We start from the raw sequence: 183,803 nt of genomic DNA, 5'->3' as shown, positions 1-183,803 counted from the left end.
GTACCTTTCCCATCCCTCGTAAGAAACTTTAACGTCTCCTCCGGCGGGGCTGTACCAGCTCCACAGCTCCAGCTCCACTTTGCTGATATTTTCTTTCTTGAGGGCAGGAGCGCCGATTCTTTTAGCGCCGTTGTTTTGATCTTTCAAGATATTGTCAAAACTGACTTCGGAAATTTCCCCCACTTTATGGTTATTCCTGATATTAGTTATAAAACTAATACCGCCGGCGATCGTATTAATATTGGCCCAATGGTCAGTAGCGCCATTTAGAACATAGGTTAGGTTGGAAACAAAGTTACCATCCGGGTCGTAAAATTTGAAAATAACCGTGCTTTTGGCTTCCGGACCTTCAAATTTCTCGGGATAATACCTTACCCGGATGGGTTCGGTTAGGTAGGAAAGGCTTAGGGAATCGGAAAAATTTTCCACTCCGCTCAATTTTATGGATCCTTCCATTTTTCTGGCCTCGCTATTAATCTCTAAGCTACTGCCCGTGGTAGCATTCACGGCATCTATTTTTACATCACTTAAAACATTAAAAATACTACCAACACCTCCAACTTTCAAAAAATAAACGGATTTAGTGTAGCCGGGAATATAATCAACTTTTTTAAATAATTTTATTAATTGGCTATTTTTAGAATCTACATATAAATAATACGCTCCGGTCTTTTCATCAAATTCATAGGCAGAAGACAGGAGCGATTTTTCCTCATCATTTAAAAAGCCGGAATCAGACATTTGTTTAAAATCAGCAACGCTTAAAACGTAAGGGGCGATATTAATATAAGTATTATAATAAAATTTAGAAGGCAAAATCCCGCCCAGCCCTAAGTAAGCCGATCTGTCTTCAATTGATAAACTGGAAATCAGGGCATCGCTCTCCAAATCAAAAATTCCATCTTTGTTGCTGTCTTCATAAATAGATAAACTCTTCCCGGCGAATTTCTTGCCCAATGAGATACCCCGGAGCAGTGAAGAACTAAAATCATCTTCCAATTCCGGCTCGATTGCCATTTTTACCAAGAGCTCGCCATCGTCTCCCTTCCCCATGTCTAAAAAATTTACAGATAATACATTGTTTTTTGATAAAAGATCGGCAATTTGCTTATCGTGCTCCGCAATCAAAGTAAGTGTATCCTCCAAAGATTTTTCAATACTTTTATAGTTGTCTATTTCTTCCGCACCCCAACTGTATATTTCTGAAGCTTCAAGCGGCTTTTTAATTTGATCTAACACTTGTTTATAATAATCCCTGTCGTCTTTCACATTATCCTTGTCAGTAACATAATCCCATAATATTTTGTTCCTTTTGTCAAAAACATTAATATCTTTTAAAAGAAAGTCGGCAAAAGTATTATATATGATATTGCCTATCTGCTCCGGACCGTAATAAGCCCTCATATCCCAAGGTATCGGCTCAAACCCGCCATAAGTATTGTCAAAATAAAATCTGTTGTTATGGACTTGGTCTTGATGGGTGCTACCCACTAAAATAGCGTGGGCATTCCATATTAAAAATTTTTCCATATTAATCATTGCTTCGAATTTGTCCAGCATCCCCCAATCCAAAAAATTAATCAGCAAAAGAATGTTGGTATTATCATTTTTATTCTGAAAAGGGTCTTTGGTATACTTATCCCAAAAAACTGGCGTAACTTTTTTATAAGCATTAATATGCGCTTCAGTCCCCATGTCATCTCCCTCGCCGCTATACAGATCACCTAGCGGTTTTTGGTTTTTTTCAAGCAATTCCTCCGACCATTGTTCCATTTCATGCATTAAGCCATAGGGTCGACCATTGACTCTAAGAAACACAAATTGATTATCCAGGTTAATTAAACCCAATTTTGCGGCTACATAATAACTGTATTCCTCATTGATAAACCCTCGAACCAACGGCCTGATTAAATTTATGGAGCTTTTGCCATAAAAAGATTCCGACCCCGAAAAATCAATTCGCAACGACTTGACGGGTGCCACGGAATGAACTCCGTAATCGCCCCTCACCCTCATTTTAGTTTTATAGGAATTTCCGTTATAAACAAGAGTGGCGGCTATCTTGTCACTTTTAATATCCCCGGAATAAAATTTATTTTCGTCAAAATACAAATCGTAAATCGGCACGCCCAGCCCATCATAAGCGGCCGAGAGTTCATTCGCGAATTCTTCCCCGTAAAGCTTGGAATAATCCAAGGCGGTGGGAATAAAATTTTTATTGTCTTCTTTGATATTAAAAACTTTCGCTATATCGGATAAATATCTCTTTCTACTATAATCGGACGGCACTTTAATCAGCCAAATATTGTCAAAATCAACACGATCGGAATTAATTTTATTTAGCGCATTAAAAACTTTTAACTTTAACAAGGCCTCGGAGCCATTTGAAGAAAACACTCCTCCGAACCGGTACCAACCCGCCTGACCCAGACAAAAATCCAAACTTTCTGAAAAAAGAGTGTTGTTTTGAGAATCAACTATCTCTATAATGGGCGAGCTTTTACCGGCCCTTACGCGGGCATCGGCTAATAAAATATATTCCGTTCCCGGCTCCAAATTAATTTTTTGCGTAAATTCGGAAAAATGATGGAGGGGCGCGGATAATTCCAAATATTTTTGACCATCGCTCGGAAAATAACGGGCTTTATAAATTGGAGAACGCTCCTGCAAGTTTTCATCATGCAAAACATCTATAAATTTAAAATTAACATTGCTATCAACGTAGGCGTACCTTTCCCATCCCTCGTAAGAAACTTTAACGTCTCCTCCGGCGGGGCTGTACCAGCTCCACAGCTCCAGCTCCACTTTGCTGATATTTTCTTTCTTGAGGGCAGGAGCGCCGATTCTTTTAGCGCCGTTGTTTTGATCTTTCAAGATATTGTCAAAACTGACTTCGGAAATTTCCCCCACTTTATGGTTATTCCTGATATTAGTTATAAAACTAATACCGCCGGCGATCGTATTAATATTGGCCCAATGGTCAGTAGCGCCATTTAGAACATAGGTTAGGTTGGAAACAAAGTTACCATCCGGGTCGTAAAATTTGAAAATAACCGTGCTTTTGGCTTCCGGACCTTCAAATTTCTCGGGATAATACCTTACCCGGATGGGTTCGGTTAGGTAGGAAAGGCTTATCCTTCCTTGACATGACTGAACACCGCTCAATTTAATATTTTTGTAAAAACTGTCGTCAATACTAATTTTAAAACCCCACGAATTTTCATCTTCAAAAGAATGGTCGGAGAGCAAATTGTCGTAAGATAAACCGTTAAAATTATACTCCTCACTCTCGGCGAATCGCCAATTTGTCAAATAATGAAAAAACGAAGCGGCAATAATCACTGCCGCTAATGCCACGGCTAAAATAATTAATTTATGCTTTTTAAAAAATTTCATCTTTTTAAAAAATTAAAAACAAACAACACGTATATAAACAACGAAAGCACAACTGAGGATAGGGCCAAATAAAAATACGACTGTGGGCGAAAATAAACAATTAACTCAATATCAATAGAACCGTCCGAATTTTTTTTATAAAAATTTTTGGGATAATTATTCTTGATATAATTGGGATCTAAAACCCACCCATTTGCATAACTGCCCGCTAAAGTATGGCTATCATTCTTGCCTAATGGGCTCTGCCAAGAATAAAACAAATCCTTGAACGCGGGAAAAAATCCGTGGCGACTCTGGCATTGCACTACCCGCTGTTTATCCAAGCCGATAATCTCATTCTCAATTTTTTTCTTGGCAACAAAATATTCATCTTGCGCCTTCTGGCTTACCGGAATAATTATCTCTTTGCCTGACATTATCCGTTGGTACTTATTTATCCTTAGTAATTCATTATAACCCACTTCAAATTTTTTAGCAACGCTACTATAACTTTCTCCTTCCAAAACTTCGTAGGCGAACGGCTTCGGCTCGGATAAGTTATTAAACTTTTCCGTCAACTGCTCCTCTCTCTCCCTCTCCAACAAACCATTTAAACAATATTTTTTATCTTCCAGGCACCAATTATTATCGGGGGATTTTTCCAAATATAACTCCCATTGCTTATCATATGGCTCTAAAAATACCAGGTCTTCCGTTCCGGCCAGACCTTTTATGAAAATTCTGTATTTTTTATTGTCTAACTTACTAAAATATATCTGGCCGGCGCTGAAAAGAGGCAAAAAATTATCTTCATTATAATAAATATTCATTTCTCCAAAATCCCCTTTCTTTTTGTAGCCATTTTCTTCGAGCCACCGCGGCAAATCCGCCCCGCCCTCATACTCGGAGACCAAATCTTTTGTAACAACAATATAGTCCATATTATAATTTTTTACAAAACCGGAAAGCAACCCATAATCCACTTCTTTCCCTCTTAAGGTGCGTGGGCTGTTAATAAACAACTTGCTCATATCGGACTGCATAAAAGCATCTCCTATTAAAATTTCGCTTAATCTGTAAGATTTCCTATCCAAAAAAATATCGGCCAAACTACCCTGAATCTGAACCATCTTCCCGCCCCAATTATAAGCGTCATTAATATAGGTGGCGGGCAAAAACAGAACTCTGCTATTTTGGTCTGTATTATGATTCAAATAATCTACGGTCTCATACCAATATGCCGGGACCTCCCCCACAACTCTATCCCCAAAAAACCACTCTGCATACAGCCAATACGGCAAATTATACAACAAGCCGGCAACCAAAAGCAGAGATACTATCCATAAATTCCGTTTTTGCTTAAAAAAATTCAAAAATAATAAATAAACGACTAGAATCCATATAAAATTCAACAACGGAGAAAACTTCGTGATATTCCTAAATACCTGGAATCCTAAAATATTATCATAAAAAAATTTATAAACCGGATTGTTCAACCCGAGCATCATCTGGAAAACCGTGAGCCAAGATACTAAAAAAATAACGATAATTCCTAGGTTGTCCCTTAATTTATTTTTAATCAAAAGATAAACCAATAAAATATACGGGGCCAGGGCAAAAATTATTGCAAATTTTTCGGCGTAAAACTTAGCAAATTCAAAATATAATTTCCCCTGCCAGCTGCCGAAAAAACCCCAGTCGGCGGTTTGCCTAAAGATATTGAAATAAGTTGCATTTAAACTATAAAAATCTTCGGATACTTTTCCCGCCAAATCAAAAACACTGCCGAAATACAGGGAGCCGATAATTACGGAAATGGCCAGTAATATAAAAGTCGGCAAAAAAAGAAAATCAACGATAATTATTCTTTTAAAAAATTCTTTCCATGGCTTTTTGACGCTTAAATTAAAAACTAAAACAAAAAAATTAATAAAAATAATATCTATCAAAAAATAAGTGAAGTTAATACTGCTTAAAATCAGAGAAAAGGCCAATAGCGGTAAAAGCTCAATTTTTCTGCCCGTCTTTAAAAACTTCAAGGAATAATAAAGACCGAGGGGCAACAATAAATAAGGGATCTCATAGGTAATGGAATTTTTTAAATAGATAAAAAAAGAAACGGAGGTAAAAAAAAGCAGCCCCAAAATAATTATAACCGCAAATTCTTTAAAATCCGCAGTGGCAAAAGACGGTCGCTTATCATCAGTTTGCTTTAATTCTAAAAATAGTTTAACAAAAAAATAAAATCCCGCCCAATAGGCAAGAATACAAAAAATAAAATAAGCAACAATCTGGGTAAATAAAATTTTCAATAAAAACCAAAAAGCATAAAAGACAAAATAATTTATGGTAAAAATGGAGTACTGGCCGAAAAGAAAATGAGATTTATTATAAAACAAATCGGAAAAATATTTCCCCAAATTAAGAGAAAAAATGGAAGAATCCATCAATAGCGTACCCGAAGAGCCTCCATATAAAAAAATATTATAAATAAACGGTGCCGCGAGCACTAAAGAAAAAAATGAGAAAAATAAAATATTTTTATTTCTCTTAAAAAAATTTATCATGAATTTAATTTTCTATTTTTCAATCTCTTGGAGTCCCCGGGAAAAAACCTTCTCCCAACTTAATCCTTCAACGAGTTTAATGGCATTGCGCCTGAAAACGAAATAAAGTTCTCTATCGGACAGCAACTTATTTATTTTATCGGCTAAATCTTCTTTTTTATAATCAATTATAAAACCAGCTCTTTCTTTTTCTATATCCATGGCAATTTCCGGCACATTGGTAATAATAACCGGCAAGCCGCAAGCGAGATAAACTTTGACTTTCCCCACCTCAGAAAAAAAAGTAAAACTATTGGGGTCGGGTACATATGGAGCCAAGGCAATTCCGCATGAAGCTATAATTCTCTCGACATCGGCGTGATCTTCTATATAGCCAGTAAAAATGACCTTGTCCTTGAGGCCCAATTCAGCCGCCATCTTCTTTAAATTTTCCTCTTCCCCGCCGGTGCCTATAATAGTAAGCGTCGCTTCCGGATTTTCCTCTAAAACAAGCGGCAGGGCCTGAATTAAAAGCTCTAGGCCTTTTAATTTTATTAAATGGCCCATGAAAACCAATTTGTCAGGGACAACTTGCTCATCGGGCAAACGCTCTATTTTTTCAAAACGGCAACCGTCCTTAATAATAATTTCTCGACAACAGCGATTAATATTAACGCCATTTTTTCTCCTGGCTTCTTTCATCCTTACAGAACTATTCCATAAAAAATCGGCGTGATAGCAACAAAATCTGTCTATAAAGTGATAAATCTCATTCAAAATATAATTGTCAAATCTGCGAGGAGTGTAATCAATGGTCCAATAAACCAATTTATTTACTGCGCCTAATTTTTTTAAAAACCAGCCGGCAAAAGAATTTAAATTATCAGCCGCGATGCAAAAATCAAATTTCTTCTTGAACTTAATTACAAAAAATATAGTGGAAAAAAAATCTTTGATGTAATAAAAAAAATCCGGGCCCCATATTTTCCGCCCCTCCCAGTATTCCGTCTTCTCACCATCTTGAAAAATGGTTATTCTGGAATTTTTCATCTCCTTGCTATAAGGGAAGGGGTGTTCTAAAAATCCCACCAAATTTTTTTGTCGCACCAAAAGATCGCGCAATTCCTGTGCCGGGCCATAGCCAGAAGAAAAAGATCCGTGGGTGATTATTAAAAAAGATTTATTGTCGGTTGTACTGCCCATATTTTAAAAAATTAAAGGAAGCTCTCGGCACTTTGAAAAAAATAATATTCTAAGACACTTTATTTTTTTAATTATTCTGGGGTTAAATTTTTCCAAAGCTCGGCGGGATGCCGTATTGCTTTCATTTATTGTAAATTTATCCCTAGTTTTGCCTAAATTATGCAAAAAGATAAAAATTTCCGAATAAACAAAAAGATACAAACCCTTTCTCAAATATTTTTTCTTTGTTTTGGAAGCTCCCGAAGCCACTTCTTTGTTTAAAAAATCGACTTGGTAATTATTTGAATCTATATGCGACTTTGTCTCTTGATTAAGAGCTACCCATGTTAGATGGGCCAAATCCCTGCCAACAAACACACAAAAAGCTATGGCACCTTCTCCGATCCAACGCTCGGAAACTGCTATATCTAAACTATATCCCCCTTCTTTTGCTTTGTTATATTCGTCAATAGAAGAAATAATTTTTAGAACAGCGCCGTCCAAACGAGGGTAAAAATAAATGTTATCTAATTTGGTTAAATCTTTTTCGTAAACCAAAATGGTATTATAACTAAAAATACTCCCCGCCAAATGTGCTAATGCCTTTTGACAAAAAGAAAAAAAACCCTCTTCCTTTAGAGTATAAACAGATAAATCTAAAAAATCTTTCAACTTCAATAACATTAATTATGGTTAGTCGCAAAATAATCTTTTATGGCTTGGCAAACTCTCTTTACATCTTCTTCTCCAAGCTGGCTCGCTGATGGCAGCCATAGCCCCCTCTTGGCAAAACGTGATGCTTTGGGAAATTCTCCGGCGACATCGCTGTATATCTTTTGCGTATGGATGGCGGGATAGAACGCCCTGGAACCTATATTTTTTTCCTTTAAAAAATCACTTAGCTTTTGCGGATCTTCCACCAGTATTTCTATGAACCAAGGGGAAACTTCTTCTAAATCGGTGCCTATTAATTCCACCTCGGGCACTCCCTTAAGTTTTTCCGCGTAAAACTTGCAAATATTTTTCTTTCTTGTTATGCGGTCTCTAAGCTTTTTCATTTGCTCAATACCGAAAACCGCCTGCAAATCGGTAAACTTAAAATTCCACCCAAATTCATCATGAATATCACAGCCGCCGCTAACCCGGCCGAAATCTTTTACTTTGCAAATTTTTTTATATAAATCTTCGTCATTAGTAATAAGCGCCCCGCCCTGTCCGGTGGTGATAATTTTAGGAACACTGAAAGAAAAACTGCCGATCGCCCCAAAATTACCCAAATGCTTTCCTTTATAAAAGGATCCGAGGGATTGCGCCGCGTCTTCAAGCAAAATTAAACCCTTTCTGTCGCATAACTCCTTCAATTCTTCCAACCGGCCGGCTCGGCCGTTTATACTTACATGAAAAATCGCCCTAGTTTTTTCATTGATAACCCCTGAAACTTTATCAACATCTAAACACAAAGAGTCATCCACGTCTACAAAAATTGGCTTGGCGCCGGCAAGCACTACGGCATTGGGAGTGGCGATCATAGTATAATCAGGAACCACTACTTCATCGCCGGGTCCGACACCAATCGCCCTTAAAGCTATAAATAAGCTCACCGTCCCGTTAGCCACTACGCTACAATATTTCGCTCCGCAAAATTCCGCTATCATCTGCTCAAACTCTCTGGTTTTTTTAAATTCCATAATCCACCCGCCAGAATTTAAATAATCCGCTATTGCCTTCTTTTCTTCTTCCCCATACCAGGGCTCCATTTGATTAATAAATTTTTGCTCGGCCATAATTAAACGTAATAATTAAATCAAAATTTCGTTATTTTCCATCCGCGCTAAAAATTTCTTTAATCGATTTTCGTTAAAAATACCAGGGTCCTCTAATTTTAATAATTCTTTCTCGCATTTTATTTTATCTGTTTTGAATTTTTCTTCAATTTCAGCCCGTTTTACTCTTATCGCGCCTACTTCTTCGGAAACCCATTTTATTAAAATTTCCGGACGAATCTGATTTTTATATTTAGCAAAAGTTTTTAGAAATTCCTGTAAAAGATCCACTAAGTGGTATTCTTCTACCAATTTCCGCGCGGCTTTTGTCTCTAAAATACTTGCCCAATCAATACAATAATTTATGTCGTCAATCACGCATTGCACATCCATTACTGATTTGGGATCTGGCGATCGTAAAATAGGCCTTCCTTCTTTATATAAGGGTAATTTATTTTCTTCCCCTGCTTCCATTAAGTGGCATAAACCTATCGCGCCCATGCGACTTAGGCGATCGGCATCGCGAATAATCTTTTTTTCCAACATCGGTTCTCCGGGTAAATCACTGTGTGTTTCTATAATCTTTAAAATTCGCTGATACTCGCCGGAATTTAATTTGCCTTCCTCCAAAAGAGGGCCTAATAACATCCTCTGCGACTTGACTCGTGAAATTTTAGCATGGGGGACAGAAGTATTCTTTTCTCTTCGTTCTTTTTCACCAACTCTGCCCCAATCATGCAGCCAAGCGGCGATGGCTATTTCAAAAACATTAGCCCCTTCTTGAGTGGCTAAATAATGAGCAAACCCTTCAACCAACTTCGTATGTTCTATGCCATGGGATTCGGGGATATTCCGAAGTTGTAATTCGGTAATTTCTTTTATTTCATCGACTAACTCCTTTTGTTCTGGTGAAAAAGATTGTTTATCATGCTCTTTTATCTCAAAACGTTTTTCGCTCATAATAATTATGAGTTAAAAAATTGAAATTATCGTTCTATAATTTTTTTATCCAATTCTAACCCGGGATAAGGGCCATTCTTAATTTCTAAAACCTGGGTCTTATCTTCTAAAATATCGTAAGCATGCCCGCCGGCATAAATTATCACAATATCGCCGGCGCTTAATTCCTTTTCAGAAATTAATTTATCGTTTTCGCCATAAAATATACCTTTAATTTTCCCCTGTTTAATAAACAGGACCTCGTTTGTTCTATCGGAAGTTCTTTCGCATATTTTATGGGCATGTGCCTTTAGATGCTTACCGGCGCCATAATTCCAGGTGGCCACCTGCAAAAAATCAGAATCGTTCGAATAAAATTGCAAATTATCTGGCCACCCCTGGTCTCTGATTATTTTAGCTATCAATAAATCACCTTCTTTAATTTCTTCTTCGACCATATTTTTATTTTTTAACATTTTCTAAATACCATTGCACGGTTTGCTTTATGCCGTCTTCTAATTTTGTTTCCGGCACCCAGTTAAAAATCTTTTTCATTTTTTCTACATTCATAATTTTATAAGGAGCCCCGTCCGGCTTGGAAGCATCAAAAACCAATTTCCCTTCATAACCGGCGACTTGCTGTATAATTTCTGCCATTTCTTTTATAGAAACCCCCCGCCCTTGACCTATATTAATCGGCTCGGAAATAGCGTCAATATTCATAGACCTTAATAAAATCTCCACGCAATCATCAACGTAAAGCCATTCCCTCACGGGCTTGCCCGTTCCCCAAACAATTACTTCCGGTTTGCCTGCTTTTTTCGCTTCAACTATCTTCATAATCAACGCACCGAGGGCATGAGAGCGGACTTCTTCAAAGTGGTCTCCGGGGCCATACATATTGGGCACCAAAAGATTTATAAAATCCATGCCAAACTGATTATGGTAAGCGTAAGATTGAACCCAGGTCGCCTTTTTCGCAAAACCATAAACTAAAACTGAGGGGTGGAGCGGGCCATCCCACCACTCTTCTTCTTTAAAATCTTTTTCCGTAACATCCGGGTAAGAACAATTGGAAATCGGATTTATAAATCTTTTCACTGTGTGCTCGCGGGAAACATCTATAAGATTTGCGTTCATCAAAATGTTATTGTAATAAATTTCCCCTTCATGCTCCAAACCAAATTTAATTCCGCCGACATAAGCGGCGCAATTTATCACAATATCTGGTCTTTCTTTATCAAAAAAATCTTGCACCTGCTTCCTGTCTCTAAAATCGACGCCGTTACTTAAAGATGTCGTGCAATAAGAAAAACTGTCTTCTTTCAGCCGCTTGATTACTCTTTTACCCAAAAAACCAGTGCCTCCGGCCACAAAAATTTTCTTTGAAACCGCCATATTTAATAATTTATTTTGCTTTCCCGATCGTAATCAACCTTAACCATTATACCTATTAATTCCTTAAACTTAACCACGGGTTCCCAACCCAGCTTTTCTTTTGCTTTACTGGCATCGCCAAGCAAAGCATCCACTTCAGACGGACGATAATATACCGGGTCTATTTCTACAATTATCTTTCCGCTTTCGGTATCAACTCCCTTTTCTTCCAGGCCGGCTCCCTGCCAAACCAAGTCAAAATCCAAGCAACGAGCCACTTCTTCAATTAATTCCCTGACCGAATGCGATTCTCCGGTAGCAATCACATAATCATCGGGCACTTCTCTCTGCATCATTAACCACATTGCCTTGACATAGTCGGGCGCATAGCCCCAATCCCTCCGTGCCTCCAAATTTCCTATTTTTAATATATCTTGCTTACCTAATTTTATTCTAGATAATCCTCTGGTTACTTTGCGGGTCACGAAAGTTTCTCCGCGGCGCGGGGATTCGTGATTAAACAAAATGCCATTGCAGGCGAATAAACCATAACTTTCCCTGTAATTTTTAGTTATCCAATAAGCATAAACTTTGGCACAACCATAGGGGCTACGGGGGTAAAAGGCGGTTGTTTCTTTTTGGGGGATTTCCACCGCTTGGCCAAACATTTCAGATGAGGAAGCCTGATAAAATTTAGTCTTCAAACCCTCTCCCCTGATCGCTTCCAATATCCTGACAGTGGAAAGGGCTGTAACGTCTCCGGTATATTCGGGAATGTCAAAACTTACTCGCACATGCGACTGCGCGCCCAAATGATATATTTCATCAGGATGCACTTCCTGCAGAATCTTCCTTATATTTCCCCCATCGGACAAATCTCCATAAAAGGTTAAAAAATCCGGATAATTCGGATTGTCATAAAGGTGATTAATGCGCTCCGTATTAAAGCTACTGGACCGGCGCTGAATTCCATAAACCTTGTATCCTTTATCTAATAAAAATTCAGCTAAGTAGCTGCCATCTTGCCCCGTGATTCCCGTGATTAAAGCTTTTTTCTTTTCCATAGTTAATTTATTACTAATTCTCTTTCTTCATTTCCGTATGTTTTTATCTTCGGCTTGATGCCCAAAATTTTTAGGAAATACTGGCATAATATAATACAGGCGGTATAAAAAGTCAAAGGAAGGTGGACCATTAAAACCGGCTTTTTTCTTTTAATGGAAAAATAAGCGGCGGACGCGAATGGCAATATAATACTTAATGAATAGGGTATAAATAAATATTTTTTAAACCTAAACCAACGCGGTTGAAATTCTTCCCTGTTTGAAAATCCTGTCCCCGGCATTTCTCTGTAATGCAAATTCACAATGACCCGCCATTTTATTTTATTAATAAACTTTTTATAGCTGTCCGCGGAGTAATGGATGATAAAATCATTTTTTAGTAAGGCCACCTCTTTGCCGTCCCCAACTATCAAATAAAATATGCGCGGAACGATTTTTTCATCCTGCAAAATATCTTTGAACTTTTCCCGGAAATAATCCAAATCCATAGCATTACCGGCGCACATATCAACCACGGGTATAGCATCGTTCTTTTTAAATTTAAAAGACACAAAAGATTCCGATTCTCCGGTGTACAAATATTTTCTCTTCCAGCAATCCAAAAAAAATGGATACTGGGAAGAAATCCCGTACATAAAAAATACAAAGGGATCGGAAAAATTATTAATATAATCATTGACTGAAGAAAACCCTGCCGGTTTTTTGTACCCACCCGAATGGACGACTTTCAAAGAAGAATTTCCAGACAAAATATCCACCCTTCTCTTTATAGCCAAATCATTACTCAACACTTCGTCAGAATCTAAAAAAATTCCTACCGAGCCACTGGCTGACAATATTCCAATATGCTTGGCATATTCCTGCTGAGTTTTAGGGTTTGGCAAAATCTTACATCCATATTCAGCCGCTATTTTTTTGGTCTGATCATACGAACCGGCGTCAATTACCAGTATCTCAACCAAACTCTGGTCATATTTTTGTTTGCGAATGGACTCCAGCGCCTTTCTTATAGTGGAAGAGGAATTAAGCGTCGGCATGATGATGCTTACTTTGGCTGTTTCCGTCATATTAAAATTTTAAAGCGACTTCCAGGGCTTTATAACCATCTTCCCCGGAAACAATTGGCTCTCTATCTTCTACTATGCAATTGATAAATTCTTCCAATTCACATTGAAGCGATTCCTTGGCATTTACACCAATTTCTATTTTATCCGTTAAACTGAATTTAGAAACGAATTCCCCAAAATCTTTATAGGAACTATCCAATCCTTCATTCAGATAACAATTTTCATACAAAGTAATTTTCTGATGGATAAAATCCAACCGAGCAAAGGCTTTAGTTCCGGTAATGTCCATATTTCTTATTTTAACCGGAGTAACCCAATTAACTTCAATAAATGAACATCCCCTTTTGTACTGCAGTAGTATATTGGCGCTATCTTCTTGCTCTTGTAATAAATTTTTGGATTTATAGCCATAAATTTTCTCGGGCAGATCACCAAACAAATAATTAGAAATATCGATATCATGAATGGCCAAATCTATAACCACATTAGCTTGTTTAAGCTGCGGAGGCAGGCCCCCCACTCTTTTGATATTTAGAGATATAATTTTTCCAAATCGTCCGGTGTCAATCAATTCTTTAACTCTTTGCACTGCCGGATTAAATCTTTCAATGTGCCCGATCATTAATTTAACTCCCTGTTCTTTCGCCTTGGTAATTATGTCGCGTGCTTCTTCTAAATTCACCGCAATGGGTTTTTCCAACAACACATGTACTTTTTTCATTAAAACATCGCTAGCAACTTGATGATGCAAAAAAGTAGGTACTGCTATGGAAACGGCATCAATCTGTTGCTCATTAAACATTTTATGGTAGTCCTCATAAAAAAGGCAGCCATATTTAAGCGCCAGCTGTTCACCTGCTTTTCGGTTTACATCACAAATAGCCACTAAGTTAACTCGCGGCATTTCAAAATAATTTCTCATATGGTTGCGGCCCATATTGCCGGTCCCAATAACAGCAACCTTCAATTTATCCATATTTAACTTTATTCTTCTTTTTTTATATCCGCTAAGGACATCTCGCAAACAGGGCATTTATTTTCAAGCCGTTTGCCGCACTTGCAAACATAACCCACAAGTTTGGCGGGGTGCCCGATATAAAGCCCAAAAGGAAGGGTATCTTTTGTAATTAAAGCGCCAGCACCGATCAAAGAAAATTCTCCGACTGTCAGGCCTCCGGTCAAGGTGACATTTGCTCCTATGGAAGCCCCTTTTTTCACGATAGTTTTGGCCATCTCCCAGTCGCTGTTCGTCTTAAGAGATTCGTCGGGATTAATAGCCCGCGGCGATTTGTCATTAACAAAACACGCATAGGGTCCGATAAATACTCCGTCTTCAATGATAAGACCGCGGCACACAATAACATTGCTTTGTACTTTAACATTGTTGCCAATCACCACATCGCTGTCCACATAAACATTTCTCCCTAAAATACAATTTCTCCCTATTTTTGCCCCTTCTCGGATTTGCGAATTCTGCCAAATGCGCGTGCCCTCGCCGATTTCGGCCTCCGGAGAAACTTCTACTGTTAGATGGATAAGAATATTCTTTCCGTCTGCCATAAAAATATTTAATTAAATATTTATAGTTATATCAAGCCAATCGGGATATTTCATAATTTCATTATTCAAATCAAATTCGTATCTTTTTACCTCCCCTTCGTCAGAAATTTGGGTAAATCCCCTTTTTTCAAATAATGGCTGCATTCTCCAGTTAGATTCAGTGGTCTTAACGTAACCTTTGACCTTTCTGATTCCTTCCTTTTTGGCTAAATGTAAAGTGACTAAAATTAAAGTGCTTCCTATGCCGCGCCCCATGGTGCGACAAGAAACGGTAAGGTCGCGGATTGACCAAACGCCCGGTTCGGTAGTATCAATGATGGTTTCGGCGATCAAACCATAATCACCAAATTTGTCAGTTAGCTCTACTATAAACACTTTATCTTTATTAACTTCAAAAGATTTCTTTAGTTCGTCTAGTTGGTAACGATTGCCGGTGGCATTTAATTCGTTAGTCCTATTTAATAACTGGGTCACTCGCGGCCAATCTTTCTCTTCTACATTTCTGACAAACATTTTAATTCCGCACTGACGCAAAAAATCTTTATAGTTACCGCCATGACTCTTTTCCGCCTCTTCTCGGTCTCTCGCTTCTTTTAAAATCTTTACTCTTTCTTTGTCTTCGTCTGTCTCATTTTTTGGTTTAATGCCATCGATATTTAAAATATCTATGGGATCGGCTAACTCAGTAACATTAAGACCGGAGATAGTAGCTGTCACCTCTGCCCTCTGAAAAGGATCATCGTCAATAAATAATATCTGCTCAAAAGAAACTTTAAAAATATCGGCTAATTTTTTAATGGCTTCGGATTTTAACCCCCACCCCACTTGCGGCTCCTTAAAATATTCGTTAATTTCAAACTTTTTTAACATTTCGTCCACGTCTTCATAATTATTCTTACTGCACATCGTGCTAATAATTCCTCTCTTATCAAGCTCTTTCAGGGCGGCTTTAGTGCCCGGCTTTATTTTTATCGCTTCTTTGTCTCGATAATAAACTGTGCCGTCCCAAAGGGTGTTATCGGCATCCCAGATTACTAATTTAATTTTTGTTTCGTAATTTTTTTCTTCGGACATATTATTAAAATTAATTAATTTTTGCGTTTTTAAATATTTCTATATTTTTTACGAAAGAATTTGGTTTTAATTTTTTAAGAGCCTCTTCGACGGCTGATTCATCTAAATCCAAATCCCTTACTATGCCGCGCAGTTCAACCATATTATGTTCCTTTAACACGAGCTCTCTGTCCGGAAAATCAAAAGGTAGATTAAAGGTAATTTTAATTTCTCCGTTTCTTTGACCCTCATCAAACTCTTTTAAAAAAGTAAAATCTTCCACTCCTTTCTTCAGCAGCGCTTCCGCTGTGATTTGGGCCAAAAACCAAGCGCCTTGACCGCCGAGGCCTTTAATTATGTACTTCATTGGATTTTTGTAATCTTTTAAATTTAATCATACACATCGCCCGGCTGATTATAACGTTGATTCGGTCAGGATTTTCCAGAGCTTCGGCAACAGCCGATTGGACCTCCTCTTTTTTATAAGGATTCGCAATCTTTACATGGCAGCCAAGATTCTCGCACATTTTTTCTATGGACAAATCGGGCACCGGGTGTTGTCCAGTCATGCCCGTGCAAGAATTATCCATTATGATAAGTATAATGTTATGTTTATGGTAAGCGGCGTTAATCAAGCCATTAATTCCGGAATGCCAAAAAGTTCCATCTCCGCAAAAAGCTATTGATTTTTGTCCGCAAATCAACTGCCCCTGAGACACGCTTAATCCCGAACCCATTACAAATAAAGTATCAATAATTTCCCTGATGGGTTTATCATCTTTCCCGTTGTTGCCAAAACCGGCCATTTCATAACAGCCAATATCGCCATTTATTATATAGCCTTCCGGTACGGAAAAATTTCTATAAAATCCTTCGTGCGGACAGCCGGGGCAAAAATAAGGAATTATTTTTTCTTTCTCTTTGGAATAAGGATTAAATTTGAAAGGGGTGTCATCAAACTTGGGCGGTCGGGGCGCTTCCCTTTCTCCAACCTCAAGGGGCGCGTAAAGATGCCCCAACTTGTTGGTAATTCTGATAAATACCGGCTGGCCTTTTTCTTCCGACATAGCCAAAGATTCTTTCCCGGCGCTATAACATTCTTCAATGGTCTGCGGCTCCAAAATAGTGAAGCCAATAATTTTCATAAATTCCCTAGTGTCTTGATAAACATCGGAGTACCTCACTTCCGGATCATCAACAACCACAAAAACCATGCCGCCAGTAATTCCTTTTTTAGTTAAACTCATTAGAGTATCTAAACAGATATTAAAGCCATTTGCTTTCATGGAACAAAGCGACCTCTGGCCGAGAGTGCTGGCACCCAAACAAACTTCTAACGCCACCTTTTCATCGCTGCTCCATTCGGCATAAAAATCATCTGATTGCCTGGCCACAAGATAATTCATCACTTCGCTGGCAGGAGTGCCGGCGTAGCCCGCAGCCAAACGCAACCCGGCTTCATACGCGCCGCGGGCGATGGCCTCATTACCCGATAAAATTATTTTTTTTGAAGAAGGCATATTTTAAATTTCTCTGATTGATTTTATGATGTACTCCATTTCTTCTCTTCCCAAAAGAGGATGCACGGGCAATGATAAAATTTCTCGGCTGATTTTTTCAGCCACCGGAAAATCTCCCTCTTGATAGCCAAATTTCTTGAAATGCGGATGCAAATGAAGCGGCTTAGGGTAGAAAACAGCCGTGCCGATACCTTTATTTTTCAAAGCGTCCATTAATTCCTCGCGGCTCAGTTTAAACTCCGGTGTTATTCTTACGGAAAATTGATGAAAAACATGTTTATAATCATCTTTTACTTTTGGCACAATAAGGCCTTCAACATCTGCCAGCCCGCTCCCCAAAATTTCGGCATTCTCCGCGCGGCGGGCATTAAACCTTTCAATTTTTGAAAGTTGGACGAGGGCGATAGCAGCCGCCAAATCGGTCATCCGATAATTGTACCCCAAATCAAAATATTCATATTTGGTGCTTTCCGATTGCCCATGGTGCCTAAATCTTTTGGCCTGTTCGTAAACTTCCGCATCGTCGGTCACTATCATCCCCCCTTCTCCGGACATTAAATTTTTTGTGGCATAGAAAGAAAAAGTCCCAGCGGTTCCAAAGCTACCCGCTCGCTTGCCTTTATATTCCGCTCCCACTGCTTGGCAGGCGTCTTCTATAATTTTTATGCCCCGTTCGGCCGCTAAGCGATTTAATCCTTCTATATTATATATCTGACCAAATAAGTCTACGGGAGCAATAACCTTGGTTTTGGCAGAGATTTTTTCTTTGATACTATTAATATCTATATTAAAATCTTCTTCGGAAATATCGGCAAACACAACCTTGGCCTTCTGCATTAAAATAGAATTGGCCGTAGCCACAAAAGTAAAGGGGGTAGTTATCGCCTCGTCTCCTTCCCCAACGCCGACGGCATACATCGCCGCATGCAAAGCGGCCGTACCGCTATTGACTGCGACCGCATACCGAGTGCCGCTATACTCGGCAAATTTCTCTTCCAATTCCTTGACTTTTGGTCCCTGCGCCAACATGCCGGAATTCAAAACGGCATTAACGGCCTCTATCTCCTCCCTCTCAATTATTGGCTTGGAAATATTGATATTAATCATAGAAAATAATCTAATAAGACAACAAAGTGTCAACTATAATCTTACTGGGCTTTATATTAGGATAAATTATAGGCCTCTTATATTGATTATAGTTTAGTATAAAATCCTTAATTTTATCAAGACTTAACTCGCTTAACACCATATTCTCTCCAACTCCCTCGGAATCCACTTCGACAATCTCCCTTAAAATCAAACATGGCTTCCCTAAATAATACGCTTCTTGCTGATTGCTGCCACCATCGGTCATAATAAATTCGCTTTGTTTAAATAATTTAATAAACTGCATATAGGGCAGGCGATCTACGGTTATAATATTTTCTTTTTTGCTTATGTCTTCCAAGAGTTCGAGCTTTTCCAAAACAAACCTGGTGGGAGCATGCATTACAAAAAGACAATAAAGGTTATCCGGAAAAAAGTCAAAAACAAATTTAACCAAAGATTTTACTAATTTATCATTATATAAATTTTCCTGCCTATGCAAAATAAGAATAAAATATTTTTTGCCCTGTAATTTACTAAATACGCCACCAGACGAATCCGCGGCTATAGCCAAGTGCAAGCTGTCAATAACGGAATTATAAAAAGTATTTATTTTTTGCCCCTTCCTATTTTTTAAATTTTCCAAATTTTTTTCATAGGGACAAAAATGAATATCGGCAAAATATGAAGTCAGCACTCTGTCAATTTCTTCGGGGAAGGGCCGGAAAAAATTGAATGATCTGTATCCGGCCTCCAAATGCACTATCTTCAACCCATAAAATTTACCAACTATGGCCCCCATAACGGTAGTCACCGTATCTCCATGGACTATTAAAAAAGTATTGCTCTTGTCTAAGCCGGCGAATTCTTTTCTTAGGGCAAAGGGGGCTTTAATCAAGGTTTTCAAAAACCACCAAAATAAACTCAGGGCCGAGGCTTTGATTTTTTTATCATAAAGGCAGAGGTCAACTTTTTCTATATTTAAAAACTTAAGCATCTCACTGCCCTTGATAACATTTTGTCCGGAGGCGATGATTTTAAAATCAAGACCGCGGTCCTTAAATTCTTTCATAACCGGCATGATTTTTATAAGCTCCGCTTCCGTGCCCACAAAAAAATAAAATTTCTTGCCCATATAAAATACTTACCTAAAATTACGCTTATCTTTAATTATATATAGAGGTCGGTTTAATAACTCACCATGGATATTCCCTATGTATAAAGCGATAAAACCGAGGCACATTAAAACAACCCCGGATAACAAAACATTGAACATAATAACAAATGAGATTGAACTAAAGTATATTTCGTCAAAAAACCACCGCACTATAAACATCACTATTAGAAAACTTCCGCTGCTAAGGGTTATCAATGTCCCAAGATAAGCCGCCAGCTTAAGAGGCAATAAGCTCAAGGAAATAAAACTGGACAAGGCTAACTTAATCAATTTGCAATAGGTATATCTTGGTTTGCCAAATTTTCTGGAATTGGCGTCAAAATAGATATATCCCCTCTTAAATCCTAACCAATCAATCAAGGCCCGCGCCATTCTATTGCGTTCGCTGAAACGATTGAATTCGTTAATAACCTTTCTGTCAATCAAACGAAAATCTGTCGCCCGGCGGACAACCTTGGTTTCGCTGATTAAATTAATAATTGTGTAAAATAAAGAAGAGCCAATTCTCTTTATTAACCCTTCCTTTTTATCTTTACTGCGCACGCCGATAACCACCTCGGCACCGGCTTCCCATTTCTTTAAAAATTCCGGAATCAGCTCCGCTGGGTGTTGGAGGTCGGCGTCCATAGTAATCGCCGCTTCGCCCGTGGCGTGATGCAAACCGGCGGTGAGAGCAATCTCTTTGCCAAAATTACGGGAAAAATCTATAAACTTTACCTTTGGGTCTTGCTTTGCCAAATTATTTAAAACTTCCCCCGACTTATCGTTACTGCCATCATTTACAAAAATTATTTCGACTTGATAAAAATTCTCCAGCTCTTTTAAAACCCTAAAAAGTCCCCCATAAAGCAGGGGGATATTCTTTTCTTCATTACATACCGGAATAATGATAGAAATAAATTTCAACATCTCCGTAATTTTATTTATTTAAAATCTCCGTGTTTACCTCAAGGATCGGCCGTTGATGGCGGCGAAAATTTAGGATTAAAGCGAAAATATAACCAACCGCCAAACTCCCGATTATTGCCATGGCCACTTGCGTTATTGATTGATGATATAAACTGACACCGCTAGCCATTAACGCCGCTACAATACCTAAAATATAAGAAATTCTAAAATCATGCCGGGCATACGCCAAATTTGCTTCAAAAATTAAAAAAGACATCGCTAAGGCGAGGACTCCAAAAAGCCATAATTCTCGCATAAATATAACATAGCGAGACCCAAAAAGCAAGGAAATGATAAGCCCGGGGAAGAAAAAATAAATAACCGTGGAAATAATACTAAAACCGGCTAACAACCCATAAGCGCCCCAAAACATTCTGCGGCTTAACCCGCGCCCCTCGCAACCATTGGCACAGGCCGAGGGCAGGACTACGGCGATAATTGCCGAGTTCACCCAAAAGATAATTTTACCCAAAAGAGAAAGCGCGCTGTAATAACCGGTGAGTTCGGCGCTGGTAAAACATTTCACTAAAATTACGTCGATATTACCGATAAAAGTCACCAGCGCGGAAAAAATAAAAATCGGCACTAAACTCTTTCTAATATCAATCTGAGGGAAATATCGCTTCTGCCAATTCTCCCCCGCAACGGATATGCTGGAGAAAAAATTAAATCTACCGCAATATCTCTCAACCACTATCCAGCTGACAATCGCGGATAACAAAAATGCCATGGCCGCACTGGGGGCCGACGGTAAAAATATAACTAATATTATGCCGACAATAAATTTTATCAAAGAACCAACTACTCCTGAAACATTTATTTCAAAAAATTTCCCCCAACCGGAAAGAACTCCGCTGTAAACTACGGCAATTAGACCAATAAAAGAACTGAAAATAAAAATAAAAAGCCCCCACCAAGATTCTAAATGTAAAAAATGATAAAACAACGGGCTGGCCAATAAAAATCCTAATAAAAAAAATCCGGCCCATTTGGTTAAACTCTTCCGGACGGTTATTAAAAATTGTCCAGTGGCCGAATAATCAAGATTTTTGGCAAAAACCGAGGAATATTTAATAACAAAATACAGCACCGCTGCGCTAAAAATCCCGGCGATATTAAAAAGAGAAACTAAACTCTGTAATTCTCCGTATTCGCTCACGGGCATCAACCGTGAAACGGCAAAATGAAAAGCATAACCAAGTCCGCCGCTTAAAAAAGTTCCGGCAACATAAATCGCGCTATCTTTATAGAATTTATATGTTGACATTTTTCAATTATATCTATTCTTCAAAACTTATCGCTTGACCCGGGCAGGAATCCGCTACTTGTTTTAAAAGCTCTGCCGGAATTTTTTCCTCATTTATTACTTCAATCTCCCCGTCTTCTCCAAAACGAAAATACTTCGGAGCTAAAGCGACACAGGTCCCGCAATGGATACATTTAGTTTTATCAACTTTAACTTTCATAAAATATACAAATTAATAATTGCTACAAATATACAAATAAATTAAATAGCGCTTCTAAAATATTCCACGGTCTTCTTAAGCCCCTCTTCCAACTGAACTTTTGGTTCCCAGCCCAATTTTTCTTTAGCTAAACTTATATCCGGCTTTCTCTGTTGAGGATCATCAGCCGGCAAAGGTTGATAGACAATTTTACTTTTAGCGCCCACCGTTTTCAAAACTTTATCCGCCAATTCTTTAACAGTAAACTCGTTAGGGTTGCCTAAATTAACTGGCCCCAAAAATTCATCTTGGTTCATCATGCGATAAATGCCTTCTATTAAATCACTAACATAGCAGAAAGAACGCGTCTGGCTGCCATCGCCATAAATAGTTAAATTTTCCCCCCGCAACGCCTGCGTAATAAAATTACTGACTACCCGCCCATCTTGCGGGTCCATGTTCGGCCCGTAAGTATTAAAGATACGGATTATTCTGATATCAACACTCTTGCGGCGGTGATAATCAAAACAAAGTGTCTCGCCAATCCTTTTCCCCTCGTCATAACAACTGCGGATTCCGATGGGATTAACATGCCCTCGATAAGTTTCTGCCTGCGGATGTTCCAAGGGGTCGCCATAAACTTCTGAAGTTGAGGCCTGTAAAATTCTGGCCTTATTCTTAACCGCTAATTCCAGCATATTCTTTACCCCCAAATAACAAGTGTCTAGAGTAAACAAAGGGTCTTTTTGGTACTGCGGTGGCGAAGCGGGACAAGCCAAATTATAAATTTGGTCAACATCCATCTCAAGTGGATTGATAATATTATGTTCAATTAATTTAAAATTTTTATTGGCTAATAATTCTTCAATGTTCTCTTTTCTGCCGGTGTAAAAATTATCCAGGCAAATTACTTTTTCGCCTTTGTCTAATAAATATTTACAGAGGTGGGAGCCAAGAAAACCGGCGCCACCGGTAACTAAAATAGTCATAATTAAACTCTCCCGATGCTTAAATAATTAAAGCCAAGGTCGCGAACAACTTGCGGGTCATAAATATTTCTCCCGTCTACTATGTTTTTTCCCGCCATTAAATCTTTAACTTTATTTAAATCCAATTCCTTAAATTCATTCCAATCGGTAATAATGACCAAACAATCAGCCCCTCGCACCGACTCGTAACAATCATTAAAATAATGAACATCCTGTAAAATCTTTCTCGCCACTTTTTCTGCTACCGGGTCAAAGGCATTTATTTTAGCTCCTTCTTTTTGTAAAAATTCTATGACATCAACTGACGGCGCTTCGCGCATATCATCGGTATTGGGTTTAAAAGCCAGCCCCCAGACAGCTATTGTTTTGCCGGCTAAATCGGGAAGTAATTTTTTTACTTTCCCCACCATTAACTTACGCTGATTTTTATTTACCTCCTCCACCTCTTTTAACAAACTAAAATCATAATCATAATCCTTAGCTAAAGAAATAAGCGCTTTAACGTCTTTAGGAAAACAAGCGCCTCCATAACCGCAACCAGCATCCAAAAAAGCATATTTGCCGATGCGCTTATCTAATCTGATGCCTGCCGCTACTTTGGTCACATCCGCGCCTGAACGTTCGCAGATATTGGCAATACTATTGATAAAAGAAATTTCTGTGGCTAAAAGGGCATTGGAAGCATACTTAATCATTTCGGCTGTTTTTACGTCAGTAAGTACTCTTTCCCCGGGCAGGGGTTTGTGCAGTTCCAACATCACTGCCAAGGCCTTGGGGCTGTCACAACCGATGACGATGCGGTCTGGATTAAGCGAATCATTAACCGCCGAACCCTCACGCAAAAATTCCGGGCAAGAAACAACATCAAAGGTGGCTCCCTGCGGAGCATTTTTGCTGACAATGTCTTTGACTAAATCTCCCGTACCGATGGGCACGGTGCTTTTATCAATAATCACAGTATAGCCCTGTAAATATTTGGCAATCTCTTGAGCGGCGGTCTTTACTTGGGATAAATCAGCTTCTCCATTTTCCAAAGAAGGGGTCCCGACGCAAATAAAAACGGCATCAGAATTAGGAACGGCTTCTGCGTAATCCGTGGTAGGGAAGAGCCGGCCGACCTTCAGATTTTTTCTGATTATTTCTTCCAGCCCGGGCTCATAAATCGGACAAATTCCTTTTTTCAAATCTTCAATTTTTTCTTTATCCCTTCTTATCATCCAGACCGTATTGCCTAAATCGGCAAAAATTGCTCCGGACGTAAGTCCAATATAGCCAGCGCCAATGATGCTTATCTTCATATATTTCTATCTAAGTAACTATATTAATTAATTTCCCCGGCACAAATATAACTTTCTTCGGTTCACCGGGCACAAACTTTCTAATTTTTTCTGACTCCAGCGCCAGTTTCTTGGCTTCTTTCTCGGAAATGTCTGCGGGAACGGTGATGTTATCGCGAACCTTGCCGTTGACCTGAATGACTAAAATAATTTCTGTGTCTTTTATTAATTCTAAATTGGGTTCCGGCCACTTCTCCAAATGTATACTTTTTTTATTCTTGCCCGCCGTAGCTTCGGCAGAGGCGGGGCCTACCTTTTGCCAAAGCTCTTCAGTAATATGCGGAGCGAAAGGAGCCAAAAGAATCAACAATTTGGAATAATAAATTGAGGGAATCTTTTCCTGCTTTTCCATCTCATTTACTAAAATCATCATTTGCGAAATAGCTGTATTAAATTTCATCTCTTCAATATCCTCGGTAACCTTTTTAATCGTCTTGTGAAGCAACTTCTTAAGATTGTCATCCTTGAGGGAGTCTCGAGCACTCGGGACGACCGAAGGATCCGACCCAAATTCTTCATCCCGAGAACTCGGGATCGGAATGACATTTTTAGTTATTTTTTCTTGTAACCGCCACACTCTTTCCAAAAACCTACGACAGCCGATAACCCCCTGCGTATCCCAAGGAATCGCCTGGTCAAACGGACCCATGAACATTTCATAGACGCGGAAAGTATCCGCGCCATGCTCCTTAACAACATCGTCGGGATTAATAACATTGCCGCGCGACTTGGACATCTTCTCCCCACCTTCGCCTAAAATCATACCCTGCGAAGTTCTTTTTTTGTATGGCTCATCGCCGCACTCTTTAGGAATCGCGCCAATATCGTATAAAAATTTATACCAAAATCTGGAATATAAAAGATGCAAAGTGACATGTTCCATCCCCCCATTATACCAGTCCACCCCGCCCACTTCGCTACATTTATTTTGACTGGCGGGGCAAGCCGTCATCCAATATTTCAAATTCTCTCTGTTCGCGAATTCCTTATCGTTCGCTGGGTCGGTATAACGTAAAAAATACCAAGACGAACCCGCCCAATTGGGCATGGTGTCCGTTTCTCTTTTAGCCGCTCCGCCGCACTTCGGGCATTTTACATTTACCCATTTTTCTATGGTCGCCAGCGGCGATTCGCCCGTATCCGTCGGTTCGTATTTTTTTACTTTGGGAAGTTTAACCGGCAAATCTTTTTCCGGAACAGGAATCCAGCCCTGCCCTGAGCTTGTCGAATGGGCACACTTCTCGCAATGTACGAGCGGAATCGGCTCTCCCCAATAACGTTGGCGGGAAAAAACCCAATCGCGAAGTTTATAATTTATCGCCCTTTTGCCCACGCCTTTTTCTTCTAACCAGTTAATCATTTTTCCCTTAGCTTCAGGGGTGGACAAGCCGTTCAAAAAATCAGAATGTTCACTTATGCCTTCTTCGGTAAAACATTTTTTTTCTAATAAATACTTTATAACATTTTTCGTAAAGGGTGTAACATCGGTTCTGGCTAAAGCTTCCGACAAATCAAGTTTTTTAATAGCATCACCCTCACTAAGTTTGATATTTTTCTCGTCAATATTTTTGACATAAAAAATATCCAGATATTTCCCGGGGAAATTATGGCTTTCTAATTTATTCAATAATACAAAATTATCTTTTACTTCTAAATTAAGCTCTTCTTTAATTTCTCTCTTCAAAGCTTCTTCCGTATCTTCGTTGTTTTCTATACCGCCGCCAAAAAATGCCAGCATACCCGGATTTCTGTCAGTATTTTTATCTCTTCTTTGAAATAAAAATTTACCGCCCCTTATTTCAATCATTGCGCCAACGCCAACAATATTATCTTTACGGGTAGTAACAACTGTTTTGATGGGCAAACTATATTTCTTGGCGAATTCAAAGTCCCTCTCATCATGTGCCGGCACTGCCATAATCGTACCGGTGCCATAACTCGCGAGAACATAATCCGCCACCCAAATCGGCAATTCTTCGCCATTAACCGGATTAATTGCTTTAATGCCTTTAATTTCTACACCGGTTTTTTCTTTTTGTAATTCCGTGCGCTCTAAATCCGACTTTCTCTTGGCTTGCTCAATATATTTTCTCACTTCTGCGTAATTCGTAATGCTTGATTCTAAATTTTTAATAATCCCGTGCTCCGGTGAGAGAACCATATATGTCGCGCCAAACAAAGTATCTGGTCTGGTCGTAAAAACCTTAATTTTGTCTACGGCTTTCCGACTACTGACTACCGCATCTTCTCGCAAACGGTCAGCTGTAGTCCGTAGTCCAAAGTCAATAAGCGCTCCTTCACTTCTTCCAATCCAATTCTTCTGCTGTTCTTTAATCTGCGGCAAATAATCAACCTTGTCCAAATCATCCAGTAACCTTTGCGCGTATTTGGTAATTTTAATCATCCATTGTTCTTTCTCGCGCTTTTCCACTTCACCACCACAACGTTCGCATTTGCCATTAACCACTTCTTCATTAGCCAAACCGATTTTGCAGTTCTTACACCAATTGATGGCGATTTTTGTTTTGTAAGCCAAACCATGTTTGAAGAGTTGCAAAAACATCCACTGTGTCCATTTGTAATAGGCCGGGTCGGTGGTGTTAATCTCGCGCGACCAGTCAAAAGAAAGTCCGAGCGACTTAATTTGTTTTTTGAAAGTTTTAATGTTGGCGGCGGTGGCCTTGGCCGGATGAATGCCGGTTTTAATGGCATAATTTTCCGCCGGCAAACCAAAAGCGTCCCAGCCGATGGGATACAAAACATTAAAACCTTCCATCCTTTTTTTACGGGAAATCAAATCCATGGCCGTATAACTGCGCGGATGACCGACATGAAGCCCCTGACCGGACGGATAAGGGAACTCAATTAAAGAATAAAATTTCTTTTTATTAAAATCTTGTGTGGAATGATAAATACCGTCGCTTTCCCATTGCTTCTGCCATTTTTTTTCTATTTTCTTAAAATTATACCGAGGAAACATAAGGCTATTTTAACTAAAAAATTAAAAATAATTGTTTTAATTCTACCCCTTTTTAACAAAAAAATCAAATCTAAAAAATAACTAAAAAGAGGCTAATCGGCCTCTTTTTTAAGCTATTTTCTGACTTTTCTTAGTATCCTGTGAATATAGTGTGTATCTTATGTGCCTAACCCTCTGACCGCCTTCAACTTTCTATTTAATATTATTCAGCATGTCCTTTGTCATTTTTTCCAAATCGAAAGTATGATTCCATTTCCAGTCTGCTCTGGCTGAGCTATCATCTATCGACCGAGGCCAGGAATCAGCGATTTTTTGCCGGTCATCGGGATGATAAACACAAGTAAATCCGGGGACGTGATTGGCGACCATTTGAGCTAGTTCTTCGGCGGAGAAACTCAAAGCAGTTAGATTGTAGCTAGTTCTAATTTTGATATTTTCCGCTGGGGCCTCCATTAGTTCGATGGTGGCTCGAACAGCGTCGGGCATATACATCATGGGTAAAACCGTATCCGGTCCGACAAAACAGTCATATTTTTTGTTTTTTACCGCTTCAAAATAAATCGCTACCGCATAATCCGTGGTGCCGCCTCCCGGGGGTGTTTTATAACTAATTAAGCCCGGATAACGCAAACTTCTAACATCAAGTCCGTATTTTTTCCAATAATATTGACACAAGAGTTCGCCCGCGACCTTGGTAACTCCGTACATGGTGGTTGGTTCAAGAACGGTATGCTGCGGGGTATTATCACGGGGCGTGGTTGGTCCAAACGCGGCGATTGAACTCGGCCAGAAAACTTTTTTTATACCGCGATCACGAGCGATATCCAGAACATTTTTCAAACCGCCCATGTTAACATTCCAAGCCAACTCCGGATTTTTTTCTCCCGCGGCAGATAAAATCCCCACCAAATGAAAAACGGCATCTGGTTGGTACTTTTTCACCAATTCATCCAGCGCAATTTTATTAGTGACATCAACGATTTCAAAAGGACCGACCGCCAATTCTCCGGCTATCGGCCGAGAATGGCCAACGGCCACAACGTTTTGTTCTCCATACCTCTTTCTCAGCTCTATTACCAACTCTGAACCAATTTGTCCGGTGGCGCCAGTAACTATAATATTTTTCATATCTTTATAATTAATTTGCTAAAAGATTTTTAAGCTTAACCGTAAAATCAAAGTAACTTTATAATAAAAAATAAGCTTAAAATTATTTTTTATTTTCTCCGTCCTCTAAATACCACCCCGCTTCTTTAGCCGCCATACAACCACGGCCGGCGGCAATAATCGCCTGACGATAGCGCGAATCAGCCACATCGCCGGCGGCAAATACTCCCGGGATATTGGTTTGGGTGGAGTTAGATTCGGTTTTGATATATCCTCTCTCATCCAATTCTATCTTGCCATTCAAGAATCCGACATTGGGCTGATGGCCAATGGCCAAAAATACCGCTGCGCATTTAAATTCTTTTAACTCCCCTGTTTTAGTATTTTTAAGACGCAGGCCTTCCACTTTTTTATCGCCTAAAATTTCTATCACCTCATAATTTGGTAAAAATTCAATCTTGGGATTGCTCTTGGCGCGGTCCACCATGATTTTAGAAGCGCGTAATTCCTCGCGACGATGAATAACCGTCACCTTATCGGCAAAACGAGTCAAAAAATTCGCTTCTTCCATAGCCGTATCTCCTCCGCCGATAACCGCCACTTCTTTGCCCTTGGTAAAAAATCCGTCGCAGGTGGCGCAAGCGGAAACTCCGCCATTGCGCAATCTTTTCTCTTCAGGCAAACCCAGCCAGCGCGCCGAAGCGCCGGTGGCAATAATGATTGTTTTTCCTTCAAACTCGGAATCGCCGGTTTTTACCTTGAATGGTCGGGCTTTAAAATCAATTTCCTTAACTTCGCCGGATTTTATTTCCGTACCGAATCGTTCGGCTTGCTGGCGCATTTTATTCATCAATTCTATTCCCAAAACTCCTTCCGGCCACCCGGGAAAATTTTCTATGGTAGTGGTCATAATAAGCTGACCACCAATCTGCAACCCGTCAACTAACAAAGTTTTTAAACTGCCGCGGGAAGCATAAATTGCCGCCGTGTATCCCGCCGGACCGGAACCGATAATTATCGTATCGTAAACCATATTATTTTAAATAAGAAATGAGCTTCTTTTTTAATTCTTCCTTGGGAATGAAACCGACGAGCTGATCAATAATTTTTCCGCCCTTAAAAATAAACATGGTTGGCACATTCATCACCTGATACTGGCTGGCTAAATCCTCGTTTTCCTCAATGTTGGCCTTGGCGATTTTTATCCCCTGACCATCAAGCTCGTGGGCGAGGTCATCTAAAATCGGACCAAGCATCTGGCAAGGCCCGCACCACGACGCCCAAAAATCAACTAACACCACTTCTTTGGAATCCAGCACTTCTTTTTTAAAATTTTGTGAATTTAAATCTACTTTGGACATAAAAAAATAACCTAGATTACTTAGTTAATAATTTTTATAAAAAACTACACTACTTATTAAACTTTAAGGATTTGGATTTAATTTATTTTTTGTTCTTTCTTTTCTTCCGTATAACATTCCAAAATATCACCGACTGCAATGGCCGTATCGGTTTTTACATTTATACCGCACTCTTCCCCTTCCACCGCCTCATTAACCGCCATCTTGGCTGACTGCAATTCTTTTATAGCTCCTGCTCCGACTTTATTATTCCCTCGCCAGATACTAAATTTGGAACCATTAAAAATTTTACCTTCCGTGATTTTCCCTCCGACAATCATAGTATCCTTAGCGCTCTTAAATAACGCGATAATCCTTAATTTGCCCGTAACGTGGCGAATAATCTGCGCTTCTAACAAACCCTCCAATTCCGCCTTAAGTTCCTCCAACAACTTATAAATAATAGAATAATATTTTATCGCGACTTTCTTCTCCTGCGCCACAGTTTCCACGCCCTGATTGGCGCCAACGTGAAAACCGATGATTTCGGCATTGCTGGCCTCGGCTTCCATAGTATCGCTGTCGGTGATATTGCCCAGTCCCTTGCCCACGATATTAATGCTCAAATCCGGATGAGAAATTTTTTCTATGGAAGCGACTATGGCTTCCAACGAACCCAAGACATCAGCTTTTAAAATAATATTCAAGTCTTTGGCGCTGGCTTTCTTTTTTTGACCCACCATCACGCTCACTTCTTCATTAGCCCTTTTGCTTTTCCAATCTCTTTCCAGACCCTTGTCGTTCTCTCTGCCTTCCACTACATCGCCCACAAATGGCGCCATTTTAAATCCCAAAATCTTTACTGGCATGGACGGACCGGCCTTCATCACCTGCTCGCCTTTCCAATTTTTCATGGAACGGACTTTGCCATAAAGAAAATTATCAACGCCCAAAAAGTGGCCGGCTTTAAAAACGCCGTTTTTGACAAGTAAAGTGGCCACCGGTCCTTCGCCGGCATCAATATGCGATTCCACGATTACGCCCACCGGTTTGCCCGCGGGGTTAGCTTTGATATTTTCTTTTTCCATATCGGCTACTAAAAGCAAAACTTCCAAAAGTTCGTCAATGCCGATGTTCTGCTTGGCGGAAATGGGCGCGCAAATTGTTTTGCCGCCCCAATCCTCGGGCGTCAAACCGATTTCTGCCAAATCAGACTTAACTTTATCAATATTCACGCCCTCTTTATCTATTTTATTTATCGCCACAATCAATGGCAATTTAGCCGCTTTGATTATATCCACTGCTTCCCGGGTTTGCGGTTTGACGCCGTCATCAGCGGCCACCACCAGAATGGCAATGTCGGCGATTTTTGCTCCGCGCGAACGCATGGCTGAAAACGCCTCGTGGCCCGGGGTGTCAATAAAAGTCAAAGCCCGGCCGTTTTTTTGCACCTGATAAGCGCCAATGTGCTGGGTGATGCCTCCGGCTTCGGATTCCATAACATTGGTTTTTCTGATAGCGTCTAAAAGTTTGGTCTTACCATGGTCAACGTGTCCCATAACCACAATCACCGGTGCGCGATATTCTAAATCCTTTTCATCCTTTAATAATTCCGAAATTTTATCGCTGATTTTAATTTCCTCTTCCGAACTTCCTTCGGGCACGGTTTGGTAGCCCAAATCCTCGGCCACAATAGTCGCCGTGGAAAAATCTATTTTTTCATTCTGGGCGGAAAGGATTCCGCTTTTCATAAGCTCCATTAAAACCTGGGTGACTGGCAAGCCCAATCTCTGCGCGAAATCTTTGACTATAATCACCGGCGGGATTTTAACTTCTTTTATTTCTGCTTCTTTTTCCTCTGCACCTTCTTCTCCCACAGCTGACTCATCCAATCTTTTTTTCAATTCTCTCATCTTCATCGGCCATTCGCGGATAATGCGTTCGGCTGTGCGGTCGTCAACCTTAATGGCTTTTTGGCCAATATCAAAACCAATCTGCGGCAAGATATTGAGCAAATCTTCGGTGGTCACTTTTAATTTTCTGGCTAGTTCGGTGACATTCATAAAATTTATTGTCTTCGCGAAAACCCTGACATTTAGAGATTGCTTCCCCCGCCAAGGCGGGGTCGCAATGACATAAAAAAATAATTTTATAACAGCGTTCTTATCTTATAACAATTTGAAGGGATAGTCAATTTTATACATTACAACATTAAAATATAGGAAAATGATAATAAAAAAGCTCAATCCGGATTATGGATTGAGCTGGGGATTACTTGTTTGCCTTTGACGGAGAAAACCGAATTTCAGTCTGACTAATATCGGCTATACCGACGGCGTGTGGGGTTAGCACTACGCACCCGCTGAATTGGCTGGCCCGAGAAAAAGAAGACCGCTAGCCCAGGCGGGGTTGACGCTGGCCAGAAGGGGCGTGTGGGCGAAGTCAAGCTCGTCTTTATCGGCCTTAAAATAGAGCGAACAGCTAGTGGACTGCAAAGAAAGAGCGGCCATATACAGTCCGGGCGTATTAAAGTCGCGAGCTAGGATGTCAGGATACATCACCATGGCAATGGGAGTATCTATGCCGGAAAGAAAAAACCATTCCGGTAATACTGACATTTGTTCCCTGCTGGCATCAATGGAAAACCCCTGTAGTGGGTTTGGGAAGTGAAGCCCAACAACCGGCCCTTGCTCCATCCGCTCAATAAGCTGGTCATGCCGGCTTCTTGGGACAATATTGACCTCGCCCGCCAAAGTGCCCTTGCAAATGTTGCAAAACCTCCGATCGCTAAAGGTTTTAGTGTAGCTCTTGCCGACTGCTTCAAGATACTGCTTAAGAGTGACTCCGAGGTTGTTAACTGTGAGTCGAGGTAGAACCACTGGCAACCAAATACCCTTGGTAATATTGGCAACTTGGGGGTTGCTCCGAATCAGAACCAAGAGACGTTCAGTTTCCGCCTTGAATTGTTCGCCGGTAATCTTCGTATACGAATTGAGACCCTCATGTAATCGCTTAAGGCGATCAAGATAATCAATATCTGTTTCCAGCTTCGGCTGAACCAGCTGAAATTCCCTGTCCGCATCGCGGACTCTAGCTTGTAGACCGTTAGGAATCCGACGGCCGTGCTTGTCAAAGAACACCTCCATAACATCCTTAAACATTACCTTTACTTCTCCTCGTTGGATTTTTCTGGCGACTTTTTCTCCGCCTAAATTTTTGACCAAAGCATTTAAGTCGCCAGTAGTCCAATCCTGAGTCATCCACTTATTACCCATTTTGTACTCCTTTCAGGCTACATTGCCCGAAATTTGATTTTCACCTCTTCCCCGAGGTCCAGGATTCTTTCGTTATGAAAGAGTACCTTTATTATACTATTTTTGCCCATTCTGTCAAGGACTGGTAGAATTGAAGATGTAATAAAAACTCCTCTCTTAGATAAGGAGGGGGAAATATAAAATATGAACATCGAATTTCTCCTCATCAACAAACCCAAATCCTGGACTTCGCATGACGTGATAGCTAAATTGCGAGGTATGACCGGTATACAAAAAATCGGCCATGCCGGAACATTAGACCCTTTTGCCACGGGCCTGCTTATTGTCGGCGTGGGACGGGAAGCTACTAAAGAAATAAATAAATTTGTAAAATTGGATAAAGAATATATTGCCACCCTGCGACTCGGAAAAATATCTGATACTTATGACTCGGAAGGAAAAATTACTGATTTCAATACAAGAGACGGCGAGCAAAGTGACACTATCCCGCCTACGGTAGACGACATAAATAAAGTCCTCAAAAAATTCCTCCGCCCGCAACCCCAAATCCCGCCGATGTTTTCCGCCAAAAAAGTCCATGGCAAAAAACTATACGAACTGGCGCGCCAAGGCAAAAAAATAGAACGGCAACCCCAACAAATTACGATTTATAAAATAGAATTATTGGAATACGACTATCCTTGCCTAAAAATCAAAATCCAGTGTTCTTCGGGAACTTACATTCGCTCGCTGGCTTATGACATCGGACTCGCTCTTAATCGCGGCGCGTATCTAGAAGAATTGCAAAGAACTGAAATTGGAAAATATAAATTAAAAGATGCCGTTGACATCGGGGAGATAACGGCCGAGAATTGGCAAAAATATCTTAAAGAATTATAAAAAAATAAAAAAGAGCGGCTAAGTTTAGACGCTCTTTTTTGATTGGAATAATTTTTACTTTTGGGGACGCAAAGGATGCTCGCCGGAGAAACAGTGGTGGCACATATTATCCCGTTTGAGACCGACAACTTTAAGGGCTCCATCAAGGGAAAGATAGCCGAGCGAGGTCGGCGGGCCCCAATCATTTGAAGCGAGATAAAGACGAATTTTTTCAATATCGCCATCAGCGCGGGAAGCGATTAAAGTATCGGGGTCCCTTGTTTCTACTCCTAAATCGCAAGAATAGCGATAGGGCGGGGAGGGTATTCGTAAATGAACTTCTTTAGCGCCGTTTTTGAATAACTCCGCGACGATATGGGACGAAGCATTACCGCGAACCACCGAATCGTCTACCACTACTACCCTTTTCCCGCGAACCACATCTTTAATCACGTGGTATTTAATCTTGCTCAACCCTCGGGGGTCCATTTCAATGAAAGTTCTTTTCTTACCAAACCCCCGCTCGGTGAGGATACCAAAAGCGAACGGGATTTTTGACTCTTGCGCATAACCAATAGCTGCGGGTATGCCACTCTCGGGGACTGGCACAACGATATCAGCCTTAACCGGATGCTCGCGAGCCAATTCGCGACCAAAGTTTTCACGAATGGAATAAAAAGACTGGCCCCGCCAATCGCAAGAGTCCGGACGGCAAAAGTAAATAAATTCAAAAATACAAAATTGCCTACTCATTCTTTCGTGGTAGAGATAGCTTTTGGCCTTGTTTTTATCAACCTCAACTATTTCCCCGGGCTCCAACCACCGCTTTTCTATTACGCAAGAATCCTGGCCGTAATTGACAAAATTATCAATTACGCAATCCTCGGAAGTAAAAACAAAGTAAGGATTGCCGCGCTCATTAATCTGCGCCATAATCAGCGGCCGAATGCCGCGCGGGTCGCAGAAAGCGTAAAGCTTCTCGTCAAACTCTGTCATCATCACGGCAGAAAATGAACCCTTAATATGTTCCATTACCTGAAAAATAGCCTCCACCGTATCCTTCTTCTGCTTTCTAATAAACATCTGATAAATGATGGACGCGGCGATAATTTCGGCATCGTTTTCGCTGTAAATTTTAATATTGCGCGACCTCAAAAAATTCCTCTGTTCATCCATATTCACAATATCACCATTGCTTGCCAGCGCGATTTTTCCGGCATAGGTCTGGGAAAAGTGCGGCTGGATATTACGCTTGGAATTATCGCCTTGCGTCGGCCAACGAGTATGGCCGATAACCAGTTGATTAAGCAAACCCTCTTTAACGAATACTTCGGGACGCAAAGCCTCGGCCGCCGACCCGTGGTCCTTTAACACTTTAATGGTCAAAGGATCTAGTCGCGTAAGAGCGGCAATGCCTTTTGCCGCTTGGCCACGGTGTTCAAGCCCCAGAAGAGCTAAAAATAAAAGATTCAATCCTTCCGGATGGCCTTTAACGCCTACTATTCCACACATCTTTCTTCCTCCTTTATTTTTAAAGTTATTTTGTTTTCAAGGTTCCTCTCGGGAAAATCCACTATAACAAATCTGAAAAAGAATGTCAAAAACGCGCGGCCTTGCCAATTTACCGGCCCTGTGTTAAGATAGATTCATCAATAATAAATAAAAGTTCTCGACCCGAAAGGAAAAGCTCAAAAATGGCCGAAATGAAAGAAAAGAAGGGTTTATCTATAGATAAAACTTTGGTAATTAGCAAACTTCATGAGTAATTTATATAGCAAACTGCGAAAGTAAAAATTGCCCGCCAAACGCGGATATAGTTTGTTTGTAACTTCACTCATCTCGCTAAATATCTCTTCTCGGTCGAGAATAAAATAGGAGATAACTATGGAAAATTTATTTTGGTTTTTAATCTTGCTTGTCTTGGCGCTGGCAGGATTTTTTATTGGTTATTTTATCCGCAAGGTCATCGCCAAACAAAAAGTAAATTCCGCGGAAATCAAAGCGGAAAATTTAATCAACGAGGCTAAACAAAAACAAAAAGAAATTCTTTTAGAATCCAAAGATAAAGCCCTGAAAATTATTGACGATGCCAAACGGGAAGAAACTTTGCGCCGGCAGGAATTAAAACACCTCCAGGACCGCCTGGAAAAGAGAGAAGAACTTTTTGACAAAAAATTGCTGGATTTGGAAAATAAAAGTCAGCGTTTGCAGGATAAGGCCAATGAGGTGGAAAAAATCAAACAAAAAATTTCCGAAATCCGCGACGAACAAATCGCCAAATTAGAAAAAATCGCGGAACTTTCCAAGGAAGAAGCAAAAAATTTACTGTTGGAGCAAACGGAACAAAGAATGAAAGACGAGCTTTTGGCCAGAATCCGCAAACTGGAAGAATACGGCTCGGAAGAAGTGGAGAGAAGAACAAAATCTCTTATCACTTCCACTATGCAAAGAATCGCCGCCTCGCATGCCACGGAAACCACCACTACCGTGGTTAACCTGCCTTCCGATGAAATGAAGGGACGAATTATCGGCCGCGAAGGGCGTAATATTAAAGTTATTGAACAGCTCACCGGAGTGGAAATTATCGTGGATGACACTCCGGAAGCGATTCTGGTTTCCGGTTTTAATCCCATCCGCCGGCATTTAGCTAAAAGAACTTTGGATAAATTAATTACCGACGGGCGTATTCATCCGGGAAGAATTGAAGAAACCGTGGAAGAAGCCAAAAAAGAATTGGCGTTGGATATTAAAAAAGCCGGCGAAGCGGCTACTTACGAAGTCGGTGTCATCGGGCTTGACCCCAAATTAGTTCAGATTCTCGGCCGTTTAAAGTATCGCACTAGTTATGGGCAAAATGTTTTGCAACATTCCATTGAAGTCGCCTTGCTTTCCAAATTGCTGGCCGAAGAATTGGGCGCCAATGTCGCCGTGGCTTTGAAAGGCGGGCTGTTGCACGACATCGGTAAAGCCGTGGACCATGAAGTGCAGGGAACCCATACCCAAATCGGTTATGACATCATGAAAAAATTCGGTCTGCCGGAAGAAGTCGCCTATATTTCTATCGCCCACCATGAGGATAACCCCAAAACTCTGGAAGGAATTATCGCCAAGGTGGCAGATGCCATTTCCGGCGCCCGTCCGGGCGCGCGGCGCGATACTTACGAACAATATCTGCAACGTTTGGGAGAATTGGAAAATGTCGCTTCGTCTTTTGAAGGAATTGAAAAGGTTTACGCTATCCAAGCCGGCCGCGAGGTGCGCGTCTTTGTCAAGCCGGAAAAAATAGACGACCTGGCGGCAATGAAGCTGGCCAGAGATATTGCTTCCAAAATAGAAGATGAGCTTAAATACCCGGGAGAAATAAAAGTAAATGTTATTCGCGAATCCCGCGTAACAGAATACGCCAGATAAAAATTATATTGATAAAAATCCCCCCTAGTAAATTCGGGGGATTTTTATTTTAGGCGATTGGTCAGACTTTTTATTAGGTTGCTAACCTTAGCTAAATTTTGTATAATATAAACAGCTAGTGACTGGCATATAAAAACTAAATAATCTAACATCATGAAAATTCTCTTTTTGGGGGACGTTGACGGGAAAACAGGGAGAGAGGCCGTTAAAAAAACCTTGCCTGAACTAAAAAAAGAATATGCGCCGGATATTGTCATTGCCAATGGCGAAAATATGGCGCACGGCCTGGGTATTGCCCCCAAAAGCATGCAAGAACTTATTGAAGCCGGGGTCGATTTTTTTACTTCCGGCAATCATGTTTGGGATAAAAAAGAAATCTACGAAGTTCTAAAAAATCCGGAGCTTAAAGATAAAATTATTCGCCCCGCCAACTACCCGCCGGGAGTTGAAGGCGAGGGTTACAAAATTATTCCCGTGGATACAAAATCTCTGCTGGTAATCAATCTGGTGGGGCGGGTATTTTTCTCGGAAAACTTTGACTGCCCCTTCCGCGCCTTGGACGATATTTTAACTAAGACAAAAAATAAAAAAATAGATGGGATTATTGTTGATTTTCACGCCGAGGCTACCTCCGAAAAAGTGGCTTTGGGCTGGTATGCGGACGGGCGCGTGGCCGCCGTCATCGGAACGCACACGCATGTCCAGACAGCCGATGAAAAAATTCTCCCGCGGGGCACGGCCTATCTAAGCGACGCGGGCATGACTGGCAGTGTTAATTCAATAATCGGAGCCAGCAAGGAAAATGTGCTGAAAATTTTCTTGACGCAAGTCAAACAGCCGATTGAAGCGGCGGAAGACGAAACGGCCATTATCAATGGTGTTTTGGTGGAAATCAATCCAAAAAATAAACTGGCGGAAAAAATATTACGTATTAATAAAGAAATAAAAATATAAATAAGCCCGCCCAAGGGCGGAAGAAAGGGGAAAAAATAATATGAATAAAGCTGAATTAATAAATTTAATTTCCGAAAAGGTTAATGTTTCTAAAAAACAGGCTGAAGATATGCTTGAAACTTTGTTGGGGACGATCACCTCCGCGTTAAAATCCGGCGGAGAAGTGACGCTCACGGGGTTCGGGACTTTTTCTGCCAGAACTCGCTCTTCCAGAATGGGCGTTAATCCGCAAAAACCGAGCGAAAAAATCCAAATTCCCACCGTCATCGTCCCGAAGTTCAAAGCCGGCAAAGCCCTAAAAGACGCGCTTAAAAAACCGACTCCATCGGCGCAGGCATAAAAATACAAAATTAAAAACCCCGGATTCCATATCAGGGGTTTTTATATTAAATTTGAAAATTTATCTGACACTCTTAAAAATCGGTGCGCCGTGCAGGATTTGAACCTGCGACCGTTTGCTTAAGAGGCAACTGCTCTACCAGCTGAGCTAACGGCGCAAAGGAACTGACAACCTACAACCAATAACCAACAACGAGATAGAATGTTCTGGGTTGTCAGTTGTTCTGTTGTTGGTTGTCTTGTTATCTTGGTGGGTCGGGCTGGATTCGAACCAACGAAGGCACAAGGCCAGCAGATTTACAGTCTGCCCCAGTTGACCGCTTTGGTACCGACCCAAAATTTTTCTTTTCACTACACTAATAAAAAATAATTTACGAACGTTCGAAGATGTCCGCTCTGGTACGCCGTACAGGATTTGAACCTGTGACCTTCTGCTTAAAAGGCAGTTGCTCTACCAGCTGAGCTAACGGCGCAAAGGAACTGACAACCTACAACCAATAACTAACAACGAGATAGAATGTTCTGGGTTGTCAGTTGTTCTGTTGTTCTGTTGTTGGTTGTCTTGGTGCCGAGGGCGGGAATCGAACCCGCACGGATTATTCATCCACGAGATTTTAAGTCTCGCGTGTCTACCTATTTCACCACCTCGGCCTTTCGGTTCCCCCGCCAAGGCGGGGTCACCCAAAACCCGCACGACAAAAATAAAAAACGGGTGGTCCGTTCTGAAAAAATTTACATTTTCAAAACCCAAATACAATAATTTTTTCTTTGAGCGGTAGACCGGGCTCGAACCGGCGACCTTCTCCTTGGCAAGGAGACGTTCTACCAACTGAACTACTACCGCTTAATAATTAACTTCTTAAACTCATTGCCTCCCTTATATGATTTAATCTGCAACTCTCTTTTATGTGCTTCTTGTTTTGTACTAAAAATTTCACTATACACCGTCTCTAAGGGTCTCCTAAATTTTAATGATTTTCTTTTCCCGCTATTATGTTCCTCTAATCTCCTACTTAAATCATTAGTGCTACCTATATAATATCGGCTATCTTTTAAACTCTGTAAAATGTAAACGAAATGTTCCATATTTAGGTTTTGACGACCTCCCCGCCATGGCGGGGCGTTCTACCAAGCGCCTGTCCCGCTGCGGCGGGAAACTACTACCGCTTAATAAAAAATTTAAATTTCGCAAGGTAAAAAAATTATAGCAGGTCTGCTAAAAAAATCAAGACTTAAGGTTTGTCGGCGTTTCTTAATCCTTTTAAAACTTCCACATCATTGGCGCTGCCGCAATTTGACTCGACTATGAAATCAACGTCTTTTAATCGGCTATCGTGTAACAAAGACCAAAAGGCCCCTCTGCCTATTTTGCCTTTACCTAAACATTCATGTTTATCAATATCCGAACCAATATTCTCCTGACTATCGCTCGCGTGTATTAACTTTATTTTTTCTATGCCAACTTCCCGGTCAAATTCTTTCAAAGTCTGCTCCACCTCTTGTCTGGTTCTTAAATCAAAACCGTTGACAAAGACATGACAAGTATCAAAACAAACGCCCACTTTTTCTCTCTCTTCCCCTGACAATTTGGAAATTATAGAACCAATCTGCTTAAAATTCCTTCCGATAATAAGCCCTCTGCCGGAAATAATCTCCATAAGAATTCCCGTCTTCCCGTTATAACCTTCCAAAATATCTTTTAAACTTTCCGCCGCTCTTTTTATCGCGCTTTTTTCATCCTCTCCGCCCGAACTTCCTAAATGAATGACTAAAGATTTGGCGCCAATCATCTCGCTTGCCTTCAACTCTGTTTTTAAAAAATTAACGGACTCCTGACGAACTCGCAAAGAGTCAGAGGCTAAATTAATAAAATAAGGTGCGTGGACATAAAAATCGGTCAAACCACATTTTTTACATTCCGCTTCAAATTCCTCCAGATAACTTTCCGCTACGGTTAAAACGGGAATGGAAGCGGAATCAATATGGGGCGGCTGCAAAAAAAACTGAAAACATTCGCACCCCAGTTCTTTGGCTTTGGCCGGAATATTTTTAATCCCATTATTCGTTACAAAATGCCCGCCGATTTTCATAAGAAGTTACGCGGTTTTAATAATTTGTTTTTTTAATAAATCTATTGTTTTGCGATTTCTGATTAAATTGGCTAAATATTCTCTGCCGCTCTGGGATTTAATACTTTCCTGAATCTCCGGACTGTCTGCATATAAAGATAGCATTTTTTTAACCTCTTCGTCAATATCTTTTTCTTCCACGCTGATATTTTCCTGCCCTGCCACCCCCCTTATCACTAAAGCGGTTTTCACTCGCCGCTCGGCTTGAGGCAAAAAATCTTTCCTTAAATCTTCCGGTTTCTTTTTTAAGATATTGGCGACGTAATCTTCAAATTTCATGCCCTGTTTTGAAACATTGTCTTTTAATTCCAAAATCATTTTTTCCACTTCGCCCCCTAAAAGAATTTCCGGAATTTCCTCAACCTTACAATCCTTAACCAGTTTCTCCAGCATTTCACCCTCACTGCGCTGGTCTTCATAAAGATTTTCTTCGCGGTCAAGGTTATCTTTTAATATCTTTTTTAATTCTTCTAATGATTTTTGTCCCAAACCTTTGGCAAAATCATCGTTTAGCTCCGGCGGTTCCACTTTATAAACATCTTTTAACGTCACTTTAAATTCCACGTTTTTGCCCGCCAGATTCTTTTGATAATGTTCTTGAGGAAACTCCAAAATAAATTCTCTTACCTCACCTTTTTTCTGACCGAGAATTTTTTCTCTGAATCCCGGCACAAAATACGGTTCCCCGAGAAATATCGCGTGACCCTTGGCTTGCCCGCCATCAACCGGAACTTTATCCAAATACATTTCCATATCCACGATGATTTTATCAGTGCCTTCCGCCGGACGGTCAACTAAAATCTCTTTGTTTTGCATTTTTTTTAATTCTTCCAGGGCTTTGCTAAGTTTTTCTTCGGTGATATTTATTTTTTTACGTTCCACTTTCATTTTTCTCCAGTCAACCAAAGTTACCTTGGGCAAAAGAGCGACTGTTGCCTTATAAACAAGAGGATTGCCCGGAGCCAATTTTATTACCTCAATTTTCGGCTGACCAACTGTCTCCAGATTGTTTTCTTTAACCGCGTCAAAAAAAGTTTTACTGACAATTCTGTCTAAGGCCGCCTCATAAATTGCCATCTCACCAAATTCTTTCTTGATGATTTCATAAGGCACCTTGCCCGGCCGAAACCCTTTAATTTTATTATTTACTGATAATTGTTCAGCCGCTTTTTCCAAAAATGTTTTCATTTCGTCATTTCCAACCTCCAGATTAAGTTCCACTTGACCCTTGGCTAATTTACTTAAACTAACCTGCATACAAAAAATTATGATTAATAAAACATCTTGGATTATAGTAAATTTTTACGATTTAGTCAAGCGCGTGTCTGATTATAAAAACAAAAGCAGGATTTATTCCTGCTTTTTTGAAGACGAATTTTTTACTCGGCTGCGGGTTCTTCTGAACATACTTGAGCCCAAGTATCTTTCATATTCTGACGTGCTTCTGTGGGAGTTTTCTTGAGTATTTGACTGAAAGCGATTTTGGCTCCTTCGGGATCCCATTGCAAAAATATTTTTTTGATTTCCCGTAAATCATCTTAAGTAATCGTTTCTTTCTCAATTATTTTATCCACCTTATCCATTGCCCCTAAATATTCGGGGGATTGGTATAAATCATCTCTGGCGATCTTCTGCCGCAGTAATTCAGAATACGAAGCTATGCGTTTATTAAGATCATTCAAATACTCTTCAGGAGTAGAAAGCTTCTTTTCACCATTTTTATTCCCCATTTTAAATTCCTCCAATTCATTATTTTTTAAAATAGAACAACAAAACAACATACCACAAATATAATATTTTGTCAAGCCCTGCAAAAAAAAGTAGAGATGCGATTAATCGCGTCTCTACGATAAATATTATTTAATTTTTATTCTAAATTTATAACAACAATCCCACTATCAAAAGCGCCACGATATTAAGAATTTTAATCATGGGATTAATCGCCGGACCAGCGGTGTCTTTATACGGGTCGCCGACGGTGTCGCCGGTAACCGCCGCCTGATGAGCGAATGAACCTTTGCCGCCAAAATTTCCTTTCTCAATATATTTTTTAGCATTGTCCCAAGCGCCGCCGCCGGTAGTCATAGATATAGCGACAAAAACGCCAGTGATAATACTGCCAACCAAAAGACCGCCTAAGGCCTCAATCCCTAAAATAAAGCCAATTAAAATCGGAACGACAACCGGAATCAAAGCGGGAACAATCATTTGTTTAATGGCGGCCACAGTCACGATATCAACCGTTTTGCCATAATCGGGTTTTTCCGTTCCCTGCATTATCCCCGGTTTGGTCTTAAATTGATTGCGCACTTCTTCCACCACCTTCCCCGCCGCGCGGCCGACGGCTTGCATAGCTAACGCTCCGAAATAGTAAGGCAATAGTCCGCCGATAAACAAACCGACTAAAACTTTGGGATTATCAATGCCAAAAGTGAAGCCGCCGCCGATGGCGTGCGTGAAATCGGCAAAAAGTACCAAAGCCGCGAGGGCCGCGGAACCAATGGCATAACCCTTGGTCACCGCTTTGGTGGTATTACCCACCGCATCCAGGGGGTCGGTGATATTGCGGACATCCTCCGGCAGATTCGCCATCTCGGCAATCCCGCCGGCGTTATCAGTAACCGGACCGTAAGAATCAATGGTCACAATAATTCCAGCCAGAGAAAGCATGGCCACGGCGGCCACGGCGATTCCGTATACTCCGGCTAAAGCGTAAGCTCCTAAAATAGCTCCCGCAATGACAATAATCGGCCAGGCAGTGGATTTCATGGAAACCGCTAAACCGGCGATGATGTTGGTACCGTGTCCGGTTTCGGAGGAACGGGCAATTGATTTTACCGGATTATACTTTGTGGAGGTGTAATATTCAGTGATAAAAACTAAAAGTCCGGTGACAACCAAGCCAATCAAGGAAGCCAAATAAAGTTTCCACGGCTCGTAAAGACCATTACCCTTCATAAGCATATTAGTCACCGGATAAAAAATAATCGCGGCCAAAACTCCGGAAACGATAAGCCCTTTGTAAAGAGCGCCCATAATATTTTGTTTGGCTCCCAATTTAATAAATAAAATTCCGATTATAGAAGTGATGATAGAAACCCCGCCCAACACCAAGGGATAAAGCAGGGCCTTGTCAAATCCTTTAAATAATAAAAAGCCCAGCAGCATTGCCGCCACTGACGTCACGGCATAGGTTTCAAATAAATCAGCGGCCATACCGGCGCAGTCGCCGACATTATCTCCCACATTATCGGCAATCACCGCCGGATTGCGCGGGTCGTCTTCCGGAATGCCGGCTTCCACTTTGCCGACCAGGTCAGCGCCGACATCAGCGGCTTTAGTATAAATGCCTCCGCCCAAGCGGGCAAAAATAGAAATTAGACTTCCGCCAAAACCCAAGCCAATCAAAGCATGAACATCTTTCGTAATGGCGTAAAAGCCGGCTACTCCCAAAAGTCCCAAGCCAACCACTAAAAATCCCGTCACGGAACCGCCGCGCACGGCAACTTGAAAGGCCTTGGCCATTCCGCTTTTCGCGGCTTCGGCGGTGCGCACATTGGCCCGGACCGAAACATTCATGCCAATAATTCCCGCCAAGCCCGATAAAATCGCGCCGATTAAAAATCCGCAGGCGACGACCCAGCCGACAAAAAATCCTAAAAGTAAAAATAAAACCACGGCAATAACGCTGATGGTTTTATACTGGCGCGCTAAATACGCCTTAGCGCCGTCTTGAATGGCGCTGGCAATGGCTCGCATTTTTTCATCACCGGCCGGGCGCTTAATAACCCAACTCGCTAGAACTAAACCGTAGACGATGGCTAAAATTGCCGCGACCAAAGCAAAAATAAGAGAACTTGACATAAAACTCTTTTTACATTAATTTTTAGGGTTGAATATATCATATCAATAAGCAAAACAAACTGTCAATCTCTAAAAACAATCTTTAAAAACAGCCGCGGTTATGATATTATAGAGAATACGGGCGTAAATAACCTTAAATATATCTTAAATTACCTCAAAAAAATAGCTATTAAATCCGGCCTTCTTTTTTTAAGAGGGTTGATTTATTTTGGCAGATTTTTTAATTTTCTTAGAAAAAATCTAAAACCGCTCTTAGCTTGGCTGGCAGGACAAACCTGGAAATTTCTCGGACGGCCAGCGATAATTTCGTTTTATAAAACTTATCTAACCATAAAAAGGTTCCTGCAAAAAATTTTTGTTTATCAGCAAAATAAATTTCTTTCCGTCTTTACCAATCAATACGCTGTCTACGTAGTCATCATCGCCATCGTCGCTTTAATAACTTTTGACAATCTCAACGCCCAAGAAACCCGCCGGGAAGATTTCGGAGAAAAGAGCATTCTTTATTCTATGGTCAAAGACGACCTGAGTTATAATTACACCATTGAAGAAGGCCCGATAGTAGAAAAGGAAAGCGCCATACCGGAAAAAGAAGACAAACTCTTGAGCTACTTGGATAGTTCGCGCGGCATTCAGAGTACTCTCCGGCCGGTCCCTTATTTAATTGAAGATGTCACCGAGGAAGAAAGTGATTTGCCAACCGCCCAAGGAGACACTGCCCTTGTCCGAACCAATATCTCCAACACCAAACTCGGCTTAAAAACCCGCACCGAAACGGTTGAATATATCGTTGAGCAAAATGATACTATTTCCAGTATCGCGGAAAAGTTCAGCTTGGCGGTGAATACTATGCTTTGGGCGAATAACCTAAGCGCTTACAGCTACATCCGGCCGGGCGACAAATTAAAAATTCTGCCGGCTGACGGCGTGGAGCACAAAGTCAAAAAGGGCGATACGGTCGCGAAAATCGCCAAACAATACGGTTCTACCGAAGAAAAAATTATTGCTTTCAATAAACTGACTGATACCAGTGACATCGCCACCGGAGATATTTTAATGGTGCCTGACGGCAAGATTATTCCTGTTTATAGCGCCCCTGCCAGAACCTGGAGTCCGGTTGATAAAAGCGCCGTGAAACCGCCCGGGTCGACGCAAATTGCCAGCGGCAAAATGCTTTGGCCGACCAGCTGGCGTGTCATCACTCAATATTACAGCTGGCGTCACAGCGGTCTTGATATTGACGGCGACTACCGCTCGCCGCTCTATGCCGCCGAAAGTGGGACGGTGGAATCCGCGGGGTGGCTGGGCGGATATGGGTTGCAAATATTAATCAATCATGGGAATGGAGTCAAAACCCGCTACGGCCATGCCAGCAAACTTTTTGTAAAAAGAGGCCAACAAGTCAGCCGCGGGGAAACTATTGCTATGATGGGAACCACCGGACGCTCCACCGGCACGCATATTCACTTTGAAGTAATCATCAACGGGCGCAAAATGAACCCGCTGTTATATATAAAATAATCGCTTTATATTTATCCGGGAAAATAAAAAAACCTCTCCGATATTTGTCGGGAGAGGTTGGATTTGATAAAAAATGGCAGGGTCTCAATGGACCCTGCCCTGCACAGTAGTGTTGTGTTCAAGACTCGAGTCGACGTGACGCCAGAAGACTAAACGTCACTATACTGTTCGGTAATTTACAATAAAGGACTGTACATTTATTATAATGTTTCACTTTAATAATTTCATCGCCTCCTTCACTGCCCCCTCCATTGTCAGTTGCCCCGAGTAAGCTGGTTTTAACCACTCCGGCATAGAAGTATAAAGGAAATTGCGGAACTGCTGGGATATAAAGAAACACACCCCAATATCTTCAGCGCCGCGAATATTGCGGCCCCGAACCTGCAACGCCTCTAACATCACCCGCCAATTTCTTAATGCCCAGACCTGACCGTTGGTAAACCGTCTTTCTTCAAACTGGGTTTCCGGGTCATCAGGACGTTGATAACCGGGTCGTAAGAAAAAAATCACCGGCGCAAGTTTTTTGGGGAAATCAACACCCTCGGAATAGTTGGCAGCGGTTCCCACAAGAACTTGCCCCTCTCCGCGGGAAAATTTAGCGGCCGCTTCTCTGGGCTTTATCCCATTCCCATAGCTTATCGCCTCCAACCCTTTTTCGCCCGCAATCTGTAAAAACTTCTGCCGTTCTTCCTCTGAAACCACTACCACCAAAGAACGACAGCCCTTCTTGGCAAAAAGCAAAGATGTTTCCACTACCAGACGCAGACTCTTGCTCAGGTCGCCCCTTCTTCTTCTGCTTACCGCCAAATTTTTTGTATCTGTCGGCATAAAAATCTTGGCCTGCTCTATGGGGAACATAGAGGGAAAGCTAAAGAAGGGCAACTTGATCCCCGTCTCAAAACTGAATATTCTACTATCGCCGATAGTAGCGGAATAGGCAATTACCTTTTTGCCAAGCACCCGCCTGATAATCGGAATAACAAAATAGCTTTTGATGGTAAGAAAATATCTTGCCTTTCTTTTGGTGCCAGCAAATTCCGGGTCGTCCTTTGTGTAATAAAAGGCGACAACGTAATTAAGCGGATTTTCTTTTTCCAAATCAGTCGCATAACAAAGAGACCGGATAAGTCGAGGTATATTGGTAATAAAATTCTCCAATGTTTTAAGGTCGCCTTTCTGCTCCACGGGATTAATTTTGCCGGCATCTACCGCTTCCCTAATTTTTTTCTCAAGATATTGGTCATCTATATTTTCCATTATCTTGATCAAGCTCTCGACTTCTTCTATTTTCAAAAGGGACGGCTTGCAAGATATTCTTCGCCGGGCAATCTGCCTAAAACGCCCATTAAACTTTTTGATAATCTCAGCTTGTTTCTCGTCAAACTCCGCTACCAATTTAGCAACTCTCCCAAGATGATAATCGGTAAGAGTGTAAGAAAAAATATCCCTTGCAATTTTGGCCAACCGATGCACTTCATCAATAACGACCGCATCCGGTTTGTTATCACGCCAACCCTCTACCGTCAACCTGTTTTTAAGGAAAAAAGCGGTCGTGCAAAGAACAATTCCACCTTCCTCTGCCCGTTTTTTGGCTTCATGCTTGGCTTTGAAATAAGGACACGGTTCAACGCCGCTTTCGCAAACCTTACCCGTCTCTTGGTCAACGCGATGTGGACACTTCAGCATATAGCAAGGAGATTCTTCGGCATTTATCCCGAGAATTCCTTGCGAACTGTAATAAAGGCACTGATACTCCGCCCGACCAAGAATAACTGTCACATCATTTGGGAAAAGACGCCGTATTTGGTCAACTAAAGTTTTGGTGGGAGTAATATAAAAAAGACCTTTACTCCCTTTTTTAGCCATCGTCTTAAGAACAGTTATGCCGACCGCCGTTTTACCGGAACCGGTTGGCATTTCAAGAATTACGCCCTTTTCTGAGCTAGCAACTTTCTCTAACGCCTTTTCCTGTGTATCCCTCATCTTTTCATGGGGAAAATGCTTTAAAAAATCCTTTACTGCTACATTCATTTTAATTTCCTTTCTCAAAGAACGTTTAATCTTAAACAATCAAAAATCTTTATATTCTAATATAAACTCTGATTTTTGTCAATAGCAAAAATAAAAATGGCAGAATCTCACTGGACCCTGCCCTGTGCTACAATGCTCTGAAATTTAATGCGCTACGCAGTGCCTAACTAAATGAAACTAAGCGCTACTCTTATATAAAATATATATTAGCATGGAAATCATCTTTTGTCAATAAATACGGTGTTTTAAAAAAAGTGGCCCCGAAAATTCGAGGCCCTATGCTCTACATTAATTCGCTATGCTTTACTGAACCCAAGAAAGTCGGGGTGAACAACACAGCAGATCACAAAGCATTTTATAACTATATATTATTACTCAACAAAAAATCTTAACAAACAGCATAAAACTTGTCAAGCACTTTTGGAGTGCCCCGATGCCAAGCATTGGGGCGTGTCAGGGGCTTAGTTAAAGGAAATAAAAAAGGCAGGGTCTCAATGGACTCTGCCCTGTGGCGAACTGAACGGTGGGGGGCAAGACTTTACTCTACGAAACTTTAGGGCTGTAAAGTGTGCTGAGCTCTGGATTGCTACGCCAGACAACACGCTGCACAAGTGAAAAACGCGGCACAAAAGATAGCTATATTACAAAAAATCTGTTAACTTTAAATAAATTAAATGACAAGGGGGGTGCAAAAAAGAAAAAGGCAAGGTCTTAATGGACCTTGCCCCGAGCTGCGGTAGGTTACACCACCTTACGAGGCTTTGGTCTACTGAACAATAACGCACTGAGAATAAACGAAAACCATAACAATCGGTTGGATAGGGTTAAATTTTAACCCTATCCCAAATTCATTACGCAACTTTTTACGCGGCTTCTTCAGCTGCAGGGGCCTTAACCTCTTCCCAGCTTTTGACGTGGAAAGTGCCAAAAGGACCACCGCAGGCCGGACGGAAAGCACAAAGTCCGACCGATTTGCCAGCCGTGAAAAAAAGCTTGCCGACCATTTCGGGAGTCACTTCGGAGGTATAAAAGTCAATGTAAATTTTGACTTTAAACGACCATTCCCGAAACAAGGGCCTGACAATCCCTACGGCTGTGCCGTCTTTCAGCTTCCCCTTGCGCACATCCACAGCCCAGCCCTCCTTGTTAACTCCCTCTTCGGGAAGCTCAAGAATAAGGTTGGCATCGGGGATTTTCAGAAAGGAGTGAAGCATGGTGGTGCCGTCGGCTTTGGTGATTCTCTTTTTACTTGAAGTCGCTCCCCAAGGAATCTGTTTGCCGGCCTCACGGAGGCAAGACAGCAGATTTACCGCGGGGATAATAATTTTGTTTTCTCCGTCGCGGTAAATTGACTCGGATGCCAAATCTTCAAGGGAGACGTCCGTCTTAGCTTGCTGCCTTTTGCGACGAATCAATGTCTCGACAATCTCTTCTCCTGTCATCTGGTCCATCAGAAGACGTTCGGTACCCTCTATCTCAACGAGAAAACATTTCTCGTCGGACGAGCAGACCAAAAACGGATTTTTCTTTGCCTTTTCTGCCATTGTGTTTTTCTCCTTTAATTAAGGTGAATAATACAAAAACCGGTAAAACAAATTTTACCCTGTACTTATGGAAAGGACTTCCGTGGATTTAAAACCACGAATGGCCCACTATCCCGATTTTAAATGAACAACAAACCATCTTAACATACCACTTAAATTTTGTCAATACCACTATCCCCGCGCCTTTTGTTACCCTAGCCCCCGCTTTATGCTACAATATAAACATGAAGAATCTGGAAAAAATTTTAAAAAATACCGAGTTTTCTTGGATAAAAAAATTGCTTAGGTCTTTTCCTCAAGCGGAAATTTTTTTAGTGGGCGGGGCGGTACGCGATTTGCTTTTAGGACGAACCACTTATGACTACGATTTTGTGGTCAGAAATGTTGCGCCCGAACAACTGGAAAAATTTTTAGCCGAAGAGGGGCGGGTGGATTTAGTCGGGGGAGCATTCGGAGTTTTTAAATTTCTGCCAAAGAACAAAAAAATCAAAGAACCGTTTGATATCGCCTTACCCCGCACGGAAGAATCATGGGGCACCGGTAAATATAAAGATTTTGACGTGCAATCAAATTTCAAACTGTCTATTGAGGAAGATTTATCCCGTCGCGATTTTACAGTTAATGCCATGGCGCTTAAACTCACAACTCACAACTCACAACTCACAACGGAGAAATTAATTGACTCCTTTGAAGGAGAAAAAGATTTGGGAGAAAAAATCATCCGCACTGTCGGCAAGCCGGAAGAAAGATTCGCCGAGGATTACACCAGAATGTTGCGGGCCGTGCGCCTGGCCTGCCAGCTGGGGTTTCTGATTGAAAAAAATACTTGGGAAGCGATAAAGAAAAACGCCGCAGGACTTTCAAAAATCAGCGCCGAGAGAATTCGCGATGAATTCACTAAAATAATCATGTCGGCCAAAGCCGAAGAAGGCCTGAATCTTTTATACAAATTAAATCTGTTAAAAATTTTTATTCCGGAACTGACTGCGGGGGTGGGGTTAACTCAAAACCGCAGCCACATTTATACCGTCTTTGAGCATCTGACTAAATCACTTGGTTTTGCCGCGGAAAGAAATTACGATTTGGAAATCCGCCTGGCCGCCCTGCTCCATGACATCGCCAAACCGCAGACCAAAAGGGGCCTGGGAAAAACCAGCACTTTTTTCAATCACGATTTGGTGGGCGCGAAAATTGCCAAAAAAATATTATACCGCCTGCGCTATTCCAACGAACTGACCGAAAAAATTTCTCATCTCGTCCGCCATCATATGTTTTACTACAGTTTGGGCGAGGTGACCGATGCCGGAGTGCGCCGTCTGCTGGCGCGCGTCGGCAAAGACAATGTCAATGACCTTATCCGCCTGCGCATCTGCGACCGGCTGGGCATGGGTCGGCCCAAAGCCAAGCCCTGGAAACTTCAGGTGTTGGAACGAAAAATACAGGAAGTGCAAATGGACGCCATTACCACTTCCATGCTTAAAATTGACGGTAATGATTTAATGAAAATTTTTAAAATGCCGCCGGGGCCGCGTATTGGTTTTCTGCTGAAAGCCCTGCTGGGAGAAGTTCTGGAAGACAAGAAAAAAAATACTAAAAAATATCTGGAACAGAGAGCCGGGGAATTAAATAAACTGCCGGGCGAGGATTTAAAAAAGCTGGAGCCGAATCTAGGCGAATACGAAAAGAAAAACAAGGAAGCATTTTTTAAAAAATACGAAGAAGTGGAATAATTATGGCTATTCGGGAATTTAAAATTGACAGTACTACCTCCGGAGAACGACTGGACAAATGGCTCACCGCCAAACTTAATGATTTATCGCGCGCGCAAATCCAAAAAATAATTAAATCAGAGACGGTTTTGGTAAATAACCGGCCGGCCAAAGTCCATGCCTTTTTAAAAGATGGCGACGTTATTACTGTTAAAAAAATAAAAAATAAAGAGAAGAGGTCCTCTTCTGACATTGGAAAAAACCGTGACTTAAACATTCCCGTGGTGTTCGCCGATAAAAATTTCATCGTGGTTGATAAGCCAGCGGGGCTGGTTGTTCATCCTGATAATGTTCATAAAAATAACACACTCATTGATGAAGTTATAAAAAAATATCCGGAAGTAGCAAAAATCGGCGCTGACCCCGCTCGGCCGGGAATCGTCCATAGGATAGATAAAGACGTTTCTGGTTTGTTAATTATTGCTCGCTCGGAAGCGGGATTTGAATCGCTCAAAAAACAGTTTCGGGAAAGAACAATAAAAAAGGAGTACACGGCCTTGGTTTATGGCCACCCGCCCAAAAACGAAGGAGTAATTGATTTTCCCATTGCCAGAACCGGCCGGGGGCTCATGGCAGCCAGGCCCAAAAATGTCGAGGGCAAAGAGGCCTTAACTGAATATGAGATTATAAAAAAGTTTACCCATTTTAGCTTGTTAAAAATAAAATTGCTAACCGGACGCACTCACCAAATCAGAGTCCACTTGAAAGCCATCGGTCATCCGATTGTCGGCGACAAACTCTATAAAACAAAAAAATTAAAAGAAACGGTCGCCTGCCGAAGAGTTTTTTTGCACGCTTCCCTTTTGGGTTGGCGTGATTTGAATAATGACTGGAAAGAATTCTCGTCCCCATTGCCCCAAGAATTAAATTATATCCTTAAAATTTTAAAATAATTTTATGATTATAGTGTTGGGCGGCATGCCCGGCTCGGGGAAATCCACCGTGGCTAAACAATTGGCCAAAAAGCTCGGCTGGCCTCATTATTATATGGGCGGGCTTAGGCGCGAAGCGGCTAAAAAACGGGGGCTGACTCTGGAAGAATATAACAAACTGGGAGAAACCGACCCGACAACCGATAAAGAAGTGGATGAGTTGCAAAAAAAACTCGGCGAAACTCAGGATAACTTTGTCATTGAAGGGCGGACGAGTTTTTATTTCATACCACGGGCCCTAAAAATCTTTGTTGATGTTGAAGAAATGGAAGGGGCGAAAAGAATCTGGCAGGACCTCCGGCAAAACGCGGAACGCAATGAAGGCAAAACCGCCAAAAGCGTGGAGGATGTTTTACAGCTTAATCAAGAACGTATCGCCAGCGACAAAAAACGCTACCAACAATACTATGGTTTTGACGCCTACGACAAAAGCCATTACGATTACGTGATTGATTCCACAAATTTGTCAGCTGAAGAAAAATTTGCTAAAATATATAAAATAGTACGAAAAGAATTAAACAAACCATAGTTCATTTACAACTACAACCCAAGGAGGGTAAAAAGATGGAAAATAAAGAGCAAAAAATACAAAAAATAGTAGTCAGTATTTTGATTATTAAAAACAAAACTACTGACGGGAGTACCATTTTTTCCGCTCAGTGCCTTGAATACGATGTGGTGGCTCAAGGGAAAACTTTGCCGGAAGCCCAAAAAATGATTTATCATGTATTGCTCGCCGAAATTTTCTTGGATTTGGAAAATAACATCAAACCCTTCTCTTCTTATAAAAAACCGCCGAAAGAATTTCAAAAACTATTCAAGTCAGCAAAATCCCTAGAGAACTCCCTTACCCCGCCCGGCGCCATTTCTCCCGACAAAATTCATAATTTCCCAAGTCTTGAAATCAAAGAATGGAAAATTTGTGAGTTTGACCACCCCTTTATTCCCGAGGAGATGAGAAAGACATTGGCCCAATTAAGAAGGCCCTAAAGAAGAATCGCCAAAACCCCGTTAAATAACGGGGTTTTTATATCTTGACATATTTATATACTTATAATAAACTACCGAATACAAGTATTAAAAAATAATAATCAGCATATATGACCGAGCAACAGACCGAAATGAAATTGCCGGAATTAAAACCGGGAATGACCGTGCGCGTCCATCAAAAAATTAAAGAATTAAACGCTAAGGGCGAAGAAAAAGAGCGCATCCAGATTTTTGAAGGAATGATAATCGCTAAAAAGCATGGCCAAGAAAAAGGCGGGACCATCACCGTCAGAAAAATTTCCGAAGGGATTGGCGTGGAAAAAATTTTTCCTCTCCACTTGCCGACGCTGGTTAAAATTGAGCCAGTCAAACAAGCGCAAGTTCGTCGAGCTAAACTAAACTTTTTGAAAAAGGGATTTGTCAGAAAGCTGGAAGAAACTCCTCTAAAATAAAATGACCTAAAAACCGTCCCGTCCCGAGCACTCGGGACGGGACGGTTTTTTTATTCTTAGCCCCGTCCAAGGCGGGGTTGACAAAATAATATACTTATGCTAAATTTAACCAGATGTCTTTGACAATAAAATAATCTTAATTTATAGGAGGAAATAGAAATGGATTGGAACAGAACAAAGAAGCTGACGGTCAGATGGTCAATACTTTCTGCTGCTTTCTTCGCCCTTTTTTGGGGCATATGGTATTTTATTGCCGGTGAAGTGCCGGAGTTAACCCAAATATCTCTGGGCGAAGGGACTGTTTATCAACTGCCTTTCCCTATATCGCGCTGGTGGGATATCCTTTCTGCTCTCATTTTTACAAATACTATAATATTTGTAATAAAGAAAGACCCCAGCATCCTAGTTGATGGCCTACTCATCAGTCTATTCCTCGGCCTGTTTTTCGGTCTGATTTTCGGCTTGATTCTCGGTCTGGCTATTAGCCTAATCTGCAGTATAATCATCATTCTGTTCATTGGTCTATACAACCTATTCTGGTTATTTAACAACATTAAATAACCCACTGTATGGAAGACGAAAATTAGAAACTGGCTACTCGCCAATGATTAAAAAGGAATTTCAAACAAAACGGACGGTTATCAACCGCCCGTTTTTTATTTTTATTAATTGGCAATTTTAACACTATTTTAAAAACTTTTTTAAATATTCTCCCGTAAAACTTTTTTTAACTTTAACCACGTCTTTAGGCGTTCCTTCGGCCACGATATATCCGCCCGCGTCTCCCCCTTCCGGCCCCATATCAATAACCCAGTCAGCGCATTTTACCACATCTAAATTATGTTCAATAATCAAAACCGTATTTCCTTTGTCAACCAATTGGTTTAAGACAATCAATAATTTCTTGATATCCTCAAAATGAAGGCCGGTGGTCGGCTCGTCTAAAATATAAAGCGTCTTGCCGGTGGCGCGGCGGGACAATTCAGTCGCCAATTTCACTCTTTGCGCTTCACCGCCGGAAAGAGTGGGCGCCGGCTGGCCGAGCTTGATATAACCCAGCCCCACTTCGCAGAGGATATTTAATTTATCCTTAATGATTTCAATATCGGAAAAAAATTTCCTCGCCTCTTCCACGGTCATCTCCAAAACACCAGCGATATTTTTCCCCTTATAATGAATTTCCAGCGCTTCGGCCGTATAGCGTTTGCCATGACAAATTTCGCACTCCACATAAACATCGGGCAGAAACTGCATCTCAATTCTGACAAAGCCGTCGCCGCCGCAGGATTCACATCTCCCCCCGCGGACATTAAAACTGAACTTGCCGGCATCATAACCGCGCATCTTGGCCTCCGGCGTCAGCGTAAATAAATCACGGATGTAAGTAAACACACCGGTATAAGTCGCGGGATTGGAGCGCGGGGTACGGCCGATGGGCGACTGGTCAATGGTAATAACCTTATCTATATTTTCCATGCCCTTAATTGCTTTGTGTTTGCCCGGCTCATCTTTGGCGCGATAAAACTTTTTAGCCAAGGCCTTGGCTAAAATTTCAGTCATCAAAGTTGATTTGCCAGAACCGGAAACGCCGGTAAGGCAAACCAGTTTCCCCAAAGGAATCTTGGCGGTGATATTTTTTAAATTAAATTCCGAAGCTCCTTCAATAATTAAAAATTTATTACTGCCCCGGCGATACTCTTTGGGTAATTCTATTTTTGATTTCCCGCTTAGATATTTGCCGGTGAGCGAACTCTTGTCTTTTTTTATCTCCGCCGGAGAGCCTTGGGCGACAATGTGCCCGCCGTATTCTCCCGCGCCGGGGCCGATATCAATGATTTCGTCCGCCGCCTCCATCATTGATTTATCATGCTCCACCACAATCACCGTGTTGCCGATCTTTTGCAGTTCGCGCAAAGTTTCTATCAGCTTATCATTATCGCGCTGATGCAAACCGATTGACGGTTCGTCTAAAATATAAATTACGCCCGAGAGATCCGAACCGATTTGAGTGGCCAGACGAATGCGCTGGGCCTCTCCGCCGGAAAGGGTGGTGGTAGGACGGTCAAGATTCAAATAAACTAAGCCGACATTGGCCAAATGTTGCAAGCGCACCAACGCCTCCCTGATTAAAAGGTCGGAAATCTTTTTTTCGGAAACCGACAGGGTTTCTTCCTTCTTTATATTAAACTCCGATTTTTTGGAAACGCCGGTTAATTCCTTAAAAAAGGAAATTAATTTCCCGATATCAAAACGCACCAAATCATTAATGGAATATCCTCCGACAGTCACCGCTAAAGCTTCAGGCCGCAACCTTTTGCCGTCGCAGGTTTTACAAATCTTAATTTGCATGTAATTTTCAATTTCTTTGCGGATATAATCGGAGTCGGTTTCACGATATTTTTGGGCTAAATAATTTACTACACCCTCAAATTTCATTTCCTCCCCATCCACGTTATAAATTTCCTCGCCGGTTCCATGTAAAATAACATCCACTTCCGATTTTTTTAATTTTTCTATCGGCTTGGAGAGGGTAAAACCGTGTTTTTTAGCCACTTCTTTCAGCAGTTTATTCTGCGAGCTTTGATTCCCCGAAATGCGCGTCCAGGGCTTAATCGCTCCTTCATTTAAAGTCAGCTTTTTATTGGGTATGACTAAATCAGGTATGACTTCCAGTGTGGTGCCAAGGCCGGAACAGCTGGCGCAAGCCCCATTGGGAGAGTTAAAAGAAAAAAGCCGCGGCTCAATTTCCGGCAAATAAATATCGCACTCCGGACAAACAAAAAATTCACTCATGGTGATATTCTCTTTGTTGTCCGGCAGATAAACGGAAATAAATCCGTTGCCAAGGTCTAGGGCGGCGTCAATCACTTTGGGCAATTTTTCCCAATCTATGTCAGTGGTATTAAATCCCCCGACTACGACCTCTATGGTATGTTTGCTGTTTTTATCAAAATGGAGATTTTCCGCTTCCTCCACGCTTAAAAATTCTCCGTCAATCCTGATATTTTTATAATTGGCTTTTTTAATTTCTTTAATGGTCCCGTGCTGGTCGCCCTTAACATCGCGAATAACCGGCGAAAGGACTAAAATATCCTGATTGGAGGGAAGAGTTAAAATCTTTTGAACAATTTGGTTAGCCGTCTGCTTAGCCACCAGCTTGCCGCACTTCGGGCAATGGGGACGGCCGGCGCGGGCGTAAAGCAATCTCAAATAATCATAAATTTCCGTCATGGTCCCGACCGTGGAACGGGGGTTGGTGGAAGAAGACCGCTGGTCAATGGCAATAGCCGGGGACAATCCTTCAATTTTATCAACATCCGGCTTGTCCATTACTCCTAAAAACTGGCGGGCGTAAGAAGAAAGCGATTCCACGTAACGGCGCTGGCCTTCGGCATAAATAGTATCAAAAGCCAGCGAGGATTTGCCCGAACCGGAAAGACCGGTTATCACCACGAGTTTATTTTTAGGAATATTGACGTTGATATTCTTTAAATTATGGACTCGCGCGCCCTTGATGATTATTTTTTCCTGCGGCATGAGGATGTGGATAAGTAAATTAATTAATAGTAAGTATAAGATAAAATCAAGAGACGGTCAAGGGGTGGGTTAAAATATAAAATTGCTGGGCATCTAGTTTGACAACGCACTCCCTTGGCGGTAAAATACAAACAGCGCCTTTACAGAAACAAACCTAAGGTGGGAGGAAAAAATGGGAGCAAAAAAACCTAAAAATCCTAAAACAGTTTTAATGGTTGAGGACTATGTGGAGATAATCCGCAAAATGGAAAGGAAGGGGGAATTAAAGCACCGCGGGTTTATTCCTTGGCAAAGTAATCCTTGGAAAAAAAATAACCGGCGACATAAAAGCCACTAGCTAATAACTAGTGGCTTTTTCTTTTTATAAAAAATTATCTTGCCTATTTGCTGCCTGTCTCCATTCTCTCCAACACGCCGCCGATAATTTCCTTAAATTGTTCCAATGGGACGGCTCCTTCAAATTTATAGCCATTAATAAACCAAGTGGGCGTGCCCTTTACTCCCAGCGCTTGGGCATCGGCAATATCGTCATAAACTTCTTTCTTATATCTTTCCGAATTTAGACAGGCGCTAAAATTTTCTTTATTAAGGCCCGCCTGCTCGGTGTATTGAGACAAATTTTCCAAAGTAATCTTATCTTTATACTGGAACATCTTATCGTGAAACGGCCAAAACTTTTTTTGTTCCAGAGCGCAATTTCCGGCTAAAGCAAAATTTAACGACTCCTCGGCTTTTAAAGGATAATCACGCAAAATAAATTTAACCTTATCTTTATATAAATAACTAAGCTCCCGCAAAACTGGAAAGGCCTCGGCGCAAACCGGACAGCGGAAATCCATAAACTGCACAATAGTAATTGGCGCATCGTCCGGCCCTAAACGCGGGTCATCAGCGGTTTCCAATTGAGAGCGTAAAGATAATAATTGAGGATTAAACAGCTCGCTCGGCGCCGAAGGAATATTTTCCCCTGATTTTAAATCGTCATTCAACGATTTAAAATAAAAAATCCCCGTAAAAAATAACCCGGCTAATATCAGTAGGGATAAAAGAATAATTAAAAAAAATTTTACTATCTTTTTGCTCAAGGCCATGATGTTTTGTGTTTTCTACATAAATAGTATATCATTAAAATAACGGTTAGAAAATAAAGGCCTAAAAAAACGGCCAAAATGAGTTTCGCCATAAAAGCGCTTGACATTTATCTAATCCGATGGTAAACTCTTAAATACTATGAAATATCTAACTATTCTACAAATCGTTATCGCCGTTCTGCTGATGATTGTGATTTTATTACAGCGCCGAGGGACTGGCCTGGGTTCAGCTTTTGGGGGAGAAAGCAATGTTTACCGGACCAAAAGAGGAATCGAGAAATCTCTTTTTATTTCAACTATAATCTTCTCCATACTCTTTTTAGGAACAGCCCTTCTCTTGCTGGTGCTCCAAAAATAACGGCGGAGCTAATTTAAATCTGCTGTGAAATTTCAAGATTTTTTTCGTCGTTCCAAAAATGACGAAGTCCAAAAAAATAACAATCCTCGGCCTTTTGTCAAACAAGCGGATTTAGACAAAAAGCTGGTTTTGTCTTTGTCAAAATCGCGTATTCCCAGTTTTAAACAGCTAAAACACCTTCCTAAATTTCTCGGCCCCACTGAAAATTTACTGATAAAAATTGTTTTGGCAACAGCGGTACTGGCCTTAGGAATTTTGGGCTGGATGACTTACAAGGAGCGGGTGACCTATTCCCCTTCCTACGGGGGCGAATATACTGAGGGTTTAGTGGGAACACCGCGCTACCTTAATCCGGTGTTGGCGCAAACCAGCGAGGTTGACCGCGATTTGAGCCGTTTAATTTTTTCCAGCTTACTGCAATACAACGAGAACCAGGAAATAGTTTTGGATCTGGCGGAAAAATGGGAAATAACCGCGGACCAAAAAGTTTATACTGTTTATCTTAAACAAAATGTTTTGTGGCATGATGGCGCCCCCTTTACCGCCGATGATGTTATTTTTACGGTGGAAAGCATTAAAGACCCAGAATATCGCAGTCCGCTCGCGCCGAGCTTTCGCGGAGTAACTGTTTCTAAAATTGATGACTATAAGATTTCTTTTTCTCTTGAAGAACCTTACGCACCGTTCATTGAAATTCTTACTTTTGGCATCTTGCCAAGGCATATTTGGGGCGAGATTCCCCCGGCCAACATTCACTTGGCGGAATACAACCTAAAACCAATAGGGTCTGGCCCCTTTAGATTTGAAAGCTTGACCAAAGATCGGCTGGGCAACATAAAATCCTATCGTCTATCGCGCAACGAAAATTATTATTTGGGACGACCCTTTATAGAAAAAATTAACTTCAAATTTTATCCTGATTTTAACAGCGCCGTTGAGGCCTTGCGCAATAAAAATACCGAAGGTGTAAATTTTCTGCCCCGGGAATTGAAATCTGTGGTGGAAAAAAACAAAGGTCTGGTCTATTATTCCCTACAAATACCTCAATACACCGCTCTTTTTTTCAATCAGTCAAAAAAGGATGTCCTTAAGGATAAAAATTTAAGGAAAGCGCTGGCTCTGAGTTTGGACCGGCAGAAAATTTTAGAAGAAATACTGGGCGGGGAAGGAGTAGTAATTGACGGGCCCATTCTCCCGGGCTATCTTGGCTATACCAATGAAACGGAAAAATATGACCTTAATTTATCCGAGGCTAATAAAATTCTTGACGAATTAAAATGGGAAATCCTACCTATTGAAGATTATATAAATAATCGCCTGGCCGAAGAACTGAAAAAACTTGAGGAAGAAAAAGCCAAACAACCAACGAGCACCCCTCCGGCTGCCGCTGCGGGGGAAAACAATTTACCGGCGGTGGAAAATAATCCGGAAACTAAAGATCCCGCTGAAATTATCAGTGAAAAAATTAACAACGAAATTGACAAGGGTCAAAACTTTTTCCGGAAAAAAAGCGGGGAAATCTTAGCTTTAAATTTAACCACCGTCAACCAAGCGGAAAATGTCAAAGCCGCGGAACTGATAAAAAATTACTGGCAGGAAATTGGCATTAAAGTTAATCTGATTATTGTTCCGCCCGCCGATATCCGCCGCGAAACAATTAAAAACAGAGATTACGAAATTTTATTATATTCGGAAATCGTCGGTTCCGACCCCGACCCCTATCCTTTCTGGCATTCTTCACAAAATTCTCACCCCGGACTCAATTTAGCCATTTTTGTCAATCGCCACATTGACGAACTTTTAGAAGACGCCCGGCAAACTATCAACACCGAAGAGCGTAGCAAAAAATACAAAGAGTTTCAGGATATTATGAGCAAAGAACTGCCGGCTATTTTCCTTTATTCCCCGACCTATACGTATGTCATGGATAAAAAAATTAAAGGAATAGTTGCTAATCGTTTGACTATACCCTCTGACCGTTTCGCTAAGATAGAGAAGTGGTACATAAAAACCAAAAAAAATTTAAACTTTTAATTAAAGACAATCAAAGCTAAGGCCACAGAAATCCGGCAAACCCGCCTGCCGGTGTTAAAGGGCCGAGGTGGTGGAATCTTTCGACTCATTCCCTTCGCTCAAGATTATTTAGAAAAAATGACGTTTAATATTAATCAGGTCTTGAGTGAGCGGAGCGAACCGAAAGGCCGATGTGGTGGAATTGGTAGACACGCAGCGTTCAGGGCGCTGTCCCGCTTAGCGGGATGTGGGTTCAACTCCCACCATCGGCACATTTTATTTATCTTCTAACGCTGAGCGTTATCTTTTAAAAATTAAAACGAGCTATGTATTACAAATACAAAAAACAAAATCCGAGCGAGCGCCGAATGAAAAGACGCCCGGCTCGTCCTTATCATTATGGCGATGGGGCAAAAAAATTAAACGACGACGGAAAAAAATTAAACATCATCATTTTGGGCGGCAACGAAGAAGTCGGCCGTAATATGACCGTCTTTGAATATGGCAATGATATTGTCATTTTAGACATGGGCATCCAGTTCCCCGAGGAAGATATGCCGGGAATTGATTATATTATTCCCAACATTTCCTACCTCAAAGGTAAAGAAAAAAATGTTCGGGGAGTAATCTTCAGCCATGGTCATTTAGACCATATCGGCGCCGCCCCCATACTTTTGGAACAAATCGGCAACCCGACTATTATCGGCCGCGACCTGACTTTAGCCATGATAAAGCACCGCCAAGAGGATTATAAAAAAGGCAGTTCGGGCCGGCTGAAAACTATCGCGGTTAAAAATTTTGAACAAAAAATCGCTCTGGGTTCTTTCCGCGTCGGATTCTTCCGCGTGGAACACTCTATAATGGATGCCATGGGCGTGACAATTGAAACTCCGGCGGGCACTGTTATTCACCCGGGCGACTGGACCATGGAACAAAATCCGATCCACGGAGAAAAAATTACCTACAATTATTTAACCAAAACGCCAAAACCCTCAATTCTGATGCTGGAAAGTTTGGGGGCTACTTCTTCCAGGGAAAGAGTGCCGGAAAAAATTATGTACGAAAATTTGAAGAAGCTTATTTCCGGAGCGCCGGGCAGAATTATTATTGCCACCTTTGCTTCTCAAGTGGAAAGAATTAAACAAATTTTGGAATACGCGACGCAAATTAACAAAAAGGTTGCTTTGGACGGTTATAGCATGAAAGCTAACGTAGAAATAGCCCAAAAACTCGGCTACATTAAAATCGGCAAAGGGACTTTAATTAACATAGAGCAAATCAATAATTATCCGGATAATAAAATTATTGTCATTTGCACCGGCGCGCAAGGAGAAAGCCACGCGGTTTTATCGCGCATCATCCGCGGCGCTCATAAAAATATCAAAATCCAAAAGCAGGACACCATTGTTTTTTCTTCTTCGGTTATTCCCGGCAATGAAAGAACAATCCAACGACTCAAAGACAATCTTTATCGCTTAAGCGACCACGTTATCCATTCTGATATTATGGATGTCCACTCTTCGGGACACAGCACGGCGGCGGACATCAAAGAAATGATCAGGGAAATTAAACCGACCTATTTTCTGCCGGTGTATGCCAACCATTATTTTCTCAAGGAAGCGGCAAATATCGCCTATGGTTTGGGCTATAATAAAAACAATGTTTTCGTTTTGGACGACGGCAGTGTTTTTGAACTCAAAAATAATAAAGTAAAAATTTACGAACGCAAGGCCAATACCGACTACGTCTTTGTGGACGGACTGGGAATCGGGGATATTTCCAATATCGTACTGCGTGACCGGCAAGTGATGTCTGAAAGCGGTATGCTCGTGATTATCGCCACCATTGAAGCCAAAACCGGACGCTTAGTCGGCAATCCGGATATTATTTCTCGGGGTTTTATTTATATGAAAGAAAATAAACGATTGGTTGAAGAAACCCGCCGCAAAGCCAAAAAAATACTTGACGATAAAGACCCCCGAACTGCCGCTCAAAGTTCCGACCTGAAAAATAAACTTCGTAATGACATCGGACAATTTCTCTTTATGAAAACCGAACGCCGGCCGATGATTTTGCCGGTAATCATAGAGGTATAGTTAGACGGAATAAGCCCAATTCTTTAAAAAAATTATTGTGCTCAAAATAATTCCAAAAATACCGGAAATATTCCCGAGTAAATTTCCCCAAAATTTCCAAAATACTATGGAATATTTCGGATTTTTCCCGGAAAAACAAATTCAAAAAAACAAAGGCAAACTTTTAATGCTAGACATAGATTTCGGCAGGTTCTGTTCTTTAAATTGCCCTGCTTGTTTTAGAAAAAGAAATGTTATTGATGACACCCTGAAGGGAGATCTAACTTATGATGAATTAATTAGTGTAATAGATGAAGCTAGGGAATTGGGGCTACAAAGCATTAAAATTTGCGGCGCCGGAGAACCTACACAAAATAGTAATTTTTTAAAATTTCTTCAAGACATGACCGAAAGAAATATTGGGGTAGCAGTATTTACAAAAGGGCAAGTTTTGGGAAATGATGAAGAAGCCAAAAAATTCTATCGTGCTTACGGAATTAAGTCGGCACAAGAATTGTGTAACGAACTCTCCAAATTGAAAGTTAGTTTTATGCTCAGTTTTCAATCTTTTGACACAGATAAACAAGATGGATTGGTGGGGAACATAAAAAATCATTCTTTCGTTAGAAATCAGGCTCTAATAAATTTAGTAAATGCTGGTTTTACAAAATCAAACCCCACTAGGCTGGCTCTTGAATTAGGACCAATCACCAAGGAAAATTACGATGAAATTTTTGATCTCTATGTTTACGCTCGCCGAAGGAATATATATCTTATTCCTAATTTTCTTATGACAAGCGGAAAACAAATTGATAAAGAATTTCTAAAACGGTATGATTTATCAGAAAAACAAAAGTACGATTTATTTATAAAGATTTACTCTTGGAACATAGAGAATGGGATACAAACAATTGAGCAAATCAAAAGAGAGGGTATTTCTTGCATGCCCGGTATTCATCCTTGTAACCAAATTGCCTGTGGGCTATATGTGACTGCCAATGGTAATGTTGTTGGCTGCCCGGGCTTCACAGAAATAGAAGGAAATGTAAAAAAAGAAAAATTAAAAGATATTTGGGAGAGGAGCCAAAATTATAAAGTCAGGAAGGGCATATTCAATTGTAAATGCCCACCAAAAGACGACGTGGTCATACCATGTAGTTTATATCAAAAAGTTTTGGATAAGTTGTAAGGAATTACTTCTGGCATTAAAAGTTGTTTGTAGCCGCGACATCGATGTCGCGGCTTCGGTTTTAAAGGGAGCGAGGGCATATCACACTACTACTTTTCTTTCTCTAAATTTTTTGCTAAACTAAAATAATATGAATAAAGATACTAAAAAAATTGTCCTTTCGGGAATGCAGCCGACCGGCGACCTGCACATCGGCAACTATTTAGGCGCGCTTAAAAATTGGGTGGAGCTCCAAAAAAAATATAAATGTTTTTTCTTCGTGGCTGATTATCACTCCATTACCGTTGCTTATGACCCCAAAGAAAAAAAGAACCAAATTTTAGATTTGGTTTTGGATTATCTGGCGGCGGGCGTTGACCCGGAAAAATCAACCATTTTCATCCAATCGCAAATTCCCGAATGCACCGAGTTGGCTTGGATATTTAATTCCCTTACCCCGATCGGAGAGCTAGAAAGAATGACTCAATATAAAGACAAGGCTCAAAAAAATATTAAAAATATCAATACCGGACTACTCACCTACCCCATTCTTCAAGCCGCCGATATTTTACTTTATCACGCTAACCTGGTTCCCGTCGGACAAGACCAAACCCAGCATTTAGAACTCGCCAAAGACGCCGCTCGCTGGTTTAATAATCGCTTTAAAGTAAATTATTTTGAGGAACCCGCCGGTTATCTGACCGAAACGGCCAAGATTATGAGTTTAATCGAACCGGAGAAAAAAATGAGTAAAAGCGACGGGGAAAAAACTTATATTTCTATCCACGATGAGCCGGAAACTATTTTGAATAAAATCAAAAAGGCGCCGACGGGAACGGGAGATGAAAAAGAATTGCCAGCCGGAGGGAAAAATCTTTTGAACCTCTTGACATATTTTGGCAAAGAGGAGGTTATAAAACATTTCAAAACGCAAGTGGCCACACATAATGTCAAATACGGTGAGATGAAGACCGCCGTGGCCAAAGCTATTGCCGATTATCTTGCCCCCTTCCGCGCCAGAAGAGCCGAACTCCAAAAAAATAAAAAATACGTGGAGGAAATTTTGGCCGACGGACGGCAGACAGCTCAAAAAATAGCGCAAAAAACCATAGGGGAAGTTAAAGAAATAATCGGTTTGCTATAAATAAAATCTTGACAATAACTCTTTAATATGCTATTATAAAGGAGCCATTAATTGGCTCTTTTATAAGTAATCCGGATAATCGCCCCCACACCTTTCAGCTTTTGCAGCTAGATGTAAATCTTTATGTCTTAAAAAGTAAAATACAAGTAATAAATTATATAACTAAAAGCTGAAGGGCGTGGGGGAGGAAAGTCCGAACGCCGTCAAAAGGACAGTTGCTAACGGCAACCGGGAGCAAGAAATAACCTAAACATTCTCGAGATGTTTGCGTTGTTTCCTAAGCCCAGGGAAAGTGCCACAGAGACAATACTATCCCGTCACTCACGAGTGACAGGACAAAGGTGAAAAGTATAGAGAGGTCGTCAGGCCACTCTATTCTGCCCTTGGTGACAAGGTGCAGCGGCAAACCCTGTCCGGCGCAAGAGCAAAGTCCCGTCGCCTGTGAGCGGCAGGATTAAAAGTAGCTCGCTTGATTCCGATAGCAATATCGGAACCAGATAGATGATTATCGCTGATTTTGTCTGCGAAAACAACAAAATCGGTACAAAATTCGGCTTACAGGATTGCTTACAATCGACACAAATCCCGGGTTAAAGCCCGGGATTTGTGATATAATATAAATAATTTACATATAACCGCCACTTAATTTTGTAAATCGTATCTTATGAAAAGGTCTGAAGTTTTATTTTCTATTGCCTTAGTCCCCCTGGATTATTTAATGATAATTTTGGCGGCGCTCGCCGCTTATCATCTGCGCTTTGGAGAAACGGTCAGCGAACTAAGGCCGGTAATTTATGAATTGCCTTTTTTAAATTTTTTAAATATCGCTTTGGTCATCGGCATCATCTGGATTATTTGTTTTGCCGTGGCTGGCCTCTATGCCATGACCGCCACCAGAAAATTCAGGCAAGAATTAAGTAAATTATTCCTGGCTTCTTCCACGGCGGTGCTCATTATTATTTTAGCTTTCTTCTTTAAACGCGAACTTTTTTCTTCGCGCTTTATTATTATCGCCACTTGGGTGCTCGGAATACTTTTTGTGGGGGCGGGAAGAATAATTATAAAAATCATTCAGCAGCAATTTTTTAAAAGGGGCTACGGAGTCCATCGGGTGGTCATTGTCGGCGGCGATGCCACCTCTGATATCATCGCCGGGGAGTTATATCAGAATAAAAAATTAGGATTCCGCGTGGTGGAACATTTAAAAAATTTTGAGGAGGCCTCGCAAAAACAGATGGAAAAAATCGCTGAAAAATTCGGCATTGATGAAATAATTCAAGCCGACCCCAATCTGCCCCAAGAAGAAAACTGGGCTCTTATTGATTACGCCAATGAACACCATTACGCTTTTCGCTATGCCGCCGATATCCACAAAACTCAAGCCACCAACATTGAAGTAGCGCCCATTGCCGGCATTCCGGTGATTGAGCTGAAAAAGACGCCGCTGGACGGCTGGGGGAAAATAATAAAAAGAATTTTTGACATTATAATTTCCGGAGCGCTGATTATAATTCTTTCTCCCCTGATGCTTCTCATGGCCATTGCTATTAAATTAGATTCTCCCGGTCCGATATTTTTTTCCTATGAAAGAGTCGGAGAAAAAGGCCGGTCTTTTAAATATTTCAAATTCCGCTCCATGAAACACGGCACTCATTGGATGCGTTATAGCGAAGAATTTAAAGAAAAATACCAAGATGTCCGGGCCGGCACGCCGCTTAAAAAATTTAAAAATGACCCGCGCATTACTCGCGTCGGCAGATTTATCCGCCGCTGGAGTTTAGATGAGCTGGCCGAACTTTTTAATGTCTTTATCGGCCGGATGAGTCTGGTCGGGCCGCGACCCCACGAGATTGAAGAAGTGGCTAAATATCAAAAAGGTCATAAAAGGGTCTTGGATATAAAACCGGGTATGACCGGTATGGCTCAAGTGAGCGGCCGCAGCGATTTAAGTTTTGAAGATGAGGTTCGTTTAGATACTTTATATATAGAAGAATGGTCTTTAATTTTGGATATAATTATTTTGCTCAAAACTCCCCTGGCGGTGACTAAAAAAAGGGGTGCGGCGTAAGGCCTGGCGCGGGTTCATCTCGGGGGCTTGACAAAATTTGTAATTTGTGTTATTATATAATGTTAATTTTAAAAGTTGTTATTTTCACGAACATTTAACAGATAGGTAAAAAATGCCAAAAAAATTACCGAGCGAACAAAGTTTTGAAGAAGCGCAAGAGGAGGCAAAGAAGCTCAGAGAACGCCTCCGCCGAGCCAATAGAGACGCCTGCGGACCGTTTGATCCGTTTTGCCCGGAATCGGAAAAAAACGAAACTTCCGACTCCCAACACGAGGGGGAAGATGAGGGGGAATAAAAAATACCTCCAAATCTGAACTCAAAACCGCCACTCAATCCGGCGGTTTTTTATTTTTGACTAAACAGTAAACAAAACCGTAAAATATATTTAATCTTGACAAATCTTCTAACTTAGAATAATATATAAACTTGTATAGTTTACAACCAAAACTAAATGGAGGGATCTAATAAAATGCCGGTATTTATTTTTGAACCCAACGCTCTTTCTAAAATGTGCCAAGTTGAAGGTGCGGAATATGGGACTCCCGGAATTCAAGAAGCTTTGGGCGATTGTTCTTTCTCCGCTTTCAAAAAGAGGTGGGAAGAAGTTGTCGCTCAAAATCCTGAACTAAAAAATGTTGCTGACAAATACGGGGGAATTTCGGTGAATAAAGAAAATGCTATCTACGGTTGGGGAGGTTATCATCGTTATCTGGTGAGATATTCCGGGGAAATAATTTTTCTTGAACAATTTGTCGCTCCTCCGGAAATGAAACAAATGATTATCTCCCTGGTTAAACGCCTCGGATTTCGAACTCAATAAAAAACAAAATCCACAATTTAAACCGTCCCGAACACTCGAGACGGTTTTTTATTTTTGACTAAACTCTAATAATGTTATACTATATCAAACTACACACTCTTCAATTATGGCTTTAAAAATAGCGTTGGTCCACGATCACCTAACTCAAGAGGGCGGGGCGGAAAAAGTGCTACGGGTATTGCATGAAATTTTTCCCGCGGCGCCGATTTTTACTTTAATTTACAACCCCAAAACCGTGGGCCAGGATTTTGCCGCCAAAGATATCCGGACTTCTTTTTTGCAAAATATCCCCGGCGCTAAAACCAAATACCAATGGCTGCTGCCGCTGATGCCTGCCGCCACCGAAAGCTACAATTTAGCCGACTACGACGTAGTGCTTTCCAGCTCCTCGGCTTTGGCCAAGGGCGTCATTACCCAACCGCGCACTCTCCACGTCTGCTATTGCCATACTCCCACGCGCTACCTCTGGAGTGACACTCATAAATATATAGAGGAACTTTCTTATAATCGGCTCGTCAAAAAAGCCATGCCCATAGTTTTAAATCGGCTGCGGTCCTGGGACAGATTAGCGGCCGACCGCGTGGATAAATTTATCGCCAATTCGGAGACTGTCCGACAACGAATCCAAAAATACTACAATAAACCCAGCGAGGTCATCCATCCTCCGGTGGAAACAAAAAAATTCTACATTTCTAAAAATATCGGCAATTATTATCTGGCCGGCGGGCGCCTTGTCCCCTACAAACGTTTTGATGTTATTATTGAGGCCTTCAATCGCCTCGGACTTCCTTTAAAAATTTTCGGCGAGGGACGCGATTTTGAGAAATTAAAGGAACGCGCCAAACCCAATATAAAATTTTTGGGCGCGGTTTCTTTTGATGAGCTTCGCGAGCTTTACTCCCAATGTCTGGCTTATCTCCACCCACAGGAAGAAGATTTCGGCATCACGGCGGTGGAGGCCATGGCTTCCGGCCGGCCGGTAATCGCCTACAAGGCTGGCGGAGCGCTGGAAACCGTGGTCCCGGGATTGAGCGGAGAATTTTTTGACGAACAAATCTGGGAAGAACTCGGAGATAAAATCATCCGCTTCCAGCCGGAAAAATATAATCCGGAACAAATCAAAAAATACGCCGAACAATTTGACACGGAAAATTTTAAAACTAAAATCAGAAATTTTGTTCAGTCATCTTTGGAACAAAAAATAATTTAATTTTATGGAACTCCGGGCCCATTGGCAAATTATCAAAAGCCATTTGTGGATAATTGTTGCCGGCGCTATTTTGGGAATGCTCGCCGGTTTTTTTGTCGCTTATTTGCCAGCCGAGAAGCAAGAGGCCTCCCTGGCTTTTTTTATTACTTCCAAAAATCAAAATGTTGAAGCTCCGCACGACGCTTATGATGAAAGTAAATCGGCCGAACTCCTCGGCGACACCCTGATGAGTTTGACTATCACGCCCGAGATTGTAGAGGACATTTATCAACGGGCAGGAATTGCCACTCCCCAAAATTCAACGGTCTTAATAAAAATGTTCCGCGCCAGAAGATATGCCCCGCAAAATATTGTGATAAAATTTTCCGGGACGAATGAAACAACGCTCCGCAAACTCGGCGACAGCTTAAAAACAACCCTAACGGGAAAAATGTCCGGTTTGCCCGAAGCAAAATCATTCAACGTCTCGGCCGGAGAATTAACCATTGTTCCAATAGAGAGAAAAATATCAGCCGCTATTCTTATCGGATTATTTTTCGGTCTGGGGACGGGGGTTTTTATCGCTCACTTTTTAAATTATCGCTCACTATGGCAAATGTAATCGTGGATATCAGGCCATTGATGGAACGCCACCGCACCGGCGTTTCCGTTTATACGGAAAACACTTTACGCAGCGTCTTGGAGCGCGACCAAAAAAATAAATACTTTCTTTTTTATAATTCTTTTAAATCCCCCGCCGATTTGCCGAAATTCAATCGCTCCGATGTTTTTTATTGCGGCTTTCGTTACCCCAATAAAATTCTGAACCTGACCATGAGATTTTTAGGCTGGCCGAAGGTGGACAAAATGGTCGGCAAAAAATTTCATATCAAAGCGGATGTTTTTTGGATGCCCAACTGGCAATTTATCGCTCTATCTAAAAATATTAAAAAAATTCTCACGGTCCACGACCTGTCGCCCTTGCTTTATCCGGATTTTTTTTCTCTAAAACGCCGACTGTGGCATAAATTAATAAATACCCCTAAACTCTGCCGAACTTTCGACCGGCTGATTGCCGTTTCGGAAAATACTAAAAACGATTTGATAAAAACTCTGGGTTTATCCGAAGAAAAAGTCACGGTTGTTTATCCCGGGACAAACTCGCAGCTTGAAACTCACAACTTGAAACTTGAAACGATAAAAACAAAGTATAATTTGCCTGATAAATTCATTTTATATCTCGGAACCTTGGAACCGAGAAAAAACATTATTGGCATCATTACGGCCTTTGAAAAATTAATCAATTGCCGGTTGCCAGTTGCCGGTTGCCAGTTAATTCTCGCCGGTCCCCGCGGTTGGCTCTACGAAGATATTTATCGGGCGGCTAAGCAAAGTCCGGTGGCGGATAAAATCCGGTTTATCAATTACGTAGCCGAAGATGATAAACCGACATTCTATGCCGCCGCGGAACTTTTTATTTTCCCCAGTTTTTATGAAGGCTTCGGTTTCCCTCCGCTGGAGGCCATGGCCGCCGGCACGCCGGTAGTTGCTTCTCTGGGCTCTTCGGTTGGGGAAATTTTAGGTGACGCCGCTCTTCTCGTTGACCCTTATAATACCAACGAAATCGCTGGAGCCATGGAACAAATCTTAACTGATGAGGGGCTAAAAAATAAATTAATAGAACGGGGGCGAGAATTGGTAAAAAGATACTCGTGGGGAAAATGCGGGGAAGAAATATTAAAAAATTTACAATAGCTAAAATCCCCCGCTCCGATCCCGAGTCCTCGGGATCGGAGCACCCCCTTTTTCAAGGGGGGATAAAAAAATTTAGCGCGTTCTCTCCCTTTGAAAAAGGGAGAGGCAGAGAGGTGTTTTTACGATGACTTATTAAATCCATAAATAAACTATATAGCCCTTGACAAATTTTCATAAAAAATATACAATAAAAAATCCTTGAAAATAACTATTTTAAGGTTAAAATAACGTAAATTGAAAATTAAACAACATAAGAAAGGAACGAAAAATGAGAAAAACTTATAAGATTGGCTTGGCCTGCTTTATCGGCGGAGTGATTGGCACAATCGTGGCACTGCTTGTCGCCCCCATGTTTTGGTGGCTGGGAGTATTCGCCGGCTTTGCCGCCGGGTACCTTGCTTACGAATTCCGCGCAGTGCTGGCGGCTATACCGGAAGCGTGGGAGATGACAGCTAAAAAAATATTCTCCCCAATATTTATGGAACTAAAGGAATTTTTTTTCGAGGAACGGCCGGCTTTCTTCTTGGGGTTATTTTATAGCTCTGTCTTTTTCACTACTTTAACATTTCTCCCATCTTTTACGTCAAACCCGATAATCCCAGAAGGAATTCCGGTTATAACTTTCCTCTTCATCTTCCTTTCTCTCCTTTGTGGGTTTGCCCTATTTATTGTCACAATGCTTCTTGTGGCGTCTGAAAGTGGGGATAAAATAAACATAAATGACATTTTCTCACTCCCTTACGGTAAAATTGTCCGAATGTCGGGGCGGAGAATAATATTCTTACTTCAGGGTACTTTGGTTTTATCCTCTGCCATAATTATCGGCGTATTAAAATTTGCAGTAAAATTCCCCTGGACCCTCTTCAAACTCATCCATTCTAACGAACGGCTGCTCTGCGGAGTGGACGCGGGGTTAGGGACAATGATTGCCTATTTCTTAAGCTTAAACCTTGCCCCGCTTACTACCGCGACTTTTATCTTTCTCGTCATCTGCGGCGGAATCTTTGGAGCAGGGTTTGGAATAGTCAATTACGAGATTATTTCCAAGCGGCTGTTCAAATTCCACCTCACCCCGGCCAGCTAAAAAATTCCTCAAAAAACTACCGGCGTCTGAAATCAGACGCCGTTTTTATTTTAAAAAAACAAAAATTCAACCACCCTGTCTGCCGGACTTCGGTGAGCTCAGTCGAACCGCAGGCAGGCTTGTCTAAGGAGGGGAATAATATGTTCGCCACATTTTAACGTGTCATTCTAAACTGACGCCTAGTACGACCGAACAGCTTTAACGATTTTAACATTTGTGCTATAATAACCCTATGAAAATAGGAATTGATGCTAGATTTTTTGGTCCAGTCGGCAAAGGCCTCGGGCGCTACACCGAGCGGCTGATTGAAAATTTGGAACGTCTTGACCAAGAAAACCAATATGTTATTTTTTTACGAAAAGAAAACTGGAATTCTTACCAGCCGAGCAATCCTCGCTTTAAAAAAGTTCTGGCCGATTACCGCTGGTACACCATGGCGGAACAATTGCTGATGCCCCGCGTCATCCGCCGCGCCCAAGTTGACCTGATGCACTTTCCTCATTTCAACATTCCGATTTTTTATAACCGGCCGTTCGTTGTCACCATCCATGACCTGATTCTTTATCGCTTCCCCACCGTGCGGGCCACCACTCTTTCGCCGCTGTTTTATAAAATAAAATACTGGGTCTATAAAAAAGTGATTAGACGGGCGGTAAACAAAGCAGAAAAAATTTTTGCCGTTTCGGAATTTACCAAGCAGGATATTCTAAAACATTTTAAAGTTCCGGCGGAAAAAATTATCGTCACTTACTGCGCCTGCGACGGGGTGGAACACGGCCAGCTGAAAATGCCGGAAAAAAAATTTCTTGGCGAATGTGGAATATCCAAACCATTTTTACTTTACGTCGGCAATGCCTATCCTCACAAAAATCTGGAACTCTTAATCCAAATTTTCAAAAAAATAAAGGGTGGGTTTAACGATAATCTACAATTGGTATTGGTCGGCAAAAAAGATTATTTCTATGAAAGATTAGAAAAAGGAAATAATGACCCCGACGTTATCTTTTTCGGTTTTGCGCCGGAAGCCATTCTCGCCGACCTTTATCGCCACGCCCAGTTATATGTTTTCCCCTCTATGTTTGAAGGTTTTGGCCTGCCTCCGCTGGAAGCCATGATTTACGGCCTGCCGGTAGCGGCCGCCAAGACCTCATCCCTGCCCGAAGTGCTGGGCGAAGCGGCCGTTTACTTTGACCCTCAAAATCTGGAAAATACTGCGGAAGTGATAACCCGCGCTCTAAAAGACGAAGGGTTCCGCGCCGACTTAAAGAAAAAAGGATTTGAACAAATAAAAAAGTACAGCTGGCGGGAAACAGCGCACAAAACTTTAATCGCCTATAATAGCCTCAAAAACCAATTTCATGGCTAAAACTAAAAAACAAAAAAGCCCAAAGAAAATTAAAAGAAAAACCTTGCTGGCAAAAAAGAGGAAGGCTCTAAAATTAAATAAACTTAGTAAAAAGGAAACAGCTCCCAAAAGACAAACTCTTGAAGAAGCCTTGCTTTGGGCGGAAAAAAAATTAAAAAAATATCAAACCATTAAATCACTTAGAATCTCCCCTCGGAAAACTCTCTATAACCTGCCGATTACCAAAGCCCTAAACTTTGTTTCCGAAAAAAAAGAAACCCCGCCGCGCGGCTACACAACTAAACCAACGGTAAAAACGGAAATCAAAATAATCCGCGACAATTCTTATCTTCACAAAAAATCCCCATATATTATTGATTTGAAAAAAACTTCTTCCGCCGAACAGCCGCTACTTAGTAAAAATGCTTCCCCGTTAACAGGCAACCTGAATAAAAAGGGAATTTTTTGGCCAAAAATTAAATTGCCGGCCGCCTCCGTGACTAAGGACCATCTGAAAACTTGGGAAGAACCAATCAAAAAAGAACTTCTTATTGTTAATTTATTTGAACTTGTCGGACTAGGGTTTTATAAAATTTTCCGCGGCTTTATTTATTTGGCTAAAACCCTAACCGCCGCGTTCCGTTTTTTAGGAAATTTTTTCTTTCCCCCGGCGGTTAAAAAAAACGCCAGGGGATATCTGGCAACTGCCGGCAGTATTCTAAAAATTATCGGCGGAATTATCGCTGCGCCGTTTATTTTCTGCGCCTGGTTCTTTAAACAAATTAATAACCGCCTGCTGGCGCTGGAAATTGTCCCGCCGGAAGGATGGGGAAGAAAACTAATCTCTTTCTGCCTTTTGGGAATAATGATTGTTCTGCCGCTCCGAGGCATCGCTTATTACGAATCTTTAAAAGAAACTAAAGGAAAAATTTTAGGCATCAGCTCCGAGGCCTTGGCGCATCTTGAAGGAGGTAAAAATGAAAGTTTTAAAAATCCCGGGCAAGCGGGGGAAGAATTTGCGCTGGCTCTTAAAAATTTTGAAACCGTCCGGCAGGAACTTGGCGGTTTAAACTCCGCTCTTAACGCCATGGCTAACATCTTACCGGTTGATAACCAAATAACTGCCGGGGCTAAACTCATCAAAGCCGGAGAAAACATCGCGGCCGCCGGGAAAATTCTAACCAATGTTTTTTCTTCTTTAGAAAAAAAACCCGGCCTACATCTTACTCAAAAACTTAGTTTGCTGGATAGTTCTATTAAAAAATCCTTGCCGCTCCTCGAAGAAGCCGGCCTTAATATCTCTGAAATTAAAAGTGAAACTATACCATTGGAGTACCGCGAAACTTTTAAACTTACTCAAAAATCATTACCCCTTTTAATCGTCAACATTAAAAATTTCACCAAATTTTCCGACGCCCTGCTCCGCGTTTTGGGGCACGAAGAAGGAAAAAGATATTTGATATTTTTTCAAAATAACGCCGAACTTCGCCCGACCGGCGGGTTTTTAGGCAGTTTTGCTCTTTTAGACCTTGACCGTGGAGAAATAAAAAAACTGAAAATCCCCGGGGGCGGGACCTATGATATGAATGGCGGATTGAAAGAATTTGTTTTGGCGCCGGAACCGTTGCATCTTGTTAACACGCGCTGGCAATTTCAGGACTCCAATTGGTTTGCTGACTTTCCAACTTCCGCTCAAAAAATGATGTGGTTCTACGAAAAAAGCGGCGGCCCGACGATTGACGGAGTAATCGCTATTACGCCGTCAGTAGTGGAAAAACTTCTGGAGATTACTGGACCCATTAGTATGGAGTCAGAATATGGCGCGACCATTAACAGCGGAAATTTCTGGCGAATCGCCCAAAAAGAGGCCGAAAAAAAATTCGCCGAAACCGCTAAATCTAAAAAAATTATCGGCGATTTAACCGGCGAACTGTTAGAAAAAATTCTGCAAAGCGATCAGGGGCAATATCTTCGTATGCTGCGAATAATTAATGAAGCGCTGGACGAGAAAGACATTCAGCTGTATTTTAACGAACCGCAATTGGAAAAACTTGTAGATAATTTGGGCTGGAGCGGAAGCCTACAAACCGCTCCCTGCGACTATTTAGCGGTAGTTCACACCAATATCGCGGGAGGTAAAAGCGACCGCGTCATTGATGAAGAAATTTCACTCTCCACGGAGATAAACAAAAACGGAGAAATAATTAATACGGTGAAAATTACTAAAACGCATCGCGGGGCAGAGGGGGAGGAATTTGTCGGAACTAAAAATATAGATTATTTAAAAATATACGTGCCGCAAGGCAGTGAGCTTTTAGCGGTAGAAGGGCAAAGTAAACCGGAAAATGAACTTTTTGAAAAGCCGGCTGATAATTTAATTTCCGACCCAGATCTCCAAAAAATTATCGGGCCCGCAGCAATCGATAAGGCGACGGGGACGGAAATAACGACCGAATTTGGCAAGACGGCTTTTGCCAATTGGCTTCAGGTTAAGCCCGGGCACTCTCGTTCTCTTACTTTTAAATATCGCCTGCCGTTTGTTTTGAAAAGTAAAGGACAAAATAAAAGTTTTTTGAGCTTTTTAAAAGATAGTAAAGCGGAAAAATATCTCTACACGCTGCTTATCCAAAAACAGGCTGGCACTAACGGACATTTTTCCCAAACCATAAAACTTCCGAATAATTTGAAAATGTTCTGGAAATATCCTCACGCTTTGCAGGTGGCGGCGGATGATATTTGGAAAGCTTCCTTCCCGCTCTCCACCGACCGGGTGACTGCCTTTATTCTCCAAAAATAATTTTTATCGCTACTTATAAAAATATGGCTAAAAATAGTAAACCCAAAATTACGCCCCGAGACATCGCTACCGAGATAGGAAAGAATAAAACTCTGGCCAAAATAAAAACTCAAAAAAACGGCAAACGGTCTGTGCCGGAAGAACTTATCGGCATCTATAAAGACGAAAATGGCTTGCCGGACATGTCTAAGCTGGAAAAAATCAAATCTCATCGTCTAAGGAATACCCTGATACTGACCGGCTCCTTTCTCGGTCTGCTGGCCATCGCCGCCTGGCTGGGGTTTTTTGTTTTTGGCGGTTTAACAAAATTTAAAGGGGAAAATATCCGCGTGGAAATAACCGGCCCGGAAACTTTTTCCTCCGGTCAAGAAATAAATTATATCGTTAAATATCGCAATGAGGAAAAAATCCCCATCTCTAAAGTGGAAATTACCGCCCAATATCCCCAAGGGTTTGTTTTCGCTTCCGCCACGCCCCAGCCTCTGAATGAAAATAAAAACCGCTGGTCGCTGGGCACTATCGCCTCTCGCTCCGAAGGTGAAATAAAAATTACCGGCAAGCTTCTCGGTAATATCAATTCCGACAAAACCATCACTATTTATTTTGATTATCGCCCCTCTAATTTCAACGCTGACTTTCAAGAAGTGGCTTCCTTAAATACTAAAATAACTTCCTCGGTAATTGACGTGGCGCTTGATTCTCCGGAGGAGATTATCGCCGGCGAACCGACTGATTTTTCCATAAAGTATAAAAACAATTCTCCGGAAGCGCTTACTAATATCAAAATATCCATTCGCAAACCAGATAATCTATCTCTCAAGGCTATTGTTGAACCGGCCGAGGAAAATGCCTGGATAATTCCGGAACTCAAACCGGCAGAAGAGCAAAAAATAGATTTCTCCGGAACCTTTCTTTCTGATACCAGCGGCAAACAAGAAATCACCCTGCAAGTCAGTTTGCAAAACGCCACCGGTGAATGGTATTTACAGCAAGAAAAAACCTTTCTCTTGGAAGTGCTCAAGGGTGAACTAATCGCTAATTTAATCATCAACGGTTCAACTGACAATCAAACAATCAACTTCGGCGATACTTTAAATTATTCTTTGGTCTATAAAAACAAAGGGCAAACGACGATTAAAGATTTAGTAATTAAAGCTAATCTGTCCGGCGATCTCCCCGATTGGAAAAGTTTAGTCGATGAAAACGAGGGCAAAATAGAGGGCCAAAAAATAATCTGGACCAGCGAAGAAATTAAATCTTTGGCCACGCTTAAACCAGACGAAGAAGGCACAATAAATTGGCAAATTAAAATAAAAAATCGGGCTGATTTCAAGGGAGAAGGAGAAATCGCCAGTTCATTATTAAGTTGGGTAGATATAGAAATCGGGGAAGTAGGTGATTCCAAAACCGGCACGACTATTACTTCCAAAACAATCGCCAATGAGCTGAATTCTGATTTGGCGCTGGAAGTTATGGGCCGCTATTTTAACGATGACAATATCGCGCTCGGTTCCGGCCCTTTACCGCCCGAAGTCAATAAAGCCACTAGCTACCGCGTCATCTGGAAACTCTCTAATTCTGTCCATGAAATTTCCAATGTCAAGGTTAAAACTATCCTGCCGGACAATGTTTATTGGACCGGCAAATCGGTAGTTTCCGCCGGGCAGTTAAATTTTAACGTCAATACCAGGGAAATAATCTGGACTATCAATCGCCTCCCGCTTTCAGTAAGAGAGCTGGAGGGGAGTTTTGAAGTCAGTATTACCCCCACACCTGCCGAGGCCGGTAATTTTATCAAACTCACGCCCGAAACCGCGCTGGAGGCCTATGATAAAAAAACTAACGCTCAAATTCTCCTTACCGCCGGACCCGTTACCACTAATTTAGACAGTGACCCCATGGCCGAGGGTAAGGGAATCGTAAGTAAATAATTTTCTATTTCAAAAACTCCCCCGGCGGAATACGGGGGAGTTTTTATTTTTTACCCAAAATTTTAAAAGATGACTTTTCTCCCTAAATTATAAAATTGGTACCACCAAGCACTAATAACTTTATCGTAGGTTCCGGGATATTTTACTTCTTCTCCTCCGAAACCTTTTTTAAATCTAGTTATTCCCGCCCAGGATTTGGCTTTAGAAGAACCCGGGGGAGCAATGCCCCAAAAATCATAATATTTATACCCCTCGGCTTTGGCTCTTTTAATTGTCTCCCATTGCAAAAGATGCGGCGCCATTACCTGCCGTTCTTGATTAGAAGAAGCGCCGTGTAAATATGTGGCTGTCTCGCCCCAATTGATAATTATATTCGCCGCTAAAACCTTACCCTGATATTCCGCTGTCGCCACATAAACATTTTCTAATTCCAACATCCTCTGATAATAATTTTTATCGTGAGCTCTAAATTCATCGCGGCTGGCGGTTTCCTGAAGCAGCCGCCAAAAATTCTCTGCGTCTTCTTTTTCTTTCCGAAAATAAACCTTTACTCCCCTTTTCTCGGCTAAATGAATATTGTAACGGGTTTTAGGATGCATCGCTCCCAATAATTCTTCCTCACTCTTGCCTAAATCCAAAATCAAGGAATGCTCAGGTTGAACAGCGCCAACTTTTTTGGCTGTCAATTGTAAATTGTCAATTGTAAATTGCTGTGGCGGCTCAAATCTCATAAAAATAATGCTCTTGTCATTAATATACTCAATAATTTTTTCTAAAAAGTTATGAGTTTCAAGTTGTGAGTTATAAGTTGTTATCGGCCCTCTCGGTATATACAAATAACTTTTCCCCAGTGGTAAATTATTTTTAATAACTAATGCCACCCCAATAAGCTGACCGTCTTCTTCTCCTCCCAATCTCCAAAATTTTCGACCTAAATTTTTCTGAAACTCGCCCCATTCCCATGACTGCAAAAAAGCAGAATATTCTCCATTCTGCTTTACAAAATTATTCCAAAAAATTTTATCTTTTATTTCAACAATTTTCATTTTTAATATTACCCTAAATTTTTTAACGCCATTTTTATTTTTTCTTCGGTGGTTTTGGCCTCGCTCACTCCCCCGACCGCCTCGCCGGCTTGGACTTTAGTATATCCCAACTTCATCAACGCGTCGATGGCTTCAATGTCGCTTTCTTCTTTGGGCTTATTGCTAAAAATAAGTTTTCCCTTCAACTCCAAAATTATTCGTTCGGCGGTCTTGGTCCCGATGCCGGAAACACGGGTCAAAAAATCCACGTTACCGCTGTCTATGGCCGACTCTATCTCGGCAATTTTCCCCAAGCCCAAAATAAGCTGGGCTGATTTCGGCCCGACGCCGCTGACATTGATTAATTTTTTAAAAAAAGCCAGCTCTTCCATGGTCAAAAAGCCGTACAAATCATAAGCATCTTCACGGATATTCTCATAAAGATAAAATTCCGCTATTGCGCCGGCTTTCAGCCGGACGGCCTGCTTGGGCAATAAAAAAATTTCATAGCCAAGGCCCTGCCCGTTTTCTATAATTACCGAGTTAAATCCCAAATAAACTATTTTCCCTTTTAAATACGCTAACATATTAAACTATAATATCATTTTGGCCCTTAAAAAGCAAAAAACGGTCCCGATTACTCGGGACCGAAAAATTTCATATTTGAACCCACCGTAAGGGTTCAGAAATCCCCGGATCACCTCCTCTCGCGGTTATTAATACCCCTCAATTCCAAAAAAATAATAAATTGATTCTTCTTCATTTTGGACCTCCTGTATTTTGGGGTTAAATTCCGCCGCCTTCCCTTTCCCTCCTATTTCTTTTTTCTATTATAACATAAACAAATTATTATAGCATAATTCTGCCAATTTGTCAATGGGTAAGGGCCTATTGCCATAACCCAAACCCACGCCTTACCCAATAAAAAAGCGCCGGTTATTAGCGGCGCTTTTTATGTTTTTTGACCTTTTTGCGCGGGGGTTTTTTAGACCAATGCTTATCAACAATTGCCCTGATTTCTTCTTTCACTTGATCTGCCCCTTTGCCAAGGACATAAGCAATTTCACTTGATAATAGAAACCAGGCTTTTTCTAAACGGCGCTCGTTGCCAAAAGACAGATTTTTCGGGTTCATTTTTTTAAGAAAGGAAAGGTAAAGCGCCAGCTGGGCAATCCTTGCTAAATCTCCGGAATTCAGAATTCTGTCGCATTCTTTCCACTTGGCAGACCATTCATTTTTTAAATTCAACTTCTTTCTTTTATCCCCCAGCAGACGCAAAATCTTCTCTGCCTCTTCCTTGCCAACAGGATACCGCAACCCCCGGCGGGGGTCTTTGGCATAAAAAGACATACTTACCCTTGTTTTGCTGCCGTTTCTAAAAAGAGGAACGAGCACCAAACAAACGATATCCTTCTCACCATTTTTTGTTTCCACGGCCTCTTTAATTTCACAAAGACCATAAGATAGATACGCCACGATTTCTCCTGCGCTGAAAATCATTTTTTTTCCTCCTGCTAATTTTATTTTCTTTTTTTATTTCTGGAAATCCTGATTAATCCCGAACAGGTTAAAACCTCTATCCCTCTTTTTTCCAATTCATCTAAAAATAAATTCATGCCGAGGGAATCCGAAGACATGTGCCCGGCGATGACTACGCTTAGATGAGCTTTCTCGGCCTCGTTCTTCCATTGCTCCTGCATATGCATTCCCACAATCGTGCCAATGCCGGCATTGGAAAGTTTTTCGTAAACATCCTTGGAACCGGATGTTCCGCCAGTGATTTCTGTCAAAGCGATTTTGCCGGTTCTTTTCTCCTTGCTTCCCGCAAAAATAGACGGGCCGGCTTTAATTTTACAGGCTTCTTGGTATTCGGGAATTTCTTTTAAAAGTTTTACTAAATCGCCGACGATTTCTATTTTGCTTTTATTTTTTTCTACATATTTCTTTAAAAAATTAGCCACCAGATTATCCGCTGCTGTATGAAGCGACATCAACGACAAACCCAGAAGTTTGGCGGCGTCCACGGTTTTATTATGGTTAGAGCCGGAAACCGAGCGGGAAACTTCGGCAATTCGCGGCTTGATTAAACTCTCGGCAATATGAATAGGCACGCCATACATAGCATAAACTTCGGCCTGTAAATCCATCACTTCGCTCAAACCCGCCAACCCGCACCCGAGCGGATGATGGCTGATAACCAAGTCAATCGGCTTAATCTTGGAAAGCTCTTTGGCCAGCATCAACTCACCGGTATCAATATCAATGCCGGCCAAAATTCTCTTTACCGGTTTTGCTGGATGGCCGCAATAAACCCGGGAATCGGCGTAAGGATTGACTAAACTCTCTTTATCAAAATCCGCTTTTTCTTCTCCGGAGAGTTTGGCATATTTCTCATTCAATTTTTTCAAACGTTTAGCCACGGCCCGTTCTCCGCGCAAGTCGTTTTTAATCCCCATTTTTATGGCTAAATCATAAATTTGTTTGATGGTCATCATAGAGGTAACTTATTTTAATTAAACTTTTTAATGCCCAGCCAAAACTTGGCGCCGTTAAGCTCCAATTCCGCTTCGGCGTCAAAATCCCCCTTGCCGGGCTTAATGGCTCGGGACAAGGTATCATTTTTCAATTTCTCTTCATGGTCAGCAATTGCTCCCATTATCAGTTCGTCCACGGTCTCATAAAAAATATCCACCTGGTCTTTGATGGTCAGCCCCGCTTTTTTGCGCAAAGCATTCACCTGCCTCGTCAAATCCCTGATGAGGCCTTCTTTTTTCAACTCCTCGGAGATTTCCAGATTAAGCGAAAAAATCCCCGCTTTCTCCAGCCACTTTTCTCCCTTAGGAAGCTCGTCCTTAGCCACCATCTTCACGGTTTTAACATTCACTTCGTCTTTTAATATCTCCAGATATTCTTCGCCTATTTTTTCGGCAATAACCAGTTCGGCGAGCGGCTGTCTGATTTTGATGCCCACCTCGTCGCGGCCGGCCAAAACTTCTTCCACTATTTTTTTAACTTTTCCCATTTGCTCCAAAACTTCCGGCAAAATTTCTCCACTTTCCGGCCACTTCTCCAAATGAACCGACTCTTTATTCCCGACCTTTCGCCAAATTTCTTCGGCTAAAAAGGGAGTAAAAGGCGCTGCCACCAAAGCCAACTTTTTTAAAATGGTATCCAGTGTGCTTAAGGCCGCTTTTTTATCTTCAGAGTCCGCGGATTTAAAACGGTCCCGACTGCGGCGGATATACCAGGTGGAAAGCTCGTTAATAAACTCTGCGATGGGTTTGGCGGCCGCCGGCAAATCATACGCTTCCATGGCAACGGTAACATCGCGGACTAATTCGTTAACCTTGGATAAAACCCAACGGTCCAAAATATGTCTGCTCTTCACCTCTTTAATCTTTTTTTCCTTATACATCTCATAAAAACTAAGAACGTTCTCCAAAATCAAAATCACTTTTTTATAAACCTCATCCACCTGCTTTTCGGAAAAACACAAATCCTCGGCTTTCATCACCGCCGAAGTGGTCAGATAATAACGCAAAGCGTCAGCGCCATATTTATTCACTAAGGCCATGGGGTCGGGGTAATTATTTTTACTTTTGGACATCTTTTGCCCGTCTTCCGCCAGCACAATGCCGTTAGCAATAACGTTTTTGTAGGCCGGCCGGGCAAAAAGCGCCGTGCTTAAAACATGAAGCGTATAAAACCAACCGCGCGTCTGGTCAACCCCTTCGCCGATAAACTCGGCGGGAAAATTTTCTTCAAATTTCTTTTTGTTCTCAAAGGGATAATGCATCTGTCCATAGGGCATAGAACCGCTTTCCACCCAGCAATCAAAGACCTCCGGGATGCGGCGCATTTGACCGGAACACTTTTCACATTTAAACGTTATTTCATCAATAAAATGCTTATGGATGTCGGAAACCTTCTTCTGACTTAATTTTTCCAGCTCTTCTTTGCTGCCAATAACTCTGATTTTTTTACAGGAATCGCATCTCCAAACCGGCATAGGGTTACCCCAATAGCGCGAGCGGGAGATTGACCAATCTTTGGTGCTTTCCAACCACTGCCCGAATCGGCCTTCCTTTAAATGCGCCGGCACCCAATTAATTTCTTTGGCTAATTTTAACATCTCTTCTTCGACGGCCGTCACTTTAATAAACCAGGAAGAAGCTGCATAATTCAACAGCGGAGATTCACAACGCCAGCAATGAGGATAACTATGCTCGTATCTTTGCTGGGAAAAAAGCAGACCAGCTTTGGCTAAATACTCCACCACTAAAGCATCGGTGCCCGTCGGGTCAACTTTGGGTTTTACTTCCCTGCCGGCCCAAGGGGTGATATCATCGGTAAAACGTCCATCGGTTTTGACATGCTGAATAAAAGATAAATTTTTCTCGCGACCTAAATTCATATCGTCTTCGCCAAAAGCCGGCGCGATATGGACAATGCCCGTACCGTCGTCGGTGGAAACGAATCCGGCGGTGACAATTTTATACAAATTATCTTTATGGGGTAAATCTTTATCCAAAAAGAATGGAAATAACGGTTCATATTTTTTATTTTCCAAATCCTTGCCCTTCATTCTTTCCGTGACCTCGTACTTTTTGCCGTTTAAAACTTCTTCTAAAAGTTCCGTGGCTAAAATATAAAACTCTCCGCCTATTTTTACTTTGGCGTAATCTATATCGGCTCCCACGGCCAAAGCCACGTTGCCCGGCAAAGTCCAGGGAGTGGTAGTCCACGCTAAAGCATAGACATTTTTTTCTCCGACTAATTTGAATTTAACTATGACGGAAATATCGCTGATATCTTTATAACCATCGCTTACTTCTATGTTGCTTAAAGTGGTCTCGCAGCGCGGACAAATGTGCATACTTTTATAACCCTCGTAAACCAAACCCTTCTCCCATAAACTTTTAAACACCCACCAGACGGATTCCATAAAAGAAACGTCCATGGTTTTGTAATCGTTTTCCATGTCCACCCAACGCCCCAGCCGTTTGACGATTTTTTTCCATTCATCGGCGTACATCAAAACCTTGCTGCGACAGGCCTCATTGAATTTAGCCACGCCGAGCGCTTCAATATCCTTACGGCTTTTTAAATTTAATTCTTTTTCCACAATGTTCTCAATCGGCAAACCATGGCAATCCCACCCCCAGCGGCGCTCCACGCGTTTGCCCCTCATCGTCCAATAGCGCGGCACCACGTCTTTCATGGTTCCGGCCACAATATGCCCGTAGTGGGGCAGGCCGGTGGCGAACGGCGGACCATCATAAAAAACGTAAAGATTTTTTTCATCTCTTTGCGCCACGGATTTCTCAAAAGTTTTATTTTCTTCCCAAAACTTGAGTATTTCTTCTTCAATTTCGGGAAATGATTTCTTTATTTTACCTTCTGACATAATTTTATTATCTACTAAAATTAATTAAACAAAAAAGCCGACTTGTTACCAAGATCCCGAACGCTCGGGAGGTACCATCTCGGCATTATGCTTAATTGGGAGCTATAACGGGCCGCCCGTTCGGTTCTACTTTCCGCTTCATCAACGGATTTCTTCCGAAAGCTTTCCCGACGATTACCGGGATTAAACGCTTTTAAAATTGTATTTTTAGCTTAACAAATAAATGGTTTTTAGTCAATAAAATATGCTATAATAAAATAATCCTAATTAAATAAGCAAAACCTATGTTTAAATGCGAAAGCTCAAAGTGCGGGATGCGCTTGCCGGACATTATCCTGCTCTTATTGCGCGTTTTTGTGGGGTTGATTTTTATTCTCCACGGAATCAGCAAGGCCACTAACCTATCCGAGTTTAGCGGTCTGCTGGAACTAATTTCTATCCCCCTGCCCCTTATTATGGCGACGATCTTGGCTTACTTTGAAATTATCGGCGGGGCGCTCCTACTCCTTGGCTTGGGGGTTAAAGTTATCGGTTCGCTTTTTGCCTTAGAAATGGTGGCGGTAATTTTAGCCGGACTGTTGAGCGAAAAAGTGGTTCTGCCGACCATCAGTATAGAATATAATTCTCTGCTGCTTTTATTGTCTGTTTATTTTGCCGCCAAAGCTAAAGATGTTTGCGGCATCAGCTTTTTGTGGAAAGGTAAAAAAGAAACGCCGACTGTCTAATCGGTTAACTAGTCATAAAAAAAGCCCGTTCCGATATTTTGTCGGGACGGGCTTGGTGAATAAAATCAAAAAAATATCTTGGCGCTGTGGCCATCGTGCGGGGCAACTCTCAAGCCGAAAATCGGGGTGTCTGAAGCGTCCAGATTCAAAAGCGAAGCTACTCCGAAACGCAAAAAAATTTCTTTCTGGGCATAATCACTATTGGGCTTTAATTTGGTCTTGTTGATTTTTTCTCCGAACTTAAAGCCCAGTGATTTTGTATTATTGGTTCCGTTTTTTCTCCGAACTTCCAGTGCAAAAAATTCAAAAAACGGAACTTTTTCTGACGGCCTAATTAAAACCGCCTTCACTTTCAATCTGTGCATCTCCCCACTGATTACTCCGAAAAAACTCTTGTAAAATTCAATGACAGCTGCCTGGTTCACCTTTTTCTTCCACATCGGAAGAAATTTATTTAAAACTTTGGGTAAACCGTCTGGCTTGCAGCTACGACTTTTCCAGCGGAGCAACTTATTTTGGATAAAAAACAGTTCCTCGAACGAAGAAACTTTGCACCTCGATTTTTTCTCTTTCATTTCTGCCTCCTTTTGTTAAATTGCCCACAGAACAAACTTAGAAAACATTTTATTATAAAAAGCCACGGCTGTCAAGCGCATTGACAATTCGCGCTTTTACTGCTATAATATACATATTTAAAAAACAAAATGCTCAAAGTTGTTAGTTGTTGGTTGATTTTGGGCCCGTAGTTCAGTTGGTAGAACGCCTCATTTGCAATGAGGAGGTAAGCGGTTCGAATCCGCTCGGGTCCACCATATTGAATTAGTCGCCCCTTGAGGGGTTGAAAAAACAAATAGCTATTAATAGCTATTTGTTTTTTATAAACTGAACGGCTAAAAATGTCGCGATTGGAACGGCTAAAACCAATCCAATACTGCCAGTAAAAGTTCTGACAATTTCCGTGGCAATCATTTCGTTGTCTATCACTTGATTAAAAGTTAAAAATGGCGGTTGTTTTACGCTAAATAAAATAAGTAGGGGCAAAGAAGCTCCAGCATAAGCTAAAAACAAAGTATTAACCATTGAACTCAAGTGTGAGATTCCAACTCTCATGGCTTGGCGGTAAATTTGGATTTTTGCCAGTTGCGGGTTCAAAATTCTCAATTCCTTAACTAACGCCACTTGAGAAATAATTACGTCATCTAAAACGCCGAGTGCTCCGATAATAATTCCCGCGAGCAAGAGACCTTTAATATTTATATCGCCGCCCGATAATTCGATTAAGTATGCCGCTTCCTCACTGGCAAATCCCGTCAATTTTGTTATGGCTGAAAACCAGACAGATAACAAGCCAGTAATTATTAGAGAAATTAAGATGGAAAAAATAGCGACTGTTGATGTCCGTTTAAATCCTTCTGTGATATAAACAGCCAAAATTAAAATAAAGAACGAACCAATAATACTAATTAAAAGCGGGTTGCTGCCGGATAATATTTTTGGAACAATGAATTTTAAAATGATTAAAAAAGTCAGCAACAAGACAATCAGCGCCCGGAATCCTTTTAATCTGCCGACTGCTGTTACAATCAAGGCAAACAAGAACACCAACCAATAAACAGGACGAGTGCGGGAAAAACCGATCACATAAAAATTTTCCTCCCCCTCCAGTCCGGGACTATAATTGACTAATACCTTGTCCCCGACTTTATATTCACTGGCTGACAAAACATCAAATCCTATTCCGTCAAAAATTATTTCTTTATCTTTCCAATCTTCTCCCAGCCCCTTAAGTTTCAATTTTTGTTGAGTTGAAATTGAACCATCATCACGAGTAACATTTTTTTGTTCAAGAATATCAACCACCCGAGCTTTAAAAATTTCTTCCTCTTTTTGTTCTGGGTTATTTTGAGCAAATAATGCTGCGGGCAACAAAAGAAAGAAAAAAATTAACAGCAGCGCCTTGATTTTCATATTTTATTTTATTATTTTAATTGCTTTCCCATTTATTAAAGCATCGGCGATTTTTTTATACGCCGAATATAGTATCCTTTGATATGTACTTTGGGAAGTATGCATTTTTTTAGCGGCTTCTTTTTGTTCTAAATCATTGATATGGCGCAAGCGGAAAGATTCCATTTCTTCGGTTGTTAATTCCGCAATCTCAAGAAACCTCATAGGCACGCCTTGGGGTTTAAAATAAGTTATCTTGGGATCAAACATTATTTTTCTGCAAAGTCTCGGTCGCGGCATAGATATTGAAAAATTATAATAAATTTGTTATTCTCTCTTATGTAAGAGAAGGCCACTCGGCCCTCCGCCAAAAACGAAGGGCCAGTCCCGTGCCTTCTTTTACTTTTGCTGGTCTTTTAGGGCTGCTTTTTCTTCTTTGATCGCCGCCAATTCTTCCTCAAGTATTTTTTCTTCATCTTTCAGGGCAGCCAGTTCATTTTTAGGAGAAATAAATCTCCTAAATCCTAAACCTCTGCCCCAGCAACCCCAACCTCGTTTCATCCCGCCTCCGCAAGGGCCTAATCCTCGTCCGGTTCCAGCGCCTTGCCCCATTGGGCCAGTTCCATCTAATTTTGGCATATTATTCACCCCCTTTCTTAATTTTAATAGATAGCTCGGCCTTTATCCACTATCTATTATGAATATACACCCATAACATTTTTTTGTCAAATACTTTAAAAATCTATCAATTTAAACGGATACTCGGACATAATATTTTATGTTTCTATAATTAAGTATGCGAATCTCTCTGCGCGCGCTTGGTTGCCGGGCCAACCAAGCGGAAATTGAAGAATTGCGCGACCACCTTTCCCAAAAGAAAGGTGTGATTTTTGTCGGCCCCAAAGAGCCGGCAGATATTTATATTATTAATTCCTGCTCGGTGACTGCCGGCGCGGAGCGCGATACGCGACGGATGTTTAATCAAATTAAAAACCGAAATCCGCGAGCTAAAATCTACGTTTTGGGCTGCCTGCGCGACAAAAAACAGCCCCAAATTGACGGGTATTTTAAAAATTGGCAGGGCTTCATTCGTAAAGTAAAGACGCAATTAATCGCGTCTCTACAAAAATCCGATATCTCGCCGAATCTCCGGTCAGTCGCAAGGCGTCAAAATAACAATAAATATCTCGTTAAATCGTTTGTAAAAATCCAGGATGGGTGCGATTTTAATTGCGCCTACTGCCTCACCCGCCTTTTGCGTGGCCGCTCACGAAGCGTCGCGCCGGCGGTTATTATTAAAAAAATCAAAGCCCGCGAACACGAAGGCTATCCGGAAATAACTTTAACCGGCATTAATATCCTTTTATATAACTATAAAAAGACGGATTTCGCCGCTTTGATAAAAAAAATCCTTAAAGAAACCGCCATTCCCAGAATTCGCTTTGGTTCGCTTGACCCGCGGCTCATTAATGACAAAATTATTGCGCTTTGGGAAAATCCCCGGCTCTTGCCGCACGTTCATCTTTCTCTTCAAAGCGGCAGTGCGGAGATTCTTAAAAAAATGATTCGCCCCTGTTCTCTCCAAAAAATTTCCGAAAACATTAAAAAATTTCAAAGAATTATTCCCTTTTTTGGCTTTTCCTGCGATATTATTGTGGGTTTTCCGGGAGAAACGGAGGGGGATTTTCAAAAAACCCTGAATTTTATTACCCAAAACAGCTTTTTCAAAATCCACGCCTTTCCTTATTCCAATCGTCCCGGAACGACTGCCGAAAAACTTCCCAACCAAATTTCAAAAAAAATTATCCGCCGACGGCTTGTAAAAATAATGGCGCTGGACAAAAAATTAAGAAAAAATTGGCAAAAAAAATTGCTGGAAAAAAAATTTTCCGTGCTGTGGGAAGGAAATATCAAAAAAATCTGGTTCGGACACTTGGAAAACTTTTTGAAAATCAAAAAGGTGTCGGGAAAAAATCTCAAGGGCAAAATTGAAAACGTCAAACTTGCGTCCAAAAATCTTCTTGACCGCTAAAATCTCTTCCCGCTTGCCTAAAAAAGTGTTATAATAATACTAGTGGATATTATTAAGTTGTTTCTCAATTCAAAAATTAAAAAATATCCCCGTTCCTTACCCTTTAGTTTTATTAAGAAAAATTTTTTCGCGATTAAGCGGTAAAAATTTTCTATCTCAAATATGAAAGGAGGTGAGAACTATGGCAAAAAAGAGAAAAGCAGCCAAGAAGACAAAAAAGGTGGCTAAGAAAAGAAAAGCCACGAAAAAAAGAAAAGCTGCTAAAAAAAGAAGGAGATAAACTTAAATTTTGTTTTAAGTTTAAAACGAAAAACAAAAATCCCCGAGTATTGAACTATGGGGATTTTTGTTTTATCTTAGCCAAAAATTAGAACAATTTTTTCTGTTCCGCCAGACATTTTTCTTTATCGCTAAAAAGCGTCACCTCGCCGTATTGGCCGTCAAAGCCGGGTTTGATTTGAACTCGTCCTTCGCGATTGCGGCGGATACCCTCCACCACCATTGGCAAAGTAATTTTTGCCAGTTCATCGTAATTTAAATTTAAAAGCACATTAAATTCACTCCCGCCCTTAGCGATTAAACTTTCGTATTCGGCCAGCACCGCCTTGGATTTTTTACCCTTAACATTAAGCGCTTCGGAAATAACATCATCCAGCCCCACCAACCTTTTGAACGGAATTTTGCCTTTTTGACCCTTTTCCGTGGTTTGGTCTGCCAAGTTATCCACACGGTGCAAAACGCCAATAGTAAGCTCCTTGCCGCATTCCGGACAAAGATTTCTCCTTTTTTTTGTTTCCTCCGGAGCAAAACTCACTCCACAGGCCCGATGGCCGTCAAAATGATACATCCCTTCTTCCGGATAAAACTCAATGGTGTATAAAAACTTTTTTGGGTCATGAGATTTAATCGCCTCGCAGATATTTTTGTAACTTGGCTCGGCCAAATCAAAAACATTAGCTTCGCGGGCAATGTTAGAAGGCGAATGAGCGTCGGAATTGGAGATTAAAGTAATATTATCCAGCATGGAACAGCGCCAATTCATGGCCGGGTCGCTGGAAAGGCCGGTTTCAATGGCAAAAATCTGCGGAGTAAGCTCTTCAAAGCATTCTTCCGGCGAATCAAAGCCGGATTTAGAGCCAAAAACCGCGAACCACGGCGTCCAAGCGTGCGCCGGAATAACCATGCAGGCGGGGTCAATGTCCAAAACCATTTTGGCGAGCTCTTTGGCCGACAACCCAATAATCGGCCGGCCGTCGGATTTGATATTACACCCGCGCGCTTCCAGCGCCTTATTTATTTTTTCCACGACTCCAAGCGAGGGAGCAAAAACTACAATGTGCAACCGGCGCGTCTGGCCGCCCTGCGAATAAATGCAGGAAATTTCCGTGGCGCAAAAAAATTTTACTTTGCCGTCGCTTCCTTTTAAAACATAAAGGCCGTTGCCCTCGTCTTCCAAATTTTCCCGCAAATGCTTAAACCACGCCGGATGAGTAAAATCACTGGTGGCGATAATGGCCACGCCCTTCTTTTTGCACCACTTTTCTATCATCGGCGCTTCCAGTTCTTTAGAGCAGGCGCGGGAGTATTTAGAATGAATATGTAAATCGGCAATGTATTGCATAAAATTATTTTTTATAAATCCGGCGGACTTGTTATGTTTTTAATATTATTGCTCGCCACATGCGTGTAAATTTGGGTGGTCTGCAATTTGGCATGCCCCAATAATTCCTGAATATACCTTATATCAGTTCCATTTTCAAGCAAATGGGTGGCAAAACTGTGGCGCAGGGTATGGGGCGACACTGTTTTCCCTATTCCGGCCTTGGCGGCAGCCAAAGCGACAATTTTTTGGATGCTGGCCTCGGTTAATCTTCCGCCCCGGCCATTGGTAAACAAAAAATCTTCCGATGTTTTCAATCCCTGCTGCTGGGATAATATTTTTTTCAAAGTTGCCGGCAAAATTGTTAAGCGATCTTTTTTCCCCTTGCCTTGATATATCCGCAAAACCATACGGTCCAAATCAATATCGCACATTTTGATATGCGTCAATTCGCTCACCCGCACGCCGGTGCCATAAAGAAGGGATAAAATACATCTATGCTTAGGATTAACAGACAGCCCAATCATTCTATTAATTTCTTCGTGAGACAATACAACGGGCAAATGTTTTTCTTTCTTAATGCGCGGTATTTTGACAAAAAAATTACGGTTTAGAATTTTGCCAAAATAAAACAGCAGGGCGCTATAAGCAGTATTAATAGTGGAAGCAGAAAGATTCTCGTCCGCTAAGTATTCCAAATATGCCCGCACATCTTTTTGAGACGCGCTGCGCGGGTCCGTACCAGCAAAACGCAAGCAATCATTAATATAATGGATATAGCTTTTGATTGTTTTGTCGCTGAAACCACGTAACTTCATCTCTTGTTTTAACAAAATTATCGGGTCCCGACTCGGCCGATAATGTGTATTCATAACTTGCTTTTGATTTCACATTTATGTTAAAATTATAGCATAAATAAAGCAAATTTTAAACAAGTTAGGATATAGGTAGTTAGCTGAAATATTCCTTTTCTTTTTTGGGCTATCGCCCAATTGTTTTAAAAAATTTTAAAATTTCTTTTTCATTAATTATAGAGGGGTATAAGGTGTTTTCTACGCTTCGCTCCGAAAACGATTTTAAATAAACCAAATCCACACAACATGGCAATATACGGAAATTTTATAGGAATCGATAAACACATCGACCCCAACATTCGAGACCTAACAGGTGCACGCAAAGATGCAACCGCACTCTTCTCGCTCTTTAGCGATACTATAGCGGACATGCAGGCGAGTTTATTGGTTGATGAAAATGCTACCATAGAAGCCATTCAATCAATGCTCGCAGAGACATTGAACAAAGCAGGAGAAGAAGATGCTGTAATAATATCTTTTTCTGGTCATGGCACACATGCTCACCAACTTGTAACATACAATACGGCTTTAGCTAATTTGGAAAAATCCACAATATCAGTTGAAGAAATTGCTAATCTATTTAAGTCTTCTAAAGCAAAGACGATATTATTTGTACTTGATTGCTGTTTTAGCGGCGGAGCACCAGCAAAAGTACTTGAAAATAGCCCTATACCGAGGGATCCAGGTAATACTTTCAAACAATTTACTGGGGAAGGAAGAATTCTAATAGCAGCCTCGGATGTAAATCAATTGGCCTATGAAACTCCTGGCAGTGGTCATGGCCTCTTAACAAAAGCACTAATAGACATTTTACAGGATGGTGGTACACAAATCGATGTGGTGAGTATTGTTTCTAAAGTAATGGAGCATGTAAATGCTGAAGCGAATCGATTAGGTATAACGCAAACGCCCGTTTTATTTGGCTCAATAAAAGGTGGATTTAAAATACCAGTCCTCAAAAAAGGTAAAAACTATTTTAAGTATTTTCCAGAAGCAGTAGGTACTAAAATTACAAAAGCAATTAAAGATCTTAAAATTTTTGGAATCCCTCAAAATATCCTTAATATATGGGAATCAAATTTTAAGGATGGCCTCAACGATTTACAACTTCTGGCAGTTAACGAAAAGCGCATTTTCGAAAATAATTCTTTGGTAGTAGTAGCGCCTACAAGCTCTGGTAAAACCTTCATTGGCGAATTAGCAGCTACAAAAGCCATTACCGAAGGAAGAAAAACTGTTTTCCTGTTTCCATATCGCGCATTAACAAGCGAAAAATACGAACAATTTGAAGAATTATACGGAAAGGAACTCGGTATGCGTATAGTGCGATGTACTGGTGACTATGTTGACCAGACAAAACCATTCGTAAGCGGGAAATATGACATAGCACTTTTAACCTACGAAATGTTTTTAAATCTTGCCATTGGCAATCCGTGGGTTCTAAACAATATCGGGTTAATTGTAATTGATGAAGCGCAATTTATTGCAGATCCGAATAGGGGGATAGTTGTAGAGTTGTTATTAACCTATTTACTAACTAGTCGCGAAAAGGGAATACAGCCACAAGTCATAGCTTTATCAGCTGTAATCGGGGGAATTAATGACCTAGATAAATGGTTGCAATGCGATAAATTGGTAACCACTAATCGCCCCGTTCCTTTAATAGAGGGAGTAATAGACAGAAGTGGTACCTATGAATTTATTGATAAGGATGGCAACAGAAAAACAGAACAGTTACTCCAGCCCCACGAAATACAACAAAGACGTGATCAACCAAGCGCGCAGGATGTTATCGTGCCTCTGGTGAAAAAAATATTACTCACCAACGAAAATGAAAAAATTATTGTTTTCAGAAACATGCGAGGCAATTCAGAAGGTGTTGCAAATTATCTGGCCAACGATCTTCACCTGCCGCCAGCACTTGATGCGCTTTCGAAATTACCAAATCAGGATTTATCATCAACATCAGAGAAGTTAAGACAATGTCTTCAAGGAGGTACTGCATTTCACAATACAAACTTGAGTCGTGAAGAAAAAAATATTGTTGAACAATTCTACCGTAATCCAAAAAGCAAAGTTCGTGTTTTAGGCGCAACAACAACGGTAGCAGCAGGGATTAACACACCTGCATCAACAGTAATTATCGCAGAGCAAGAATTTTTGGGTGAAGATGGACGCAATTTCACAGTAGCAGAATATAAAAACATGGCTGGCCGTGCCGGTAGAGTTGGTTTCCACGAAGAAGGTAAATCAATAATTTACGCAAAAACAAGCTACGATAGAGAACGTTTATTTAACAGCTACGTTGTAGGCGAATTAGAGAAGTTAACTTCATCATTTGATCCTAATCATATAGAAACTTGGATCATTCGGTTGCTCGCCCAAATTAATCAAATTCCAAAAAATGAAATACCGAGGTTGTTGGCAAATACATATGGCGGCTACTTAGCAACCAAAGCAAATCCTAATTGGCACGCTGAAATTAACCAAAGAGTTACGGATCTTCTTGGCCAAATGATCCAATTACAACTTATTGAACAAGAAGGCCTCTTGGTCCAATTAACGTTACTTGGCAGGGCATGCGGGCGTTCAGCATTATCCTTTCCATCTGCGATGAGACTGGTAGAAATGCTAAAAAAAGAAGATCCTAAAAAACTCAATGCTGAAGGACTGATGATCCTGATACAGGCGTTACCAGATTTAGACAGAATTTACACACCAGTAATGAAGCGTGGAACAAAAGAAAGTAGTAGACAACAAGAAGCTGTCCAAAAATATGGTAGTGACAGAGTGCGTGCACTACAAAATTTTGTACCTGATCAATTTAGTTACTACGCAAGATGTAAACGAGCGGCAATTTTATTCGACTGGATTCATGGGGCACCAGTAGAAACAATTGAAACGAATTATTCCACAACACCTTATCAAGGTAAAATTGGGTATGGTGATATTATTAAATTTGCAGATGGAACACGTTTTTATCTTAGGTCAGCATATGAAATTTCCAACGTGATGTTCTTAGGTGGGGGGTTGAGTGAGGAAGAAATGGAAAAACTCTTAAAACAACTTGAAGTTGGCATACCAACCGAAGCTCTTGATTTACTTGAAGCAGGATTGAATCTAGAAAGAGGTGAATATTTAGTTCTATTTAAAGAAGGTATTATTTCAAGTACTGAGCTTCTAAAAATAACAGAGGAAAATGCTATTAAAATCTTTGGACCAAGTAGTTTGGAGAGATGGAAAACAGCAAAACAGAAAGTAAAATAATAAGGTGTTTGGGGCTCGGGCATTCACCCCTTTAATTCCCCTCTGCCCTTCGCCCAAAACGGAAAAACAAAATCGGATCTTTCTTTTGTAAAAGCAATTTCTTTCAGAAATCAAAGGAAAACATGTACATCATATAACAGCGTATATCTGGTTTCGGCTCTTCCAGAGCCTCCACCCATATTTTGCTCCGCTACGCTCCGTAAAACATCAGATATACGCGGACGTTAGCTGAAATATTCCTTTTCTTTCGCCCGCTTTGAGCGGGCGTGGCTTTAAAAAATTAACGATTTTATTTTTATCTTTATTTTATAAAGGGGAAAAGGTATTTTTTTGCTCCCCCCTCGACCCAGCTCGGGGTCGCTCAAAAATGACAAATAAATACTCAAACTTGACCTAATTCCTTAATATGGTATACTATGAATACTTACCTAAACCATATTAAGCATTTTCTATGACTTACCTATCGCCAATAATAAAAGCTCGACTGGAAGAAAAACTAGCCAAACTCAACAAACTTCGTCCCCTACCGAAATCTGCGGTACAAAAACTTCGAGAAAAGTTTCAAATTGAAATGACCTACAACTCAAATGCTATTGAAGGAAACTCTTTAACTTTAAAAGAGACCTTTTTAGTTATCAACGAGGGCATAACTATAAAAGGAAAGCCCTTAAAAGACCATTTGGAGGCCAAAGACCATCAAGCCGCGTTGGAATATTTGTACGACCTGGTAGATAAGGATAAAAAGCGCACTATCTCTGAAATGCTCATACGAAATTTGCATCAAATTATTACTCAAGAAACGGACAAAGAGTGGGCTGGCCGATACAGAAACGCCAATGTAATTATCGGCGGAGCAAAACACACGCCACCAGACGCCTTGCAAGTGCCACAAAAAATGAGGGATTTAATTAATTGGCTCAATGCGCAAAAGAATAAGATTGGCGTTGTTGAGCTGACTGCTTTGCTCCATCACAAATTAGTACACATTCACCCATTTTTTGACGGTAACGGCAGAACGGCACGACTAACTATGAATTTACTATTGATGCAAGCCGGCTATCCGTTGGTGATTATATTGAAGAATGACCGCAAAAAATATTATGACGTGCTGGAAAAGGCAGACAGCGGTAAGTATGAACCACTGGTAAAATTTATCGCTCAATCCATTGAGCGCTCTCTTGATATTTACCTCAAAACTTTAACTCCTTCAACCCAAAAACAGGAGAAATTTGTACCACTAGCTGAAATATCTAAAACCACACCTTTTTCTGCCAAATATCTAAACTTGTTGGCTAGACAGGGAAAATTAGAAGCATATAAAGAAGGTAGAAATTGGTTAACGTCAAAAGAAACTACTGAGCGGTATCTGAAAAATAGAACTCGGCAAAGAAAAAACTAAAACTAAATTGGAGTACTGGCTACGGGCCTTCACCCCTTTAATTCCTCTCTACCTTTCGCCCATATTGCTAATACGACATCAGATACACGCATACGTTATCGGAAATATTGCTCTTTTACAAAATGCTTTTAGAGGGTCCGCAATTATGAAACCTGTAACCAGGAGGAATCCATGAAAATTTTATGCTATCTTGCTGGGATATTAGTATGGTATCTTGATTGGGGAATAACCCCCAACGATTCCGAGTTGAAGGTGCTAAGAACCAACCTTGCCAAAGGGCTGGTGGTCGGCACCTTTACCGCTCTAATCATTCCTGGCCCATGGGGTCTCTGCGTAGGCCTCTGCGTCGTGCTGGTCACGGTGCTGGTGGGTTTCGCCGCCGCCTTTGATTGAAAACCCGACAAAAACGGGGTGGCAAGTAACACGCTCGCCACCCCCTCTCTAAAAGCATTTTGTATAAAAAAGAAAAGGCAATATACTGTTTATCAAATAACCCATTTTAAAATGGAAAAAAAGATTAACCAATTTATCTACTGGACGCCAAGAATTTTATCAATCATCTTTATTTTATTCCTAATGCTGTTTTCATTGGATATTTTTGATGGAAATTATGGATTTTGGGGGACGATTTTAGGATTATTTATGCACAATATCCCAGCGCTTATTTTATTAATTGTCCTGCTGATATCGTGGAAATACGAAATAGTGGGAGGAGTAACTTTTATTCTGGCCGGACTGTTGTATTTAGCGGACATCGTAATAACCCCAAAATTTCAATGGTCTGCATTGTCTTATTCTTTAATAATTGCCGGGCCGGCATTCCTCATCGGGATTTTATTTCTGGTTGGCTGGTGCAAAAAGAAAAAAAATTAAAAACGAAATGCGCGCGACCTTTCTTCATCGCATACGTTACGCGCTGACGCCAATTTAATAAAAAGTTAATTTATAAATACTCCGTATGGAATTAAAAAAACTGCCGGTTTTCATGAAAAATTTAAAAATATTTAACATACTCGTTGATGTTAAGTCGGCTATCCCTAAAAATACAAAAATCTTTTTAATAGGGGGCGCTCTAAGAAATGCGCTCTATTTTAACATTTTTGGCGCCACTCTCCCCCAACGTGATTATGACTTAGTCCTTATTGGTGATAAGAAAAAATTTATAGAGAATTTAAGAAAGCGGGGATTTATCTACGGCAAAATAAAAAGAAAAAATGAGGTTGTATTAAAAAAGAAATTAGTTGAAAAACCAAAACACCGGTTCAACGATTATCTAATTCTTGACATACATATTTCACGAGAAAAAAGTATTTTTAAAAACCTTAAAAATAACGCCAACTTTACTATTAATGGATTCGCCTTATCTCTGAAAGAGGCCACCTCAAAAAACTGGCCTAAAAAAGTTGTTTCATTACCAAATGCCATGTCGGATTTAAAAAATAAAAAACTCAGGGTAAACGTCATCGCTCATCCGGCAAATCTTTTTGCCTGTCTTAAATTTATGTCTAAAGGGTTTAAACAACCTTCAAAAAAAGAAATTGATAACTTATTAATTGCGCTCCGTTCGCTAGAAAAATCTAGATATAAAAGGAACGTGCAAAAGTTGTTTGATTACGTGGGCGGAGAAAAAGAAGCTAGAAAATTAACCAAAAAACTTAACATAACAAAAAATATCTTTGATTTTAAGGTGATAAAAACATTGCGCCCAAAATTAACTTTAACCTAACATCCCATATGTGGTTCTATCCTGAGTACTCTACGACATCACATACACGCAAACGTTAAACAAAATCGTGTTAATCCAAAATCTTAAAAATAACTAAAATATGACCAACGAAAACCAAGAATGTTGCCCCAAATTTAATCCCGAAAAATGGGACCAAAAAACATATAATTGGGATAATAAACCATTTATAAAAGAAACTATCCCCACCTTATTTCATATGCCTTTCCCTCCGATGATTAACAAAAAAGTTACCAAAATGTGCAAAATGGTTGAAGATTCAAAAAGGGCAGAAACTAACCATGAAGATGCTTTGCTATTATTTCGCGACCCCAGCGCCTTTAAATCGGAAATCTATTTATCGGTAACCGGCCCGGTGCCGAACGCGAATAATGCCAATATCTCGGGCACATTTATCGGCAAAGTTTTCGCTGGCCCATATAACGCGGTGCCGAAATTTGTAAAACAACTTGATGAATACTTGGCCACCAAAGGAGAGAAAGCTAAAGATTATTATGTTCATTACGCTTATTGCCCGAAATGCGCCAAAAAATATGGCAACAATTATATGATTATTTTTGCCCAGGTTTAAAGAACACAGATTTGTCTACCCGCTAAAGAATAAATTTAGCTTTGTTTATGGATATTGTCCAGGAAATTAAAAATTTTGTTGAGAATGAGTGTAAAAAACCAAGCAGTAAATATGGCTACGAGCCCTTTATTTTTCATTTTATACCAGTTATCAACTATGTAGAAAAATTAGCAGATGAATTAGGGGGTGATAAAGAGGTTATGTTGATTGCCGCGTGGTTGCATGATATAGGTTCCATAATTTATGGCCGTGAAAACCATCACCTGACCGGCGCTAAAATTGCGGAAGAAAAATTAAAAGAACTCGGGTATCCTGCTGAAAAAATTGAGTTGGTTAAAAAGTGCATTCTTAATCATCGGGGTTCCCAGCAAAATTCCCGTGAAAGTATTGAAGAACAAATTCTGGCCGAAGCCGATGTTATGAATAATTTTGATAATATCGCCGGAATTTTCAAAGCGGCCTTTGTTTATGAAAATCTGGACCAAGGTGAGGCAAAAATAGCTGCCAGAAAAAAATTGGAAAATAAATGGAAACAATTACATTTTGATAAGTCCAAAGAAATTATCAGGCCTAAATATGAGGCGGCGATGTTATTGTTGAAATAAAAAGAAAAAGCCTCACTATATCACATTTGTGACTAGCGAGGCTTATAGATGCTGCGAAAGTTTCAGGAGATATGGGACCAGGTCTTTTGCTGACAGTCAATAACCAGTGCTTCTCCCTTTTGGATTGATTCCGAACGCAACTGAACATCAAGCTCTTCCTTGGCGAAATACCTAGGGAAACCCTCAGCGTACTCATAATGAGTAACAAGAATAAGCACCTCGGCCCTATCTTTGTGAGACCGAACGAGGTCAAGAGCCACGGGAAAATCCTCTGGATGGCGACTCTCGGACCAAAGAACCTTATGTTGTTCGCAACCGACATTAAAAACAGAATTGAGAATCTCTGCGCTCTCAAGGGCACGACCGATTGGCGAAGTGAGAATACAAACCGACGACCCATTTACTACGGTTTTTAATTTCTCGGCGAGTGCTTTCATCTGTTCACAACCGAGATTACTGAGATGAGCTCCGCTATCGTAATCGCCATGTCTTACAATGATAAGCTTATCCACGTTTTTTCTCCTTTCCTAGTTATTAAATTACATCTCCTCGTCCTTTTTTATTACAAAAAATTATCATTAATATCAAAAATAGTCAATGTTAAACCGAAAATCCTATTTGAAGAATGCCGGCGGCTTTTATGTTTATTAAAAAATTGTTTAGATTAAAATAATTCTTCCGCGATTTGCAGATGTTCCGGCGTATTCAATCCCAAACTTTCCCGCGGGTCAACCTCCAGAGAATCAATACTGTGTCCATCAGACATAGCCAAAGCCACCAGGTCGGTCAAATAATACTCCCCCTGATTATTGTTTCTGTTTATTTTTAAGATATTATCCCACAGCCACGCGCCATTGAAACAAAATAGCGCGGGATTCACTTCTTTAATCTGAAGCTCCGCTTCATTGGCGTCTTTTTTCTCCCTGATGCCGATAATTTGTCCGGCTTCATTTCTTAAAATTCTGCCAAAATCGTAAAAAACTTTTTTCCAATCGTTAAAATCATCAAGTTTAATAGTCATCATGGTAAGCGGGCTGGGTGAGGAGATGTGCAGCTCGCTCAATTTTTTGATTGTCTCCGGTTTTAAAAAAGGATGGTCGCCGTATAAAACCAAAACGTTATCGGCGTCGGACAAATTCTCCCGCGCGCAAGCCACGGCATGGCCGGTTCCCAATTGTTCTTCCTGCACCGCGTAATCACACAGGTCGCCCAAATAATCTTTAATAGCGCCTCCATCATGGCTCACCACCACCACCGGCTTTTGGCTCACTCCGGAATTGATAACCGAACCCACCAGACGCTGAATAATCGGCACGCCCTTAACTTCCTGCAAGACCTTGGGTAATTTTGATTTCATTCTGGTGCCGTGTCCGGCGGCCAAAATAACGACTTGAGTCATAAAATTAATCCGCTTTTATTTATATAAAATAATATAAAATCGCCTGCTTGTAAAGGGGCGATTTTAAAAAACAAAAAGAGAGTATCAAAATCTTGGCGGCGGCCTACTCTCGCCTACAAAAGACTACCATCGGTGCTGGGAGGCTTAACTGCTGTGTTCGAGATGGGAACAGGTGTTTCCCTCCCGCCAAAGCCACCAAGATACTGATACCCTCTTTTTTATATCAAGAAGATATCTCTAAAATAAAAGCAACGAGTTATTGTTTACACAATGTTTATGATTAGACTGGACTTATTAGTACTCCTCGGCTCAATCCCTTACGGGACTTACACCTAGAGCCTATCAACCAGGTAATCTACCTGGAGTCTCATAATGAAATTTAATCTTGAGGACAGCTTCACGCTTAGATGCTTTCAGCGTTTATCTTACCCGAACGTAGCTACCCAGCAATGCCCTTGGTAGGACAGCTGGCACACTAGAGGTTCGTCCTTCCCGGTCCTCTCGTACTAGGGAAGGGGCCTCTCAAATTTCAACGCCCACAGTAGATAGGAGACCGAACTGTCTCACGACGTTCTGAACCCAGCTCGCGTACCGCTTTAATTGGCGAACAGCCAAACCCTTGGGAGCTTCTCCACCCCCAGGATGCGATGAGCCGACATCGAGGTGCCGAACCTGGTCGTCGATATGAACTCTTGGACCAGACTAGCCTGTTATCCCCGGAGTAGCTTTTATCCGTTGAGCTTCCGCCGTCCTATGACGCACGGTCGGATCACTAACTTCTGCTTTCGCAACTGCGCGACTTGTAGGTCTTGCAGTAAAGCAGGCTTCTGCGTTTGCACGTCCAGCCCGATTTCCATCCGGGCTAAGCCTACCTTTGTAAACGCCTCCGTTACTTTTTAGGAGGCAACCGCCCCAGTTAAACTACCCACCAGATAATGTCTCCCATGCCTGATTCAAGGCGCGGGATTAGAAATAAAATAACGCAAGGGTGGTGTCTCATTGTCGCCTAGGCTCCCACCTACGCTGAACATACGAAATCTTATTCCAATATCAAGTTGTAGTAAAGCTTCACGGGGTCTTTTCGTCTAACTGTGGGTAATGAGCATCTTCACTCATCTTGCAATTTCGCCGAGTCCCTCGTTGAGACAGTTTTCAAGTCGTTATGCCATTCGTGCGGGTCAGAACTTACCTGACAAGGAATTTCGCTACCTTAGGACGGTTATAGTTACCGCCGGCGTTCATCCGCGCTTCGGATCAGAGCTTGCACTCCTCCCCTTAACGTTCGGACACTGGCCAGGCATCAGCCCCTATACATCATCTTGCGATTTAGCAGGGACCTGTGTTTTTGGTAAACAGTCGCTTGAAAGTCTTTAGCTGCGCCCGCCTTCGCTCTACGCTCCACTTGAGCTTCGGCGAGGCAAAGCCCCCTTTTTCTTAATTAAAGAGGGTGTCACCTCGCCGAAGCTTTGTGCGAAGCACAAAGCGAAGGCGGGAGGCCTTATTGCGAACTTACGGCCGCTTTTTTGCAGAGTTCCTAAACGAGGGTTCTCTCGTGCACCTTAGCACGCTTATGCCCGCCCACCTGTGTCGGTTTACGGTACGGGTCCCCTAATCTTAACGCTTCTGGGCTTTTCTTGGCTCCCACTTTACAAAAATTGACGCGGCCTTGCGGCTTTGTCTATGTCCTCCGAAATGAATCGGAGTACAAGTATATAACCAAAATACTCTCTTGCCACATGAAAGCACACCAAGAAACAAGAATAAGGGAGTGCTGGAATATTAACCAGCTCTTCCATCGGCTACTCCCGCAATCGCGGGACTGACCTTAGGATCGACTAACCCTGGGCAGATTTACTTTACCCAGGAAACCTTGGGCTTGCGGTGTGAAGGGTTTTCACCTTCATTTTTGCTACTTATGCCAACATTCTCTCTTCCATAAACTCCACCGGCTCTTTCGAGTCCGACTTCGACGCTTATGGAATGCTCCTCTACCTCCCCCGACAAAATGTCGGGGAATCGCATTTTCGGTATTGTGTTTGAGCCCCGTTAAATTTTCGGCGCGGAATAACTTGACCAGTGAGCTGTTACGCTTTCTTTAAATGATGGCTGCTTCTAAGCCAACATCCTGGTTGTATAAGTCACTCCACAACCTTTAACACTTAACACAAATTTAGGGACCTTAAATAGCGATCTGGGCTGTTTCCCTTTTGACTGATGGAGCTTAGCCCCCATAGTCTGACTCCCGGTTACTTGTCTGGTATTCGGAGTTTGGTTGGAATCAGTAGGATTGCTCCACCTGACTCCATTCAGTGCTCTACCCCCAGACAATAAACACCGAGGCTAGCCCTAAAGCTATTTCGAGGAGAACCAGCTATTACCGAGTTCGATTAGAATTTCTCTCCTAACCACAACTCATCCCCCAATATTGCACGATTGGTGGGTTCGGGCCTCCCGCAGATTTCACTCTGCGTTCACCCTGGTCATGGTTAGCTCACCCGGTTTCGGGTCTTGTCCTACTAACTATTTGGCGCCGATTAAGACTCGGTTTCCCTATGGCTTCTCCCGTCGAGCGGGATTAACCAAGCTAGTAAGAGCAAACTCGTTGGCTCATTCTTCAATAGGAACGCCATCATCCCGAAAAATCGGGACTCTGACTCTTTGTAAGCATATGGTTTCAGCTACTATTTCACCTCCCTCACCGGGATATTTTTCACCTTTCCCTCATGGTACTTGTCCACTATCGATCACTAAAAGTATTTAGTCTTAGCACATAGTCGTGCCGGTTTCCCACAGGATTTCACGAGACCCGTGGTACTCGAGAATAATCATCATAAAGAGAAAACCCCTTTCGCGTACAGGACTATCACCTTCTATGGTTCCGCTTTCCAGCGGATTCTGCTAGGGAAGCACTCTCTCTATCTGCTCCTTATAGGCGGAGCATTATAACTATCTCACAACACCGCGCAAACATGTGGCCCTATAGCCTTTAATCTGCTTGCCGGACATCCGAAGACGTCCGACAGAACAAATGTGGTTTGCGAGGTTTGGACTGTTCCCTTTTCGCTCGCCGCTACTAAGGGAATACAACGTTGAACTCACGCAGTTCTCTTTCAAGAAAAAATCTTTTCAAAAATTCTGCGTGAGATCAGCGTTCTTCTTTTTCTTTTCCTCTGGGTACTAAGATGTTTCAATTCCCCAGGTGCCCTTCGCGTATCCTATGAATTCAGATACGGATATCCCGACATTACTCGGGATGAGTTTCCTCATTCGGAAATCCCCGGATCAAAGGTTGCTTGCCACCTCTCCGAGGCTTATCGCAGGCTGCTACGTCCTTCTTCGGCTTTTAGTGTCGAGGCATCCACCATATGCCCTTGAGTGCCTAATCATAAACACTCTATAAACAATTTGGCTTACAAATAAAATTAAACTTAAGTTTAAGATGCTCGTTGCTTTATTACCCTGAATTTTCAAAGTCCCGCTACCTTAGTAGCTAAATAACGCCACCAACTTTTTGGTTTCGCTCTTTAATTACTAAGATTTTAAGATACAAAAAACCGTCCTTCTCGGACGGCCGCAAAAACTCGCAAATAATGCGTTTTAACCGCCCGAAATAATTGTGGATAAATTGTTAGCGAAAACTCTCACAGTTTTTATCTAATATTAGCTTAAAACTTCTTAATTAACCCCTCTTTTTTACAGTATCCTTATTATATATAATCCTAAAAATTATGTCAAGAAGATACACGGTTAATAAAAAACCGTCCCGAGTACTTGGGACGGTTTACTTTTAAGCTCTTTAAATAAAGTTGGCGCTAATCGCTCCCTTTTGTTTAGCGATCAAGCTGTTCTGAATTTTTTTATCATCCCAATCAATATAAAACTCGCTGGGGAAAGCCGCCCGAAGTAATGACTGGATTTGACGCAAACGATAGAGGTGGTGGTTCTCTTCTCCCATGGAATATTTATGATTGAAATATTTGGGGAAAAGATGAAGCTGGACCTCTAAAATACCGCCGCAAAAAAAAGAAATAAACTTCATTTCCGGAAAAAATTCCCGAGAAGTATGATGATTCTTTTCCTCTGGTTTTCTTTTTCCTCTAATAACAACATTGCTGACGGCATCGGGATTGGAAAAAATATCCTTACAAAGACGCTCTTCCCAAACTGCCCGCAAATCTTCTTCGGAAAAGAAAATCAGAGAAATGGCGCAGCTATCTCTGGCCCGCGGATTATCGGCGGCGTTGTTGGTCAATGATTTCCTGAAAACATCATTTTCGGTTTTAACACGATTTTCATAAAGTACTTTGTAAACTTTTTTACCGGCTTTAATGTAACGAAATTCCAGGGGAATAATCACGCGCCGTGAACCCTTGAGGTCAAATCGATAATTATTTTTGGGGTCACAGCGAACCAGTAAACTGTCAGCCGCCATTTTTCTTTCGGCTTTGCCGTCAAATAAACGTTCTTCAAGCGTGAGAGTAGTTTCCCGCAACTGCTCCCCAACCCGATTATCATTCATCACTCTCATCAGTAAATACCGCATGCCCAGATGCCAGAATAGTCCGGCGTCAAAACTCCGGACTTCACTATAACGCTCATCGCCCTCCGGCTCCCACATAATCTTCAAAAGTTTGAGCGGGTCATCAGTGGGTTTGGCAACACCATCAGAAGTAAACCTAAAACGATAAATAGCCGAAACAAACTCTCTGATTAATCCAGCGCGAAACCCCTTGGCAGCCTTGATGGCTTCGGTAAATTCCCGATAAACCGAATCTTCGGGTATTTTGCAGCCAAAAGTACTGACCAGCCAATCAACAATCTCCATTTCCCCTTCGCCGTCAGAAACTTCCGCCACCGCTTGATACAAATTCCATAACATCATCAAGGAATCCCAAGAATCTGGATATTTTGCGTCAAACTCCGAACGGCTTAAAGACCCATCTATAACACCCTTTTTAAAAGTGGTATAAAGATGGGGTCTATTGGTAGTTAGTAAACTTTTCATTAATTACCCTCCTTTTATTGTAAATGAACTTTTGACTATCTCTTCTTTTTAATACAAAAAGGATTTTTAGTCAAATAAAAAAGGAGGGGCAAGGCCTCTCCTTTAAAAAATTTTGCTCCGTTTAAAGTACAAATTTTCCGGTCGCGAGGGCGACCTCTTTGTAATTTTTCTTAAGCTCGTCCTTTTTGGCTTCATCAACAACTTCGGCCTGGCGATAAACATCTTTGTCTTTTTTTTGGGACTTATCACCGTCGGGCCACAGGCGCCACGAATCATTGTCAATTACATCCGCGACCAGCAGTTCTCCGGTTTCATAATCAAAGCCGCATTCAATTTTGAAGTCAACCAATGTGACACCTTCCTTAGCCCAGGCCTTTTCTAAAACGAGAAAAACTTTTTTCCCAATCTCCTCCAGTTCCAGAACCTGTTCACGGCTGAAGGGCAAATTAAGCGCCGTGCGGGCGGAGAGATGTTTCTTTTTACCCGCGGACAATGGTTTTTGGGGGTCATAAATATCAAAACCTTTTTCTTCGTTATTCCAAACCATCAACGGGTCGTGTTGGGCATCATCCTTCAAAAAAAGTTCGCTAATCAGCTCTTCGAACACAAACCCCTCTGCTACATCTAGATTGCGTTCTAAATAAGAGCCAGTGGCCAAACGGCGCTGGACGATTTTTATTGGTATCATCCTGACGCGGCGGGCCAGAAAAGTTTTTTCGTCCACCTGTTTCAGAAAATGCGTTTTAATTCCCGAGGAATTAAGCAGAGTAAAAACATTGCAGGTTGTGGTCGTTGCCAAGATATCTTTGCCCTCTAAAATATCTTTTTTCACCCCGTCTTCGGCGGTGATGTCTGGCTTACTTTCAATCAACACCTGATTAACATTGCCTGAATTTGACCAAATGATTTTGGTTTTACCCACGGCAATCTCTTCCCCTTTTTCGTTTTCCATTTTTATCTCCTTATAAAATTGTGTAAAGTGCAAACGAAACTGTGCCTTGGGAGAGAGTCGAACTCTCAAGGGGTTTCCCCCACCAGGTCCTAGGCCTGGCGTGTCTGCCAGTTTCACCACCAAGGCGCGTTTAGATATCAAAAGCATAATAACTTTTTCCGCCAAAAAAATCAAATATAAAACCCCTTTCTTAATTTAGAAAGGGGTTCTTTTGATTTTTACTTTTTTTGGGGGCGAGACTGAGTCCGTCATCTTCAATGAAGTGATAGACATCCCCATCACCGCCTTCGCCCCAAAAAATTCCTTTGCTAAATTTTTCGGCAAACTCAGGACGACCCGCGACCATTGTCTTGGTGTAAAAAAAGGTTACGCCGATAAAACTGCTTAGGGTTAAACCTTCTCCATTTTGAAATCCGGCAGCATAATATACCGCTTCTTCAAATAAAGAAAACTTTTTCTCATAAAAATCTTTTTCCCGCTCATCTATAATATGATAAAGTTTGAGAGTCCATTCTTTTTCATTTCTTTCTTTAAAAATTTTAATCCCCCACGGTTCTGCGGGGCAAAATTTCCCGGATTCTTCCATCCCCAGTTTAAATTGCCTCTCGGCTGGGGTAAAACTTTGCGGAGCAACATTGATAGCTATCGGCACTTTTATATTGTGGTGATTATACAGTGCTTTTTGCGCTCCAATCGCCCACCCCAATGCTTCAAAAAATCCGTGACAGTACAAACTTTTTTCAAAATCCTTGGCTCCTAATTTATAACACACAAAAGTTACCGTAAAGGCCCCTTCCCCCTGAAGAATATACATACTAAATCTTTCTTCACACGTTTTTCCCTCCATCGTCGTATTCCTTTCTAAATTTCAAAGTGCTTCCATTAAGGTTATATTTAAACTAATTCGGAAAAACTGTCAAGTGCCCCCATACTCCTCGCTCGCGCCTCACTTCAACGACCCCTGGAGTCAAACCCTTTATCGATTCTTAGCCATTTAAACCTTGGCCATCAAAAGGTCAACCAGCAATTCCGGCTCCCAGGAAGTAGTTTTTGTTTTTTTGTCTATTTCTAATAATTGCCGATAAATGTTTTTTAATTCTTCAAAATTATAACGCCGGGCCTGCACCAACGCTTTTTTAGCCACAAAAGGATGAATCTTCAAGCGACGGGCCAAAGAATTGGAGGTTTCTCCAAGCGCTTCCTGAACTTCCAAAAGAATTCTGTACTGGCGATTAAGCATGGAAATTATGTAGCTGGCGGACGAGCCAAAGGATAGCTGATTTTTCAAAAGACGGAGCGCCTCTTTCTTATTTTTATTTCCCAAAGCATCCACTAAACCGAAAATGTTGTCATCAAATTTGGTGCGAACCAGCTCTTCCACGTCTTCCTTTAAAATTTCTTGCTTATTTTTATAAGCCAAAAGTTTATCCAATTCATTACTTAACTGCCAAAGGTTGTTGCCGACATACTCAACTAAAGTCCGCACCGCCAAAGAGTTGATTCTCCCCCCGCGTTTTTTCACCTCTTCGGAAATCCAGTGACCGAGAGCCGAATCATCAAGCGGAACAAATTCCTGAAAATATTTTTGTTCGGATAAAAATTTAGTCAGCTTGTTTTTGGGAGACCCTTCTTCCCAAAACGCCATAATAACATCGTCCCTCTTTTGATGTTTTTCTAAAAATTCAACCATCTCCTCGGCTGTGGCTTTATTCTCCGAAAGGTTGCTGATAGCCACAAAACGCTTTTCTGACAAAAAAGGAGCGGTTAGTATCTGCTGCTCTAACTCTCCAAAACTAATTTTAGCCCCGTCTATTTCTGCGACATTCAATCCGGATTTATCCCGTTCGCGGATAAATTTTTCTTTTAATTCCTGCTGTTTTTGTCTTGAGCGAAAAGTATCCTCGCCACAAAGATAGATAATCATACGAACCCATATTAACACACGCCCTAGTTGTTGGCAAAAGTATTTTTACAACACTTTTATCCCTTGGCTCCCCAATTATCGCCAAGCGTCACATCAACAATCAGGGGGACTTTTAATTTAAAAATGTTCTCCATCTTTTCTTTTATAAATTCCCCGACTTTTTTCGCCTCTTGCTCCGGCACTTCAAAAACCAGCTCATCATGCACTTGCAAAAGCATCCTCGCCGTTTTACTGATTGCCGGCAATTCTTTATAAATAACAATCATCGCCATTTTAATCAAATCCGCCGCCGTACCCTGAATAGGCATATTAATAGCCATGCGCTCCGCCGCGGACCGCAGCTGGGGCAGTCCGGAAGTAATATCCGGCAGATATCTCTTGCGGCCGAAAAGTGTCTGTACATAACCATGGCGCAGAGCGAAATTTTTTGTACCTTCTATGTATTTTTTTATATTGGGGTACAAACCAAAATACCGCCCGATGAATTCCTGCGCTTCTTCGCGCGACATACCAGTGCTTTGCGCCAAGCGATTAGCGCCCATCCCATAAGCAATGCCAAAATTTACGGCTTTAGCCGCCCGCCGCTGTTCTCCGGTTACCTCGCTTGGTGCCACGTTATTAATTTTGGCGGCCGTGGTCGTATGGATGTCCTGCCCTTCGCGGAAGGCTTTAATCATATTTTTATCATCGGCAATGTGAGCTAAAACCCGCAGTTCGATTTGTGAATAATCGGCAGACAAAATCTTAAAGCCCTTTTCGGCAATAAAGGCCTTGCGGATTTCTCGTCCCAGTTCGGTGCGAATGGGGATATTCTGCAAATTGGGGTCAGAAGAGGAAAGCCGGCCAGTGGCAGTAATGGTTTGGTTAAAACTCGTGTGCACCCGCCCGTCAACTTCGCTGACTAGTTTGGGCAGGGCGTCAAGATAAGTTGATTTTAATTTGGCCAGCTCACGATGTTCAGAGATTAAATCAATGATTTTATGCCGGCCGCGCATTTTTTCCAATTCAGGAGCGGCGGTAGAAATCCCGGTCTTGATTTTTTTTAGTCCTTGAGTGGAAATCTTCAATTTATCAAATAAAATTTCTTTAAGTTGCAGCGGGGAATTGATATTAAAGGCCACTCCGGCGATTTTATAAATTTCTTTAGCTAAATCCTCAAGGCGAGCGCTCATTTTTTTGGACATCTTCTTTAAAAACTGTGAATCTATCTTGACTCCTGACTTTTCCATAGTCGCCAAAACCTCAATTAGCGGCATTTCCAGTTTTTCCAAAAGTTCGGCGAGTTTCTCTTTGACTAGCCCGGCTTCCAGATTTTTTTTAAGTTGCCAAGTGTAATCCGCATCCTCGCAGGAATACTCGGCCAATTTTTCCACTGGAACATCGGTAATCATCACCTTATTTTTGCCGGTCCCCACCAAATCTTCAAAAGAAATCATGCGATGACCAAGCTCGTTAAAAACAATGGTGTCCAATTTATGCGCTCGCGAACCCGGGTTTAAAAGATAAGAAGCAAGCATGGTGTCAAAACCCATCCCCCGCAAATTAATTCCCGCTTCTTTCAGTATCTCCAAATCGTATTTAAGGTGATGACCGACTTTTTTAACTTTTTCATCTTCCAAAAGGGGCTTTAACTCTTTAATAAATTCCGGTTTGGTCACTACATAAAAAGCCTGGCTGGCTTTCCAACAAAAAGAAATACCGAGCAACCGCGCCTGAAGAAAATCCAAGCTGGTGGTCTCGGTATCTACGCAAAATATCTTCTGTTTTTTTAGTTCCGCTAAAAATTTTTTGAAACTTTTGGAGTCGTTAATCAGGGAATAGTCCCAACTGGCCCGGGTTTGAAGTTTTTTTTTACTGGCTGCCACACTCTCATCTGCTCCCAATCCTGGTATTCTCTTTAAGAGAGAGGAAAATTGTAATTCCTGAAAAATCTTGCTAATTTTTTCTCTGTCAAATTCTCCAAATTTCGTGGCGTCCAGATTAAGTTCCAGGGGGACATCACGGACAATAGTCACCAGATGTTTACTTAAAAAAGCTTTATCTTTATTTTCTTTCAGTAGGCCCCTGACTTTATCGCTAATCTTTTCGCTGTCTAAATTTTTGTAAAGATTTTCCAGATTGCCGAATTCTTTAACTAAATTCAGCGCTGTTTTTTCTCCAATGCCCGGCACGCCGGAGATATTATCAGAAGCGTCGCCACGCAAAGCCTTATAATCAATAAGTTGGTCGGGATTTAGCCCGTCAAATCTTTCGCGCACCCCGCGTTCATCGTAAAGAACCGTGTCTTTAATGCCTTTGCGCAAAGTATAAACCACGGTATTGTCATCAACTAACTGCAATGTGTCCATATCACCGGTGACAATTACGGATTCAATTTCTTTGGTGTCCACTGATTTTTTGGCGCAAATAGTGCCAATAACATCATCGGCTTCAAACCCGGATTTTTCGTAAATCGGTATGCCAAATGCCCCGACAATTTCGCGCACTCTGTTCAGTTGCACGTAAAGCTCTTCTGGCTGTTTCTCGCGAGTTGCCTTATATTCTTTATATTCTTGATGGCGGAAGGTTGGCTCTTTACGGTCCAGCGCCACGGCCACATATTCGGGTTTAAATTCTTTGAGCACTGTCAATAGAATTGAAGTGAAACCATAGACCGCGTTAACCAGCTCCCCGGATTTGGTGGTCAGCGGAGGAATGGCATGCCACGCCCGATGAAGCAGGGCATAGCCATCAATAATAATAAACTGTTTTTTCTTAGCCATATTTTATTAAAGAATACCATTTTTAGCCGATAAAAACAAGATGAAAAACTTGACAAAAATAAACAAAAATGTCATTATATAATGTTCCTTGATAACTATAACGATAAACGAAAGAAAGGGTAAAAAATGAAAAACCTTATATTCCTAGTCCTTTTATCCGCTATTTTGCTTGGCGGCTGCGCGACTGGAGTTTCAGAGGCATATCTGAAGGCCGATACCTTGTGGTGTCACAATACTCTGCTGCTTTGCGCCGAGTTAGTGGCAGACAAATACGCCAACAACTCCAACGAAAAAAGCGGAGTGCTGATGTATGTGGCAACACACGAATGTAACTGGGACATAGAGAAAAAACTCTCTACGCTGGGGAATCCTTCCCAATCGTGTAAATGTGCTTTCGCCGCAGATGAGACAGAGCGCATTATTGAATGCGATGAATGGTTAGAAAAAATAAGAAAGAAAGGGGGATGCCATGAGCAATAAACCCCCCGGCGAAGAATTTTTGGAAACAGTTCGGACGGAAATCAAAAAAGCTTTAACTAAAAAACTTGGCGGGGTTGTTTGGACCAAAAAAGAAGATGAGATACTGGCGCTAAGAGTTAAAGACATCGCGAAAATTGAAAAACGGCTAGCCAAGGAAAAGAACGAATCAAAAAAACGTCTTCTCGTAATTCAACGCAACACCGCGCTGGACCACATAGCCATTCTGGCCATACTCAAAACAAAGCTTGTTGAAGAAAAAGCCAAGGAAGAACTGAAAAAGGCAATAATCAAAATAGTCGCTAAAATCATAAAAGATTTGGTTATCACCCTTCTCACTGCCTAAAACTTTTTTAAAACTAAAATCCCGTTCTTAATATAAGGACGGGATTTTTTCTTTGAGGCCACGGCCGGGATTGAACCGGCGAATGGGAGTTTTGCAGACTCCTGCCTTACCGCTTGGCTACGTGGCCAAAATATTTAAAGTGCTAAATTTTTATTGGAAATTTTGTCCTATTAGGAAATCTCTCAAGGGGAGACTGACTCCTGCCTTATCCCGAGCACTCGGGACTACGTGGCCAAAATTTATCAGAAAAACAAAGAGGCAAACAGCCAGCTTGCCTCTAGTATATCAAATTGCCTGATTTTATCAACTTTTAATAAACCTCTACTTTTACTTTTTTAACGCCAAACTCCTCGGCCGCCTCGCGGCTTTTCATCCAAACATCTACGCGATAGGTATAGCGAGGATTCATTCTATCTTCAACATGAAAAACCTGCTCACCAAAAACTTCGGGTATCTTAACCTTAGTGCCAAAACGCAAAAAATTGGCAGCCACAACATTTTCCTTGTCGCGAGCGCAAACATTCAGCCCGGAAGCGGTAACACAGGGAGTGCTATCGGTCTGGTCCGGCGTGCTGGTATAGGCAGTAACCACAACATAAAAAACTTTTTTTGGTTTTTTTAGCTCTTTGTCTGGAGATAAAAATTCCCGTTCCTCGCAATCTTTCTTTTCCTCGCAGATGGGCCATTCTAAAACAGCCGCCCTTTCAGCTAACGATTGCTCTTCAAATCTTTCTAAATCCTTGGCAACGGAAACTTGCGGAAATAAAAATTCCATAATAAAAATCGCCAATAAAAGCAAAGGTTTTTTGTCTAATTTCAGCCATTTTTTGAATAAATATAAATTTCTTTTCATATTTTTTATAAATAAAAAATCCCATTAAACTAAAACGGGATACCAAAAATTATAGCATATTTTGATGATTTTGTCAAGACCTCGCCTAAATGGCAATTATTTTGTATAATAAAAGAAATCCTCTAATTTTATGGCTCTACCGCATCATATTCAGTCCCCTAAAAGCTGGAAAAGGCCCTCTTATGAGAGATTTAAGAAGCCGAACCGTACTCATCTCAAACCCCTGCCTCGCAATAAACCGCTGGGGATTATTTTGTTTAAAAAAATGCGGGAAATTCTGCGAAGCAAGGCCGCAGGATTTTCTCCTCGAAAAAATCTTTGGAATAACTTTTGGAAAGGGGCTGTTTCTGTTATTGTTTTAGGTATTCTGGTGGGAAGCGTCTTTTTCGTAGGAGTACTCGCTTGGTTTAATAAAGACCTGCCCGACCCTAACAAAATAATAGAGCGCAGTTTAGCTCAAAGCACTAAGATTTATGACCGGACCGGAGAACATCTACTTTACGAAATTCATGGCGATGCCAAAAGAACAGTAATTAAATTAAACGAACTGCCGGAATATGTTAAGTGGGCGACAATTGACATTGAAGATAAAAATTTTTATAAACACGGCGGTTTTAGTTTGTGGGCGATTTTTCGAACCACTGTCAGCAACATTCTTTTTGATAAAAAGGCGGGCGGTTCCACTATCACCCAACAATTTATCAAAAATGCCATACTCACCAACGAAAAAACTTACACCCGAAAAATCAAAGAATTGATTCTCGCTTATCAAATAGAAAAAAAGTTTTCCAAAGACGAAATTCTGCAAATGTATTTTAATGAAATCCCCTACGGTTCCACGGTTTATGGTATTCAGTCGGCCGCGCAAAATTTTTTCGGCAAAGATGCCAAGGATTTAACTTTAGCCGAAGCCGCGCTATTAGCCGCACTGCCTCAACGCCCGACATATCTTTCTCCTCACGGCAATCATACCGATGAACTTTTCTCCCGCCAAAAATATATTCTTGATTTGATGGTAAAATACGGACATCTTGAAGAGAAAGAAGCGGCCAAGGCCAAAGAAGAAAAAATAACTTTCAAAAACAAGGCGGAAAATATTACCGCCCCGCATTTTGTGATGTATGTTAAAGAATTACTAACAGATAAATATGGGGAAAAATCGGTGGCCGAAGGCGGACTTAAAGTTTACACTACACTTGATTGGGATAAACAAAAAAACGCTGAGGAAGCGGTAACTAATGGTATTAAAAAAATAGAGCAGTATGGGGGCAACAACGCGGCGCTTGTTTCTTTGGACGCCCCTACCGGACAAATTTTAGCCATGGTTGGTTCGCGGGATTATTTTGACAATGAACACGATGGACAGGTGAACGTCACCTTAAGCCCGCGCCAGCCCGGGTCATCTTTTAAACCCATAGTTTACGCCGCGGCCTTTGAAAAAGGATACACCCCCAACACGGTTCTTTATGACGTTAATACCGTTTTTAAAACAGAAATCAAAGATTACGAACCAAAAAACTATGACCTTAAAGAACACGGGCCCGTCACTATCAGACAAGCTCTGGCAGGGTCACTCAATATCCCGGCAGTCAAAACAATTTACTTGGCCGGCATTGATAAGGTTCTGGATTTAGCGGAAAAAATGGGCTATACCACGCTGAAAGACCGCAGCCGCTTCGGCCTTTCCTTAGTACTCGGCGGCGGGGAAGTAAGGTTGCTGGAACACACCGCGGCCTACGCCGTCTTTGCCAACGAGGGTGTTTATTTTGAACCTTCGGCCATTCTTAAAGTAGAAGACCGAACCGGGAAAATACTTGAAGAATTTAGCAAAAAATCACGTGATGTTTTAGATAAAAATATCGCCCAAGAAATTACCAGTATTCTTTCTGACAATAACGCCCGAACTTTTATTTTCGGCGCAGAAAACCTTCTCCATTTGGAAGACCGTCCGGTGGCCGCTAAAACCGGAACGACTAACGACTATCATGATGCCTGGACAGTTGGTTACACTCCGGATCTCGCCACCGGCGTCTGGGTAGGCAACAATAATAATAAGGAAATGAAACGCGGAGCCGACGGGTCGGTAATCGCCGCTCCCATTTGGCAGGCCTACATGAAAAAAACGCTGATGGGAACAGAAGTCAAAAAATTTAACGACCCGGAAATACCCAAAACTGGCAAGGCAGTTCTGGACGGAGAAAATTTCGGGCAAATTAAGGTCAACATAGATAAGGCCAGCGGCAAATTGGCAACTGAATACACGCCGCCAAGTCAGATTGAAGAAAAAATCTTTCAGGAGGCGCACTGCCTGCTTTATTATATCCGCAAAGACGACCCGCTGGGTCCGCCGCCGGACAATCCGGCTGATGACCCGCAATACCAAAATTGGGAAGAGGCCGTGCAAAAATGGGCGGCGGCGCAAGGATTTATCACTCAACCTCCGCCGACGGAATATGATGACGTTCATCTGCCCCGCTATCAGCCGGTAATTAACATCACTTCGCATAATATTAACGAAACCGTCAGTACGAGAGATATTGTTATAACAGTTCAGACCTCGGCGCCGCGCGGGATGAGACGGGTGGAATATTTTATAGATAATAAATTAATGACAAAAGTTTATTCTCTCCCCTTTACTCTTAATTACCACCTGAAAAATGTGAGTAACGGCTTTCATACCATTAAGGCCGTGGCTTATGACGACGTAGATAATAACAATTCGGCGGAAATCACCCTTAATTTTAATTTGCCGACTGAAGCGATAACCATCAACTGGATCGGGCCGAAAGATAATTCTACTTTTTACGCCTCCAGCTTCCCTCTAACCCTCTCGGCCGAGCTCTCGCTTCTGGCCAACGTCGCCAAGGTTGATTTTTATTATGAAGATGCCAACGGCAACCCGCAACGCATTGATTCTCTTATCAGACCCGCCTCCGAAATACTGGAAGCCCACTGGGTGAAACCGCCAGCCGCCGGAAAATACAAACTTTATATGGAAGTCACTGACGAACTGGATAATAAATATCAAAGTGAATATATAAATGTAACCATCCAGTAACAGCTCAAACAAAAAACCGTCCTAATGCCGCCAATGCGGGGGACGGTTTTCTGTTTGTATGTTTAAATATGTCTTACTGTTTAATGGGCATAACAATGTAAAGATACCCCTCGGTATTGGCTGGACGAATAATACAGGGATTGTCTGCATCAATTAATTCCATCTTGGCCTCCTCTTTGCCTAAATTATTTAGCCCATCTAAAAGATAACGATAATTCAAAACTATTTTATTATCCGCGCCGGTAATTTTAGCCACCACTTTGGCTTTATTTTCGCCAAGCTGATTATTTACGGCGCTCACCTCCACATTGTCATCTGCTGGATTAAAATTTAGCGTAACATCATAAATTCCCGAACGAGCAAACAAACTAGCGGTCTTTACGGCATTAGCAACATCCGCTACTCCGACAAAACACTCTGTTTTAAAATCTTTCGGCACAATCTGGTTATAATCCGGGTACTGGCCTTCAATTAAACGGGAAATTATTTCCACGCCATTATAAACAAATAAAATTTGATTCTCTCCAAAATAAATTTCCACATTATCTTCACTTTCTTCCTCTCCCTCCTTTTTCAACCCTCCCAAAATGCGCGACAGTTCCTGAATGGTTTTAGAGGGGATAATAACGCTATTTTCGGTATTTAATCCCTGCTTTAATTTTATTTTCTTTTCCGCCAGCCGATAGCTGTCGGTAGCGGCTAAAATAAGCTGGCTGTCGTTGACTTTAAAAAAGATGCCGCCGATTTCCGGCCTGGTATTGCTTAAAGAAACAGCAAAACCAACCTGGGCCAAGGCCTCTTTCAACTCTCTGACGCCGCAAATAATCGGGTTTTTTTTATCTATTTGAGGAATCAGGGGGAAATCCACGGCCGGTACGCCCTTAATTTTAGTATGGTAATTATCACAACTCACAATTAACTCTTGGTCTTCAAGCGTCAAATCAACTTTCTCCTTAGGCAGAAGGGCGATATAATCAGAAAAAACTTTTGACTGCACCGTAAACTCACCCTCTTCATCAACTTTGCCGCGGATAATACAACTCACGCCGATTTCCAGATTTGTCGCTCGTAATTTTACCCCTCCTTCTTTGGCCTCGATGAGGACATTGCCGAGAATCGGCAAATTGGTATTTTTACTGGCGATATGCCCAACCACAAATAAACCTTGATTTAAATTTTCTTGAGTACAGGAGAGTTTCATATAAAAGTTATTATGATTTAACAATTATAAAGCCGTTCTTTGATAGCGCTGATTTCCTGCTTGGTTTTTTCGCAATTTTCTATTTCGCCTATAATTTTATGATAAGCATGCATAGCCGTGGTATGGTCCCTGCCCCCCAACTCCTGACCAATGGCCGGGTAAGAACTTTGAACTTCTTCGCGCATTAAATACATAATAATCTGGCGGGGATAGGCTAATCTTTTTTCGCGGCTTTTCCCAATAAGCTCCTCAATGGCTAAATCGTAAAATTCCGCCACGGTTTTAATAAGCGTCTTGGGAGTGATATTGGCGCGTCCACCGCTGGCGGGTCGGCTGATGGTGCTTAAAATATTTTTTACATTCTCCAAATTAATCGGCGTATTATTAAATTGATTAAAAGCCATAATACGATTTAGGGCTCCTTCTAACTCCCTGATGTTATTCTGCACATGGCTGGCGATAAAAGAAACAATCTCTCTTTCCAAGGCATAATTTTTTTCTTTTAGTTTCGCTTCCAAAATAGCAATTCTTGTTTCCAAGTCGGGAGCGGACACGTCCGCAATCATCCCCCATTCAAAACGGGACAACAATCTTTTCTCCAGCGCCGGAATGGCTTTAGGCGGACGATCTGAAGTTAAAACAATCTGCTTATTTGATTGGTGTAAATGATTAAAGGTATGAAAAAATTCTTCTTGTGTCCCCTCTTTCCCGGCAATAAACTGGATATCATCAATCAAAAGCAAATCCACGTTGCGATAGGCATCCTTAAACTCTTTGCCCCGGCCATTTTTTACCGCTTGGATATATTCATTGGTAAACTTTTCGGAGGTGACATACATTATTTTACAATTTTGGCATTGGGCCAAAGCGTGCCCCACGGCCTGTAAAAGATGGGTCTTACCTAAACCGACTCCGCCGTAAATAAAAAGCGGATTATAGGTCTTCCCCGGAGTTTGGGCTACTGCTTTGCAGGCGGCATAAGCCAGTTCATTGCCCTTACCGACAATAAACTTATCAAATGTGTAGCGATTGTTAAGACCAAAAGAAGAAAGGGCTGGTTCCGTTTCTTCCTGTTCTATTTTTTTTATGTCCCTGATTAAGTTTGTCGCTTCCGGCTCGCTTAATTTTTTCGTTTCTACCTTAAAAAATATTTCCCTGATTTGTCTTTCGGTTAAACTCTGTAAAGCTTTTAAAATGGATTCGTGATATTTTTTTTCCAACCAACTTTTAGTAAAAGCATTAGGCACGCCGACTATGACCTTACTTTCTTCGCGAGAAGAAATAAAAGTCCCGCGAAACCACGTGGTAAAATTTGCTTTGGAAAGTTGTAGCTCTAACTCTCCTAAAACGGCTTGCCAAAGTTGATCGTTTTGCATATCTGGTATTTTAGAAAATTTAAATTTTTTTGAGAAAATCACGCTATAAGAATTCCCGTATTATACACCATTTCAAAAATATTGTCCACCACGAGGGTCAAGCCAAAAAATGTTCATAATCTGTGCATTACATGTTTAAAACTACTTTTGCGATAACACCGTGTTACTCTGACCCCAAAACGAAGGAAAGCACCAAACTTGACTGAAGTTAAAATCGCTGCTATTATAATAGAAAAGTTAAAATTAATCAAGGATGTATGTCTACTAAAAGAACTTACCAGCCAAAAAAGAGGAAAAGACAGAAAACCCATGGGTTTAGAAGGAGAATGAAAACCAGGGGCGGACGCAAGGTTTTAAAGTCCCGCCGAGCCAAGGGAAGAAAAAAATTAACCGTCTAAAAACTCATTTTTAGATAACAAAACGAAGAGGTATAATTAAAAAACGCTTCGTTTTGCGTTATATGTTGCCAAAAAATCATCGTTTAACCAAAACCAGAGATTTTGACGCTGTTTTCAAAAAAGGGCGGGGTTGTTATTTGCAAACTTTGGGGGTTAAATGCGCGCCCAATCATCTCGCGATTTCCCGCTTCGGCTTTATTGTCCCCGTAAAAATAAGCAAAAAAGCGACTAAACGCAATTATTTGAAAAGACAGCTTCGGGAAATTATCCGCCTTAACATAAAATCTATTAAAACCAGCTATGACTGCGCGGTGCTGGCCCGCGAGGGAATTTTAGAAAAAAATTATCAGGAGTTGAAAACGGAACTGGAGCAAGCTCTCGCTAAGTTACGCCTGTTATGAGAAATCTTATCGCCTATAATACTCGTCTTTTAGTTCTGAAAATAATTAAAATCTATCAAAAAACACTCTCGTTTGACCACGGAGTGTTTAAGTATTTATTTCCTCACGGTTATTGCCGCTTCCGGCCGACTTGTTCGGAGTACGCCTATGAAGCAGTGGAAAAATTGGGAGTGCTCAGGGGCGGGTTTAAGGCAATGTGGCGGGTATTGCGTTGCAATCCTTTTTCTAAAGGCGGATGGGATCCGGTTTCCCGTTGTCATTCTGAGGGAGTCCCAAACTCTCGGGACGACCGAAGAATCTGACCAGACCCCTTACCAAATCGTTAAAAAATTTTTACTACTTTCGCTTTCCCTTTCTCTCCCCGTATAATTTCCACTTCGCTTTTGCTGACACCAAATTCTTTAGATAAAATTTTAATCAGCGCTTCATTGGCCCGGCCTTCAAGCGGTGGAGCGTTCAGATAAACCTTAAAGCTGCCGTCTGGCAGCTTTTCTATTTTCTGATGTTTGGCGCGAGGAATGACTTTTACTTTTATGGTTATCATTACTTTGCCGGCGTTAATGGTTTTTTACCCCTAAGGACATTAATAATATTTTTTACGGCGATTTCGGACATTTTGTTTCGCGCTTCCACAGAAGCCGAAGCAATGTGCGGAGTCATTATAATATTATCTAGTTTTTTTAAGCTATAAGCATCGTAGGGTCGGCAATCAATAGTGGGTTCGCATTCATAGACATCAATCGCGGCTCCGGCGATATCACCGCGGAGCAGGGCCTTATTTAAAGCCAGTTCATCAACAATCGGGCCGCGAGCGGTATTAATTAAATAAGCGGTTTTTCCCATCATTTTTAATTCTTTGGTGGAAATTAAATGGCGCGTGGAAGGTAACAAGGGCACGTGCAGAGAAACAAAGTCAGCCGTCCGCAATAGTTTTTCTTGGGAAACATATTTTGCCCCGTATCTTTTTTCAAATTCAGGATTACGGCGGATATCGTTATAAATTATTTTTAAACCAAAACCATCCGCCGCCCGATGAGCCAGCCCCGCGCCGATTCTGCCCAGCCCGACTATCCCCAAAGTTTTGCCCATCAAAGAATTGCCTAACAAGAGCATTGGGTCCCACCCCTTATATTTTCCGGACTTGGTATATTCATCGGCTGGAATGATTTTTCGCGATAAAGCCATCACCATAGTCATGGCCATTTCAGCTACGGCCTCGCTCACTTCTTCGCAGGGCGTGTTGGTGACGATAATCTTTCTTTTTTTCGCTTCGGCAACATCAATATTATCAAAACCCACGGCATAATTGGAAATGATTTTTAATTTAGGGCCGGCGGCATCCATTACTTTGGCGTCTATAGGGTCAGTGAGAAGAGAAAGAATCGCCGAACACCCTTTAACTTTTTTAAGCAAAGTTTGGCGAGGTATTAGAATATCGGCCCTGGGGAAGTAGTCCACTGCAAACCCCGCCTTTTTCAGGGCAAGTATGGCATTTGCCGGAATTTTTCTAGTGATATATATTTTGTGTTTGGGCATATTATTTTATAGTTACTTTAACTTTATTTAATTCCGCTGCCGTGGGCCGTTTGGCAAGCAGTCCCTTTTTGGCCCCCATCGCTGTTATTACCGAGGTGGAGTTAAAAATAGCCAACCGCAAAGCATAGCCAATGTCGTTTTTCAAAATTATGCCGGCGGTAAAAGCCGAGCCAAAGGCATCTCCCGCGCCGGTAGTGTTTACTATTTTCACATCCAGCGGACGGGTTCGATAAGTATGCGGCGAGTCAATAACAAAAGCATCTCTTGCCCCATCGGTAATAATAGTGATTGGTTCAAACTTGGCTTTAAAAAAATTCAGAATTGCCGGCAGATTTTCTAGACGTTGGCCGCTTAAACCAGCCGCCTCCTCCCTGTTTAAAAGCAGTATTTCTGCTTTGTTTAAAATGGGCCGTAGTTTTCTAAATCCTGCTTTTAATTCTAAAGCGCCCGGATTAACTGCTATTTTAATTTCGTTTCTTCTGGCATAATTAACCAATTTTTTTAACAACTCAACATTCCCGCCCAAAGAAGAAATATAAAGCCATTTCGCCCTTAATTTTTTCCAGGGGATAATTTCATCATTCATGAGGCCGCTGGCGCCGCGGTGGACCAAAATTGTCCGCTGTCCCTTTGGGGTCAAAAGAATTACTGAATAGCCAGTCAAACTTCCTTTGTTTATTGTAATGAAGTTGGTGTTTATCCCCTCTTTTTTAAGCCGGGCGACAATTTCTTTTCCGCCTGGGTCATCTCCCACGGCGGCCACGGTGGCGGTGTTTAATCCCAACCGGCTAAAAGTTACGGCTGTATTGGTGCCGCCGCCGCCGGTTTCAAATAACATTTTTTTAATTTCTATTTTTGAGCCAAGCGGCAATGAGGCGAAATAGCCCGTCGGAGATTTTTTTGATTTTTCTATTGTAAAAGGGACGTTTTCCAAAAAAACGTCTCGGGTAGCTGAACCAATAGTGATAATGTCTAACATATTATTTTTTTCTTTAAAATATTTTTTATAGCTTTGATAATATATTCTCGGGTAAGACCGTATTTTTTAAGAAGGGCGTCGGTTTCTCCCGATTCGCCAAACTTGTCTTTAATGCCGATAAATTTAATCGGCACGGGATAATTTTCGGCCAAAAGTTCAGCTACGGCTCCGCCCAGGCCGCCGGCGATTTGGTGGTCTTCAAGAGTGATTACCCGTTTGGTTTTGCGGACAGAGCGAAGAATTGTTTTTTTATCCAAAGGTTTTATAGTGTGGCAGTTAATTACTTCCACGCGTATTTTTTCTTTGGCTAATTCTTCCGCCGCTTTTAGCGCTTCATAAACCAAGGGGCCGCAGGCGATTAGAGTTAAATCCCTGCCGGACATAAAAATTTCCGCTTGCCCGAGTTTAAATGGTGTTCGTTTTGTAGTAATCACAGGAGTGGCAGGACGGGAAAGTCGCAAATAAGCCGGACCATTTTGTGAGGCGATAGCCAATGTGGCTTCTCTCGCTTCTTCAACATCGCAAGGAACCACCACTGTCATGTTGGGCAAAACTCGCATGATGGCAATGTCTTCCAGCGCTTGATGGGTTGCGCCGTCCGGCCCCGTAGCCAAGCCCCCATGCGAACCGACAATTTTAACATTGGCATTGTTATAACAAATGGCCGTGCGGATATGGTCCCAATTGCGGGCGGGCGAAAAAACAGCGTAGCTATTTAGAAAAGGAATTTTTCCTCCCAGCGCCAGACCGGCGCCAACCAGCGCCAAATTCTGTTCGGCCACTCCCACCTCAAAAAACCGTTGCGGAAATTTTTTTGCGAACCACTGCGCGCGCACGGATTCAGAGAGGTCGGCGGAAACCGCCACCACGTTTTTATTTTTCTTTCCGGCTTCAATCAGGCCCTCGCCATAGCCATCGCGCGTGGAAATCTTTTCCGGATTAATAAATACTTTTTTATTCAACGTCTTATTCAACATAATTATTTTATAGCGCTCAATTCTTTAAGGGCTTTAGCCGCGAGTTCTTTATCTGGCGCTTTACCATGCCACTCGTATTTATTTTCCATAAAACTCACGCCCTTTCCCAGCACCGTGCGAGCGATAATAACAATTGGCCCATTCATCTTTTTCGCTTTGGCGAATGCCCCTAAAATCTCCTCAAAATTATGTCCGTCAATTTCTAAAACTTTCCAGCCAAAAGATTCATATTTTTTTCTAAGTGAACCCAAGGGCATAATATCTTTTGTTTTGCCACTCAATTGGATTCCGTTGTAATCAACAATGCCAATTAAATTTTTAAGTTTATACTTATTGGCTGCCATGGCCGCCTCCCAAATTGAGCCGCAGTCCTGCTCGCCATCGCTCATCATCACAAAAACTTTATTGGCTTTTTTATCCAATTTTAAGGCCAAAGCCAGACCGACTGCTTGCCCAAGGCCCTGCCCCAGGGGGCCGCTGGTATTTTCCACACCCGGCAAAGTTCCGCGGTGCGGATGCCCCTGCAAAGGACTGCCCAGACGGCGCAGAGTTTGTAATTTTTTAACCGGAAAATATCCGGCGCGCGCCAAAGACGAATATAACACCGGGCAAACATGTCCATTGGATAAAATTAAAAAATCCCGTTGCGGCCAGTTGGGCTTTTGGGGATTGTGTTTTAAGATATTAAAATATAGCGCGGCAAAAATATCTGCCAAACCCAAAGCCCCGCCCGGATGTCCGGAACCCGCCGTTGCTGTCATGCGAATAATATCTTGGCGAATATCATTAGCAATCAATTTTAATTTTGCGATTGAGTTGGTTTTCATTAGGTTTATTATATCATAAAATCTCCAAAAGTGTTCACCCGACTTTAGTCGGCTAAAAAACGGAATAACGCTGACTAAAGTCAGGTAAACAAATTTTTATATATCGCGCGGAGTAAAGACAATTTAAAAATTGTCTTTGTGAACTTGACAAGCCATTACACTTATGCTATACTAAAACGTTATCGTTTTTTGAAGTAAAACATTCAAAATAGGAGGTAAAAAATGAGTTCTACATCTAGGTTTTTTATAGCAGCTACTCTATGGATGGCGCTGTCATTTGTTTTTTCTGTCCTAACGGGGACTCCATTGCAGATGCACGGCATTCTGTCGCTCACTGTGATTACAGTAGGGGGGTTCGTGTGGGTGCTCAATTTCTTGGAAAAGATTGAAAAAAACCAACAAAAACTCATGAAGTACTTTAACATCGCTAAAGAAGAAAAACAGCCCGAAACCCCCGAAGAAGAAGGATAAAAAAATATCCCAAAGACAAATCCCCGCTTCGCGAAATATGAAGTGGGGATTTTTATTTTATACTTAGTTTATAGATTTTAGTTTAGCAAACGTCTTTTTAATATCAGCTGATATTAGCAAATAACTGCCGATACATAAAATATCAATCCCCGCCCGCACTAGTCGTTTAGCATTTTTATCATTTACTCCGCCGTCCAGCGCCAGTTTACAGCGCGGTTTTAACTTTTTAACCTCTTTTACTTTTTTCAAAACGCTCGGCTGGAATTTCTGTCCCTGTCTGCCCGGCGTCACCCCCAAAAAGAGCAGTACGTCAATTTTATTTAAAAACGGCTTAATCTTTTTTACTAAAGTTCGCGGATTAAATGCCAACCCCGCAGACATTTTTTGCTTTTTTACCATTTCTATAACATTAGCAATCGGTTCACGACATTCCACATGAAAAATAACTCTTTTTACACCAAAATTAGCTAATTTTTTAAGATACTTTGTGGGATAATCCACCATCAAGTGCGCCTCAAAATTGTTTCGGGGGTATTTTTTAAAAACTTTCAGGTCAAAATAGCTTTTGGTCGGCACAAATTTACCGTCCATTATGTCAATTTGTATCCATTTGGCGATTTTGACGGCGATTTTTATCTTATTTAAAAAACCGGCGCGAGTTTTTTCCAAAATGGCCGGGATTATTTCTATCATAAATTTTTTTCCAAAGCAAAAATCTTTTTGATTCTACGAAGATATTTTGGGTCAGGGGAAAGTTTTTCTTCCAACCAAATCTTAACCAACTTTTTGGCTTTGGTTGGCTTAACCACCCTGCCCCCCAGACAAAGTATGTTGGTATCACCATGCCTTTTGGCCATACGAGCGGTAAATTCATTATGCGCTATGGCCGCCTGTATCCCCCTGATTTTATTAGCCACAATACAAACCCCGTTGCCGGTACCGCAAATTAAAATCCCGCGCGCGCCCTTCTCTCGGGCCACTTTTTGGGCGACTTTTTTGGCAAAATCATTATAATCATCATCCGGGTCTAGTTTGGTATTACCCAAGTCCTTGTTGGCCACACCAATAGAATCCAGATAATTTTTGATAATCTTTTTTAAATCAAACCCGGCGTGGTCAGCTCCTAAATAAATCATATTTTTATTCTTCAACAATTAATTTGCCGCGCATTTGGCGATATTCTGGGCCAGAATAGACATGTGAGAAAAAATCAAACTCCCCGGCTTTGTCAGCAATAAATTCTACTGTGGTTTCCGTACCCGGCTCTATAGTTGTTCTTATTTTAAATTCTGGAATGGTGATTCCGTGGGGAACATCTTGGCTTATCAATTTTAAAATTACCTTTTCGCCCCGTTTAACCCTAATAACATTTGGTGAAAAAGACCATTTTTGGGCGATTATTACAATTTCGTTTTGGGGTCCCTCAAAATCAACCAGTTTTTTATTTTCTTGCTCCGCTAGGGTTAGCGTTTCCCCTCCGAGTTTTTTGTCCCCCGCTGTTTTTTGGCCGTTTTCATCGGCTTTTTCATCAAAAGAGAAAAAGTCCCCGGGGGCTTCTGATTTCAAGGAAAAAATCAAAAACCCGACGATGATTAAAGCAATGATAACTAAAATAATAAGGCCTAAAAAAAATGTCTTGTTGTTTTCCATAAAATTTTTTAAATCACCTCCACCACGTTTCCGCATTTCCGGCAGGTTTGTGATAAACCCTCAATTCCCAGCTCCCCGCATTCCGGACAAACATATTTGTCACCCCCCGGACGAACACCCCCGTGCCCGCATTGTCCACAGGTAAAAATCACCTCCGAATTTCCAATTTCCCCGCAGGACTCGCAAAGATACCCCATAATAGTTAATTATTTACATCTTTATTTTACTACACCCGGGGTCGTTTTAAAAGTGCCCCCTATTATATTATTTATAGTATATATAAATACGGTAATAACAATAAGCGAGGGGACAACCTTGGTTTTTTTAAAAAAACATTTGCTTTTCGTTTTTTTGCTGTGTGCCGTCGGTGAATAAAACTTTGAAAGAATTGTTGGTTGGCGGTGGATAGAAAAAGATTTTTTATGTCCCCATTTTTTATACCAAGTTTATAAACAGAAATATCAACAAAATTATTCACCAGATATACCCCCCTCTTTGTGTGACGCGAAGGCCGTAAATTTTTTTAAAAAAGAGACGCGCTAGAAGCCGATAAAACACAAAAAAATTTTACTTAACCCTGACGCGTCTTGACAAAATTATGCACTTCTGATATAATGCGGTATTAGTATATTTTTATAAGGAAAGGAGAAAAAATGGAGGGAACCAAGCAAGGGCCCAAATATGAGACGCTACTCACGGCCATAAAAGAAATTTGGGTTGAGAATCCGAAAGATTTAAAAGCATCAAAAGACAAAACCACCGAATTAAAAAAACTTTGCGAAGAAATGATTAGAGAGAAAGAGATACCCGAAAAGCGGCTGGTAGAAATAATTACAGAGCTTGAGGGGCTTCTACTTTCGCTGGCCCCACCAATATGGGCGGGGGAGTTACAAAAGTTAATCATGATGTTAAGGATTAACAAAGCCAAAAGGGGTTTTTAAAACCCCTTATTTTTTTACTTCTTTTTTCAGGCGCATTACCATTCCGCCAAGAACCACCACCAGCGCCATGGTGGCGACGTTTAAGTATTTTAAAGTATTTTGTCCTTTGGTGGTTGTTTCCAAAATTTTTGTTTCCGATAATTTATCCTTCGCAGTATTTTCTAAAATTTCTATATCCGTGTCAGAGCGTGGGAGCAAGCGGTAGCCGGTTTTTGTCTGGCTGATAATGCCGGTGATTTTTGCCCTTACGCCCTCCGCAAAAATATTTTTATCTATGCCGGTGGTGTCTTTGATATAAATTAACGCCTCATCGCTGCCATCATCAATAAAGACGCTGGAACCGCGTTTTTCTATCACTTCGCCCTCAATAGTCGCGAGAAAACCCTCGGTTTCCTCGCCAATTTCGCCGATTTTTAGGGGATGCGGCTGGGGCGGTTCGCGTTGCTCTAAAATGGTGATATCGCTTTTATCTTGAATTTTAATTCTCGCCTCCCCGCCGCTTTCCGAAAGTTCTCCGGCAACTTCTATAAAATCCCCAATTTGGAGATTAGGGAAATCCTTATTGTACATATAAATTTGAACGCCGCTCCCCGCCAGATAAAAAATTTGTTGGCCGAGAATGCCGGGTAAAACCGCTACGATACCCTTGACTTTTACGCGGTCGCCGACATCTTGTTCGCGGATTTTTTCCAGTTCCACATTGAGAGTCGGTTTAAACTTTTTGTTTTGGCTGCCGGTTGCAACGGCTTTTTTAACGAAGACGTTAAGTATATTTTCTTCGCCCGGGGTGGTCTCGGTTGTCCAAAGCCAGTCATTATTTTTTCGCGAATAAGACGCGCCCTCCACAGCGCTTTCATAAGAAATTGACTCCATGAGTCCGCCCACGGGATTTAGCGATCGAACAGAATCAGCATCATTATTTAAGGATAGTTTTGATTCGGATTTTTTAAGAACAAAAAATCCGCCGGGTCCAATAATAGTTTCATTTTTGAAAACATATGGTTTACTTCCGCCTTCTTCATCGTCAATGCTCCAGCCGGCGAGGTTTATGGCGGTCGCCCCGATATTTTTTAATTCAATAAATTCGGCGGAGTCCGAACCGGCGGGGTTGGGGGAAAATTCATTTATGATAATTGATTGGCTCAATCCCAAATAGTCGTCTATAAATTCTTCCGGTCCGCCCACGCCGCCGTCGCCCGCCACGGTAATCAAGATGGAAGTTTGTCCGGTTTGTTTTTCCGGGTCAGTGGCGGTCAGAGAAATTTTATATTGTCCGGGCGCGTTGTAAAAATATAAAGGACTCATTTCGGCGCTGGTCTGCCCATCTCCAAAATCCCAAAGATATTTTAAGTCGCCGTTTTCAGGGTCCGAGGAATCCGAAGCGTCAAAAGCGATAAGCTCACCAACCAGTACTTCGGTCGGGGCGTTAATCACGGCTAAGGGTTTCTGATTTGACGAGACAAACTCATTGGCCTGGCTGGGGGTCGGAGTTTTTGTCCAAAACCATTTTTTATTTTCATCACGCGCGTAAGCTTCATTTTCCGCCGCTTTTCCGCTGTAAGTAACGGAGGAAACCAGCCGTTCGGTCGGGTCAAAAAGTTTAACCTCCTCTTTGCCGCTATTATTTAAAGCAATTCCGGTAGCGCGGCGATAAAAAGCTAGATACTGGCCGGGGCCAAGGTCGGCGGGCAAGTCCTCTTTTTTTATGACATATTTTTTGGAGCTGGCGTCAGCCAAAATCCAACCCGTTAAATCAACGGGCGCGGTGCCGAAATTGCCAATTTCAATAAATTCATTTTCATTGTCAGCCCCTTCGGGGTTAGGACAAAATTCGGTGATAACCACAGAGCTTTCCAAATAAGCCGGCGAGTCCTCCAAAATGTTCGCCGCCCCGGGCGTGGGTTTTTCGGTGATGGCAAAATCCCGGTAGTCATTATTTGAATCCTGCCCGTCTTTAACTCTCGCCAGAGAAGCCGGGTCTTTGGCCATGGGTGCGTTGTCCCCCTCTTCACCATCGTCCCAGTCGCCGTAAGTCATTTCATCAATAATTTTATCTTGATATTTTAGAATAATTTTATCTCCGGCATTATTCAAGAGTCCTTTGGGATTTTTAAAAACAAAAAATCCATACGCGGCAATGTCGCCGGCCAGTTCGGTTATGTCTTCCGCGCCGTCTTCAATCTTCCAGTCAAAAAGAGAAATGGAACTGCCGGTGTTATTATAAACTTCAATCCACTCCGTGCCGCCGTCCGCCGGGTCGGAAACCAGTTCGTTAATCACTAAGTCGCCCGGATTATAATTTATGGAAATGGATGAGCCGCCGCTCTGAACGGGCGGTGGAATAATTATAGAAATTTGATTAGCCGTTCCTTTGGTTGGCGCTGAAGAATTTTGCCAGTCAATATTATCAACGTCCGTGTCAGCGCCATTGGGATAGCGGGCGAGAGAATTAGCGTTGCTGGCTGGCGGGGCGTTGTTTGTTTTGTCGCCGTCGTCCCAATCGTCATAAGCTACTTGGTCTATAATTACTCCGGCTGGAGATTTTAAAATAATAATATCGCCGTCATTATTTAATTTATTAGACGATAATTCTTTGACGATAAATGAAGAAGCGGCGATTGTTTCCGTCAAAGAAATTATTTCCCCGGTGCCATCTTCTATAATCCAGCCGGTTAAATCAATCGGCGAAGCAGTTTTATTATAAAGCTCAAGCCATTCCTTTTCTTCCTCGGCTGGGTCATAAACAAACTCATTAATTACCACCTCCCCCGGGTTGATTTCGGCCGGTGGTTCCGTTGGCGGAGTTTCGGTTTGGGGCGTGGCAGAAATAGTAATGCCAACGCTTTCATTTGGTGGTGTAGCATTGTCGCGCGTTGTTATTTTTAAAGCATAAGTAGTGCCGTTGGTCAGGTTGGAAAGTTGGTAAGTAATAGCGGTCGGGCCGAGAGAAGTGCCGGAATCAAAAGTAGTTCCCCCGTCGGTGCTTTGGTATAGAATTTGGTCAGTGAGATCCCCGTAGGAATTAACCGAGGCAGTCCATGATAAATTGACAATACCATCTCCGACCGTAGTTGCGAGATTAGTAATATCTTCCGGCGGCGTGGTGTCGGCGGGCGGAGGGATTTCAATTGTTGGGCGAGGCGGGGAAGAAGAATTTTCCGGATTGGGGATAGATTGTGGAGAAAAATCATCATAATTATTATCAGTATCCTCGCCATTACCATCCTCTCCGCCGGGTCTACGCTCTATACTTTGATTAGATATCAAAGGTTCCGGCCAAGGCGAATCTTCATAACCCGGAGTAGGTTGCGAGCCCCAACCAACTTTATCAATAATATCCGTATCTGCAGTAGTACTTTTGCTTATATAAATTCCGCCATTTGGGACTAATTTATTTCCCGAAGTAGCAGAGTAGGTGGCATCAAGAGAAATGTTGCCGGTATATCCAGAGGAGGGACCGATTAAAAAATAACCGTGGGGTAGAATCGTTTTATTGAAAAAAGTTAAAGCACGGTTTTGATCCGTACCATTTGAATTGCGTATGTGAAGTTTAAGTGGCAAAGTCTCAAAATCAATAGAAGAGGTCGTTGGATTATAAATTTCAATAAATTCATCGTCAGCAGTTGCCCCCGCTATTTGCACCTCACTAATAGCCACATGGTCAGCCGTTGAGGCATTAACCATTTTTCCCCCAAATAAAAAAGACGCCAGACAGATGAGTAGCGTCAAACCATAAAAACATTTTTTCATTTTACCCTCCTAAATTATTTGTTAGTTAAATATTTTTATAGGAGCGAGTCGCGCCCGCTCCTATGTGTGATTAAATTATTATACAAAAATATGGCGGCCTTGACAAAAATAAGACAAAGTGTTAAAGTAATTCGATGTTTTGGTGTTTGAAAATTTAACTTTGACATAAAAACGGAAGGAGAATGATGAGATGAAAAAGAAGAACTTGTTTCAGAGATTTTTTTTGGAGCTGGCCGCAGCACCCTTTGGTTACCCTATAAGTATAGGGATAATTGGTGCGCTTATATGGGTTTGTTCCGCTATATTTTGGTGTGATTTTGGCAATCTTATCAATAGGTCTTTGTTTTTTTGGGGGCTTATTATTGATGGTGGGGCAGTTTGCGTTTTATGGATGGTGTATATCTTTTTGCGGGCGGGGGGTTATATTGTAAAATGCCAGGATATTTGTTTGTGTGGAGAGGAAAACATATATTTTCAAGTGGATAAATGTGGTAAAGTACAGGAGACCGGCGATGTTTTATGGAATAAGAAGGGGTATGGTTTATATGAAGTCAGCGTTTTAAGGGGGTCTAAAAAAGAGAGAGGGAAGGAGTACAAAACAAGCGTTGAAATTTCGGGAACAAGCGAGTATATTTCTGTGAAGTGGCTGTTTGAGTGGACCATTTCTACGAATGATAAATTTAATTTCCAAGAGATATGGGACTTTCTCAAAATATATCAAAAAGATAAAATAGAAGCCGGAGAAATCCCCTCGATGGGCGAGGCCCTCAGAAATATCTTTAAAGAAGAGATTAAGAAAAAAGAAGAGAGTATTAAAAAGCTCGCTGACGATGATACCTTAATAGAGCCCGGGTTAAATAAGATGTTCCTGCAGAAAAAGATTTTTTCTTTAATAGAGATTCCCAAGCTCCCCTTCTCCAACATCAAAGAAACGGAATTGACGGTCCTGGGTTCCGAAATAACCGTTTCTAAAAAAAGTAAATAAACAGCAAAATCGCTTAGTAGGTAATACCGAACGGCGATTTTTTTATTTACCCCAAACCGTTATCTCCCTCCAGATTTTTTGGTTGGGGCGGGAGTAAATTAATTTTTCAGAAGAAATTTTGCGTTCCCTAAATCCCAGCGCCGTGATTTCTTTTTTTATTGGCAGTTCTAAAATCTCATCATTATATTTAAGCAACGGGAAGACCACCACGGCCAGCCCGCCGTTTTTTAAAACCGTAAAAAATTCTTTAAAAGATTTTAAGTAAAGCTCCCCCAGTTCGGCAATAATTTGTTGAAGTTTGTCGCGAGATTCATTGCCTTTGAGGGGCGGGCCAAGATATGGCTCGGTGATAATTTTGTCTATGGAATTTTTCTCTAATTTTTCTGACAAATTTTTTACGTCCAGTTTTTCAACTTTGTAGTTAACGCCGGGAATTTTATATTTTTCTATTATCCACCGGAGATTTTCTTCAGTATCAGCCACGGCTTTATCGCTCAAATCAAAACCGCTTAAATTTTTTATGCCCCCAGCCGCGGCTTCGGTTAAAATCGTCCCCGACCCGCATAAGGGGTCCAAAAGAAAGTCATCGCGCTTAACTTGTCCGAGGTTTAACATCATTTTGGCAAGTTTCGGCGGGAGCATGCCGGATAAACTGTCGCTGGCCGGCCGGCCGTAATCCCGCTCGCCGTATTCTTCAAACTCTTGGACAGCCAGCGTGCGGCCGAGATAAACGGATTTTTCTCCGCGCAGTATTAAAAATTCCGCGCCGTGGGTAAGCAATTTATTTTTTTTCACAATCACCGAAGACAGGATTTCCTCGCGCGAAGTCACCATCCGCGCCGCCGCGCCGGAATCCTTTAACTGTTTTTTTATTTTTAAACCTAAAATTTCCAGCTGTTTTTTTATCTGGTCGCCGAATCCGTACGAACTAAAACCGAAAAATATTTTTTTACTTTCTTTTGGCAGCAACATTAAGATATCCGGCACGGCCAGTTCTTTTATATCTCCCACCTCCGCATCCATGGCGCCGATTTTAATTGTGCCCCCAAGTTGGGAGAGGGTTGGGGCGGCATCTAAATCCGCTATTTCTAAAATTAAAAAATTCTCCCCGCGCTCCACGGGAGAATTTTTTATATTTTCTTTTTGAAGATAACTTAGAATTTCGGCGGCGGAAAGTTCCGGATTGCGGCCGAGTATAAAAATATAACGCATGTTAGTTTACTGTTTGGAGTAGGCCTTTTCAACCACTTTGTCAGCGCGTTCCTCGGCTTCCACTTCCATCGGCATATTATTATCGTACTTGGCCAATTTTTGGGCGTTAAAAATATCCTGCACGATGTCGGTAAAATTGCCGCTTTGGATGGATTTTAAAACCACTTTTTTAACTTCTTTAAACCAGCGCAGGGCGTATTTTTTTCTTCCACCCACGCGGACACACTGCTCGGTGTGGGTGAGTTCATGCCCCAGCCATTTGAATTGTTTTTTGGTGAGTTTTTCACCCTGCTTAAGTTTATTCACAATTTCTTTATTGCCAAAATAGATAAGTTTGCAGTCAGTCATCCCGAGATTATCAAAACGCGTGGTGTAAGCATAGCGGACATCGCTAAGGTCATTGGCATAATAGGGCTTTAGTATTTTTCGCAGTGAAGATTTTATTTTGTTATTATCCCCTCCCTCCACGCCATCATTGACCCAGGACATGTAAACTTTGTAGGCGGCGTAAAAAGCGTCATCCACGATGCCGCTCAAGTCAAAAGAAAACGCCCGCAGGTTATGTTTTCCGCGATAGGTTGAATATCCGAGAGTGCTGGTGACAATTACTACGGCGACCAGCACCGCTACAATGATTTGTTTTTTTGTCATAAGAAGAAAATTATTTTTTTATTATTCTGGCCGTGGCGCTTGCCCTATAAACAATTTACCATTTACGCCGCTTAAACAAAAGTCCTCCAACCGGAGGACTCTAAATTTATTTTTTTAACATAGCATTCAGCCGCTTCATCATTTTGGATTTTATTCTGTCCCCAGTGTTTCTCTTGAAGATTTTCTTTTGGATGGCTTTATCCACGGCTTTGGAAAGTTTTTTAACAAATTCCGCCGCTTCTTTTTCTTGTTTTTCTATGGCCCGTAAACTCTTTTTGCGGAGATAATCAATGTTGCTTTTTATGTTGTCATTATGAAGCATTCTTTTCTTCGCTTGGCGCATGGCCTTAAACGCCGCTTTTTTAATAGGCATAAAGTAAAAATCATTCTTATTAATATACTTTAGTTTAACATAAAATAAAAAGCTTGTCAATTGTTTAAGTTGACATTGAAAGTGGGGTAATTTATAATAAAAAGAGCATTTTAGGATAAGGCGACTTTTAAGTAGTCCTTTTTAGGAGGAATAAAAATGGGTAAAAGAAAAAAGAGACCCCTTGCCGACTTAAAGAAAACAACGCGGAGATATGTCGATCCTGATTGCGAAGCGATATGTAAAAATATTTATAATTACGCAATTAAGCGTTTACACTTTACGAAAAAAGAGGCAAAAAAAGTCACCGAGGGGTTTAGGCTGGCATTTTCAGGGGGAATCGTAGATTAAATGCTTTTTAAAGAGGGTATAGCAATATCCTCTTTTATATTTTAAAAATCATTTTTTTATGTTAAGATTAACTCTAATCATTTGATTTTTAAAAGGAGTTTTAGAAATACTATATTCAAGAATTATCCCATTCTTAGGGTAATTTTGGTTAGAAAAATGTTTTACGACACTTCTTTTACTCTAATATAAAACAAGAAATAGGTTTTTATTTACAATTTTTATAAAAAATGTTTCACGTGAAACATTTCGCTTTTGCCCTCATAGTTCAACGGATAGAACAAGACACTCCTAACGTCTAAATAGAGGTTCAATTCCTCTTGAGGGCACATATGGCTTAGGGCTTATAGTTCATAGCCGGCGCGCAGTATTTTCTTTTTGGGCCCATGGTTCAGCGGTAGAACGCAGCATTCGCATTGCTGAGACCCGAGTTCGATTCTCGGTGGGTCCACAAATGAAGTCTTTACTTATATGTCTAAAACCAATAAAAACGAGGTTAAGCCCCTTATATTTGATACATATTTGGCTGTTATAAAAAATAGCCCGGGAAGTCATTTATTTCGTAATTTTTACGCAAAAGCAAGGGGGAAAAGCTTAGATATTACGCGGAATGGGGAGCTTTCTTGCGCATTTTTTGTTTCCTCAATTTTGACTTTATTTAAAATGATAAAGGGGGTGCACGGAACCGTAGATTCAACAATAGAGGATTTGCTGGCGTCTGGATGGCGGCCAATTAAAAAGCCCAAAATTGGAAGTATCTTGGTTTGGGAGAAATTGAGGTTTAAAAATGGCGAGATCCATAAACATGTCGGGTTTTATCTTGGACAAAATAGGGCAATAAGTAATAGTTATAAATTGAGATGTCCAGTGGAACATAATTGGACTTTTGGGGGTAAAAGAAAGGTTGAAAAGATGTTTTGGAATCCCAGGTTAAAGTAGTTGGAAGAAAAAGAGAGGTTCAGACCTAAAAAATGTTTCACGTGAAACATTTTTATTGTTTTTTATAGATGTGTGTCGTAAAATAGAGTAGAATGTTGATTTATAGCTAAAATTAGCAAAAATAGTGAAAAATAACTAAAATGTGGATAAAATTGCCTAAAATTAGCTAATTTAAGATGTTTTATTAGTAAAGTGTATTTTACGACACTTATTTTATACGGATATTAGCTAAAATATATAAAACACACCTTTGTGTTAATAAAATGTGGGCAATTTTAAAAATATTTTTGTTTCTAGTGTTTTATTATAAAAATCCTTGACATTTTTTATAATTATTGCTATACTCCTCCTTATGGTGGTTGAGCAGGATTGGCGGTACCCCTTTGCGCTTATTGGTATTTCTACCAGTGGGCGTTTGGGGTGTCGGCAGGTCTGTCGGCTGAGATCTCCAGTCGGCGTCCGAACAGGTTATGATCAGTAACCTGCCGGACCGTGAGGCTTAAAGAGCGTTCGCTCTTTTTTGCCGTCACTCCCCCGGAAAGTAATTTTCCGGGGTTTTATTATCTTGCCTTTTTTAGCGTCTATGTTATAATATTTTTACATTTTAACGTTTAGTGAGTTCGGTTTAGTTGTTTGTTATAAGTTGTCGGTTGTTAACCCCGGGCTCGTAGCCTGCCTGCCGGTAGGCAGGCTCAACTGGTAGAGCGTCCCGACATCATGTCGGGGAGGTCAGATAAAACTATTTTATTCGGCAAAAAACAATCGTTGCGGCAAGACAACTAGAGTATAAATTAAAACAATTAAAAAGCAGGAAAATACTTGAAAAAATAATTTTAACACAACGGATTACTCTGTCAAACCAGGGCTCGTAGCTCAGCTGGTAGAGCGCCTCCATGGCATGGAGGAGGTCAGGAGTTCGATCCTCCTCGGGTCCACCAAAAAAAGAATATTAACAATAAAAATTAAGGAGAAAAAGTTAATGGGAAAAAGACGAATAGGAAAAAATTTAATTGGCGATGGGTCAGAAATTCATATTGGGGACACCTCATCAACCCCAAAAGATATGAAGAAAACCCAAGAGGTCATAGAAAAAGACCCGGGTGTACCGATTGAGGAAATAAAACTTGAAAAGGCCAAGTTAAACTCCGGCAAGGCGCCTGATTATGATGAGGCAATCAAATACCTTAAAGAAAAGTTGCCAAAAAAAATTTTTGCCGGGAATTTTTTCGGTCCGAAGACCTCTTTTCATGACGCCGAAATAATCGTGAAGCATTTTGAAAAAACCGGCATGATAAAGCAGGGGAGCAAGCCCGACAAGTAATCCGTCCAAAAATTATTCAACCGTTCCGATAATATCTCGGAGCGGTTTTTTATAAGCACTTGACTAAAATTCAATAGTATGTTATATTGGTCTATTGTTAAATTTAACAATACAAAATGGAGGAAATTAAATGACCCTGAATAAGTTTGTAAAATCTTTGACAAGTAAATTAGAAATTGAAAGTTATAAAATTCTTCGAGCTCTTAAAAACGCAAGAACGCTCAGAAAATTTAATCTCAAAAGAGCCAAATTTTTTATAACCGAAGAGCCGAACGAGGAGGATTTTGTGGATACTTGTAAGGGCAAAATTCCTTTGAAATTAATCCAAGCTAAAGTAGCTGCGGGCAAAAAAACTAGAAAAATTACGGTTTACAAGCATAAATTCTGTATAAACAATAAAGAAAAAGAAGTTGTAACCGTTGCCCCGCAAAAACAAGCCGGCAAAAATACAAGGCCCGAAATTGGAGAAGGTCAGCCGTTTGTATAAATGCAAACGGTTTTTTATTTTAGAATGAGTTGTTTACAAAAATTCCAAAAAAGAATACAATGTAATCCACAATACAATAATCCCCCTCCTTATTCGGGGGGTCTCGATAAAATATCGCGGACCAAGACAAATGTATTTATTGCTTGGTTAAAAAATATTTTTCCCATCACCGCAATAGAAAAGAAGTTCATGACGTTACGGTGGCTTATATTGAGATGGTTGAATCATTGACCACTTGCTTTTTTAAACAAATATTGATTTAATATAAACAGTTATTTAACAACAAAAACAACCAAGGAGATTAAAATGAATACAGATTATTTTCGTTGGGGAGGCGGCACTACAATTGAGGGCCACTATCTTGAGATACCGCGTTTAAGCTTAAATACCCGCCAGCATGAATTACCGCCGATTAACCGAGCGAGGAAGATTGAGTTGCACCACTTACACAACGGTGATTATGAGAACTGTGAGCTGATTATCACTTGGGAGACCAGGGATGAGGGGGCTATATTCGAAGCAGTATGTAAGCTCAATGATGATTGCCTCAAAAAACAGTTCAAGAAAAACCCAGTTTTTCTTGATAAATTACTTGACTTTATTCAAAAGTGTCAAGAAGACCAAGAAAAGAAACCAGAAGCCTTGGAGCTCGGAGGGAAAATTGTTCTTTCTGATGTTCCGCCAGATTTTAGAGAAGCCGTGAAACAAATAAAAATTTGGGCTGAATTTCTCTATCCCTTTTGGGAGGACATCAGTTGGAGTCAACGCGTCCTTTTTGAAAAAGCAAGGATTTCCAAGGAAGGGTATTACCAATTTATTATAAATTGGTACCACCTCAAATTATCCAAAGAAAAACGCTGCCCTCATAATTCCCATGAATTGGCCTTTGACTTTGACCCACCGCCTCAAACCAATGAGCATGCTGCTTGGTGGACGCTGGAAGATGAAAAAATCCAAATCGTCCTGCCCCATGAACACAGCGACCAACAAATAGCTGATTATTACGGCTATGGTAAGGTATACGAACAATATCTGAAAAACAAAGGGGCGAAAGAGCAAGAGGGCAAAGAAATGGAAAAAGCGTGGAGGGAACAAAGAAAGAAAGACGAGGAAGAACAAAAGAAAAAGCTGGAGAAAGTAAAAAGCGAATTGCTTTCTTAAAACGAACTTGATAGCAAACAAGTTTCCCGCCATTTTAAATGGCGGGATTTTTTATTTAAAAGTACACCCCAAATAATCCAACGGTTTACAAAATCTATAAAAAAGAATACAATATTAAAAAAACAGTAAAACCCGTTCGCGTATTAGTAGCTTCTAATTCGCTTTAATTCGTATCTTATGTCTCTTCAAATCGGCATCGTCGGTTTGCCCAATGTCGGAAAATCAACTTTATTTAAAGCGCTGACAAAAAAGGCAGTTGATATTGCCAATTATCCTTTTTGCACCATCAACCCCAATGTTGGCGTGGTTAAGGTTCCGGACGAGCGGCTGGAAAAATTAGCTAAAGTTTCCAAGTCCAAAGAAATTATCCCGACCGTGATTGAATTTGTTGATATCGCCGGTCTGGTCGCGGGGGCGCATAAGGGCGAGGGGCTGGGCAACAAATTTCTTGCCAATATCCGCGAGGTGGATGCTATTTGTCAGGTGGTGCGTAATTTTTCCGACCCTAATGTCATTCACGTTGAAGACAGGGTTAACCCCAAAGCCGATGCGGAAATTATAAATCTGGAACTGATTTTTGCCGACTTGGATACCGTGAAAAAAAGATTGGAAACACTTCATCGGGAAACCAAGGGCGGAGCTGATAAAACGTTGCTTAAAAAAGTAGAAGTGGTGGAACAAATAAAAAAGACCTTGGAAGAGGGGAAATTGGCCAATGTTTTGACTTTGAGCGAAGAAGAAAAGTTGTTAATCAAAGATTTAAACCTGCTGACGCTTAAGCCCATGCTGTATGTTTTAAATGTTGATGAAGATAAGAAAGACAGCCAAAAGTGCGATTTTGGTAAAGAAGATTGTCTGGAAATTTCCGCCAAGCTGGAAGCCGAATTGGCGGAATTGTCAGAAGTGGAGGAGCGTCAGTATTTGGCGGATTTGAATATCGCGGAAACTGGTTTGGATAAATTAATCAGAGAAAGTTACCGGCTTTTAAATTTGATTACCTTTTTCACTTCCGGAGAAAAAGAAACCCGCGCTTGGACAGTGCGCCAAGGAGCTAAGGCGCCGGAAGCCGCCGGACGGATACATACGGATTTTGAAAAAGGTTTTATCCGCGCCGAAGTGATAAATTGGAAAGATTTAGTGGATGTCGGCGGGGAAGCGGCGGCTAAAGAAAAGGGGCTAATCCGATTAGAGGGGAAAGAGTATGTGACGCAAGACGGCGATGTGATGGTGTTCAGATTCGCGGAGTAAAATTTTTTATTAGAATATAAAAAGGCGCCGGTAAAATCAGCGCCTTTTTTAATTTAAAAAGCCGTTCCGATATTTTATCGGAACGGCTTAGGAGAGTTATTTTTTATTTTTTTGGGGGTGGGGCTTAACATTAGTAACCTTGACACCGGCCAGGGTGGTGAACATTTCTAAGAGGGAATGTTGGATATCGTCCGCATCTTTCCTTTCTTCTGCCAAGGAAGCGCAGAAGAAATCAAACGATTGTTCATTGGTGAGATTTTGGTTTTTAATCACGGTCTCTAGCTGTGACCTTGCGGAATGAGCTTCGTTTATTAAGCCAAAAACTATCCGCATAAAATCTTGAGGGTTGTTTTTAAAAAGGCTTTTTAATTCTTTTCTCTCAATGACCACGATTTCGGCATATTTTCTTACCCGAGCGGTATAAAAGTATTTTCCTTTACTTAAAAAATCTGAAGCGCCGATAATTAGCTCTGTTGAGCCGTCGCGTTCAGGGTTGACTATAAAGGAAGCTCGCAGATTACTTTCGGTTTGTTCTGCACCTTTATATAGTTCCACGATGCCTTTTTTGAGAAAGAAAATTTTATCGGCTTCCGTTCCCTCCCCAAAGAGTATCTCCCCGTTTTTAAAAATTTTAATTTCTTGTTTTGCCATTTTATCTCCTATTTTAAAGGTTCAAGTTTACAATATAGTATAGCCAAAATCGGGAATTTTGTCAAGAGTTGACATAATTTTTACGGTTTGTTAAGATACAGACACAATTGATTGATACCTTTTCCATGTTTAACATAAACGGCAGGGGCCGAGCGTTGCCCTGCCAAAGGTGTTTCCGAGAGTATCTTTTTTTTATAATCCCGGACACCTCGGGATTTTTTAATTTTATTTATAAAATAATAAATATAAACTATGCAACATTACGAACTACTGTGTATCATTCCGATTAAGTATAGTGACGAAGAAGCCGCGAAGGTTGTGAAGACCATTGCCGGTATGATTACTGCCGGAGGAGGTAAAATTACCCGCGAGGACAGTTTGGGCAAACTGCGCTTGGCTTATCCTATTAAACACGTTTATCAGGGGCATTATCCGCTGATGGAGTTTGATTTGGAGGGCGAAGAAGTAAAAAAGATGGAGAGAGAACTTAGATTAATGCCGGAAATTTTGCGCTATGAAATGGTGAAAAAAGTGGCCGGCTCCGAGGAAAGATTAAAACAGGCAATTTTAAAAGAGAAGAAAGAAAAATTGGAACAGCAAAGAGAAGAACAAAAGACCCCGACTAAACCAGAAGAGAAAAAAGAAGAACCCAGGAAAAAAATTGACTTGGAGGAGCTGGAAAAGAAGCTGGATAAAATTTTGGACACAGACATAATTTAATTCTAAATAAATAACTCAAACATTATGGACTTAAACAAAGTGATGATTATCGGGAGGTTAACCAGAGACCCCGAAGCTCGCACTACGCCAACCGGGCAAAGCGTTTGTTCTTTTGGCGTGGCTACTAACCGCGTCTGGACGGACAATTCCGGACAGAAACAGGAAAGAGTGGAATATCATAATATGGTGGCGTGGGGCAAACTGGCTGATATCTGCTCTCAATATCTAACCAAGGGACGCCGCGGTTATTTTGAAGGGCGTTTACAAACCAGAGATTGGGAAGGTCAGGACGGCGTTAAAAGATACCGCACCGAAGTTATTTTGGATAATATGATTTTGCTTGATGGCGGCGCCGGACGCGGTGGCGATTTTGCCAAGGCGGCCAGTTCTTCCGAACCGAAAGTAGAGGAAGAAAATGCCCCGTCAGCGGAAGAAAGCAAAGAAGAAATCAAAGTTGAGGATTTACCCTTTTAATAAATTATTAGCCAACAGTTTTTATGTTTACGAAACAACCCCCCGTAAATTTATTAAAAGCGGAAAAGAAAAAATGCTATTTCTGCGTTAACGGAATTTTGGAAGTTGATTATAAGGATGGTCAATTTTTGAGAAAATTTCTTTCTTCTTATGGCAAAATTTTACCGCGCCGTCGCACCGGCGTTTGTTCCAAACATCAGAGGAAATTAGCCATTGCCGTCAAAAGAGCCAGGATTATGGCGATTTTGCCCTTTACTTCCAAGTAATTTTTCGCGTTTGCGAGTATGTCTGCAAATTGGGAAAGGATAAAATCCGGCGACGCTAATCTTAAAAATAAAATACTTTTAAGATGGCGCGTGATAGAGTTAATTCGTTCCTTTTTCAAGGAGCGCGGATTTTTGGAAGTTGATACGCCGGCACTGGTCCGCTATCCCGGCACCGAGCCGCATCTTGACCCCCTGAAAACAAAATTAATTACCAGAAATATCGGCGAGCGCGACGCTTATCTTATTACTTCTCCAGAATTTTCTTTAAAAAAAATGATTACCGCCGGCTTCGGCAATGTTTTTGAGCTGGCCAAATGTTTCCGCAACGGCGAAGCGGTGGGGGGCAAACACAATCCCGAGTTTTTGATGCTGGAATGGTATCGCGTTGAAGCAGATTATACAAACTTAATGGATGAAACCGAGGAGTTATTGAATTTTATTTGCGAACAGATATTCAGTGTTAACAGTTTTTCTTATAATGGCCAGACGATAAATTTAAAACGTCCCTGGGAGAGAGCAAGCGTTCGGGATTTATTTTTGCAGCATTTAGATTTGGATTTGGATGTTTGCCGCAATGAACGCGATTTATTGGCCGGCGAAGCCGAGAAGAGAGGGCAGAAAATTAAAAAGGAAGACTCCTTTGACGATATTTTTTTCAAAATGTTTCTTAATAAAATTGAACCGAATTTCCCGGCTGACCATCCGCTGATTGTTTATGATTATCCTTTGCCCATGGCCGCTTTGGCTTGCCAGAGCAAAAGTAACCCGCTTTACGCCGAACGTTTTGAGGTTTATCTCGGCGGCATGGAATTAGCCAATGCCTTTTCGGAATTGATTGACCCCGTGGAACAGTGCCGGAGATTTCTACGGGAGCAAAAAGCGCGGGCGTCGTTAGGTAAAGACACGGATGTTTTAGACGAGGGCTTGCTCAAAGCGCTGGAAGCCGGAATGCCGGCCACCGCCGGAATCGCGCTGGGAGTTGACCGGTTGGCTATGCTGTTCGCGGATGCCAAAATCATAGACGAAGTGTTGCCTCTGCCAGCCAGCCAATTATTCAAAGAAAATTAAAATAATAAAAATATGTCAGACATCAGAAAATGGGCCATTGTAAAATTCAGAGGCGAGCTTTGCGTTATCACCGATTTTCAACATATTAACCCGGGTAAGGGCAGCGCTTTTACCAGAGTTAAATTAAAAAATGTAAAAACCGGAAAAGTGGTGGAAGAAACTTTCAAGGGCGGAGCCGAGGAATTGGAAAACGTGGAAACCGAGCATCGCAATTTACAGTATCTTTATCACGACGACGCCAATTATTATTTTATGGACAATACGAATTACGAACAGGTGGGAGTAGGGGCGGATATTATCGGCGACAACGCCAAGTTTTTAAAAGATGACCAGGAAGTGGTGGCGATGTTTTATGAAGGATTGCCGGTGACCATAGAATTGCCGCGCAAGATGGAGTATAAAGTGATTGAATCGCCGGATGCCGTCAAGGGCGACAGCGCCGCCGGCAACGTCACCAAAGTCATCAAATTGGAAAATGGTTTGGAGGTTAACGCCCCGCTCTTCATCAAAGTCGGTGACATTATCAAAGTTAATACGGAAACGGGAGAATACGTGGAACGAGCCAATTAAATTTATCTCATAAAAAAACATCCCGAGAAGGGATGTTTTTGATTTTTATAAAGAAGGCAAGCTGCCTTCCGCCGATTAATAGTTGGTTCAATCTTTAAGATTGAACCAACGTAGGGGAAAGGGAAAGTTTTCCCATTAAAGAATTTCGGCAAAATTAATTTGGAAGTCTCTAAATTCCTCTGCGACTCGGTCAAACGCCGTTGATGGAATAACTAGGATTGAACCATTTTCTTCCCAACGTTTGGGCATGCCCAGTAAATCCCTCCTGACCCATTGCGGATTCAAAAATCCGGCAGGATTTTCCGCGTCTTCATTGTCTACTTCGCACTTTTGTTCCGGGTTGCGCAATCTAAGTTTTCTAACCCTAACGTCTTCCAATCGGCAATCTTTCCATTCTGGTGCATGACCCATTTTTAATTTAGCCATCGGTGCCATCCTCCTTTGTTATTTTCTTTGATTAACAAAACCTCCAAGATACTTAGCTTTATAAATTTTTTTTCCACTCATCACGATTGTCTCTTCGCCAAAAAAATTGTCAATTTCGCCATCGTACTTATTGGCATAGACTAAATCACCCTCAACGTATTCTTTCGGACCGCGGAAAGGGTGGTCTTCGGGAATCAATGACAGGGCTTTCTGTAAAAATCGATAAACTACTTCAAAATCCGGAGCAGGCCTATCAACCAAGCCATAGTAAACCATGATATAAATCGGTTCATTCTTCAGAAATACAACCTCTCTACCGCCAAACGGCTCACCGCCGAAGTAATTATCGTGATATTTTAAATCGCCATCTTCAAAAATCAGAGTCGTCGATTTATCATTTTCAATAATTTTTTTAGCTTTGTCACCAGCCGCGTAGGTAGATTTTTTTGCTTTTACAAGAAATTTACAAAGCTGATTTTTATCAAACACAAGTTTTTTATTAAAAGAAAACAGTTTTTATTTAGCTCGTGAACCGCTAATAGTTGGTTCAATCTTTAAGATTGAACCAATGTGGGATTTAGGCAGACGAGCATTAAGAATAGAGTTATTTTGACTCCGTAGTCCCTACACAACCAGATCCACCGCTACCACCTTCGCAATTAAGTCCTGTTCCTCCTCCATTAGAAATTCCAACCACGCCCGCCTTTATTTGGTTCTTCTGACACAATGTTAGATCTTCGTTTAGTTGTGTTATTTTTGGATTAAAATAAAAATGTACACTACCTATTCCAAATAAAAGTGCTAGAATTAGATCGATTAAAAGATGCTTGATTACTTTTTTGAACATATATTTTAGGTATTTAAATAATAATTTTATTTAGCTTGCGATAACAATTATTCCGCGTTTTCTTTGGCTTCCGCCGCTTTCCTGACGGCCGCAGAAATTTCTTTGGCCAGCTTTTTGTCTTCCTTAATCATCATTTTTGCGGTTTCCCGTCCCACGCCCAATTTTATTTCTCCAAAGTTGTAAGAATTGCCGCTCTTGGAAATAATGCCATAGAGCAGGCCGACGTCAATCAGGTCGCCAGAGAGAGAAATGCCCTCGTTGTACATAATGTCAAATTCGCAGGTGCGGAACGGCGGCGCCACTTTATTTTTTACGACTTTAATTTTTACGCGATTGCCTATTATTTTTTCTCCCAGCTTGATTTGCGCGGCGCGGCGGATTTCTATTCTGACTGAAGAGTAAAATTTCAAAGCCATGCCGCCGGTAGTGGTTTCCGGATTGCCGAAGACAATGCCAATTTTTTGGCGGGTCTGATTAATAAAAACCACCACGGTTTTGCTCTTGCTGATAATGCCGGCGAGTTTGCGCAGGGCCTGGCTCATCAGGCGCGCCTGCAGTCCCATATGCTGTGCTCCCATTTCTCCCTCAATTTCCGCCTTGGGCGTCAGGGCGGCCACGGAATCAATCACCACCACATCCACGCCGTTGGAGCGCACCAGAGTTTCTAAAATTTCCAGGGCCTGTTCACCGGTGTCCGGTTGGGAAATCAGAAGATTTTCTACGTTGACGCCGATTTTTTTGGCATAATCTGGGTCCAGCGCGTGCTCGGCGTCAATAAACGCCGCGGTCCCGCCCATCTTTTGTACTTCGGCAATGATGTGTTGGGCCAAAGTGGTTTTTCCCGAGGACTCGGGTCCGAAAATTTCAGTAATACGTCCCCGCGGCACGCCGCCGATGCCCAAAGCCAAGTCCAAAGAAAGACAGCCGGTCGGCACGGCCTCCACTTCAATTTTTTTTGCCTCGCCGAGGCGCATAATCGCGCCCTCGCCGAACCTTTCCTTAATTTGCGCGATGGCCTCTTCAGTGGCTTTATTTCGTAATTCTCCCTCCGCTCCATCTTGTTTATTTTTGGTCATATTTATTAGTTGATTATTTAGGAATTTCTTCTACGAAGATATTTCTATAGATAAAATTTTCTCGGCTATGTTTTTTCTTGGCAGTTATTTTTATGGTATTTATTCCGGTTTGGAGTTGCAGTTCTTTGAAAAAATTGCCGGTCGGGTCGGCTAAAACTTCCTGCTCATTGATGGTGATTTTGGCCTCCGGTTCCGTCTGCCCCCTGACGGTAATCAGGGTAGTGTTAAGAGTGAGATTTTCCGGCGGTTCAAATATGGCAAGTCGGGGCGGGGAAATAATGTCTTTGATTTCCAGCCCCAGATAACCGATGAGCAGTCCGACAATAATCAGAACGAAAGTAATCCGGATAATTCGGGGAGTGTTTATTAAATTTTTTTCCGAAACTTTGGCCACGAACGGCTCTTTTTTATTCCTTTCATGCAGGGCCTCGTAGTTGCTCCTTTCTTCTAAAAATTGTCTGGTGAGAGGTTCGGCCGGAAGTTTTAATTCTTCCAGATATCTTTTTAAAAAATTTTTACTGTAAACATTGGCCGGCAGATTTTTATAGTCGCCGTTTTCCAGCGCCAGCAGATATTTTAAGGGGATGTTTATTTTTGCGGAAATTTTTTCCAGTTGAAGGTTAAGCCGTTTCCGTTGTTCCAGCAGTTTTTCTCCCAGCTGTTTTTGGTCGTGGATTGGCCGTTGTCTGAAAAGCATAGAAGTTATTCTTTTTCTTCGGTTTCTTCTTCGTCTTCAATTTCTTCGCCATCCCCATTTTCCTCAGGATATTCACCCTCGCCGCTATCCTCTTCTTCGGTTTCACCCATATTAGCATCAGAGCTTTCGTTTATCAAGATTTCCCGTGGTTTAGCTCCGTCAGCCGGCCCGATAAATCCTTGTTCTTCCAGCAAGTCCAAAATTCTCGCCGCCCGCGCATAGCCGACTTTCAGCCGGCGCTGGAGCAAAGAGGCCGAGGCCTTGCCCGCCTGTGAAATGACTTCTTTGGCTTCGCCTAAGAGTTCGTCGCCGTCGTCCCCATCCGGAGAAAAATCAAAAGCGGTGGTGGTGATTTTTGGTTTGGCAATAATTTCAGAATTATAATCCGGACCGTCGCTGTCCCGCTTTAAGAAATCAATGACTCTTTTTATTTCTTCATCGGAAACAAAAGCCCCCTGGATTCTTTTGGATAAAGTGAGTTCAGCTGAAGTGTAAAGCATGTCCCCTCTGCCTAAAAGTTTTTCCGCGCCGGAAGTGTCCAAAATCGTCCGGGAATCAACCAGCGAGGCGACGCTGAAAGCGATGCGCGCGGGGATGTTAGCTTTGATCAGTCCGGTAATAATGTCCACCGACGGCCGCTGGGTGGCGAGTATTAAATGAATGCCGACTGCTCTGGCCATTTGCGCCAGCCGGACAATGGCGCCCTCAACTTCGTGGCCGGCGGACACCATCAGGTCAGCCAGCTCATCAATGACTATTAAAATGTAAGGAAGTTTTTCTGACGGATGAGCGGTATTATAAAAATCAATATTTCTTTTTTGAGTTTTAGAAAGCAGTTCCAGCCGGCGGTCCATTTCCAGAATCGCCCATCTCAAAGCGTTGACCGTTTTAGTGACGTCGGTAATTACCGGCGTCAGCAGATGGGGAATGCCGTTATAAACCGGCAGTTCCACTCTCTTGGGGTCCACTAAAATAAATTTTAAATCTTCCGGTCCGTTTTGATAGAGTAAACTGATAATGATGGTGTTGAGGCAGACACTTTTGCCGGAACCGGTCGCGCCGGCGACCAGCAGGTGCGGCATTCTGCCGATATCCGCTATCCATGTCTTCCCCGCCACATCCTTGCCGAGAATGATTGTTAAATTAGAGGCGCGTTTTTTAAATTCGGCCGATTCCAAATTTTCCCGCAAATTAACGATAGCGACTTTTTGGTTTGGCACTTCAATGCCCACCAGCGATTTACCCGGTATCGGCGCCTCAATGCGAATGGGATGCGCGGCCAAAGCCAAGGCCAAATCATTATGTAGAGTGGTGATGCGCGAAAGTTTGATTCCCTCCGACGGCTTGAGAGTATATTGGGTTATCGTCGGCCCGACGCTGACGCCGCCCATTTCCACCGGTATGCCGAAATTTTCCAAAGTTTTTTGGATAAGAATTTTGCCAACTTCAATATCGCCGGAAGTCGGTTTGCTGGGTTTGTTATCAAGCAGGTCTATGGGCAGGTCAATTTTTTTTCTGATTTTGGCCGGGGGTTGCGGTTCCAGCAGGGGCCGGGAGGCATTCGGCCAGAGCGGTTTTTTAGAAAATTTTTCTCTTTCCGTCTTTTCGTCAATCTCTTCGTCCCTTTCTTCCTCTATTTCCTCTTCGGCTTCTTCGTCACTTCTAAATCGGTCCGGAATTGATTTTAATTTTGACCCGATTAGCGCGCCGGGAGACAAAATGCGGGAAAGGGTGGTATTAAACATCGTGAGAAAAGAAATAACCAGCAACGCCGCGAGAACAATGAGCGTAGCCCAAAATCCCATAATTTTTTGCAGCGGGTAGCTGGAAAATAATCCGATATATCCGCCGCCTTTGCCCGCGGGAATTATGTCCGTCGCCTGTTCCAAGGGGACAGAAAGATGCATTAACCCCGTGACGCTTAAAATAAATAAAAAAAGCCCCAGGTAATTAACCCGGCGCAAATCGTAACGGCTGGGGAAAAGCAAAACATAACCGAGAATTATTAAAATTATCGAGAAGAAAAAATCCGCCCAGCCGAAAGCCATGCCTAAAATATGCGTGATAAATTTTCCCGCCGACCCGGCAATGTCAAATAAACTTAAAATGCTTAAGCCCGCCGCGGCAAAGAAAATAATTACCAGAATTTGCCTTTTGGCTTCCGGGTCCAGTTCCCAATCCCACCTTTTGATTAACGGTTCATTACCGTTTGTTTTTTTATTTTTCCGCCGCATATTTGTAAAAATAAGATAAAATTTTAAACTCGGTTATTTAGAAATTATAACATATTCAGTCCGATTAGCCAATCGGGTAAACAAAAAACCGGCAGAGGGCTGCGAACGGCACTAGAACTTTAATTTACGAATTAAAGCCAAAAAGTCGAGGAGAGAGATTTTCCCCGTATCACGGGAAACTCCTCACCCGAAGGATCGGAGAGTCCCCGCTTTTAGGGAGACTTTTTTTCTCCAACCCGATTGAAGTTCGTGTGTTCGCAGCCCTCTGCCGGCTGCACCTCATTTATTATATTGTAAATTATGAATCTTGGAAAGAGTTTCTTTATCAGACCGCTAACTCGTTAACGGGCTGGTAAAGAAAGGCAGATTGTTGTCTGCCTTACCCCATTCTTTTTTTACTTTGTAGGGATGCAAATGAGGATTCGTAATTCCCCTACAAGTTGTTTAATTTCATTCTTACCTTTTTCCTTTCGGCATTTTAGTTATTTACTACCGGTTGTTGGTGCCGGTGTTCTTTTTGTTTTTGGAGTTTTTCTTTGTGGACCGCAATCAACGACGGAAGTTTTTCGGCAAAAGGATTATTGAAAATTTCTTTTGCCTCATTCTCTTCCCTCGGAGCGTTTGCGCTGGGGTAGATGAAGCCGATTTTGCGAAGAATGTTTTCCACTTCTTCGGCGATGAAGAACTTGATGAATTCTCCCCGCTTTTTTCCCTCAATCCTCTCTTTTTTATGGAAAGAGCAGATGTAAGGAATTTTTCCGGTTTTTTTAATCCGCTCAATCACTTCGTGAAAAGTTTCTTCGCGGTCCGCGGCGAGAACATCATCGATTCTCACTACCTTAGGGCCAAACTTTGCTTCCACTATTTGACCATGGTGGTGGTTGCACCCTGGATGGGAGCAGACGATTTCCGGATGTTCTCCGCCTACTTCCGCCTGTTTTTCCTTCAGGGGTTTATCCACCTCGGCATCTCTTTCTAATGATTCTGCCAAGGGGAAGAAAAGTCTTCCTTTCTCCCACGGCTTGCGGATTTTTTTGTCTTCTTCCCGCATGCAAGTAAAGCAAAAAATTTTCGTCGGATGGTGACTTCCGGGTTTTTTGGGCTTTGCCCACCACCTCCACCTCCACTCCTTAGTAAATTTGCCAGTCTTAGAATCCCTTTGAATGATTTTTTCCTTTGGGAATTCAACTGGTTCGAAGCATCTTTCACATCTTGCCATTGCTAGTTCCTCCTTAAATTAAAAGGTTAAAAATTTATTTTAAACTTTTTACCGATTGGCAAAAAGGTTTTTAAAGAACAACTCTCTTATCAAGAAAAAAAGTTTGATAAAAATTTTATCAACTATTTTCTTTTGGTAAGAAACGGGGGGCAAACAGATGTTTCTGTTCGCCCCCGTATCTAGGAGGAAATTTATTTAGTCGGCTTTTAAAAAGGCCGTTATTTTTGTCTGGAGGGGGTGAGGGTTAAGCTCACACAAGCCGCGAAAGGCAAGGCGACAAATATCCTTACGGATTGTCTTGCGACTGTCGCGCCCCTCCATAACTCTCGCTAAAAACTTTTTAACGAAGGTTATGGAGGGGAGTTTTTGGCTCCCCCATTTTTTGATTTTTTTTTAGTTTCCGATGGCGAGCATAGTGATTAAACCGCCGGCCAATACGACGAAGAAGAAAAAATTCATCAGCGAATTGTAATCAAAGAAGCTCTTGTAATGATTTACGCCGCCGAAATTTTTCTCATTATGGGTTTTCGTCATCATTTCCCTTTTCCTCCTCTATTGTTAATCAAATGTTAATCAAGGTCCGTCTAAATCTATGAAATTTACCTCACAAGGAGATAAACCTCATAGATTCGGACGGACGGGCAATCGCGAACGATTGCCTTAATTGCCTCTGATATGGAGAATTGATAGGGCCGAGCGTTGTTTAATTTTTATTTAAATTATTTTGTGCCCTCCAACTCTCCATGTCAGAAGCAATTTTGATTGTCAGAAAGCGGAGGATAGAGGCCAAGTTTTTGTGCGCATGCGCACCGCTTAGCATGGCGGTTGGCTGGGATATTTCCAGTAGAACCGGAATTATCCAAGTTAGCGCCGCTTATTTGCCGCCGGCCCTCCTTAGGCCGGGCGTCAAATAAGTTTCTACCCCTCCTGTTTCTGGCAACCAAAAAGGCGGTTGAAAAACTGTCCCGTTTTTGGTTAATGAGAGAGTTTTCCAACCGCCTTTAAGCTTCCATATATATCATATATCAGCAGATACTGGTTAACGGTATCTGCTGGTATAAATTTATAATAAAGCCGATAAAAACAATTGGGCTTATCCCGAGAAATCGGGATAACTCTCTCCCCAATAGGTTTTAAAGTTCATTTATTTTTAACCTTTTATTATACCACATTCGGATGATTTTGTCAAGACCCTTGCCTGAATTTTGTTGAAAAATAAGGGTTTTTTGATATAATTCAAGCTTTTTAAATCCCCTTATCTTGCCCGGCTCAAGTTTTTTAAAGACAGGGTCAAGCGTTACATCGTCCGGATTTTTATCCATAACAAATTATAATAGCATATTTTAACGATTTTGTCAAGACGCATCCCATATTTTTTGGCTAATATTAGATAAAAAAATAATTTTGTGGATAAAGTGTTATTAGTGGGTTAATATGCGCTTGTGGATAGAAATCAGAGATTTCGTCAATTTTGGCTAATTTTAGATAAAAGAATCAAATACTTGACAACTTAGAATTGCTTGACAGTTTATTTAAACTTTGTTAGTATAAAAGATACGTAAAAGTCAATTATTTCTATCGAGCGTTTTTTCTTTTATATTAGCCATTTTTCCTTCGTCAGAAGGAATCCGTTCAAAGCAAAAAGGGACTTTCCCATTAAAAATTGTGAACGGCTTGGCAAAAATTTCATGCTTATCTTAGCTGAAAAACAATCCATCTTTTAGTTTAAACTCGCCCCCGAAACTCCTTTGTGGGGAGATTTTTTGTTATCCAAAATTTTAATAATTAATAAAATAATTTTTAAAATATATATGAACGACGGCAAATACGTTTTAACTGAAAACGGCAGAGTGGCCTTTAGTTATATTAAAGACGCGATGCCCCTCCCTGACCTCGTTTGTATTCAAAAAGATTCTTATCGCTGGTTTTTTAAAGAAGGAGTCAAGGAACTTTTTGAAGAAGTTTCTCCTATCACCGATTTTACCAAAAGAGATTTGGAACTGAATTTCGTGGATTATTATTTAGACGAACCAAAATTTGACGAAGTGACCAGCCGCGAAAAAAATGTCACCTATGAAGCGCCGTTGAGAGTCAAGGTGCAACTCGTCAATAATCGCACCGGCAAAAAAGTTAATCAGGAAATATATTTGGGTGATTTTCCTCTGATGACCAGCCGCGGGACTTTTATTATTAACGGCATTGAGCGGTCGGTCGTTTCCCAGATTATCCGTTCGGCCGGCGTTTTCTTTTCTTCGGAATTTGCCAAGGGCCGTCGTTATTACGGAGCAAAAATTATTCCGAACCGCGGGGCTTGGCTGGAAATAGAGACAGACCAAAACGGCGTGTTGTGGGTGAAGATAGACCGCAAAAGAAAAGTGGCCATAACTTCTCTTTTGCGCGCTTTCGGCTGGTCCAGCAACGAAGAAATAATTAATCTTTTTACTGATGTGGATACTGACCCGGAGCATAGTTATATCAAGGCCACGCTGGATAAGGACGCGGCCAAAAACGAAGCCGACGGGCTTATTGAAGTTTATAAAAGAATCAGGCCGGGGGATTTGGCCACGGCTGACAACGCCAAACAGCTTATCTACTCCATGTTTTTCCGTTTTGACCGTTATGATTTTGGCCGAGTCGGACGTTATAAATTAAATATCCGTTTTAACGAGAAGCTGCCGATTAATAAAGAAACGAGAATTTTAAGAAAAGAAGACCTCATCAGTATTATCAAAGAAGTTATCAGATTGAATGTCACGCAATCCGATTCGGACGATATTGACCATTTGGGGAATCGCCGCATCCGCGCGGTCGGCGAGTTGGTGCAGAATCGTTTTCGCATTGGTTTGGCGCGCATGGAAAGAATTATCAAAGACAGAATGAGCACGCTGGATGTCACTTCGCTCACGCCGGCGCGTTTAATTAACGCCCGTCCGCTCATCAGCGCGGTCAAAGAATTTTTTATGTCTTCCCAGCTTTCCCAGTTTATGGATCAGACCAACCCTTTGTCCGAGCTGGAACACAAGCGCCGCCTTTCCGCCATGGGTCCGGGGGGACTTTCCCGCGAAAGGGCCGGTTTTGACGTGCGCGACGTGCACCGCACTCACTACGGCAGAATTTGCCCGATTGCCACTCCCGAAGGACCGAATATCGGTTTGGTCGGGCACTTGGCTTCTTATGCGCGAGTCAACGAATTTGGTTTTATTGAAACTCCCTTTTGTAAGATTATCCATGACCCGGCCAATAAGCCGGAATTAATTAGTGGAGAAATTTTAAGGGAAGATATTAAAAATCCGAAAAGCGGGGAAGTTTTAGCCAAAGCCGGTGAACTCATCACTGAAAAGTTAGCCAAAGAAATCAGCGAAACAGGGTTGCCAACCATACCGCTTAAGCCGCGAGTGACCAAAGAAATTATTTATTTGGACGCTTTCAGCGGGGAAAGATTTATTTCCACTGCCGCCACCACGACCATAGACGAAAAGGGATATTTTATTAAAGACAGGGCTGAAGTCAGAAAATTCGGCGAGCCGACGGTAGAACATGTTTCGGAAATTGATTTGATGGATGTTTCTCCAAAACAAATCGTCAGCATTGCCACTGCTCTTATTCCTTTTTTGGAACACGATGACGCGGTCAGAGCTCTGATGGGAACGAATATGCAACGTCAGGCGGTGCCTTGCATTAAACCCGAGGCTCCGTTGGTGGGTACCGGCGTGGAAGGCCGAGCCGCCAAGGATTCCGGACACGCCATTGTGGCGGAAGACAGCGGAGAAATTACGGCGGCCAGCGCGGGTCAGATACAACTGCAGACCAAAAAAGGCGAAATAAAAAATTATTACTTAAATAAGTTTATCCGTTCCAACGCTTCCACTTGCATTAACCAGCATCCGACGGTCGTCAAGGGACAAAAAGTATCTAAGGGGGATTTATTATCTGACGGACCGGCGATAGACAAGGGAGAACTGGCGCTCGGGCAGAATATACTCGTGGCCTTTATGTCCTGGGAAGGATACAACTATGAAGACGCCATAATTATTTCCGAGAGATTAGTCCAGAAAGACCGCTTTTCCTCAATCCATATTGAAAATTATCAGATTGACGTTCGCGATACCAAACTCGGACCCGAGGTGGTGACCTCGGATATTCCCAATATCAGCGAAGAGAAATTTAAAAATCTGGATGCTAATGGCATTGTGCGCATCGGCGCCGAAGTTACTTCCGGAGATATTTTAGTCGGTAAAATTACGCCCAAAGGAGAAACCGAGTTATCAGCCGAAGAAAAATTATTGCGCGCTATTTTCGGGGAGAAAGCCCGCGATGTCCGCGACAGTTCTTTGTATTTGGAGCATGGTGAGCACGGTAAAGTGGTGGATATCAAAATGTTTTCTCAAGAAAACGGGGACAAGCTTCCGCCGGGAGTTATTAAATCCATTCAGGTGGCGGTGGCGGATATGCGCAAATTGCAAAGAGGAGATAAGATGGCCGGCCGTCATGGCAATAAGGGCGTGATTTCCAAAATTGTACCGGTGGAAGATATGCCTCACCTTGAGGACGGCACACCCGTAGATATTATTTTAAGTCCTTTGGGCGTGGTTTCTCGTATGAATATCGGACAAATTTTAGAAACGCATTTAGGCATGGCCGCCCATAAACTTGGTTATAAGGTAGTGACGCCGGTTTTTGACGGCATCTCCGAAGAAAAAATAAAGGAAGAGCTGCGCAAAGCGGAATTTCCGGAAAGCGGCCAGGTTACTTTATATGACGGGCGGACGGGTTATCCTTTTGAAAATCCGGTGACCGTTGGTTATATTTACATGCTCAAGCTGAACCATATGGTTGAAGATAAAATTCACCAGCGTTCCATCGGCCCTTACTCGCTTATTACCCAGCAGCCGCTGGGCGGCAAGGCGCAATTCGGCGGCCAGCGTTTTGGTGAAATGGAAGTTTGGGCGCTGGAGGCCTATGGCGCTTCCCATACTTTGCAGGAAATTTTAACCATAAAATCAGATGATGTGCCGGGACGTTCCAAGGCCTACGAGTCCATTATTAAAGGCGAGCCGATTAGAAAAATCAACATTCCGGAATCTTTTAATGTTTTGGTCCGCGAGCTCAAGGGTCTGTGTTTAGATGTTGAGCTTTTAAGGGATGGCCAGAAAATCAAAGGGATAGACAAGGGAGAAGAAAGAAATCCTTACGATAAAAAATAATCTATTAAATACTATGATAGTAGATACATTAAAATCTCTTGACTTTAATTCCATAAGATTAAAACTGGCTTCCCCGGAGGAGATCCATAATTGGTCTTACGGCGAAATAAGCCGTCCAGAAACCATTAATTACCGCACGCAAAAACCGGAGAAAGGCGGTTTATTCGCCGAGGAAATTTTCGGGCCAAGCAAGGATTGGCAGTGCTATTGCGGCAAATACAAAAAAATAAGATATAAAGGAATTATTTGTGATAAGTGCGGCGTGGAAGTCACGCATTCTTTAGTGCGCCGCGAACGCATGGGCCACATTGATTTGGCCTCCCCGGTTTCGCACATTTGGTTTTTGCGCGGCGTGCCCTCGCGCATTGGTTTAGTTTTAGATTTATCGGTTCAGTCGCTGGAAAAAGTGGTTTATTTCGCCAGCTTTATTATTACGGAGGTCAATGAGGAAATTAAAGCGCAAACCATGGAACAGTTGAAGCAGGAATTTAAAAGCAAGGGGAAGATATTAGAAAACGATTTTGAAAGGCAAGCCAATGAGTTGCGCAATAAATTACAAGCCGACAAAAAAAATAAAGAGTCGGAAAAAAAGATAACCAAAGAACTCGCCAACGTAATTGAAATAAAAGAAAAAAACCAGGCAGAGTTAAAAGAGGAGTTTGAAACGGCGGAGCGGGAACTGAAAGAATTGGTTCCGTTAAAAATTATTTCCGAAAATGATTATCAAAATTTGTCTTTAAAATATGGTCATGTTTTTGAAGCGAGTATCGGCGGCGAAGCAATGCGTTATTTATTAAGTAAGGTTGATTTAGGGAAAACTATTAATATTTTAGAAAAAGAAATTTTATCCGCCTCCGGCGCTAAAAAAGACCGGCTGATTAAACGTTCGCGCTTGCTCAAAAGTTTACAGATTAATAAAATTCGTCCCGAATGGATGGTGCTCACCACTATCCCCGTTATTCCGCCGGATTTAAGGCCCATGGTGCCATTGGATGGCGGTAGATTTGCTACCTCCGATTTGAATGATTTGTATCGCCGCGTGATTAACCGCAACAATCGTTTAAAAAGATTGTTGGATTTAAACGCTCCGGAAGTGATTGTTCGCAACGAAAAAAGAATGCTGCAGGAAGCGGTAGACGCTTTACTTGATAACAGCGCCCGCCAAAGCAAAACCGTGGTGGCTTCCACTGGTCAGAAGCGACAACTAAAATCCATCGCCGATATTTTGCGCGGCAAGCAGGGACGTTTCCGCCAGAATTTACTGGGCAAGCGCACGGACTATTCCGGACGCAGCGTGATTATCGTCGGTCCAAATCTCAAACTGCATCAATGTGGTTTACCCAAGAAAATGGCTTTGGAATTATTTAAACCTTTTATTATCAGCCAGCTTATTAAAAACGGCGTGGTGCACAATATCCGTTCCGCTTCGCGTTACATTGAAGCCGGCCACGAAGATGTCTGGGACATTTTAGGCGATATAGTAAAGGACGCGCGAGTTTTACTTAACCGCGCGCCGACTCTGCATCGTTTGGGTATTCAGGCCTTTCAGCCGGTGCTGATTGAAGGCAAGGCCATCCAGGTGCATCCTTTGGTTTGTCCGGCTTTTAATGCCGACTTTGACGGAGACCAAATGGCCGTCCATGTTCCTCTGACCGAAGAAGCCAAGGTGGAAGCCAGAGAAATAATTTCCGCCGATAAAAATCTTTTAAAACCCGCCACCGGCAATCCGGTGGTCAATCCCGGCAAAGATATCAGCTGGGGGATTTATTACATAACTTCTTATTTGGACGAATCGGCCAAACCGCAAAAGTATTTTTCGTCAAAAGATGAGGCCGTGATGGCTTACCAATTAGGCAAACTTCCGCTTAGAGAAAAAATAAAAGTAAGAGTCGGCGGTTCCGCGAAGAAACCCGGAGAAACCGTGGAATCCTCGGTGGGCCGGTTGTTGTTTAACGATATCTTGCCGCCCAAGTTGGGTCGCGTGGAGGAAATTATTGATACTAAAAAATTAGCCAAGCTGGTCAGGTTGTGTCTGGAATATTATGGGCTGGAAAAAACAGTGGAATTTTTGGATAAGATTAAAGAGCTTGGTTTTTATCATGCAACTTTAGCCGGCTACTCTTGGGGCATGGATGATTTGCCGACGATTTCAAAAAAGCAGGATTTGGTGAAAGAGGGCAACCAAAAAGTTGACGAAATAGAAACGCAATATGCCGAAGGTCTTTTGACTTCCGCTGAAAAGCACGTGAAAATTATTGAGGTTTGGACGGAAATAAAAGACCGCATTGTAAAAGAATGCCGTTCTTCCCTTAATCCCCAAGGCCCGGTATTTTCTATGGTGGAATCCGGCTCCCGCGGTTCGTGGGGCCAGCTGACGCAGATGATTGGCATGAAGGGTTTAGTGAGCAGCCCCTCGGGAGAAATTATTGAATTGCCGGTTAAAGCTAATTTTAAAGAAGGATTCGGCGTCTTGGAATATTTTATTTCCACTCACGGCGCTCGCAAAGGCCTTTCCGATACCGCTCTGCGCACGGCCAACGCCGGTTATCTCACTCGTCGTTTGGTTGATGTTGCCCAGGATGTGATTGTTAATAAAGAGGATTGCGGCGACAAAGAGGGTGTGGTTATTACCAAGGAAGAGAGCGAAGAAATCGGGGAGCCGTTGGTTGACCGCATTGCCGGCAGGTTTGTTTTGGACGACGTTGTTAATCCTAAAAATAATAAAGTGATAGTGCCGAAAGGAGAAGCCATTACCGAAGCGCACGCGAGAGAGCTGGCTAAATTGGATATTGATAAAGTAAGGGTGCGTTCGGTCTTGACCTGTAAGATACACAAGGGGGTTTGCGCTAAATGTTATGGTTATGATTTAGGTCATAATAAACTCGTGGAATTAGGAACTCCGGTGGGAATCATCGCCGCCCAGTCAATCGGTGAGCCGGGCACCCAGCTTACTATGAGAACTTTCCATACCGGTGGTGTGGCCGGTCAAGACATTACCCAGGGGTTGCCGCGCGTTGAAGAATTATTTGAGGCGCGTTCGCCGAAGAAGAAAGCCCTGCTGGCTGAAGTTGACGGTGATGTCACAATTGAAGAAGCGGACCGCACGATTGAGGATACTTCGGGGAAAATGGTGGTAAAAAGCATTCATGGCCAGAAAACTTTGAAAATTTCTTACGAAGAGATGGAAGAAGATGATTATAAAGTTCCTGCCGGCGCCGAGGTGGCTGTCAAAGAAGGCCAGTTTGTTGATAAGGGGAATATCGTTTTCATCCGCAAAGACCATACGGAAGAAATCCGCGCCAAGCGGCCGGGGATGGTTAAAATAAATAAAAATAAAATCTCCGTCGTCACCACTGCCAAAAAAATAAGGGAGTATATTATTCCCCCGGGCTATGGCTTGTTTGTCAAAAATGGTGATAAAGTAAAAAAGGGCGACCAGCTTACCGAAGGAGATTTGGATTTACATCAACTTTTTGTTCTTCGCGGCAAAGAAGATGTCAAAAAATATTTAGTCAAAGAGATTCAGCATATTTATTCTTCACAGGGCCAAAAATTGAATGATAAGCACATTGAAGTGATTATCAGGCAATTATTTTCCCGCGTTATCGTGAGGGATACCGGCGACACCGATTTATTGCCCGGAGAAGTAATAGAAAAAAATCAATTTGAGAAAGCTAACGAGGCGGCCAAAAAGAATGGCGGTAAAGAAGCCAAGGCCGAGGAATTATTTTTGGGCATTACCAAAGTTTCTCTCTCCACGGAAAGCTTCTTGTCAGCCGCTTCTTTTCAGGAAACCGCCCGCGTGCTTATTGAGGCCGCTATCACCGGCAAAGTGGACCGCCTGGAAGGGCTGAAAGAAAACGTGATTATCGGCCGCGTTATTCCGGCTGGTACGGGGTTTAAGAAGAAATAATTGCGAATAGAAAAGACGCTCCCTAACCGGAGCGTTTTTTCTTTTAAAGTTTTAGTAAAATTTTTAAATGACTATTGACAAAATTCCCGAGATTTAATATACTATTTTATTGTTCTTTCAAAGGCAGGCCTGGGACTTGCGCGTAGTGCGCGGGTTAGGGGCGAGCCAAAAAATAGAGGTGCAAAAAATGGGTAAGAGAAAAAAGGGCAGTAAGTTTTTACAGGCGTTCGGCAAGGCGTTTGAAATTTGGAAGGTCCTGACCGACGCGGTGCTTTCAGCCGGCGGGACTGATGAAGATGTCGCTCGCATTCAGACCGACAAAAATTTGCTGAAGGAATTGGTTGAAGTAATTATGAAGTATGCTAAAGCCGTGTCCCAACCGGTTGCGGCTGTAGCCACTGCTGTCAAAGAATCATTTCAAAATCTTCTCGCCGCCTGCAAGCAGGATGGCTATCGCGACCCGGAGTTTACTGAATCGCGCTGGCCATTGGAACCCGTCGCTCCAGACGAGGATGATTATGAAGAAATCGAGCACCACTTTACTGGCACAATGACCATAGAAGAAGGTTTACGTCGTCTATCCGAAATGGAAACTAAGGGCGAAATTCGTCTGCTCAAGGGCTCGCGTCGGGCAATGAAGTACATCGCCGCGCACCCAAATGCTCAGCTGGATTATTCAATTATCCTCCCGCTTCGCGCGCAGGACTCCAATGGCGGCTGGGTTGTGCCGATCTTCTGCCACGATGGCCCTAGGCGCTTCTTGGACTTGTGCTACCTTGATGGCGAGGCTGACCCGGACTGCAGTTGGCTCGTCCTCTGCCAGCGTCCCTCGGTCAAGAGTTAAATTGACCGGCGCTTGAATTTCGTTTTTTGGACTTTCGTTACCTCGTGTTCACGCAAGATAACTCCGATCCTTTCAATTTTTTAAAACCCGTTGCGAATTATCGCAACGGGTTTTTTCTTTTAATGTTTTGTCGGTAAAATGTTCCTAAATTATCTTGATTTTTCCCCTTGATTTTTCCTTGCCTTTTTGTTATTATTATTTATACAGAATTATAAATTTATTCTATGTCCGGGCATTCTAAGTGGCACAATATCCAACAGAAAAAAGGCGTGGCCGACAAAAAACGCGGCGCGCTTTTTTCCCGTTTAGCCAAGGCCTTGACAGTAGCCGCCCGCGAAGGCGGCGGGGACCCGTCGGCTAATTTTAAATTGCGGTTGGCCGTGGACAAGGCCAAAGCCGCCAATATGCCCAAGGATAACATTGAACGGGCGATTCAGCGCGGCACGGGCGAAATCGCCGGAGAACAAATTGAGGAAATTATCTACGAAGGATTTGGTCCGGCCGGGATGGCGATTGTAGCCGTGGTTTTAACGGATAATCGCAATCGCACGGCCTCGTCAATCAAGCATCTTTTTTCCAAACACGGCGGCAATCTCGGTTCTCCGAACAGCGTCTTGTGGATGTTTGAAAGGAAGGGAGTTTTAAGAATCAAAATGGACACTGTTAAAATGCCCAGAGAAGAGTTTGAATTGAAACTCATTGATTTGGGGGCCGATGATATTAAGGAAGAGGAAGGATTTTTGGCGATATTAGTCCCGCCGGAAAAACTGCAACTTATTAAAGAGTCGCTGGAAAAAGAAGGATTGATTGTTGATTATGCTGAAATAGAATGGGTGGCCAAGGAAAAAATTTCCCCGCCGCCGGAAGAGCGGGAGCGTCTGGAGCAATTTTTTGAAGCGCTGGATGAAGACGAAGACGTTGATAATTATTATTCAAACCTAAAAGAATAAGTATGGTTATTTTGGGCATTGACCCGGGGTTTGCCATTACCGGTTTTGGCTTGTTAAAAAAACAGGGAGTGGACTTAACTCACCTTAGCCACGGCTGTATCAGAACAGACAAAGGGGAAAATTTTTGTTTACGTTTAAAAAAGCTCAATCAGGAGTTGAATAAATTAATCAAAAAACACCGGCCGGATTGTTTGGCCATTGAAGAATTATTTTTTTGTAAAAATGCCAAAACGGCGCTGAATGTCGGACAGGCGCGTGGTGCGATAATTCTCGCGGCCATTAACAATAATTTGCCGATTTACGAATATACGCCGCTGGAAGTCAAACAGGCGTTGACGGGCTATGGCCGGGCTGACAAAAATCAGGTACAGCAGATGGTTAAAATCATTTTAAAATTAAAAGACATCCCCCGGCCGGACGATGCCGCCGACGCTTTAGCCGTGGCTTTTTGTTGCGCCAGCAGTATGGGGAGAAAAAGTTAAAGATTGGCTATGAACTTTTCTCGCCAAGAAAAAATTATCACCAGTTATGGATTTAAGAAGCCCGGCGCGTCGTTTTTTGTTTTTATCGCTCCTCATGCCGCTGGCGATGATAAAAAAACCGGAGTGATAGCCAGCCGGTTGGCGCGTCTTCTTGGCGGGTTTTTAGTGGTTAATAATAGATATTTTAAAAAAGAGAATAAACAGGCGGCTCAATATCCGGAACGAGTGGAGGATTTTAATAATTTGTGCTGGGGGCGTTCTTACAATAAATATCTTTGGAAAAAGAAGCGGCCGGAGATGAAAAAATTTTTTCGGGACATCGCCGGTTATTGCGCTGAAGCGGAAAAACACAGCCAAGACAGCAGGGCGGTAGCAGTGTATATTCACGGAGCGCAGGATGTCGGAGTAGGGGTGGATATCGGCGTGGGGGCCAAAAGGCACAATACCAGCAACAAAATACTCGGTTCTAAAAGGCATAAGAACGTCGGGTTTAATACCGGAGAGATAACTTTAAAGATTAATACTTTAAAAAAGATAAAAAAAGATTTGGCGCGCGAGCTTGAGCAGGGTTATAATTTAAAAGTAACCGTCGGCGAAAGTTATTCCGGCTGGAGTAAACAATCAGCCATACAATTTCATAAACACGGCGGGCGGAATGATTATGCTTTGCAGTTTGAAATCGGCAGTTATCTAAGGCACCGTAAAGATAAAAGAAAATACATTGCTGATTTATTGGCGCAAGTTTTATTGAATAATTTTAAATAAAATATGAAAATCCACGTTCTCACTTATTCCAGCCCGACCAATTTAAGCCCGGTGACTAAAATGGATTTGGAGTTGTTGGATAAAGCCGCGCGGGAGCAGGGCCATGTTTTGGAAATAATTTACGCCAAAGATTGCCAGCTGAAATTTACCACTCGCCGACCGGAAATTTTAATTAAAAACCAAAAACCCGAGGACATGGAAGTTTTGCTCGTGCGGGCCAATTTTTTACATTATAATTTGGAGTCGTACAGCGCCATTATCAAGCAATTTCAAATGGCGGGGATACCGGTGATTAACAATCACTTGGCCGTGGTGCGGGCTAAAAATAAATTGCGCACTATGCAGGCCTTGAGCAAACTTAAAATTCCGGTGCCCAAAACCTATGTCATTGTTTCTTCCGAATATATGGACGATGTCATTAAAGGCATTGGTACGTTTCCGGTTATTTTAAAAACCATTTCCGGTTCTCACGGTAGCGGCGTTTCTATTATTGAAAGTAAGCGGGGGCTAAGGTCAGTCGTGGAAATGATGATTAGCGCCTCCGGGCCGACGCCGTTTATCATTCAGGAATATGTCAAAGAAGCCAAGGGCAAAGACATCCGGGTTTTTATCGTGGGCAAAAGAATTATCGCGGCGATGGAAAGGATTGCTACTAAGCGCGGTGAATTCCGTTCCAATTTTCATTTGGGCGGACGGGTGCGCGTGGCCAGCATGAGTCGCAAAGAGAAGGACGTGGCATTCGCGGCCATTAAAGCCGTGGGCTTGGATATTGCCGGCGTGGATATTCTGCGCACCAAGACAGGGCCGAAGGTTCTGGAGGTGAACGCCAATCCGGGCTTGGAAGGAATTACACAGGCCACCGGCCGCGACATTGCCGGAGAGATTATCAAATACGCGGTGAAGAAAGCGCGGCGGAGCAAGGTTCCGGTGGAAGACAAAGAAGTAAAAAGAGATTAATTTTGAAAATAAAAAAACATCCCGAGAAATCGGGATGTTTTTGTAAAGTAATTATTTTTGAAACAACCCCCTGACCCAGCCCCAAATGCCTTTGATTTGTTGTTCTGCTTTGGCGACTTTTTCCAGACGAGTTTGTTCTTGTTCTACTTTTTGAATCTGTTCTTGTAGGACCGTTTTAACTTCTTCGGCGCAATTTGTACACTCATTTTTGAGTTGGTTCAATTTTTCTATTCGGGTGCGATTTTTTTCCGCTTCTTGCTCAAGCACGCTGGCGGTTGTTTGGTCTCCGCCGGTAAAAAATTTAATAATCCGGTTGCGGGTCTGGAGTTTTTCCTCGGCTTGGATTGTGGACTGGACTGAATTGTTAAACTCTTGGGCAATCGCCGAAATTTGCGGACCGATACCTCCGGTCAGATTTTCCGCGGAAAGCAGGGAGTGAACTGCTTCTCTGACTATATTTTGATTTTCGTAGATTTTTTTAAGTTTGTTTTCCCGTAAGTTTTGCAGTTCTTCTTTTAATTCCAGTTTTTTTGTCTGGATTATTTCTTTGAGTTCATTTATATTTCGCGCTTTAATTTGTAATTCTTGCTGAACTTGGATAGCTTTATCCTCCCCCGCATTTTGAGTTGATTCTTCCACGGTGGCTTGGTTCGTTGTTCCGCTAGCCGAAGAAGCGGTCGGGGTTTCAGAAGAAGATGTAACTTCATCTACGTCAACTTTTTCAACCGGCGTTGCGGGTTCGACCATCTCGGTCGGAGAAGTTGCTTCTTCGGCGGCGGCTTCTTCTGTCGCCTGTCCGTTGCTATTTCCCGCCGTGGTTTTATTATTAGATAATGCGTCGGGACTGGCCAAGGCAGGCGCGCAGGCGAAAAGCGCGACGCTCAACGCAAAAATAATTTTTTTCATAAGAAATTTTTATTTATTATCTTTAATTATAACACATTCTGAGATTTCAAAAAAATCAATAAAAAAAGACCCTTCATTTTTGAAGGGCCTTGTAAGTGGTAAAAATTTTTACCGAGGTTGTTCTTTCGTCGGAGGTGTTTTGATTTCCTCCGGGCGCGGATTTAGGTGTTGAGGTTTACGCCCGGTTGGCGTCGGCTGCTTATCGCGGCGGGGATTGTTTTGGGAGGCGAAGCGTCTCAGATTAGAGCAGAATTCCATTCTCAAAACAGACAGGATGCAAGAAGGTTCGGAACATTTTTTGCTCCGCCAGCATTCTTTCGGCAGACGGTCAGGTTCAAAAGCGAACTTGACTATCTGTAAAAGTTGCTCAAGAGTTAGTGTTGTCGCCGGCTTATCGGCAGTTAAACTGCCGTTCAGCAACATTTCTCCCCTTTCGGAGTAAAACCAGATGGGTATTTCGTCTATTTCTCCGTATTTTTCAAGGTAGGGCATAGGGAATCGGCGGGAATCAATTTTTTTCTTTTCCAACTCTACCGAGCGTATAATAGCAATTACTGTTTTAATCGGCAATTTGTTTTTACTGCGGGAATTGGTATAGATTTGAACATTCCCCGCGCTGGTTTTTTGGATAAGAATATCACACTTGCCGCCATTTTCGTTTCTAAAAATTTTGTTGTGGTAAGCGCCGTCGTCATTAAGAGTGGCAATTCGTATCTGCTGTCCATTGGGCGCGGTGATTTGAAAAATTTTTGCTTTCCTATCGAATTCCCCGAGTTGATAACGATAGTAGATTCTGTCGCGGATTTTTACAAGCACCGCATCATAAAACCATTGCTGGTCGCCGGTTTTTTGTGTGATTATTTCCGCCAACACCGCCAATCCCCAGGGTCGGATTCTTTGACCCTTATCAATTTGTTCCACATACTTTTCAATGTCGATGTAGTCCGAAGGCGTTATGTCTAATTTTTCTTTTTCTGCCTCTTGCTGGCATTGTTTTAGCAATTTTTTGACATGAAACCCCTTCGGCATTTCCGGATTTTCAAGTTTTGCGATTATGGCGGCGGCTGCCCAATCAAAGACCATCATTTCCTTCTCCCGCCTTTCTTCTGGCGATAAGGGCATATTGGCGTAGGCCTGCCAATATACCTTTAACATATTGGCAAGGTCGAACGAGTCCCCGTTGGCGCGACTGTCAACGTTATGAGTGTAACGGAGAAAGTTTTTTACGCCCTTTTCGTTTTCTATGCCGAGAAACATAGCCATGAGTGACGACGCAGTTTCCCCTTTATTTTCGGGAGCGTGATCGTCAAATCTTCCTCGCCCGATTCCCAAACAAAGAGTGCCGGTTTTCAGGAGTTCATCACCATTATTGAATCTTTCCCCAAGAAATTCTATTTTTGCTGTTTCAATACCCGGGAAAATCTTTCCCCCGTGTTCTTTGGCAAGCAAATAGGCCCCGGCATCATCAACGTGGGGCTCTTTATGGAGAGCCACAATATTAATCGGATAAATCTTTCCCATTTCAATTCCTCCTTAGTTGTGTGTTTTTTGTTTATGTAAACGGCTTTTGACCATTATTTTCAAGAAACGATTAACCGTAAATTTTAGCATATTTCAGGGGTTTTGTCAAGGGGTTTGCTTTTTGCTATAATTACTCTGTTGAATAATTAAAAAACGGCCTTTCGGCCGTTTAAAAAGGAAAGATAATATGAGTGAAAATTGTTGCGCCAGTTGGCGCAGTCCCAAGGTCATTATCGGCCTTATTGTGGTTTTGCTTGTTGCCGGCGTTTTAACTATTTCCCTTATCCGCGACCGCATCGTAAATCCACCCCAATGGCAGGTTAACGTGGTCGGGCAGGGGAGAGTTGCTTATGAGCCGGATATTGCCAAAATAAATCTTGGCGTTCAGGTTGATAAAGTGGCCAAAGCCGAAGACGCGCTTACGCAGTTAAATGACAAAATGGATAAAGTTTATAAAGCAGTGATAGCCGCGGGGATTTCCAAAGAAGATATCCAGACGCAAAATTATTCTTTATATCCGCAATATGATTATGTAGATAATATTTCTAGATTGAGCGGCTATAACGCCAACCAGAGCATTATCGTGAAAGTCCGTGACATCCAGAAAAATTCCAACAGGGTCTCGGCGGTGATAGCCGCGGCGACCAAGGCGGGTTCCAATCAAATCACTGGTGTGGCCTTTGAAACCTCTTTGTTAAATGATTTAAAGCAGGAAGCAAGGTTAAAAGCCATTGCCGACGCCCGTACCAAAGCCACGGACATTTCTTCGGCGCTTGACGTCAGATTAGGGAAGATTGTCGGCTGGTGGGAAAATGTGGTTTCTTCTCCGGACACGGCCGGATATTATTATGGGGACGGCAAGGGTGGTAGCGGAGCCAGTCCTACGGTTCCCCAAGGTTCGCAAGAGTTAATTATTGAAGTTAATTTGAATTATCGGATAAGGTAAGGTGAATCAGATACAAAAAATTATTGAAACCTGCCCGCTCGCCTCGCTACCGCAAGCAAAGCGAGGCGAGCGGGAATTGTGGAAAAACCGGTCTTGTCACGATTGAAATTCTTTACTATTATTAGAGTGGTTAAGTCGATTAAATAAAGTGTATTTTATTTTTTATAATGTAGCGAGGGGGGTATGGTTTGTGTCGAAATTAAGAAAATTACGTTAATACTATCCGAACACGAGAGAGAGAAACGCCCGCAGATTTTCTGGTTTGGTAAAAAGTTTTAATAAAAGCATCGTTTTTAACGGTGTTTTTTATTTGAGGAAGGTTTTAATAAAAGTTTATTATTGAGTTATGAAAAAAGTTAAAAAATCAAGACAAATAAAAAGGTGGGGAAAACGAATTCTTCTTCCAGAAAGAAGAATTGCTGAACAGGAGGCGATTTTTTCCTCTGCCGGTGATCATGTAATGGGGTTGGTGGTTGTTAATAAAGATGGGAAAATAATTCGTGTCAACAAGGGCTTTGAATCGCTGACTGATTGGAAAGAAAAAGAAGTTATTGGAAAATTTTTGGTTGAAATTATTCCAAGGGAAGATGAAAATAGAAAAAAAGTGCCATTTAAAGAAAGAATTCTTTCAAAGGTATTGGCAGGGAAGATATTGACTACCACTACCACTACCACTACCGGTGGTATTGAAAAACTACCTACTTTTTATTATATCCGAAAAGACAAAAGCAGATTTCCGGCAACCAGTGTTATCAGCCCCTTGCTGTTTAGAGGAAAGATAGCGGGAGCGGTAGAAATTTTTTATGATATTACTAAAGAAAAAGAATTGGAGCGGATTAGGATGGATTTTTTATCGCTGGCCTCTCATCAATTGCGCACTCCGCTTTCCGGCACCAAGTGGCTGATTGAGACGATGTACAAGGGGGTTATAGGCCGGACGACAAAAAAACAAAAAGAGTATCTTGACGATATTTATAAAATTAATGAACGGATGATTAAACTTATTTCCGAAATATTGAGCACATTGCGGTTGGAGAGTGAAGAGACGCTCATAAAAAAAGAAAAAATTTCAGTAGCATCTCTTTTTAAAGACGTTTTAATTATAGCGGCCGCCGCCGCCAAAGAGAGAGGGGTGGTGTTATCGGGCCCCTTAAATCATCGGGTGCTTACCATTGAAACGGACCCGGAAATATTAAAAGCAATTCTTGGATGCTTTCTTTCTAACGCCGTTGATTATTCAATGCCGGGCCAGAAAGTGATTTTAGATGTTAAGGAAGAATCAGGGGCAGTAATATTTTTTGTTCGTGACTCCGGGATTGGTATCCCCAAAAGGGAGCAGAAAAGAATGTTTGAGCGATTTTATCGTGCCTCCAATGCAAAAGCCCTAAAACCAAATGGCACGGGTCTCGGTCTTAACATCGCCAAGATGCTGGCTGAAAAGATTGGCGGAAAAATTTCGTTTAAATCAGAAGAAAATAAAGGCACCACCTTTTATTTACGCATCCCTAAAAGGTCGAGGGGGTGTAAAAGTTAAAAATAAAAAGATAAATAAACTAAAATATGAATCATGTATTAATTGTTGAGGATGAAGATTTTTTGATTCGGACGCTTGAAGATAATTTAACCGCAGAGGGTTGTACGGTTGATGTCGCTAAAAATGGAGAGGAGGCAATTGAGAAAATAGGGAGAAAAAAACCAGACCTTATTTTACTTGACATCTTGATGCCCAAAAAAGATGGCTTTTATGTGTTAGGGGAGACAAAAAAGAACCCCGAATGGAAATTGATTCCGGTGATTGTTTTATCAAATCTTGGAGAAGATATGACAATCAAACGGGCCCTGGAGCTGGGCGCTGATGACTACTTTGTAAAATCCCAGCACCCAATCCAAGAAATAATTGAAAAAGTAAAAGATTATCTTGAGGGCAGAAAAGCGGCGAAATAATATCCTTAACAGTCGACCAAATGAAACTTCAATACATACGTTTCCCATTATTTATTTTGGTGTTGATTTTGTTTCTTTTTTCGACTGTCGCGGCGGCTAAACCGCCGGGGGGAGAAGGCGCGGTTAAATTTGTCATTTTAGATCCAGACGACAGCACAGTTGGCACGCCAGTCACCATCACCGTTGAAGCTCAAAAAAACAACAACAAGGTTGACACTTCTTATCAAGGAAATGTTACCCTGGTTGCCGGTGGTTCAGCCACGGGCGAAGGACCAGTAACCATTGTCAACGGCGTCGGGACTATTGAAATTAATGATTTAGTCGCCGAAACCGTCACCCTTTCGCTTCTTGACTCGGCAGGAACTGGGTTGAATGTGGATTCTACGCAAGAGGTTATTTTTGCCACGGCTTCTGACACAACCGCTCCTTCGGCAGTCAGCGATTTGGCCGCTGCCAACCCCACCACTTCTTCGGTCGATCTTTCCTGGACCGCGCCCGGTGATGATGAGAACAGCGGTACTGCGACAACCTACGATATCCGTTACAGAACAAGTGATATCAACAATGAAAGCAAGTGGAATTCCGCCACTCAAGTCAGCGGCGAGCCAACTCCGCAAATAGCTGGCACCGCGCAGTCCCTGACCATTTCCGGGCTGACTGCCGGAACCACATATTATTTTGCCATCAAAACCAGCGATGAAGTACTAAATGAATCCTTGCTCTCTAATGTTGTAAGTGCCGCCACTGCGGCGACTACTGGCGCATCGGCTGATCTATCAATAACAAAATTAGATAGCCCCGATCCAGTTATTGCCGGAGATACCCTTACCTATAGCATCACTGTCACCAATAATGGCCCTGACAATGCCGAGAATGTAGTAGTGTCAGACACCTTGCCGCTCGCTCTTACTTCTCCGTCTCTTACTTCCTCACAAGGCGCTTGCTCTATTTTTCCCTGCAATCTTGGTGTTATCGCAAGTAGTCAGTCGGCTAGTATAACAGTAACCTCTCCTATTGATTCAAGTACCATTGGCACCATAACAAACATTGCGTCGGTATTAAGCGATACAGATGATCCCATAGCTTTAAATAATATCTCAACACAAGAGACCACCGCATTGTCCTCGCCAGAACCAGAGCCGATTCCATCTAGTGAAGGCAGGGCAAAACCCATTACCGTAGCATTTTCCGGGAGAGCCTTCCCTAATGCTAAAATATTTATAGTAGATAAAGATGTTCGTTTTGAGACAATGGTAAATCAGAATATTGTCGCGGATGAGAACGGAACTTTTCAGGTAAATTTTGTCAGCGTTTCGCAGGGGCTGCATAGTTTTGGCCTCCTTATTAAAGATAGGGACAATCACGCCACGCAAACGAAATTTTTTAATATTGGCACTCTCGAAAACGACTTTATAGTAAAAGATATTTTAGTGCCACCCACCATTGGACTTCCGCAGCGCCTGGTCAGCCGAGGGGAAACGGCCATTATTGCCGGTAATGCCTCTCCGGATAATAGCGTTATTGTTGAAATAGATGATATAATAAAAAAAGAAGCGAATGTAGAAAAAGACGGGTCATACAAGGTGGCAGTAGATACTGGTATATTGGAATTTGGTACTCATCGCGTGCGGGTAAAGCAGGTTGACACCGGTCAAAAGCGAGAAAGCGATTACTCGCCCACGAATACTTTAGTGATATCTCGCTTGACACTACCCAAAACTGATTTAAATGGTGATGGAGCGGTTAATATTAAAGATTGGAGTATGTTTCTTTCAAATTGGGGAGCGAAAGACAAAAATCAGAAAAAAATAATAGATTTAAATGATGATGGGAAAATAGATATTTCGGATTTTAGCATATTTATTCGCACTATAAAAAAATGAAACCTCAACTTAAAACAATTATAGCCATATTGGTCGGCGTCATTGCTTCGGGAATTTTTTCCTCGGCGCAGGCCGCTACACTTTCTTTGACACCCGTCAGTTCTGAAATTGGAGTCGGAGAAAAAATGACGGTTGAACTTAGGATTGATAGCGAAGGGGTGGGTTTTAACGCGGCTCAGGCGACAATTCGGTTTCCCAAAGATACGCTGGAAGTGACGGCCTTAAATAAAACAGAATCGGCACTCAGTTTTTGGCTTGAAGAACCTCAATTTTCTAACTCCGAAGGCGCCATATCATTTACAGGCGGAACTCCCTTTGGAGTTTCGGGCGGCGCGGTCGGGATTCTCAAAATAGAGTTTCGGGCAAAGGGAACCGGCAGCGGCACGCTTTCATTTACGGAAGCCGCCATCACCGCTTCTGATGGAAGTGGGGCAAATATATTATCAAGGATGAATGACGCAGTTATTACAGTAGTCCCTCAAAGGATTATTCCAAAAGTTCCGGAACCCCAGCAAAAAATTCCCGAGCCTCAACAAATCGTTCGAGAAGTCGTACCTTCGGGGAAGTTGCCCCTAGAACCCATTCTTAAAATTTCACTCTATCCCGAAGAGGACCGTTGGTATAACTCGGTGGCGCAATTTACAGCAAGCTGGGATTTACCGCTTGATATTTCCGGCGTGAGTACCGCGATTAACAAGCAGCCCAATTTTGTCGTAAGAGAAAAATCAGAAGGTCTTTTTAATAACAAAATGTTCGCCGCTTTATCTGATGGCATTTCCTATCTCCATGTTCGTTTTAAAAATAATATCGGCTGGGGGCCAAGTGCACATCATAAAATAGCTGTTGATACTCAACCGCCGCTTGGTTTCGAGGTAAATATTCTGGAAGGAGAAAAAACCGACAATCCTGCGCCCACTTTTCAATTCCAATCATCGGATGCCCTCTCGGGTCTTAAAGAGTATCAAATAAGAGTTGGCGATGGCGATTTTATCAATCTTCCCGCCGCGGATTTTACCGGTAGCTTTAAATTGCCACTTCAGGCCCCGGGGGTAAAGAAAGTACTCGTCAAGGCCATTGATCTAGCGGAGAATAGTGTTGAAGATAGCGTAGAGATAGAGATTTTTCCTATTGCTTCGCCGACCATTACCTTTGTGCCAAGAGAGCTTTTTTCTGAAAATGAGCAGGGTCTAGCGGCAAAAGGCACGGCTTTACCCGATGTCAATATTCTCCTTAGGGTGCAAAGGGTATTACCAGAGGGGAAAGGGGAAGTTGTCACAGAAGGTACTACCATTGCAGACGATAAAGGAAATTGGGAGTTTATTTTTGGTAATCAGCTGCTTCGAAACGGACAGTATGTTGTATTGGCGCAGAGTCAAGATGCGAGAGGAGCTTTGAGTCTTACGGTTGAATCTCAAAATATACAGGTCAAATCAAAACCCATAATTCAGATCGGGAAATTTCAACTGGGGATGGGGGGCGCTTTGATATTTCTTCTTGTAATAATAGCCGGAGGATTTGGCGGAGGAGCTTGGTTTTATAAAAATCGGAGGAAGAAATTGGCACTGCGACTCTTAGTCGTTAAAACCGACATGGCTAAAGTCTTTAAACTTATACAGGATGATTTGGAAAAATTACAACAAGCCATAGGGACTCCTACCGAGGCGGACGACGAATTTGTGATGAAAAGACTGCAGGAAAATATCAAAAAAATGGAGGGATATCTTAAAAAAGAAATAGATAAACTGGGATAGTTGATAATTTATTTACATTTTTATTCAAGCGCAGTCGTAAAGATACTTCAAAAAAGCCCCCCTAGTACTCGGGGGGCTTTTTCTTTGGAGCGGGAGACGGGAATCGAACCCGCGTGTCTAGCTTGGAAGGCTAGCGTACTACCATTGTACTACTCCCGCAAATATGTTGGGAAGGTTGAGACCCGAGTGCTCGGGACGAAATCCCGCTCTTGTAGCGGGACTGACACCCGTTCGCCTTGCTGCCGCTAGGCAGTCGGGCGGGTAATAAACCACTATACCTGCTTGCCGGCCTGTTTCGCCATAGCGGTAGCGAGGCGAGCAGGCAGGCGACACCCGCGAATTTTTAAGATTTGGCCTAATTGGAAGCACGGATATCCTTTTTAACATTTTTGATAAATTTGTCAACCGGCGGAGTTTTTTCTTTTTGTTTAACATCTCTAACATATTCTTTCATTGCTTCTTTTACTTTCTTTGGCTGGTCAGCGGTATTAGCATAGATTTTTTTAAGAATATCTAAACCCATATCGGCGATAATTCGCAGACCGCGTTCAGCGTCGGTAATTATGTATTTATCTCCAAGCTCAACTAAAACGTCTTCTTCTAAAAGTTTTGAGATAATGGCCACGCCGGTAAAATAATACCGCTCCGTACTGCTGCCAGGTTCGCTGGAATAGTAAGCTAAGTATTGCTCCAGCGCTCCCAGTTTAGCCAAAAATTGTTGTTCAATAATTTGTTCTTTTTCTTTGGAATCGCCCGTTTGTTTTCTAAGCAGTATTTCCATTCCTACGGTTTCGGCTTTTAGCTCTTCCATAATAGCGGCGTCAGAACCAGTGCCGATGCGTTTTCTGACAGAAGGGTCATCTTCAACGCAAACCGTATGGCCCAATTCATGAAGAACCGTATCTTTGCCTGAGGCCTCTTTAAATTTATTTTTATCAATTGGTTGTCCCAAGGTTTTTTCCAAGAGCGGAATTCTCTCTTTGGATGACAACTCCTGATTTATATTAGCATGTAAAAGAATTGATTCTCTCCCGGCTTCGGCCTCGGTAAAGTAGTATAAATTGGGGCCAAAAGCAAAGGGTTGGACATTAATAACAACCGCCGGGATGTCGTAGTAATTTTTTAAAGCATCCTTATTTTCAGCCAAGAGCTCTTGAGCGGCGCCCCCAAAATCATTCATCGTTTGGGTTAATTTTTTTGTTTCCGGAGTCTGAATAGCCAAGCGAATTTCCACATCTATTTTAGCCGCTTCCCCGGCCACCATATCGCAGCTTTGGGGGATAAACATCAGCGGGCATCCGGCGTTAGCCAGATTCAAATTTTTCGCGAGCAAGCTGTTCCAGAGTTTTTTTAATTCTTTTGGCGAAACACTTTCAGAACCATATACTTGTGACATTTCTCGCAGATATTCCGGCAGACCCCGATATGATTCCGGCAGTTTTTTGTCATCAAGTAGGGTTTCCACTTTTTGGGCCAAAACTTGAAAACGATTAATTAATTTAGGCCATTCAAAAGCAAAGACATCCTTGTAGCTTGTCGGTTTAACCGTTTGGCTCTCGGGTGAAGGTTGAATATCGTAAAGATATTCAGCGCCGACTTTCCCCGCCCAAGCGCTTTTAGACGATCCGCCGGGGGCATCAGCCAACTCAACTTGTTTTATATAAGCTTGGTCAACATATTTTCCAACAATACCAGCAGAGTCCAGCAGTAATTCTAATTCGGTTCGGCTGACTCCGAGAGATTTTAGATTTTCTTCCGGCAAATCCGCTGCCCATTTTCTTAGAAGAACTATTGAGGCTAATTGTCTTTCGGATGAAGCCAATAATAGGGTTCTCCAGGCTGACGGGTTGATGTCTCGTAATTTTTCCATCGCTCCGAATCTCTGCATCTCCATTTCACTACTTAGTAAATCGGGAGAGAGAAGAGTTTGTCGTAATTCTTTATTCTCTTGATTGTCAGGTATTTCTTCCGCCCATTTTTTTGTCTGTTCGCATAAAATTTTTTGCGCTCCCTCGGTCCACCTGTGGCTTACTTCTTTTTTGGCCAATAAAAATAAATCTTCAACAGTTTTAATTTCCGGACATTCGGGCCATCCCCTGGTTTCAATAGTTGATTTTAACGCTTCCCTGATTTCTCGGCTAGTGTCAACATACTCGGGTAGATCTTCTGTCTTTTTAAGAATATCTAATCGATTGGTTGCGTCGGGATTAAAATTTTCTCCAAATCTTGGTTCAGCCATAATTTTATTAAAAAGATTTAACTTGGTCGGGGCAGTGAGACTTGAACTCACGACCTCCTGCTCCCAAAGCAGGCGCGCTAGCCAACTGCGCTATGCCCCGCCATAAATGAAAAATTCAAAATTCAAAAATTTTGTACCCATTTTTAATTTTGATTTTTGAATTTTGAATTTGTTTTGTGCCGAGGGTGAGAGTTGGACTCACGACGCAAGGATTTTCAGTCCTTCGCTCTACCGCTGAGCTACCTCGGCAAATGAATGGCAGATGCACTAACTTATTTCTAATATTTAATATTTTAATTTACTCGTCCGCCAAAACGATGTCTTGGCGTTGCGAGCGGGCCGCTGACCTGCCTGCCGGCAGGCAGGGCTACCTCGGCGTATTTTACATTATTATTTTCCCCATTAATTTCATAATCACTTTCCGCAGGCGCTTGTTTAGTTTAGCCGCTTCGTTTTTGGGAAACCATTTCGCTTCTCCTGATAATTCCGTTTCTGCTTTTTTGTCTTTAATATCAAAAAGATACAGCAAATCAAAATGAGTATGATTGGGGTCGGTTTTAATGTCCGGTGTGACATCTATGTCATAAACTTCACATTGATAGGGGAGCGGTCTTTCCTCCTCATCTATAAACCTTGGTTTAAGGTCGGTTATTCCGGTTTTTTCTTCCAGTATTTTTTTTATGGTGGCGAAGGGGAATTCTCCTTCCTCACAATGATTATGAAGCTGTCCCCAAGGAGAGGATTTATTTTTTTTAAAAAGCAATAGCTGGTCGCGGCAGACAATAACACCGCTTACCGTGACGTGGCCTTTATAATTTTCAATGTCATAAAAATTTTGCGGATGCAAAACCAAAAAATTTTTGATTTTCTTTTTATCCTGAATTTCCTGCTCGTCCACCGGTTCAAGCTGTTCCAGGGATTCCAGGATATATTTTTTTATAACAGACGGTTGATTGTCCATAAATGTTTGGTGGGCACCAGAGGAGTTGAACCTCTGACCTTCACAATGTCAATGTGACGCTCTAACCAACTGAGCTAGGTGCCCTCCCGCCGGTTTTATTTATTTTGGTGGGCGCAGATGCCCCGACATAAAGTCGGGGTCTCCGTCCCGAATACTCGGGACTACGAGAGTTTTATTATCAACTTCTATTTTATCATCCCGCCAGTTAAAAGAGTATTTAAATATCTTTCTTTGGTGGGCGCAGATGGAGTTGAACCATCGACCTCCACTTTATCAGAGTGGCGCTCTAACCAACTGAGCTACGCGCCCGAGGGGTCTTTTAAGTAGCGTTCCGAGATCCTTCTCCCGCTAAGCGGGATCAGGATGAGTCCGTTAAATTAATCAACGGCCTCAATTTATTTATGTATTATACCAAAAAAGATTGGCATTATCAAGAGTAAAGAGCCAATCTTTTTCACTAATTAGCAGACCTTTGTGGTTACAACGTTACTCCGATTGCTCGGAGTCGACCTAAATGGATAGAATGTCGAATTCGAACATTCTATCTGTTTTTTCTCCCTAGAAAGGAGGTGATCCATCCACAGCTTCCGCTACGGATGCCTTGTTACGACTTCGTCCCTGTCACCAGCCCTACCTTCTCCCGAGAACTCGGGATTCGGGCATTGCCGGCTTCCTTGACGTGACGGGCGGTGTGTACAAGACCCGAGAACGTATTCACCGCGCCATAGCTGATACGCGGTTACTAGCGATTCCAGCTTCATGAGGTCGAGTTGCAGACCTCAATCTGAACTGAGACCAGCTTTGATGGGATTAGCTCCGCCTTACGGCTTGGCGACCCATTGTACTGGCCATTGTAGCACGTGTGTTGCCCAGGACGTAAGAGCCATGCTGATTTGACGTCATCCCCTCCTTCCTCCCCGTTATACGGGGCAGTTTTCTGTGACACGTAAAACACAGAATGGGGGTTGCGCTCGTTATCGGACTTAACCGTACATCTCACGACACGAGCTGACGACAACCATGCAGCACCTATCTAGCACCCTCGAAGGCGTCCCGATTTCTCGGGATTTGCAGCTAGTAGTTGAGCCCTGGTGAGGTTCCTCGCTTACCGTCGAATTAAACCACATGCTCCACCGCTTGTGCGGGTCCCCGTCAATTCCTTTGAGTTTTAGCCTTGCGGCCGTACTCCCCAGGCGGGTCACTTAACGGGTTACCTTAAAATAACGGCACCGAGAGGGTCGATTACTCCCAATGCCTAGTGACCATGGTTTACAGCGTGGACTACCGGGGTATCTAATCCCGTTCGCTCCCCACGCTTTCGTCCCTAAGTGTCAGGTGCGTTCCAGCGAGCTGCTTCCGCATTTGGTGTTCTTGCCGATATTAATGCATTTAACCGCTACACCGGCAATTCCGCTCGCCTCTCCCGACCTCTAGCTTGTTAGTATCAACGGCAGTTCCAGAGTTGAGCTCTGGAGTTTGACCACTGACTTAACAAGCAACTTGCGGACCCTTTACGCCCAATAAATCCGGATAACGCTTGGGGCCTTCGTATTACCGCTGCTGCTGGCACGAAGTTTGCAGCCCCTTATTCCTTTGGTACCGTCATTAGTTCGTCCCAAAGAAAAGATCTTTACACCCCGAAGGGCTTCATCGATCACGCGGCGTCGCTCCTTCACGCTTTCGCGCATTGAGGAATATTCTTGACTGCAGCCTCCCGTAGGAGTCAGGGCAGTGTCTCAGTCCCCGTGAGGCGGGTCGTGCTCTCACACCCGCTACCCGTCATCGCCTTGGTAAGCAATTACCTCACCAACTAGCTGATAGGACATAGGCCCATCTCGAGGCGTCGGAACTTTCAATGGGAATGACTTTTGTCCCCCCATCCATATCGCGTATTATCTCCACTTTCGCAGAGTTATGCGCGTCCTCGAGGTAGGTTACCAATGTGTTACTCACCCGTTTGCCGTGGGTCTAAACCCACTCGACTTGCATGCCTTAAACACGCCGCCAGCGTTCATCCTGAGCCAGGATCAAACTCTCAATAAAGAGTTTTATCGGAACTATTTTACAATAGCCCCGACTACAAAACTCTCAAAATATAAGAGAATATTAAGTTAAACGGATTTACTTAATAAGACCACCACACCTAAGTGATTGTCTCTTGAGATTTTTTATCGTGGATATCTCTAACCACTTTTAGACGTTGTAACCGCAAAGATTGCTAATTTTAGCTAAAAAACGGTTTTCAAAGACCGTGAAATAATCTTACAATAAGGTCAAATGTTTGTCAAGGATTTTTGAGGGTTGAATTAACACTTTATCCACAAAGAAATTGGGCTATTTATAAGGGCTTGACGCCAAAGCGTTTTCGTGGTAAGTTTATTCATTGGACTTTTAAAATTAAAAACACCAAACTCCGAGGAGGGGAAAGTGAAGATAGTAAAATTTTTATTTCCATTATCCGTGACCTTTGTTCTTTTTTTTATCGCTTACGCTGGTTCAAAATGGCTCGTTGATAATTGGGAAGATATTTTTCAATTTGATGGCGAGTTCTTGACCTCCCCGATTAAAAATTTTTCCCAAGCCCAGGCCTATCTGATTTTTATTTTTGCTGTGGTCTTTTTACAAGAAGGCCTGATGATATTTTTTCGATTCATCATTGGCGCCAAAGGCAGTCGCGAAAGAATTTATATTTTTTGGCGAGATAAAAAAATCGGTCTGCATCACGCGCACTGGGGGTTCATTATTATTTTTTCGGCCGGCGTTGGATTATTATTCGGTCTCCCGTTTTTTTCAGCTCTTTTTTTCTTGGCCCTTGGAGCGTCTTGCGTCTTAAGTGATATTCTCCACCATGCCATTCTCTATGTTATTTATGGCAATATAGAAGGAGATGCAAACAACAAACCCCGCATTTAACGGGGTTTTTTCTTTTGCTTATTTTTTCGCCAGTCGGCGATTTTTTGATGATTGCCGGAGAGAAGTATTTTTGGCGCCGGCCATTTTAAGAATTTTTCCGGACGGGTATATTGAGGATATTCCGAATTTTGTCCATCAGAAAAACTTTCTTCTTTGACAGATTCGTATCTGCCCAATACTCCCGGGATGAGGCGTGTTACCGATTCGGCAATGACCATGGCTGGCAATTCGCCGCCGGAGAGCACGTAATTGCCGATGGAAATTTTTTCGTCAATAAATTTTTCCACGCGCGCGTCAATTCCTTCATAGCGGCCGCAGATAAAAACAATTCGTTTAAGTTCAGCCAAGCCCTGCGCTTTTTTCTGGTCAAAAGTTTTACCAGTCGGTGAAAGTAAAATTATTTTTTCTTTTCTTTTCTCCCGAATTTTTTTATCGAGCGAACTCATTTTTTTAATGGCCTTATGCAGCGGCTCTGCCATCATTACCATTCCCGGCCCGCCGCCATAGGGCTTATCGTCAACGGTGCGGTGTTTATCTACGGTATAATCGCGCAAGTCGTGAAAATTAATTTTTATCAGCCCTTTCTTTTGGGCAATTCTAAGAATGGATTCTTTAGCATAAGAATCCAGGCAATGCGGAAAGATAGTAATAATATCAAATTGAATTTTAGGTTTCATATTTTACATAAGATAACAAAAATCATCCCTTTTGTCTCGGGATGACTTTTGTTTTTATAGATAGTAATTAGATTTTTAAATCGTCAACTGCGGAGGTATCAATATCTCTGTCTCTGGATCTCTGGTGGGTAGAACCCTCGGGCTCGAGAATTTTGAGGTTGACCCTGGCATCATTCTTGGCACCAACAATTTTCAAAAGGGTGCGGATGGAACGAGCAGTTTGACCTTGTTTGCCGATGACATAACCCATGTCTTCCGGGTTAATGCTCAAAGAGAGTAAAACTCCCCTTTCATCAAGCGTACGTTCGATCTTCACATCGTCCGGATGTCCGACGATAGACCTAACGATGTACTCCAAAAACTCTTTGTCTCCTACTGCCATACTTGTTTTCTTTAATTACTTAGTTTAATGAGCAAATAGCTTTGAACTATTTACGTTATTAAGCGTATCATAAAAGATGTTTTTTGTCAAGACCTGTCAGTCGCGACCGGCGGGTCAAGACCGTCAGTTTACAACTGACTGGTCAGGCGTTACGTTTTGGCGATATTTCCCGCTGGGGGAATATCTTCTTGCGGGGCGGCGGCATTTTCCGGGGGCGGAGTATTTTCCGCCGGAGCGGTTGCGGCCTCGGGTGCCGGTTTAGCCTCGGCCGGTGGAACAGCGGCTGGCGTTTCCTTGGGTTTATTAAGACCTAATTTTTCCGCTCTCCTTTTGCTGATATTTACGGTTTTAACTTTGGATTGGTCTATAATTTTAGCGTCTACCAACAAATTATGGATAGTGTCCGACGGCTGGGCGCCTTTTCCTATCCAGTATTTAATGCGCTCGGCGTTTAACTGAATAGTTTTCGGGTTGGTTCGCGGGTTGTAAAACCCCAGCTGTTCCAAATAGGTTCCAAACGGGTCCTTAGATTTTTCCACCACAATAAGGCGGTAGCTTGGTTGTTTAGTTTTTCCGACTCTTGATAATCTGATAGATAACATAGCAAAAACGATTAAAAAAGTTTATTTATAATAGTGTTTTTATTGTATAGCTTTGGCTTTAAAATGTCAAGAGGTTGACAAAAATCGCGCTTTCATTCAAGATATAGCCAGTACGGAATAAGCCGTATGGTGTTCATTACAATTCAAAAAGTCCACTGTCTATTGGGCCGGGTAGTACCACTATGATAATAATTCATAACGATACTATCTTTTGCCGATAGCCAACGGACAAGGAGAAATTAAAATGGAAAAAGCAAGTTTAGGACAAGCAACACAATTGATGAAAGAGCTTAACTCTGGCCGCATCCCTCATTTTTTGGTGGTGTTGTTATTGAAAGAGCCCACGTTTTTATTGGCGAGTGATTTGGAGGTAATTGAATACTTATTGGAAGAAGAAAAGGATATTTATGAAAGAACAAAGTTTATGATTCGCCTGGCTCAAATTACAGGCGATGCCAAGTATATTCAGGGAGCGAGGGAGTATATTGTAAAGATTGAAAATCCGAAAGACAAAGCTTTCGCCCAGATATATTTGGCGCAGGTTACCAAAAAAGACGAAGATTTTGTTAGGGCCAGGGAGCGTGTCGGCGATGCCAATGGAACCGGGAAAAGAGAGTTGGCCAAAGCTTATATCAACAACGGGGAATTTGGAAAAGCTTCGGAGTTTATTGAAACAATTGAAGACGAGCGGACACGATTGGAGTCACTCATTTATTTTGCCAAGGCCTTCGGCGGAAGAAAAGATTTTGAAAGGGTCGAGGAATATATCCGCGATATCAAAGAGAAATACATCTCCACGAGCAGTAAAATTAAGGAGATTTACGATGTAAGTATTTATGCCGAATTAATAAAAGCATATTTGCAACACGGTTATTTTGAGGAAGCGGACAAGAAACTTCACAGTAAAGAAGGATTGGAGTTATTTATCTATAAATCTCTGGGCGCAAGTATTTATTTGACCTGGGCGGAAGTTAAAAAAGATGAGGAAAGTTTTAATGTGGTTAGAGATTATATAAAAATATTGAAAGTTAAGGAGAAAGAATTGGCAATTTCCACGATGTTGTCCTTATCCAGGTTAACAGGTACGGAAGAATATATTGAAGAAATTTTTTCGTTTCTAGAAAATGACGAAAATTTTAAAGGGCTTAATGCGGAGGCAAGAGCGAATTCTCAAATACTCCTCGCTCAAACGACGGGCGAAAAAGAGGACTTTGATAAGGTGTTTGAATATATTAAGAAAATTGGCTGGGAGTCTGCGCAGGCAAATTGTCACCTAGCCCTTTTCAAAGCGTATTTGACAAGGGGTTATTTGACTGAAGCCCGGGGAATTGTTGCAAGATATAATAATCTCACCGTGCAGATAGGATGCTTAATTGATATTTTTGCCACCCGCCAACACCGCCGCTTTTCCTAAAATTACAAACCCCGCTTCAAACATGAAGTGGGGTTATTTTATCTAAATTATTTTTTCTCCCGCCCTAACATCAAACTACCCCTTGTCCCTCCCTGTCTGCCGGACTTCGGTGAGCTCAGTCGAACCGCAGATAGGCTTATCCAAGAAGGGTAATTTTTTACTTTGACGACAGCTGGGCGGCTTCTTCCAGTTTCATACTAAGCAATCTGGACACGCCGTCGTCGCCCATGGTCACGCCGTAAAGGATGCCGCATTTTTCCATGGTGTAACGATTGTGGGTGATAACGATAAATTGTGTTTTTTCGGAAAGCATGGCCAGAATTTCCGCGAAGCGGATGGAGTTGGATTCATCAAGGGCGGCGTCAACTTCATCCAGTAAAACAAACGGCGCGGGGTTGTGGTAAATAATCGCGCAAATAAGAGCGATGGAAGTCAGGGCGCGTTCGCCGCCGGAGAGCATAGAGATGCCCTTTAATTTTTTGCCCGGGGGAGTGGCGTGGATTTCTATGGCCGAGCAGGTGGCCAGCCGGCGCCGCAAACGTTTTTTTTCTTGAAGAACTTTGGTGGCGGGAGCTTCGTTTTCCGCGTTTTCTCCAAGCGTTTTTAGCTCTTCCTCTTTGTTTTTTAATTCTTCTTCCTCGGTGATTTTAATTAAATTGGCTTTGCCGCCGTTAAAAAGTATGCGAAAGAATTTTTCAAATTCATTATTGATATTATTAAAAGCACTATCAAATTGTTTTTTAATAGTTTCATCCAGTTCTTCTATAACTTTTTCCAAATCGTTGATGGCTTTTTTAAGGTCTGCGGATTGCTGGGAGAGAAAGTCATAACGTTCCTTGGTTTCTTTATATTCTTGGACGGTTTCTTCGTCTATGCCACCAATCAGCTCCAGCTGGTGTTTTAATCTTTGAATTTCCGGCCACAATTCTTCACGGTTGGTTGGCGTATTTATTTTTTCACTTTGGCTGATTACGGTTTCGTAATCCTTTAATTCCTCTTTCATTTCATTTTCTAAATCTTCTCGTTTGGTTTCCAGCCGCGCCAGTTCAATTTTAATATCGTTGACTTCGTTCGTAATGCGGTTTAGGGCCATTTGTTTTTCCTGAAATTCTCTCTGCAGGTCGAAAAATCTTCCTTTCTTTTGTTCCTCTTCCTTTTGGAAATTGGTCATTTTTTTCTGCACCTCGGCGATTTGGGAATTTAATGCGGTTATTTGTTGGCTGATTTTTTCTATATTTGCCAATAGTGCCGGGTCGATTTTTACCCCCCTTGTTTTTTGGGGATTTTTTAATTTTTCCAGCAAGTCATTAGATTTCTCAGTAATTTCCGCCGTTTGATATTTTATGGCTTCCAGGTCTACCAAATCTTTGGCGTTGCGGATTTTTTCCAGAAGCTTATTTTGCAGTCCAGAAATTTGTTCTAAGGTTTCTATAACTTCTTCTAAGGGCATTATTTCCGGCAGGCGGTCTTGCATCCTTTTGGCCAGTTCAACTTTATTTTTTAATAGCAATTCCTGTTCGCGCAGCTTATTTTTTTCTTCAATAATTTTTTCGTACTCCCGTTGGAGCGCGATAAAGGCGCTGCTTTGCGTTTCTTCTTTTTCCAGAGAATTTAGTTTTGTCTGTATCGCCCGGACTCCCTCCTGGTTTTTTTGTTGTTCTTGTTCTTTGGCCGAAAGCGTAATTTTTTGTTTGTTATACTGTTTGGTGATTTCCTGCCATAAAGAACCGTAGTAAGAAGTTTGTTTGTCTTTTAATTCCTGCTCCACTTCCGCGCGCCGTTCCAAACGCCGGACTTGACGGGTGAGTGAACGCATGCGCGGCTCGATTTCCAGCAGCAGTGATTCGGCCTGCAGGAGATTATCTTCGCTAGCCTCAAGTTTGTTGAGTGACTGGTCGCGTTTGATTTGATATTGTTTTATTCCCGCCGCTTCATCAAAAAGTTCTTTTCTTTCCTGCGGCGTGGCTAAAAGCACGGAATCCACCATGCCCTGCCCGATGACGCTGTAAGTCCTCTGCCCCATGTTGGATTTAGCCAAAAGAAGCAGAATATCTTGGAGTCGAGCCTTATTTTTATTAATTAAATATTCGCTTTCCCCGTTGCGGTAAAGGCGTCGGCCGAGAATTAATTGCTGATACTCAATAGGCGCTTGTCTGTCGGCGTTATTTAAATAGAGATGAACTTCGGCAAAGCCCAGCCGCGCTTTTTTATCCGAACCGGAAAAAATAACATCCACGGATTTTTTGCCGCGGATGGTTTTGATGCTTTGTTCGCCCAGCACCCAGCGCACCGCATCGGCGATGTTGGATTTCCCCGAGCCATTAGGCCCGACAATGCCCGTGGTTTCATATTTAAAATGGCCGTCCTTTTGGGGTGGCCTGAATTCCAACATGGTTTTTTCGGCGAAGGATTTGAATCCTTGGATTTCCAGTTTTTCTAAATACACCTGTGTATAGCTTATTTCTTTATATTATTTTAGCTCTTTTGGAGCGAGACGGCAAGGATATAGACATAATTAAATAATTGGTGTATATTTATGATAATAAAATATGTCATTACGCCAGGAAAAATTTAATTCTTTTATTCAAGAGGAGCTTGGCAGGATTATTAACCGTGATTTGGAAATGCCGCTGGGAAGCTTGCTCACTATTGTCGGGGCGGACACCGCCCCGGACCTTAAATTTGTGAAAGTTTACGTGAGCGTCCTGCCGGAAAACTATCGCGGCACGGTCTTGGCAATTTTGCGCAAAAATACCAAAAAATTACAGCAGGCGTTAAATAAAAAGTTTCGCACCAAAGTTTTTCCCAAAATTCAGTGGGC

At 41.8% G+C, this 183,803-nt stretch carries 161 protein-coding genes, 17 tRNA genes, 3 rRNA genes and 1 other RNA gene (1 of these 182 cut by a window edge); 78 read left to right on the top strand and 104 right to left on the bottom strand.

The annotated features are described in order from the left end of the window. The 28 genes from PHG22_04665 to PHG22_04530 form a co-directional block, all read right to left on the bottom strand. Positions 1 to 3,396: CotH kinase family protein (locus tag PHG22_04665; GenBank protein ID MDD5491039.1), on the bottom strand; the 3,396-nt coding region annotated here is incomplete at its 3' end. Further along, complete coding sequence (locus PHG22_04660) at positions 3,393 to 5,942, bottom strand: hypothetical protein (GenBank protein MDD5491038.1); 2,550 nt, start codon at positions 5,940 to 5,942, stop codon at positions 3,393 to 3,395. The genes PHG22_04660 and PHG22_04665, both read right to left, overlap by 4 nt. A 12-nt stretch (positions 5,943 to 5,954) precedes the next feature. Then, positions 5,955 to 7,124 carry a glycosyltransferase gene (locus PHG22_04655; GenBank protein ID MDD5491037.1) on the bottom strand — a complete coding sequence of 390 codons (1,170 nt, stop codon included), beginning with the start codon at positions 7,122 to 7,124 and terminating at the stop codon, positions 5,955 to 5,957. A 3-nt stretch (positions 7,125 to 7,127) separates the two neighbouring features. Beyond that, on the bottom strand, positions 7,128 to 7,787 hold the full coding sequence (locus PHG22_04650; GenBank protein ID MDD5491036.1) for a hypothetical protein: 660 nt from the start codon (positions 7,785 to 7,787) through the stop codon (positions 7,128 to 7,130). Next, positions 7,787 to 8,887 (bottom strand): DegT/DnrJ/EryC1/StrS family aminotransferase, encoded by a 1,101-nt coding sequence (locus PHG22_04645; GenBank protein ID MDD5491035.1) that lies wholly within the window; start codon positions 8,885 to 8,887, stop codon positions 7,787 to 7,789. Before PHG22_04645 ends, PHG22_04650 begins: the two co-directional genes overlap by 1 nt. A 15-nt stretch (positions 8,888 to 8,902) precedes the next feature. Further along, a complete protein-coding gene (locus tag PHG22_04640; GenBank protein MDD5491034.1) occupies positions 8,903 to 9,826 on the bottom strand; it encodes an HD domain-containing protein in 924 nt (307 codons plus the stop codon). A gap of 26 nt (positions 9,827 to 9,852) precedes the next feature. Then, positions 9,853 to 10,263, bottom strand: coding sequence for a hypothetical protein (locus tag PHG22_04635; GenBank protein ID MDD5491033.1), 411 nt, complete (start codon positions 10,261 to 10,263; stop codon positions 9,853 to 9,855). A 4-nt stretch (positions 10,264 to 10,267) separates the two neighbouring features. Further along, positions 10,268 to 11,203, bottom strand: a complete 936-nt coding sequence (locus PHG22_04630) for an NAD-dependent epimerase/dehydratase family protein (GenBank protein ID MDD5491032.1) — start codon at positions 11,201 to 11,203, stop codon at positions 10,268 to 10,270. Positions 11,204 to 11,205: 2 nt separating this feature from the next. After that, positions 11,206 to 12,246 (bottom strand): GDP-mannose 4,6-dehydratase, encoded by a 1,041-nt coding sequence (gene gmd, locus PHG22_04625; protein ID MDD5491031.1) that lies wholly within the window; start codon positions 12,244 to 12,246, stop codon positions 11,206 to 11,208. 2 nt (positions 12,247 to 12,248) lie between these two features. Continuing rightward, entirely contained in the window at positions 12,249 to 13,313 is a 1,065-nt protein-coding gene (locus tag PHG22_04620) for a glycosyltransferase (GenBank protein MDD5491030.1), read from the bottom strand. A gap of 1 nt (position 13,314) precedes the next feature. Continuing rightward, positions 13,315 to 14,289, bottom strand: coding sequence for a Gfo/Idh/MocA family oxidoreductase (locus tag PHG22_04615; protein MDD5491029.1), 975 nt, complete (start codon positions 14,287 to 14,289; stop codon positions 13,315 to 13,317). 8 nt (positions 14,290 to 14,297) lie between these two features. Continuing rightward, the gene (locus PHG22_04610) at positions 14,298 to 14,873 is read right to left on the bottom strand and encodes an acyltransferase (protein MDD5491028.1); all 576 of its coding nucleotides are present in this window, start codon (positions 14,871 to 14,873) and stop codon (positions 14,298 to 14,300) included. Positions 14,874 to 14,885: 12 nt separating this feature from the next. Continuing rightward, positions 14,886 to 15,947 carry an HAD-IIIC family phosphatase gene (locus PHG22_04605; protein MDD5491027.1) on the bottom strand — a complete coding sequence of 354 codons (1,062 nt, stop codon included), beginning with the start codon at positions 15,945 to 15,947 and terminating at the stop codon, positions 14,886 to 14,888. A 10-nt stretch (positions 15,948 to 15,957) separates the two neighbouring features. Next, positions 15,958 to 16,293 carry a hypothetical protein gene (locus PHG22_04600; GenBank protein ID MDD5491026.1) on the bottom strand — a complete coding sequence of 112 codons (336 nt, stop codon included), beginning with the start codon at positions 16,291 to 16,293 and terminating at the stop codon, positions 15,958 to 15,960. Beyond that, the gene (locus PHG22_04595; GenBank protein MDD5491025.1) at positions 16,277 to 17,446 is read right to left on the bottom strand and encodes a thiamine pyrophosphate-dependent enzyme; all 1,170 of its coding nucleotides are present in this window, start codon (positions 17,444 to 17,446) and stop codon (positions 16,277 to 16,279) included. The genes PHG22_04600 and PHG22_04595 overlap by 17 nt, the downstream gene beginning before the upstream one ends. A 3-nt stretch (positions 17,447 to 17,449) precedes the next feature. After that, complete coding sequence (locus PHG22_04590; protein MDD5491024.1) at positions 17,450 to 18,553, bottom strand: DegT/DnrJ/EryC1/StrS family aminotransferase; 1,104 nt, start codon at positions 18,551 to 18,553, stop codon at positions 17,450 to 17,452. Positions 18,554 to 18,563: 10 nt separating this feature from the next. Further along, the gene (locus PHG22_04585) at positions 18,564 to 19,667 is read right to left on the bottom strand and encodes a UDP-N-acetylglucosamine 2-epimerase (protein ID MDD5491023.1); all 1,104 of its coding nucleotides are present in this window, start codon (positions 19,665 to 19,667) and stop codon (positions 18,564 to 18,566) included. A 9-nt stretch (positions 19,668 to 19,676) separates the two neighbouring features. After that, entirely contained in the window at positions 19,677 to 20,618 is a 942-nt protein-coding gene (locus PHG22_04580) for a glycosyltransferase family 2 protein (GenBank protein MDD5491022.1), read from the bottom strand. A gap of 10 nt (positions 20,619 to 20,628) precedes the next feature. Beyond that, entirely contained in the window at positions 20,629 to 21,924 is a 1,296-nt protein-coding gene (locus PHG22_04575) for a hypothetical protein (protein MDD5491021.1), read from the bottom strand. Between the two features lie 13 nt (positions 21,925 to 21,937). After that, positions 21,938 to 22,123 carry a ferredoxin gene (locus tag PHG22_04570; GenBank protein MDD5491020.1) on the bottom strand — a complete coding sequence of 62 codons (186 nt, stop codon included), beginning with the start codon at positions 22,121 to 22,123 and terminating at the stop codon, positions 21,938 to 21,940. Positions 22,124 to 22,164: 41 nt separating this feature from the next. Next, entirely contained in the window at positions 22,165 to 23,091 is a 927-nt protein-coding gene (locus PHG22_04565; protein MDD5491019.1) for an SDR family oxidoreductase, read from the bottom strand. A 2-nt stretch (positions 23,092 to 23,093) separates the two neighbouring features. Next, complete coding sequence (locus tag PHG22_04560; protein MDD5491018.1) at positions 23,094 to 24,389, bottom strand: UDP-glucose/GDP-mannose dehydrogenase family protein; 1,296 nt, start codon at positions 24,387 to 24,389, stop codon at positions 23,094 to 23,096. Between the two features lie 10 nt (positions 24,390 to 24,399). Further along, positions 24,400 to 27,408 (bottom strand): class I tRNA ligase family protein, encoded by a 3,009-nt coding sequence (locus PHG22_04555; GenBank protein MDD5491017.1) that lies wholly within the window; start codon positions 27,406 to 27,408, stop codon positions 24,400 to 24,402. Positions 27,409 to 27,600: 192 nt separating this feature from the next. After that, the gene (locus PHG22_04550) at positions 27,601 to 28,536 is read right to left on the bottom strand and encodes an NAD-dependent epimerase/dehydratase family protein (GenBank protein MDD5491016.1); all 936 of its coding nucleotides are present in this window, start codon (positions 28,534 to 28,536) and stop codon (positions 27,601 to 27,603) included. Positions 28,537 to 28,618: 82 nt separating this feature from the next. Beyond that, the gene (gene trxB, locus PHG22_04545; GenBank protein ID MDD5491015.1) at positions 28,619 to 29,548 is read right to left on the bottom strand and encodes a thioredoxin-disulfide reductase; all 930 of its coding nucleotides are present in this window, start codon (positions 29,546 to 29,548) and stop codon (positions 28,619 to 28,621) included. A 1-nt stretch (position 29,549) separates the two neighbouring features. Continuing rightward, a complete protein-coding gene (gene trxA, locus PHG22_04540; protein ID MDD5491014.1) occupies positions 29,550 to 29,876 on the bottom strand; it encodes a thioredoxin in 327 nt (108 codons plus the stop codon). Between the two features lie 77 nt (positions 29,877 to 29,953). After that, on the bottom strand, positions 29,954 to 31,918 hold the full coding sequence (gene infB, locus PHG22_04535) for a translation initiation factor IF-2 (GenBank protein ID MDD5491013.1): 1,965 nt from the start codon (positions 31,916 to 31,918) through the stop codon (positions 29,954 to 29,956). Positions 31,919 to 32,206: 288 nt separating this feature from the next. Further along, positions 32,207 to 33,130, bottom strand: coding sequence for a hypothetical protein (locus tag PHG22_04530; GenBank protein ID MDD5491012.1), 924 nt, complete (start codon positions 33,128 to 33,130; stop codon positions 32,207 to 32,209). Between the two features lie 183 nt (positions 33,131 to 33,313). Here PHG22_04530 and truB point away from each other — a divergent pair, with 183 nt between their 5' ends. Further along, a complete protein-coding gene (gene truB, locus PHG22_04525; protein MDD5491011.1) occupies positions 33,314 to 34,009 on the top strand; it encodes a tRNA pseudouridine(55) synthase TruB in 696 nt (231 codons plus the stop codon). Between the two features lie 54 nt (positions 34,010 to 34,063). Here the strand turns inward: truB and PHG22_04520 are convergent, their stop codons facing one another. Next, positions 34,064 to 35,500, bottom strand: a complete 1,437-nt coding sequence (locus PHG22_04520; GenBank protein MDD5491010.1) for a class II glutamine amidotransferase — start codon at positions 35,498 to 35,500, stop codon at positions 34,064 to 34,066. Positions 35,501 to 35,872: 372 nt separating this feature from the next. On the opposite strand from PHG22_04520, the gene rny reads away from it, so the two are divergent. The 3 genes from rny (at position 35,873) to PHG22_04505 (ending at position 38,693) form a co-directional block, all read left to right on the top strand. Continuing rightward, a complete protein-coding gene (gene rny, locus PHG22_04515) occupies positions 35,873 to 37,399 on the top strand; it encodes a ribonuclease Y (protein ID MDD5491009.1) in 1,527 nt (508 codons plus the stop codon). A 153-nt stretch (positions 37,400 to 37,552) separates the two neighbouring features. Further along, positions 37,553 to 38,353, top strand: coding sequence for a TIGR00282 family metallophosphoesterase (locus tag PHG22_04510; GenBank protein ID MDD5491008.1), 801 nt, complete (start codon positions 37,553 to 37,555; stop codon positions 38,351 to 38,353). A gap of 40 nt (positions 38,354 to 38,393) precedes the next feature. After that, positions 38,394 to 38,693 carry an HU family DNA-binding protein gene (locus PHG22_04505; GenBank protein ID MDD5491007.1) on the top strand — a complete coding sequence of 100 codons (300 nt, stop codon included), beginning with the start codon at positions 38,394 to 38,396 and terminating at the stop codon, positions 38,691 to 38,693. A gap of 84 nt (positions 38,694 to 38,777) precedes the next feature. Here PHG22_04505 and PHG22_04500 read toward each other — a convergent pair. The 8 genes from PHG22_04500 to tig all read right to left on the bottom strand — a co-directional run bounded on the left by PHG22_04500 (position 38,778) and on the right by tig (position 42,078). Then, positions 38,778 to 38,850: transfer RNA gene (locus PHG22_04500), tRNA-Lys, on the bottom strand. 90 nt (positions 38,851 to 38,940) lie between these two features. Next, positions 38,941 to 39,027 (bottom strand) — tRNA-Tyr (locus tag PHG22_04495). 62 nt (positions 39,028 to 39,089) lie between these two features. Continuing rightward, positions 39,090 to 39,165, bottom strand: a tRNA-Lys gene (locus PHG22_04490). Positions 39,166 to 39,255: 90 nt separating this feature from the next. After that, positions 39,256 to 39,343 (bottom strand) — tRNA-Leu (locus PHG22_04485). A 120-nt stretch (positions 39,344 to 39,463) separates the two neighbouring features. Next, positions 39,464 to 39,536, bottom strand: a tRNA-Gly gene (locus PHG22_04480). Continuing rightward, on the bottom strand, positions 39,530 to 39,778 hold the full coding sequence (locus PHG22_04475; protein MDD5491006.1) for a GIY-YIG nuclease family protein: 249 nt from the start codon (positions 39,776 to 39,778) through the stop codon (positions 39,530 to 39,532). The genes PHG22_04480 and PHG22_04475 overlap by 7 nt, the downstream gene beginning before the upstream one ends. A gap of 146 nt (positions 39,779 to 39,924) precedes the next feature. Further along, a complete protein-coding gene (locus tag PHG22_04470) occupies positions 39,925 to 40,782 on the bottom strand; it encodes a deoxyribonuclease IV (GenBank protein ID MDD5491005.1) in 858 nt (285 codons plus the stop codon). Between the two features lie 6 nt (positions 40,783 to 40,788). After that, positions 40,789 to 42,078, bottom strand: coding sequence for a trigger factor (gene tig, locus PHG22_04465; GenBank protein MDD5491004.1), 1,290 nt, complete (start codon positions 42,076 to 42,078; stop codon positions 40,789 to 40,791). Between the two features lie 10 nt (positions 42,079 to 42,088). On the opposite strand from tig, the gene PHG22_04460 reads away from it, so the two are divergent. Continuing rightward, on the top strand, positions 42,089 to 42,283 hold the full coding sequence (locus PHG22_04460; protein MDD5491003.1) for a hypothetical protein: 195 nt from the start codon (positions 42,089 to 42,091) through the stop codon (positions 42,281 to 42,283). 76 nt (positions 42,284 to 42,359) lie between these two features. On the opposite strand, the gene PHG22_04455 is transcribed toward PHG22_04460, so the two are convergent. Together PHG22_04455 and PHG22_04450 are read right to left on the bottom strand one after the other, a co-directional pair. Then, positions 42,360 to 42,602, bottom strand: a complete 243-nt coding sequence (locus PHG22_04455) for a hypothetical protein (GenBank protein ID MDD5491002.1) — start codon at positions 42,600 to 42,602, stop codon at positions 42,360 to 42,362. Between the two features lie 97 nt (positions 42,603 to 42,699). Then, positions 42,700 to 44,685, bottom strand: coding sequence for a sodium-translocating pyrophosphatase (locus PHG22_04450; GenBank protein ID MDD5491001.1), 1,986 nt, complete (start codon positions 44,683 to 44,685; stop codon positions 42,700 to 42,702). A 198-nt stretch (positions 44,686 to 44,883) separates the two neighbouring features. Between PHG22_04450 and PHG22_04445 the strand changes: the two genes are divergently transcribed. Beyond that, positions 44,884 to 46,206: a M23 family metallopeptidase gene (locus PHG22_04445; GenBank protein MDD5491000.1), complete on the top strand. Its 1,323-nt coding sequence runs from the start codon at positions 44,884 to 44,886 to the stop codon at positions 46,204 to 46,206. Between the two features lie 210 nt (positions 46,207 to 46,416). Here PHG22_04445 and PHG22_04440 read toward each other — a convergent pair whose 3' ends face one another. Next, positions 46,417 to 48,237, bottom strand: coding sequence for a helicase C-terminal domain-containing protein (locus PHG22_04440; protein MDD5490999.1), 1,821 nt, complete (start codon positions 48,235 to 48,237; stop codon positions 46,417 to 46,419). 863 nt (positions 48,238 to 49,100) lie between these two features. Beyond that, positions 49,101 to 49,781: a hypothetical protein gene (locus tag PHG22_04435; GenBank protein ID MDD5490998.1), complete on the bottom strand. Its 681-nt coding sequence runs from the start codon at positions 49,779 to 49,781 to the stop codon at positions 49,101 to 49,103. Between the two features lie 224 nt (positions 49,782 to 50,005). Between PHG22_04435 and PHG22_04430 the strand changes: the two genes are divergently transcribed. The 6 genes from PHG22_04430 to PHG22_04405 all read left to right on the top strand — a co-directional run bounded on the left by PHG22_04430 (position 50,006) and on the right by PHG22_04405 (position 54,485). Then, a complete protein-coding gene (locus tag PHG22_04430; protein ID MDD5490997.1) occupies positions 50,006 to 51,511 on the top strand; it encodes an HD domain-containing protein in 1,506 nt (501 codons plus the stop codon). 2 nt (positions 51,512 to 51,513) lie between these two features. After that, positions 51,514 to 52,443, top strand: coding sequence for an RluA family pseudouridine synthase (locus PHG22_04425; GenBank protein MDD5490996.1), 930 nt, complete (start codon positions 51,514 to 51,516; stop codon positions 52,441 to 52,443). A gap of 4 nt (positions 52,444 to 52,447) precedes the next feature. After that, positions 52,448 to 53,011, top strand: a complete 564-nt coding sequence (locus PHG22_04420; GenBank protein ID MDD5490995.1) for a cytidylate kinase family protein — start codon at positions 52,448 to 52,450, stop codon at positions 53,009 to 53,011. Between the two features lie 35 nt (positions 53,012 to 53,046). Continuing rightward, positions 53,047 to 53,472: a hypothetical protein gene (locus PHG22_04415; protein ID MDD5490994.1), complete on the top strand. Its 426-nt coding sequence runs from the start codon at positions 53,047 to 53,049 to the stop codon at positions 53,470 to 53,472. Positions 53,473 to 53,582: 110 nt separating this feature from the next. Beyond that, complete coding sequence (gene rplS, locus PHG22_04410; protein ID MDD5490993.1) at positions 53,583 to 53,924, top strand: 50S ribosomal protein L19; 342 nt, start codon at positions 53,583 to 53,585, stop codon at positions 53,922 to 53,924. Between the two features lie 159 nt (positions 53,925 to 54,083). Further along, positions 54,084 to 54,485, top strand: coding sequence for a hypothetical protein (locus PHG22_04405; GenBank protein MDD5490992.1), 402 nt, complete (start codon positions 54,084 to 54,086; stop codon positions 54,483 to 54,485). A gap of 123 nt (positions 54,486 to 54,608) precedes the next feature. Here PHG22_04405 and uvrA read toward each other — a convergent pair whose 3' ends face one another. After that, positions 54,609 to 57,461, bottom strand: a complete 2,853-nt coding sequence (gene uvrA / locus PHG22_04400; protein MDD5490991.1) for an excinuclease ABC subunit UvrA — start codon at positions 57,459 to 57,461, stop codon at positions 54,609 to 54,611. Positions 57,462 to 57,633: 172 nt separating this feature from the next. Here uvrA and PHG22_04395 point away from each other — a divergent pair, with 172 nt between their 5' ends. Further along, positions 57,634 to 57,798: a hypothetical protein gene (locus PHG22_04395; protein MDD5490990.1), complete on the top strand. Its 165-nt coding sequence runs from the start codon at positions 57,634 to 57,636 to the stop codon at positions 57,796 to 57,798. Between the two features lie 43 nt (positions 57,799 to 57,841). On the opposite strand, the gene PHG22_04390 is transcribed toward PHG22_04395, so the two are convergent. Continuing rightward, positions 57,842 to 58,552: a DsbA family protein gene (locus PHG22_04390; GenBank protein ID MDD5490989.1), complete on the bottom strand. Its 711-nt coding sequence runs from the start codon at positions 58,550 to 58,552 to the stop codon at positions 57,842 to 57,844. A 139-nt stretch (positions 58,553 to 58,691) separates the two neighbouring features. Between PHG22_04390 and secG the strand changes: the two genes are divergently transcribed. The 17 genes from secG to PHG22_04305 all read left to right on the top strand — a co-directional run bounded on the left by secG (position 58,692) and on the right by PHG22_04305 (position 78,299). Continuing rightward, positions 58,692 to 58,910: a preprotein translocase subunit SecG gene (secG, locus tag PHG22_04385; GenBank protein ID MDD5490988.1), complete on the top strand. Its 219-nt coding sequence runs from the start codon at positions 58,692 to 58,694 to the stop codon at positions 58,908 to 58,910. 24 nt (positions 58,911 to 58,934) lie between these two features. Beyond that, a complete protein-coding gene (locus PHG22_04380) occupies positions 58,935 to 60,944 on the top strand; it encodes a peptide ABC transporter substrate-binding protein (GenBank protein MDD5490987.1) in 2,010 nt (669 codons plus the stop codon). 166 nt (positions 60,945 to 61,110) lie between these two features. Next, positions 61,111 to 61,195 (top strand) — tRNA-Leu (locus PHG22_04375). Positions 61,196 to 61,249: 54 nt separating this feature from the next. Then, positions 61,250 to 63,019, top strand: a complete 1,770-nt coding sequence (locus tag PHG22_04370) for a ribonuclease J (protein ID MDD5490986.1) — start codon at positions 61,250 to 61,252, stop codon at positions 63,017 to 63,019. A 106-nt stretch (positions 63,020 to 63,125) separates the two neighbouring features. Further along, positions 63,126 to 64,187, top strand: a complete 1,062-nt coding sequence (locus PHG22_04365; protein MDD5490985.1) for a radical SAM protein — start codon at positions 63,126 to 63,128, stop codon at positions 64,185 to 64,187. A gap of 130 nt (positions 64,188 to 64,317) precedes the next feature. Further along, positions 64,318 to 65,310, top strand: coding sequence for a tryptophan--tRNA ligase (trpS, locus tag PHG22_04360; GenBank protein ID MDD5490984.1), 993 nt, complete (start codon positions 64,318 to 64,320; stop codon positions 65,308 to 65,310). 63 nt (positions 65,311 to 65,373) lie between these two features. After that, positions 65,374 to 65,884: RNase P RNA component class A (rnpB, locus tag PHG22_04355), an RNA gene on the top strand. Positions 65,885 to 65,974: 90 nt separating this feature from the next. Next, on the top strand, positions 65,975 to 67,378 hold the full coding sequence (locus PHG22_04350; protein MDD5490983.1) for a sugar transferase: 1,404 nt from the start codon (positions 65,975 to 65,977) through the stop codon (positions 67,376 to 67,378). Between the two features lie 112 nt (positions 67,379 to 67,490). Further along, positions 67,491 to 67,673: a hypothetical protein gene (locus PHG22_04345; GenBank protein MDD5490982.1), complete on the top strand. Its 183-nt coding sequence runs from the start codon at positions 67,491 to 67,493 to the stop codon at positions 67,671 to 67,673. Positions 67,674 to 67,829: 156 nt separating this feature from the next. Further along, the gene (locus tag PHG22_04340) at positions 67,830 to 68,198 is read left to right on the top strand and encodes a hypothetical protein (protein ID MDD5490981.1); all 369 of its coding nucleotides are present in this window, start codon (positions 67,830 to 67,832) and stop codon (positions 68,196 to 68,198) included. A gap of 106 nt (positions 68,199 to 68,304) precedes the next feature. Further along, a complete protein-coding gene (locus PHG22_04335) occupies positions 68,305 to 69,408 on the top strand; it encodes a glycosyltransferase (GenBank protein MDD5490980.1) in 1,104 nt (367 codons plus the stop codon). Between the two features lie 4 nt (positions 69,409 to 69,412). Beyond that, the gene (locus PHG22_04330) at positions 69,413 to 70,009 is read left to right on the top strand and encodes a hypothetical protein (GenBank protein MDD5490979.1); all 597 of its coding nucleotides are present in this window, start codon (positions 69,413 to 69,415) and stop codon (positions 70,007 to 70,009) included. Next, complete coding sequence (locus PHG22_04325; GenBank protein MDD5490978.1) at positions 69,997 to 71,142, top strand: glycosyltransferase family 1 protein; 1,146 nt, start codon at positions 69,997 to 69,999, stop codon at positions 71,140 to 71,142. Before PHG22_04330 ends, PHG22_04325 begins: the two co-directional genes overlap by 13 nt. Before the next feature lie 268 nt (positions 71,143 to 71,410). Then, entirely contained in the window at positions 71,411 to 72,226 is an 816-nt protein-coding gene (locus PHG22_04320; GenBank protein MDD5490977.1) for a hypothetical protein, read from the top strand. Positions 72,227 to 72,458: 232 nt separating this feature from the next. Continuing rightward, positions 72,459 to 73,592 (top strand): glycosyltransferase family 1 protein, encoded by a 1,134-nt coding sequence (locus PHG22_04315; GenBank protein MDD5490976.1) that lies wholly within the window; start codon positions 72,459 to 72,461, stop codon positions 73,590 to 73,592. Next, a complete protein-coding gene (locus PHG22_04310) occupies positions 73,585 to 76,368 on the top strand; it encodes a DUF4012 domain-containing protein (GenBank protein ID MDD5490975.1) in 2,784 nt (927 codons plus the stop codon). Before PHG22_04315 ends, PHG22_04310 begins: the two co-directional genes overlap by 8 nt. A 23-nt stretch (positions 76,369 to 76,391) precedes the next feature. Next, on the top strand, positions 76,392 to 78,299 hold the full coding sequence (locus PHG22_04305; GenBank protein MDD5490974.1) for a hypothetical protein: 1,908 nt from the start codon (positions 76,392 to 76,394) through the stop codon (positions 78,297 to 78,299). Positions 78,300 to 78,361: 62 nt separating this feature from the next. Here PHG22_04305 and PHG22_04300 read toward each other — a convergent pair whose 3' ends face one another. From PHG22_04300 to ileS, 5 genes are all read right to left on the bottom strand, one after another. Beyond that, positions 78,362 to 79,345 carry a peptidoglycan bridge formation glycyltransferase FemA/FemB family protein gene (locus tag PHG22_04300; protein MDD5490973.1) on the bottom strand — a complete coding sequence of 328 codons (984 nt, stop codon included), beginning with the start codon at positions 79,343 to 79,345 and terminating at the stop codon, positions 78,362 to 78,364. A gap of 8 nt (positions 79,346 to 79,353) precedes the next feature. Next, entirely contained in the window at positions 79,354 to 79,911 is a 558-nt protein-coding gene (ruvA, locus tag PHG22_04295; protein ID MDD5490972.1) for a Holliday junction branch migration protein RuvA, read from the bottom strand. 352 nt (positions 79,912 to 80,263) lie between these two features. Continuing rightward, positions 80,264 to 80,824, bottom strand: a complete 561-nt coding sequence (locus tag PHG22_04290) for a hypothetical protein (protein ID MDD5490971.1) — start codon at positions 80,822 to 80,824, stop codon at positions 80,264 to 80,266. A gap of 20 nt (positions 80,825 to 80,844) precedes the next feature. Then, positions 80,845 to 81,816 (bottom strand): NGG1p interacting factor NIF3, encoded by a 972-nt coding sequence (locus tag PHG22_04285; GenBank protein ID MDD5490970.1) that lies wholly within the window; start codon positions 81,814 to 81,816, stop codon positions 80,845 to 80,847. Between the two features lie 17 nt (positions 81,817 to 81,833). After that, positions 81,834 to 84,731, bottom strand: a complete 2,898-nt coding sequence (gene ileS / locus PHG22_04280; GenBank protein MDD5490969.1) for an isoleucine--tRNA ligase — start codon at positions 84,729 to 84,731, stop codon at positions 81,834 to 81,836. Between the two features lie 284 nt (positions 84,732 to 85,015). Between ileS and PHG22_04275 the strand changes: the two genes are divergently transcribed. Beyond that, positions 85,016 to 85,456, top strand: a complete 441-nt coding sequence (locus tag PHG22_04275; GenBank protein MDD5490968.1) for a DoxX family protein — start codon at positions 85,016 to 85,018, stop codon at positions 85,454 to 85,456. 65 nt (positions 85,457 to 85,521) lie between these two features. On the opposite strand, the gene PHG22_04270 is transcribed toward PHG22_04275, so the two are convergent. After that, positions 85,522 to 86,031 carry a hypothetical protein gene (locus tag PHG22_04270; protein ID MDD5490967.1) on the bottom strand — a complete coding sequence of 170 codons (510 nt, stop codon included), beginning with the start codon at positions 86,029 to 86,031 and terminating at the stop codon, positions 85,522 to 85,524. 161 nt (positions 86,032 to 86,192) lie between these two features. Between PHG22_04270 and PHG22_04265 the strand changes: the two genes are divergently transcribed. Beyond that, positions 86,193 to 86,268: transfer RNA gene (locus tag PHG22_04265), tRNA-Ala, on the top strand. Between the two features lie 52 nt (positions 86,269 to 86,320). On the opposite strand, the gene PHG22_04260 is transcribed toward PHG22_04265, so the two are convergent. The 3 genes from PHG22_04260 to PHG22_04250 form a co-directional block, all read right to left on the bottom strand. Further along, a complete protein-coding gene (locus PHG22_04260; protein MDD5490966.1) occupies positions 86,321 to 87,424 on the bottom strand; it encodes a YibE/F family protein in 1,104 nt (367 codons plus the stop codon). A 3-nt stretch (positions 87,425 to 87,427) separates the two neighbouring features. Next, positions 87,428 to 87,703: a DUF134 domain-containing protein gene (locus PHG22_04255; protein MDD5490965.1), complete on the bottom strand. Its 276-nt coding sequence runs from the start codon at positions 87,701 to 87,703 to the stop codon at positions 87,428 to 87,430. A gap of 99 nt (positions 87,704 to 87,802) precedes the next feature. Beyond that, a complete protein-coding gene (locus PHG22_04250) occupies positions 87,803 to 88,042 on the bottom strand; it encodes a DUF5320 domain-containing protein (protein ID MDD5490964.1) in 240 nt (79 codons plus the stop codon). 157 nt (positions 88,043 to 88,199) lie between these two features. On the opposite strand from PHG22_04250, the gene PHG22_04245 reads away from it, so the two are divergent. Next, the gene (locus PHG22_04245) at positions 88,200 to 89,435 is read left to right on the top strand and encodes a MiaB/RimO family radical SAM methylthiotransferase (GenBank protein MDD5490963.1); all 1,236 of its coding nucleotides are present in this window, start codon (positions 88,200 to 88,202) and stop codon (positions 89,433 to 89,435) included. Positions 89,436 to 89,802: 367 nt separating this feature from the next. Here PHG22_04245 and PHG22_04240 read toward each other — a convergent pair whose 3' ends face one another. Both PHG22_04240 and PHG22_04235 read right to left on the bottom strand, forming a co-directional pair. Then, the gene (locus PHG22_04240) at positions 89,803 to 91,056 is read right to left on the bottom strand and encodes an endonuclease Q family protein (protein MDD5490962.1); all 1,254 of its coding nucleotides are present in this window, start codon (positions 91,054 to 91,056) and stop codon (positions 89,803 to 89,805) included. 11 nt (positions 91,057 to 91,067) lie between these two features. Then, positions 91,068 to 91,907 carry a tyrosine-type recombinase/integrase gene (locus PHG22_04235; GenBank protein ID MDD5490961.1) on the bottom strand — a complete coding sequence of 280 codons (840 nt, stop codon included), beginning with the start codon at positions 91,905 to 91,907 and terminating at the stop codon, positions 91,068 to 91,070. A 228-nt stretch (positions 91,908 to 92,135) separates the two neighbouring features. On the opposite strand from PHG22_04235, the gene PHG22_04230 reads away from it, so the two are divergent. From PHG22_04230 to PHG22_04200, 7 genes are all read left to right on the top strand, one after another. Beyond that, positions 92,136 to 95,156, top strand: a complete 3,021-nt coding sequence (locus tag PHG22_04230; GenBank protein ID MDD5490960.1) for a caspase family protein — start codon at positions 92,136 to 92,138, stop codon at positions 95,154 to 95,156. Between the two features lie 451 nt (positions 95,157 to 95,607). Next, positions 95,608 to 96,555, top strand: a complete 948-nt coding sequence (locus PHG22_04225; GenBank protein MDD5490959.1) for a Fic family protein — start codon at positions 95,608 to 95,610, stop codon at positions 96,553 to 96,555. A gap of 171 nt (positions 96,556 to 96,726) precedes the next feature. Further along, the gene (locus tag PHG22_04220) at positions 96,727 to 96,948 is read left to right on the top strand and encodes a hypothetical protein (GenBank protein MDD5490958.1); all 222 of its coding nucleotides are present in this window, start codon (positions 96,727 to 96,729) and stop codon (positions 96,946 to 96,948) included. Positions 96,949 to 97,059: 111 nt separating this feature from the next. Then, positions 97,060 to 97,428, top strand: a complete 369-nt coding sequence (locus tag PHG22_04215) for a hypothetical protein (protein ID MDD5490957.1) — start codon at positions 97,060 to 97,062, stop codon at positions 97,426 to 97,428. An 85-nt stretch (positions 97,429 to 97,513) separates the two neighbouring features. Next, positions 97,514 to 98,281 (top strand): hypothetical protein, encoded by a 768-nt coding sequence (locus tag PHG22_04210; protein ID MDD5490956.1) that lies wholly within the window; start codon positions 97,514 to 97,516, stop codon positions 98,279 to 98,281. A gap of 100 nt (positions 98,282 to 98,381) precedes the next feature. Then, complete coding sequence (locus PHG22_04205) at positions 98,382 to 98,870, top strand: hypothetical protein (protein MDD5490955.1); 489 nt, start codon at positions 98,382 to 98,384, stop codon at positions 98,868 to 98,870. A 47-nt stretch (positions 98,871 to 98,917) separates the two neighbouring features. Further along, positions 98,918 to 99,475 carry an HD domain-containing protein gene (locus PHG22_04200; GenBank protein MDD5490954.1) on the top strand — a complete coding sequence of 186 codons (558 nt, stop codon included), beginning with the start codon at positions 98,918 to 98,920 and terminating at the stop codon, positions 99,473 to 99,475. Between the two features lie 62 nt (positions 99,476 to 99,537). On the opposite strand, the gene PHG22_04195 is transcribed toward PHG22_04200, so the two are convergent. The 10 genes from PHG22_04195 to polA all read right to left on the bottom strand — a co-directional run bounded on the left by PHG22_04195 (position 99,538) and on the right by polA (position 111,517). Further along, the gene (locus PHG22_04195; GenBank protein MDD5490953.1) at positions 99,538 to 99,987 is read right to left on the bottom strand and encodes a histidine phosphatase family protein; all 450 of its coding nucleotides are present in this window, start codon (positions 99,985 to 99,987) and stop codon (positions 99,538 to 99,540) included. 152 nt (positions 99,988 to 100,139) lie between these two features. Continuing rightward, positions 100,140 to 100,874, bottom strand: a complete 735-nt coding sequence (locus PHG22_04190; protein ID MDD5490952.1) for an NTP transferase domain-containing protein — start codon at positions 100,872 to 100,874, stop codon at positions 100,140 to 100,142. Positions 100,875 to 100,964: 90 nt separating this feature from the next. Next, positions 100,965 to 101,074, bottom strand: a 5S ribosomal RNA gene (gene rrf / locus PHG22_04185). A 76-nt stretch (positions 101,075 to 101,150) separates the two neighbouring features. Then, positions 101,151 to 104,259: ribosomal RNA gene (locus tag PHG22_04180) — 23S ribosomal RNA — on the bottom strand. A gap of 411 nt (positions 104,260 to 104,670) precedes the next feature. Beyond that, entirely contained in the window at positions 104,671 to 105,879 is a 1,209-nt protein-coding gene (locus PHG22_04175) for a hypothetical protein (GenBank protein ID MDD5490951.1), read from the bottom strand. 121 nt (positions 105,880 to 106,000) lie between these two features. Beyond that, positions 106,001 to 106,831, bottom strand: a complete 831-nt coding sequence (locus tag PHG22_04170; GenBank protein MDD5490950.1) for a phosphoribosylaminoimidazolesuccinocarboxamide synthase — start codon at positions 106,829 to 106,831, stop codon at positions 106,001 to 106,003. A 42-nt stretch (positions 106,832 to 106,873) separates the two neighbouring features. Continuing rightward, positions 106,874 to 106,957 (bottom strand) — tRNA-Leu (locus PHG22_04165). 64 nt (positions 106,958 to 107,021) lie between these two features. Continuing rightward, positions 107,022 to 107,678 (bottom strand): hypothetical protein, encoded by a 657-nt coding sequence (locus PHG22_04160; GenBank protein MDD5490949.1) that lies wholly within the window; start codon positions 107,676 to 107,678, stop codon positions 107,022 to 107,024. A 147-nt stretch (positions 107,679 to 107,825) separates the two neighbouring features. Further along, positions 107,826 to 108,755 (bottom strand): DNA polymerase III subunit delta, encoded by a 930-nt coding sequence (gene holA, locus PHG22_04155; protein ID MDD5490948.1) that lies wholly within the window; start codon positions 108,753 to 108,755, stop codon positions 107,826 to 107,828. A gap of 56 nt (positions 108,756 to 108,811) precedes the next feature. Next, entirely contained in the window at positions 108,812 to 111,517 is a 2,706-nt protein-coding gene (gene polA, locus PHG22_04150) for a DNA polymerase I (protein MDD5490947.1), read from the bottom strand. A 126-nt stretch (positions 111,518 to 111,643) separates the two neighbouring features. Here polA and PHG22_04145 point away from each other — a divergent pair, with 126 nt between their 5' ends. Beyond that, on the top strand, positions 111,644 to 111,997 hold the full coding sequence (locus PHG22_04145; GenBank protein ID MDD5490946.1) for a hypothetical protein: 354 nt from the start codon (positions 111,644 to 111,646) through the stop codon (positions 111,995 to 111,997). Continuing rightward, positions 111,987 to 112,340 carry a hypothetical protein gene (locus tag PHG22_04140; GenBank protein MDD5490945.1) on the top strand — a complete coding sequence of 118 codons (354 nt, stop codon included), beginning with the start codon at positions 111,987 to 111,989 and terminating at the stop codon, positions 112,338 to 112,340. The genes PHG22_04145 and PHG22_04140 overlap by 11 nt, the downstream gene beginning before the upstream one ends. A gap of 55 nt (positions 112,341 to 112,395) precedes the next feature. Here the strand turns inward: PHG22_04140 and PHG22_04135 are convergent. After that, positions 112,396 to 112,467, bottom strand: a tRNA-Cys gene (locus PHG22_04135). 183 nt (positions 112,468 to 112,650) lie between these two features. Next, complete coding sequence (locus PHG22_04130; protein ID MDD5490944.1) at positions 112,651 to 113,193, bottom strand: hypothetical protein; 543 nt, start codon at positions 113,191 to 113,193, stop codon at positions 112,651 to 112,653. A gap of 130 nt (positions 113,194 to 113,323) precedes the next feature. Here PHG22_04130 and PHG22_04125 point away from each other — a divergent pair, with 130 nt between their 5' ends. Further along, a complete protein-coding gene (locus PHG22_04125; protein ID MDD5490943.1) occupies positions 113,324 to 116,251 on the top strand; it encodes a PBP1A family penicillin-binding protein in 2,928 nt (975 codons plus the stop codon). Positions 116,252 to 116,324: 73 nt separating this feature from the next. Here the strand turns inward: PHG22_04125 and dnaN are convergent, their stop codons facing one another. Then, positions 116,325 to 117,452 carry a DNA polymerase III subunit beta gene (dnaN, locus tag PHG22_04120; GenBank protein MDD5490942.1) on the bottom strand — a complete coding sequence of 376 codons (1,128 nt, stop codon included), beginning with the start codon at positions 117,450 to 117,452 and terminating at the stop codon, positions 116,325 to 116,327. A 17-nt stretch (positions 117,453 to 117,469) separates the two neighbouring features. Beyond that, positions 117,470 to 118,828 (bottom strand): chromosomal replication initiator protein DnaA, encoded by a 1,359-nt coding sequence (gene dnaA, locus PHG22_04115; protein MDD5490941.1) that lies wholly within the window; start codon positions 118,826 to 118,828, stop codon positions 117,470 to 117,472. Between the two features lie 257 nt (positions 118,829 to 119,085). Between dnaA and rpmH the strand changes: the two genes are divergently transcribed. From rpmH to yidD, 3 genes are all read left to right on the top strand, one after another. After that, entirely contained in the window at positions 119,086 to 119,226 is a 141-nt protein-coding gene (gene rpmH / locus PHG22_04110; GenBank protein ID MDD5490940.1) for a 50S ribosomal protein L34, read from the top strand. A gap of 62 nt (positions 119,227 to 119,288) precedes the next feature. Further along, positions 119,289 to 119,627 (top strand): ribonuclease P protein component, encoded by a 339-nt coding sequence (rnpA, locus tag PHG22_04105; protein MDD5490939.1) that lies wholly within the window; start codon positions 119,289 to 119,291, stop codon positions 119,625 to 119,627. Then, entirely contained in the window at positions 119,624 to 119,929 is a 306-nt protein-coding gene (gene yidD / locus PHG22_04100; GenBank protein MDD5490938.1) for a membrane protein insertion efficiency factor YidD, read from the top strand. Before rnpA ends, yidD begins: the two co-directional genes overlap by 4 nt. Positions 119,930 to 119,949: 20 nt before the next feature. Here yidD and PHG22_04095 read toward each other — a convergent pair whose 3' ends face one another. Genes PHG22_04095 through PHG22_04075 form a run of 5 tightly spaced genes read right to left on the bottom strand, consistent with a single transcriptional unit; the run spans position 119,950 to position 123,946 of the window. Further along, entirely contained in the window at positions 119,950 to 120,168 is a 219-nt protein-coding gene (locus PHG22_04095; GenBank protein ID MDD5490937.1) for a DUF167 domain-containing protein, read from the bottom strand. A 2-nt stretch (positions 120,169 to 120,170) separates the two neighbouring features. Continuing rightward, a complete protein-coding gene (locus PHG22_04090) occupies positions 120,171 to 121,163 on the bottom strand; it encodes a D-glycerate dehydrogenase (protein MDD5490936.1) in 993 nt (330 codons plus the stop codon). 1 nt (position 121,164) lies between these two features. Next, a complete protein-coding gene (locus PHG22_04085) occupies positions 121,165 to 122,142 on the bottom strand; it encodes a carbohydrate kinase family protein (protein MDD5490935.1) in 978 nt (325 codons plus the stop codon). After that, on the bottom strand, positions 122,136 to 123,119 hold the full coding sequence (locus tag PHG22_04080) for a transketolase family protein (protein MDD5490934.1): 984 nt from the start codon (positions 123,117 to 123,119) through the stop codon (positions 122,136 to 122,138). Before PHG22_04080 ends, PHG22_04085 begins: the two co-directional genes overlap by 7 nt. A gap of 2 nt (positions 123,120 to 123,121) precedes the next feature. Next, positions 123,122 to 123,946 carry a transketolase gene (locus PHG22_04075; GenBank protein ID MDD5490933.1) on the bottom strand — a complete coding sequence of 275 codons (825 nt, stop codon included), beginning with the start codon at positions 123,944 to 123,946 and terminating at the stop codon, positions 123,122 to 123,124. A gap of 222 nt (positions 123,947 to 124,168) precedes the next feature. On the opposite strand from PHG22_04075, the gene PHG22_04070 reads away from it, so the two are divergent. Beyond that, complete coding sequence (locus PHG22_04070) at positions 124,169 to 124,417, top strand: hypothetical protein (GenBank protein MDD5490932.1); 249 nt, start codon at positions 124,169 to 124,171, stop codon at positions 124,415 to 124,417. A 63-nt stretch (positions 124,418 to 124,480) separates the two neighbouring features. Here the strand turns inward: PHG22_04070 and PHG22_04065 are convergent, their stop codons facing one another. Genes PHG22_04065 through PHG22_04050 form a run of 4 tightly spaced genes read right to left on the bottom strand, consistent with a single transcriptional unit; the run spans position 124,481 to position 126,264 of the window. After that, entirely contained in the window at positions 124,481 to 125,110 is a 630-nt protein-coding gene (locus PHG22_04065; protein ID MDD5490931.1) for a ribulose-phosphate 3-epimerase, read from the bottom strand. Next, positions 125,107 to 125,553, bottom strand: a complete 447-nt coding sequence (locus tag PHG22_04060) for an RpiB/LacA/LacB family sugar-phosphate isomerase (GenBank protein MDD5490930.1) — start codon at positions 125,551 to 125,553, stop codon at positions 125,107 to 125,109. The genes PHG22_04065 and PHG22_04060 overlap by 4 nt, the downstream gene beginning before the upstream one ends. Positions 125,554 to 125,557: 4 nt before the next feature. After that, complete coding sequence (locus PHG22_04055; protein MDD5490929.1) at positions 125,558 to 126,067, bottom strand: cupredoxin domain-containing protein; 510 nt, start codon at positions 126,065 to 126,067, stop codon at positions 125,558 to 125,560. 8 nt (positions 126,068 to 126,075) lie between these two features. Continuing rightward, the gene (locus PHG22_04050) at positions 126,076 to 126,264 is read right to left on the bottom strand and encodes a hypothetical protein (GenBank protein MDD5490928.1); all 189 of its coding nucleotides are present in this window, start codon (positions 126,262 to 126,264) and stop codon (positions 126,076 to 126,078) included. Between the two features lie 456 nt (positions 126,265 to 126,720). Between PHG22_04050 and PHG22_04045 the strand changes: the two genes are divergently transcribed. Next, positions 126,721 to 127,008 carry a hypothetical protein gene (locus tag PHG22_04045; protein ID MDD5490927.1) on the top strand — a complete coding sequence of 96 codons (288 nt, stop codon included), beginning with the start codon at positions 126,721 to 126,723 and terminating at the stop codon, positions 127,006 to 127,008. Between the two features lie 6 nt (positions 127,009 to 127,014). Here PHG22_04045 and PHG22_04040 read toward each other — a convergent pair whose 3' ends face one another. Next, positions 127,015 to 130,758, bottom strand: coding sequence for a lamin tail domain-containing protein (locus PHG22_04040; protein MDD5490926.1), 3,744 nt, complete (start codon positions 130,756 to 130,758; stop codon positions 127,015 to 127,017). Positions 130,759 to 130,948: 190 nt separating this feature from the next. On the opposite strand from PHG22_04040, the gene PHG22_04035 reads away from it, so the two are divergent. Then, on the top strand, positions 130,949 to 131,743 hold the full coding sequence (locus PHG22_04035) for a hypothetical protein (protein ID MDD5490925.1): 795 nt from the start codon (positions 130,949 to 130,951) through the stop codon (positions 131,741 to 131,743). Between the two features lie 42 nt (positions 131,744 to 131,785). Here the strand turns inward: PHG22_04035 and PHG22_04030 are convergent, their stop codons facing one another. The 3 genes from PHG22_04030 to rpsT form a co-directional block, all read right to left on the bottom strand. After that, positions 131,786 to 132,955 (bottom strand): hypothetical protein, encoded by a 1,170-nt coding sequence (locus tag PHG22_04030; protein MDD5490924.1) that lies wholly within the window; start codon positions 132,953 to 132,955, stop codon positions 131,786 to 131,788. 6 nt (positions 132,956 to 132,961) lie between these two features. Continuing rightward, positions 132,962 to 133,606: a hypothetical protein gene (locus PHG22_04025; GenBank protein MDD5490923.1), complete on the bottom strand. Its 645-nt coding sequence runs from the start codon at positions 133,604 to 133,606 to the stop codon at positions 132,962 to 132,964. A gap of 106 nt (positions 133,607 to 133,712) precedes the next feature. Continuing rightward, positions 133,713 to 133,979, bottom strand: coding sequence for a 30S ribosomal protein S20 (gene rpsT, locus PHG22_04020; protein ID MDD5490922.1), 267 nt, complete (start codon positions 133,977 to 133,979; stop codon positions 133,713 to 133,715). A gap of 156 nt (positions 133,980 to 134,135) precedes the next feature. Between rpsT and PHG22_04015 the strand changes: the two genes are divergently transcribed. From PHG22_04015 to ychF, 8 genes are all read left to right on the top strand, one after another. After that, on the top strand, positions 134,136 to 134,327 hold the full coding sequence (locus PHG22_04015; protein ID MDD5490921.1) for a hypothetical protein: 192 nt from the start codon (positions 134,136 to 134,138) through the stop codon (positions 134,325 to 134,327). 254 nt (positions 134,328 to 134,581) lie between these two features. After that, a tRNA-Arg gene (locus PHG22_04010) sits at positions 134,582 to 134,653 on the top strand. A gap of 51 nt (positions 134,654 to 134,704) precedes the next feature. Then, positions 134,705 to 134,775, top strand: a tRNA-Ala gene (locus tag PHG22_04005). 1,350 nt (positions 134,776 to 136,125) lie between these two features. Next, positions 136,126 to 136,201: transfer RNA gene (locus PHG22_04000), tRNA-Ala, on the top strand. Positions 136,202 to 136,326: 125 nt separating this feature from the next. Beyond that, the gene (locus PHG22_03995) at positions 136,327 to 136,584 is read left to right on the top strand and encodes a hypothetical protein (GenBank protein MDD5490920.1); all 258 of its coding nucleotides are present in this window, start codon (positions 136,327 to 136,329) and stop codon (positions 136,582 to 136,584) included. Between the two features lie 130 nt (positions 136,585 to 136,714). Continuing rightward, positions 136,715 to 137,071 carry a hypothetical protein gene (locus PHG22_03990; GenBank protein MDD5490919.1) on the top strand — a complete coding sequence of 119 codons (357 nt, stop codon included), beginning with the start codon at positions 136,715 to 136,717 and terminating at the stop codon, positions 137,069 to 137,071. Between the two features lie 306 nt (positions 137,072 to 137,377). Further along, a complete protein-coding gene (locus PHG22_03985; GenBank protein MDD5490918.1) occupies positions 137,378 to 138,232 on the top strand; it encodes a hypothetical protein in 855 nt (284 codons plus the stop codon). Positions 138,233 to 138,409: 177 nt separating this feature from the next. Next, positions 138,410 to 139,480: a redox-regulated ATPase YchF gene (gene ychF, locus PHG22_03980; protein MDD5490917.1), complete on the top strand. Its 1,071-nt coding sequence runs from the start codon at positions 138,410 to 138,412 to the stop codon at positions 139,478 to 139,480. Positions 139,481 to 139,576: 96 nt separating this feature from the next. Here ychF and PHG22_03975 read toward each other — a convergent pair whose 3' ends face one another. Beyond that, on the bottom strand, positions 139,577 to 140,131 hold the full coding sequence (locus PHG22_03975; GenBank protein MDD5490916.1) for a cyclic nucleotide-binding domain-containing protein: 555 nt from the start codon (positions 140,129 to 140,131) through the stop codon (positions 139,577 to 139,579). Between the two features lie 252 nt (positions 140,132 to 140,383). On the opposite strand from PHG22_03975, the gene rpsF reads away from it, so the two are divergent. The 5 genes from rpsF to efp are packed head-to-tail and all read left to right on the top strand — an operon-like array spanning position 140,384 to position 143,229. Next, positions 140,384 to 140,851 (top strand): 30S ribosomal protein S6, encoded by a 468-nt coding sequence (gene rpsF / locus PHG22_03970; GenBank protein MDD5490915.1) that lies wholly within the window; start codon positions 140,384 to 140,386, stop codon positions 140,849 to 140,851. Between the two features lie 24 nt (positions 140,852 to 140,875). After that, positions 140,876 to 141,325 (top strand): single-stranded DNA-binding protein, encoded by a 450-nt coding sequence (ssb, locus tag PHG22_03965; protein MDD5490914.1) that lies wholly within the window; start codon positions 140,876 to 140,878, stop codon positions 141,323 to 141,325. A gap of 23 nt (positions 141,326 to 141,348) precedes the next feature. Then, positions 141,349 to 141,591, top strand: a complete 243-nt coding sequence (rpsR, locus tag PHG22_03960) for a 30S ribosomal protein S18 (protein MDD5490913.1) — start codon at positions 141,349 to 141,351, stop codon at positions 141,589 to 141,591. 18 nt (positions 141,592 to 141,609) lie between these two features. Beyond that, the gene (gene epmA / locus PHG22_03955) at positions 141,610 to 142,659 is read left to right on the top strand and encodes an EF-P lysine aminoacylase EpmA (GenBank protein MDD5490912.1); all 1,050 of its coding nucleotides are present in this window, start codon (positions 141,610 to 141,612) and stop codon (positions 142,657 to 142,659) included. A 12-nt stretch (positions 142,660 to 142,671) separates the two neighbouring features. Next, entirely contained in the window at positions 142,672 to 143,229 is a 558-nt protein-coding gene (gene efp / locus PHG22_03950; GenBank protein MDD5490911.1) for an elongation factor P, read from the top strand. Positions 143,230 to 143,364: 135 nt separating this feature from the next. On the opposite strand, the gene PHG22_03945 is transcribed toward efp, so the two are convergent. The 8 genes from PHG22_03945 to PHG22_03910 form a co-directional block, all read right to left on the bottom strand. Then, entirely contained in the window at positions 143,365 to 143,655 is a 291-nt protein-coding gene (locus PHG22_03945) for a hypothetical protein (GenBank protein MDD5490910.1), read from the bottom strand. Between the two features lie 18 nt (positions 143,656 to 143,673). Beyond that, positions 143,674 to 144,144 (bottom strand): DUF5680 domain-containing protein, encoded by a 471-nt coding sequence (locus tag PHG22_03940; protein ID MDD5490909.1) that lies wholly within the window; start codon positions 144,142 to 144,144, stop codon positions 143,674 to 143,676. 115 nt (positions 144,145 to 144,259) lie between these two features. Beyond that, entirely contained in the window at positions 144,260 to 144,502 is a 243-nt protein-coding gene (locus tag PHG22_03935) for a hypothetical protein (GenBank protein ID MDD5490908.1), read from the bottom strand. A gap of 47 nt (positions 144,503 to 144,549) precedes the next feature. Beyond that, a complete protein-coding gene (gene recA / locus PHG22_03930; GenBank protein MDD5490907.1) occupies positions 144,550 to 145,578 on the bottom strand; it encodes a recombinase RecA in 1,029 nt (342 codons plus the stop codon). 13 nt (positions 145,579 to 145,591) lie between these two features. After that, a complete protein-coding gene (locus tag PHG22_03925) occupies positions 145,592 to 146,275 on the bottom strand; it encodes a helix-turn-helix domain-containing protein (protein MDD5490906.1) in 684 nt (227 codons plus the stop codon). Between the two features lie 5 nt (positions 146,276 to 146,280). Further along, positions 146,281 to 148,509 carry a DNA translocase FtsK 4TM domain-containing protein gene (locus PHG22_03920; GenBank protein MDD5490905.1) on the bottom strand — a complete coding sequence of 743 codons (2,229 nt, stop codon included), beginning with the start codon at positions 148,507 to 148,509 and terminating at the stop codon, positions 146,281 to 146,283. A gap of 478 nt (positions 148,510 to 148,987) precedes the next feature. Then, the gene (locus PHG22_03915) at positions 148,988 to 149,728 is read right to left on the bottom strand and encodes a hypothetical protein (protein ID MDD5490904.1); all 741 of its coding nucleotides are present in this window, start codon (positions 149,726 to 149,728) and stop codon (positions 148,988 to 148,990) included. Positions 149,729 to 150,121: 393 nt separating this feature from the next. Then, a complete protein-coding gene (locus PHG22_03910) occupies positions 150,122 to 150,265 on the bottom strand; it encodes a hypothetical protein (GenBank protein MDD5490903.1) in 144 nt (47 codons plus the stop codon). Positions 150,266 to 150,471: 206 nt separating this feature from the next. On the opposite strand from PHG22_03910, the gene PHG22_03905 reads away from it, so the two are divergent. The 8 genes from PHG22_03905 (at position 150,472) to PHG22_03870 (ending at position 162,843) form a co-directional block, all read left to right on the top strand. Next, a complete protein-coding gene (locus PHG22_03905; protein ID MDD5490902.1) occupies positions 150,472 to 150,642 on the top strand; it encodes a hypothetical protein in 171 nt (56 codons plus the stop codon). Positions 150,643 to 151,539: 897 nt separating this feature from the next. After that, positions 151,540 to 154,932 (top strand): DNA-directed RNA polymerase subunit beta, encoded by a 3,393-nt coding sequence (locus PHG22_03900; protein ID MDD5490901.1) that lies wholly within the window; start codon positions 151,540 to 151,542, stop codon positions 154,930 to 154,932. Between the two features lie 13 nt (positions 154,933 to 154,945). After that, positions 154,946 to 158,845, top strand: a complete 3,900-nt coding sequence (gene rpoC / locus PHG22_03895) for a DNA-directed RNA polymerase subunit beta' (protein ID MDD5490900.1) — start codon at positions 154,946 to 154,948, stop codon at positions 158,843 to 158,845. Positions 158,846 to 159,032: 187 nt separating this feature from the next. Next, positions 159,033 to 159,689: a hypothetical protein gene (locus tag PHG22_03890; GenBank protein ID MDD5490899.1), complete on the top strand. Its 657-nt coding sequence runs from the start codon at positions 159,033 to 159,035 to the stop codon at positions 159,687 to 159,689. Between the two features lie 224 nt (positions 159,690 to 159,913). Next, the gene (locus PHG22_03885) at positions 159,914 to 160,639 is read left to right on the top strand and encodes a YebC/PmpR family DNA-binding transcriptional regulator (GenBank protein MDD5490898.1); all 726 of its coding nucleotides are present in this window, start codon (positions 159,914 to 159,916) and stop codon (positions 160,637 to 160,639) included. A gap of 2 nt (positions 160,640 to 160,641) precedes the next feature. After that, positions 160,642 to 161,121: a crossover junction endodeoxyribonuclease RuvC gene (ruvC, locus tag PHG22_03880; protein ID MDD5490897.1), complete on the top strand. Its 480-nt coding sequence runs from the start codon at positions 160,642 to 160,644 to the stop codon at positions 161,119 to 161,121. Positions 161,122 to 161,130: 9 nt separating this feature from the next. Beyond that, positions 161,131 to 161,886, top strand: a complete 756-nt coding sequence (locus PHG22_03875) for a hypothetical protein (protein ID MDD5490896.1) — start codon at positions 161,131 to 161,133, stop codon at positions 161,884 to 161,886. A 3-nt stretch (positions 161,887 to 161,889) separates the two neighbouring features. Beyond that, entirely contained in the window at positions 161,890 to 162,843 is a 954-nt protein-coding gene (locus PHG22_03870) for a RimK family alpha-L-glutamate ligase (GenBank protein MDD5490895.1), read from the top strand. A gap of 51 nt (positions 162,844 to 162,894) precedes the next feature. Here PHG22_03870 and PHG22_03865 read toward each other — a convergent pair whose 3' ends face one another. Together PHG22_03865 and PHG22_03860 are read right to left on the bottom strand one after the other, a co-directional pair. Beyond that, on the bottom strand, positions 162,895 to 163,749 hold the full coding sequence (locus tag PHG22_03865) for a hypothetical protein (GenBank protein ID MDD5490894.1): 855 nt from the start codon (positions 163,747 to 163,749) through the stop codon (positions 162,895 to 162,897). Positions 163,750 to 163,857: 108 nt separating this feature from the next. Beyond that, positions 163,858 to 165,270 carry a hypothetical protein gene (locus PHG22_03860; protein MDD5490893.1) on the bottom strand — a complete coding sequence of 471 codons (1,413 nt, stop codon included), beginning with the start codon at positions 165,268 to 165,270 and terminating at the stop codon, positions 163,858 to 163,860. A gap of 187 nt (positions 165,271 to 165,457) precedes the next feature. Between PHG22_03860 and PHG22_03855 the strand changes: the two genes are divergently transcribed. The 5 genes from PHG22_03855 to PHG22_03835 all read left to right on the top strand — a co-directional run bounded on the left by PHG22_03855 (position 165,458) and on the right by PHG22_03835 (position 171,794). Continuing rightward, complete coding sequence (locus PHG22_03855) at positions 165,458 to 166,216, top strand: SIMPL domain-containing protein (GenBank protein MDD5490892.1); 759 nt, start codon at positions 165,458 to 165,460, stop codon at positions 166,214 to 166,216. Between the two features lie 346 nt (positions 166,217 to 166,562). Beyond that, complete coding sequence (locus PHG22_03850; GenBank protein ID MDD5490891.1) at positions 166,563 to 167,750, top strand: PAS domain-containing sensor histidine kinase; 1,188 nt, start codon at positions 166,563 to 166,565, stop codon at positions 167,748 to 167,750. A gap of 26 nt (positions 167,751 to 167,776) precedes the next feature. After that, positions 167,777 to 168,160: a response regulator gene (locus tag PHG22_03845; protein ID MDD5490890.1), complete on the top strand. Its 384-nt coding sequence runs from the start codon at positions 167,777 to 167,779 to the stop codon at positions 168,158 to 168,160. 20 nt (positions 168,161 to 168,180) lie between these two features. Continuing rightward, positions 168,181 to 170,043, top strand: a complete 1,863-nt coding sequence (locus PHG22_03840) for a fibronectin type III domain-containing protein (protein ID MDD5490889.1) — start codon at positions 168,181 to 168,183, stop codon at positions 170,041 to 170,043. Beyond that, a complete protein-coding gene (locus PHG22_03835; GenBank protein MDD5490888.1) occupies positions 170,040 to 171,794 on the top strand; it encodes a cohesin domain-containing protein in 1,755 nt (584 codons plus the stop codon). The genes PHG22_03840 and PHG22_03835 overlap by 4 nt, the downstream gene beginning before the upstream one ends. A gap of 85 nt (positions 171,795 to 171,879) precedes the next feature. Here the strand turns inward: PHG22_03835 and PHG22_03830 are convergent. From PHG22_03830 to PHG22_03795, 8 genes are all read right to left on the bottom strand, one after another. Beyond that, positions 171,880 to 171,953, bottom strand: a tRNA-Gly gene (locus PHG22_03830). Positions 171,954 to 172,149: 196 nt separating this feature from the next. Then, positions 172,150 to 174,033 carry a hypothetical protein gene (locus tag PHG22_03825; protein ID MDD5490887.1) on the bottom strand — a complete coding sequence of 628 codons (1,884 nt, stop codon included), beginning with the start codon at positions 174,031 to 174,033 and terminating at the stop codon, positions 172,150 to 172,152. A gap of 23 nt (positions 174,034 to 174,056) precedes the next feature. Beyond that, positions 174,057 to 174,133, bottom strand: a tRNA-Pro gene (locus PHG22_03820). A gap of 77 nt (positions 174,134 to 174,210) precedes the next feature. Then, positions 174,211 to 174,282: transfer RNA gene (locus PHG22_03815), tRNA-Phe, on the bottom strand. A 133-nt stretch (positions 174,283 to 174,415) separates the two neighbouring features. Next, positions 174,416 to 174,994, bottom strand: a complete 579-nt coding sequence (locus PHG22_03810; GenBank protein MDD5490886.1) for an NUDIX domain-containing protein — start codon at positions 174,992 to 174,994, stop codon at positions 174,416 to 174,418. A gap of 7 nt (positions 174,995 to 175,001) precedes the next feature. After that, positions 175,002 to 175,078, bottom strand: a tRNA-Val gene (locus PHG22_03805). Between the two features lie 148 nt (positions 175,079 to 175,226). After that, positions 175,227 to 175,303 (bottom strand) — tRNA-Ile (locus PHG22_03800). A 253-nt stretch (positions 175,304 to 175,556) separates the two neighbouring features. Beyond that, positions 175,557 to 177,037: ribosomal RNA gene (locus PHG22_03795) — 16S ribosomal RNA — on the bottom strand. A gap of 384 nt (positions 177,038 to 177,421) precedes the next feature. On the opposite strand from PHG22_03795, the gene PHG22_03790 reads away from it, so the two are divergent. Then, positions 177,422 to 177,907: a hypothetical protein gene (locus tag PHG22_03790; protein ID MDD5490885.1), complete on the top strand. Its 486-nt coding sequence runs from the start codon at positions 177,422 to 177,424 to the stop codon at positions 177,905 to 177,907. Here PHG22_03790 and trmD read toward each other — a convergent pair. From trmD to rpsP, 3 genes are all read right to left on the bottom strand, one after another. After that, complete coding sequence (trmD, locus tag PHG22_03785) at positions 177,904 to 178,584, bottom strand: tRNA (guanosine(37)-N1)-methyltransferase TrmD (GenBank protein MDD5490884.1); 681 nt, start codon at positions 178,582 to 178,584, stop codon at positions 177,904 to 177,906. The two genes, PHG22_03790 and trmD, sit on opposite strands and share 4 nt — an antisense overlap. 67 nt (positions 178,585 to 178,651) lie before the next feature. After that, the gene (locus PHG22_03780; GenBank protein ID MDD5490883.1) at positions 178,652 to 178,966 is read right to left on the bottom strand and encodes a KH domain-containing protein; all 315 of its coding nucleotides are present in this window, start codon (positions 178,964 to 178,966) and stop codon (positions 178,652 to 178,654) included. Between the two features lie 149 nt (positions 178,967 to 179,115). Continuing rightward, positions 179,116 to 179,568, bottom strand: coding sequence for a 30S ribosomal protein S16 (gene rpsP, locus PHG22_03775; GenBank protein MDD5490882.1), 453 nt, complete (start codon positions 179,566 to 179,568; stop codon positions 179,116 to 179,118). Positions 179,569 to 179,812: 244 nt separating this feature from the next. On the opposite strand from rpsP, the gene PHG22_03770 reads away from it, so the two are divergent. Next, the gene (locus PHG22_03770) at positions 179,813 to 180,982 is read left to right on the top strand and encodes a hypothetical protein (protein ID MDD5490881.1); all 1,170 of its coding nucleotides are present in this window, start codon (positions 179,813 to 179,815) and stop codon (positions 180,980 to 180,982) included. Between the two features lie 157 nt (positions 180,983 to 181,139). Here PHG22_03770 and PHG22_03765 read toward each other — a convergent pair whose 3' ends face one another. Continuing rightward, on the bottom strand, positions 181,140 to 183,428 hold the full coding sequence (locus tag PHG22_03765; protein ID MDD5490880.1) for an AAA family ATPase: 2,289 nt from the start codon (positions 183,426 to 183,428) through the stop codon (positions 181,140 to 181,142). A gap of 103 nt (positions 183,429 to 183,531) precedes the next feature. On the opposite strand from PHG22_03765, the gene PHG22_03760 reads away from it, so the two are divergent. After that, on the top strand, positions 183,532 to 183,803 hold the 5' portion of the coding sequence (locus PHG22_03760) for a ribosome-binding factor A (protein MDD5490879.1). Its footprint extends 70 nt past the window's final position; 272 of the gene's 342 nt are visible here — the first part of the coding sequence; its start codon is at positions 183,532 to 183,534; the stop codon falls past the right edge of the window.

This window comes from Patescibacteria group bacterium (assembly GCA_028716045.1).
GTDB lineage: Bacteria > Patescibacteriota > Patescibacteriia > JAQUQO01 > JAQUQO01 > JAQUQO01.
This window is presented reverse-complemented; position numbering and strand designations above follow the sequence as displayed.

Bases quoted from the DNA above. Each gene is read 5' to 3' on its own strand.
- PHG22_03835 (MDD5490888.1), top strand. From the start codon at position 170,040: ATGAAACCTCAACTTAAAACAATTATAGCCATATTGGTCGGCGTCATT.
- PHG22_04200 (MDD5490954.1), top strand. From the start codon at position 98,918: ATGGATATTGTCCAGGAAATTAAAAATTTTGTTGAGAATGAGTGTAAA.
- PHG22_04030 (MDD5490924.1), bottom strand. From the start codon at position 132,955: ATGCGTTATATTTTTATACTCGGCCGCAATCCGGAACTTTCCGCCGCC.
- rplS (MDD5490993.1), top strand. From the start codon at position 53,583: ATGACCGAGCAACAGACCGAAATGAAATTGCCGGAATTAAAACCGGGA.
- PHG22_03900 (MDD5490901.1), top strand. From the start codon at position 151,540: ATGAACGACGGCAAATACGTTTTAACTGAAAACGGCAGAGTGGCCTTT.
- PHG22_04450 (MDD5491001.1), bottom strand. From the start codon at position 44,685: ATGTCAAGTTCTCTTATTTTTGCTTTGGTCGCGGCAATTTTAGCCATC.
- truB (MDD5491011.1), top strand. From the start codon at position 33,314: ATGAACATCGAATTTCTCCTCATCAACAAACCCAAATCCTGGACTTCG.
- PHG22_03855 (MDD5490892.1), top strand. From the start codon at position 165,458: ATGAGTGAAAATTGTTGCGCCAGTTGGCGCAGTCCCAAGGTCATTATC.
- PHG22_04250 (MDD5490964.1), bottom strand. From the start codon at position 88,042: ATGCCAAAATTAGATGGAACTGGCCCAATGGGGCAAGGCGCTGGAACC.
- rpsF (MDD5490915.1), top strand. From the start codon at position 140,384: ATGCAACATTACGAACTACTGTGTATCATTCCGATTAAGTATAGTGAC.
- PHG22_04340 (MDD5490981.1), top strand. From the start codon at position 67,830: ATGGAGGGATCTAATAAAATGCCGGTATTTATTTTTGAACCCAACGCT.
- trpS (MDD5490984.1), top strand. From the start codon at position 64,318: ATGAATAAAGATACTAAAAAAATTGTCCTTTCGGGAATGCAGCCGACC.
- PHG22_03825 (MDD5490887.1), bottom strand. From the start codon at position 174,033: ATGGCTGAACCAAGATTTGGAGAAAATTTTAATCCCGACGCAACCAAT.
- rpoC (MDD5490900.1), top strand. From the start codon at position 154,946: ATGATAGTAGATACATTAAAATCTCTTGACTTTAATTCCATAAGATTA.
- PHG22_04605 (MDD5491027.1), bottom strand. From the start codon at position 15,947: ATGTCCGAAGAAAAAAATTACGAAACAAAAATTAAATTAGTAATCTGG.
- PHG22_04565 (MDD5491019.1), bottom strand. From the start codon at position 23,091: ATGACTATTTTAGTTACCGGTGGCGCCGGTTTTCTTGGCTCCCACCTC.
- PHG22_04060 (MDD5490930.1), bottom strand. From the start codon at position 125,553: ATGATTTATTTAGGAGCTGACCACGCCGGGTTTGATTTAAAAAAGATT.
- PHG22_04290 (MDD5490971.1), bottom strand. From the start codon at position 80,824: ATGATTTTCAGCGCAGGAGAAATCGTGGCGTATCTATCTTATGGTCTT.
- PHG22_04470 (MDD5491005.1), bottom strand. From the start codon at position 40,782: ATGAAAATCGGCGGGCATTTTGTAACGAATAATGGGATTAAAAATATT.
- yidD (MDD5490938.1), top strand. From the start codon at position 119,624: ATGAGAAATCTTATCGCCTATAATACTCGTCTTTTAGTTCTGAAAATA.
- PHG22_04590 (MDD5491024.1), bottom strand. From the start codon at position 18,553: ATGATTAATATCAATATTTCCAAGCCAATAATTGAGAGGGAGGAGATA.
- PHG22_04245 (MDD5490963.1), top strand. From the start codon at position 88,200: ATGCGAATCTCTCTGCGCGCGCTTGGTTGCCGGGCCAACCAAGCGGAA.
- PHG22_04235 (MDD5490961.1), bottom strand. From the start codon at position 91,907: ATGAATACACATTATCGGCCGAGTCGGGACCCGATAATTTTGTTAAAA.
- tig (MDD5491004.1), bottom strand. From the start codon at position 42,078: ATGCAGGTTAGTTTAAGTAAATTAGCCAAGGGTCAAGTGGAACTTAAT.
- PHG22_04160 (MDD5490949.1), bottom strand. From the start codon at position 107,678: ATGGAGGGAAAAACGTGTGAAGAAAGATTTAGTATGTATATTCTTCAG.
- PHG22_03890 (MDD5490899.1), top strand. From the start codon at position 159,033: ATGGGTAAGAGAAAAAAGGGCAGTAAGTTTTTACAGGCGTTCGGCAAG.
- PHG22_04210 (MDD5490956.1), top strand. From the start codon at position 97,514: ATGGAATTAAAAAAACTGCCGGTTTTCATGAAAAATTTAAAAATATTT.
- PHG22_04040 (MDD5490926.1), bottom strand. From the start codon at position 130,758: ATGAAAAAATGTTTTTATGGTTTGACGCTACTCATCTGTCTGGCGTCT.
- PHG22_04350 (MDD5490983.1), top strand. From the start codon at position 65,975: ATGAAAAGGTCTGAAGTTTTATTTTCTATTGCCTTAGTCCCCCTGGAT.
- PHG22_04655 (MDD5491037.1), bottom strand. From the start codon at position 7,124: ATGGGCAGTACAACCGACAATAAATCTTTTTTAATAATCACCCACGGA.
- rpsT (MDD5490922.1), bottom strand. From the start codon at position 133,979: ATGCCTATTAAAAAAGCGGCGTTTAAGGCCATGCGCCAAGCGAAGAAA.
- trxA (MDD5491014.1), bottom strand. From the start codon at position 29,876: ATGTCCAAAGTAGATTTAAATTCACAAAATTTTAAAAAAGAAGTGCTG.
- PHG22_04230 (MDD5490960.1), top strand. From the start codon at position 92,136: ATGGCAATATACGGAAATTTTATAGGAATCGATAAACACATCGACCCC.
- PHG22_04220 (MDD5490958.1), top strand. From the start codon at position 96,727: ATGAAAATTTTATGCTATCTTGCTGGGATATTAGTATGGTATCTTGAT.
- PHG22_04630 (MDD5491032.1), bottom strand. From the start codon at position 11,203: ATGGCGGTTTCAAAGAAAATTTTTGTGGCCGGAGGCACTGGTTTTTTG.
- PHG22_04365 (MDD5490985.1), top strand. From the start codon at position 63,126: ATGGAATATTTCGGATTTTTCCCGGAAAAACAAATTCAAAAAAACAAA.
- gmd (MDD5491031.1), bottom strand. From the start codon at position 12,246: ATGGAAAAGAAAAAAGCTTTAATCACGGGAATCACGGGGCAAGATGGC.
- PHG22_03875 (MDD5490896.1), top strand. From the start codon at position 161,131: ATGAACTTTTCTCGCCAAGAAAAAATTATCACCAGTTATGGATTTAAG.
- PHG22_04345 (MDD5490982.1), top strand. From the start codon at position 67,491: ATGCCAAAAAAATTACCGAGCGAACAAAGTTTTGAAGAAGCGCAAGAG.
- trmD (MDD5490884.1), bottom strand. From the start codon at position 178,584: ATGAAACCTAAAATTCAATTTGATATTATTACTATCTTTCCGCATTGC.
- PHG22_03810 (MDD5490886.1), bottom strand. From the start codon at position 174,994: ATGGACAATCAACCGTCTGTTATAAAAAAATATATCCTGGAATCCCTG.
- PHG22_04455 (MDD5491002.1), bottom strand. From the start codon at position 42,602: ATGTTGTTTTGTTGTTCTATTTTAAAAAATAATGAATTGGAGGAATTT.
- PHG22_04045 (MDD5490927.1), top strand. From the start codon at position 126,721: ATGGAGGGAACCAAGCAAGGGCCCAAATATGAGACGCTACTCACGGCC.
- PHG22_04610 (MDD5491028.1), bottom strand. From the start codon at position 14,873: ATGGCAGACGGAAAGAATATTCTTATCCATCTAACAGTAGAAGTTTCT.
- PHG22_04125 (MDD5490943.1), top strand. From the start codon at position 113,324: ATGGCTCTACCGCATCATATTCAGTCCCCTAAAAGCTGGAAAAGGCCC.
- rpsP (MDD5490882.1), bottom strand. From the start codon at position 179,568: ATGTTATCTATCAGATTATCAAGAGTCGGAAAAACTAAACAACCAAGC.
- PHG22_04370 (MDD5490986.1), top strand. From the start codon at position 61,250: ATGTATTACAAATACAAAAAACAAAATCCGAGCGAGCGCCGAATGAAA.
- PHG22_04305 (MDD5490974.1), top strand. From the start codon at position 76,392: ATGGCTAAAAATAGTAAACCCAAAATTACGCCCCGAGACATCGCTACC.
- PHG22_03770 (MDD5490881.1), top strand. From the start codon at position 179,813: ATGGAAAAAGCAAGTTTAGGACAAGCAACACAATTGATGAAAGAGCTT.
- PHG22_04085 (MDD5490935.1), bottom strand. From the start codon at position 122,142: ATGTTAGACATTATCACTATTGGTTCAGCTACCCGAGACGTTTTTTTG.
- PHG22_04395 (MDD5490990.1), top strand. From the start codon at position 57,634: ATGGGAGCAAAAAAACCTAAAAATCCTAAAACAGTTTTAATGGTTGAG.
- PHG22_04425 (MDD5490996.1), top strand. From the start codon at position 51,514: ATGGCTATTCGGGAATTTAAAATTGACAGTACTACCTCCGGAGAACGA.
- PHG22_03885 (MDD5490898.1), top strand. From the start codon at position 159,914: ATGTCCGGGCATTCTAAGTGGCACAATATCCAACAGAAAAAAGGCGTG.
- PHG22_03850 (MDD5490891.1), top strand. From the start codon at position 166,563: ATGAAAAAAGTTAAAAAATCAAGACAAATAAAAAGGTGGGGAAAACGA.
- PHG22_04460 (MDD5491003.1), top strand. From the start codon at position 42,089: ATGATTAATAAAACATCTTGGATTATAGTAAATTTTTACGATTTAGTC.
- PHG22_03845 (MDD5490890.1), top strand. From the start codon at position 167,777: ATGAATCATGTATTAATTGTTGAGGATGAAGATTTTTTGATTCGGACG.
- PHG22_04015 (MDD5490921.1), top strand. From the start codon at position 134,136: ATGGGTAAAAGAAAAAAGAGACCCCTTGCCGACTTAAAGAAAACAACG.
- infB (MDD5491013.1), bottom strand. From the start codon at position 31,918: ATGAATGTCACCGAACTAGCCAGAAAATTAAAAGTGACCACCGAAGAT.
- PHG22_03985 (MDD5490918.1), top strand. From the start codon at position 137,378: ATGAATACAGATTATTTTCGTTGGGGAGGCGGCACTACAATTGAGGGC.
- rpmH (MDD5490940.1), top strand. From the start codon at position 119,086: ATGTCTACTAAAAGAACTTACCAGCCAAAAAAGAGGAAAAGACAGAAA.
- PHG22_03870 (MDD5490895.1), top strand. From the start codon at position 161,890: ATGAAAATCCACGTTCTCACTTATTCCAGCCCGACCAATTTAAGCCCG.
- PHG22_04325 (MDD5490978.1), top strand. From the start codon at position 69,997: ATGGCAAATGTAATCGTGGATATCAGGCCATTGATGGAACGCCACCGC.
- PHG22_04510 (MDD5491008.1), top strand. From the start codon at position 37,553: ATGAAAATTCTCTTTTTGGGGGACGTTGACGGGAAAACAGGGAGAGAG.
- PHG22_04190 (MDD5490952.1), bottom strand. From the start codon at position 100,874: ATGACTCAAGTCGTTATTTTGGCCGCCGGACACGGCACCAGAATGAAA.
- PHG22_04075 (MDD5490933.1), bottom strand. From the start codon at position 123,946: ATGAAAACCAACTCAATCGCAAAATTAAAATTGATTGCTAATGATATT.
- PHG22_04310 (MDD5490975.1), top strand. From the start codon at position 73,585: ATGGCTAAAACTAAAAAACAAAAAAGCCCAAAGAAAATTAAAAGAAAA.
- PHG22_04585 (MDD5491023.1), bottom strand. From the start codon at position 19,667: ATGGGCAAGAAATTTTATTTTTTTGTGGGCACGGAAGCGGAGCTTATA.
- PHG22_04285 (MDD5490970.1), bottom strand. From the start codon at position 81,816: ATGACCATCAAACAAATTTATGATTTAGCCATAAAAATGGGGATTAAA.
- PHG22_04580 (MDD5491022.1), bottom strand. From the start codon at position 20,618: ATGTTGAAATTTATTTCTATCATTATTCCGGTATGTAATGAAGAAAAG.
- PHG22_04225 (MDD5490959.1), top strand. From the start codon at position 95,608: ATGACTTACCTATCGCCAATAATAAAAGCTCGACTGGAAGAAAAACTA.
- PHG22_04170 (MDD5490950.1), bottom strand. From the start codon at position 106,831: ATGGAAAACGAAAAAGGGGAAGAGATTGCCGTGGGTAAAACCAAAATC.
- PHG22_04650 (MDD5491036.1), bottom strand. From the start codon at position 7,787: ATGTTATTGAAGTTGAAAGATTTTTTAGATTTATCTGTTTATACTCTA.
- PHG22_04275 (MDD5490968.1), top strand. From the start codon at position 85,016: ATGTTTAAATGCGAAAGCTCAAAGTGCGGGATGCGCTTGCCGGACATT.
- PHG22_03925 (MDD5490906.1), bottom strand. From the start codon at position 146,275: ATGCTTTTCAGACAACGGCCAATCCACGACCAAAAACAGCTGGGAGAA.
- ychF (MDD5490917.1), top strand. From the start codon at position 138,410: ATGTCTCTTCAAATCGGCATCGTCGGTTTGCCCAATGTCGGAAAATCA.
- PHG22_04240 (MDD5490962.1), bottom strand. From the start codon at position 91,056: ATGCAATACATTGCCGATTTACATATTCATTCTAAATACTCCCGCGCC.
- PHG22_04270 (MDD5490967.1), bottom strand. From the start codon at position 86,031: ATGAAAGAGAAAAAATCGAGGTGCAAAGTTTCTTCGTTCGAGGAACTG.
- PHG22_03865 (MDD5490894.1), bottom strand. From the start codon at position 163,749: ATGAAAAAAATTATTTTTGCGTTGAGCGTCGCGCTTTTCGCCTGCGCG.
- rny (MDD5491009.1), top strand. From the start codon at position 35,873: ATGGAAAATTTATTTTGGTTTTTAATCTTGCTTGTCTTGGCGCTGGCA.
- PHG22_04055 (MDD5490929.1), bottom strand. From the start codon at position 126,067: ATGGAAAACAACAAGACATTTTTTTTAGGCCTTATTATTTTAGTTATC.
- PHG22_04320 (MDD5490977.1), top strand. From the start codon at position 71,411: ATGAGAAAAACTTATAAGATTGGCTTGGCCTGCTTTATCGGCGGAGTG.
- PHG22_04505 (MDD5491007.1), top strand. From the start codon at position 38,394: ATGAATAAAGCTGAATTAATAAATTTAATTTCCGAAAAGGTTAATGTT.
- PHG22_04520 (MDD5491010.1), bottom strand. From the start codon at position 35,500: ATGTGTGGAATAGTAGGCGTTAAAGGCCATCCGGAAGGATTGAATCTT.
- PHG22_04390 (MDD5490989.1), bottom strand. From the start codon at position 58,552: ATGGCCTTGAGCAAAAAGATAGTAAAATTTTTTTTAATTATTCTTTTA.
- PHG22_04475 (MDD5491006.1), bottom strand. From the start codon at position 39,778: ATGGAACATTTCGTTTACATTTTACAGAGTTTAAAAGATAGCCGATAT.
- PHG22_03915 (MDD5490904.1), bottom strand. From the start codon at position 149,728: ATGGCAAGATGTGAAAGATGCTTCGAACCAGTTGAATTCCCAAAGGAA.
- PHG22_04140 (MDD5490945.1), top strand. From the start codon at position 111,987: ATGAGCAATAAACCCCCCGGCGAAGAATTTTTGGAAACAGTTCGGACG.
- PHG22_04640 (MDD5491034.1), bottom strand. From the start codon at position 9,826: ATGAGCGAAAAACGTTTTGAGATAAAAGAGCATGATAAACAATCTTTT.
- PHG22_04260 (MDD5490966.1), bottom strand. From the start codon at position 87,424: ATGAAAATCAAGGCGCTGCTGTTAATTTTTTTCTTTCTTTTGTTGCCC.
- PHG22_04575 (MDD5491021.1), bottom strand. From the start codon at position 21,924: ATGTCAACATATAAATTCTATAAAGATAGCGCGATTTATGTTGCCGGA.
- PHG22_04620 (MDD5491030.1), bottom strand. From the start codon at position 13,313: ATGACGGAAACAGCCAAAGTAAGCATCATCATGCCGACGCTTAATTCC.
- epmA (MDD5490912.1), top strand. From the start codon at position 141,610: ATGTCTGCAAATTGGGAAAGGATAAAATCCGGCGACGCTAATCTTAAA.
- ileS (MDD5490969.1), bottom strand. From the start codon at position 84,731: ATGTCAGAAGGTAAAATAAAGAAATCATTTCCCGAAATTGAAGAAGAA.
- PHG22_04600 (MDD5491026.1), bottom strand. From the start codon at position 16,293: ATGAAGTACATAATTAAAGGCCTCGGCGGTCAAGGCGCTTGGTTTTTG.
- PHG22_04615 (MDD5491029.1), bottom strand. From the start codon at position 14,289: ATGGATAAATTGAAGGTTGCTGTTATTGGGACCGGCAATATGGGCCGC.
- ruvA (MDD5490972.1), bottom strand. From the start codon at position 79,911: ATGTTAGCGTATTTAAAAGGGAAAATAGTTTATTTGGGATTTAACTCG.
- PHG22_04595 (MDD5491025.1), bottom strand. From the start codon at position 17,446: ATGCCTTCTTCAAAAAAAATAATTTTATCGGGTAATGAGGCCATCGCC.
- PHG22_03920 (MDD5490905.1), bottom strand. From the start codon at position 148,509: ATGCGGCGGAAAAATAAAAAAACAAACGGTAATGAACCGTTAATCAAA.
- PHG22_04420 (MDD5490995.1), top strand. From the start codon at position 52,448: ATGATTATAGTGTTGGGCGGCATGCCCGGCTCGGGGAAATCCACCGTG.
- uvrA (MDD5490991.1), bottom strand. From the start codon at position 57,461: ATGCCGCAGGAAAAAATAATCATCAAGGGCGCGCGAGTCCATAATTTA.
- PHG22_04570 (MDD5491020.1), bottom strand. From the start codon at position 22,123: ATGAAAGTTAAAGTTGATAAAACTAAATGTATCCATTGCGGGACCTGT.
- ssb (MDD5490914.1), top strand. From the start codon at position 140,876: ATGGACTTAAACAAAGTGATGATTATCGGGAGGTTAACCAGAGACCCC.
- PHG22_04065 (MDD5490931.1), bottom strand. From the start codon at position 125,110: ATGATAGAAATAATCCCGGCCATTTTGGAAAAAACTCGCGCCGGTTTT.
- dnaA (MDD5490941.1), bottom strand. From the start codon at position 118,828: ATGCAAAACGATCAACTTTGGCAAGCCGTTTTAGGAGAGTTAGAGCTA.
- recA (MDD5490907.1), bottom strand. From the start codon at position 145,578: ATGACCAAAAATAAACAAGATGGAGCGGAGGGAGAATTACGAAATAAA.
- PHG22_04430 (MDD5490997.1), top strand. From the start codon at position 50,006: ATGAAGAATCTGGAAAAAATTTTAAAAAATACCGAGTTTTCTTGGATA.
- PHG22_04050 (MDD5490928.1), bottom strand. From the start codon at position 126,264: ATGGGGTATCTTTGCGAGTCCTGCGGGGAAATTGGAAATTCGGAGGTG.
- rpsR (MDD5490913.1), top strand. From the start codon at position 141,349: ATGTTTACGAAACAACCCCCCGTAAATTTATTAAAAGCGGAAAAGAAA.
- PHG22_03905 (MDD5490902.1), top strand. From the start codon at position 150,472: ATGTCAGAAGCAATTTTGATTGTCAGAAAGCGGAGGATAGAGGCCAAG.
- PHG22_04530 (MDD5491012.1), bottom strand. From the start codon at position 33,130: ATGGGTAATAAGTGGATGACTCAGGATTGGACTACTGGCGACTTAAAT.
- PHG22_04025 (MDD5490923.1), bottom strand. From the start codon at position 133,606: ATGACAAAAAAACAAATCATTGTAGCGGTGCTGGTCGCCGTAGTAATT.
- polA (MDD5490947.1), bottom strand. From the start codon at position 111,517: ATGGCTAAGAAAAAACAGTTTATTATTATTGATGGCTATGCCCTGCTT.
- PHG22_04145 (MDD5490946.1), top strand. From the start codon at position 111,644: ATGAAAAACCTTATATTCCTAGTCCTTTTATCCGCTATTTTGCTTGGC.
- PHG22_04555 (MDD5491017.1), bottom strand. From the start codon at position 27,408: ATGTTTCCTCGGTATAATTTTAAGAAAATAGAAAAAAAATGGCAGAAG.
- trxB (MDD5491015.1), bottom strand. From the start codon at position 29,548: ATGGTTTACGATACGATAATTATCGGTTCCGGTCCGGCGGGATACACG.
- PHG22_04330 (MDD5490979.1), top strand. From the start codon at position 69,413: ATGGAACTCCGGGCCCATTGGCAAATTATCAAAAGCCATTTGTGGATA.
- PHG22_04080 (MDD5490934.1), bottom strand. From the start codon at position 123,119: ATGTTGAATAAGACGTTGAATAAAAAAGTATTTATTAATCCGGAAAAG.
- PHG22_03860 (MDD5490893.1), bottom strand. From the start codon at position 165,270: ATGGGAAAGATTTATCCGATTAATATTGTGGCTCTCCATAAAGAGCCC.
- PHG22_04435 (MDD5490998.1), bottom strand. From the start codon at position 49,781: ATGGCAGAAAAGGCAAAGAAAAATCCGTTTTTGGTCTGCTCGTCCGAC.
- efp (MDD5490911.1), top strand. From the start codon at position 142,672: ATGTCAGACATCAGAAAATGGGCCATTGTAAAATTCAGAGGCGAGCTT.
- PHG22_03840 (MDD5490889.1), top strand. From the start codon at position 168,181: ATGAAACTTCAATACATACGTTTCCCATTATTTATTTTGGTGTTGATT.
- PHG22_04070 (MDD5490932.1), top strand. From the start codon at position 124,169: ATGAGTTCTACATCTAGGTTTTTTATAGCAGCTACTCTATGGATGGCG.
- PHG22_04090 (MDD5490936.1), bottom strand. From the start codon at position 121,163: ATGCCCAAACACAAAATATATATCACTAGAAAAATTCCGGCAAATGCC.
- PHG22_04335 (MDD5490980.1), top strand. From the start codon at position 68,305: ATGGCTTTAAAAATAGCGTTGGTCCACGATCACCTAACTCAAGAGGGC.
- PHG22_04550 (MDD5491016.1), bottom strand. From the start codon at position 28,536: ATGAAAAATATTATAGTTACTGGCGCCACCGGACAAATTGGTTCAGAG.
- holA (MDD5490948.1), bottom strand. From the start codon at position 108,755: ATGATTATCTATCTTTGTGGCGAGGATACTTTTCGCTCAAGACAAAAA.
- secG (MDD5490988.1), top strand. From the start codon at position 58,692: ATGAAATATCTAACTATTCTACAAATCGTTATCGCCGTTCTGCTGATG.
- PHG22_03975 (MDD5490916.1), bottom strand. From the start codon at position 140,131: ATGGCAAAACAAGAAATTAAAATTTTTAAAAACGGGGAGATACTCTTT.
- PHG22_04635 (MDD5491033.1), bottom strand. From the start codon at position 10,263: ATGGTCGAAGAAGAAATTAAAGAAGGTGATTTATTGATAGCTAAAATA.
- dnaN (MDD5490942.1), bottom strand. From the start codon at position 117,452: ATGAAACTCTCCTGTACTCAAGAAAATTTAAATCAAGGTTTATTTGTG.
- PHG22_04175 (MDD5490951.1), bottom strand. From the start codon at position 105,879: ATGAAAAGTTTACTAACTACCAATAGACCCCATCTTTATACCACTTTT.
- PHG22_03945 (MDD5490910.1), bottom strand. From the start codon at position 143,655: ATGGCTAAATTAAAAATGGGTCATGCACCAGAATGGAAAGATTGCCGA.
- PHG22_03910 (MDD5490903.1), bottom strand. From the start codon at position 150,265: ATGATGACGAAAACCCATAATGAGAAAAATTTCGGCGGCGTAAATCAT.
- PHG22_04560 (MDD5491018.1), bottom strand. From the start codon at position 24,389: ATGAAGATAAGCATCATTGGCGCTGGCTATATTGGACTTACGTCCGGA.
- PHG22_03995 (MDD5490920.1), top strand. From the start codon at position 136,327: ATGAAGAAAACCCAAGAGGTCATAGAAAAAGACCCGGGTGTACCGATT.
- PHG22_04315 (MDD5490976.1), top strand. From the start codon at position 72,459: ATGAAAATAGGAATTGATGCTAGATTTTTTGGTCCAGTCGGCAAAGGC.
- PHG22_04645 (MDD5491035.1), bottom strand. From the start codon at position 8,887: ATGGCCGAGCAAAAATTTATTAATCAAATGGAGCCCTGGTATGGGGAA.
- PHG22_04300 (MDD5490973.1), bottom strand. From the start codon at position 79,345: ATGAAAATTGTTGAAATAAAAGATAAAATTTTTTGGAATAATTTTGTA.
- PHG22_04255 (MDD5490965.1), bottom strand. From the start codon at position 87,703: ATGCCGCGACCGAGACTTTGCAGAAAAATAATGTTTGATCCCAAGATA.
- rnpA (MDD5490939.1), top strand. From the start codon at position 119,289: ATGTTGCCAAAAAATCATCGTTTAACCAAAACCAGAGATTTTGACGCT.
- ruvC (MDD5490897.1), top strand. From the start codon at position 160,642: ATGGTTATTTTGGGCATTGACCCGGGGTTTGCCATTACCGGTTTTGGC.
- PHG22_04660 (MDD5491038.1), bottom strand. From the start codon at position 5,942: ATGATAAATTTTTTTAAGAGAAATAAAAATATTTTATTTTTCTCATTT.
- PHG22_04130 (MDD5490944.1), bottom strand. From the start codon at position 113,193: ATGAAAAGAAATTTATATTTATTCAAAAAATGGCTGAAATTAGACAAA.
- PHG22_04035 (MDD5490925.1), top strand. From the start codon at position 130,949: ATGAAAAAGAAGAACTTGTTTCAGAGATTTTTTTTGGAGCTGGCCGCA.
- PHG22_04215 (MDD5490957.1), top strand. From the start codon at position 97,060: ATGGAAAAAAAGATTAACCAATTTATCTACTGGACGCCAAGAATTTTA.
- PHG22_04440 (MDD5490999.1), bottom strand. From the start codon at position 48,237: ATGAATGTAGCAGTAAAGGATTTTTTAAAGCATTTTCCCCATGAAAAG.
- PHG22_03935 (MDD5490908.1), bottom strand. From the start codon at position 144,502: ATGTTCAAAAAAGTAATCAAGCATCTTTTAATCGATCTAATTCTAGCA.
- PHG22_04405 (MDD5490992.1), top strand. From the start codon at position 54,084: ATGGATTGGAACAGAACAAAGAAGCTGACGGTCAGATGGTCAATACTT.
- PHG22_03990 (MDD5490919.1), top strand. From the start codon at position 136,715: ATGACCCTGAATAAGTTTGTAAAATCTTTGACAAGTAAATTAGAAATT.
- PHG22_04205 (MDD5490955.1), top strand. From the start codon at position 98,382: ATGACCAACGAAAACCAAGAATGTTGCCCCAAATTTAATCCCGAAAAA.
- PHG22_04415 (MDD5490994.1), top strand. From the start codon at position 53,047: ATGGAAAATAAAGAGCAAAAAATACAAAAAATAGTAGTCAGTATTTTG.
- PHG22_03780 (MDD5490883.1), bottom strand. From the start codon at position 178,966: ATGGCAGTAGGAGACAAAGAGTTTTTGGAGTACATCGTTAGGTCTATC.